Source organism: Hahella sp. HNIBRBA332 (genome assembly GCF_030719035.1).
Lineage (GTDB): Bacteria > Pseudomonadota > Gammaproteobacteria > Pseudomonadales > Oleiphilaceae > Hahella.
The window spans coordinates 5,534,972-5,765,657 of record NZ_CP132203.1; the positions used below are offsets into that span (position 1 = coordinate 5,534,972).

At 54.8% G+C, this 230,686-nt stretch carries 201 protein-coding genes, 1 tRNA gene and 1 riboswitch (2 of these 203 cut by a window edge); of the genes, 122 read left to right on the forward strand and 80 right to left on the reverse strand.

What is annotated here, in order from left to right; genetic code table 11:
* From O5O45_RS24470 to O5O45_RS24485, 4 genes are all read left to right on the forward strand, one after another.
* Positions 1–935 carry the 3' portion of a YheT family hydrolase gene (locus O5O45_RS24470; protein ID WP_305901933.1) on the forward strand. Its footprint begins 82 nt before the window's first position, so only the last 935 of its 1,017 coding nucleotides appear in the window; its start codon lies beyond the left edge, outside the window; it ends in the stop codon at positions 933–935.
* 42 nt (positions 936–977) lie between these two features.
* Positions 978–1,340: a translation initiation factor Sui1 gene (locus O5O45_RS24475; RefSeq protein ID WP_305901934.1), complete on the forward strand. Its 363-nt coding sequence runs from the start codon at positions 978–980 to the stop codon at positions 1,338–1,340.
* A 248-nt stretch (positions 1,341–1,588) separates the two neighbouring features.
* Positions 1,589–1,930, forward strand: a complete 342-nt coding sequence (locus tag O5O45_RS24480) for a ParD-like family protein (protein WP_305901935.1) — start codon at positions 1,589–1,591, stop codon at positions 1,928–1,930.
* A gap of 50 nt (positions 1,931–1,980) precedes the next feature.
* Positions 1,981–2,559, forward strand: a complete 579-nt coding sequence (locus O5O45_RS24485) for an AAA family ATPase (RefSeq protein ID WP_305901936.1) — start codon at positions 1,981–1,983, stop codon at positions 2,557–2,559.
* Positions 2,560–2,575: 16 nt separating this feature from the next.
* Here O5O45_RS24485 and O5O45_RS24490 read toward each other — a convergent pair whose 3' ends face one another.
* On the reverse strand, positions 2,576–3,208 hold the full coding sequence (locus O5O45_RS24490; protein WP_305901937.1) for a flavin reductase family protein: 633 nt from the start codon (positions 3,206–3,208) through the stop codon (positions 2,576–2,578).
* Between the two features lie 223 nt (positions 3,209–3,431).
* Here O5O45_RS24490 and O5O45_RS24495 point away from each other — a divergent pair, with 223 nt between their 5' ends.
* The 5 genes from O5O45_RS24495 (at position 3,432) to O5O45_RS24515 (ending at position 9,601) form a co-directional block, all read left to right on the forward strand.
* Complete coding sequence (locus O5O45_RS24495; RefSeq protein WP_305901938.1) at positions 3,432–4,811, forward strand: imelysin family protein; 1,380 nt, start codon at positions 3,432–3,434, stop codon at positions 4,809–4,811.
* 184 nt (positions 4,812–4,995) lie between these two features.
* Positions 4,996–6,420 carry a di-heme oxidoreductase family protein gene (locus O5O45_RS24500; protein WP_305901939.1) on the forward strand — a complete coding sequence of 475 codons (1,425 nt, stop codon included), beginning with the start codon at positions 4,996–4,998 and terminating at the stop codon, positions 6,418–6,420.
* 12 nt (positions 6,421–6,432) lie between these two features.
* On the forward strand, positions 6,433–7,545 hold the full coding sequence (locus O5O45_RS24505) for an imelysin family protein (protein WP_305901940.1): 1,113 nt from the start codon (positions 6,433–6,435) through the stop codon (positions 7,543–7,545).
* A 1-nt stretch (position 7,546) separates the two neighbouring features.
* Positions 7,547–8,704: a DUF1513 domain-containing protein gene (locus tag O5O45_RS24510; RefSeq protein WP_305901941.1), complete on the forward strand. Its 1,158-nt coding sequence runs from the start codon at positions 7,547–7,549 to the stop codon at positions 8,702–8,704.
* Positions 8,705–8,848: 144 nt separating this feature from the next.
* Positions 8,849–9,601: a helix-turn-helix domain-containing protein gene (locus tag O5O45_RS24515; RefSeq protein ID WP_305901942.1), complete on the forward strand. Its 753-nt coding sequence runs from the start codon at positions 8,849–8,851 to the stop codon at positions 9,599–9,601.
* Between the two features lie 115 nt (positions 9,602–9,716).
* Here O5O45_RS24515 and O5O45_RS24520 read toward each other — a convergent pair whose 3' ends face one another.
* A complete protein-coding gene (locus O5O45_RS24520) occupies positions 9,717–10,004 on the reverse strand; it encodes a hypothetical protein (protein WP_305901943.1) in 288 nt (95 codons plus the stop codon).
* Between the two features lie 368 nt (positions 10,005–10,372).
* On the opposite strand from O5O45_RS24520, the gene O5O45_RS24525 reads away from it, so the two are divergent.
* On the forward strand, positions 10,373–12,025 hold the full coding sequence (locus O5O45_RS24525) for a ricin-type beta-trefoil lectin domain protein (RefSeq protein ID WP_305901944.1): 1,653 nt from the start codon (positions 10,373–10,375) through the stop codon (positions 12,023–12,025).
* 2 nt (positions 12,026–12,027) lie between these two features.
* On the opposite strand, the gene O5O45_RS24530 is transcribed toward O5O45_RS24525, so the two are convergent.
* From O5O45_RS24530 to O5O45_RS24545, 4 genes are all read right to left on the reverse strand, one after another.
* On the reverse strand, positions 12,028–12,825 hold the full coding sequence (locus tag O5O45_RS24530; protein WP_305901945.1) for a carbon-nitrogen hydrolase family protein: 798 nt from the start codon (positions 12,823–12,825) through the stop codon (positions 12,028–12,030).
* A 107-nt stretch (positions 12,826–12,932) separates the two neighbouring features.
* Positions 12,933–13,571, reverse strand: coding sequence for a dioxygenase family protein (locus O5O45_RS24535; protein ID WP_305901946.1), 639 nt, complete (start codon positions 13,569–13,571; stop codon positions 12,933–12,935).
* A gap of 131 nt (positions 13,572–13,702) precedes the next feature.
* On the reverse strand, positions 13,703–14,626 hold the full coding sequence (locus O5O45_RS24540) for a GGDEF domain-containing protein (protein WP_305901947.1): 924 nt from the start codon (positions 14,624–14,626) through the stop codon (positions 13,703–13,705).
* Between the two features lie 146 nt (positions 14,627–14,772).
* The gene (locus tag O5O45_RS24545) at positions 14,773–15,528 is read right to left on the reverse strand and encodes a nucleotidyltransferase domain-containing protein (RefSeq protein ID WP_305901948.1); all 756 of its coding nucleotides are present in this window, start codon (positions 15,526–15,528) and stop codon (positions 14,773–14,775) included.
* 584 nt (positions 15,529–16,112) lie between these two features.
* On the opposite strand from O5O45_RS24545, the gene O5O45_RS24550 reads away from it, so the two are divergent.
* The 5 genes from O5O45_RS24550 to rtcA all read left to right on the forward strand — a co-directional run bounded on the left by O5O45_RS24550 (position 16,113) and on the right by rtcA (position 23,231).
* Complete coding sequence (locus tag O5O45_RS24550; RefSeq protein WP_305901949.1) at positions 16,113–17,363, forward strand: D-amino acid dehydrogenase; 1,251 nt, start codon at positions 16,113–16,115, stop codon at positions 17,361–17,363.
* Positions 17,364–17,589: 226 nt separating this feature from the next.
* Entirely contained in the window at positions 17,590–18,954 is a 1,365-nt protein-coding gene (locus tag O5O45_RS24555) for an alanine/glycine:cation symporter family protein (RefSeq protein WP_305901950.1), read from the forward strand.
* A 195-nt stretch (positions 18,955–19,149) separates the two neighbouring features.
* The gene (gene rtcR / locus O5O45_RS24560) at positions 19,150–20,739 is read left to right on the forward strand and encodes an RNA repair transcriptional activator RtcR (protein WP_305901951.1); all 1,590 of its coding nucleotides are present in this window, start codon (positions 19,150–19,152) and stop codon (positions 20,737–20,739) included.
* Between the two features lie 202 nt (positions 20,740–20,941).
* Positions 20,942–22,180: an RtcB family protein gene (locus O5O45_RS24565; protein WP_305901952.1), complete on the forward strand. Its 1,239-nt coding sequence runs from the start codon at positions 20,942–20,944 to the stop codon at positions 22,178–22,180.
* A gap of 49 nt (positions 22,181–22,229) precedes the next feature.
* Positions 22,230–23,231, forward strand: a complete 1,002-nt coding sequence (gene rtcA, locus O5O45_RS24570) for an RNA 3'-terminal phosphate cyclase (RefSeq protein WP_305901953.1) — start codon at positions 22,230–22,232, stop codon at positions 23,229–23,231.
* A 66-nt stretch (positions 23,232–23,297) separates the two neighbouring features.
* Here rtcA and O5O45_RS24575 read toward each other — a convergent pair whose 3' ends face one another.
* The 4 genes from O5O45_RS24575 to O5O45_RS24590 form a co-directional block, all read right to left on the reverse strand.
* Positions 23,298–23,636: a hypothetical protein gene (locus O5O45_RS24575; RefSeq protein ID WP_305901954.1), complete on the reverse strand. Its 339-nt coding sequence runs from the start codon at positions 23,634–23,636 to the stop codon at positions 23,298–23,300.
* Positions 23,637–23,645: 9 nt separating this feature from the next.
* Positions 23,646–24,383 carry a PLDc N-terminal domain-containing protein gene (locus tag O5O45_RS24580; protein ID WP_305901955.1) on the reverse strand — a complete coding sequence of 246 codons (738 nt, stop codon included), beginning with the start codon at positions 24,381–24,383 and terminating at the stop codon, positions 23,646–23,648.
* 71 nt (positions 24,384–24,454) lie between these two features.
* Positions 24,455–24,799, reverse strand: coding sequence for a hypothetical protein (locus O5O45_RS24585; protein ID WP_305901956.1), 345 nt, complete (start codon positions 24,797–24,799; stop codon positions 24,455–24,457).
* 319 nt (positions 24,800–25,118) lie between these two features.
* Positions 25,119–25,355 carry a hypothetical protein gene (locus O5O45_RS24590; RefSeq protein WP_305901957.1) on the reverse strand — a complete coding sequence of 79 codons (237 nt, stop codon included), beginning with the start codon at positions 25,353–25,355 and terminating at the stop codon, positions 25,119–25,121.
* A gap of 482 nt (positions 25,356–25,837) precedes the next feature.
* Between O5O45_RS24590 and osmF the strand changes: the two genes are divergently transcribed.
* From osmF to O5O45_RS24610, 4 genes are read left to right on the forward strand one after another with little or no spacing between them, the layout of a single operon-like run.
* The gene (gene osmF, locus O5O45_RS24595; protein WP_305901958.1) at positions 25,838–26,761 is read left to right on the forward strand and encodes a glycine betaine ABC transporter substrate-binding protein OsmF; all 924 of its coding nucleotides are present in this window, start codon (positions 25,838–25,840) and stop codon (positions 26,759–26,761) included.
* A 29-nt stretch (positions 26,762–26,790) separates the two neighbouring features.
* Positions 26,791–27,945 (forward strand): ABC transporter permease, encoded by a 1,155-nt coding sequence (locus tag O5O45_RS24600; RefSeq protein ID WP_305901959.1) that lies wholly within the window; start codon positions 26,791–26,793, stop codon positions 27,943–27,945.
* Positions 27,942–29,009, forward strand: coding sequence for an ABC transporter ATP-binding protein (locus O5O45_RS24605; protein ID WP_305901960.1), 1,068 nt, complete (start codon positions 27,942–27,944; stop codon positions 29,007–29,009). The genes O5O45_RS24600 and O5O45_RS24605 overlap by 4 nt, the downstream gene beginning before the upstream one ends.
* Positions 29,009–29,743: an ABC transporter permease gene (locus O5O45_RS24610; RefSeq protein WP_305901961.1), complete on the forward strand. Its 735-nt coding sequence runs from the start codon at positions 29,009–29,011 to the stop codon at positions 29,741–29,743. The genes O5O45_RS24605 and O5O45_RS24610 overlap by 1 nt, the downstream gene beginning before the upstream one ends.
* A 5-nt stretch (positions 29,744–29,748) precedes the next feature.
* On the opposite strand, the gene recQ is transcribed toward O5O45_RS24610, so the two are convergent.
* Both recQ and O5O45_RS24620 read right to left on the reverse strand, forming a co-directional pair.
* Positions 29,749–31,560: a DNA helicase RecQ gene (recQ, locus tag O5O45_RS24615; RefSeq protein WP_305901962.1), complete on the reverse strand. Its 1,812-nt coding sequence runs from the start codon at positions 31,558–31,560 to the stop codon at positions 29,749–29,751.
* A gap of 141 nt (positions 31,561–31,701) precedes the next feature.
* A complete protein-coding gene (locus O5O45_RS24620) occupies positions 31,702–33,846 on the reverse strand; it encodes a ricin-type beta-trefoil lectin domain protein (protein ID WP_305901963.1) in 2,145 nt (714 codons plus the stop codon).
* Positions 33,847–34,510: 664 nt separating this feature from the next.
* Between O5O45_RS24620 and O5O45_RS24625 the strand changes: the two genes are divergently transcribed.
* The 4 genes from O5O45_RS24625 (at position 34,511) to O5O45_RS24640 (ending at position 37,854) form a co-directional block, all read left to right on the forward strand.
* Positions 34,511–34,783 carry an RNA recognition motif domain-containing protein gene (locus O5O45_RS24625; protein ID WP_011394151.1) on the forward strand — a complete coding sequence of 91 codons (273 nt, stop codon included), beginning with the start codon at positions 34,511–34,513 and terminating at the stop codon, positions 34,781–34,783.
* A 362-nt stretch (positions 34,784–35,145) separates the two neighbouring features.
* Positions 35,146–35,880, forward strand: coding sequence for a glutathione peroxidase (locus O5O45_RS24630; protein WP_305901964.1), 735 nt, complete (start codon positions 35,146–35,148; stop codon positions 35,878–35,880).
* Positions 35,881–35,969: 89 nt separating this feature from the next.
* Positions 35,970–37,412, forward strand: a complete 1,443-nt coding sequence (locus O5O45_RS24635) for a dihydrolipoyl dehydrogenase (RefSeq protein WP_305901965.1) — start codon at positions 35,970–35,972, stop codon at positions 37,410–37,412.
* A 25-nt stretch (positions 37,413–37,437) separates the two neighbouring features.
* Positions 37,438–37,854, forward strand: coding sequence for a CBS domain-containing protein (locus O5O45_RS24640; RefSeq protein ID WP_305901966.1), 417 nt, complete (start codon positions 37,438–37,440; stop codon positions 37,852–37,854).
* Positions 37,855–37,873: 19 nt separating this feature from the next.
* Here the strand turns inward: O5O45_RS24640 and O5O45_RS24645 are convergent, their stop codons facing one another.
* A complete protein-coding gene (locus tag O5O45_RS24645) occupies positions 37,874–38,347 on the reverse strand; it encodes an acyl-CoA thioesterase (protein ID WP_305901967.1) in 474 nt (157 codons plus the stop codon).
* A gap of 322 nt (positions 38,348–38,669) precedes the next feature.
* On the opposite strand from O5O45_RS24645, the gene O5O45_RS24650 reads away from it, so the two are divergent.
* The gene (locus O5O45_RS24650; protein WP_305901968.1) at positions 38,670–39,002 is read left to right on the forward strand and encodes a hypothetical protein; all 333 of its coding nucleotides are present in this window, start codon (positions 38,670–38,672) and stop codon (positions 39,000–39,002) included.
* Between the two features lie 125 nt (positions 39,003–39,127).
* Here the strand turns inward: O5O45_RS24650 and O5O45_RS24655 are convergent, their stop codons facing one another.
* A complete protein-coding gene (locus O5O45_RS24655; RefSeq protein WP_305901969.1) occupies positions 39,128–39,787 on the reverse strand; it encodes a DUF2959 domain-containing protein in 660 nt (219 codons plus the stop codon).
* Between the two features lie 275 nt (positions 39,788–40,062).
* On the opposite strand from O5O45_RS24655, the gene O5O45_RS24660 reads away from it, so the two are divergent.
* The 4 genes from O5O45_RS24660 to O5O45_RS24675 all read left to right on the forward strand — a co-directional run bounded on the left by O5O45_RS24660 (position 40,063) and on the right by O5O45_RS24675 (position 44,849).
* Positions 40,063–40,485 (forward strand): DUF4399 domain-containing protein, encoded by a 423-nt coding sequence (locus O5O45_RS24660; RefSeq protein WP_305901970.1) that lies wholly within the window; start codon positions 40,063–40,065, stop codon positions 40,483–40,485.
* Between the two features lie 267 nt (positions 40,486–40,752).
* A complete protein-coding gene (locus O5O45_RS24665; RefSeq protein WP_305901971.1) occupies positions 40,753–42,009 on the forward strand; it encodes an endonuclease/exonuclease/phosphatase family protein in 1,257 nt (418 codons plus the stop codon).
* A gap of 162 nt (positions 42,010–42,171) precedes the next feature.
* Positions 42,172–42,846, forward strand: coding sequence for a hypothetical protein (locus O5O45_RS24670; protein WP_305901972.1), 675 nt, complete (start codon positions 42,172–42,174; stop codon positions 42,844–42,846).
* A gap of 197 nt (positions 42,847–43,043) precedes the next feature.
* A complete protein-coding gene (locus tag O5O45_RS24675) occupies positions 43,044–44,849 on the forward strand; it encodes an ABC transporter ATP-binding protein (RefSeq protein ID WP_305901973.1) in 1,806 nt (601 codons plus the stop codon).
* A 41-nt stretch (positions 44,850–44,890) separates the two neighbouring features.
* Here O5O45_RS24675 and O5O45_RS24680 read toward each other — a convergent pair whose 3' ends face one another.
* The 7 genes from O5O45_RS24680 to thiC all read right to left on the reverse strand — a co-directional run bounded on the left by O5O45_RS24680 (position 44,891) and on the right by thiC (position 51,786).
* Positions 44,891–45,688: a substrate-binding periplasmic protein gene (locus O5O45_RS24680; protein WP_305901974.1), complete on the reverse strand. Its 798-nt coding sequence runs from the start codon at positions 45,686–45,688 to the stop codon at positions 44,891–44,893.
* A 99-nt stretch (positions 45,689–45,787) separates the two neighbouring features.
* Positions 45,788–46,195: a DUF1330 domain-containing protein gene (locus O5O45_RS24685; RefSeq protein ID WP_305901975.1), complete on the reverse strand. Its 408-nt coding sequence runs from the start codon at positions 46,193–46,195 to the stop codon at positions 45,788–45,790.
* Between the two features lie 67 nt (positions 46,196–46,262).
* A complete protein-coding gene (thiE, locus tag O5O45_RS24690) occupies positions 46,263–47,726 on the reverse strand; it encodes a thiamine phosphate synthase (protein ID WP_305901976.1) in 1,464 nt (487 codons plus the stop codon).
* 51 nt (positions 47,727–47,777) lie between these two features.
* Entirely contained in the window at positions 47,778–48,569 is a 792-nt protein-coding gene (locus tag O5O45_RS24695; RefSeq protein ID WP_305901977.1) for a thiazole synthase, read from the reverse strand.
* 47 nt (positions 48,570–48,616) lie between these two features.
* Positions 48,617–48,826 (reverse strand): sulfur carrier protein ThiS, encoded by a 210-nt coding sequence (gene thiS / locus O5O45_RS24700; protein ID WP_305901978.1) that lies wholly within the window; start codon positions 48,824–48,826, stop codon positions 48,617–48,619.
* Positions 48,816–49,880 (reverse strand): glycine oxidase ThiO, encoded by a 1,065-nt coding sequence (gene thiO / locus O5O45_RS24705; RefSeq protein WP_305901979.1) that lies wholly within the window; start codon positions 49,878–49,880, stop codon positions 48,816–48,818. Before thiO ends, thiS begins: the two co-directional genes overlap by 11 nt.
* Positions 49,870–51,786, reverse strand: a complete 1,917-nt coding sequence (thiC, locus tag O5O45_RS24710; RefSeq protein WP_305901980.1) for a phosphomethylpyrimidine synthase ThiC — start codon at positions 51,784–51,786, stop codon at positions 49,870–49,872. The genes thiO and thiC overlap by 11 nt, the downstream gene beginning before the upstream one ends.
* 110 nt (positions 51,787–51,896) lie before the next feature.
* Positions 51,897–52,001, reverse strand: a riboswitch (TPP riboswitch).
* Between the two features lie 385 nt (positions 52,002–52,386).
* Here thiC and O5O45_RS24715 point away from each other — a divergent pair.
* The gene (locus O5O45_RS24715) at positions 52,387–52,815 is read left to right on the forward strand and encodes a hypothetical protein (protein ID WP_305901981.1); all 429 of its coding nucleotides are present in this window, start codon (positions 52,387–52,389) and stop codon (positions 52,813–52,815) included.
* A gap of 2 nt (positions 52,816–52,817) precedes the next feature.
* The gene (locus O5O45_RS24720; RefSeq protein ID WP_305901982.1) at positions 52,818–53,258 is read left to right on the forward strand and encodes a hypothetical protein; all 441 of its coding nucleotides are present in this window, start codon (positions 52,818–52,820) and stop codon (positions 53,256–53,258) included.
* A 70-nt stretch (positions 53,259–53,328) separates the two neighbouring features.
* On the opposite strand, the gene O5O45_RS24725 is transcribed toward O5O45_RS24720, so the two are convergent.
* The 3 genes from O5O45_RS24725 to O5O45_RS24735 form a co-directional block, all read right to left on the reverse strand.
* Positions 53,329–55,101: a DUF4153 domain-containing protein gene (locus O5O45_RS24725; protein WP_305901983.1), complete on the reverse strand. Its 1,773-nt coding sequence runs from the start codon at positions 55,099–55,101 to the stop codon at positions 53,329–53,331.
* A gap of 148 nt (positions 55,102–55,249) precedes the next feature.
* Positions 55,250–56,995 (reverse strand): hypothetical protein, encoded by a 1,746-nt coding sequence (locus tag O5O45_RS24730; protein WP_305901984.1) that lies wholly within the window; start codon positions 56,993–56,995, stop codon positions 55,250–55,252.
* Between the two features lie 45 nt (positions 56,996–57,040).
* On the reverse strand, positions 57,041–58,795 hold the full coding sequence (locus O5O45_RS24735; RefSeq protein WP_305901985.1) for a hypothetical protein: 1,755 nt from the start codon (positions 58,793–58,795) through the stop codon (positions 57,041–57,043).
* Positions 58,796–58,973: 178 nt separating this feature from the next.
* On the opposite strand from O5O45_RS24735, the gene O5O45_RS24740 reads away from it, so the two are divergent.
* Both O5O45_RS24740 and O5O45_RS24745 read left to right on the forward strand, forming a co-directional pair.
* Positions 58,974–59,702: a pyridoxine 5'-phosphate synthase gene (locus O5O45_RS24740; RefSeq protein WP_305901986.1), complete on the forward strand. Its 729-nt coding sequence runs from the start codon at positions 58,974–58,976 to the stop codon at positions 59,700–59,702.
* A gap of 19 nt (positions 59,703–59,721) precedes the next feature.
* Entirely contained in the window at positions 59,722–60,282 is a 561-nt protein-coding gene (locus O5O45_RS24745; RefSeq protein ID WP_305901987.1) for an RNA 2'-phosphotransferase, read from the forward strand.
* On the opposite strand, the gene O5O45_RS24750 is transcribed toward O5O45_RS24745, so the two are convergent.
* A complete protein-coding gene (locus tag O5O45_RS24750; RefSeq protein ID WP_305901988.1) occupies positions 60,279–61,019 on the reverse strand; it encodes a DUF6901 family protein in 741 nt (246 codons plus the stop codon). The genes O5O45_RS24745 and O5O45_RS24750 overlap by 4 nt on opposite strands.
* Before the next feature lie 135 nt (positions 61,020–61,154).
* On the opposite strand from O5O45_RS24750, the gene O5O45_RS24755 reads away from it, so the two are divergent.
* Together O5O45_RS24755 and O5O45_RS24760 are read left to right on the forward strand one after the other, a co-directional pair.
* Positions 61,155–61,778 (forward strand): LysE family translocator, encoded by a 624-nt coding sequence (locus O5O45_RS24755; RefSeq protein WP_305901989.1) that lies wholly within the window; start codon positions 61,155–61,157, stop codon positions 61,776–61,778.
* 39 nt (positions 61,779–61,817) lie between these two features.
* Entirely contained in the window at positions 61,818–62,609 is a 792-nt protein-coding gene (locus O5O45_RS24760; RefSeq protein WP_305901990.1) for an SDR family oxidoreductase, read from the forward strand.
* A 20-nt stretch (positions 62,610–62,629) separates the two neighbouring features.
* Here the strand turns inward: O5O45_RS24760 and O5O45_RS24765 are convergent, their stop codons facing one another.
* The 4 genes from O5O45_RS24765 to O5O45_RS24780 form a co-directional block, all read right to left on the reverse strand.
* On the reverse strand, positions 62,630–63,322 hold the full coding sequence (locus O5O45_RS24765) for a DUF2461 domain-containing protein (RefSeq protein ID WP_305901991.1): 693 nt from the start codon (positions 63,320–63,322) through the stop codon (positions 62,630–62,632).
* 168 nt (positions 63,323–63,490) lie between these two features.
* Positions 63,491–65,110 carry an endonuclease gene (locus O5O45_RS24770; protein WP_305901992.1) on the reverse strand — a complete coding sequence of 540 codons (1,620 nt, stop codon included), beginning with the start codon at positions 65,108–65,110 and terminating at the stop codon, positions 63,491–63,493.
* Positions 65,111–65,378: 268 nt separating this feature from the next.
* Positions 65,379–66,338 carry a fatty acid desaturase family protein gene (locus O5O45_RS24775; RefSeq protein WP_305901993.1) on the reverse strand — a complete coding sequence of 320 codons (960 nt, stop codon included), beginning with the start codon at positions 66,336–66,338 and terminating at the stop codon, positions 65,379–65,381.
* Positions 66,339–66,513: 175 nt separating this feature from the next.
* On the reverse strand, positions 66,514–68,430 hold the full coding sequence (locus tag O5O45_RS24780) for a PhoX family protein (protein ID WP_305901994.1): 1,917 nt from the start codon (positions 68,428–68,430) through the stop codon (positions 66,514–66,516).
* A 182-nt stretch (positions 68,431–68,612) separates the two neighbouring features.
* Between O5O45_RS24780 and O5O45_RS24785 the strand changes: the two genes are divergently transcribed.
* On the forward strand, positions 68,613–69,473 hold the full coding sequence (locus O5O45_RS24785; protein ID WP_305901995.1) for a dienelactone hydrolase family protein: 861 nt from the start codon (positions 68,613–68,615) through the stop codon (positions 69,471–69,473).
* A 3-nt stretch (positions 69,474–69,476) separates the two neighbouring features.
* Here the strand turns inward: O5O45_RS24785 and O5O45_RS24790 are convergent, their stop codons facing one another.
* The 3 genes from O5O45_RS24790 to O5O45_RS24800 all read right to left on the reverse strand — a co-directional run bounded on the left by O5O45_RS24790 (position 69,477) and on the right by O5O45_RS24800 (position 74,832).
* Positions 69,477–72,707, reverse strand: coding sequence for a DUF2339 domain-containing protein (locus O5O45_RS24790; RefSeq protein ID WP_305901996.1), 3,231 nt, complete (start codon positions 72,705–72,707; stop codon positions 69,477–69,479).
* 271 nt (positions 72,708–72,978) lie between these two features.
* Positions 72,979–73,983: a serine/threonine protein kinase gene (locus O5O45_RS24795; RefSeq protein WP_305901997.1), complete on the reverse strand. Its 1,005-nt coding sequence runs from the start codon at positions 73,981–73,983 to the stop codon at positions 72,979–72,981.
* A 93-nt stretch (positions 73,984–74,076) separates the two neighbouring features.
* Positions 74,077–74,832 carry an Lcl C-terminal domain-containing protein gene (locus O5O45_RS24800; RefSeq protein ID WP_305901998.1) on the reverse strand — a complete coding sequence of 252 codons (756 nt, stop codon included), beginning with the start codon at positions 74,830–74,832 and terminating at the stop codon, positions 74,077–74,079.
* Between the two features lie 307 nt (positions 74,833–75,139).
* On the opposite strand from O5O45_RS24800, the gene O5O45_RS24805 reads away from it, so the two are divergent.
* Complete coding sequence (locus O5O45_RS24805; protein WP_305901999.1) at positions 75,140–76,504, forward strand: substrate-binding domain-containing protein; 1,365 nt, start codon at positions 75,140–75,142, stop codon at positions 76,502–76,504.
* A gap of 52 nt (positions 76,505–76,556) precedes the next feature.
* Here the strand turns inward: O5O45_RS24805 and O5O45_RS24810 are convergent, their stop codons facing one another.
* The 4 genes from O5O45_RS24810 to O5O45_RS24825 form a co-directional block, all read right to left on the reverse strand.
* Positions 76,557–77,990, reverse strand: coding sequence for a serine/threonine-protein kinase (locus O5O45_RS24810; RefSeq protein ID WP_305902000.1), 1,434 nt, complete (start codon positions 77,988–77,990; stop codon positions 76,557–76,559).
* Positions 77,991–78,340: 350 nt separating this feature from the next.
* A complete protein-coding gene (locus tag O5O45_RS24815; protein ID WP_305902001.1) occupies positions 78,341–79,225 on the reverse strand; it encodes a Tll0287-like domain-containing protein in 885 nt (294 codons plus the stop codon).
* Positions 79,226–79,328: 103 nt separating this feature from the next.
* Positions 79,329–80,339 carry a hypothetical protein gene (locus tag O5O45_RS24820; protein ID WP_305902002.1) on the reverse strand — a complete coding sequence of 337 codons (1,011 nt, stop codon included), beginning with the start codon at positions 80,337–80,339 and terminating at the stop codon, positions 79,329–79,331.
* A gap of 320 nt (positions 80,340–80,659) precedes the next feature.
* Positions 80,660–81,430: a glutathione S-transferase N-terminal domain-containing protein gene (locus O5O45_RS24825; RefSeq protein WP_305902003.1), complete on the reverse strand. Its 771-nt coding sequence runs from the start codon at positions 81,428–81,430 to the stop codon at positions 80,660–80,662.
* Positions 81,431–81,637: 207 nt separating this feature from the next.
* On the opposite strand from O5O45_RS24825, the gene O5O45_RS24830 reads away from it, so the two are divergent.
* From O5O45_RS24830 to hypA, 8 genes are all read left to right on the forward strand, one after another.
* Positions 81,638–82,180, forward strand: a complete 543-nt coding sequence (locus O5O45_RS24830) for a glutathione peroxidase (protein ID WP_305902004.1) — start codon at positions 81,638–81,640, stop codon at positions 82,178–82,180.
* Positions 82,181–82,316: 136 nt separating this feature from the next.
* Entirely contained in the window at positions 82,317–82,994 is a 678-nt protein-coding gene (locus O5O45_RS24835) for an SIR2 family NAD-dependent protein deacylase (RefSeq protein WP_305902005.1), read from the forward strand.
* A 146-nt stretch (positions 82,995–83,140) separates the two neighbouring features.
* Complete coding sequence (locus O5O45_RS24840) at positions 83,141–84,976, forward strand: NAD(P)H-dependent oxidoreductase subunit E (protein ID WP_305902006.1); 1,836 nt, start codon at positions 83,141–83,143, stop codon at positions 84,974–84,976.
* Positions 84,973–85,731, forward strand: a complete 759-nt coding sequence (locus tag O5O45_RS24845; protein ID WP_305902007.1) for a 2Fe-2S iron-sulfur cluster-binding protein — start codon at positions 84,973–84,975, stop codon at positions 85,729–85,731. Before O5O45_RS24840 ends, O5O45_RS24845 begins: the two co-directional genes overlap by 4 nt.
* A complete protein-coding gene (locus O5O45_RS24850) occupies positions 85,728–86,291 on the forward strand; it encodes an NADH-quinone oxidoreductase subunit B family protein (protein ID WP_305902008.1) in 564 nt (187 codons plus the stop codon). Before O5O45_RS24845 ends, O5O45_RS24850 begins: the two co-directional genes overlap by 4 nt.
* A gap of 11 nt (positions 86,292–86,302) precedes the next feature.
* Positions 86,303–87,775 (forward strand): Ni/Fe hydrogenase subunit alpha, encoded by a 1,473-nt coding sequence (locus O5O45_RS24855; protein ID WP_305902009.1) that lies wholly within the window; start codon positions 86,303–86,305, stop codon positions 87,773–87,775.
* An 18-nt stretch (positions 87,776–87,793) separates the two neighbouring features.
* A complete protein-coding gene (locus tag O5O45_RS24860) occupies positions 87,794–88,270 on the forward strand; it encodes a hydrogenase maturation protease (RefSeq protein ID WP_305902010.1) in 477 nt (158 codons plus the stop codon).
* The gene (gene hypA / locus O5O45_RS24865; protein WP_305902011.1) at positions 88,263–88,604 is read left to right on the forward strand and encodes a hydrogenase maturation nickel metallochaperone HypA; all 342 of its coding nucleotides are present in this window, start codon (positions 88,263–88,265) and stop codon (positions 88,602–88,604) included. Before O5O45_RS24860 ends, hypA begins: the two co-directional genes overlap by 8 nt.
* A 28-nt stretch (positions 88,605–88,632) precedes the next feature.
* On the opposite strand, the gene O5O45_RS24870 is transcribed toward hypA, so the two are convergent.
* The 4 genes from O5O45_RS24870 to O5O45_RS24885 all read right to left on the reverse strand — a co-directional run bounded on the left by O5O45_RS24870 (position 88,633) and on the right by O5O45_RS24885 (position 93,388).
* Entirely contained in the window at positions 88,633–88,962 is a 330-nt protein-coding gene (locus O5O45_RS24870) for a hypothetical protein (RefSeq protein WP_305902012.1), read from the reverse strand.
* A gap of 154 nt (positions 88,963–89,116) precedes the next feature.
* Positions 89,117–90,433 (reverse strand): sulfite oxidase, encoded by a 1,317-nt coding sequence (locus O5O45_RS24875; RefSeq protein WP_305902013.1) that lies wholly within the window; start codon positions 90,431–90,433, stop codon positions 89,117–89,119.
* Between the two features lie 126 nt (positions 90,434–90,559).
* Positions 90,560–91,363: a rhodanese-like domain-containing protein gene (locus tag O5O45_RS24880; protein WP_305902014.1), complete on the reverse strand. Its 804-nt coding sequence runs from the start codon at positions 91,361–91,363 to the stop codon at positions 90,560–90,562.
* Positions 91,364–92,062: 699 nt separating this feature from the next.
* Complete coding sequence (locus O5O45_RS24885; protein WP_305902015.1) at positions 92,063–93,388, reverse strand: hypothetical protein; 1,326 nt, start codon at positions 93,386–93,388, stop codon at positions 92,063–92,065.
* Positions 93,389–93,699: 311 nt separating this feature from the next.
* Here O5O45_RS24885 and udk point away from each other — a divergent pair, with 311 nt between their 5' ends.
* The 4 genes from udk (at position 93,700) to O5O45_RS24905 (ending at position 96,640) form a co-directional block, all read left to right on the forward strand.
* On the forward strand, positions 93,700–94,326 hold the full coding sequence (gene udk, locus O5O45_RS24890; protein ID WP_011394096.1) for a uridine kinase: 627 nt from the start codon (positions 93,700–93,702) through the stop codon (positions 94,324–94,326).
* A 224-nt stretch (positions 94,327–94,550) separates the two neighbouring features.
* Positions 94,551–94,913, forward strand: coding sequence for a hypothetical protein (locus O5O45_RS24895; RefSeq protein WP_305902016.1), 363 nt, complete (start codon positions 94,551–94,553; stop codon positions 94,911–94,913).
* A gap of 64 nt (positions 94,914–94,977) precedes the next feature.
* Positions 94,978–95,910 carry an MbnB/TglH/ChrH family RiPP precursor modification enzyme gene (locus tag O5O45_RS24900; protein WP_305902017.1) on the forward strand — a complete coding sequence of 311 codons (933 nt, stop codon included), beginning with the start codon at positions 94,978–94,980 and terminating at the stop codon, positions 95,908–95,910.
* Complete coding sequence (locus O5O45_RS24905; protein WP_305902018.1) at positions 95,897–96,640, forward strand: hypothetical protein; 744 nt, start codon at positions 95,897–95,899, stop codon at positions 96,638–96,640. The genes O5O45_RS24900 and O5O45_RS24905 overlap by 14 nt, the downstream gene beginning before the upstream one ends.
* Positions 96,641–96,692: 52 nt before the next feature.
* Here O5O45_RS24905 and O5O45_RS24910 read toward each other — a convergent pair whose 3' ends face one another.
* From O5O45_RS24910 to O5O45_RS24925, 4 genes are all read right to left on the reverse strand, one after another.
* A complete protein-coding gene (locus tag O5O45_RS24910) occupies positions 96,693–101,036 on the reverse strand; it encodes an Ig-like domain-containing protein (protein ID WP_305902019.1) in 4,344 nt (1,447 codons plus the stop codon).
* Positions 101,037–101,049: 13 nt separating this feature from the next.
* A complete protein-coding gene (locus tag O5O45_RS24915; protein ID WP_305902020.1) occupies positions 101,050–102,657 on the reverse strand; it encodes an autotransporter domain-containing protein in 1,608 nt (535 codons plus the stop codon).
* A gap of 681 nt (positions 102,658–103,338) precedes the next feature.
* The gene (locus tag O5O45_RS24920) at positions 103,339–103,962 is read right to left on the reverse strand and encodes a class GN sortase (protein WP_305902021.1); all 624 of its coding nucleotides are present in this window, start codon (positions 103,960–103,962) and stop codon (positions 103,339–103,341) included.
* A complete protein-coding gene (locus O5O45_RS24925) occupies positions 103,959–106,151 on the reverse strand; it encodes a marine proteobacterial sortase target protein (RefSeq protein ID WP_305902022.1) in 2,193 nt (730 codons plus the stop codon). Before O5O45_RS24925 ends, O5O45_RS24920 begins: the two co-directional genes overlap by 4 nt.
* Before the next feature lie 710 nt (positions 106,152–106,861).
* Between O5O45_RS24925 and O5O45_RS24930 the strand changes: the two genes are divergently transcribed.
* From O5O45_RS24930 to O5O45_RS24940, 3 genes are all read left to right on the forward strand, one after another.
* A complete protein-coding gene (locus O5O45_RS24930; RefSeq protein WP_305902023.1) occupies positions 106,862–108,472 on the forward strand; it encodes a cellulase family glycosylhydrolase in 1,611 nt (536 codons plus the stop codon).
* A 162-nt stretch (positions 108,473–108,634) separates the two neighbouring features.
* Positions 108,635–110,869 (forward strand): glycoside hydrolase family 6 protein, encoded by a 2,235-nt coding sequence (locus O5O45_RS24935; protein ID WP_305902024.1) that lies wholly within the window; start codon positions 108,635–108,637, stop codon positions 110,867–110,869.
* Positions 110,870–110,983: 114 nt separating this feature from the next.
* Entirely contained in the window at positions 110,984–113,359 is a 2,376-nt protein-coding gene (locus O5O45_RS24940; RefSeq protein WP_305902025.1) for a glycoside hydrolase family 9 protein, read from the forward strand.
* 69 nt (positions 113,360–113,428) lie between these two features.
* On the opposite strand, the gene O5O45_RS24945 is transcribed toward O5O45_RS24940, so the two are convergent.
* The gene (locus O5O45_RS24945; protein ID WP_305902026.1) at positions 113,429–115,054 is read right to left on the reverse strand and encodes a methyl-accepting chemotaxis protein; all 1,626 of its coding nucleotides are present in this window, start codon (positions 115,052–115,054) and stop codon (positions 113,429–113,431) included.
* Positions 115,055–115,332: 278 nt separating this feature from the next.
* Between O5O45_RS24945 and O5O45_RS24950 the strand changes: the two genes are divergently transcribed.
* The 12 genes from O5O45_RS24950 to hypE all read left to right on the forward strand — a co-directional run bounded on the left by O5O45_RS24950 (position 115,333) and on the right by hypE (position 126,868).
* Complete coding sequence (locus O5O45_RS24950) at positions 115,333–116,511, forward strand: glycosyltransferase (protein ID WP_305902027.1); 1,179 nt, start codon at positions 115,333–115,335, stop codon at positions 116,509–116,511.
* Positions 116,512–117,363, forward strand: a complete 852-nt coding sequence (locus tag O5O45_RS24955) for a hypothetical protein (protein ID WP_305902028.1) — start codon at positions 116,512–116,514, stop codon at positions 117,361–117,363.
* Positions 117,364–117,367: 4 nt separating this feature from the next.
* Complete coding sequence (locus O5O45_RS24960; protein ID WP_305902029.1) at positions 117,368–117,760, forward strand: hypothetical protein; 393 nt, start codon at positions 117,368–117,370, stop codon at positions 117,758–117,760.
* A gap of 10 nt (positions 117,761–117,770) precedes the next feature.
* Positions 117,771–118,934 (forward strand): glycosyltransferase family 4 protein, encoded by a 1,164-nt coding sequence (locus O5O45_RS24965; protein ID WP_305902030.1) that lies wholly within the window; start codon positions 117,771–117,773, stop codon positions 118,932–118,934.
* A gap of 11 nt (positions 118,935–118,945) precedes the next feature.
* Positions 118,946–119,560 (forward strand): hypothetical protein, encoded by a 615-nt coding sequence (locus O5O45_RS24970; RefSeq protein ID WP_305902031.1) that lies wholly within the window; start codon positions 118,946–118,948, stop codon positions 119,558–119,560.
* Between the two features lie 2 nt (positions 119,561–119,562).
* Positions 119,563–120,432 carry a hypothetical protein gene (locus O5O45_RS24975; RefSeq protein ID WP_305902032.1) on the forward strand — a complete coding sequence of 290 codons (870 nt, stop codon included), beginning with the start codon at positions 119,563–119,565 and terminating at the stop codon, positions 120,430–120,432.
* 125 nt (positions 120,433–120,557) lie between these two features.
* On the forward strand, positions 120,558–121,271 hold the full coding sequence (locus O5O45_RS24980) for an EAL domain-containing protein (RefSeq protein ID WP_305902033.1): 714 nt from the start codon (positions 120,558–120,560) through the stop codon (positions 121,269–121,271).
* Between the two features lie 129 nt (positions 121,272–121,400).
* Complete coding sequence (hypB, locus tag O5O45_RS24985) at positions 121,401–122,150, forward strand: hydrogenase nickel incorporation protein HypB (protein WP_305902034.1); 750 nt, start codon at positions 121,401–121,403, stop codon at positions 122,148–122,150.
* Positions 122,117–124,474: a carbamoyltransferase HypF gene (gene hypF, locus O5O45_RS24990; protein WP_305902035.1), complete on the forward strand. Its 2,358-nt coding sequence runs from the start codon at positions 122,117–122,119 to the stop codon at positions 124,472–124,474. Before hypB ends, hypF begins: the two co-directional genes overlap by 34 nt.
* A complete protein-coding gene (locus tag O5O45_RS24995; protein ID WP_305902036.1) occupies positions 124,465–124,731 on the forward strand; it encodes a HypC/HybG/HupF family hydrogenase formation chaperone in 267 nt (88 codons plus the stop codon). The genes hypF and O5O45_RS24995 overlap by 10 nt, the downstream gene beginning before the upstream one ends.
* Positions 124,728–125,840 (forward strand): hydrogenase formation protein HypD, encoded by a 1,113-nt coding sequence (hypD, locus tag O5O45_RS25000; protein WP_305902037.1) that lies wholly within the window; start codon positions 124,728–124,730, stop codon positions 125,838–125,840. The genes O5O45_RS24995 and hypD overlap by 4 nt, the downstream gene beginning before the upstream one ends.
* A complete protein-coding gene (gene hypE, locus O5O45_RS25005; protein WP_305902038.1) occupies positions 125,840–126,868 on the forward strand; it encodes a hydrogenase expression/formation protein HypE in 1,029 nt (342 codons plus the stop codon). The genes hypD and hypE overlap by 1 nt, the downstream gene beginning before the upstream one ends.
* A gap of 25 nt (positions 126,869–126,893) precedes the next feature.
* Here the strand turns inward: hypE and O5O45_RS25010 are convergent, their stop codons facing one another.
* The 3 genes from O5O45_RS25010 to O5O45_RS25020 all read right to left on the reverse strand — a co-directional run bounded on the left by O5O45_RS25010 (position 126,894) and on the right by O5O45_RS25020 (position 130,335).
* The gene (locus O5O45_RS25010; RefSeq protein WP_305902039.1) at positions 126,894–128,144 is read right to left on the reverse strand and encodes an ABC transporter substrate-binding protein; all 1,251 of its coding nucleotides are present in this window, start codon (positions 128,142–128,144) and stop codon (positions 126,894–126,896) included.
* 110 nt (positions 128,145–128,254) lie between these two features.
* The gene (locus O5O45_RS25015) at positions 128,255–129,223 is read right to left on the reverse strand and encodes a glutathione S-transferase family protein (RefSeq protein WP_305902040.1); all 969 of its coding nucleotides are present in this window, start codon (positions 129,221–129,223) and stop codon (positions 128,255–128,257) included.
* A 125-nt stretch (positions 129,224–129,348) separates the two neighbouring features.
* Complete coding sequence (locus O5O45_RS25020; protein WP_305902041.1) at positions 129,349–130,335, reverse strand: GlxA family transcriptional regulator; 987 nt, start codon at positions 130,333–130,335, stop codon at positions 129,349–129,351.
* A 126-nt stretch (positions 130,336–130,461) separates the two neighbouring features.
* Between O5O45_RS25020 and O5O45_RS25025 the strand changes: the two genes are divergently transcribed.
* Complete coding sequence (locus O5O45_RS25025) at positions 130,462–131,073, forward strand: LysE family translocator (protein WP_305902042.1); 612 nt, start codon at positions 130,462–130,464, stop codon at positions 131,071–131,073.
* 67 nt (positions 131,074–131,140) lie between these two features.
* Here O5O45_RS25025 and O5O45_RS25030 read toward each other — a convergent pair whose 3' ends face one another.
* A complete protein-coding gene (locus O5O45_RS25030; RefSeq protein ID WP_305902043.1) occupies positions 131,141–132,481 on the reverse strand; it encodes an SPFH domain-containing protein in 1,341 nt (446 codons plus the stop codon).
* Positions 132,482–132,718: 237 nt separating this feature from the next.
* On the opposite strand from O5O45_RS25030, the gene O5O45_RS25035 reads away from it, so the two are divergent.
* From O5O45_RS25035 to O5O45_RS25045, 3 genes are all read left to right on the forward strand, one after another.
* Positions 132,719–134,101 carry an ATP-binding protein gene (locus tag O5O45_RS25035; RefSeq protein WP_305902044.1) on the forward strand — a complete coding sequence of 461 codons (1,383 nt, stop codon included), beginning with the start codon at positions 132,719–132,721 and terminating at the stop codon, positions 134,099–134,101.
* A 40-nt stretch (positions 134,102–134,141) separates the two neighbouring features.
* Entirely contained in the window at positions 134,142–134,813 is a 672-nt protein-coding gene (locus O5O45_RS25040; protein ID WP_305902045.1) for a response regulator, read from the forward strand.
* A 103-nt stretch (positions 134,814–134,916) separates the two neighbouring features.
* The gene (locus O5O45_RS25045; protein WP_305902046.1) at positions 134,917–135,303 is read left to right on the forward strand and encodes a Spy/CpxP family protein refolding chaperone; all 387 of its coding nucleotides are present in this window, start codon (positions 134,917–134,919) and stop codon (positions 135,301–135,303) included.
* 77 nt (positions 135,304–135,380) lie between these two features.
* Here O5O45_RS25045 and O5O45_RS25050 read toward each other — a convergent pair whose 3' ends face one another.
* Positions 135,381–136,856, reverse strand: coding sequence for a cryptochrome/deoxyribodipyrimidine photo-lyase family protein (locus O5O45_RS25050; protein ID WP_305902047.1), 1,476 nt, complete (start codon positions 136,854–136,856; stop codon positions 135,381–135,383).
* A 181-nt stretch (positions 136,857–137,037) separates the two neighbouring features.
* The gene (locus tag O5O45_RS25055; RefSeq protein ID WP_305902048.1) at positions 137,038–138,174 is read right to left on the reverse strand and encodes a succinylglutamate desuccinylase/aspartoacylase family protein; all 1,137 of its coding nucleotides are present in this window, start codon (positions 138,172–138,174) and stop codon (positions 137,038–137,040) included.
* Positions 138,175–138,272: 98 nt separating this feature from the next.
* Between O5O45_RS25055 and O5O45_RS25060 the strand changes: the two genes are divergently transcribed.
* The 3 genes from O5O45_RS25060 (at position 138,273) to O5O45_RS25070 (ending at position 142,333) form a co-directional block, all read left to right on the forward strand.
* The gene (locus O5O45_RS25060; protein ID WP_305902049.1) at positions 138,273–138,971 is read left to right on the forward strand and encodes a hypothetical protein; all 699 of its coding nucleotides are present in this window, start codon (positions 138,273–138,275) and stop codon (positions 138,969–138,971) included.
* A gap of 462 nt (positions 138,972–139,433) precedes the next feature.
* Positions 139,434–141,203, forward strand: coding sequence for an RHS repeat domain-containing protein (locus O5O45_RS25065; protein ID WP_305902050.1), 1,770 nt, complete (start codon positions 139,434–139,436; stop codon positions 141,201–141,203).
* A gap of 41 nt (positions 141,204–141,244) precedes the next feature.
* Entirely contained in the window at positions 141,245–142,333 is a 1,089-nt protein-coding gene (locus tag O5O45_RS25070) for an SMP-30/gluconolactonase/LRE family protein (RefSeq protein WP_305902051.1), read from the forward strand.
* A 19-nt stretch (positions 142,334–142,352) separates the two neighbouring features.
* On the opposite strand, the gene O5O45_RS25075 is transcribed toward O5O45_RS25070, so the two are convergent.
* Complete coding sequence (locus tag O5O45_RS25075) at positions 142,353–142,592, reverse strand: hypothetical protein (RefSeq protein ID WP_305902052.1); 240 nt, start codon at positions 142,590–142,592, stop codon at positions 142,353–142,355.
* Between the two features lie 319 nt (positions 142,593–142,911).
* On the opposite strand from O5O45_RS25075, the gene O5O45_RS25080 reads away from it, so the two are divergent.
* Positions 142,912–143,268: a hypothetical protein gene (locus O5O45_RS25080; RefSeq protein WP_305902053.1), complete on the forward strand. Its 357-nt coding sequence runs from the start codon at positions 142,912–142,914 to the stop codon at positions 143,266–143,268.
* A gap of 32 nt (positions 143,269–143,300) precedes the next feature.
* Here the strand turns inward: O5O45_RS25080 and O5O45_RS25085 are convergent, their stop codons facing one another.
* From O5O45_RS25085 to O5O45_RS25105, 5 genes are all read right to left on the reverse strand, one after another.
* Positions 143,301–144,566, reverse strand: coding sequence for a serine hydrolase domain-containing protein (locus tag O5O45_RS25085; protein WP_305902054.1), 1,266 nt, complete (start codon positions 144,564–144,566; stop codon positions 143,301–143,303).
* A gap of 118 nt (positions 144,567–144,684) precedes the next feature.
* Positions 144,685–145,584, reverse strand: a complete 900-nt coding sequence (cyoE, locus tag O5O45_RS25090; RefSeq protein WP_305902055.1) for a heme o synthase — start codon at positions 145,582–145,584, stop codon at positions 144,685–144,687.
* A complete protein-coding gene (locus O5O45_RS25095) occupies positions 145,581–146,669 on the reverse strand; it encodes a COX15/CtaA family protein (RefSeq protein ID WP_305902056.1) in 1,089 nt (362 codons plus the stop codon). The genes cyoE and O5O45_RS25095 overlap by 4 nt, the downstream gene beginning before the upstream one ends.
* A gap of 96 nt (positions 146,670–146,765) precedes the next feature.
* A complete protein-coding gene (locus tag O5O45_RS25100; RefSeq protein ID WP_305902057.1) occupies positions 146,766–147,389 on the reverse strand; it encodes a hypothetical protein in 624 nt (207 codons plus the stop codon).
* Entirely contained in the window at positions 147,367–148,101 is a 735-nt protein-coding gene (locus O5O45_RS25105) for an SURF1 family protein (protein ID WP_305902058.1), read from the reverse strand. The genes O5O45_RS25100 and O5O45_RS25105 overlap by 23 nt, the downstream gene beginning before the upstream one ends.
* 132 nt (positions 148,102–148,233) lie before the next feature.
* On the opposite strand from O5O45_RS25105, the gene O5O45_RS25110 reads away from it, so the two are divergent.
* On the forward strand, positions 148,234–148,437 hold the full coding sequence (locus O5O45_RS25110; protein WP_041598329.1) for a twin transmembrane helix small protein: 204 nt from the start codon (positions 148,234–148,236) through the stop codon (positions 148,435–148,437).
* A 76-nt stretch (positions 148,438–148,513) separates the two neighbouring features.
* On the opposite strand, the gene O5O45_RS25115 is transcribed toward O5O45_RS25110, so the two are convergent.
* The 3 genes from O5O45_RS25115 to coxB are packed head-to-tail and all read right to left on the reverse strand — an operon-like array spanning position 148,514 to position 152,195.
* Complete coding sequence (locus O5O45_RS25115; RefSeq protein ID WP_305902059.1) at positions 148,514–149,398, reverse strand: cytochrome c oxidase subunit 3; 885 nt, start codon at positions 149,396–149,398, stop codon at positions 148,514–148,516.
* A 55-nt stretch (positions 149,399–149,453) separates the two neighbouring features.
* On the reverse strand, positions 149,454–151,034 hold the full coding sequence (gene ctaD, locus O5O45_RS25120; RefSeq protein WP_305902060.1) for a cytochrome c oxidase subunit I: 1,581 nt from the start codon (positions 151,032–151,034) through the stop codon (positions 149,454–149,456).
* A gap of 39 nt (positions 151,035–151,073) precedes the next feature.
* A complete protein-coding gene (gene coxB, locus O5O45_RS25125) occupies positions 151,074–152,195 on the reverse strand; it encodes a cytochrome c oxidase subunit II (protein WP_305902061.1) in 1,122 nt (373 codons plus the stop codon).
* A 246-nt stretch (positions 152,196–152,441) separates the two neighbouring features.
* Here coxB and O5O45_RS25130 point away from each other — a divergent pair, with 246 nt between their 5' ends.
* Positions 152,442–153,776 (forward strand): MATE family efflux transporter, encoded by a 1,335-nt coding sequence (locus O5O45_RS25130; RefSeq protein ID WP_305902062.1) that lies wholly within the window; start codon positions 152,442–152,444, stop codon positions 153,774–153,776.
* 93 nt (positions 153,777–153,869) lie between these two features.
* Positions 153,870–154,517 (forward strand): hypothetical protein, encoded by a 648-nt coding sequence (locus O5O45_RS25135; protein WP_305902063.1) that lies wholly within the window; start codon positions 153,870–153,872, stop codon positions 154,515–154,517.
* 38 nt (positions 154,518–154,555) lie between these two features.
* Here O5O45_RS25135 and O5O45_RS25140 read toward each other — a convergent pair whose 3' ends face one another.
* Complete coding sequence (locus tag O5O45_RS25140; RefSeq protein WP_305902064.1) at positions 154,556–154,795, reverse strand: YheV family putative zinc ribbon protein; 240 nt, start codon at positions 154,793–154,795, stop codon at positions 154,556–154,558.
* 68 nt (positions 154,796–154,863) lie between these two features.
* A complete protein-coding gene (prlC, locus tag O5O45_RS25145) occupies positions 154,864–156,897 on the reverse strand; it encodes an oligopeptidase A (RefSeq protein WP_305902065.1) in 2,034 nt (677 codons plus the stop codon).
* A gap of 210 nt (positions 156,898–157,107) precedes the next feature.
* Between prlC and O5O45_RS25150 the strand changes: the two genes are divergently transcribed.
* Together O5O45_RS25150 and O5O45_RS25155 are read left to right on the forward strand one after the other, a co-directional pair.
* Positions 157,108–157,650 (forward strand): gamma carbonic anhydrase family protein, encoded by a 543-nt coding sequence (locus O5O45_RS25150; RefSeq protein ID WP_305902066.1) that lies wholly within the window; start codon positions 157,108–157,110, stop codon positions 157,648–157,650.
* Positions 157,651–157,880: 230 nt separating this feature from the next.
* Positions 157,881–158,330 carry an Hsp20/alpha crystallin family protein gene (locus O5O45_RS25155; protein WP_305902067.1) on the forward strand — a complete coding sequence of 150 codons (450 nt, stop codon included), beginning with the start codon at positions 157,881–157,883 and terminating at the stop codon, positions 158,328–158,330.
* Positions 158,331–158,402: 72 nt separating this feature from the next.
* Here O5O45_RS25155 and O5O45_RS25160 read toward each other — a convergent pair whose 3' ends face one another.
* From O5O45_RS25160 to O5O45_RS25195, 8 genes are all read right to left on the reverse strand, one after another.
* Positions 158,403–158,711, reverse strand: coding sequence for a PA4642 family protein (locus tag O5O45_RS25160; protein WP_305902068.1), 309 nt, complete (start codon positions 158,709–158,711; stop codon positions 158,403–158,405).
* 84 nt (positions 158,712–158,795) lie between these two features.
* Complete coding sequence (locus O5O45_RS25165) at positions 158,796–159,623, reverse strand: flagellar motor protein MotB (RefSeq protein ID WP_305902069.1); 828 nt, start codon at positions 159,621–159,623, stop codon at positions 158,796–158,798.
* On the reverse strand, positions 159,620–160,408 hold the full coding sequence (locus O5O45_RS25170; protein ID WP_305902070.1) for a motility protein A: 789 nt from the start codon (positions 160,406–160,408) through the stop codon (positions 159,620–159,622). Before O5O45_RS25170 ends, O5O45_RS25165 begins: the two co-directional genes overlap by 4 nt.
* Before the next feature lie 109 nt (positions 160,409–160,517).
* Positions 160,518–161,330 carry a shikimate dehydrogenase gene (aroE, locus tag O5O45_RS25175; protein ID WP_305902071.1) on the reverse strand — a complete coding sequence of 271 codons (813 nt, stop codon included), beginning with the start codon at positions 161,328–161,330 and terminating at the stop codon, positions 160,518–160,520.
* 48 nt (positions 161,331–161,378) lie between these two features.
* A complete protein-coding gene (gene hemF, locus O5O45_RS25180; RefSeq protein ID WP_305902072.1) occupies positions 161,379–162,284 on the reverse strand; it encodes an oxygen-dependent coproporphyrinogen oxidase in 906 nt (301 codons plus the stop codon).
* A gap of 10 nt (positions 162,285–162,294) precedes the next feature.
* Positions 162,295–162,849 (reverse strand): L-threonylcarbamoyladenylate synthase, encoded by a 555-nt coding sequence (locus O5O45_RS25185; protein ID WP_305902073.1) that lies wholly within the window; start codon positions 162,847–162,849, stop codon positions 162,295–162,297.
* Positions 162,850–162,938: 89 nt separating this feature from the next.
* Complete coding sequence (dprA, locus tag O5O45_RS25190; RefSeq protein ID WP_305902074.1) at positions 162,939–164,108, reverse strand: DNA-processing protein DprA; 1,170 nt, start codon at positions 164,106–164,108, stop codon at positions 162,939–162,941.
* Between the two features lie 59 nt (positions 164,109–164,167).
* Positions 164,168–165,196 carry a LysM peptidoglycan-binding domain-containing protein gene (locus O5O45_RS25195; RefSeq protein WP_305902075.1) on the reverse strand — a complete coding sequence of 343 codons (1,029 nt, stop codon included), beginning with the start codon at positions 165,194–165,196 and terminating at the stop codon, positions 164,168–164,170.
* 163 nt (positions 165,197–165,359) lie between these two features.
* Between O5O45_RS25195 and def the strand changes: the two genes are divergently transcribed.
* The 5 genes from def (at position 165,360) to O5O45_RS25220 (ending at position 171,092) form a co-directional block, all read left to right on the forward strand.
* Positions 165,360–165,866 (forward strand): peptide deformylase, encoded by a 507-nt coding sequence (gene def / locus O5O45_RS25200; protein WP_305902076.1) that lies wholly within the window; start codon positions 165,360–165,362, stop codon positions 165,864–165,866.
* Positions 165,867–165,933: 67 nt separating this feature from the next.
* Positions 165,934–166,890 (forward strand): methionyl-tRNA formyltransferase, encoded by a 957-nt coding sequence (gene fmt, locus O5O45_RS25205; protein ID WP_305902077.1) that lies wholly within the window; start codon positions 165,934–165,936, stop codon positions 166,888–166,890.
* A gap of 1 nt (position 166,891) precedes the next feature.
* Positions 166,892–168,235, forward strand: coding sequence for a 16S rRNA (cytosine(967)-C(5))-methyltransferase RsmB (gene rsmB / locus O5O45_RS25210; RefSeq protein WP_305902078.1), 1,344 nt, complete (start codon positions 166,892–166,894; stop codon positions 168,233–168,235).
* A gap of 1 nt (position 168,236) precedes the next feature.
* Positions 168,237–169,610, forward strand: coding sequence for a Trk system potassium transporter TrkA (gene trkA / locus O5O45_RS25215; RefSeq protein ID WP_127967793.1), 1,374 nt, complete (start codon positions 168,237–168,239; stop codon positions 169,608–169,610).
* Positions 169,611–169,643: 33 nt separating this feature from the next.
* A complete protein-coding gene (locus tag O5O45_RS25220) occupies positions 169,644–171,092 on the forward strand; it encodes a TrkH family potassium uptake protein (RefSeq protein ID WP_305902079.1) in 1,449 nt (482 codons plus the stop codon).
* Here the strand turns inward: O5O45_RS25220 and O5O45_RS25225 are convergent.
* Positions 171,067–172,023 carry an alpha/beta fold hydrolase gene (locus O5O45_RS25225; RefSeq protein ID WP_305902080.1) on the reverse strand — a complete coding sequence of 319 codons (957 nt, stop codon included), beginning with the start codon at positions 172,021–172,023 and terminating at the stop codon, positions 171,067–171,069. The two genes, O5O45_RS25220 and O5O45_RS25225, sit on opposite strands and share 26 nt — an antisense overlap.
* 268 nt (positions 172,024–172,291) lie before the next feature.
* Here O5O45_RS25225 and O5O45_RS25230 point away from each other — a divergent pair, with 268 nt between their 5' ends.
* A complete protein-coding gene (locus O5O45_RS25230) occupies positions 172,292–173,956 on the forward strand; it encodes a hypothetical protein (RefSeq protein ID WP_305902081.1) in 1,665 nt (554 codons plus the stop codon).
* A 23-nt stretch (positions 173,957–173,979) separates the two neighbouring features.
* Here O5O45_RS25230 and O5O45_RS25235 read toward each other — a convergent pair whose 3' ends face one another.
* Positions 173,980–174,876, reverse strand: a complete 897-nt coding sequence (locus O5O45_RS25235; RefSeq protein ID WP_305902082.1) for a lysophospholipid acyltransferase family protein — start codon at positions 174,874–174,876, stop codon at positions 173,980–173,982.
* 230 nt (positions 174,877–175,106) lie between these two features.
* On the opposite strand from O5O45_RS25235, the gene glyQ reads away from it, so the two are divergent.
* The 8 genes from glyQ (at position 175,107) to O5O45_RS25275 (ending at position 184,780) form a co-directional block, all read left to right on the forward strand.
* Positions 175,107–176,054: a glycine--tRNA ligase subunit alpha gene (gene glyQ / locus O5O45_RS25240; protein WP_011394022.1), complete on the forward strand. Its 948-nt coding sequence runs from the start codon at positions 175,107–175,109 to the stop codon at positions 176,052–176,054.
* Between the two features lie 4 nt (positions 176,055–176,058).
* Positions 176,059–178,137: a glycine--tRNA ligase subunit beta gene (gene glyS, locus O5O45_RS25245; RefSeq protein WP_305902083.1), complete on the forward strand. Its 2,079-nt coding sequence runs from the start codon at positions 176,059–176,061 to the stop codon at positions 178,135–178,137.
* A gap of 19 nt (positions 178,138–178,156) precedes the next feature.
* Positions 178,157–178,732 (forward strand): D-glycero-beta-D-manno-heptose 1,7-bisphosphate 7-phosphatase, encoded by a 576-nt coding sequence (gmhB, locus tag O5O45_RS25250; protein WP_305902084.1) that lies wholly within the window; start codon positions 178,157–178,159, stop codon positions 178,730–178,732.
* Between the two features lie 51 nt (positions 178,733–178,783).
* Positions 178,784–178,860, forward strand: a tRNA-Pro gene (locus tag O5O45_RS25255).
* A 286-nt stretch (positions 178,861–179,146) separates the two neighbouring features.
* Positions 179,147–181,282: an SO2930 family diheme c-type cytochrome gene (locus O5O45_RS25260; protein WP_305902085.1), complete on the forward strand. Its 2,136-nt coding sequence runs from the start codon at positions 179,147–179,149 to the stop codon at positions 181,280–181,282.
* 89 nt (positions 181,283–181,371) lie between these two features.
* The gene (locus O5O45_RS25265) at positions 181,372–182,928 is read left to right on the forward strand and encodes a Na/Pi cotransporter family protein (protein ID WP_305902086.1); all 1,557 of its coding nucleotides are present in this window, start codon (positions 181,372–181,374) and stop codon (positions 182,926–182,928) included.
* Positions 182,929–183,009: 81 nt separating this feature from the next.
* Complete coding sequence (locus O5O45_RS25270) at positions 183,010–183,384, forward strand: hypothetical protein (protein WP_305902087.1); 375 nt, start codon at positions 183,010–183,012, stop codon at positions 183,382–183,384.
* 46 nt (positions 183,385–183,430) lie between these two features.
* The gene (locus O5O45_RS25275) at positions 183,431–184,780 is read left to right on the forward strand and encodes a class II fumarate hydratase (protein WP_305906249.1); all 1,350 of its coding nucleotides are present in this window, start codon (positions 183,431–183,433) and stop codon (positions 184,778–184,780) included.
* 43 nt (positions 184,781–184,823) lie between these two features.
* Here O5O45_RS25275 and O5O45_RS25280 read toward each other — a convergent pair whose 3' ends face one another.
* A complete protein-coding gene (locus O5O45_RS25280) occupies positions 184,824–185,198 on the reverse strand; it encodes a metalloregulator ArsR/SmtB family transcription factor (protein WP_305902088.1) in 375 nt (124 codons plus the stop codon).
* Between the two features lie 273 nt (positions 185,199–185,471).
* On the opposite strand from O5O45_RS25280, the gene O5O45_RS25285 reads away from it, so the two are divergent.
* The 8 genes from O5O45_RS25285 (at position 185,472) to O5O45_RS25320 (ending at position 196,432) form a co-directional block, all read left to right on the forward strand.
* Complete coding sequence (locus O5O45_RS25285) at positions 185,472–186,758, forward strand: hypothetical protein (RefSeq protein ID WP_305902089.1); 1,287 nt, start codon at positions 185,472–185,474, stop codon at positions 186,756–186,758.
* Between the two features lie 209 nt (positions 186,759–186,967).
* Positions 186,968–187,243 (forward strand): hypothetical protein, encoded by a 276-nt coding sequence (locus O5O45_RS25290; protein WP_305902090.1) that lies wholly within the window; start codon positions 186,968–186,970, stop codon positions 187,241–187,243.
* Between the two features lie 544 nt (positions 187,244–187,787).
* Entirely contained in the window at positions 187,788–189,356 is a 1,569-nt protein-coding gene (locus O5O45_RS25295; RefSeq protein WP_305902091.1) for an ABC transporter substrate-binding protein, read from the forward strand.
* A gap of 555 nt (positions 189,357–189,911) precedes the next feature.
* A complete protein-coding gene (locus tag O5O45_RS25300) occupies positions 189,912–190,859 on the forward strand; it encodes an ABC transporter permease (protein ID WP_305902092.1) in 948 nt (315 codons plus the stop codon).
* On the forward strand, positions 190,856–192,757 hold the full coding sequence (locus O5O45_RS25305; protein ID WP_305902093.1) for a dipeptide/oligopeptide/nickel ABC transporter permease/ATP-binding protein: 1,902 nt from the start codon (positions 190,856–190,858) through the stop codon (positions 192,755–192,757). The genes O5O45_RS25300 and O5O45_RS25305 overlap by 4 nt, the downstream gene beginning before the upstream one ends.
* The gene (locus tag O5O45_RS25310) at positions 192,754–193,743 is read left to right on the forward strand and encodes an ABC transporter ATP-binding protein (protein ID WP_305902094.1); all 990 of its coding nucleotides are present in this window, start codon (positions 192,754–192,756) and stop codon (positions 193,741–193,743) included. Before O5O45_RS25305 ends, O5O45_RS25310 begins: the two co-directional genes overlap by 4 nt.
* 164 nt (positions 193,744–193,907) lie before the next feature.
* The gene (locus tag O5O45_RS25315; protein ID WP_305902095.1) at positions 193,908–195,707 is read left to right on the forward strand and encodes a right-handed parallel beta-helix repeat-containing protein; all 1,800 of its coding nucleotides are present in this window, start codon (positions 193,908–193,910) and stop codon (positions 195,705–195,707) included.
* Positions 195,708–195,904: 197 nt separating this feature from the next.
* A complete protein-coding gene (locus O5O45_RS25320) occupies positions 195,905–196,432 on the forward strand; it encodes a P-loop NTPase family protein (RefSeq protein ID WP_305902096.1) in 528 nt (175 codons plus the stop codon).
* A gap of 62 nt (positions 196,433–196,494) precedes the next feature.
* Here the strand turns inward: O5O45_RS25320 and gyrB are convergent, their stop codons facing one another.
* The 6 genes from gyrB to dnaA form a co-directional block, all read right to left on the reverse strand.
* A complete protein-coding gene (gene gyrB / locus O5O45_RS25325) occupies positions 196,495–198,912 on the reverse strand; it encodes a DNA topoisomerase (ATP-hydrolyzing) subunit B (RefSeq protein WP_305902097.1) in 2,418 nt (805 codons plus the stop codon).
* Positions 198,913–198,935: 23 nt separating this feature from the next.
* Positions 198,936–200,063: a DNA replication/repair protein RecF gene (gene recF, locus O5O45_RS25330; protein ID WP_305902098.1), complete on the reverse strand. Its 1,128-nt coding sequence runs from the start codon at positions 200,061–200,063 to the stop codon at positions 198,936–198,938.
* 15 nt (positions 200,064–200,078) lie between these two features.
* Positions 200,079–200,681, reverse strand: coding sequence for a MarC family protein (locus tag O5O45_RS25335; protein ID WP_305902099.1), 603 nt, complete (start codon positions 200,679–200,681; stop codon positions 200,079–200,081).
* A gap of 73 nt (positions 200,682–200,754) precedes the next feature.
* On the reverse strand, positions 200,755–202,032 hold the full coding sequence (locus O5O45_RS25340; protein WP_305902100.1) for an ABC1 kinase family protein: 1,278 nt from the start codon (positions 202,030–202,032) through the stop codon (positions 200,755–200,757).
* 140 nt (positions 202,033–202,172) lie between these two features.
* Complete coding sequence (gene dnaN / locus O5O45_RS25345; RefSeq protein ID WP_305902101.1) at positions 202,173–203,276, reverse strand: DNA polymerase III subunit beta; 1,104 nt, start codon at positions 203,274–203,276, stop codon at positions 202,173–202,175.
* A gap of 102 nt (positions 203,277–203,378) precedes the next feature.
* Positions 203,379–204,779: a chromosomal replication initiator protein DnaA gene (gene dnaA, locus O5O45_RS25350; protein ID WP_305902102.1), complete on the reverse strand. Its 1,401-nt coding sequence runs from the start codon at positions 204,777–204,779 to the stop codon at positions 203,379–203,381.
* 884 nt (positions 204,780–205,663) lie between these two features.
* Between dnaA and rpmH the strand changes: the two genes are divergently transcribed.
* The 22 genes from rpmH (at position 205,664) to glmS (ending at position 226,696) form a co-directional block, all read left to right on the forward strand.
* Positions 205,664–205,798 (forward strand): 50S ribosomal protein L34, encoded by a 135-nt coding sequence (gene rpmH, locus O5O45_RS25355; RefSeq protein WP_083769858.1) that lies wholly within the window; start codon positions 205,664–205,666, stop codon positions 205,796–205,798.
* A gap of 31 nt (positions 205,799–205,829) precedes the next feature.
* Positions 205,830–206,222, forward strand: coding sequence for a ribonuclease P protein component (gene rnpA / locus O5O45_RS25360; protein WP_305902103.1), 393 nt, complete (start codon positions 205,830–205,832; stop codon positions 206,220–206,222).
* A complete protein-coding gene (gene yidD, locus O5O45_RS25365; RefSeq protein WP_305902104.1) occupies positions 206,185–206,469 on the forward strand; it encodes a membrane protein insertion efficiency factor YidD in 285 nt (94 codons plus the stop codon). The genes rnpA and yidD overlap by 38 nt, the downstream gene beginning before the upstream one ends.
* A 15-nt stretch (positions 206,470–206,484) precedes the next feature.
* Positions 206,485–208,188 (forward strand): membrane protein insertase YidC, encoded by a 1,704-nt coding sequence (yidC, locus tag O5O45_RS25370; protein WP_305902105.1) that lies wholly within the window; start codon positions 206,485–206,487, stop codon positions 208,186–208,188.
* Positions 208,189–208,286: 98 nt separating this feature from the next.
* Positions 208,287–209,651 carry a tRNA uridine-5-carboxymethylaminomethyl(34) synthesis GTPase MnmE gene (gene mnmE, locus O5O45_RS25375; RefSeq protein ID WP_305902106.1) on the forward strand — a complete coding sequence of 455 codons (1,365 nt, stop codon included), beginning with the start codon at positions 208,287–208,289 and terminating at the stop codon, positions 209,649–209,651.
* A gap of 5 nt (positions 209,652–209,656) precedes the next feature.
* Positions 209,657–210,001 (forward strand): DMT family transporter, encoded by a 345-nt coding sequence (locus tag O5O45_RS25380; RefSeq protein ID WP_305902107.1) that lies wholly within the window; start codon positions 209,657–209,659, stop codon positions 209,999–210,001.
* 112 nt (positions 210,002–210,113) lie between these two features.
* Positions 210,114–210,890: a substrate-binding periplasmic protein gene (locus tag O5O45_RS25385; RefSeq protein WP_305902108.1), complete on the forward strand. Its 777-nt coding sequence runs from the start codon at positions 210,114–210,116 to the stop codon at positions 210,888–210,890.
* A 566-nt stretch (positions 210,891–211,456) separates the two neighbouring features.
* Positions 211,457–213,346, forward strand: a complete 1,890-nt coding sequence (mnmG, locus tag O5O45_RS25390) for a tRNA uridine-5-carboxymethylaminomethyl(34) synthesis enzyme MnmG (protein WP_305902109.1) — start codon at positions 211,457–211,459, stop codon at positions 213,344–213,346.
* Between the two features lie 2 nt (positions 213,347–213,348).
* A complete protein-coding gene (gene rsmG / locus O5O45_RS25395) occupies positions 213,349–214,002 on the forward strand; it encodes a 16S rRNA (guanine(527)-N(7))-methyltransferase RsmG (RefSeq protein ID WP_305902110.1) in 654 nt (217 codons plus the stop codon).
* Positions 214,003–214,794 (forward strand): ParA family protein, encoded by a 792-nt coding sequence (locus O5O45_RS25400; RefSeq protein WP_127974372.1) that lies wholly within the window; start codon positions 214,003–214,005, stop codon positions 214,792–214,794.
* A gap of 29 nt (positions 214,795–214,823) precedes the next feature.
* Positions 214,824–215,699: a ParB/RepB/Spo0J family partition protein gene (locus O5O45_RS25405; protein WP_305902111.1), complete on the forward strand. Its 876-nt coding sequence runs from the start codon at positions 214,824–214,826 to the stop codon at positions 215,697–215,699.
* Between the two features lie 350 nt (positions 215,700–216,049).
* Positions 216,050–216,445 carry a F0F1 ATP synthase subunit I gene (locus O5O45_RS25410; RefSeq protein ID WP_127974370.1) on the forward strand — a complete coding sequence of 132 codons (396 nt, stop codon included), beginning with the start codon at positions 216,050–216,052 and terminating at the stop codon, positions 216,443–216,445.
* Between the two features lie 29 nt (positions 216,446–216,474).
* Positions 216,475–217,305 carry a F0F1 ATP synthase subunit A gene (gene atpB / locus O5O45_RS25415; RefSeq protein ID WP_305902112.1) on the forward strand — a complete coding sequence of 277 codons (831 nt, stop codon included), beginning with the start codon at positions 216,475–216,477 and terminating at the stop codon, positions 217,303–217,305.
* A gap of 69 nt (positions 217,306–217,374) precedes the next feature.
* A complete protein-coding gene (atpE, locus tag O5O45_RS25420; protein WP_011400738.1) occupies positions 217,375–217,629 on the forward strand; it encodes a F0F1 ATP synthase subunit C in 255 nt (84 codons plus the stop codon).
* 57 nt (positions 217,630–217,686) lie between these two features.
* A complete protein-coding gene (locus O5O45_RS25425) occupies positions 217,687–218,157 on the forward strand; it encodes a F0F1 ATP synthase subunit B (protein ID WP_011400737.1) in 471 nt (156 codons plus the stop codon).
* Positions 218,158–218,169: 12 nt separating this feature from the next.
* Complete coding sequence (locus O5O45_RS25430; protein WP_305902113.1) at positions 218,170–218,706, forward strand: F0F1 ATP synthase subunit delta; 537 nt, start codon at positions 218,170–218,172, stop codon at positions 218,704–218,706.
* Positions 218,707–218,767: 61 nt separating this feature from the next.
* Complete coding sequence (gene atpA, locus O5O45_RS25435) at positions 218,768–220,312, forward strand: F0F1 ATP synthase subunit alpha (protein WP_011400735.1); 1,545 nt, start codon at positions 218,768–218,770, stop codon at positions 220,310–220,312.
* Between the two features lie 75 nt (positions 220,313–220,387).
* Entirely contained in the window at positions 220,388–221,251 is an 864-nt protein-coding gene (gene atpG / locus O5O45_RS25440) for a F0F1 ATP synthase subunit gamma (protein ID WP_305902114.1), read from the forward strand.
* An 80-nt stretch (positions 221,252–221,331) separates the two neighbouring features.
* Positions 221,332–222,711, forward strand: coding sequence for a F0F1 ATP synthase subunit beta (gene atpD, locus O5O45_RS25445; protein ID WP_011400733.1), 1,380 nt, complete (start codon positions 221,332–221,334; stop codon positions 222,709–222,711).
* A gap of 28 nt (positions 222,712–222,739) precedes the next feature.
* The gene (locus O5O45_RS25450) at positions 222,740–223,165 is read left to right on the forward strand and encodes a F0F1 ATP synthase subunit epsilon (RefSeq protein ID WP_011400732.1); all 426 of its coding nucleotides are present in this window, start codon (positions 222,740–222,742) and stop codon (positions 223,163–223,165) included.
* Positions 223,166–223,390: 225 nt separating this feature from the next.
* Complete coding sequence (gene glmU / locus O5O45_RS25455; RefSeq protein ID WP_305902115.1) at positions 223,391–224,749, forward strand: bifunctional UDP-N-acetylglucosamine diphosphorylase/glucosamine-1-phosphate N-acetyltransferase GlmU; 1,359 nt, start codon at positions 223,391–223,393, stop codon at positions 224,747–224,749.
* A 111-nt stretch (positions 224,750–224,860) separates the two neighbouring features.
* Positions 224,861–226,696, forward strand: coding sequence for a glutamine--fructose-6-phosphate transaminase (isomerizing) (glmS, locus tag O5O45_RS25460; protein ID WP_305902116.1), 1,836 nt, complete (start codon positions 224,861–224,863; stop codon positions 226,694–226,696).
* A 573-nt stretch (positions 226,697–227,269) separates the two neighbouring features.
* On the opposite strand, the gene O5O45_RS25465 is transcribed toward glmS, so the two are convergent.
* Positions 227,270–227,425, reverse strand: a complete 156-nt coding sequence (locus O5O45_RS25465) for a hypothetical protein (RefSeq protein WP_305902117.1) — start codon at positions 227,423–227,425, stop codon at positions 227,270–227,272.
* 368 nt (positions 227,426–227,793) lie between these two features.
* Between O5O45_RS25465 and O5O45_RS25470 the strand changes: the two genes are divergently transcribed.
* Together O5O45_RS25470 and O5O45_RS25475 are read left to right on the forward strand one after the other, a co-directional pair.
* On the forward strand, positions 227,794–230,145 hold the full coding sequence (locus tag O5O45_RS25470) for a sensor histidine kinase (protein WP_305902118.1): 2,352 nt from the start codon (positions 227,794–227,796) through the stop codon (positions 230,143–230,145).
* Positions 230,142–230,686 carry the 5' portion of a hypothetical protein gene (locus O5O45_RS25475; protein WP_305902119.1) on the forward strand. The gene runs 379 nt beyond the window's last position, so the window shows 545 of its 924 coding nt (coding positions 1–545); its start codon is at positions 230,142–230,144; its stop codon lies off the right edge, out of view. Before O5O45_RS25470 ends, O5O45_RS25475 begins: the two co-directional genes overlap by 4 nt.

Genomic DNA, 230,686 nt, shown 5'->3' on the forward strand with positions numbered 1-230,686 from the left:
AGTCGCTGTTCGCTTCGGTGAAACTACGTCGCCCCATGATGGCGAAACGCGCTCAAGAGGTATTGGAGCGCGCCCGCCCTTATATCTTCGACTGCGCCGAAGGCGGCAAAATTCACGGCCTGCTCAGTTGTCGGGGAGACAAGCCGCGCAAGCTGGCCGTATTGATTCATGGCTGGGAAGGCTGCGCCGATTCACTGTATATCCTCTCCCTCGCCGCGCATCTGTATAACGCCGGTTACGATATCTTCCGACTGCATCTGCGGGACCACGGCCCCACCCATCATTTGACTGAGGAGCTGTTCCACGCCAACCGCCTGAACGAAATCTGCGAAGCCCTCAATAAGATGCAGACACAACTGGAGCCGGAACAGTGGTATCTGGCCGGCTTTTCTCTGGGGGGTAATTTCGCTCTGAGAGTAGCGACGAAAGTTCAGGAGTTTGAGCTTAAAGTAAGCAAGGTGGCGGCGATCTCCCCTGTTCTGGAGCCGATGCATACCTTATGGGCTCTGGAGCATGGTCTGCCGATCTATCGCAGCTATTTCCGCAAGAAGTGGCTGCGCTCTTTGCGCAAAAAAGCGGACAATCATCCCGGGCTGATTGACTACGACGCATTTTATGACCGTAAAAGTCTGACGGAAATGAGCGACTACTTTGTCGGCGCCCATACGCCCTACCCCAACTCCGAAGTATACTTCAAAGGCTACGCCGTCACCGGCGAGCGTCTGCGCCGGATTCAAGTGGAAACCCGTCTGGTGCTGGCCGAAGACGATCCGGTGATTCCCGCACGGGACCTGGATCATCTCAACGGCAACCCGCTGTTGAAAATAGTGCGCTCCCCCTACGGCGGCCACTGCGGATTTATCGAAAATTTCAAAATGGAAAGCTGGGTGGACCGTTATATCGCCGACTTTCTGGGGGAAGATGCGCAACGCTGATCTCTCGCTGAATACATGATTTTGAACAGGCACGAATTATCTATGTCGAAGAAAAGCGCAAAAAACTCCGGTCTGGTTTACTCCACAGAGTTTGGTCGGATGTGTCCGGATTGCGGCAAACCCGCGGACGCCTGCGTTTGCGGTCAAGCCGCCGCCCCCCAGGGCGATGGCGTGGTGCGGGTCAGCCGCGAAACCGCCGGTAGGAAAGGCAAGGGCGTTACCGTAGTGAAAGGCGTTCTGCTGGCGGGCGAAGAGCTAAAGAATCTGGCCAAGCATTTGAAACAGAAATGCGGCGTTGGCGGCACGGTCAAAGACGGAGTGATTGAAATTCAAGGCGATCATCGCGATCTGATCGTGGAAGAGCTGAAAAAGAAAGGGTTTACCGCCAAGAAAGCAGGAGGCTGACGGGCCCAAGGCATGGCTGCGTACGACTATCCAGGCAGACAAATAGCTTCCTTCTATTTTGTCTGCAACCACAGAGCCTGCACAGGTCAGGCCCTGTCTCCCGCGGCTAACCACCGCGCAGGCGCATCCATGCGCCAGATTATTAACATGCCAATGTCATGGCTATGTTCATAATCACACCTTGATCGCATTTTGCGATTACGTCTATAATTTGTTCATTATCGACACTCAAGTTGTTGGAGCCCGCCATGCCCCAGTCCGTCCGAATTGACGACCTTCTCATTGACAGCGCCAGACGTGAAGCCAAAGGCGCGCAACGCTCCGTTCAGGGCCAGATTGAACATTGGGCCAAGATTGGCCAGATGGTGGAGCGTTCCGGTGTTTTATCCTATGAACGCATCCGAAGCTTTCTGTCCGGCGAGATGCCGATAGACAACCTGAACAACGACGAGCGGCTGATGGCGTCCCGCACGCTGTTCGATCAGTTCATCGACGACGATTTCAGCTCGGTGACGGACGAACTGAAAGCACGCGATGACAGTTATTATGGCAGCGAGGACGGCGAATCAATCAAACGTTATGAGCCCTGACTGACCCAAAAGTCATTCATCATACGGAAACACAACAGTAAGGACGGAGAGTGAGACGTAAACCGGTTTTATGGGTCCTCGTCGGCGGCAACGGCGCAGGCAAAAGCACTTTTTACAAGCACAAACTCGCACACCTGGACATTCCTTTCGTCAACGCGGATGAAATCGCCAAAGGTTACGCCCAGACTATTGATGACGAAGTCACGTTACGGGCGGCGCAAGAAGCGCAAGCACTGCGCGAACAACTCCTGCGCGAGCGGCGCTCCTTCTGCATGGAAACCGTATTTTCCCACCCATCCAAAGTCGATCTTTTGCTGTCAGCCAAGCGCCATGGCTATGAAATCACGCTGGTTTACATTCATTTGCAGTTGGAAGACCTGCACGTCAACAGAGTCTCCCAACGGGTGCGCGCAGGCGGTCACGACGTTCCTGAAGAACGCCTGCGCCGCCGGCTGCCAAGGCTACGGGAAAACGTCAGCGCCGCCCTCAATTTCGTCGACTTCGCGTATTTCTTCGATAACACCAGCGCAGAAACGCCTTATCAGTTTATCGTCAAATTGGAGCATGGCCGTCCGGTCCAGTGGGGAGACACCACGCCAGACTGGGCGCTGCGCATGATTGCGGATTAGCGCCAGCGCTCCGACGTCACTCTATGTCTTGCAAAGGCGCATCCGGTTTAGCATAGCTCAGCCGCGCCAGACGCTGGCTGCGGTGATAACTGTCGAGACCGGACAGCGCCACCGTTTCCGCTTTTTCGATATCCACAAAGCCATCCTGCATCAGACACTCTGACGGCAATTGCACCTGCAGGATTTCGCCAATCACCAGTTCGGTTCCATTGATACTGAGATAGTGGTGCTCCCTCAACGCCATCCCCAGGGAAATTTTGCTTTCTTTCACATAAGGCGCAGCGAAATCATTCCGCCATTCCTCAGTCAGCCCGACGGCGGCGAATTCCGAAACCTCTTTGGGGTAGCGAGCGGAAGTCTGGTGAGAAGGCCGATAAATGCCTGCATGCACCTGATTCAGCGTGTAATGCCCTGTTGCAAGGATGTTTTCCAAAGTATGCCGTTCTACAGAGTGGGGTCGAATGATCATGGCCACCAAAGGCGGATGCGCCCCAATATGCGTACAGGAACTGACGATAGAGAGGTTGGTGCGCCCCTCCTGATCCACACTCCCCACAAGATTGGCGCTCTTAAACCCGGACAGGGAGTTGATAAAGGCCACCCGATACAAGTGCGGCATCGATTCGATATCTTCACGGTTGATCAGCATACGACTCCCATTCTGCGAATAATGACGGCGAACCAGACACTATACGCGCATTTTTCGCTTCAGGTTCATTTCAACCCACTGTCGCAGGAGTCTTCTGGCTTACCTACTCTCATAGACATCAGGACATCTAGCGCCACTATCATCGGGTGTTATTGAATAATGAAATAATAGTAACTATTATCATTTACATTATTAGTATTATTCACCAATAGGAACCGATCCCATGATGCGCCCTTGCAAACTCGCCGCAGCTCTCGCTGTTCCGCTGTTTATGTCCGCCTGCGCCGGGCAGCAGACTTCAAGCGCCAGCCAAGTTGTTGAACCGAAACAAGTTGTCGATCACTTCGCTAACATGGCTCACGCCATGTATGAAGATTCTCTGCTGGCGGCGACGCAGTTGAACAAGTCCATCGACGCATTCTTGGCCAATCCCACCCAGGCCAACCTGGATGCAGCCAAAGCCGCCTACGCTCAGGCGCGGGTTCCTTATCAGCAAAGCGAGGTTCTACGTTTTGACGTGGAGAACGGCCATGTAACGGAAGGTCTGGACGCGGACGGCGGTCTCGCCAGCATCGACGCATGGGAAGGTCAGGTCAACGCATGGCCGCTGGATGAAGCTCTGATCGATTACGTCTCCGGCTCCTACGAAGGCGAATACAACTCACCCAAGAACATCATCAACACCACAGGCGTTTTTACCGTAGGCGGCCAGAGCGTTGACATCACCACCATCACCCCTGAGCTGATCGCCGGAATGAATGAAATCGGCGGCGCAGAAGCCAACGTCACCAGCGGCGTGCATGCGATTGAATTCCTGCTGTGGGGGCAGGATCTTAACGGTACTGGACCTGGCGCCGGCGCACGTCCCGTCAGCGACTACTACACCCAGTCCAGCCAGGGCGCCTGCACCAGCGGCGATAAAAAATCCGACTACAAAATCTGTCAGCGTCGCGCGCAATACCTGAAAGCCGCAGCAGACCTGCTGGTCAGCGATTTACAGGCAATGGAGGCGGAGTGGACGCCCGCCGCCGGCGCACAAAAAGGCACTCTGCGTAACGATTTCCTGACCCGCGGCGACGGCCTTCAGCGCATTCTGGACTCCATGGGCGATCTGGCTATCGGAGAACTGGCCAGCGAACGCATGAAAGTCGCTATTTTGTTCGGCAGCACTGAAGACGAACACGACTGCTTCAGCGACCTGACCCATGTCGCCATCTACAACAATGCGATGGGCGTCGTGGACGCGTACCGCGGCAGCTACACTCGCCTTGACGGCAGCGTCGTCAGCGGACCCAGTCTGGCGGATCTGGTGGCCTATCAAAACCCTGCGCTCAAACAGCAAATGGATGAGCACATGAACTTGATCGAGAGCCGCATGCGCGCCATCGTCGACAAAGCGGAAGCGAAATCCGGCGGCAAGAAGTTCGACCAGTTGGTCGGCGGCAGCGCGGAAGACAAAAAACTGGTGCTGGACGCCGCTGCGGCGCTGGTCAGCCTGGAAGAACCCCTGAGCGAAGGCGTGTCCAAAGTGCTGGCTCTGAGCCTGCAGGAATTCGACGCCGGCACCTGCCCGACTGAGAACGTGGGCGACTGCGAATCCTGATATAAATCACGGCGGTCGGACGAAAATCGGATAAAATCCTTGGCCGATCGCCGTAATCATCTGAATAATTAGCTGTGATGAAATAATGAAAAAAACGGGACCCACCCCCTTTTACCTACATCCATTATCCAAACTCCCCGGGAAGCGCCAAGGCGCTTTTTTTGCGTTTATACAGGGCGCTTTTTTGATCGCTGCGCCCTCTTACGCCGCAGCGGTGGATTATGATCTCGCCACCCAGAAGCAATCCGGCGGAGATACGACCGTACAGGCGACGCACTCTGGCGCTTTCAGCTTGAATTCCGCAAATATGAGCTCCCGCCGCAAAGGCGACTTCCTGATCGGCAACGATTTTTTTGAAGACCCCTGGGTCATCGCGCCGGCGACCACGGATCTGCGCGACGGTTTAGGGCCTCTGTTCAATGTCAGCGCCTGTCAAAGCTGTCACTTCAATGATGGTCGCGGCCATGCTCCAGCCGACGCGACGGATGACGCCGACAGTCTGCTGATCCGTTTGAGCAGGCCTGCGCGTAACACTGAAGAGCAAGCGTTATTGAGCAGACCCGACGTAGCCAATCTGGGCGACCCAGTCTACGGCGGCCAATTGCAGGACCGCGCCATTCCCGGCGTGTCGCCGGAGGCCCGAATTGAAGTCAGCTACAACGAAGAGACCGTAAGCTTCGCTGACGGCTTCAAGGTCAGCCTGCGGCGGCCGCAGTGGCGTCTGCGCAATTGGGCCTATGGCGATCCTGCGGATGACCTGACCATGTCTTTACGTGTGGCGCCGCCGGTAATCGGCCTTGGCCTGCTGGAAGCCATTCCCCAGGCGGATATCGAAGCCCTGGCGGACCCACAGGACAGCAACCATGACGGCGTATCCGGACGCCCTAACCGGGTTTGGGACGTAGAGCAAAAGACGCCAACGCTTGGCCGCTTCGGTTGGAAAGCCGGACAGCCCACCGTCAGGCAGCAGACGGCTGGCGCCTTCAACGGCGATATGGGCCTTACTTCCTCCCTGTTTACCGCAGACCATTGCACGGACGCCCAAAGCGCGTGCAAAAAGGCGCCCAACGGCGCGGATGAAAACGGCATTGAAATTCGCGACGACATCCTCGACTTTGTCGCCTTTTACAGCCGCAATCTGGCGGTTCCCGCACGTCGCAATATCGAGGACAGCGTCGTGCAAAAAGGTCATCGTCTGTTCCAAGAGGCCGGCTGCAGCGCCTGCCACAATGAGTCTTTCGTCACCGCAAAACTGGACAAAGACCAAATCGAACAATCCGAGCAGATTATTTTTCCCTACACCGACATGCTGCTCCACGATATGGGCCCTGATCTGGCGGACCTGAAACTGAACGGTTCCCCCGCGCCAGCGCATGAAGTAGTGGAGCACGACGCCACCGCAACAGAATGGCGCACGTCGCCCCTTTGGGGCATAGGGTTGAGCCAGGTTGTCAATCCGCAGGCGACTTATCTGCATGACGGACGTGCGCGCACCTTGCTGGAAGCGGTACTTTGGCACGGCGGCGAGGCGCAGCAATCACGGGATAAAGTGCTGACGTTTAAGGCGGATGAACGTGACGCGCTGGTGAAGTTTTTGGAATCTCTGTAGAGGAGCCCGCTTTTGAATTCTAAATCGACAAGTCTGCTCAGACTGTTCAGCGCTGGCGTCCTGGCGGCGTCCGCGCTGTCGCTGTCCACGGGCGCGGCGGGAGAAAGCGCTGAGAGGGAATACCTGCAGATTCTACAGCAGGCCAGAAGCAACATGATCGTTCCCGCTCATGAGCAACTCAGCGCCAAAGTCCAAACCCTCAAGGCCAAAACGTCCACTCTGTGCGAGGCGCCGAACGCGCAGTCTCTTGAACAAGCGCAGCAGGCTTGGCGCGACGCCATGCAAACCTGGATGAGCGTATCGCTCATCCAGTTCGGCCCATTACAGGAGCAAGACCGCCGCCTGCGTATGCAAAGCTGGCCAATCCGGGAAAAACTGCTGGAGCGCGCCGTTGAGGCGCTGGCTGCGAGATCGGACTCGCTGCAGGACGCAATCAGCAACGGCAGTATCGCTATCCAGGGATTGCCCGCTGTCGAGTACCTGCTCTTCGGTAAAGACGCCCTCAGTAAATTGCAGGCCGCCGATCACGGCGCACGCCGCTGTCAGGCTCTGACGGCGATTGCCGACCACAGCGTTGGGCTGGCGACGGAGCTGGAAAAGGATTGGAAAGGCGGCTTCGGCGACAACTTCGAGAATCCCTTTGAAGCAGATGGCGATCTTAGCGTGCCTCAGGAAGGCGTTGATGAGTACCTGAACGGGCTCATGACCGGCATCCAGCAAATCACCGCCAACAAAGTGGCGACGCCCATGGGGCTGGAAGGCCGCTCCGCCAAGCTGAAAGCGCTCGAGTCCTTCCATAGTCGCAATTCCATCGTCAATATCCGCCACAATCTCAGCGCACTGAGACGCTTCTATATGGGGGGCGATGGTTACGGCTTCGACGACTTCCTGCTCTCCAGTGAAAGCGGCGCCCTGCATAAAAAAATCACCGGGCTGCTGGACGATGTCGATGCGCAACTGGCGCAAATCGATTTCGCCCTGGAAGACGCTGTGAATGACGCGGAAAAAACCGCCAAGGTTAAAAAGCTGCATGAAACCTTGCGCCAACTGCAGGCGACCGTAGAAAAAGAACTGTTTCCCGCTATCGGCGTCACCCGTGACTTCAACAGCGAGGACGGGGACTGATATGCGCACCAAACCCAATCACCACACCCAACTTACCTTAACCCGCCGGCAACTGGCTCGCGGACTGGCGCTTGGAGGACTGGCTCTGGCCGTCCCTGGCTGGGCGTTCGCCGCCAAGCAAACGACAAGCGGCGCCGCCGCAGGGGCGCTGTTCTCATCCGTGAATCGCGCTGACGGCGACTCCCACCTGATATTGTGGAGTCTACAAGGCGACATACTGATGGAGCGCACCCTGCCTGGACGCGGGCATGGTGTAGCGCGTCACCCGTCTGGCGAAGAGTTTGTCCTGGTCGGCCGCCGCCCCGCCCGCTTCGCGGCCGTGGTTCGCCGCCAGACCGATGGCGACCTCAGCTATGAAGAAATCGCCAGCGCAGATGGCAGACACTTCTTCGGCCACGGCTGTTATTCCCTCGATGGCCGCTATCTGTACACCACGGAAAACGATTACGCCAGCGGTCGCGGCGTCATTGGCGTTCGCGATGCTCAGAGCGGTTACCGTCAGGTGGGCGAATGGTCCAGTGGCGGCATTGGGCCGCATGAACTGCGTTTATCTGCGGGCGGCAAAGCGCTGGTGGTGGCCAACGGAGGCATCCTGACTCACCCGGATAATCCACGGGAAAAACTGAATCCTGACGCCATGGAGCCCTCACTGGCTTATATCGACATCGCCAGCGGAGCGCTATTGGAGCGCTGGGAGCTGGAGGATAAAAAGCTCAGCATTCGCCATCTGGATGTAGCCGATGACGGCACAGTCTGCTTCGGCTGTCAGTACGAAGGTCCTCCCACAGATACGCCGCCGTTGGTCTATACGCACAAATCCGGTTCGCCAATTCAGGCCGCATCGGCTGAATACAGCCTGTGGCGCAGCCTGAAGAACTACACCGGCAGCGTGGTGATCAATTCACACCTGCGCGTGGCGGGCGTCACCTCTCCCAGAGGGGACTCCATCACCTTATGGAGCCTGGACACGCAGAAGTGCGTTGGAAAGATCAGCCTGACGGACGTCTGCGGGCTCTCGTTGACGCCTGATGGCAAAAAATTTCTGGCCAGCAGCGGCGAAGGAGCAGTGATCCGCGTCGACCCGACGACGATGAAAGTTGAACAGCATTGGTCTGTCGCCGGCACGCGCTGGGATAACCACATGACGTTGGCGGGCTAACCCGGCAAGCGCTCAGCGCCTTACTTCTGTCAGGGTCAGTATGGCCCTGACGGGCTGCTAAAAGGAGTTCACCTCCCTTCTCTCTCGACGTCACCCTGTGACAGGGCTATTATTTGGGTCCGCTGTCTCCCCGGAAGGATTGTTATGCCGCAAACCATCGCTTTGATCGACACTCTCAAACGCACCCTCAAAGCCCAAGGGAAAACCTACGCCGACGTCGCCACCGCTTTGGAGTTATCCGAAGCCAGCGTTAAGCGCTTGTTCTCCGAACGCAGCTTCTCGCTGCAGCGGCTGGACCGGGTTTGCGAGTTTCTCGGTATTGAAATCTCCGATCTGGTGCGCAGTATGGAAAACAGTTCTGGAGAAATCACGGAGCTGACGGAAGAGCAGGAAAAGGATCTCGCTGGCGATATCAACTTGTTGCTCACGGCTCAACTGTTACTGAACAAATGGACCTTCAAGGAAATCATCAGCACCTATCAAATCGAGGAGTTGGAAGGCGTACGGCTACTGGCCAAGCTCGACCGTATGAAGCTGATTGAATTATTGCCGGGAAACCGGGTGAAATTGAAAATCTCCCGACATTTCTCCTGGCGTCCTCATGGCCCCATACAACAATTCTTTGAGCAACAGGTGCAAAACGAATTTCTGCAATCTCGTTTCAATAAGAATGGAGAAAGCCGCCTTTTTCTGAGCGGAATGCTCTCAAGACGTTCGAATGCGGAAATTCAGCGTCGCATGCAACGCCTGGCGGCGGAGTTTCACGCCTTGGTGGCGGAGGATGAAGCCATCCCTTTGAATGATAAATTTGGCACCGCCTTCGTCATGGCGATCCGGCCTTGGGAGCCGCAGTCTTTCACTCGACTGCGCCGCGAGCCTTCTACCAAAAAGTTCTAGGCGCCGCCCCTTCAAAGCACAGCAGGGACCAACTTTTCAGCCGGTCCCTGCCAATCATTCATGGGCAACCATCCCTGCACACCTAAACCAGGAGGTTACAGGCGCCTCGCAGGCGTTAGTCGTTGCTTCCAAATTTCTCCCATTTAATATCCCGCGCTGACGCGTCATCGTCCATCATGGTGCGATCGCTGCGCATGGTTTTACTATCTTTCATCACACCGGGACCCGCTGCAGTGGGTTCACCGTATTCAAGATAAAAATCTGTCACCAGCTGTTCCAGATTTTTGTGCTCAACATTTTCCGCTTTTTGATTTGCAATACCCAAATCACCCGCGAACGATAGGGAGCTGGACAACGCTAACGCTATACCAGCAACTAGCCCTACTGAATGTTTAGTACACATACGTCACCTCCTCAGTTTTTGGGAGTTTTATTGTTCCTGCTGCGCCAAAAATTACGGTCTCTTTTTCAGTTTGGACCATAAATTCCGCTTGTTGGCGCCCACAAACTGGTTAATTTTTGTTCACAAAAAAGCGGCGGCCTGCGTACGTATTTGTAACAATGTGTGGCATAGCCGATGCATAGACGCGCAGGCCAAATACCGTTCAATTTGTGACCTGCCAAGCATTTCCCGCCCGTAGCATTGGAAGAAAATAGAACACTTTGTAACCTTATCTTTGTATCCGCCCGGTAAAAGCCTGTATCTGGGCTGTAACCTGGGCCGGATAAAAAAGCCCCTGGCAAAATAACGATAAGATAGGGATACCTCTCATGAAAAAACTCGCATACGCTGCCGTCATTGCGGCGGTCGCGTCTTCGGTCTGCGCCAACGAGATTGAAGACTTCCGCAATAGCTGGACTTACCGCGCGCTAACCCATCAACGCACCCTGGACCTGGGAGAACCACTGGGCCGCGCCAACTTTCCTTATACGCATAACAGTTATAACTCCTCCGCCTACGCCAACCTGGGCAGCTACTGGGACCCCAACCACATTTACAGTCTGGTGGACCAGCTGGATATGGGCATCCGCGCTCTGGAGCTGGACGTTCATTACACCTACGGCGACCTGAAACTATGCCATGGAACCAACGATCACACGGGATGCTCCGCTTTCGACCGCCGTTTCGAGGACGGCCTGAAAGAAGTCGCCACCTGGCTGCGACAGGACGGCAATCGCGGTGAAGTATTGATCATCTATCTCGAAGAACATGTGGACGGCCGCTACGATGACGCCGTGGCTGCGCTAAACCGGCAGATGGGGGATTTGATATACAAGCCGGGTAATTGCGCCACGCTGCCCATGAACATCAGCAAAGCGGACATTCTCAACAGCGGCAGGCAGGTGCTGCTGATCGGCGGCGACTGCGGTTCGGACGCATGGGCGCAGACAGTCTACAATTACGGCTTTCCTACTGATAATGACCATTTCCATCCCTATCCGGAATGTCGCACGGACAAATACGATGTGAATTTCGTCCAGAATAATCTGGTTCGCATCTTTGAGGACAGCACCCGCCTGTCCGACGTATTCGGCGATCCACCGCAGCCGATCACTCCTGAGCTGATGGCGCAGGCCGCGCGTTGCAGCCTGGGCATCGTCGGCCTGGATCAGCTGAAAGCTTTTGACGAGCGCATGACCGCCGCAATATGGAGTTGGGACCAGAATGAGCCCAACAACGCCAATAACAACGAGCATTGCGCCGAGCAATGGGGCAACGGCCGCTTTAATGACGCCGCCTGCAGCAACGTGCGTCCTTTCGCCTGCTACAGCAGAACCAACGACGCCTGGGCGGTCACGCAGAGCAGCGCAATCTGGGAACAAGGGGAGTTTTTCTGCCAACAGGAGTTCGGTAGTGATTACCGCTTCGCCACCCCGAAAAACGGCTATCAGAACCAAATGCTGCAGAACGCCAAGGCCGGACTGGGCTACGCCAATGTGTGGCTGAACTATTCTGATTTGGCGCAAGAAGGAATTTGGGCGCCTGGCGATCAGCCTGCCGTCACCCTGCCGGGAGATGATGGGGCCGTGGTTTGGCGCAAGCTGCGCAATGACAAAGGCAAATGCCTGGACCTCGAGGGTCGCGAGACCCATAACGGCGTGGAGATCCATCAATGGTCCTGTCACGGCGCCGATAGTCAGTTATGGTGGCGGGATCAATACGGCATGATCCACGCCAAATCGGCCCCGGACAAATGCATTGACGTATCTGGAGCCGGTACGGAGAAAGGAACCCGCATTGTTCTGTGGAATTGTCATGGCGGATCCAATCAGGTTTGGCTGCAAGGACCCAGCAACAGCTTCCGCATCTCCAATGCGACAAACATGGCGCTGGACATCAAAGACCCGTTCTGGGGCGATGGCCAGCGTGCGCATTTGTGGGAGTATCACGGCGGTAAGTCACAGCGCTGGAGCTGGGACTGACCTCAGGCCTCCTCCAGATCCCGCTCAGGGGCGTAACGCCGGGCATTGATCCCGGTGGCGTCCCTGACGTCGATATTGATCACCAGTACCCCCACCTCCGCGTAAGGCTGATAGGCCACACAAGCGCCGTCGGGCGCAATTAACGTGGTGGCGGATCCCTGATAGTCCATGGCGTAGTTGACGCTGGCGAAAAAAACCGTATTTTCGATGGCGCGACATTGCATTGCACGCTCGTAGAACGGGTTTTCCAACTTTCCCCATTGCGTCAGCTTTACTCCTTTGAAATGACTGCCTGCAAAATGGGGGTGAAAGACGATCTTGGCGCCGCGACTGGCCGCCCATCGCACCGTTTCCGGACAACGCCACCCCTCATGACTGATCACAATGCCGAACTTCACGCCATCCGCATCGAACAGCTGGCGGCGGGCCCCCGGGATGAAGTAAGCCTCTTCCCCCTGCTCAAGGTGATTCTTCGTCTGCCGTCCCAACAGCACGCCGCGACGATCTACGACAAAGGCGACGTTACGACGCCCTTCTGGGGTTGGCCACTCCATGGGAAGTATGATGTTAGTAGAGGTTTTACGCGCCAGATCGCAAACTCGATCCAGCGCTGACTGCATTTTCCTTGGCGAGCAGTTTTCAACTTTGAAGTCCATGCCTCGAATTCCCGGCACATAGGCTTCTGGAAAACATATCAGATCCACCTTCGACAGGGTCGCCTCCGTGACCAGGCGGTCGACCCACTGCAACGCGTTATCGACAGACTTCGGGATCGGCGGAGATGCCAATGCAATTTTCATATATCAATCCTTTTGTATGCGTACGTCCTTTTTTATAAACCCGTCGACGCGCATCCACGCACGTCACGAGCTGTGTACAGCTTGGCGGTGTAAATCAACTGCGAAGGTTACTGCAACGGCTTTAAAACCACATTAAAAACACCGACCTGAATCCCTTTCCGATCGAGCGAGAAGTCCAACCAGCGACAGCGGTCTGGATCACGGTCAACAGCATCCGTTAACGACTGTGCGCCGCCCTGATCCTCTCGCCAATAACTTTGCGTCGTCAGCGTGCGATATCCCGGCGCACTGAACTTCCAATGGATATGCCTGCGGCGTCCCCCATAGGTTCCCGGAATGATACTGTGGAACGCATAGCCGCCCATGGCGTCGGTATAACCCACGCCACGCAGGTTCACGGCATCCATAGAATACTCACTGACGTCGCCATCGCCCGCGGGGTGGTAGCGGCCATCGCCATCGGCGTGCCAGATCTCGACGCGCGCTTCCGGCAAAGGAAGATCGCCCAGAAGGCCTCCAAGCACTTTTCCTTCCACCTTCATCAAGCGACCAGGAAGATTGCGGTAATTGATATAAGCGGTTTCTCTCGCGTTACGCACGTAAAAAGGGCCTTCCGGCGCCGCCTGCGTGACGCCGCAGGAACCGCTATAAAGATCATCCGCGCGCGCTCCACGCCAGGGCCACAAGGACGCTCCCAGCAAAAGCTTGAGAAAGACGCGTCTGTACAGCACAGTCCCGGCGTTCATGAGACGTCCTCCATGGCCGTGGGTGAAAGGCAGGTTGGATAAAGGTCGCCTTATCCGCTCAACCAGCAGTTAATCCAAGTATAGTTCGCGTCGACGCGCAAATGTGAAAGGAGAGTTAAAACAAATCGCCGTCAGGCGGCGGCTTCGTGGTTCTTGGAGGCGGCGACGCGATTGCGGCCGCCCTTGATGGCCCGATACAAGGCGTGGGTGGCCCGTTTGATGGTGTCATGAAGGTCTTCATTGCGGATGAGCTGGGCGCAGCCGATACTGACGCTGTAGCGTACGTCGTAGCTGGTGGGTTTGCATTGCTCAAACAGTTGCCGGATGCGCTCAGCGACCACTACCGCGCCGTTGAGGTCTGTGGAAGGCAGTCCAATCACGAACTTTTCGCCGCCGTACCGTCCCAGAATATCCACCTCGCGAATCACGTTCTTGATGGTTTCCGCCAGGAATATTAACGCTTCATCCCCCGCTTCCGGCCCGAAATTATCGTTGATCCAGATAAAGTGGTCGCCGTCCAACACCAGAAAACTGAACTCCTCCTTGTAGCGGCGACAATGCTTCACCATCTGGGTGCAGCGCTCCTCCGCGAATCGCCAGTTCAACACTTTGGTGACCGGGTCATACATAATCAGCTCTTTCACCCGTTCTGCAAAAATACGGGTTTTCCAGATGTAATAACCAAGCACGACGAGGCTAATCAGTAACAACAATACCGGGATAGTGCGTAGAATCGCCGTCAATGTGAAGATGGACGCGGGACTGCGACGAGCCAGCCAGAGTTGGCCGCCCGGCAAGGGAGTGACATAGACCACATCGCCATCGAGTGTGCGGTGTTGCGGCTCGACTGTGAATATATCCGGCGGCAACCCCTGTGGCTGAGAAGGAGAGACCAGTGTCTGCGCATCTGGGGCGGGATTCAGTCCCAGCCATTCAACTTCCGCTGAGCGTCGATGATACCAATACGCCAGTATGGTCAGAATCGTCAACGCCAGGACGACGCCTCCCACTGCGAGCTTGTTGAGTTGCCTCTTGTTATTGCTATCTGTTTGCACCCACCGTTTCTCAACTGCTAAATGGCTCAGATTTAAAGAGAATTCTGATGAAAGTATAGCCGAAATGCGAGCTGCGCCAATGCTTCGCTGTAACAGAGCAGTGCGTGAAGGGAAGGGCCGGAAAACTCCGGCCCTGATTACAGTGGCTAAGCGGCGTTTAACATTTGCATGAAAAATCGATCCATGGTCTCCAGATCAAGTTTCTCCACAGGTTCAAAATGCACTGTCTCCAGCGCCTCAAACTGAGTGTCCACAAAGCGGTCTAACACTGTGACAGGTTTGATGACTTGCTTTTCATTCCCCATCGCTTTCCGTTCCAGCAATGCGTCGACTTCCGACACGATCGGGCCGCCGCCCAGCATACGCGCCTTCAATTCATAAAAGCGCACCGGCGGGGGTGTCCGATGCTCCGCCACCCACATCGCCGCCAGCAACGTCCGCAGCATATAGGCATAGCGCTTGGCGTTGACCTCGCCCGCCGCCAGCCTCTCACGCTCCTTACGCGCCATGGAGAAGTAGTGATGAAACAACGTAACGGGACGCGTGGAAAGCGACGCCAGATACTTCATTTGCGCGAGAAATACTACGTCCCGGCTATACACAATTGGCGAGTTAAGCCATTCCTGCAGCGTCGCTGAACCGCTGCGTAGTAACGTCAGGGCCTTGCTGATATCCCAACCGTTGACGTCCAACTCATCGACTATCGGAAGTTCAATCACATCCCGACGTTTACCTAACGATAAATAGTGGGACAGTGAGCGCTGATAGATAAATCTAACGTCATAATCACTATCCCGGGAGGCGAATCCCCAGGCCCTGCTGCCTGATTCGCACGCGTAAAGCACCTTTACATCGTGCTCCCACTCGATCCGCTCCAGAGTTTCCTGTATCCGCTTTTCCATTGTCGCCACTCCTATTGTTACTTCTAATATGGTGGACACGGTGGGATTCGAACCCACAATAACCAAAACTTCAGGCATTACTCCGAAGCGGTATCGACCTGTAACGCGCGCCAGTCGCGAACCCCGCAACGAGCCCGGACCTGCATCCTCAAATTTCGTCAATACGCCAAATGGTCTCGGTATTACCCTTCACCGGCTGCCTTAATCGTTTGCCGGCGGCTCGCCTTTTCGCCTTCGCGCCCTTTCTTATCGCCATTCACAGAACAAAGATCGCGCCAATATTTTTTAGAGCGACGAAAAATTTTTTATGTTTATGTTTTAAAAGTATTTATCTGAATTTCATTACAGGCGAAACATGTAAGAGATCAATCCCAAAGTGAGAATATTTTATCAAAGAGAATAGCTAGTTATCTTTTTTGATCAGACCATTTATTGCACGATTCGGTGACCTAAACGCCAAATTCTCCATGCACAACTATGGGAATTACTTATGCAGATTTATATACGGTTGTTATTTAATGGCGCAGCCTGCGCGTCCAGCGAGCCGCGCAGCGAAGTCAAAGCAGAGACAACAAGGACAATAAATGCGTGTAATTATCCTGGGCAGCGGCGTCATCGGCGTTTCCACCGCATATCATCTGGCTCAGCAGGGTCATGAAGTAACTGTTGTCGACCGTCAAACCGGTCCTGCGCTGGAAACCAGTTACGGCAACGCCGGCGAGATATCCCCCGGCTGCTCTGCGCCCTGGGCGACTCCAGGAATTGCGTTAAAGGCGATCAAGTGGCTGTGCATGAAACACCGTCCACTGGTGGTTCGTCCCAGCCTGAACCCCGACCTTTGGCGCTGGACAGCGCAATTCCTGTCTAACGCAAACTCTCACCGCTACCATCAGAATAAATCACGCATGTTGCGACTGGCCGAATACAGTCGTGACGTACTCAAACAGCTGCGCGCCGACACCGGCGTCAGTTACGACGAACGCAGTCGCGGCACCATTCAATTATTCCGCAAGCAACAGCAGGTTGACGCCGCTTTGGCGGACACCCGGATTCTGGAATCCTTTGGCGTTCCTTATGAGTTGCTGGATCGCGACGGCTGCATCAAATATGAACCGGGGCTCGCCTCCGTCAGAAATAAAATCAGCGGCGGACTGCGTCTGCCCGGGGACGAGACCGGAGACTGCTTCAAGTTCACGCAAGCTTTGGCCGCATTGGCGGTCGAAAAGAGCGTCGTTTTTAAACAAGGCGTCCTCATTCAGGGGCTGGAAAAAAAAGGCGACGCCATTACATGCGTTCACACGGATCAAGGCCCGCTGCAGGCGGACGCCTATATCGTCGCGCTCGGCAGCTACACCCCCCTGCTATTGAAGCCTTTGGGGCTTAGAGCGCCGATCATTCCGGTAAAAGGCTACTCCATTACCCTGCCAGTGAAGAACCCAGACCGGGCGCCGGAATCGACGTTATTGGATGAGACCTACAAAGTGGCCGTCACCCGCCTGGGCGACCGCATCCGGGTTGGCGGAACAGCGGAGTTGGCGGGTTACGATCTGCGCCTGCATCAAACCAGAAAGAACACATTGGAGTTTGTGGCGGACGACCTGTTCGGAACCGGTTACGCCAATGGCGAAGCTGAATTCTGGACAGGACTGCGCCCCATGACTCCGGACGGCACCCCCATCGTTGGGGCGACCCCCATCAACAAACTTTATGTCGCCAGCGGCCACGGCACTTTAGGCTGGACCATGGCGGCGGGAACGGGACGCGTCATGGCGGATATCGTATCTGGACGCCAACCTGAGATTGACACTGAGGGACTGGGAATAGACCGCTACTGATAACCACTGCTATTTGAGGGACCGTCGCTGGCGGATGGAACTCCGCTTCGCCGCCGTTCTCAATGAGGACGGCGAACCATTGGACGCACGCTTGATCCATATCCTGTGTCTGGCGCGCGCCGGGAGCTGTGACCCGGCGCTACGCCGCGTCTTTCAAAAAACGTATGGGAAGCAGCGCAGCGCCCTCCACAGCGCCGCCTGACAAATAAAGAGAGGAGAAAATCCCTTGGAAACTATTCATAACCTGGTATCCGACCTGAATGATTTCGTATGGGGCCCCCCCATGCTCATTCTTATTCTGGGCGTAGGGCTGTTTTTGCAATGCCGTTTGAAGTTCATGCCCTTATTTACGCTCAAACTGGGCCTGCAACTGGTATGGAGAGGTCGCAAGCCTGATACTCGGGACCCTGGGGAGATCAGTCCTTTCGCCGCACTGATGACAGCACTGGCTGCGACAGTGGGCACCGGAAACATCGCTGGCGTCGCCACGGCGCTGGCTCTCGGCGGTCCAGGCGCTCTGTTCTGGATGTGGGCCACCGCTCTGGTGGGCATGGCGACCAAATATGCAGAAGTTGTGCTGGCGGTGCGTTTCCGTGAAAAAGACGAAAACGGCGAATACGTTGGCGGCCCCATGTACGCCATCAAAAACGGCCTGGGCCCCAAATGGGCCTGGCTGGGCGGCGCCTTCGCCTTGTTCGGCGGTCTGGCGGGGTTCGGCGCCGGCAACATGGTGCAATCCAACAGCATCGCGGAAGTAATGAACACCTCCTTCGGCATCCCCGCCGCCGCCTCCGGCGTCGTAATGACCGTACTGATCGGCTTCGTATTGCTCGGCGGCATCAAGCGTATTGGCGCAGTGGCGCAGGCGCTGGTTCCCACCATGTGTATCTCCTATATTCTCTGCGCCTTCTATATTCTGTTCACCTTCTCTGACCGCATCCCCCACGCCTTCGACCTGATCTTCACCCACGCCTTCTCTCCCACCGCCGCCACCGGCGGATTCGCCGGCGCCGCGGTTATGATGGCGATTCGCTACGGCGTCGCCCGAGGCATTTTCTCCAACGAAGCCGGCCTTGGCACCGCAGGCATCGCGCAAGCGGCGGGAAAAACATCCGACCCGGTAACATCCGGTCTTATCGGCATGATGGGTACTTTTATCGATACCATTATTGTCTGCACGCTGACCGGTCTGGCGCTGATCACCAGCGGCGTCTGGGAAAGCGGCGTGTCCGGCGCTGCGCTGACCGCCAGCGCGTTCGCGGCGGCGATGCCGGGGTTCGGTGAGTACCTGCTGGCGATCCAGTTGATCGTTTTCGCCTTCACCACCATTCTTGGCTGGGCCTACTACGGCGAGAAATGCTGGGAGTACTTGATGGGCTCCGCCGCGATTATTCCTTACCGCCTGTTGAGCACCCTGTGCGTCATGATTGGCGCGCTGGCGCAGCTGGAATTCGTCTGGTTGGTCGGCGACGTCTTTAACGCTTTCATGGCCATCCCCAACCTGCTGTCGCTACTGCTGTTGTCGCCTATTCTGGTCAAATTGACCAATGAGCACTTCGCCACCGTTAAACTGGCGGCGGTCAGATCTTAACGATCACTATAAACCCCTGTGGCCGCCTTTGTGCGGCCTTTTTTTATACTTTGACCCAACCTGGATAGAGTTGACCCGTTCCAGCCCTCTTCCCCCTTAAGCCCTACAAACATACACTCCAGCTATCAGGTTGCCTTCCTTTCAGCCTTCGGAGAATATGATCGCTATCCGTATCCATTTATCGAAAAAGATCATATGAAAAACGTAGTCATCGGCCTGCTGGGCACCACCATGGATAAACGCGGCAAGGGGCCCGCTCGCTGGGACGTGTGGCGCCCGACCGTCGGCATCTTCATGCAACAGGACCTGCTGATTGATCGCATAGAGCTGCTGCATGACGCCAGAGACTCCCGTCTGGCCAATAATGTGGGCGCAGATATCGAAACCGTTTCGCCAGACACGGAAGTGAGCCTGCGACAAATCAGTTTCAGCGATCCCTGGGACTTCGAACAGGTTTACAGCACGCTGCTGGATTTCGCCGAAAACTATCCTTTCAAGCCAGATGAAGAGCGTTATCTACTGCATATCACCACCGGCACCCATGTTGCGCAGATTTGCTGGTTCCTGTTGTGTGAAGCGAATTACATTCCTGCGCAGATTTTGCAGACCTCTCCAGACCGGGGCGAGCGCGTCGCCGCAGGAAAATATCATCTGATCGATCTCGACCTCTCCAAATACGACGCCATCAGCTCGCGCTTCAAGCGCCAGCAGTTGGAAGGAACGGAGTTTCTCAAGTCAGGCATCGCCACCCGCAACGCCCGCTTCAACGCCATGATCCAGCAGATCGAACGGGTGGCGATTCGCTCTCAGGCGCCGATTCTGATCACCGGCCCTACTGGAGCAGGCAAATCCCAGCTCGCCGGCAAGATTTTTGAGCTGAAGAAAATCCGCGGCTCCGTCAAAGGCGAATTTGTGTCGGTCAACTGCGCCACGCTACGTGGGGACAGCGCCATGTCTGCCCTGTTCGGTCATAACAAGGGCGCATTCACCGGCGCGCAAACCGCCCGCAAGGGCCTGCTCGCCAAAGCCGATCAGGGACTGCTGTTCCTGGATGAAATCGGCGAGCTAGGCCTGGATGAGCAGGCGATGTTGCTGCACGCCATTGAGGAGAAGCGCTTCTATCCCGTCGGGTCGGACAACCCAGCGCACAGCGACTTCCAGCTTATTGCCGGCACCAATCGCGACTTGCAAAAGCAAGTCGACAACGGCAGCTTTCGGGAGGACCTGCTGGCCCGTATCAATTTGTGGAGCTATGAATTGCCTGGGCTGAAAGACCGTCGCGAAGACATAGAACCCAACCTGGACTACGAGCTACAAAAAGCCGAGCAGCAGTTAGGTCATAAAGTCAGCTTCAATAAAGCCGCACGAGCGAGATTTCTACAGTTCGCCCAACAGCCGGATTCCTTATGGCAGGGTAATTTCCGCGACCTGAACGCTTGCGTACAGCGTATGGCCACACTCTCTGAAGGCGGCCGCATCAACGAAACGCTGGTGGATGAAGAGTGCGACCGTCTACGGCGATTCTGGCGACGCAGCAGCGCCCAGGAGTCTCTGCCGTCATTGGAAGACTACCTGTCCCCTGAACAGGTGGCGGAAATTGACGCCTTCGACCAATATCAGTTACGCAGTGTGATTGCGCTCTGTCGTGACAGCCGCTCTTTGTCTGAGGCGGGGCGCCAGCTCTTCAACCGTTCAAGATTGCGTAAAAGCTCCAGTAACGACTCTCATCGTCTACGGCAGTATCTGAGTAAGTTCGATCTGGAATTCGATAATCTAAAAACATAAATTTCTATCTAAATAGATATATCTCTTCAACGACATATTTCGACAATATTCTATATATTCTTATTTTTCATACATTTAAGTATATGAGAAAAGTTGGCCCAGCTTTTGTAATAGTAATGGTATCGAGATGAACCTGCTGCAAGGCGATTCATCCAAATACAGTTGCTCCGGGACAAGCGAGTCCCACCAAAAAGGTTTGAGAATGATGCAAAGCACAAAACCCAAAATGCCATATGAAGTTACTAACGTAGAAAAAGGCGTTCCGATCAAAAGCTGGACCAACGGCGTTCCATTCGAGCCAGAAGCGCGCAAGCAATTGAAAAACATTGCGTCCCTGCCGTTCATTCATAAATGGGTTGCGGCGATGCCGGACGTACATCTGGGTAAGGGCGCGACTATCGGCTCTGTTATTCCTACTTCCGGCGCCATTATTCCCGCTGCAGTGGGAGTGGATATCGGCTGCGGCATGATGGCGGTGAAAACCGACGTGCATGCAACGCAGTTGCCGGACTCCCTGGGGCCGCTGCGTAGCGCGATAGAAGCGGCGATACCTCATGGTCGTCAACCAGGACGACGTGATCGGGGTTCCTGGCATGATATCCCGGAAGATGTCGGCGCCCGTTGGAATCACGAGTTGGCGGATCGTTTCAAAATCCTGTGTGAAAAGCACCCGGTTTTGAAAAACACCAACAACGTGAACCACCTGGGAACCCTGGGAACCGGTAACCACTTCATCGAAGTGTGTCTGGATGAGAACAACGACGTATGGATTATGCTGCATTCCGGTTCCCGCGGCGTTGGGAATCGTATCGGCGAGCATTTCATCAAGCTGGCGAAGAAGGAAATGGAGCGCTTCTTCGTAAACCTGCCGGATAAAGATCTGGCGTATCTGGCGGAAGGAACCGATTACTTCAACGACTATGTGCATGCCGTTGGCTGGGCGCAGGATTTCGCGCGCATTAACCGTCAGGCGATGATGCAACGGGCGCTGAACGCCCTGGCGGTTACGTTGAACAAGCCGGTAATCGCCGAGCTGGAAGCGGTGAACTGTCACCATAACTATGTGCAGAAGGAAAACCACTACGGAAAAAACGTGTGGTTAACCCGTAAAGGCGCAGTAAGCGCACAGGAAGGTCAGCTGGGAATTATCCCAGGCAGCATGGGAGCCCGCTCCTACATCGTGCGCGGAAAAGGCAACGCGGAAAGCTTCTGTAGCTGTAGCCACGGCGCAGGAAGAGTGATGTCCCGCACCGAGGCGAAAAAGCGCGTATCCGTAGAGGAGCACGCTCGCGCCACGGCGCATGTGGAATGCCGAAAAGATGCGGCGGTAGTGGACGAAACGCCTTCCGCTTACAAAGACATCGACGCCGTGATGGCGGCGCAGTCCGACCTGGTTGAAGTCGTGCATACGCTGAGACAGGTTGTGTGCGTAAAAGGTTGAAGATAGGCGGCGTCACGCCGCCAACACGATTAGTTGTACGGTATTTATAATGGATAAAGTAATAATAGACGGACGCATGGGCGAAGGCGGAGGACAGATTCTCAGATCCTCCCTGACCTTGGCCATGCTGTACGGCAAAGAAATAGAAATCAACCATATCCGCGGTAAACGCCCCAAACCGGGTCTAATGCGTCAACATCTGACTTGCGTTAAGGCCGCCCAGGCGATATGCAACGCAAAAGTGGACGGGGCGGAGCTGGGCTCCTCACGGCTGACGTTCAAACCTGGCCAGATAAAAGGCGGCGACTACAAATTCGATGTGGGCAGCGCAGGCAGCACGGCGCTAGTGTTCCAAACCGTACTACTGCCTCTGTTACAGGCGGAAGGAGCCTCCACTGTTGAGTTCGGCGGCGGCACCCATAACCCTTTCGCCCCTCCTTTAACAGAGATTGAACGCTCCTTCCTGCCGCTATTGCGGGACATGGGGGCTAAAATCGAAGTGGAAACAGAACGCTGGGGCTTCATGCCCGCCGGCGGCGGTAAATGGCGCATTCGCATACAGCCGGAGACTTTGCGCCCGATTGAGCGGCTTGAGCGCGGTGAGCTGAACCACAGCCGCCTGACCGCCTATTGCTATAACATTCCCGGCAAAGTGGGCGAGCGGGAAGTACAGGCGTACTTATCGCTGCGCGAACACCCGGTGCATGAGTCACGGCAGCGCAAACCGGAAGCGGGCTGCGCCGGCAACCTGCTGGCGGTGGACCTGCAGTTCGACGGCCATCGTATCTGTCTTTCCGAACTGGGTCAGGTGCGAAGACGGGCGGAGCTGGTGTCCAAGCTGCTGAGCCAGAAGGTGAAGTCCTATCTGGACAGCAACGCGGTATTGGATGAGCATCTGACGGATCAGATGATGCTGCCCATGCTGGTGGCGGGAGGCGGCCGGTTCTCCATTGCCGAGTGGTCTTTGCATGCACAGACCAATGCGGAAGTCATCGAACTGTTCACGTCACGCAAAATCGAGTGTGACGGCGCTATCATGTGGATGGACTGATGACGCGATTAAGTAATGGGAGTGCTAATGGAGAGGAGCCCCGCCTCTCCTTACTTTGATTGCAGCTTACTCTTGATAAGACCCTTCTTGGTATTGCTCTCGGGAAGCCTGCTTCCATTCATCAAGAAAGCCCGCTTTGGTTAGATAGCCATAAACGTGATTGAACAGCCTATACATCCAGAACTGCAGATCGTCGATGCCGACGACAGTGCGCTCTGCGTCATAGTCCTCAACCGCCAGATCGGTCATCTCCCAAAAGCAGGCCGCCACCCGTAACGCTTCTTCAGAGGTGGCGATCTCCCTCTGCGAAGACATGACCGCCACCACATAATCGTCCCCCAGTCTACGCGCATAATGCAGCGCCAGAACTTGTGCGTTCCGATTATGTTCTGAAAACTCAATCACGCGAATCTATCAACCCGTATATTCCTGCTTGGCCAGCTTTAGCCACTTTTTGTGGTAGGAGTGATAGTGCCTGCCGGAGATTTTCGCTTTTTCCAGAATTTTCTTGAACTGCTCCTGCGATTCTCTTTCCCTGCCCTGGGCTTTCAGGAACATCCCAAACCAATAACTGGCTTCAGGACCGGGGAAGTAGGCTTCCAACGCTTCAAACTCGTGCTGTGCTGCGGAAGTCTCATTGAGTTCCGTTAACGCTCGGGCGTATAGAAGATGCGCTTCCGCATTTTTGAAGTCAGGGTTGTGGCGGATCAGATCGTCCATCACCGAACGAACCGCGCCAAAGTTGTTCAGGCCGAATTCCGCCTTAGCGAGACCATACATGATGTGAGGGTCAGTCTGGTGAATACCCTTCAGGGACTTTTCATACATCGCCTTGGCTTCCCCGTACATCCCTTTCGCCAACCATTCTTCCGCCAGCCGCATAGACGTTTCCACGCTATCGGTTATGGAATAGTTAAAGGCCGCCTGTTTGACCGCCTTGTCGGGGTTGACGATAGACTGCATTTTACGCTGCGCGTTTCTACCTGTCCGGCTTCCCGCCAGCTCTGGTAGAACTTCCACCAGCAAATACGCCACAGAACCGGCGAAGGGCAACATGACCACGATCCAGATCCAGGTCGTACTACGCCCCGTCTTCACTATGTGCATGACCAGAGCGACTTGAAAAATAATGGAAATTGCGAAAATAGGCATTTCTAACTTCTTACTCTATAACTTCAGGTAAATAGAAGTGCTCAGTTTTGCGGCTCCGAATAAACGAGAGCTTAGACCGGCGCTTGCATCATCAAATGCAGGGGATACATGGCGTAAACCAAGCCGCCCGCAAATAACAGGGAAACTCCCGCCGCCATACCCAGCAGACTTTGCGCCCGCCTGTTACTTATGGCCAAGATCAATAACAGCGCGCAAGCCAAAGGAGGCCACCAGGAGTTCTGCTTAAAGCTGAACGCCCATTCCGACCAGGCTGGCGCGTAACCGTAAAGAGAGATGAAAAAGTCTAAGAACTGCTGAGGCGCTTCCGTATTCGTCCAATACCAGGACACAAAAACCTGCACGAGAATGCCGGCGCAAGCCAGAAACACAAACAGAAATGAAGTGAGTTTTTGCATAAACCAACGCTACGATATCTAAATCCTATAAACGCCGTTAGCAAGAAATGCGATTGACCGGCGCTCTCCCTGAAAATGAAGGGCGAAAAAATTTCCGCGCATTCTAACCGATATTTAATAAAAGAGTGCGTAATTACTTCAAAATTACAGTGTGCGGAGTGTGACGTCGTTCATTAATAGTGAAGATGCATGAAAATGTGGAGTGAGGCGTATCGAACGGAGAGAAAGGATAATCCAGGAAAGGCGTGATTCAGGCGCCGAAAGAAAGGCGAGACTACATAGATTAGCGCCGCAACCCGATCGGCTGCGGCGCGGTGGTCTATATCTTCGTCAATTCAGGTATCGGAAGAGGCGTCTCCGCCTTTTCACGGGCGGGACGCTTACGTTCGATCAGTATTTCAGGCTTATCTCTCAACTGAACGCCTTTTCCGCTGATTCGCTCCAACCCGATATCTCTCAGCAAATGATCGTTCATGCCATAGAAGCCATCAATGCGTGGCGCTCCAACAAAAATGCGACGCGCAACTGCGTTTAAACGAACGAAAAACTTTTTCATTGTGCATTCCTCGGTATACGCCGGGAACACATCGGGAAGGAAGGGTATTTATGGGTACTTCAGGCACATCCAACCAGCCGCGATGGGTTCCGCGGCTGATAGATTGTATTTAGTGGTTCGTCAGCACACGGAAAGCTAAGGAGACAGAGCAACCTTTAGTAGATCGCAGATCCTTGGCTCTTCTTTGATGAGTTGATTGAGTCATCATGTGGCTCCCCCTTGCATTTCTTGCATGTGCTGAGCGGCTATCAGACTCCATTTTATCGCGCCATGTCAACCACTTATCTCCGTAGTTTCGGTTTTCGCATACGGGATCTCACAAACTATCAATCCCATTCTTCATTGCCTGGCCAAGGTTGAATCAAGACGCGCCTTGGGGGACACTGCTGCCTCCCGGCAGGAAAAGTGGGCGCATCAAACGAATAAGATCCTCATGCCGCTTCCCTGATTGAACTACCGACCTGACCGACAGGAGACATATCGTGAATCGCAAGAGCAGACTTGGACGACTTGCCGCCGCCCTTGTACTGGGCCTGTCCATCGCCACTCACGTCGCGGCCAAAGACAAGATCGTCGTCGCTTCCAAAATCGACACGGAAGGCTCCGTGCTCGGCAATATGATTCTGCTGCGGCTGGAAAAAGCCGGCTATGAAGTAGAAGATCGCATCCAACTGGGCGCCACCAAAATCGTCCGCACCGCGTTGATCAACGGCCAGATAGACGTTTATCCGGAATACACGGGTAATGCGGCGTTTTTCTTCGATATGGCGGACAGTCCTGTCTGGAAAGACCCCGCTAAAGCCTACGCCACCGCAAAAGAAAAAGATCTCGCCGCCAACAATCTAGTCTGGCTACATCCCGCTGACGCCAACAACACTTGGGCGATTAGCGTGCGCGGCGATTTGGCGCGAGAGCAAAAACTGGCGACTTTGGATGACCTTTCACGCTTTCTGAAAGATGGCGGAGAGATAAAGCTCGCCGCCAGCGCAGAATTTGTGGAGTCAGAATTCGCCCTGCCCGCCTTTCAGAAAGCTTACGGCTTTGAATTGAACGCCGATCAGCTGCTGGTATTATCCGGCGGCAACACCGCTGCGACCATTCGCGCCGCCGCCTTACGCACTAATGGCGTCAATGCGGCGATGGCGTATGGTACTGACGGCGGCCTCAGCGCGCTCGACATGGTGGTGCTGCAGGACCCGCGCAACGTACAACCGGTCTATGAGCCCGCAGCGGTAATACGCGGCGAAGTACTGAAAGCGAATCCAGAACTAGGACCGATGATTGACGCAATATTCCAAAAGCTCGACTTGACCACGCTGCAGCGTCTCAACGCCGATGTCGCCGTTAACGGTCTGGATCCCAAAGAAGTGGCCCGGGAGTTCCTAAAATCCGCTGGACTGCTCTAACCCCGACATTTCCGGTGGGAGACAGCAGCGTGTTGAAACGCGCAAACCGCGTGACGCTTTCCATGTCCGCCCTGGCCATCGCGGCGCTGTTGTTTCTGGATTTTGCGTCCTTCCAACCGAACCGCATACTTCCTGGTGAAGGCGTTCCGTTACTGGACGCTCTCTCCCTTCAATGGAGCCTGCCGGTTTTCGGCGGCGCGCTCATTATCGCCTTGTTATCCTGGCGTCCCAACCGCCACGCCTATCACGCCATATTGCTGATGGCGACCGCAATAGTCGCGTTATTACCTTTGCTGGCGGGCGTATTCGGCCTGGAACGCGCAACCGAAGGCATGCGCCATGGCCGGGCGGCGCTGGGGAGCGGCTTTTGGCTCGCGGGCTTCTTTACGGCGCTGATCATGATCGAAGCCTGCCACAAGCTACAGGCCGGAATCTGGCTGAAGCTCGCCGGCGTCACCGCCGTCGTCGCGGGCATCGCAATCGCCTACTCCTTTGGCGTACTGGAGAAGTTATCCCTGGCGCAAGAATTTCATGTCCGACAACGCCAGTTCGTGACGGAGATGGGCGCGCATTTCAACTTGGTTTTCTGGTCAATGCTGCCCAGCGCGCTGATGGGCATGGCGCTCGCCATCTGGGCGACGCGCTCAGAAAAAGCCCGGCGCGGGCTGTTTGGAGTGCTCAATGTGCTGCAGACCATCCCCAGCCTGGCGCTGTTCGGCCTATTGATCGCGCCTCTGAGTTACCTCGCCAATGAGTTTGAGTGGCTGCGCGCTATCGGCGTTCAGGGGATCGGCTTCACCCCGGCGTTGATCGCACTGATTGGCTACAGTTTATTACCCATGACCCGTAACGCTTACGTCGCTCTCACCGGAACCCCTGAGCCGGTTCTTGACGCCGCTCGCGGCATGGGAATGAGTGAAAGCCAGGTATTCCTGCAGGTACGCCTGCCATTGGCGGCTCCCGTGATTCTGGAAGGCCTGCGCATCATGACCGTACAAACCATCGGCCTTACCGCTGTCGCCGCGTTAATCGGCGCCGGAGGTATGGGAACCTTCATTTTTCAGGGCCTGGGTCAGGCGGCAATGGATTTGGTGCTTTTGGGCGCCATTCCCACGATCCTGTTCGCGCTTGCCGCAGACGCCCTGTTCGCATTCTTGACCGCCACAGCCCGAGGCGCCCCATGATCCGACTGGATAACGTATCCATGAAATACGGCGAGCACTACGCCGTACGCAACCTCTCTTTGGACATCGCCAGCGGCGACTTTTGCGTGCTGGTAGGCACCTCCGGCTGCGGCAAATCCACCACATTGAAAATGATCAATCGACTGGTGGAGCACAACGAGGGGCGCATTCTGATTAATAACCAGGAAATCGCCAGCTTTGAGATTAACGCGCTACGCCGGCGAATCGGCTACGCCATTCAAAACATCGGCTTGTTTCCTCACTGGAGCGTGGCGAAAAATATCGCCGTGGTTCCTCGTCTGCTCAAATGGGAGCCGCAACGCATACAAAATCGGGTCAATGAATTACTGGAGCTGTTCGCGCTCGACCCCGCAATTTTCGCAGACAAAATGCCCCATGAATTATCCGGTGGGCAGGCGCAGCGCGTTGGCGTGGCGCGTGCGTTAGCGGCGGATCCGGATATTCTGCTCATGGACGAACCCTTCGGCGCCCTAGACCCTATTACCCGGGAAAGCCTGCAAGAGGAGATGCTGCGGATTCAAACGCAGATTAAAAAGACCATCGTCTTCGTCACCCACGATATTGAAGAAGCCCTGAAGCTCGCCACCCATATGGTGGTGATGGACGCTGGCCAGATTATCCAGTACGACACGCCGGAAAACATTCTGCACCACCCCGCGAACCACTTCGTCGAGAATATTATCGGCAGCCAGGACCGGGGCTTAAAAGCAGCGTCCTGCCAACAAGTGCGCGACATCATGCGTCCCGATCCACCTCGAATACAGGGCGCTGCGCCGCCATGTCAGGGCGCGGGAAGACTGTGGGCCGTTGATGGAACGAATACGCCAGTGCGATTACTGCAGGCAACCGTGGACGGCGACGCCAGCTATTGTTGGCGCGAAATTGAGGTCACGCCGGACATGGGTCTGCAGGCGGAAGACAGCGTCAAGCTGGCGATCTCCAAAATGCTGTGGCGCAAAGTCGCTGCATTGCCGGTTTTGTCTTCTGACGGAGCCTTATTGGCGGAAGTGCGCATGGCGGATCTGGTGGGAGGTTGCGCCTGATGTGGCGGGCTTCAATCCGTCGCACGCCCTGGAGGGCATTGACGCCCGCACTGCTGTTAATACTGTGCGCCAGCTTGTTTCCCCACATGGAAGCGCTCTTTCGCTGGCTGCAGCCTGATGCCTCACAGGTGGTTTATGACCGCGACAGCTTTTGGCGCCTAGTGCTGAGCCACGCAGGTCTGGTGTTGCTGTCAGGGCTTATCGCCACGGTAGTCGGCGTTGTTTCCGGCATATTGGTGACTAGGGAGTCCGGACGGGATTTCCTTCCCCTGGTGAATAACGTCTCCTCCATTGGTCAAACTTTTCCTCCCGTCGCCGTGCTCGCGCTGGCGGTTCCCATGACGGGCTTTGGCGGCGCGCCTACGGTGGTCGCCCTGACTTTATACGGCCTGCTGCCGGTGGTGCGTAATACTATCGCTGGTTTGGAAGGTGTCTCCAGCGCAGTGCTGGAGGCGGCGCGCGGTATGGGAATGTCGCCGTCGCAGGTGTTATGGAAGGTGGAGCTGCCTCTCGCCTTCAAAGTGATCATGGCCGGCGTACGCACTTCTGTGACTATAAACATCGCCACCGCCGCCATCGGCTCCACCATTGGCGCCAAAACCCTCGGCGACCCCATCGTGGCGGGCTTGATCAACGGCAATACCGCCTACGTGCTACAGGGCGCCATCCTGGTGGCCTTGCTCGCTGTCGCCGCAGACGCCATTTTCGAACGCATAGAAAACGCCTCCGCCTGAGACTCTCAGGCGTTGCGAACAATCTCCATGAAGTCTTCGCCGTAACGCTCCAACTTGCTCTTACCGACGCCGTTGAGAGCCAGAAACTCCATGTCGTTCTGAGGACGATGGCGCAAGATTTCCATCAGCGTGGCGTCATGGAAAATCATATAAGGCGCCACGCCCTGTTCTTCCGCCAATTCCTTGCGACGGATGCGCAACGCATCCCATAAAGGTTGATCTTCTTCACGTAACGATTCGCCACTGCGTCGCGGCGCTTTCGACATCACTTCTTTTACGTCTCGCCGTAACCGAACTTCCTGTTCGCCGCGCAAAATGGGCCGGCAGGATTCCGTCAGCTTCAAGGCGCCGAAGCCGTCCAGATCCACATTCAACAGCCCCCTCGCAGTTAGCTGGCGCAATACCGAGCGCCATTGCGCCACATCCAGATCTTCGCCAACACCAAAAGTGGGAAGACGTTCATGACCAAACTGTTTCACCTTGTCGGTCAGTTCGCCTCGCACCACATCAATAAGATGATTGACGCCAAAGCGCTGACCCGTGCGATAAATACAGGACAGAACCTTCTGCGCCGGCACGGTCGCATCCCAGGTCTCCGCAGGATTCAGGCAGGCGTCGCAGTTATCGCACCGCTCCGGCGCATTCTCGCCAAAGTAGCGCAGCAATGCGCGACGGCGACAGCTGACGATTTCACACAATCCCAGCATGGCGTCGAGCTTCTGCCTCTCCACCCGTTTGAATTGCTCCGCGCCAGGAGAGCCTTCCATCATCTGCCGCAGCTTGATTACGTCCTGCAGCCCGTAGGCCATCCAAGCGGTGGACGACTGTCCGTCACGTCCCGCACGGCCGGTTTCCTGGTAATAGGATTCAATGCTCTTGGGGAGGTCGAGGTGAGCGACAAAGCGGACGTCTGGCTTATCAATACCCATACCGAAAGCAATGGTCGCCACCACTATAACGCCATCTTCCCGCAAAAACCGTTGCTGGTGCTCCTGGCGCACATCCGCCGGTAAGCCTGCGTGATACGGCAATGCGTTGAAGCCTTCTTTGCACAGCCATTCCGCCACTTGCTCGACTTTATTACGGGATAAGCAGTAAACAATGCCTGCGTCGTTGGCGTGTTCAGCGCGTAAAAAGCGCAACAACTGCTGCCGCGCGTTCTGTTTCTGGGTGATGCGATATTGAATATTGGGACGATCAAAACCGCTGATGAAATGCTGCGCTTCCGTCAGCCCCAGGCGTTCGGCGATTTCCTTCCTGGTGCGTTCGTCGGCGGTGGCGGTCAACGCCACCCTGGGCACATGAGGGAATCGCTCCTGCAACAAGTTAAGCTGTAGATAATCGGCGCGGAAATCGTGGCCCCATTGCGACACACAATGGGCTTCATCAATAGCGAACAGGGAGATAGGCGTGCGTTGCAGCAGCTCCAGCGTGCGCTCTTGCGTCAGACGCTCCGGCGCGATATAGAGCATGTCCAGCTCCTGGTCCAGCAGCGCGCGCTCCATATCCCGCAACTCGGCCAGACTGAGACTGGAATTCAGAAAACCTGCGTTGACTCCAACCTGTCTCAAGGCGTCCACCTGATCCTGCATCAATGCGATCAAAGGGGATATCACCACCCCCACGCCATTACGCAAGATAGCGGGAATTTGATAACACAGCGATTTGCCGCCGCCGGTAGGCATCAAGACCAAGGCGTCCCGGCCAGCCATCAGTTCCCCGATGACGGCTTCCTGCGGGCCGCGAAATGCGTCGTACCCGAATAAGGTCTGCAAAGCCTGCAGTGGCGATTGAAGAGAAGATGATATGCGTTTCATAGCCGCGCATTATACAGGTTGCAGCCTGGGCTCACAGTAGAGATAACCCTGGCGGATTATCCCCTTTTCTCATCCATAGAGCATTGACGCAAGAGCTGAGCGGTCAAAGAGCAGAGTCAGGAAAAGTGAATCAATAAAGTCTCACTCGCCCCACAACCAGAGTTGATTGGCGCCGTCATGGAACATCCATTGACCTACCACCGCGCCTTCCTCAGAGCCGTATGCATCGACGACGATCGCCGCATCCGACGTCGTTCTGATAGCGCCGTCAGCGAAATCGAACGTCTGATTCGAGGACGTGGAACAGGTCTCCACGAATAAGGTTGCGCCGTTATAGTTCTCGCCATGGTGGCTCAGACAGTCTCCCGCCGCGTTATAGAGCGTTCGCGCCACGCTGTCATAAAACCAGTGTTGTTGGGAGGCGTTTCCGCATGTCTGCAGCTCAGGGGACGAGCTCCCTGTCTGTACACCCAGACACAATCCACTGCGGGCGCTTTTTAGCGGACGGAAATGAGAGGCGGCCACCCCGTTGACGCGCTCTTCCTGCCCCCACTGAGCGAACTGTTTATCGGTATTTTCTTTCAGGCTTTTCAACTGGGCGTAGTCGAGCCAGTTGAAGATATCTTTTTCATAGGTGACGAACAGGGACTCACTGCGTTTGTTGCGCATACGGCCATCTTCAAAGGCCCACTCCTGATTGTCGCCGCCATGACATCCCCAAAGCGCCAGATTGACGCCTGGCGTGACGCCGAGGCCATCGATGCACAGTTTGGCGTTGGCTTTGGGATGCACTGCGCCGTTGGTGTCCCACCACCATTTCTGCTTATCGCCGCCATCGCAGGCAACCGGACGAATCATCGCAAGATGGCCGACGTAATCCGGCTGCAGGCAACGCCCAGCGATTTTCAGTTCGCGCCAGCGGGGACGAGCGTTGGCTTCCGCCACTGTGTAACCGCCATCTGAATCATCTTCGTTTGCGGCGAGTCCTTTCAATAAGTCCACAAGCTCCCCTGACAGATTGTCGCGAATAATATCATCTCCGCTGACCAGTTTGCCTTGCATGGCGTCGCCAATAACGCCAATCACTCTGCCAGTACCCGGCGGCGCCAGACCGTCATACTCAGAGGAAGCGATCAAGCCTTCATAGCCGATCAGATTGGATTCGTGAATCTTGAACAGCGTCTTATCAAACACTTCCACCCGGAAGGACGCCCCGGCTTGAGCGCCCGCCCACAACTCATAGTTGGATTTGGCGGGATTGAGGGCGTCTACATCGGCATTCATGCGGGAAAAAACGTAAATATTGGCGCCAGGACCAGCGACGCCGTAGAACATGAACTCCATTTCCGGACCCGCGTAAACGCGGGCGTTGGCGGCGCCGTCGCCCTGCGGCAAAGGCGTATCGAATTTCTGTTGGCTTTCGTTGACGGTGGACCAGCGATTATCCGCGTACAGCAAGCCCACCTGAGCGCTTAACTCGTGACTGGCGCTGATGTCCACATTGACGTCGACTTTACCGTCCACTCCCATGACCAACACAATTTCCGGCACGATCACTACGGGTATCGGCCCAATCTGGAAATTAATCGGATCCACATCAAAACGCGCCAATTCAGTTTTCTGATTAATGCTGGCCAGCTCGACATCAGACTTCAACGCCAGGGCGCTGCCGATTTTGCTGTCCACGACAAACTCTGCGCGCGTCGCCTGGAAATGCTCGATTTCCAGATCAAAAATGAAGTTGCTGCTGAATCCCACACACCCGGTGACGGTGACATAGGGGGCTGCCTCAGTGGCCTCGAAAGCGACACGGAAATCTTTATCCGCACAGGCGTCAGGTAAATCCGCCGATTCGCCAGGAGAATATACGGTGATGCCTCGCGCCGATAGATCCAGCCCCTTGGCGGCTAAACGCGGCGTTGGAGACGCACTGGGATTTAACGCGCCGCTCAGAGAAACGTCGGCTTCCTCCACCACATCCGTAAGTTGCGCGTCTTCTACTGATAAGACTGTAGCGCCATCCTCTTCCGTCTTACTCTTGACTCGCTTTAGAAAGCCATAAGGCGCATTGTCCGAGGCGCCGGATACAATCACTGAACCGGGCTTCACGTCAGCGACAGCCTGCTCCGACTCGAACACCATCTCAGAGGAGCCCACGGTTTCCGGTCGCAACGCGCCAGCGTCTTCGATCACCTTGGCGTCCTGAGACACCTTAGGGCCGTCACTACAGGCGGCGAGCAGTGTTGTAAGCAGAGTTAGCGTAAGCGTCCTTCTGAGCGTGGTCATCGCGGTCGTCCCGGAATTAAGTATTTGGCAAGTATGAAAAAACCTTAATTTTAGGTGAAGAAACAACCTCGCGAAACGACAATAGGGCCTAGTCTCTTAAGACTCGGGCTAACAAATACGGCCTGTTTATGGGGCCTGGCGTCAGCGGCGGCGTCATCATTCCTTAACATAATTCCGTCTTAATGCTCCCCCGGTAGCCTGACGTAATGAGTTGTCCATAATGGGTCTTTTTCAGATTGAATCGCTGAAAAATTGATCTGGATAAAAAAGATGCTATTTATATGCTGCAACAATGTTCTCCCTTGAATTTTCTGCAAGCGACGCTATTTCATCCGCCGCTTGTTCTCTGCGGAAGCAACGAATGCTAAAACTCCAGTTGGAGTTATTTTCCGGGTCGCTCTAAGCGGCCCTTTTTTTGGTTAAAAGGGCCCTTTTTGAGCTGAAATTTGGGCTAATTTTTTTGATTTTTTTCTTTATATTCAATACTTTATAGAGAACATCAAACTTTTTTAATAAAAACCTGAATAAAATGCATACAACCTTAAAGATTACTGCTAGACTGCTTTCTGTTAGCTTAATCAGCTGATGGCGACTCCGCGAATTTGTGCGTTTGCTTGCGGCGTCACTTTATTTGTGGAAAACGCATAAATCACACGAGATCGATATGAATATTTACGTTGGAAATCTGGCCTACGGCGTCACTGAAGAAGAATTGAGAGAAGCTTTTTCCTCTTTTGGAGAAGTTACCAGCGCTAACCTGATCATTGACCGTAATACCGGCCAGTCCAAAGGTTTCGCGTTTGTCGAAATGTCGAACAACTCTGAAGCGGACGCCGCTATCAAGGGTCTGAACGACACAGCGTTGAAAGGCCGCAATATCAAAGTAAACCAAGCTAAGCCACGTGAAGAGCGTCCAGCTCGCAGACCACGTTACTAAGCAGTTTACTGCGGTCTGCGCAGTTTCGGCAGACTGACAAGGCGGGCGCTTCGGCGCCCGTTTTGTTTGTAGAGTCCTAAGCTCCCCCTCTCTCCCACTTTTTCATCATCCTTACCTTCTCACTATTTAACGCTCTTGCTCTTGCTCTTGCTCTTGCTCTTGCTCTTGCTCTTGCTCTTGCTTCGAGCCTGTTAGCATCTGACTATCTCCGCCACATCCTTTTATAGCAATTAACAATCGAATTGATATTTTTTTATAAATTTATTCAATCATAAATCTCTGCGACACTACCTCCGTCTTAAAAATTAACCGCTTAGCCACGGGCTCAAGTGAATTTGCAACGAAATACTGAGGATCAATGAATGTTACAGAGTAGAGAAGGACAAACCGTACCCAGCGTTACTTTCAATCTGCGTGAAGGAGAAAAATGGGTTCAGGTGACCACTAACGATCTGTTCAAAGGTAAAAACGTCATCGTATTCGCCCTACCGGGCGCATTCACGCCTACTTGCTCAAGCACGCATTTGCCGCGTTACAACGAGCTGGCCCCCGTATTCAAGCAAAACGGCATAGACGCGATTATCTGTCTGTCTGTTAACGACACCTTCGTCATGAACTCCTGGAAGGCGGACCAGAAAGCGGAAAATATCTACTTCCTCGCAGACGGCAACGGTGAGTTTTCCGAAGGCATGGGCATGTTGGTGGAAAAAAGCGAGCTGGGTTTCGGCAGGCGCTCCTGGCGTTACAGCATGCTGGTGCGGGATGGCGTGATTGAGAAAATGTTCATCGAGCCGGAATTGCCGGGCGACCCTTTCAAAGTGAGCGACGCCGACACCATGCTCAACTACATTAATAAAGAGGCGGTATTGCCCAGCCGGGTCACTGTATTCAGCAAACCAGGGTGTCCACACTGCGCCCGGGCGCACAAGCTGCTGAACGATCGCGGCATCAGCTTTGAGAACATCGTTCTGGGCGCCAACGGTCTTAGCTACAGCACGCTACAGGCGGTCACAGGCCAGGGCACTACGCCGCAAATATACATTGACGGACAGCGCATCGGCGGAGCCGATGATCTGGAAGCCCACTTCGCCAAGTAATACGCGTAAGCCATCGTCGGTCCGGCGCAAGCACAGCCGGACCGACTGTCTCAGAGTTCAGGAATACAGTAAGCAGGGGAGATAACCCAGTGCAAATACGCAAAGTGGACGTAGCTATTATTGGAGCCGGTACGGCAGGCTTGGGCGCCTATCGCGCCGCGCGCGAGCACACGCAAAATGTGCTTTTGATCGAAGGCGGGCCCTACGGCACCACTTGCGCCCGCGTAGGATGCATGCCCAGTAAGCTGTTAATCGCCGCAGCGGAAGCCGCCCATCACCATCGCCACTCTGATCTGTTTGGCGTCGCTTCCAACAATCCTCATATCGATGGACGCAAAGTCATGGAACGGGTGCGCAGTGAACGTGATCGCTTCGCCGGATTCGTGGTGGATTCGGTGGAAGGATTTCCTGCGGAACATAAGGTCCGCGGCAAAGCGAAGTTTCTTTCTCCCCATCGATTACAAGTGGACGACAACCTGATCGTTGACGCGCAGCGCATTGTCATCGCCACCGGCTCACGACCCAATGTGCCGCCCTTTTTGAAAAACGCGGGCGACCGTCTGATCATCAACGATGACCTGTTTGAATGGCGCGATCTGCCCTCCAGCGTCGCAGTGTTCGGCCCTGGCGTCATTGGTCTGGAGTTGGGTCAGGCCCTGAGCCGGCTCGGCGTACGCGTACGCATATTCGGCGTCGGCGGAGGCATTGGCCCAATTCAGGACCCGGATATTCGCGCCTATGCGGAGAAAGTCTTTAATCGCGAGTTTCCTCTGGATCCCGACGCCAAAGTTACCGGCGTAAAACGCACAGAACAGGGCGTGGCGATCACTTTCCTGGACAAAGAACAGAGTGAGATAACGGAAACCTTCGAGTACGTTCTCGCCGCCACCGGGCGCCGTCCCAACGTCGATAATCTGGATATCGAAAAGGCGGAACTGCAAATGGACGCCAAGGGCATGCCGGTATTCGACCGTTACACGATGCAATGCGGCGATAGCTCTATTTTCATCGCCGGCGACGCCAACAATGACCTGCCGCTGCTACATGAAGCTGCAGATGAAGGCCGCATCGCCGGAGACAACGCCGGCCGCTACCCTGATATTCGCGCCGGCAAGCGACGCACGCCCATTGGCGTGGTGTTCAGCGATCCGCAAATTGCGTTTTTGGGGCTGAATATTAATCAGGTGAAAGAACGCTGCCGCAGTTGCTATGCTGAAGGTGTAGTGTCTTTTGAAGATCAGGGACGCAGCCGGGTAATGGGTAAAAATCTGGGCCTGCTGAAAGTGTATGGAGAGCAAGGCACGGGCTTGTTTCTGGGCGCGGAAATGTTCGGCCCGGCGGCGGAGCACATCGCTCACCTGCTGAGCTGGTGCGTGCAGCAACGCCTGACGGTCAGCCAGATTCTGGAGATGCCCTTTTATCATCCGGTGATAGAGGAAGGCGTGCGCACAGCGCTACGGGATCTGAACAGCAAGCTCCATTTAGGGCCAGACGTGATCGAACGTTGTCTCGATTGTGGTCCCGGCGCCTAAGCCAGTCAATTGCAGGAGGTAAGCTATGAACGCAGACATCAAAATCAGCGACTTTATGGACACGCACCCCGCGTTCGTCGCCGCCGACGCCTCAATCATCGAGGCGGTGGATATCCTTCTGAAAAAAGGGATATCCGGCGCGCCGGTGGTGAATGAACATATGCACGTCATCGGCTTCATATCCGAGAAGGACTGCATCAAGAAACTGCTGCTGAGCAGCTATCACTGCGACGCGCCCGCCACCGTCGGCGAAGTCATGCATAAGGCCACCGTGACGGTGGACCCGGAGGCGAGCATCGTCGATCTGGCCAACTATATGGACGACCATCGCCCCAAAGTTTACCCGGTGGTGGACGACGGCAAACTCGTGGGCGTCATCAGCCGCACTCACGTACTGGTGGCGCTCAAGCAAAAGCAGTTACTGTGCAGTCAGCACTCCTGACGCATCCCTGCGTCACCGGTCAATCCGACGCTGGCGTGAGGCCATGGGCTTCCATGGCTTTACGATGCGCGTCTACAAACTCCTTCGGCATGCGCGTCGGTTTACCGCTCTTCATATCGATGCAAGCGTAATAACTATTAGCGCGAACAATGGTTTTGCCGTCCGCGGGGCGGAAAATCTGAAAATGACGGCTGGACTGTAAACGTCCGTCGCACGCCGTAATCCAGGTGCCGATAAACAATTCATCATCAGCATGAGAAGCAGCAAGATAATCCACTTCCGTACGGGTGATCGCCATGGCTTTGCCCAGTTTTTCGTGGGCGGCCCAACTCATCCCGAGCGGGTCGATATGGCGCCAGCTGACTTCCTCCATCCAATTGAGGTAGGTCGTGTTGTTGGTGTGTCCCAGCCGGTCTGTGTGCGGCTCAAGAACTTTGATGGGCATGATGAAGGGGTTAAGCATGTCCCAACTGATTGCATCGACATAGGTCATTTCACGTTTTTTCCGTTTCTTGTTGGTTTGCAGGCTGTCGCCACCGGGTATGGGGAACCGGTAGCAGCCCTTTTAGATTAACGCAAACCAGATTTATGTGAACTCATCCAACAAGATTACGTTTTTCAGATTTTTGAAGCAAAAACACAACGGAAATAGGGACTTGCCGCTGTCTACACTGCATAGTGACTCAGGATCTTTGGCGTCCTGATGTGACATCAACCCGAGTTTATTTGCAGAATCGCTCCCGGCGGCTAAGGGAGTCCGGGACAGTAAAGAACTCAACTGCGGGCGCTGAGCCGCCCGATACAAGGAGCGGGCAATGTTATACACCAACGAAATGTTTAATATTCTGAAGACCCTGCGTCGCCGTTTCAAAGAAGAAAACCTGGGAACCTTGCGTCTCACCGATCCCGATGTTCTGCAGAACGTCGTCGAATTCGCCAAACTTTCCGACGTCAGCATGACCAAGGATATGGCGCACACATTATTGAAAATGACGGGAACCCCTGTCAGCCGGGTGGAGTTGGAAGGGCGTGACAATCATCCCGCCGCGCACCTGCCTGCGCATTTTCACGGTGAGTCCATTCGCGGCCGCGTGGAGGCCAGTCGAGAAGCCCATTTGAAAGTCCTGCCGGGGCGCGCCACTGCGTGAGCCTTATCTCCGTCCGCCGGGTGACAATAGGAATTGTCCCTTCAGCGCAAGTTTGCAGCTGGCCCGGCAGAGCATAATCCCATCCGTTCCCCAGCCTCGTCGCTCCCGACCGCCTGATCCTGAAATCAGCCCTTCTTGTCGCTCAAAGTCGCGATAAAAGACTCCGCTTCGGCGATGGATTTCTCCATATCCGCAACCAGTCTGGACACATTGCTCTCCACTGAGCGCAGCTCCCCTTTCAGACCATCGATGGCGGACGCATTCAGGTTGTGCTTAAGATACAGCACTTGATCGCGCAGTGCGTTAAGCACCGGCTGCATACGGTTTTCCGCCGCCCGCATGGCGGTGATGAGTCGCTGATATTTTTTCCTGGTGGCGGCCAATTTGGCGGCGCTGTCCTGTTTCAGCTTGGGACTGGTGTAAAGCTCCAGCTCCTCTTCCCATTCTTCGAACAAGGCTTCGGACACGTCCTCCACTGCATCAATGCGCTTGCTCACCTCTTCCGCCGCATCTTCGCTGTCTTCAAACGCTGCGCTGAGCTGATCGTATTGCTTCTGCAACGTGGAATCCTTTTTGCCGAACATGTTTTGGAACCGGTCCAGCGCGGACTTGAACTCCTCTTTGGCCTCCTCCTGAGCGTCACGGGCGGCGCCAACGCGATCCACCATGATGTCGCGCTTATGCACGCCGACTTTTTCCATGGCGCTGTAATAGGCGCTCTGACACGCAGACAGTCCCAGCAAAAGACATATCAGCAGCGGTAGACGGAATAACAGAGAAGACATGGCAAGTTCCTTATCCTGATTTCATAACAATGCGCCGGGGGATTGTAGGCGCTGGTTTCCAGCGCTGCAAATCAGCCGCTGACGGCGGAAATCCATGATTCGCAACCTAAAACTATTTATACCCACCCTGACGGGGAAAACGATATTATGTCGCTTCGGAGTAAAGCCCGCGCGTTAACGCGCGACACCAAGAAGATCGGCCACGCACTTATAACCATAACCAGGCCGGCGACAGTTTCTACAACAACCTCAACCATACATAATGGAGATAATCCGTGAAAATTCGTCATTTAGTTTCCGTATCCTTGCTTGGCCTGAGCAGCGTCGCAATGGCCGCAGGCCTGCCCAAGACCGCCAACCCTGAAAACGCCAAAGCCTATATCATCTCCCCAACTGACGGCGAAACTGTGTCCAGCAAGTTCGTAGTGCGCTTCGGTTTGGAAGGCATGGGCGTAGCGCCGGCTGGCGTTGAGCGCGAAAATACCGGACATCATCACCTGCTCATCGACGGCGAAAAGATGCCGGACATGAATATGCCCCTGGGCGCGGACGTCAAACACTTTGGCGGCGGCCAGACTGAAACCACACTGGAACTGCCGCCTGGACAGCACACCCTGCAATTGATCCTGGGCGATCATTTGCACCAGCCCCACGCGCATCCTGTGGTGTCTGACAAAATCACCATCACCGTAAAGTAAGGGCGTCACCGCTATTTAGAAAACGAAGCGATGGTCCTGCGGCTATCATCTTTTCTTAATAATGCGTCTCTATAACTGGAGACGACGCCCCTTAGAAACGAACGCCGGCCTGTCATTCGAGCTGTAAACAGGCCCGGCGGCTCTTTGACATTGGTTGTCTTCCCGCAACGGCTCGATTCCAACCCCGCTCTAATCTGGCAAAGCCAGAGTGCGACGCGCCGTTTGCATTTCGTACATGTCAAATATTGCTGGATAAAGAGGATTATCATGAATGCGTCCAAACTGCTTGGGACAGCAGCCCGCTTATTATTGGGCGGCGCACTGGCGGCCCATCCCTTCCTGGCATCCGCAGATTCTCACTGGCGTGACCGCCATGCCCCAGAGACGGTGAGATTCGCCACATTCAATGCATCGCTGAACCGGTCGGCGCAGGGAGAACTCATCGCGGATCTGAACAGCGGCGACAACGCCCAGATACAGGCGGTGGCGGAAATTATTCAGCGCACCCAGCCGGACGTGCTGCTGATCAATGAATTTGACTACGACGCCGCGGGAGAAGCCGCTCGTCTGTTCCAGCAGAATTACCTGTCGGTCAGCCAGAATGGCGCTGCGCCGGCGATCTACCCTTACGTTTATTCCGCGCCTTCCAACACCGGCGTAGCGTCCGGTTTTGACCTCAATAACGATGGCGTCATCGGCGAGTCCGGGTTCGAGCTGGCCAACGATGCTTTCGGCTTTGGCGTCTTCGAAGGCCAGTACGGCATGCTGCTGTTATCCAAATACCCCATCCAGGAGCAACGGACACGCACTTTTCAGCATTTTCTCTGGCGGGACATGCCCAACGCCTTGCTGCCGGATAATCCCGACACAGACGCGCCTGCGGACTGGTTCAGTCCCGAGGAGCTGGAAGTGGTGCGACTGTCTTCCAAGAGTCATTGGGACGCGCCCATCAATATTCGTGGACGCCGCATTCATGCCCTGGTCAGCCACCCCACACCGCCGGTTTTCGATGGTCCTGAGGACCGTAACGGAACCCGCAATCATGATGAAATTCGTTTCTGGGCGGACTACATTTCCGGTCGTCGCGTCAGCCGTTACATTGTGGATGACGCAGGTCGACGCGGCGGACTGGGCGATAGAGAAAGCTTCGTGATCATGGGCGACGAAAACGCAGACCCCTTTGACGGCGACGCCACACAAAATCCCATGGCGCAATTGTTGGAGCACCCTCGCGTAAATGTTAAACATACACCAATGAGCGCCGGTTCGGCGGACGCCGCGTTCAGGCAGGGAGAGGCCAACGCCTTGCAAATCGGCAATCGCGCGCAGGACACCGGAGACTTTACCGACGCCAACCCGGGCAACCTGCGCACCGACTATGTATTGCCCTCTACCGATCTGACAATTGTTAACTCCGGCGTGTTCTGGCCCAGCGCTGACGACGAACTGTATCGACTGGTTGGCGAAGGCGGCGCCGTCAGCTCCGATCACCGCCTGGTGTGGGTGGATATCCGTCTACGCTGAGCAAGCGCCCTCTCCTGATTTCTCTCTGATTTTCTTCTGCAAAACGCAGTTACACTCAGTAACTGCGTTTGACATTGTTTTACCTACATTTAAATAACTAACGCGTACAATTGCCGACAGTTTTATAACGTGACTTTCTAACTGCTTTTGTAAAGGTAACGCATGTCAAAGTTGTACGCCGCTCTCTGTTCGCTTCTGCTGACCGCTTTCCTGAGCAGCGCCGCTCAGGCTACGCCTGTGGTTTTAAACGCTTACGACTCAGGTTGGTACAAGTCCAACGGCTATCACTCGCCGAGCAACACCAACTACTACGCCGGCAAGAAACACAACAACTTCTTCGCCTTTGACATGAGCGATGTGGAAGGCTCCATCGTTTCCGCCACGTTGAGCATCTTCAACCCCTGCAACGGTTACGAATCCAACGATTATTCCGAGTGGTTCGCTCTGTTTGACGTCAACACCGACATCAGCACCTTACTGTCCGGCTTTGGCGGCGTTAACGCATACAATGATCTGGGTTCCGGCGAACTGTTCGGCGCCACCCGCGTGTCCTGGAGCAGCAACTACAGCTATATCGATATCGTGCTGAACAGCGCTGCGCTGACCGCGTTGAACGCAGCCAATGACCTGTTCGCTCTGGGCGGCAGTCTGATCACCGCCAATGACGGCATCGACTTCCTGTTCGGCTACTCTGACAAGGGCTATAACGGCGGCAATATCAAACTAAAGCTGGAAACCGAGTCCGTACCGGTAAGCGAACCTGGCGTACCCGCGCTGCTGGCGATTGCTTTCTGCGCCTTCATCCTGAACCGCAAAACCTCCGCCGGCAAAGCCTGATATCCGTCACGGCGTACGAAAACCGGAGCTTCGTCTCCGGTTTTTTTTCGTCTTGAATATGCCCCTCAACATCGAACGCCATCTACTTGTCTTCATTAGAATAATTACCACTTGCATTTACACCGTCAAAGGATAGGCTGATGAGTCTGTCGCGCCGCGCGCGGCGCGTCCCTTCCAGTCTGTACACAAGGAATCCTATGGCCTCGCAATCCCAGTCCAGCTTTCAGGCGCTGCTGAGCCTGCTGCGCTACGCTCGTGGCTACCGGCGACGCATCATCGCCGCCGGTTCGTGTTCTATCATCAATAAGCTTTTCGACATCGCTCCGGAAATTCTCATCGGCATCGCCATCGACGTTGTGGTGAATAAAGAGCAGAGCTTCGTCGCCGCGATGGGGTTCGACACCCCACAGCAGCAGATCCTCGCGTTAGGGGTTTTGACGTTTTTCATTTGGGCCGGCGAGTCCATTTTCGAATACCTCCACTTGATCATGTGGCGCAATCTGGGCCAGGTATTGCAGGCTGACCTCCGTCAGGACGCCTATGATCACGTCCAGCGTCTGGATATGGCCTTCTTCGAATCGCGCAGTTCCGGGCAGCTCGTCTCCATCATCAATGATGATGTCAACCAGTTGGAGCGTTTTCTCGACGGCGGCGCTAATAACCTGATTCAGGTGTTCGTCACTGTGATCGCCGTCGGCGGCGTCTTCCTGGCGATCTCCCCCTTTATCGCCATGCTGGCCTTTACCCCGATTCCCATCATCATTTGGGGCGCGTTCTTCTTCCTGAAACGGGCCAATCCTCTGTACGCGGACGTGCGTGAAAAAGTGGGCGGGCTGGCGTCGCGTCTGGCCAATAACATCGGCGGCATCGCCACGATCAAGAGCTTCACGGCGGAAGCTCAGGAATCCGAGCGTCTGCGCGAAGCCAGCGACGCCTATGTTCAGGCCAACCGCAGGGCGATCGCGGTCAGCTCCGCCTTCATTCCGGTTATTCGGATGGCGATTCTGGCGGGCTTTCTCGCCACCTTCACCGTGGGCGGTATGCAGGCCTTGTCCGGCGAGCTCAACGCCGGCGCCTACGGCGTACTGGTGTTCCTGACCCAGCGTCTGCTATGGCCGTTGACCAATCTGGCGCAAACCGTGGATCTGTTCGAACGCGCCATGGCCAGCACCCGCCGCATCCTGGGCGTGATAGAAACCCCCATCGACGTGCGCGACGAAGGCTCGCGCTCCTTACCACAGCCCATACGCGGTGAAGTGGACTTCCAAAACGTCAGCTTCGAATACTCTGCAGGCGCCGGCGGTGTGGAAAACGTCAATTTGCAGGTCAAAGCCGGCTCCACGCTGGCGCTGGTCGGCGCCACCGGGTCCGGTAAGTCGACGCTGATCAAGTTGTTGCTGCGCTTTTACAGGCCCAAGCAGGGCGCGATACTGGTGGACGGCGCGCCCATCGAACAGCTGCCTCTCAAGGAACTGCGCGGCGCCATTGGTCTGGTCAGTCAGGATGTGTTCCTGTTCGAAGGCAGTATTCGCGACAACATCGCCTATGGCCGTCCCACCGCCAGTGAAGAGGAGATCGTCTCCGCAGCCAAAACGGCGGAAGCCTGGGAATTTATCGCACGTCTGCCGGAAGGCCTGGATACGCCTGTCGGCGAGCGCGGCGTCAAGCTGTCCGGCGGCCAACGCCAGCGCTTGTCTTTAGCCCGCGCGCTATTAAAAGATCCGCCGATTCTGGTGCTCGACGAGGCCACCAGCGCCGTCGACAACGAAACCGAGGCTGCGATTCAGCGCTCACTGAAACACATCGCCCACGGCCGCACCGTGGTGATGATCGCTCACCGTCTTTCGACGATTGTCCATGCGGACAATATTGTTGTGGTCGATCACGGCAAGGTGGTGGAGCAGGGCGACCATCGCCAGTTGCTGGAGCGCAAGGGCATGTACTGGTCGCAATGGCAGGTGCAAACTGGCGGCGAAGCGGAAGTGGAAACGGTGTTTTCCTGAAGTAAGCTCCGGAAACCTTAAGGCGTCCATACTGAGACGCCTTAACCTCCCGCCAGATAGCGGTCAACGATGGCGGCGAATTCGCCGCTCTGTCGCATATCCTTAAGCGCTTGGTTCAGGTTATCCATGGTTTTTGGCGATATGGACGCCTTACTTCCCATGATATAAAAAGTGGAAGTAACAAGATCCAGAGGGTGTACCGCAATATCGTCCTTCCTGCCGATATCTCTGGCCAGACTGTAAATCACGATAGGGTCGGCGAAAATGCCGTCCACACGTTTGGCCAGAAGCTTCATCAAGTTCAGTTCATCAGACACCACGTCTTCGACATGTAACTTTCCACCGCCTTTCTCGATGTATTCGTTGACGTTCTCGCCATAGAAATAACCCCGCGTCACACCCAGTCTGAAACGGCTCTGAGTCATTTCCTTGAAGGATTTGAAGTGGTAACGGTCGGCGTCTTCACGGCGAATGATCAGGTTGGAGGCCGAGGTGCGATAGGTCTGTGAAAACCATGCATATTCTTCACGTTCAGGCGTCTTCTGCACCGAGGTGGCGAGATCAATTTTACCCTGGCGTAATTGCAACAGATGTCGCTTGAAAGGCGTCTCAGAAAACTCCAGCTGACACCCCATCCGGTCCGCCACCGCCTGAATCAGTTCTATATCCAGACCACTCAGGCGCCCTTCCTCGTTCTTGTACATGTAGGGACGCCAGGACTCCCAGCCTACGGACAGCGGACGCTCACAATCAGCAGACGCCGCGCTGGTCAGCGCTAACCATAGCAACAGGCCCAAAACGCCGGTTCTTCGGGCATATTCGCCTCTAGAAAGAGTCATTGCATTGATCCCGAATGTCGTGATTTTCCATTTCAGGAATTTTCAGTATTGACCCTGAGCACAAATTGTTCAATTTCTCTCCCGACCACCCCTGCATTTTCACAGTGGCGTATGCTCCGTGGTGGCGATCAGACGGGAGTCAGCCAAAGCGGCGGTGCGGTGAATAACGCAGGCTTGATAGTCGGGCATGGACAACATGCGGTGAAATGCCTGGATAGAGGGATAACGCACCAACAGAACCTCATCCCATTTCTCGCCCGCTGGCGCTATCACCGACGCCTGGGCCCGCCCCATCCAGAGCAACTCGCCGCCGACTTCACGTACCGTCTGCAGCGCAGTCTGCGAGTAAGTTGCGTAGGCTTCTCTACCGCTGCAGCGGACAGAGGCGTCCGCATAAGCGGCGATGTCATGAAACTTCAACAGATTCAGCATGACAACGGGCTGATCCGGTGGCATCCGGGTTAACAATCCGGCAAGTTCTTCCCAGTCAGGATTAATCGAGGCCATCGTTTTTTCTCCATTAAATCATAGGCTTCCATCGACCTGCGTCGCACTGGGTCAGCATAATGCCGCGTTATTCCGCTCCTTTCAAAAGTTTGCGGTTCAGGTTTGCCACGGCTTCACGAAAATCCTGCGCCTGTGTAATTGCAGACACCACTGCTACAGAGCTGACGCCGGTGTTCAGGACCGCTTCGATGTTATCAAGATTAATGCCGCCGATGGCGGTGAGTGGGTAGTGACCGTCGAGTAACGCAACCCAGCGGGCCAGTTTCTCCAGACCGACTATGCGCACTTCCTTGGTCTGTGTCGGAAAGATCGCGCCAATGGCGATATAGCTGGGCTTTACCGCCGCCGCACGGGCCCATTCGTAGTCGCCATGAGTACTTACGCCCAGGCGCAAACCGGCGTCACGGATGGCGTCCAGGTCTGCGTCGGCAATATCCTCCTGGCCCAGGTGTACGCCATAAGCGCCATGCTTGATCGCGAGTCGCCAGTGGTCGTTGATAAACAGGCGGCAGCCGTATTGCCGGCCTAATTCCGCCGCTTCTTTAATGGCCGCCTCCAACAAGGTCAGGTCATCACTTTTGATGCGCAACTGACAGGTGTCAATCCCTAGCGGTAATAACTTACGCAGCCACGCCACCGAGTCCACCACCGGATACAATCCCAACGGCGATTCGCCGCAATCGGGAAAAGCAGAATAATCCAGCCAATCCAGGCGATCGACAATTCTGGGAAAATCCGTCATCTGCACAGGCCAGCCCTGGCGCGCAATGGGGCCGGGTCCGGGGCCAATCGCGTATCCCTGACGCAATCCCTGTCTCACATAGGCGCTGGCCAACGCCGCCGCATCCGCCAGGGCTTCTCTCCGAGCGACAAAAGCCGCCAATGCGCTGGCGAGCGTGCAGCCCGTGCCGCGGCTATGACGCACGGATAATCGCGGTTGCGCAAACCAGCAGGGCTGCTCCGACAGCCACACTAAGTCCAGACAAGGACCGTCTTGCGCCGAATGACCGCCTTTGAGCCAGACGGCTTTGGCGCCAAGCTCACGCAATCGACTGGCGGCGGACAGCATATCCGGCGGTCCGCTAATGCGCATGTCCACCAGCTGCTCGGCCTCTGGAATGTTCGGCGTCACCACATCCACATAAGGAAGCAGTGTTTTCAAGGCCGCCACCGCAAGGCCGAAATCGGCGCCAGTCGTGCTGCCCAACACCGGGTCAAGCACCACCACCCCAGAGAAGCCGCACAGAAATTCCCGGAGAACCTCGACCTGCTCGGCATCGGCCAGCAGACCCATCTTAATCGCCGCCGCATCGCCGTCCGCACGCAGGGCCCGCAACTGGTCCTGTAACGCTGACGCGGAAACGGGGTTGATGCTGACGACCTCCTGCGAATTTTGTGCAGTAACGGCGGTAATCGCAGTACCGCCATGGACATCCAACCCATGCAGGGTGGCGAGATCCGCTTGTACTCCAGAAGCGCCGGCGCTGTCTGAGGCGGCGATGATCCATACTTTTGGTTTCAGGTCAGTCATAGCGCGGGGTATCTCTCAAAACGTCCGCAAAAAATAAGCGTAAGTTGAAGCTCATTGCGACTGCCGCCGCCAGAACGGCATACCGATGGTGGGCGTGCTGGGGCTGGCGGTTTGCCGTGTCAGCATCAGGCCTGCGTTATATCCGGCGCGACCGGCTTCCACCGCCAGTTTGAACGCGCCGCCCATGCCAACTGGATCATGGGCCTTGGCGACCGCCGTGTTCAACAGCACGGCGTCAAAGCCCATCTCCATCGCTTCCGCCGCGTGGGAGGGCGCGCCCAGACCGGCGTCGATGATCATCGGCGTGTCCGGCAAACGCTCCCGCAGCATGCGCAGATTGTATTTGTTCAGCAATCCCTGGCCCGTACCGATCGGCGCCCCCCAGGGCATCAACGCCTCACAGCCTGCATCCAGCAACCGGCGACACAACACCAGATCTTCCGTGCAGTAGGGCAACACTTTGAAGCCCCGTTTGTTCAATTCCTTCGCGGCGTCCACCAGTCCGTAGGGGTCTGGCTGCAGGCTGTAATCGTCGCCAATGACCTCCAGTTTCAGCCAGTCCGTCTGGAAAATTTCCCGGGACATTTCCGCTAATGTCACTGCCTCTTTCGCCGACTTACAACCTGCGGTATTAGGCAGCAGCTTGCAGCCGCTGGAGCGGATGTAATCCCAAATGACTTTGCCGTCCTGGTGCGCCGGATTCTGCCGCCGCAGGGACAACGTAATGATCTCTGCGCCGCTGGCTCGCACCGCTTCCAGCATAATGGCCGGCGACGGATACAGCGCCGAACCGATCAGCAGACGACTCGCAAAAGTTTCTCCATACAGAGACAGCTTATCCACGATTTACCTCCGGTGGCGATAGCCACCTGTACTTGTTTCAAGGCGCGTCAGCCACCCGCCACCGGGGCCACCACATCCACCAGATCGCCTGGGCTCACTTTGGTTTGCGCATAGGCGGAGCGCGGCACGAACTCGCCATTGATGGCGACGGCGAAACCGACGCCGGTGTAACCACTGGCCTGCAACACCTCGGATAGCGCGTCATCGCGAACCTGGGTGGGTTCGCCATTCAACGTAATTTCGATTTCAGGCGGCATATTGTTTCTCGCTGTGCAATTGATCCAGCACCTGCCCGACCACCACAGGCCCCAGCAGATAGCCATGGCGGTACAGTCCATTGGCGCAGATCAGCCCCGGCTCCCGCGTCACCCTGGGCAGGTTATCCGGCAGCGCCGGACGACAGTTGACGCTGGTTTCCACCACCCTCGCCTCCGCGAACGCCGGATTCAACGCGTACAGGGCGCTGCTCAGCTCCAGTGTGGATTGCAAACTGATAGGCGACATATCCGCGCTCTCAATTTCCGTGGCGCCGATAATGATCTGACCGTTCAAGCGCGGGACCGCATATAACTTGTAGCGGGGATGCATCAGACGGACGGGGCGATTCAAACTGACTTCGGAGGTTTCAATAATCATGACCTCTCCGCGCACGCCGCGCAGTCCCGTCATATTGCGACTGGCGCCCAGGCCGCGCACGTCGATGACCCAGTCAAAACGCTCGCTGCCGCTGCTCCAATGCATACGGTGGGCGGAGCACTCCACCTGCGTGTCGGAAACCAGGCGAACGCCGCCTTGTCGCAGCGCGGCGAGCAGTGCGTTGAGCAAGAGGCGACTGTTGACGTCCGCTTCCGAGGGCAGATACAGACCCTGCTCAAAATGATCCGCCAGCCCCGGCTCCAACCTGGCGACGCCCTCTCGATCCAGCCATTGCAAGGCTTCGTCGGCGGGAAGTTTGGCGTTGAGATCACGCTGAAACTGCGCCAGCTCCGCCTTATCCAGCGAGTGCGCCACCACAACGGAACCTGCCTGGCGATAGCTGGCCGACATGTCGGTTTGACGCTCCAGTTCGGCGATCCATCGGGGCCAGATATCCAGGCTGCGCATGCCCATGCGGTAAACCTCAGGCTCTGCGGACACCAGCTCGCTCAATGGAGAAATCATGCCCGCCGCGGTCCAGCAGGCGCCGCCGGGCCGCTCGAAGTCTCCAGCGTCAAACAGAGTGACCTCATGCTTGCGCAGCGCCAACCGCCAAGCGCACAGGCGCCCAAGCAAACCGCCGCCGGCGATGCCGATACGCAGCTTAGACTTCATGATACAGACGCCGCCCCGCGTCTTTGTATTTCTGCGACATTTCCTGCATACCCTGCTCCGCTTCCTGCTGCGACGCGCCCTCTGCCTGCGCCTTCTCCGCCTCCAGCCTGGCGGAATAGTCGCGCACGTCCTGGGTGATTTTCATCGAGCAGAACTTGGGTCCGCACATGGAGCAGAAATGCGCCAGCTTGTGCCCTTCTTTGGGCAGGGTTTCGTCGTGATACGCACGGGCGGTGTCCGGGTCCAGGGCGATATTGAACTGGTCTTCCCAACGGAACTCGAAACGCGCCTTGGACATGGCGTTATCCCGCATTTGGGCGGCGGGATGGCCTTTCGCCAGGTCCGCCGCATGGGCGGCGATCTTATATGCAATCAGACCTTGTTTGACGTCATCCTTGTTGGGTAAGCCCAAGTGCTCTTTGGGGGTGACGTAACACAGCATGGCGCAACCGTACCAGCCGATCATGGCGGCGCCGATGCCGGAGCTGAAATGATCGTAGCCTGGGGAAATATCCGTGATCAGCGGCCCCAAAGTGTAAAACGGCGCTTCTTTGCAGTGCTTGAGCTGCTCTTCCATGTTTTCCTTGATCATGTGCATGGGCACATGGCCAGGGCCTTCGATAATAGTCTGCACGTCGTGTTTCCAGGCGATCTCGGTGAGTTCGCCCAGAGTGCGCAGCTCACTGAATTGCGCCTCGTCATTGGCGTCGGCGATGCAGCCGGGACGCAGTCCGTCTCCCAGCGAAAAGCTGACGTCATAGGCTTTCATGATCTCGCAGATTTCCTCAAAGTGGGTGTAGAGGAAGTTTTCTTTGTGATGGGCCAGACACCATTTCGCCATAATGGAGCCGCCGCGCGAGACGATGCCGGTAAGGCGTTTGGCGGTCATGGGCACATAGCGCAGCAGCACGCCAGCGTGAATGGTGAAATAATCCACGCCCTGCTCCGCCTGCTCAATCAGAGTATCGCGGAACACTTCCCAATTGAGGTCTTCCGCGACGCCATCGACTTTCTCCAAGGCCTGGTATATCGGCACCGTACCGATAGGAACCGGGCTGTTGCGGATGATCCATTCGCGGGTTTCATGAATATTTTTACCCGTGGATAAATCCATCACCGTATCCGCGCCCCAACGGGTCGCCCACACCAGCTTTTCCACCTCCTCTTCGATGGACGAGGTCACAGCGGAATTACCGATATTGGCGTTCACTTTCACATGGAAATTGCGGCCGATGATCATCGGCTCCGCTTCCGGGTGATTGATGTTACAGGGTATCACTGCCCGTCCCGCCGCCACTTCCTGACGCACGAACTCCGGGGTGATGTAACGGGGCGTGTTGGCGCCGAAGTTCATGCCGGGATGCTGGCTGCGCATGGCGTTCTCGATTTCCGCCTGCTCCAGAGCCAGATTTTCACGGATGGCGATGTATTCCATCTCCGGCGTAATAATGCCTTTACGGGCGTAATGCAGCTGGCTGACATTGCCGCCGGCGCGCGCCTTACGCGGAGCGTGACGATGCTCAAAGCGCAGGTTATCCAGGGACAGATTCTGCTCGCGACTTTGCGCGTAAAACGAAGACGAACCGTGAAGATGTTCGGTGTCGCCACGCTCGTTGATCCAAGCTTCGCGCATACGCGGTAAACCGCGTCGCACGTCGATCGCGACAGCGGGGTCCGTGTAGGGACCAGACGTATCATATACCCGCAGCGGTGGGTTCTGTTCCGTAGCGCCATCCTGCAAAGGCGTCGGCGTCAGCGTGATCTCGCGCATCGCCACCCGGATGTCGGGACGACTGCCTTCGGCATAAATTTTCTTGGAAGCGGGAAACGGTTGCGTGGACAGCGCATCCACCTGCGCCGACTCACTGAGTTTGCTGATTTTATTGATATCGATTGTGCCGCCCACAGTACTCTCCTAGTTGGTTGTATGGGGTAGCACCAGGGAGGAGAGAGGGCATCAACGTCTTGGTCTGCAATCGGACCCGCATCACAAGGATGGAGCGCCGCTAAGAACTGTTTGATGAACTACTTGTTTCCTACGCTGGTACTAACCAGATCAGGTTCTACGGGCCCCACTGTTGTGGTCTCAGCCTGTTACTCCAGGCACCCCGACAAGATGTGCCGATTAGTTTAGGCTTGGTGGCGGGTGGATGGCAAGTGCATGAAAAAAGCAATATTTAATGTATTTCACTGCAAATTGATTAATACACCTTTTAACTTTCTCATTCATTACGATCCCCCATCAGATGAAGAATATAGCCAACGAAAAGTCGATATTTTCTCGAATATAAAAGCTTTTCCCTACAGTTATTCTATTTTTAATTACTAATCCAACTCTTGACCTCTCCTTCTAAATTACCAAGCCAGCTTTTCGGCATTTCCGGTTAGTCGCTTTTTCTTAAACCAAAACACCGATTCTCTTGTGCTTCAGCCTGCTCTATTTTCTTAAAAGCAATGTTTATTGCCAATAAAAATTGAATTTAACGCGCTTTTGAGGAAACATGAGATGAATCCGACGCGGGCTGAGTTGAAGATTACTGTCGCCAAGTTGATTGAAACGGCTTATTCGACGGACAAGGGACTGACGGCGAAGATTGTGCGTAGTAAGGGACCGTTCAAGCTGGCGGTGGATCAGGACGGTAAAGCGACGCTGTCAGGTTCAGCGGGGGTGTTGACCTTCAGCGGCGATCCGGCGTTGAAGGCGATTGGGGCACGGGTGAAGTGGGTGAGTATTACGTTCGCTAACGGCGAAGGCAATCTAATCAAATACAGCGCCACGTTCTCCATCGGGCTTATCAGTCTTAGTGTGGGCGGCAGTTTTGATATTGAGGAGTTAATTACTTCCTGCTCCGGCCTGTTGTGCCGCGCCGCCAAAGCCATGCAGCAACGCAATCACGCCTACGACGAACAACTACGGAACATCATGGGGAACTAAGCATGAAAATCTGGGGACTGATTCTATGTCTGCTTGCAACAGGATGCGCATCCGTTGGCGCGCTCGATCCCTTGTATCCAAATTACCGTCTGTACGCGGAAGCCGTTGACGCCAACGCACTGAGCGCAGACTATCCGCTGTACTTTTCCCGGCGGGTCGTGGACCAGGTCGCGGATGATCAGGCGGCGCTCGCACAGTTAGGGTTCAAAGCCTACATGCTGCGGGAGCACTCCCATTCCGCCGCAGTTGGAGAAGATAATGGCTGTCTGACGGTCAATGGCTACGGCATCGGCGGTGAGCCGCTAACGTTTTATCTGGCTTACGTACAGGAAGGCGCCGAATGGCTGATTGATGATGTGAATGTGGTGTTTCTGGAGCCGGATCAGGCATTCAGCGCCGCCGCTAAATGCCCGGAGGAAACGCGAGTTAATGCGAATAGCTAGCTTGGTTACTATCACTGGATGCGGGCCTTCCCTGTTTTTAGGACGGAGAGGCCAGTCCAAGTTCCGTGTTCTATTCAGAGCGCATTGGCGAAAAAGACATCACCGTACCGCCAATATGAATTGATTTATAACGCGGCAGCTCCAGACGGTACTCGCCTCTTTTGAGTACGCCAAGTAAATCTTCATCGTAATAATAGGAGGAGCTGGGCATGATCAACCGACCCACTTGATTCCATGCGCCTGCTTCGTCCGTAGCATAAACTTTGAGGTCGTAAACGTACTCAGGGCTATCGGCGATCAAAACCTCTTTCTCACCATCGTCGTCCAGGTCCACAGATAAGGCGAAGCACAATTGTTCCCGGCACAATTCCGGTTCGATGCTACTTTCAAACGCCGCCTTATCGGCTACGCCTTCATTAAGCCATTCCACACCAGCCGGCTTCGAGTAAAGTTCCGCCAGGCGCTGTTTTTGCTCCCAGTCATAGTAATACTTGGCGCTCTCAAGCACGTCTAACCGTTGCGCCAAGACTGTCGCTTCAGCTTTAGACAACGCGCCCTCCTCTTCCGTCAACGCTTTAATTAGCGTCAGCTTCTCTTCGCCTGATCGGCCTAGCTGATAGCGAAACAACCCAAGATCAATATCTTCCGCCGAGATTTCACCGGCTTTCAGTCTGGCGAACTGATTGCTGGCGCTCACTTCCTGAGGATTCAGCCAGGGCGTCAGCGTGAGCAACGCCACTCCCGCAGCGGAGAGAATGATCGGGGTATTGACCGAGTTCAACATCGCCCGCCAGGAGGTGCGTTTCGCTAAAAAGATAACGCTATAGCTTAGCGTCAGGGCCAAAGCAAATACCACGAACAGAGCGGAATAGTAACGATCCGGAGTCAAACCATATTGTTCGATACGCTGGTAGAGCGAGTACCCGGCCAACAGCGCGAATATCGGCAACAAGCCCACCAATACATATATCCCCGCCCGTAACCATTGCGGGTACGGATTACGGTCGCCATCACAGAGCGCCGCCCCATTCAATGACACCACAGCCACCAGGATCATCGCCAGCAGCATGGGGGTGGAGCGGCCGGTGCTCCAGATCATTTCCAGGCCCACAATGGGCAGAGTGACGGCGAAGGCGATCATGAACGCCGCCACCGGCGGCAGAATCGCGCGACACACTGTGGCGATCAGGCCGCTCAGCATATTCAATAAATTGGGATAACGGCAGCCCAGACTGATGCCCAAGGCGAAAATGACCGCCGAGGCGGTCCATCCTACTGGCGGGGATTCTACGAACCGACCCGGTCCTCTGATCCCCAGAATATCGAACAAAGAAACGCCCAGCATCGCGACCAACCAGTAGATGCCCACCAGTAGCCCCGCAAAAGCCAGAATAAACAGGTTTTCCCAATACTTGCGATACAACTCCACATTGGGAATATCGCTCATAAAACTCTGATTTTTTTGGAAGTCGCACTGAACAAAAGGCAGCAGCGCAAATAACAGCGGCACGATTGTCACCCACCATGAGGTAACCAGACCTGAAGAGCCCTCGTAGCTGCCGCCCTCAGGTTTGAAGGTGTTGGCGATTAGCCAGACCGCAGACAAGCCAATTACGACGGCGATGCCCGCCGCCAGCACCCAGTTCGCAGCGCTCCTGCGCGTTCTGGCGGTAAATAGAAACGCGCCGGCGAAGACAAAAACCAAGGTTATCGCGACAGCCGCGGCCTTCTGAGCCATGAGACCTTCCGGCCAGTGCTCCATACCCAGCCATGCGGCGGTTCCCGTCGCTATGCCTGCCAGCAACGTGGAGAAAAAGGGAAAACGGGTTTCTTGAGGGGTCATAGTGTCCACTGCTAAATAAAATCAGAATCAGGATAAAACGCCAGCATACACAGCAATACTGACTTTCGAGAGGTGGGATTATGGCGAATTATGGCGCCGCAACTTCATCCTCAGAGAGACGAATCTGAATACAACGCCATGTTAAAGTTTAAGGCATAAAGGCGCGCAGCATAGCGGGCTTCATTTCTTCCTTAAAGCGCTTATTAAGCTTCAAATCCGATGTGATAATCCGCATGAAACGTCCATATTTGTCTTCCACTTTCGCACCGTAATAAAACACGACCAAGGGCGCGCCATCCGCATCATTGTATGCATTATAGTAGGAATAGATCGTGTCTCTATCGTTACCCCATTCTCCTTCCATAATAGGCTTACCCAAATAAGCAAAATTCTGACTGACCGCCTCTTTGAACCAATCTTCTATCACAGCGCCTTCTAGCTCCACCATGGGCGAGAAGACCACTCTGAAGATTTCACCCTCTTTTAGCTCCTTCGGAACGTAGTAACGCTCTTCGTTGAGGCTGATTCTCGTACCCCATTCATAGGGTAACTTCTCCGCCGGGCCTGATTTACGCATCGGAAACAGCGTTCCCCCCAAGAAGGGCTGCGTGCGGTCGTCATAACAGAAGCCGAAAAGTTTTCTATCCGTTTCGCCATTATCGTAGGTCAGCTCCATGGCGTACCCGTTCAAACGGTATCGACCACGGTTATTGGAACCATCATTGCGTTTTTTCTGAGAAGTGACGCCAACGCCAGGAGAGTTACCGCTGACAATAGAACTATCCCCGGTGTCGTCACTATATGATGCGGCGTAAACACTGGTTCCTGCCGTCATGGAAGACATCATCCCGCTTGAGAACAGACTGGAGTAACCTTTCGAGAAGCGGCCGGCGCCGAGAAAAGTCCAACTGTTGGTGTAGGAGCTACCTCCCCCAATCATGCCCATATTCACCATCGTGGTTTTCGAAATATAGCGATTCAGACGTTCGCCCATTCGCGCCGGCGCCAAATGTCGACCTTTATACAGCGAACTCCACTCCTTCTCGCTGGCGGGGATTTTCACTTTATAGCTCTCTTCGTCCTCCTCCTCCCAAACCCCCCAGCGATTGGGGTATTCCTCGCGAGACTTGGCGACATCCAGATCTTCCGGTGGTACGGTCAACCCTTTATAGGCCGCGCCATCTTTGAACAACAGAATCACGTAGTCGTCGTAGGTGTCATCAATTCTGTTTTCAGTAAAGTCGCATACCAGCGCCTCATATTTGTCAGGTAGCGAATACTCTGGCGCGGCGGCGTTATCGATGCGTTTCAATTCTGGCGGGGCGGCTTTGGTAGTGATTTTGGCGGGAGGGGCGACAGGTGTTGCTTCAGACGTTGTTGTTTCAACCGGCGTGTTAGACACAGCCTGGGAGATCGCAACGCCCTTCAGGCGTTCCGGCATCGTCTCTTTAATAACTCTCTGCATACCACTGGCGTAGCGGGACACCAGCGTCGTCACATCTGAAGAAAGAATGCGCAGGTACACCGCTTTGCCTTGTCCATAGAACCCCATGTAATGCGCGTAACGGGGGACGCCGTCCTGCCTTTGCAACGCGTAAGTCGCCGTCATCACGCCGCCATTATTCTGCCTGGGCTCCGGCGCCGCCAATACTTCGCCCCACTTGCCGGCGTCCAGATCAATGCGCTTTTTGAACCACTGCGGATATTCGCTTTGTGGGAGCGTTTCCGCCAGGGCGACAAACAGCCGGTATTCTTCCTCGCTGGCCAAATCACCGGGGATAAATATCTCTTCCCCATTTTCGACCAGAACAGACCAGCCATCTGGAGCGGCAAGGACCACTGATGTATAAAGCACAAAAGGTAATGAGGCGATAAATACCAGTTGTCTGCGCACAGTTTTGACCAAGCATGACAATTGCAATTTTCTAACCTCTGGCGACTATTGGCGGAAAGCTTCTTTGAAAGCTGGCTGCAGTTCCTTGGTATAACGGTCCGCCATGGCGGCGTCAGAGACTACGAGGCGGACGAAACGCCCGAATCGACCGCGAGTCTTCATGCCGTAATACAACACATAAAGATCTCGGCCATTTTCCCTAAACGCGTTGTAGTACTGATACAGCCCCTGTTGGCTTTTCCAATTAGATGCGAGCAGCGGATCACCGAGATACGACAGGTTTTCCGTCACGGTCTCCTTGAACCAGTCCTCCATCGAGCGCCCGTTTAATTCCACTTTCGGAGAAATCACCAGACGGAAAACTTCTCCTTCCTTGAGATCGCCGGGGACATAAAATTGGTCCTCATTTTCAGTGATCACCATTTTCCAGTCGACTGGCAAATCACGCTCGGCCTCGGACTCTTTCATCCAATACATCGTCCCCCCCAGGAATGGATCGGTACGGTCGCCGTGGCAAAATCCAAATAGCATGCGTTGTTTTTCGCCGTTATCGAAACTCAGATTCATGGCGTAGCCGTTCAGTTGATATGCGCCCCGGTTTTTAGCGCCATCTTTGTTCTCTCTGGTGGTGGAGGTCACCACACCGGGCGCCATCCCGCCCGCCACCGAGCTATCTCCGTGCTCATCGCTTTTGCTGGAGGCGTATACGCTGGTGCCGGTCAGGGCCGACGCCGCGCCTCCCGAGCCATGCAGGCTGGATGAACCTTTGGTGAAGCGCCCTGAGCCGTGAAAGGTCCAACTGTTGGTGTAAACGCTACTGGTGGCTGAGATACCCGCCATACCATGCGCGTTCATGATGTAGATGTAACGGTTCAGTCGTTCCCCGATCCGCGCCGGCTCCAGAAGGGCGCTGCGCTTAAGCTCACGCCAGCCGCCGCCAACCTTAACCTTGTAACCATCGCCGCTCTTCTTCCATACGCCCCAGTTTTTCGGATCTTCCTTGCGCGCTTTGGCGACATTGAAATCCTCAGGGGGAACCTTCAAACGCTTGTATGCGCTGCCGTCTTTAAATAACAGATAAACAAAGTTATCCACTTTGTAGTTGGAGTTGGAGATGCCCGTCGTGTAATCACACACCAGCGCCTCGTAGGTATTGGGCAAAGAGTAGCGAGGCAACGCGCCGTTATCGACTTTTTGGATATCCGTTTTTTTGGTTATACCCGTATTTGGGGTTGAGGCAGGGAGGCTCTGCGCAGATTTCTGCGTCGTTTCAGGCTGAGGAGCCGGAGTCGCGGAGCCTGACTGGCTGGCGACGCCCTTGAGTCGTAGCGGCAGGTTTTCCTTCATTACCTGCTGCATGCCTGCGCTGTAGCGGGAAACTAATTTAGCGCCGTCTGAAGCGAAAATGCGCATGTAGACGGCCTTCCCCTTACCGTAAAACGCCATATAGTGGACGAATCGCGCCTTACCCTCGGTCTGCATCATCACTGTGGAGCTAAGCACCCCGTTCTTATTTTCTTTGACCGCCAACGTGTCGATAACCTCGCCCAGCCTGCCGCCGTCTTCTTTCAGCACACGTTCAAACCAACCCCGATATTCACTTTGCGGCACGTCTTCCGCCACGGAAAGAAACATGCGGTATTCTTCGTCCGCTTTCAGGTCGCCAGGAATAAACAGCTCTTCGCCGTTTTCCACTAACACTTTCCATCCATCCGGCGCCGCCAGGGCGGAAAAGGAGAGCAGGAATGCGAGCACTACGGCGATGCGCAATATCCATCGCGGAAGGAGTCGAGGTTTCATCAGATGGGGGTCCTCAGTAGCGGTTATTGAGTTCTTTATTGAAGCATAATAAGTACTTACAAACGTCTGGGGGAAACCCTTGGTGGCGGGGCGTGAAGGGCGTCGCAGTGGGTTTGTCCGCTGCAGGGTGCTATGATCCTGCAACATCGCGTGACAGTTTTATAAGGACCCAGCAGATATGAAGACCGTTCTGAGCGTAAACCTCAACAAGATCGCCCTGATCCGCAATTCCAGAGGGCGCGATTATCCCAGCGTGAAGGCGTTCGGACGCCGCGCGTTGCAGGCGGGCGCTGGTGGGGTCACCATTCATCCACGACCGGATCAACGTCATGCCCGTTACACTGATATCGCTGACCTGAGTGAGCTGGTGAAGGAGTTCGGAGAAGCCGAACTGAACATCGAAGGTTACCCGGAAGAAGAGCTGATTGAGTATGTGCTGCGGCACAAGCCGCATCAATTTACCTTGGTCCCGGACAAGCCTGACCAGATCACTTCCGATCACGGCTGGGATCTGCGCCAGGACAATGAGTTTGTTACGGATATTGTCAGCAGAGTGCAGGCGGCCGGCGTACGCGTCAGCCTCTTTATGGACCCTGACGAAGACCAGATCAAACTGGCCCACGCCACCGGCGCCAAGCGCATCGAGTTATACACCGAAGAATACGCCCACGCTTATGGCTCGCCGCAATTCGAGGCCGTCGCCGCCAAGTATCTGGCCTGCGCTCAGTACGCCGTGTCACTGGGGCTGACGGTTAACGCCGGACATGACCTTAATCTGGAAAATCTGGCGCCGCTGGTGGCGCAAGGCACGATCGCGGAAGTGTCCATCGGCCATGCGTTAACCGTGGAAGCCCTGGAAATGGGCTTTGATCAGGTTATTCAGAAATACGTCGACATTCTTTCTTAACCCAACAGGTCTGGCGTCCATGGATAAAGCTTTGAAGTCGAAAAGCAAATTCCTCAGTTTGGTGTTGCGGCATCAGCCGCAGCTCATCAACCTGTCCCTGGACGCCAGCGGCTGGGCTGATATGAACGCCCTGCTGGCGGGAGCCGCCCGACAGGGCGTAAGCATCAGCCTGGAGGACGTGCTGGAGATCGTCGCCACCAACGACAAACAGCGCTTCACCCTGTCCGAAGACAAACGACGCATTCGCGCCAGTCAGGGGCATTCCATCGACGTGGATTTGCAGTTGACGCCCGTGGCGCCGCCGGAGGTGTTGTATCACGGCTCCGCCACGCGATTCGCGGACGCTATCCTGGCGACGGGATTACAGCCCGGCCAGCGTCGTCATGTGCATTTGAGCGCGGACGTGGAGACCGCCCATAAGGTAGGAAGCCGACACGGCAAACCCGTGATTTTTCGCATCGACGCCAGAGCGCTGTCTCAAGCGGGACATGCGTTCTACCTCTCCGCCAACCAAGTCTGGCTCACCGACGCTGTACCGCCGCAGTATCTGAGCCTGCTCAACACCTCGCAGCAAGGCTAATCCGGCTCTTTACCCGCCTGCTCCAACACCCTGTCAAACAGCTCTGACATATAGGGGTCGAACCACTCGCGGATGTCTTCCAGATTGTCTTCGATGATGATGGGAATCACGGTGCTGAACAGATCCAGCAGAATCACGGCGTTCACGGAAGAGTCCGCTTCCGACGCCGCGCGCAGGCGCTTGGATATGCATAGATTCAGTTGGTGCAGATTACGGTAAATCGTCTTCAGCCCGCGCAGAGTCAAATCGACGTCCCGACCTTCCGCAGACCGGAAATATTGCGCCAGCAGATACATGCCGGCGGCGCGAAACACGGTGTCATGCTCCGTCGCCATCGGCAGATGCAAGCGCGCCATGGGTCGGAAAAAATCCAGATGCGGACAGCCGCTGGTGGACATCAGCAAGCCAATCAGGGCGCTCAAGGCTTTCTGCGCCGAGGTGTGCTGACTGATTTTCTTGTCCCCTATCGACACCTCAAGATCCACCTGCTCGAAGGACATAATATCCTGGCAACGCTGCACCACCTCCACTAGGCTTAAAGCCGCCGGGCAGTGAGGATGGTACATGGAGTCGAGCGGACAATGGGGGCATTTATGACAATCCAGTTGAGTCCACTCTGGAAAGTCTTTTATATTTCGATCAAGAACTTCTACATTGTTCTCATCGAGCGTGATCTCAAAATTTTCGCTGCGCGACTTATCGAGCTTGAACCGATATCCGATTTTAATGGGTTCCATTTCCGGCCGCCTTTAATTGCCGTCAGACCCTCTCAGTATAGTTGCCCTGCCGAGGTGAGCATGACAACGGTGCGGAAAAAACGAAGCAGCTACAGATAAACCCCGACGCGCTATAGACAACAAGGAGAATAAAGCATGACGGAATACCTGATATTCCTGGCCATTGTCGCCACCGCTATCGCCAGCCCGGGACCGGCGGTATTTCTGGCGGTGAAAAACGGCGCCAAATACGGCCTCAAAGGCGCCAGCGTCAGCATCGCCGGCAACGTCGCCGCCGTATTGCTGCTGGCGGCGGTCTCCGCATTGGGGTTAGGGTCCGCGATACTGGCTTCCGCCACCTTGTTCACCATCATCAAGGTTCTCGGCGGACTCTATCTGATCTACCTTGGCGTAAAAGCCTGGCGCAGCAAAGGCGCATTGCCCATCGACGCGGATGGCGAGGTCTCAACGTTCACCTACAGCCGTTGGGAGTTGTATCGGGAAGGCTTTTTGACAGGCATCAGCAATCCCAAGGCCATCGCTTTTTTCACCGCCTTGTTTCCCCAGTTCATTGACGTATCCAAGCCCTTTATCCAGCAGTTCCCGCCCCTGGCGCTGACTTTCGCCGTGTGTTCATTCGGTTTCCTGTCTTTTTACGCCGCCTTATCCACCCGGCTGCGCGTCTATTTGCGCAAAGAAAAAATCATGAACCGCTTCAATAAAGTCACCGGTGGCGTATTCATCAGTTTCGGTCTGGTGATGGCCGGCTCCAGCCGCTGACGCCAGCCACCCCCTATCACTTTTAAGAGGTAACCGACGATGGAATTTGGTTTGCAGGATAAGACCGTCATGGTGGCCGCCGCCAGCTCCGGCCTGGGCTTCGCTATCGCCATGGAATGCGCGCGTCAGGGCGCCCGCTTATCCATGATGAGCCGATCACAGGAAGGCATTGACGCGGCGGCGGAAAAAATCCGCGCCGCTACCGGCGCCAAGGTATTAGCGATGTCCGTGGACGCCAGGGATGCCGCCGCCATCAGCGCCTGGGCGCAACGCACCGCCGATGAGCTGGGCGCTCCACAAGGATTGGTGGTAAACGCCGGCGGCCCGCCAGCGGGGCAATTCGACGATTTTGACGACGCCGCCTGGAGCGACGCCTTTGAACTGACTCTGATGAGCAGCGTGCGCATGGTGCGCGCGGTCCTGCCCGCCATGCGCGGACAGGGCAAAGGCAGCATTCTCAGCATCACTTCTTCCTCAGTGAAAGAGCCCATCGACATGCTGTTGTTGTCCAACGTCATGCGCTCCGGAGTCACCAGCCTGATGAAGAGTTTATCCCGAAGCCTCGCGAGCGAAGGCATTCGCGTCAATAATCTGATTCCCGGTCGCATCGATACGCCTCGGGTGCAATCTTTGGACGCTACCGCCGCAGCGAAAAAAGGCGTTTCCGTGGAGCAACAGCGCGACGCCTCCGCCTCCAGTATTCCCTTGGGCCGCTATGGCAGCCCGGAGGAGTTCGCCAATGCGGCGGTATTTCTGCTGTCCGACGCCGCCAGCTACATCACCGGGGCGTCATTGGTGGTGGACGGTGGAACCATGAAGACGCTGTTCTAGCGTCAACCTCAAAGCGGCGACTAGTACTGCACGTTCATCGCGCCGCACAAAAACTCCACCAAAGGTCCCGCCGCCGCAAAACCGGCGGCGACCTGTTTATGGAAGTCCTTCTCCATGGCTGCATCCACGGGGCATTGCGTCATGGCGAAAAAGCTCTTGCGCTTGATGTCCTCAATATGGGGAGCGTCAGCGTCAAAGCCCTTGGGCGGCCGCGTCAACCCATCTCCGGTGACGCCGCCATGCACTTTCTTCAGTTTCTTATCCGCCAACACCTTCTCCCAGGCGCTCGGCTTATCGCGAATGCGCTCGCGAATCTTCAACAGCTCTTGCGACTCCGGCATCCAGATACCGCCGCCGAAGAAAATCTCATCCGTCGCCAGATGCACATAGAAACCGGGCGTATGCACGTTCTTGTACTGTTGATGCCGGAATTGCGCGGCGGCGTGAGTTTTATAGGGCGTCTTGTCTTTGGAGAAACGGGTGTCCCGGTAGATGCGAAAGATCGAGCCGCCGTTCAGTCGCGGGTCCGCTACAAAATAGGGAGAGACTTTCATCAACTCCGGCGCCATGGCCTCAATAAAACGCACTAGCGGCTGCTGCACATCCTGCTTGAACCGCGCTTTGTTCTCTTCAAACCATTCCTTGTTGTTATTTGCCTGCAACTGCTGGAAAAATTCAAAAAAGTCCGGGGAAAATCCAGAAAATTCCGCCATGGTAACGCCGCCTCCCTCATCGCGAGTGCTCGCCTGAATTCGAAGTACAAATGCATAAACCCACGTTTATAGCAGGAAATAACCCGCTTCGACTATGACGAATATAGCGAATAGATAAACCGCCGCGATCCCCACAACCGCGGCGCGCCTTTGCATTTTAGATAAGCGTTACTGGCAAGAAGCCGCGTAGATTTCCTGCGCCCATCCCGGGTTATCAATGAACGGATTGCGGTTGCCCTGGCGTTCATAAATACGCTGGTTACGGCGTTTCTCCCAAGCGTCCACCGGGTCCTGGTTATGCCACTGCAACAGCTGGCATAGCTTGCCCAATTTGGGGTCGTTGGTCCCCGTCCCGGCATAATTGACGAGCTGCAGATTCGGCGTGCCGCTGTTATCGCCGCCTTCATAGCGCACGTCCATGTAGAAAATCATGCGCGCCACATCGCCTTTTACTGCATTTCTGGGCTCAAAGCTGTCTGCGTCGGTCTTGTTCTCCGGGGCTTCGCCAATCGCGCCGCCTCCCAGGTCGAAATCTTTATTGCCGCGTTCGCTGTTTATTGAAACATCCGCTGGCCGCAGGTGATGGATGTCCGTGTGAGCATGCTGACTACTGCTGCTGAAGCCGTGACTCTTGGGCCATACGTGCTCCCGATTCCAGGCGTCGCCGGAATTGGATTGGCCAGCATTGTCGTCCTTGTCGATGGAACGGCCGGAGTACAACAGCATGACATGACTGCTGTCGTCAGGGTCCTCATCGGTATACTTGAGCGCATCCCAGACCTGGGAATAACTCAAAGCAGTGTGGCCGCGCAGAATGCTGTTGAGCTCGGATTTCAACGCCGCCCCGGTTTTCCCCATGGCGGAAGAGTAATAACCGTCAACGTCGTCGTATCCATCATCGCCTCCGCTATCGGCGCTGTAGCTCATGCGCAGACTGACTCCGCTGTAGTCGCTGTAGCCTCTCACCATGGCGTGATAGTCCCCTGCAGCGGGGCCTTTGAATTCGCAGGATTCGTCATTGCCCCCCGCATAGGGGCGACAGTCATAAACGGAGGAGGTCGGCGCTGCGCCGAAACGTACGAACAAATCCGCATCGCCTTTACCGCCATACTGCTCGAACTTGAGGCTGACGGCGCCGGCGGGAACGCTGCCCACATAGAACGTCTGCGAGCCCGCCGCGCCCGCCAGCCCTGTCTTGGCCACGCCATTGACGAGCGTTCCCGTCGCGGAAGAATCATCGCCGGGGCCTTGATCAGGCCCGCCGCAGCCAGCGTAAAGATCGCCCACGCCCGGGGCGCCCGCTGTGGCGGCGGCGACCCAGTCCTGCTGGGTGTCCGTGTCATCGCTGGCGAAACGCATCAGCGACACATTCTGCGCATTCAAATACCACTGGGACACCGCCCCTTCCCACGCCACCATGTCCACTTCCTGGGAGCCTTTCATCAGTTTGACGAAGTCTCCGGAATTACCCAGGCTCAGAGACATCCCGGAAAGCGTCGGATTCATCCCGAACAGGCCCTGGAATCCAGCGGCGTTCTTCGCCACCGAGACATAGGCGCCGGCGCCGATCACACCGCTCAACGGGTACGCGCCGCCGTTGTCCTGCAAACTGTAGTCCGCCAGATTCACGTTCTGGCAGGACGGATTGAATATCTCCACCCACTCTTGCGACGCATCATTATCAGGCGCGTCATACAACACTTCACTGATCAACAATTCCCCATGAGAAGATGGGCAGACCATTTGCCCCATCGCCCCCAGCAGGATCATCCATACGTTCTTATTCATTTAACTGGCTCCAGGTTAGTAATGCCGGGCGTACAACTGGAATACCCTACGTGGCCGCTATGACAGCTTGTGGTTATTTTTGTGACGATATTGATAGCCGGTTTCCGGACAGCAAAGAATAGGCCGTACAGGTGAAATGGTAGACGTTATATGGACTAAGACCGTTAAATCAGCGAGTTACGGATGACCAACGCGCACGCAAAAAGCGCGCAGGAGTGCACAAAGTCAGAAAAAAAAGAGAAAAGACAGATATAAAGGAAAGAGAGAATCAGGCTGAAGCGGCTTTACGGATGATCTCTGGATAACCGATGACCAAGGCCTCGGGTTTGTCCTGATAAAAGCCGCGCTCAAGCAGCATTTGATGCATGCGCGGCAGATGATAGCCGGGAACGGTAGGTAAAGCGTGATGTTCGCAGTGATAGTTCACATAATGCGGCGCAAACAACAAACGCTCCCACCAACGCGCCAGAGTGGTGCGCGTCGTGTCGCGCACGTCATCGGAGGATAACGCCGGCATGGCGCCATGCTCGGCGACCTGACGCACGCGAATAATAAAGGGATAGGTGAAGATATAGGCGACCCACCACAGCAGATAGACTTCCCAGTGGCCCAAGGCGATGCACAGCCCCAGGAAGCCGCCATGCACCAATAGCAGATGACTGAAATTACGCAGGGTCGTGCGCCGCACCTCAGCCCCATCCGCCTGTCGCGTCTGTACGCCCATGGATACCGCGTTGCCGGGTCTGCCAGTATTCACATACAGCAACAGCGCCAACGCATTCTTCAGCCCGGACTGCCCGGTAAAGTCACGGAAAACCTTGCGCCGCATACTGGTTTTAGTGACCGGATAGCTACGAATATTACCCACGTCCGGGTCTTCATCCGTACCAGTCTTAACATGGTGGATAAAGTGATATTTGCGATAGAAAGGCAGCGGAACCAGCACCGGCATCCCCGCCAGCCAATGACCCATCTGATCATTCAGCCATTGGTTGCGAAACCAGGAGCGATGTGAGCAGTCATGCAGCAAAATACCCAGCGCTAACTGCCGATTGGCGAGAACCACGAGTGCGAGAATCAAAGTGAGAACATTAGGATAGAGAGCAAAAAGCGCGCTCACACCGATGATCAGCCCCCAAGTAGTCACGAAACCCATCATGCCCCGAAAATTGGAGCCCTGTCTTAATTCTTGTTGTTCTTGTCTGGTGAGATAGCTGTCGAGTTTCATTGCCGTCATCTAAAGTGTGAACGCAGATTCATACTATTAAGATTGCCGACGCCGGAGAATGGCGTAATCTTCCAAACCATTGGCGAAAACGCTCAACAAATACTCATCCATTAAAAAAGCCGGAGCTGCTTCCAGTCTCCGGCTTCCCTTGTGATCAGGCGATCCTGACGGCGAATTAACTGCCTATGCGGCCCCCGCCGGACTTATTAATCGCCACCACGGATGGGCGCGGCGGAAGGTCGTTACGGAAATCCGGCCAGCGGGTAGTGGGCTGATCGTATGTACCCTCTTCACCTGGGTGCTGCACCGAGCAGAAGAAAGACTGATTGTCCGGAGTGAAAAACGGCCCACACAGCTCCGCCTGTAAGGGCGTGCGCAGGAAATGCTTGGTCAATGCGCGGGCTTCGCCGGACACCGCACAGGCCCATACGCCGTCCGCGACGCCGTCTTTGTAGGCGCCGTCAGTGGCGATCCAGAGGTTGCCGTGATTGTCGAAAGCGCAGTTGTCCGGGTCGGCGAACCAGCCGTTGGCGGAAATATCCGGGTGATATTTCGCGCCTTCCGTCTGCGGATTGCCGGCGACAATGAACATATCCCACATAAAGCGATCGGCGGTATGGTCGCCATCCGGCGGCGTCATCTCGATAATATGGCCGGACTGGTTTTTGGCGCGCGGATTGGCGGCGTTGGTGTCGCCTTCCTTACGCTTGCTATTGTTGGTCAACATGACAAATACGGAGCCGGTGCGCGGATTCACTTCCACATCTTCGGGGCGATCCATGCGCGTGGCGCCGAGCAGGTCCGCCGCCTTACGCACATCAATCATCACATCGCCCTGATTGCGAAATCCGTTGGCCGCCGTCAGCGGGCCCTGACCGAAAACCAGCGGACGCCAGGTCACCAGACCGCCATCAGTGAACTCCGCCACGTAAAGGGTTCCTTCCTCCAGCAGACGCATATTAGCGGCGCGATTGTTCGGATCGTACTTGTTCTTGCTCACAAACTTGTAGACATATTCGAAGCGTTGATCGTCGCCTGTATACGCCACCACTCGGTTGTCCTTGTTCACATAGACATTGCAGCCTTCATGCTTGCAACGGCCCAAGGCGGTGCGTTTTTGCGGCTTGGAATCAGGATCGAACGGATCGATCTCCACCACCCAGCCCACATGCAGCGGTTCGTTGGGGCTTTTCGCCAGGTTCCAGCGATCATAATAATTGGCCCAAGCGTATTCATGTTCGCCGGACAAGCCGAAGCGCTTATAGTTTTCTGCTTCTTTGGTTTTGGCGGGATCGCCTTTGAAGTAGTTCTGCACGTTTTCTTCAGCGGTCAATACCGTGCCCCAAGGCGTCACGCCGCCAGCGCAGTTGCCGTAGGTGCCCAGGGTTCTCACCCCGTCCTGAGAGATCGCGGTGCGCAAACGGTCGCTGCCGGCGACGGGACCTGTCATACGCATCTCCGTTACCGGAGTAATGCGACGATTGTATTTTGAGCCTTGCACCACCGCCCACTTGCCGTCGGTTTTCTTGATTTCGATGATGCTGAGGCCATGCGCCATCATGTCGATATCCGCCTGCGCCTTGCTCATCTGGTCTGTCTTCGGCGAACCAGGGAACATCAGCTCGGAGATAGTGTATTCATGATTCACAGCCAGCAGGCCATGATCTGAATTGTCGGAGCCCAACGGCAATGACAGGAAACCAACGAAATCGTTGTTATAACCAAACTGTTTGGACTGCGCCTGCGCGCTCTGGTTACGGGGATCAAACGCCGGCGCATCCGCTAAAACTTTATCGCCCCAGCTGATCAGAACGTCGTGTTCGTAACCGGGCGCCACATGGAATGTTTCGTCCTGGCCGTGAGGCAGCTCGGTGAAAGTCAGTTCACCCTTGTCCGAGCCAGCCATGATTGCGCTGCAGCCAGTCAGAGAAACGCCTGAAGCCGCCGCGCCCGCGGCGAAACCGCGCAATACGCTGCGCCGGGAAGTCCGCGCCTGCAAGATGTCAAAGAAGTTCCGGCCCTGCTCAGGACTGGAGGGAATGTCGTCAGAGTCTTTTATTTCCCAACCATATTGAGGATGTTGTACAGTCATTTTTTTAAACCTTAACAGCGTTGATCCGACAGCACTTTTACTGCAAGTAAATGACAGTTTCGTGAACCGCGCCTGTTTCGGCTAAAGATTTTCGTTAGGAAAGCAGTATCCAAAAACAAGCATGCGCCTGCGCGGCGACAAGTCGCGGATCAATAGCGGATCAACAAGAGAAGGAGCTTTCCATGGAACAAAAGTTCATCCGGCTTTACGACGAATACACGCACTCCACCATGAGCCGCAGAACCTTCATTGACCGTCTGACCAGACTGGCTGGCGGGACTACTGCGGCCATGGCGCTTCTGCCCCTGCTGGAAAACAACTACGCACAAGCGGAAACCATCGCCAAAGACGACGCGCGCGTCAGCAGCGAATATGTCGAATACCCAGGCGGCGACAGCGCAATTCGCGCCTATCTCGCCAAACCCAAAACCCCATCCGGGCCGCTGCCCGGCGTAGTGATCATCCATGAGAATAAGGGTCTGCATCCGCATATCGAAGATGTAGCCAGACGCGCGGCGCTGGCGGGTTTCGTCGCCCTGGCGCCGGACGCCTTAACCCCACTGGGCGGCACGCCGGATGATCAGGACAAAGCCCGCGGTATGATCGCGCAACTGGACGGAGAAAAAACCCGCTTGGATTTTGAGGCGGCGGTAACTTATGTGAAAAAGCGCAAGGACTGCAACGCCAAAGTGGGCTGCGTCGGTTTCTGCTGGGGCGGCGCCATGGCCAACCAGTTGGCGGCGCACTCACAGGATCTCGGCGCCGCCGTGGCCTTTTACGGCAGGCAGGTGAGCGCCGCTGACGCCGCCAGGATCAAAGTCCCGCTGCAACTGCATTATGCGGGTCTGGATGATCGCATTAACCAGGGTATCCCCGACTACCGCGAAGCCTTGGACGCTGCTGGCGCGCGCTATGAACTGCACATGTACGAGGGCGTCAATCACGCCTTTCATAATGACGCCAACGCCGCCCGCTATGACGCCAAGGCCGCTCAGTTAGCCTGGGAACGCACCATCACCTTCCTGAAACAGGCCTTGACCTGAGGCTCACTCCACTCCATTTCCCGCTTCCGACGCAGGCGCTTTCTCAGCGCCCTCCCGGGGCGGAACCGGAGCGAAATAACCCACCAGCAGCAACACTACGCCGACGCTGATAAAGGCGACGATACGGGCCACGGTGCCCGTGCCGGAAAGATCGAACAGGAACAGTTTGGCCACCACCGCCACCATCAATCCACCGCCGACCATCCACACCGAACGATGCGCCCTGCGCGCACCGACCAGCATGCACAGCATGCCCGCAATGCTCCACAGCAGACTCATGCCGCTCTGCACCACGATGGACGACACCATGTCGTCGAAGCGATAAGGTATCGCCAGACTGAAATGGAAAGCACGGAACAGGGCCGCGTTGAGCCACAGGAAGCAAAATGCCGCCACCACGCCATAAGCCGCCACTCTCTGTTGCAGCGCTTCCAGCGCGCCATGACGGCGCACTTCCGACCAGAGCACCCATAACGCCAGCAGGTTCACCAGATCAAGCGGATTGAACAACGCCAGTCCCTTGTCCGCCGGCGCAACCATATTGCTCCACAACAGCCACAAGCCAACACTCGCCAGCAAGGCGCGTGGCAGCCACTGCAACAACTCACGCGGATAGCGGATGAAGGGCCAGATAGCAGTCAGTGCGCGCCGCAAGAGCAACAACGCAAGAGCTGGAATCAATCCCCATACCGCCTGCCCGGCCATCGTTTCACTGTCATATTTGCCGGTGATTTCAAAATGAACCTGCCAAGTGACCGCGAACACCAGAGCGAATAGCATCACACAGTGAAACAGGCCAATTGGCGCGCGGATACGGTCCTGCATCAGGCGCAGATATCCGAAATGCGCCGCCCACGCCACAGGGAACGCCAGCCAACCGACATTGACATACAGCGCCCGGTATTCCACCACGTAAACCAACAAAACAAACAGTATCGCCGGCGCCAGCAGTAACGCCGGGTACGCCGCCATCGGCCATTGGAAGCGCATATATGCAAGCGCAAAGACGCCGATGAAAACTGTATAGAACAGCAGAAACGCCGCCGCCTCCATCGCTGACGGATATTGCTCAATGGCTTCAGTTCCGCCCGCCAGCGAGCCTAACGCCACCGCCACGCCCAGCACCAGCGCATTGACCATGTCCGCCGGTGCAAAATACCGGCTCTGCTCGCCGCGCCAGACGAATATCCCCGCCCATAACGCATACGCCACCAATGCCATGGACGCCAGGAAGTCCGCATTCAGCCACGCGATAGCGCGGGCGTCTACCTGATAGTTCGTAAAGAGGTGAACCACTCCAATGACAAAACTCGCCATCGCCAACCAAGGCAAGTGCGGCGAGCGCCATCTTCCCGCAAAAAACTGGCAGGCCATCGCCGTCAGCACCGTGAACAGACTGCCGGCTATCGGCAGGTGCGTATCGGCGATGTGACGATGAATCTCAAATAAACCGCCCGCCATCCACCATGCATAAGCCCACAGTGACAGGATAATGGGCGCCCATTGCACTTCCTGGCGCAACAGCCGTTCCTGATAACGCGTCGCTATGCGGGCGGCGAGACCGCCTGCGATGGCCACCAGCAAGGTTCCAATAAAGTCTGCGTTCAGCACAAACCATTGCGGTTCCTGGGATGGCGGCTCAGTAAGATACATACCGCCGCCGAACAGCATCAATCCCAGCCCGGAAAAGCGCGGCAGCAACCGCTGTTGACGCGCCCCCACCCAAAACAGCGCGACGCCTTCCACCGCCCACAGCGCAGAAGTAACGCGACCGTCAAAGGCGAGAGGAATCGCCAGAGTGAGAAACGCAATCGCCAGCGCCAGATAGCATTCGTACAACAAGCGCATCTGAGGACGCGCGCGCACCAGCAAACTCAAGGTCAGATAGAAAATTCCAACGCCTGCGCTGCTCCAGGCCATGGCGTACTGAGTGTCTTTGACCATCAGTGATTGCAAAGCGATAAAGACCGTTGGCGTCCCAAACACCAGGGTTCCATCCACCAATCCCTTCAAATTGGGAGGCTGACGCAAAGCGAACAACAGAGCGATCATGCTATACATCACCGCAAAAGCGATCAGGAAAGGCTCGGTGGAATGGAAAAACGCAGGAGTGTAGTACTGGGCGCCCCAAATCATGCCTATGCCGAAGGTGAAAACAAATCCCAGCCAGTTCAGCGTACGCCAGGACTTAAACCAGGCTATGCCGGTAACGCCGAGATTGAGAATCAAATAGTAAGTAAACAGCTCCACATGCGAGCCCTGCCCGGTGGAAGCGAGAATGGGCGCAGCGAAACCGCCAATGACGCTCACCGCCGCCAGCGCCTGAGCGTTTTGCAGGACGGCGATTAATACGCCGCAACAGACCACCGCCACCATCAATGAGAAGCTGGTCAGCGAAGACAGCAAACCATGCAGGCGGAAAGCGGCGAAGATAGTGATGTACAGAAGACCAATGGCGCCGCCCTGCATAATGAGGCCGTAGCCCTGATTTTTACTGCGCAAGCGCCAACCGATGGAGAACATTAAGGCGGCTCCCGCCGCGACGCCCAGGTAACGCAGCTCCAGGGGAATATCCACTTTTTGCGAAGCGTATTTCAATAAAAACGCCACGCCGAAAAACAGAATAATTACGCCCACCCGCACGACAATATTGCCGCTGGTGAAATAGTTGGTCACCCAGGCCATTAGCTTGTCGGCCATATTGGGAGACGGAGGCTCAGCAGGCGTGGGGCGTAGGGGTTCAGGCTGAACAGCCTCAACAGGCGACGTCTGCGCTGCGACGGGTTCTTCCGGCGTCGATTCAGTCTCAGTGATCGGTGGTGGTGTAACGGGCGTTTGCTCCATTGCGGCAGCCGGCGCTGGAGAGGGTTCTATATCCAGTTGCAGATCGCTGATATCAAGGGAAGCGTCCTCCTCTTCCTCTTTGACCTCATCCAGTGTCTTCGTGATTTCCACCACCGTAGTCGACGCCGTCGCCATAGGCTGCGATAACGGCGCAGCTTCCGTGCTTGTGGTAAGAGGGGCTTCCACCGTTGGGGGCGGTGCGGCGACAGGCGCAGAGCGCGCCTTTTCAAATGCGCTGACTTTTTTCTCCAGCGTTTGCACTTTCATCTGCAGGCGATGAAAGCTGGCCGCCAAAGCGCCCAACGCAGCGCCCATCAGCGCGCCGCCGAAGGACTGCAAAGCGGCTCCGCCGACCACCGCGCCGACTATCAGAAGAATAAGAATGTCCATGCTGACCACGCACCTTGAATAGTTTTACGACCACAGCTGAATCGCCGAATTGAACTTATCGTCCGCCCGCCGCATCTACGCCGGCAAATAGCGCAAAGCAACGTTTTTTTCTTTTACATCAATTATTAACGGTAGAGCTGATTTCAGCCATCTCTCAACATGTAGGAGCGTTGAAAAAAGCGGAAGCTGAAACCGGAAAGTGTCGGAATCCGCCATGCCAGGTATCGGGTTTCAATACCTACATGGCGATACAATCTGACTGGCTCGCGTTTTAGCGAACCTGATAGGAAGGAAGTCGTAAAGGCTCTTCGTTCAGCGCTGCAAGTTGCTCACGCAGCTCCAGTATATGATCCCCCCAATACCGCGCGGAGTTGAACCAGGGAAAGTTACGCGGAAACGCAGGATCACTCCAGCGGCTGGCCAGCCAGGCGCAATAGTTCAACATCCGCAGCGTCCGCAGCGCTTCAACCAGCCTTAGTTCAGAAGGACGGAAGTCATAGAACTCGTTATACCCTTCAGTGATTTCCACCAGCTGCGCAGTCCGGTTGGCGCGGTCGCCGGAAAGCAACATCCACAAATCCTGTATAGCCGGCGCCATGCGAGTGTCGTCGAAATCCACGAAATGAGCGGCGTCATCGCGCCACAACATGTTACCTACGTGGCAGTCGCCATGAGTACGGATATAAACATAGTCGCCGCCATCGCCAATGATTTCCTCAAGCGCCTGTAGCAAATCGCGAGTCAAAGAATCATAGGAAGCGCGTAGTTCGCTGGGAACGAATCGTTCCCCCACCAACGCCACTGCGTCGCGGCCGTAGCTTTGCGTGTCGATACGCGGGCGATGTTGGAAGGGCTTGACCGCCCCCACCGCATGAATACGGGCAAGAAGACGGCCCAATGTCAGCAGGCTGTCGAAATTATCCAGTTCCGGCGCATGACCGCCTTTGCGGGGAAATAAAGAGAAGTGGAACTCTCCTGCTTGCGGCAGCGTTTCACCATCGTTCAGGCGTAGCGGCGCCACGACAGGCAGCTCCGCCTCCACTAATTCATAACAGAACTCATGTTCTTCCAGGATTTGCTCCCGACTCCAGCGATTCGGCCGGTAGAACTTAGCGATCAGAGGATCGGCGCCTTCAACGCCCACCTGATAAACGCGGTTTTCGTAGCTATTAAGGGCGAAAATACGTCCGTCGCATAAATAGCCCTGGCTCTCGACGGCGTCCATAATAAATTCGGGGGTTAAGGCATCGAAGGGATGTGTGTTCGGCGCAGTCATGTTGAGATCCTGTATCCAAGTGCGCCCAACATATCAGATCTGAACCGGTTCAGCGATAGTGAACCTTACCCACATGAAAACGCGTTAACGCCTCTAGCGCATGGGTCCGGAAGTGAGCCGGAGGTGATGCGCCAGACGCTTTTCCGCGATATAAGGGAAGCCATTGTTAAAGTCTACGGACCAAGCCAGCGTCCTCGCCTTTTCTACTTCCGTCGAAGTCCAGTAATTACCGGAGATGGTGTTGGGAAAGAAGTCCGTATCAATATCAGGATAATAACGGGTGGGATGCTCCAAAGTCCGCAGTTCCGCCGCTTCAGGCAGACGCCAATCGGAAGCGCCGCACAGACTTATTTCCCTCACTTCCCGCACGTAGGCCGCAGTATCGCATTCAGAATACAGACACAGGCCTCGGTTATAGACGCTGCCACCCGGCGGCGACGCGTCCGGCTCCGCATCGGCGTCCGGCAGGTCGCCCTCCCGCGCCCACGAGTAGGTATGCTCCGCGTCCTGCAAACCACCATCCGTCCGTTTAACTTCCCACAATAGTCCAGTACTGCGGTCAAGTACGCAGGACCAATCCTCCGCCTCCGGCGACAACTCTGCGCCGCCGGCGTCAATTTTTACGAATCGGGGACCGTCCTCCGCGCCCACAGGAGCCTGCTCCTGTTCGCCCAAGCCGCTTACGATATTGGGTAGTTCCGGTCTCTCCTGATCAGGCGCCAACGTCTCTTCCCGAAATGAAGCTTCGGGGGTATTGAAGATATACAACAACGCGGCGATCAACGCCGCCAGCAGCAGAATCGCGCACACCACTTCCAGGAACGTGGCCCAAGCAACAGATCGACGCATATCAGGCTCAACTCCTAATCAGAAAGCAGAAAGCAGAAAGCAGAAAGCAGAAGATTCGTCCCTGAGCGTAACCCATACCCAAATGAGTATGAACTATCAGAAAAACAGCGTTTGTTATCTATCATATTTTATTCACTTATCTGAACTATACTTCCTCTCACTCTCATGGCGAAGCTGAAACAACAAGGCTTCCAACGTGGAACCTTTTGTTACAGTTCTGTCATATTTCTGTCATAAATAATTAATAGTATCTACGCTCCTTTCCAACCTGACACACTGTTCTTTTCAAATGAGAGATATAAAAATTGTGCGCGCACGTCGGTTCACCGCTCTGATAAGCCTGGCGCTAATCTTCGCCAGCCTGCGTGCTTATGCCTTAACCCCATTCAGTCAGGAAGACGTTCCCACACAAGGATATTTATTCGAAGTTCATGGTTCCAACACCATTGGCGCCGACCTGGCCCCAGCTCTGGTAAAACGCTACTTAGAGGAGCGCGGGGCGCAGAACGTCACGGTGAAAAGCGCCGGCAAAGAAAATGAAGCCGTCGTCAGCGGAACCGTGCAAGGCGAATCCATCGCTGTCAAAGTCGCCGCTCACGGTTCCAGCACCGGTTATCAGTCTTTAAAATCTGGAGAGGCGAATGTCTGGGCGTCATCCCGTCCCGTCAGAGACTCCGAAGCTAAGGAACATAAATCACGCGCCGATCTGAAAGCGTTGGAGTCAGAGCATGTCATCGCCGTTGATGGTCTGGCCATACTGGTGCATCCGCGCAATCCAGTGAAGTCCCTCACCACCACTCAGGTAGCAGAACTGTTCTCCGGCAAAATCAACAACTGGAAACAGGTCGGAGGCCCGGATGTAGCGGTTACCGTTTACGCCCGGGACGAAAGTTCAGGCACCTGGGACACCTTCTCCAGCCTGGTGCTCGGCGACGCCTACAAGCTGGTGAAAACCGCCAAACGCTATGAATCCAACGATCAATTATCCGACGATGTCAGCAAAGATCGCGGCGCCATTGGTTTCAGCGGCTTCGCTTCCGTTCACAGCAGCAAAGCCTTGGCCATCGCCGAGTCGGACGGCCCCGCCATTGCGCCGGATCAACTCAGCCTGGCGACGGAAGATTACCCCCTGGCGCGTCGTTTGTTCTTCTACACCAGCGGACGCCCGGATAGATCCGCTATAGATGAGTTTATCCACTTCACTCACTCCGCCACGGGCCAGGACATTGTCGCAGCCAGCGGCTTTGTTTCTCAGAATATAGTGGAAGTCGACCCCAAGCTGGATAACAGCGCCCCGGAGTCCTTTCGCCAGTTAACCCGTAATTACAATCGGTTGACGGTGAACTTCCGCTTCGCCGCTGGACGCAGCAAGCTCGATAACAAAGCCCATCGCGATCTGGAGCGTTTATTGGAGTATTTGCGCGAAAGCGGTCGCTCGCCAACAGATCTGATGCTGATTGGTTTCGCTGACAAAAGCGGAGATGAGTTGCGTGCGCAAATGGTGTCCGAACTACGCGCGACAGCCGTCAATCGGGCGTTGAAAGAGCGCGGCGCAGAGGTTAAAGCGGTGACCGGTTATGGCCAGTACATGACTGTAGGGGCCACCGGCGGCGAGCATGGCGCGAGCCGTAATGGACGAGTGGAAGTCTGGGTGCGCAAAGACGCGCAGTAATAATCAATCGCCGCCGGGTCCACTAGCGGCGATCTTGTCTTTTAGATTCTTTCTAGATGGATTTGCGCGCCTTAGAGATAAACTGGGTGCGTTCTGATTCGTCTGGAATGCTGTTGGCCAAATCCTTGAATAGCGTTTCCATATCCGATGAGTTTTTCACCGATTTACGCACCAGCCGCGAAGCCAGTGGGCCGACATGATGCGCCAATAACTGGGTCAGCTTTTGTAATGTTTCCCCGCTCAGCGTCAGCGGACCAGCCTGCCCCGGCTTGATGGACGAGCGCGAGCCAATGGTGGTGATGCGTGACGCGCCACTGCCGGTAGTTTCACTGGGCATGGAGCGGATACCAGTGCGATTCAACGTATTGAGGAAATTACGCCGCTCGACTTCGTTGGGAATATGGCGAGAAAGTTTCTCGATCATCTCCTGCAGGGTCGTGGAGGATGCGGCGGCATTGCGAATCATGTGATGCGCCACCGGTCCCAGAAACGGCGCCAGCGTCTGGCTCAATATCAGAGACACTTCCGGCGACAGCGCAATCTGGGAACTTGACGCAGAGCTGAAGGTGGAAGGTTGGTCCGCCTGACGACCAGCAAAAGTCACCTTACTCTGGATTACCGTCGCGGCAAGATCATTGAGATCCGGCACATACACCTGATTAGGCGCCAGCAGCGTCTTCAAGGCGATAGCGAATTCCTGCCCGGTTTCATAACGATCATTTGGATCTGCGGTCAATGCTTTCGCCAACAGATCAGAGAAAGCGCGATCCAATTGCACCGGCAGCGTGGGGCTGTCGGCGATGAATTGCAGAATTTCCTTTTCCGTCCAGGGCAAACCGCCCTTTTGCGGACGTTTACCGGCGATCAATTCCAGCAATACGATGCCAGCGGAAAACAGGTCGCTGCGCCCATCCACGCGATCGCCGCGCAGCGCTTCCGGGGACATGTAACTGGGCGTGCCGATCACGTCGCCGACATTCGTCAGCTCAGAGGTATCCAGTTTTGCGACGCCAAAATCCGTCACTTTCACATGACCGGACTCCAGTAAAAGGATGTTGGCGGGTTTAACGTCGCGGTGCACCACCCCTTTCAGGTGAGCGTAATCCAGAGCTTCCAGCACCTGAATGACCAAATCGCCGATCTGACGCACGGAAAGCTGCATGTTTTCCCGCAGGAAAGAGCGCAGATCAATGCCATCGACGAACTCCATCACCATATAGGGAGAATTCTTGAAGACGCCGAAATCAAAGACGGTAACGATATTCGTGTGCAGGCAACGGGCCGCCGCCTGCGCTTCCTGGCGGAAACGGGCCAGCAGGCCTCCGTCGGATTGATCCACCATCAGGTGGGCGTGCAGCATTTTGATCGCGACCGGGCGATCAATGTCCGGGTCGTGGCCTTTGTACACCACGCCCATTGCGCCCTGGCCGATGGTGGACTCAACGCTATATTTTCCGATTACGTCAAATGGTGGTTTCGTCGACATAGTTCTTACGTACTGAGCAAAGCAAACCGCCACGCCGCTAATGAGCGGGCGCCGACAGCCGTCTTCCGTGTAACATCCGATTTAACCCGCCTGCGCACAGAGCAGTGCGGCGTATCCCCAAAAGTCCTTCAGTATAGGTAAGCTTACTCTACGCTTACTTGAACCATACAAACCAATTCGTTGATTTTTGTAAGTTTGAGAAGAGGTCCCGGACTTGACTTACAATGCGGCCAATATAGCGCGAACCTTCACGTCATCGCCATAGCGGCCACTTAAAAGGTTGTAATCAACACACGCCTGACACTGGCGTCAGGCGCGTCGGCGGTTTGCCTTAGCTGACTACTTTATGCTCAAGGCTCGCCAGTTTCGTCCAACAATCTGACAGCGTTAGCCAGACTGCGGTGCATGCGGTTAAAGGACTGAGTCAGAGAGGAAATCTCGTCGTTGCCTTTCACCGGCATTTCCTCCGCTTCCAGCGCGCCCAGGCTGACTTCGTTGGCTTTATCAGACAATTTCTTGACTGGGCGGATAACCACAAAGTCCAGCATGACGTTAAGCAGCACCGCAATCACCAGGAACACACCCACCAGCAAGCCGATGAACAGCTTGAAGGTTTCATCCGCCCGTTGCAGCGGCAGCGACATGGGCACCGATACGATCTGGGCGCCAACCACTTCATCCTGCTTCCAACCAAAACCATTGGAGCTGCCGTACATGTCAATCATGGTCTGCGGCGCCGCGCTGGGGGTGCTGTGACAGGCCAGACACTTCGGGTCGGTGATCTTGATCGGGCGGCTCATGTACAGTGAGGGGCCTGTCGGCGTTGGCCGGGTGCCGACCAGTTCCGTCGCGCCATCGTTGTTGCGGAAGTGATTAATGATATCCGCTTCCCAATCCGAAGCGCGGTCCGCCGGGTTGGTTGGGTTTAATGTGGCTTCCCGGTAGCTGTACTCAGGATATTCCTTCTGCAGCTTGCCGATATAACGGTGCGCAGCGTATGCCGGCACGGTCTGCGGTAAAAACTGGCGTTTCTGCTGCAGCGCCAGCAGTGGGCGAACTTCGTCAACGGTATAGCCACGAACGGCGAATGCGCTCTGCATCATGATCCGGGCGCTATCGAGCACCTCTTCCCGCGCATTTTCCTGCAACAGTTTATAGACCAGGAAAGCCGCCAGAGCGATGCCGGCGCAAGAAGCCAAACCTAATACAAGGTTAAATTTAAGTCTTAAGGTCATCCCCGAAACATCCTTCAGCTATGGTTTACTTTATTGTCAGGCTGGACGGTCGCTACAATTACCTTTGACGCCGCCGCCATCCGTCCCGTGCCTAATGCGCGAATTACAGGTTTTTGCAGTTAAGAAAAACCGGTATCGCCTGCTTCAACACCGTCGCCGGTATCACCGCCTGCTGGGTCTGGGTTTGCGGCCAGCTGGGCCAGAAACCTAATTTAACCGTCAGTTTGTTGGCGTTTTGCAGCGCACGGGTATGGTCTCCTTTTATCCGCGCGTTTGTTTCCTTAAACACTTCACTGAAGTCCAGAACGGTTTGCTCCGCTAATTGCAGGCCAACGCCGGGGTAGGTCAGATCCACATTCGATCTGGTGTATACATTGACTTCTTTGGCCAACACCTCAATCCATACGCTGGAATTTTCATAGCCGTCGAATATCGGATGACGCTCCGAGCGCAGCCGACACACGCCGATGTGCGCGCTATCCCAATCCTTCTCCAGCATCCAGCCGCCAAAATCATAAGGCAGCATGCTGCCGGTAATCTGTAGTCCTGATGTTTCTTTTGGTTGCGACAGCATAGCGGTCTCAACGACAGGTTTTGTCTCTGCGCTGGTATCCGCTGTCTCTTTTTTCGCAGTTTCTTTCTTTACGCTTTCTTTCGTCGCCGTCTTGGTTTGCGGCTTCTCCGCTTCTTTCTTTTTCGCGGAAGCGCCATTTGAGGAGCTGGCGGTTTTCTTGGTCGCCGTTTTTTCCTTTACGGTTTTTTTAGCGGCGGGCGTAGTGGTTTTCTGTTTTGCAGTCGATGTGGTTTTCTGCGTCGTCTTGCCAGTGTTTGACGAATCAGCGCTGTCGGCGCTTTCCATCGTCGCAGATCCCGCTTCCGATGTTGCGTCCGTCATGCCTGGCGTGGTTGACGTCGCCGTTTCTTGCGAAGTCGTCGCATTTGTCGTTTCAGGAGTAGAGGAGGTGGCGTACTGCTTGTCTTCCGTCTTGGAGCCGGAGTCCGTCGAGGGTTTGATTGAAGACATGTTACAGCCGCTGAGAGCAACCGCCCCCGCCAGCAGCAGATTACGCGGTATAGAGAAGCACAAGTCCTTCGCAGACAACTTATTTTTCATTTCTAGCCCTAGCACATTCATCCAGATAGTTGTTCGAGATTCCATAATTGGCGCATCCGACCGCGATAAGCGGCGCAGGCCGAGCTGCTAATCATGGCAATTGCCCGCGTTGGCTTCAATGCCTATTTTGTATAGTCATGAGAGTTTGTTGCGAAACGCCCTCCTCATTTCACCCACTCCCAAATGAAAGGACTCTCCCTGATAGAACACGCGGCGCGCATCCCCCTAGGTTGCAGGGACGCGCGAAAGGTTAAGGAGCGACAGTATAGCGCGGCGGGATTGTGAATGCTTTCAAGTAATTATCAGCACAATCCACAGGTTCAGACAGCGTAGGCGACGTTCAAATACTTGAGAATTTCCGCGGATTCAAACAAGCCTGCGCCTTCACCGCGATTTGGGTCGAGCAGAAACGGCGCCTGTACGCGTCCGTGCTCCTTGAGAAAAGCCTCTCTTTTACTTCCCGGCAAAGGTTTATATGCGCCAAAATGCAGCCGCTTCACCGCCGGCCCCAAATCCGCCAACTGCTGTTTACTCAGATTGACCAGAAGATAGGGTAACTCCAGTTCGCATAAGCGTTCACGCACCAGTCGCGAGTAGGGACTGGACTCAAAACTGTACAGCGCCAACGGTTTCTTCGGCGCATGGGACGGCGACGCCTTCATGCCTTTCCCGCCTCGCACCAAAGTCGCCAGCCTGGAGCCCGTCAGATTGATGAAGGATTCCCTCAGCGCCGCAGGCGGCTGTTTGGCGCGATACTGACGAAACAGGTAAGTCACGATAGCCTGCGCACCCGCGATTTTTTCATCCGTGTTTGGATCGTACAGAAATGGGACCGTATCGCCGCCGGAAAGTTCCTGCAAACGCTGACGGTGCCTGACGCCGCCTTGCGGAACCGGATAAATCATGGCGTCGAGGTTCAACTCCGTCAGCGCTTCCCGCACCAGACGACAATGCGGACAGCCTTCGCGATCAAAAAGTTCTGGCGCTTTCTCAGGTTGCGCCGTTTTGCTGCTGCCCATCGTGCCCCGCCAACGTCGCAGAGTGGACGCCAGCGTGGAGCCAAGCACATCAAAATTGTGGGAGTTGAACATGGCTAATGCCTCATAATGACCAAAGGTCAATTATTCTAGGCCTGCTTTTTTTACAGGTTCAAGTGGCGCGCGCAATCAACCCGCCATCTATAGTAAGACTGACTCCGTAATTATTGGCGACGGCTACGCCGCGCTCCCGGTCATCATAGACTTTCGCCAGCGCCCTGCCGCACAATCAGTCAATACTGACTAACAAGGAAAACGGTCATGCCCAGATTAATCAAAACAGCCTTATTGAGTCTTTTACTATGTCAAAGCGCGTCAGCGCTGGCGGCTTGCCCCGCATTGCTGGACGGCGACGTCAAGAAGCTGCATTCCAGTCAATCCATCAATTTATGCGAACGCTTCGCCGGCAAGCCGCTGGTGATCGTCAATACGGCGAGCTACTGCGGCTTTACCCCTCAGTTCAAAGGGCTGGAGGCGATGTATAAGCGCTATCGGGAACAGGGCCTGGAAGTCATCGGCATGCCCTCGGACGACTTCAATCAGGAGGACGACGACGCCAGGAAAACCGCTGAAGTATGCTTCGTCAACTACGGCGTCACGTTCACCATGACCGACGCGCACCCCGTCAAGGGACCGAACGCGCATCCCTTGTTCCGAAATCTGGCGGAGCAGACCGGGCAGCCTCCGCAATGGAACTTTCATAAATATGTGGTAGACAAGGAAGGTCGCGTGGTCGCCGCATTTCCCAGTCGCACTACGCCGGAAGACCCGGACTTCATCGCTGCAGTGGAAAGCGTTCTCTAGGCCCGGTCCGTCCGAGCTTTACCCCGGCCCCGCGCCGGGCTATGTTTAGCCCTGTTGGGCCGCTTAATGTCAGCGGCCCTGTCCAGGCCGGCATATGCCGGCGAACGCACAGCTATTCATACACTGAGGAAAGTTCGTGGCTCATATCGTCGTGCTCAGCGGCGCTGGCATAAGCGCCGAAAGCGGCCTGCCTACGTTCCGGGACGTGGGCGGACTATGGAAACAATACAGCGTACATGATCTGGCGTCTCCCGGCGGCTGGGAGCGCAACCCGCAACTGGTGCTGGAGTTTTACAACACCCGTCGTCAACAGGCGCGGGAGGCCCAACCCAACGCTGCGCACATGGCCCTCGCCGAGCTGGAGACGCAGCATCGCGTCACCGTCATCACCCAGAATATCGACAATCTGCACGAACGCGCAGGCTCTACGCATGTCGTGCATCTTCACGGTGAGATCATGAAAGCGCGCAGCAGTGTCGATGAAGGTTATCTGGTTGATCTGGACGACCGGGACATCGCCCTGGGCGATCTCTGCCCCCAAGGCAAACAGATGCGCCCGCATGTGGTCTGGTTTGGGGAAATGGTGCCCATGTTGGAAGCCGCCGCGGATATTCTCGCCACAGCGGACGCTTTGCTGGTGGTCGGCACCTCCCTGCAGGTGTATCCCGCCGCGGGTCTGGTGGATTGTGCGCCAGCAAGCTGTTCAATAACGGTAATCGATCCCGGCGAGCACGTAAAAGTCAAAGGCGCCACGATTATCCGTAAAACCGCCTGCGCCGGCGTACCTGAATGGATCGCATCCCTTAAGCTATGATTTATCAGGGGAAAACAGACGCAAGTCAAATTACCTTCCCTGACTGACGATACTATGGAATATGCTGGGCGGCGTTGCGACCTGCGTTCGCCGTTCAGCGTCATCAACCCAATCGGAAAACCTCGCACGCGCCGACGGGACGAAGCATGGATAACGATAACGCAACACTCATCAAGCAAGCCTGCGCCGACTATGGCAATGATCCGCGCCGGATGATGGACATCCTGTGGCAAGTGCAGGACAGGCTGCGCTGCATCGATGGCGAAGCGATGTCGCTGATCGCCTCTCTTACCGGGACCTACCGGGTGGAAGTGGAAGGCGTCGTCAGTTTCTACGCTTTTTTCTCCGACAAACGCAAAGGCGATATCACGATTCGCTTGTGTGATGACATCGTCGACCGTCATGCAGGCGCGCAAGCCGTCGCTGAGGCGTTTTCCGACGCTCTCGGAATCCAGCCGGGCGAAACCAGCGCCGACGGCGGTTTTTCCCTGGAGTTTACGCCCTGCATCGGCATGTGCGATCAGGCGCCTGCGGCATTAATCAACGATGTGGTCGTCACCCGTCTGACGCCAGCCAAAGTCAAAAGCATCCTGCGAACCCTGCGCAAGACCAAAGACCCGCAAGCGCTGATCGGCCAAACCGGCGATGGCGCCAACAGCCACCCTTTGGTCAAGGCCATGGTGCGCAACAATATTCGCCAGCCTGGACCGGTTCTTTTGACCGACGCCAATCCAGAACAAGGCCTGCAAGCCGCTTTGCAATTATCGCCGCAGGAAGTGATCACCCAGATTGAGGAATCGCTTCTGCGCGGACGCGGCGGCGCAGGGTTCCCTACTGGCAGAAAATGGCGACTGGCGGCGAATACTCCCGCCGAAGAGCGTTACGTCATCTGCAACGCCGATGAAGGCGAACCCGGCACTTTCAAGGACCGCGTTCTGCTGACCGAGAAACCCGATATGTTGTTCGCCGGCATGACGATCGCCGCCTATGCGGTGGGGGCCCGTCACGGCATTCTGTATCTGCGCGGCGAATACCGTTATCTGCGCGCCTATCTGGAAGCAAAACTGCAACAGCGCCGGGAACAAAATTTACTGGGCGCAGGCATTCTGGGACGAGACGATTTTACTTTCGATATTCGTATCCAGATGGGCGCCGGGGCTTATATTTGCGGGGAAGAAAGCTCTCTGATCAGCTCTTGCGAAGGCAAGCGCGGCGAACCTAAAAACCGTCCGCCGTTTCCTGTGCAATCGGGATATCTGGGCTATCCCACCGTGGTCAATAACGTGGAAACCCTGAGCTGTGTTTCGCGCATCATGGAGCAAAGCGCGCACTGGTTCCGCGCCATGGGAACCACGGGCAGCTCCGGAACCAAGTTGCTCAGCATCAGCGGAGACTGCGCTCGCCCCGGCATCTATGAAGTCGTCTTCGGCGTTACCCTCGCGGAAATTCTGCAGCAGGCTGGCGCACAGGACGCCGCCGCTATCGTTGTAGGCGGCGCCAGCGGCCAGATAGTGGGGCGCACCGAATTCCACCGCCGCCTGTGTTTTGAAGATCTCGCCTCCGCCGGCGCCATAGTTTGCTTCAATAGCTCCCGCAACATTCTAGAAGCCGCGGCCTATTACATGGACTTTTTTATTGAGGAAAGCTGTGGCTACTGCACGCCTTGTCGCGTAGGCAATGTCTTCCTGAAAAAAGGGCTGGAAAAAATCATGCTTGGAGAGGGCGAACCGGAGGATCTGGATTATCTGCGCAACCTGAGCGACACCATTATCGCCACCAGTCGCTGTGGACTCGGGCACACCTCCCCCAACCCCATACTCTCTACCATGAAATATTTCCCCCTGGTGTATTCCGCCATGGTGAAGGAGCGACCCGGAGGCATGCAGGCGGGTTTCAATATTCAAAAGGCGCTGGACGAGGCCAGAATCATCGCCAAGCGGCGCTCGCTCATCTATGACCCGGCCTATGGAGACAAGGAATGAGCACAGAGTTCGAATTTACGATTGATGGCGAAACGGTGGTCGCCAAGCCCGGCCAAACCCTCATGGACGCCTGCGACGACGCTGGCGTGTACATTCCCCGTCTGTGCGACGTGGAAGGACTGGTCCCACAAGGCAGCTGTCGTGTCTGTACGGTCAAGGTCAACGGTCGCACTGTGGCGGCCTGCACGCAGCCCGCCGAGCCAGGCGTCGTGGTGGAAAACGATACGCCGCAGGTCCAGGGTTACCGTCGCGATCTGGTGCGTATGCTGTTTCACGAAGGCAACCATCTGTGTCCGATCTGCGAGGCCAGCGGTCGCTGCGAGCTGCAAGCCATGGCCTATCGCCTGGGCATTTCCCAGGACAGCCTGTATCCCTATCTGCAGCCGGTGCGCCCGGTGGACGCCTCCCACCCGGATATCGCCCTGGACACCAATCGCTGCATCTTATGCGGGCGCTGTATTCGCGCCTCCCGGGATGTGGACGGCAAGAATATCTTTGAATATGTGGGACGCGGCATCCACAAACGTATTGGCGTCAATGCGGAGAATCTGGCCGCCACCGACGCCTCCATTGACGACTACGCCATGTCTCTGGAAGTCTGTCCGGTCGGTTGCATCATCCGTAAAAGAGAAGGTTTTTTCGCCCCGATAGGACAACGCCAGTTCGACAACAAGCCCATCGGCTGGGAAATCGAGGCCCGCCATAAAAACCGTATCGCCGTGCATCAAATTGATCCGTCCGAGGAACAGTCATGAAACGTAAAAAGCGCATCGCAACGGTTTCTCTGGCGGGCTGTTTCGGGTGCCATATGTCCTTGTTGGACATGGACGAGCACATCCTGGAATTGATGGAGCTGGCGGAGTTTGACCGTTCCCCACTGACCGACTTCAAAACGTTTTCCCGCCGTTGCGATATCGGCGTCATCGAGGGCGGCTGCTGTAATGAAGAAAACGTCCACACCCTGCAGGAGTTCCGTAGGCACTGCGACGTGCTGGTGGCGGTGGGACAATGCGCCATCATGGGCGGCCTGCCGGTGATGCGTAACGCCATCATGCATTCGGAAGACCCATTGCGGGAGTGCCTGGAAGAAGCCTATTCCAGCAGCGCCAAGGTATATAACCCCAGTAATCAGATTCCCAATGACGCAGCGCTGCCGTTGTTGCTGGACAAGGTATACACCTGTGCGGAAGTGGTCAAAATCGACTACCAGATTCCCGGTTGCCCGCCTTCAGGTGAAGTGCTGTGGGCTACGCTGGCGGCGCTGATCAAAGGTGAGCCGGCGCCTTTGGAATACCACATGATCAAATACGACTAGGACTGGCGCAGATGAATCTTGATAAGCCCAAAACCCGCATTGTGGAAATCGAACCGGTCACCCGCGTGGAAGGTCACGGCAAGGTCACCATTCACCTGGATGACGATAATAATGTGGCGGAGGCCCGCCTGCATATTGTGGAGTTTCGCGGCTTTGAGCGTTTCATTCGCGGGCGCCTGCTATGGGAGGCGCCAGTGATCGTACAGCGCCTGTGCGGCATTTGCCCGGTCAGCCACCACATCGCCGCCGCCAAGGCGATGGATATGATCGTCGGCGCTGACGTACTGCCGCCGACAGCGGAGAAAATGCGTCGTCTGATGCACTACGGTCAGGTCATGCAAAGCAACGTGCTGCATTTCTTTCACCTGAGTTCGCCGGATCTGTTATTTGGTTTCGATGCGCCTCGCGGCAAGCGTAATATTTTCAACGTTATCAAAGAGTTTCCCGATCTGGCCAAACAGGGCGTGCTGATGCGCAAATACGGCCAGGAGGTGATTCTGCATACCGCCGGCAAGAAAATTCACGGCACCGGCGCCATCCCCGGCGGCATAAACAAGAATCTGTCTCTGCAGGAAAGAGATCTGCTATTGCAGGACATTGAGCAGATGAAAGTCTGGGCCAAAGGCGCGGTGGACGTCGCCAAGGGTTACACGCTTGAACACCTGACTCAGGTGGAGAAATTCGCCAACTTCAACTCCAGCCATTTGTCCCTGGTGCGCGAAGACGGAGCGCTGGATCTGTATCACGGCGGCCTGCGCGCCACTGACGCCGCCGGCAATATTATTTTCGATCACGTCGATTATCAGGACTTCAATGACTACATCATGGAAGAAGTGCGGCCCTGGTCGTACATGAAATTTCCCTTCATAAAAAGTCGCGGCGCGCTGGATGGCTGGTATCGCGTCGGCCCCTTGTCCCGCTTGAACAACGTCGCCTTTATCGATACGCCCCTGGCGAACGCCGAGCATAAGGAATTCCGAGCGTTGACCCACGATAAGCCCAACCATATGAGCCTGGCCTATCACTGGGCGCGAATGATTGAAGTACTGCATTGCGTGGAAAAGATTCACGAGCTGCTGCTGGACCCGGATCTGCAAGGCGCCGATCTGCGGGTCACCGGAGAACGGCGGGAAGAGGGCGTCGGCGTTATCGAAGCGCCGCGCGGCTCTTTATTCCACCACTACAAAGTCGACAAAAACGATCAGATCACATACTGCAACCTGATCGTCTCCACCACTCACAACAATAACGGCATGAACCGGGCTGTCACGGATGTGGCGAAAAAATATCTGGGGGGTAAAAAGCGCATCACAGAAGGCATGCTGAACCATGTGGAAGTCGCCGTACGCGCCTATGACCCCTGCCTGTCCTGCGCCACTCACGCCCTGGGACAGATGCCGCTGACGGTGGAGCTATTCGACGCCGATGGCGCGCTTATACACAGCAATAGCCAGCACATGGGACAAGATGTCCCGTCAGACTAAGGCCTCAGGAACCCTGTTATGAACAAGGAAATAAACTTATCCACTCTGATCATCGGTTACGGCAATCCCGGCCGCCAGGACGACGGACTCGGTCCCGCCTGCGCGGATCGCATTGCGGAACTCAATCTGGCTGGCGTCACCGTGGAAACCAATTACCAGCTCACGGTGGAAGACGCCCTGGAACTAAGTCGTTTTCAGCAGGTCGTGTTTATCGACGCCAGCCTGCGCGGCGGCAAACCTTTTTTTCTTCAGCAAATCGAAGCGGACGACGAGTGTCCCATGAGCAGCCATGTGCTGTCGCCGCAAGCGGTTGTGACCCTGTCCCGCACCTTGTTTAGCGCCAACACGGAAGCCTTCCTGATGGGCATTCGCGGTTATGCTTTCGATCACTTCGAAGAAGCGCTATCGCCCGAAGCGCAACATAACCTCAATCAGGCTTTCGACTATCTGGCGAGCTGGTTGCAGAGCAGAGAGAAAATTCACGGTCATGCATGAGTTGTCGATCATGGAGAACGTCGTGCAACTGATTGAGGACAGCGCGGCAAAGGAAGGTTTTCAACGAGTGGTCAAAATCGTACTGGAGATCGGCGAACTGTCACATGTCGAAACCAGCGCCATGGACTTCTGCTTCAGCGCCGTCGCCAAAGGCACGGTTGTTGAAAACGCCACGCTGGAATATCTCTCCATACCCGGCGCAGGCCAATGCCCACACTGCCGCCAGGCCACCCCACTCCACCAACTCTACGATCCCTGCGCTCATTGCGGTGGGTTTGGCGTACAAGTCACCGCCGGCATGGAAGTGCGCGTGCGCGGCGTAGAGGTGGAATAAACCTAACTCCAGCGAAGTATCAGCAAGCTCATGGAGCGTTGTTGCGACGCTGGGCGTGAGTTTCTGGATTAAAGTTCGTCGACAGGTACTCCAGAATCAGGTTGCGTAATTCCGCATTGAGTTCCGGCATGCCCTGTTCTTCCTGCATCCAGGTAAGCACTTCATCCCAGCTTTCTTTGCTCAGCCCCTGCTGTTTCACCAGCGCGAGAGAATGACAGGCGCCGCACAACGCGCCGGCTTCCTGCGATCCAGGGCCTTCCGGCCAGTCGGCGCCGAATGGAGACTCCGCGCCGCTTGCATAAGTCGTCAGGCTCAATGCGCTGGCGAAGAAGAGAGGAGTCAGCGTTTTTATTGTCATGGTTTTTCCTCTTTTTGAGGAGGATTAAAGACGTAAATATCTGGGTTAACCAGGGTTACATAAGCACGCCGCTGGCTCTTCTTTCCAATGAGAGAAAAGCCAGGGCGCTTATGTCAGCATCCAAACATCATTGGACGCTAACCACTATCCCGGATCAAACGTCCACGATCACCGCAATACGGTGCATGCTGTTGTTCAGGTACCCTTTCGGATTCCAGTTCACAGCGAAAGGCTGCATGTTACCTTTGTCATCCGTGGCTCTGGCCCAGATTTCGTAGTAGCCGCGGGTTGGGAAAGTCACTTCCGCATACCACTCCTGCCAAGAGAAGGGATTGGGTGGCGCTTTCAGGTCCGCCTGCACCCAGGTAACGCCGAAGTCATAAGAGATGTCCATGCGCTTGACCACATTATCCCCCGCCCAGGCATGACCGTGCACTTTCAGGGTGCGCGTCTTGATGGTCTGGCTGGTCTGCGGCGTGGTGATCAGGGATTTGACCGGCATGGACTCAATGATTTGGTAGTCCTCGTCCGCGACATGCGTTCCTGGCGCCACAGGGAATTTTGGCACGCGATAGGAAGATCCAGTCATTTTGGGGCCGTCATGCACCACATCCCGCAACTGGATTCGGCTCAACCATTTTTGCGAGGTGGAGCCCGGCCAGCCCGGACAGATCGTACGCACAGGGAAGCCATGTAACGCCGGCAGAGGCTCGCCGTTCATCGCATAGGCGATGATGGAGTGAGGGTCCATCGCCTTGGAAATGGGCACGCCTCTGGAGATCGGGGTTTTGCTGGGATCGCCGGACAGATGCCCGTCCAGACTATGATGCGCAGTGTAAATTGCTGACGGCTTAACACCCGCCGCCTTCAACAGATCCGCATAACGCACCCCAGTCCACTCTGCGTTGCCGATAGCGCCCACTGTCCATTGATTGCCTTTCGCCGGAGGATTGAACGCCGCGCGTCCATTGCCGCCGCACTCCAGTTGCAGCTTCAACGTGACCGGCTTGAACTTGGACTTGAGTTCGTCCAACGTCAATTCCAGCACTTTCTCCACTTCACCGTCGATAGTCAGTTTCCAGTCAGACGCGTCCATACGACGTGCGATATCCGGCACAACGCCATTATTACGGACAAAATGTCGGCTGGTGGGAGTGACAGCGTCATCAAGCAGGTGAGCAGGGGTTTCAGCGTTGATTGGGCGGTCATTCAACAGAGTCAGTCCGTCTTTACCGCTGAACAGACCAATTTCCGTATCTTCCGCCATGGCGGCGGGTATCAGCCCAGAGGGAAAGTTACGATGAAAAGGAATCGCCATTCCCAGCATCGCCCCCATAGCGCCCAGGCCGGCGCCTTTCAGAAAACCGCGTCGATCAGAGTGAGCGCGTCGCCCAAACACCAGATAATCCGCGCGCTCTGGATCGTCCGCGTACAACTCATACAGCCCCCGTTCTTTCTTATCATCCGTCATGGTGGTTCCTCACTTTTTTATGTCCCTTGCCTAGGGTGGTTTTATTAATTGGAAGCGACGCTCATTTACGCTCAAGCGGCGCGGAAAACGCCAGGAAGGCTTTTCCGCACGGCCGGTCTGGTCCGCCTAGAGCGTTTTATAGTATTCGTCGATTCCTCCGGCCATGAAGTAGTAGGAAGACACGTTCTGCTTCTCCAGATAGTACTGCAGCCACCGGATCTGCTTGCCCGCTTGATCGTAGATCAACAGCGGCACGTTACGTTTCTTCGCCTGATTAATGTAACGGTCGATCAAATCCGGACGGTCCAAAGGCGCGCGCTTTTCACGCATGAAAAAGATGGCGATGCCTTCTCTTTGCTGCTTGTCGCGTACATCCAGGACAATGCCATCGGTTTTAATGATTTTATCTTCAAACTCCGCCACGGTGATCGTGTGCGCCTTGAGTTTGTCCTTGCCGATAAGCCGTCCAGGATCGCCCAGGATTTCGCCAAACAGGTTGGTGTCTTGCGGATACGCTTTGGCGTAATCAAACACTCCAGCGTCGTAGACGATGACGTTCTCAATGCCGTATTTGCGGCATTTACTGGCGGCTTTATAGGATTTGAGACAGGTTTTACCGTTGCAATATAACGCCAGCTTCTTGCCGGGATGCTGCTTCTGCAGCGCCTGCATTTCTTCGGCGAAGTTGTGGGATGTGTATGAGACGTTGAAAGCGCCCTTTATGTGCAGCGTGTTGTACTCATAGTCCGTGCGTACGTCGACGGCGACGATTTCGCCAGCAGCCAACTGCTGATAGAACTCCTGGAGTTCAATGAAGTCTACGGCCGGATATTGGCGACGACCGGGAAACTCGTCTTCTTCCGCATGGGCCGAGAGAGTGAAAAGAAGAAATACAATATATGCCAGATTGCGTGGCGAACATGTAAACATCTTATGACGTCCTTTGTTATAAAGCTGTTTATACCGAACTTATGTTTGCAAACATCAAGCGCGAACAGGCGAATCGTCAGGCTTGCTTTCCTCAAAGCGTTGGAGCGGCGCATTTTGCGTAGCAATACCCGCACAGACTCTGCGTCTGCGCAGCGAAAACGCCGGAGAATTATCCGAACCGCAGTGAGTCCAAGATAGCCTTACGGGCTAAATGGTCAATCTGGAGAAGCTTGAGTGAGCGAAACAGGTCAGGGACAAGGTCGAGAGTATTCTGTCCATGGGCAAGTCCATCTATATCCTCGTTTTCCATTAATAAAAAGCGCGCCGCTCACAGAGCTGCACGCATCCGTTATGATTGCAGAGAAGCGAAGCCACGTCATCTAACGTGATACTTCGTGGCGAACATTAATAAAACAATTGATGCGTGCAGATCAACAGAAATAACCGAATTTATTGAGATTAACACTGTTAAGTAACATTTAAATCAATTCTGAAACATTTCTTTACACTACTACCTGTTTTTCATCGATTTCCCACGTTATTCCCAACATTGAAAAAGCGCCTCTGACGCAGGCTAAACACCAACATCAGAGGCGCTTTTGTTTATGTATGGCTAACGCCAAGCTTGATGGCCGACAAAACACAAGTCAGCCCGCCATACTTTTTCAGATTAAACAACTCAAGCTGTATAGTGCGCGTTTAGTTGTTCGTGGTTTCTTTTTCGTAAAACCTAATATTACTGAATAAACTATAGCCTGTTGGTGACGCTACGTCGTTATCACGGATAAAGGTTAGATACCGGTATTCACCACTAAGGTATTCGCCGACAGGTATTTCATAGTGCTTTACCTTCTTATCGTTAGGGTAGTTATCGAAGTCACGAATACCGGCTTCAGCATTTTGAGTGCCAGAGAGTTTAAATGTTGCATTTTTATTATAGTAGTTTGTATTAGCAAAGCCGATTGCTTCAATCTCAGCTTCCACATCACCGACATAATCAAACTCCAAGACTGTGTCAGGTGTGATAGTGTATGGCGCTTCAATTTTCTTCCAAGCATTTCCTGTTAGTTTAATGCCTAAATCATCATATCTATCTTCAGCCACCCCCTTGTCTTGAGCGAGATCATAGCTTGTATATTTCTCTTGCGGGAGTTTAAATAGAGTTGTATTTTTGTATATGTAATCGTAAACGTCTATTCTCAGGTTATCCAAATAGAATACTGTTTCTTCGGAAAATCCACTATTTGACCACCCGAGAAGATAACCTTTGTCTATATAATTTCCGAATCCAGAATAATTATTCAAGCCTGATACAGCATAGTAAACACTACCATTTTTCCACCAAGTTATTTCTCCATTACTTTTCCCTTCTTCTGAAAACTTAACATGAACCTTATAGTTAACCCATTGCCCTGCATCAGATAAATCTATGATATGGTCTGTAGTTGGCCACTTATGATTATCATCATACTTTCCTGGCCCAAGGTGGTAATCCAGTTTAGAAGCGCCTTCCTGCAGTAGTGATGGGTGATACTCGAAAGCTGCAGAGTTATTAGACTCATAAGAGCTGTATATACCAGACCACAATACTAAAAATTTATTATTATCTTGCCTTTTATTCGCATCAGCCACGTGATCTTGTGTTCGATGATAGAAGTTTTCTGGGATAAATAGATCATACTGAATCGTCAATTCAGAGGTTCCAGCAGGTATTTCAAAGCGCTGCTCTGAGCTTGAATCTACAGCATCAGGAGTACTCTTATACTCAAACTTCATTGAATAGTTCCCGTCCTTCGGCCTTTCATTGCTCACTGAAGGATTACTGGGATTTCCCCACCAGCGAAAAACCGTCACGCCATCAATAACGATAGGGTCATAAGTCCTCATGCCTAATTCAAAATCCTGTTCAATAACGAAATGATGAGGTGTCGGCGCAGGCGCCGCCATAGCAGGCGCAGCAACAAATGTGGAAAGTGCGGCTGCAGCCAGGTAAGCGAACGGTTTCTTGGGATTCGTCGATATCATATAAACTCCATATTTCCTTGATAATTGCATAGCGAAATAGTGCCTTCGCCATAGATCTGCAGAGATGAATGGGTTGTGACGGACTGCGAGAAAGCAGTCTCTGGAAGGACGCCAGATCCGGCGTATCACATTGTTTTTTATATAACTTATCTCTGCAGCGCTTAATTTACACGTTAAAACGACAGGCTATAACCTGGGGCGAACCCTATGCCGCACACAAGGAAGATGGCAGGAATATTGACCCTGTTCATGACAGTTCAGGAGCAAGGCATTAAACTAGGCGGGTCTGACCACATTTGGATATTTCCTGCATGTCTCCCATTTTTATTGGCATCACCGGAGCCTCCGCATCCGGCAAGAGCCTTTTATCCGTCACAATCTATGACGAACTGAAAGAAGAAGTCGGCGCCCACCACATCGGCATTATCAAAGAAGATTCTTACTACAAGGACCAAACCCACCTTTCCATGGAGGAAAGGCTGAAGACCAATTACGATCATCCGTCCGCATTCGACCACGGCCTGTTAGTGCGCCACATGGACCAGCTCAAGGAAAAGCGCGCCATTGATGTGCCGGTCTATGACTACAAAGAGCACAACCGAGCTAAAGACTCGATCTCCATGGAGCCGCGTCGGGTCATCATCATTGAAGGCATTCTGCTGCTGTCGGATAAAAATATCCGCAGTCGCCTGGACACCAGTATTTTCGTCGACACGCCTCTGGATATCTGCCTGCTGCGACGTTTGCAGCGCGATATAGAAGAGCGTGGCAGGACCATGGAGTCGGTCATCAAACAGTACAAATCCACTGTCCGCCCCATGTTTCTTGAGTTTGTAGAACCCACTAAGCAATACGCTGACATTATCGTCCCCAAAGGCGGCAAAAACCGCGTCGCCATTGAGATGCTGAAAGCCCGCATCAAGCAGCTACTCGCTTGATTTTGAAGGATCCGTTGTCGTGTCGGCGACGCCAACGGGTCCTAACGCCAACTTTATCTTCCTCTCGCCAGTCTCAAACGTGAGTATTTCACAATTCCTTTGCGCCGCATTGCGCTGCCCGCATATCGCTCCGGGTTTAAGCTCTGTCTTCAGGGGTTGTTAAGCGGGAGTCTCCGCTTTACGTCCGCCCCCGCCTGACAATACAACCGCAAAGGAGAGACACGATGTCCGACACAACGAACGATGTATCCGCAAGCACTCGTCCACAAGCCAGCGAAAGCGATCGCCGCACCTTCCTTCGCAATGCCGCGTTGGTGACCGGCGCAGCCTCTATCACTAGTTTTTCAGGCGTCGCTTCCGCCGCGGACGACAGCGGCGTATCCCGCGACCGCAAAACTGTCAGCGCCTCATTCGATCCGCAGTACGAAGTCAGCATTTGGGACTTGCAGAATATTCTGGAGCAGATTTTGAACCAGTCAGGCTGTCCTACCTGCGGGTTAGTCGGCCTGGATCTGCGTCTGGGATTGGATCCTGTTGTAAAAATTCAATCCAAGATTCCTGTCAACGTCACTCTGTATGGCGGATAAGCGCCAATTACTTCGGCCGGTCCGGGACTGCCGGGCCGGCGGGACAGCAGCCGGAGCCTTTGCCATGAAAGCTTTATCCTCTTTGCCCAAGTTGGGCGTCGGCATTAACTATCAGCCGGAGTTTATTCCTCTTCTACGCGGCTGTGAGGACATGATCGACTTTATTGAAGTCAGTCCGGACATCCTGTGCCAGGAGTATTGGGACGGAGCCCAACGACGCACCGGCTTTAGCCCTGATCGGCTCAGCGCAGTCATCGAATGGTGTCGACTGTATCCCGTAGTGGTGCATGGCCTCGGCCTGTCGATAGGCTCAGCCAGCGGTTGGAATCAAGACTACATCCGTATTCTGGATGACTTTGCGGACGTGCAGCCATTTCCCTGGCACAGCGAACACCTGGGATTTCTGCAAATACGCACAGCGGATGGCGTCGATTTGCACGCTGGCGTGCAATTGCCCGTACCGTTTACGGAAGAGGCATTGGACATCATCTGTCCGCGAATAAAGGCGATCCAGCAGCGTTACCAAACTCCATTTCTATTGGAGAACACCACTTATTATCTCCCCAATATGCCAAACGACGCAGGCATAGACGAGATCGAATTTCTCAACCGCATCACTGAGCGGACCTCCTGCGGCCTTTTGCTGGACCTCTATAACCTTTACTGCAATGCCGCCAATTTCGGATTTGATATTTATGAAGCACTGGGGCGTCTTGACCTGAGTAAGGTGGTGGAGATTCATGTGGCGGGCGGGGCAATCCACGAAGGCCTGCAGCTGGACGTGCACAGCGACGAAACGCCGCAGCCAGTGTGGGAGTTATTGGACTGGACCCTGCAGCGCGCGCCTAACGCCAACGCCATTATTTATGAATTGCTGGAGCAGGCGCTGGATATCGTCGGCGAGCGGGGCGTTCAGCAACAACTGCAAACAGCTCGGGAAATCTGGCTGCGTCATCGCCAGCCAGTAAAAGAGGAACGCCGCTATGCCGTTACATGATCTGCAAATAGCAATGGTGGAAATGATTCACTCCCACACTTCCGCTTGTCCCGAGAAACTGGACTGCAAGCGTTTGGATCTAAATGAAGCAGAACGCGCCTGGTTGCATGAACTCAGTGAGTCCAAGGGATTTCAAGTCACCTGTGACGTGCAGAAATGGTGGCGTAAAGCCAGGTTGCAAATCGCCGCGCCACTGACCTTACGCCTGCTTGAGCGGCTACAGTTACAAGCGTTGGTGGAGGAGTACATTTGCGCCACGCCTTGCCGTTCACTTTATTTCGTACCTGAGGCGATGGCGTTCAAAACTTTTATCTGCGAGCACACGGCGGACCCTCTGCTACAGGCTCTAACCGTGTTCGAATGCGCTCTGAAGGCGATTCACGAATATCGGCTTTCTCCCGTCAGCCCCATGGAAACGAACAGCAACCGTTGTCGCAACTTTTCTGTCGTCATCGCCCCCATGTCACAATTGGTCGAGTTCCCGGCTGCGCCTGAAAAGCTGCTCTGCGCCCTGATATTGAATCAACCTCTGCCCACCGTCGACGGCGCCCACCCGGTTCTGGTGGGGCCTGGCGTTAAGAAATACTGGCGCGCCGCCACCGCAATGGAAAAAGGCGTACTACATCAATGCGCGACACCGCAGTCTCTGGACAGTCTGCTGGAGAAAGGACCGCATAATATTCGTGTGGTGGAAAGATTGGTCTCCGAACGGGCTTTACGATTGGTTTAAACGAAAACGCCGGCGCTAGGCCGGCGTTTATTGAAGGTAACAAACCTTGGGATTACATAGGCGTAGGTTCCGTCAAGAACGAGAATTTTGCCCTCACCAATCTACGCCAGTTACTACCATCTTCTGAGCGCCACGTATCGCCGAGAGGAACCATTTCCGTTGGACTGGATCTTCCGCCAAATACCCATAGCCGCCCACCGAAGACGACCGCCTGATGGGAAAATCTTGCAGTAACGGCGGGAGCATCTATAGACGTCCACGTTTTACCATCTACGGATGTCCAAATGTCGTTGAACACGGCGAACTCATAACCCTGACCGGCGATAATCCATAGCTTCCCATCGTGCGCAAATAAAGTGTGGTTTGTCCTACCGCTGAAGGGGGCCTCACCCACCGCCAGGATTGGCGTCCAGTTAACGCCATCGGTAGAGGCCCACACATCGTTTTGCAGCAATCTGCCTCCTACAGCATCCGCCACCAGCCATAGCTGATCATTATTTACAGCCATTTGGTAGTCGCTGCGCAAGCTCACACCTTCGATGTCACCTTGCAATATCCACTCAAATCCATCGATGCTTCTCCACATAGAGGGGAAGTCATCCCCGGAAGCATAGCCGATAGACCACAATGCCCCCTGAAACACTGCAAATCCTTGCGCTTCCCTGACTCCAAACGCAGGCGTAAGGGAGTGCTTTTGCCAAGTTACGCCATCAGAGGAGTACCAAATCACACCTTCGTTATAAACAAACAGCTTACCGTCGAAAACAACGGCCTTGTGCTTGCTCATCCCTCCTGACTCAATAATCGCTCTCCGGGTCCAAAATACGCCATCGGTAGAATTCCAAACCTCAGCATTGGCTACAGTGACTTCACCGTCATACGCCATTCCGCCAATCATCCACAGAGACCCATTGAACTCAACAGTCTGATGATCATAGCGACGCGGAAGAGCGGCGCGCACAGTCTCCCCTTCACTCCCTGAGTCCCCGATTCCTGGTTCAATAGTGGCTGACGAACCACTTCTTTCGCCATGCAACAACCAGTAATAGGCGGTTCTGTCGAGCAAAGCCGCATTCTCCGTCACGGTATCGCTATTAATCAGCGTCATAGCGCCATTTTCACACAGACTGTAATTGGCGATGTCGCACCCTGCGTCGGTAGAACTGATTAGCGACAGGTCGCTGACAGAACTGTCTGCGCCATAAGTCAGCTGTACCTGCGTATTTGTTGCACCCACAAAAGCGGCGGCGCCTACGCCAGTCTCTATCGCAGAGATTCTGTATTCAAGCGACACAGGATTATGATTTGCATCTCCGGCTTTGGTCGCAGTTACTACAGCGTCGCCAATCCCAACGATGTTGAATACGCCGTCACCTGCGGCGGCGATAGCCACATCTGCATTATCAACGCTGTATGTGATAACGCCCACTCCGCCCTCGACGGTGGAAGCGGGGTTATTGACGGCGTCTTCTACGTATGCGTATACCGGCCCCGCATCCAAGAAAGCAATCACCTGGTCCTTCTTGGCCACTGTAATCGTATAGCTGGCGGTGGCGGCTTCATAGGTCGCGTCCGCTTCCTTAGTAGCGGTGATCGTCGCCGTTCCGACCCCCACAAATTGCACTACAGCGGTTTCGCTATTGACCGTTGCAACGCTGGTATTGCTGGAAGCGTAAAGAACTGCGCCGGTTCCTGGCGCGCCGTCTTTGATGGCATTAGTCAGAGAACCGCCATAAACGCCATCCAGAGGGCCTGGCTGCGTGAAGGAGATGGTTTGCGTTTTCTTGCTGACATTCAGCGAATATTTGGCGCTGGCGGCGTTGTGATTCGTATCCCCCGCCTGTGTCGCCATAATAGATGTGCTTCCAACACCCAGCGCCGTTACCAGACCGCTTTCCGCATCGACTGACGCAATGGCGGAATCACCAACGCTATAGGTCACTGCACCAGTAGACGTACTGGTGGCTGCATTGGTCAGGGTCTCTCCAATAGTCAGGCTCAATGGACCTGCGCTGCCGAAAGTAAGGGCAGGCGTCTTCTTCGCCACATTGATGGTGTAGCTGGCTTCCGCGCTCTCATAGTTGGCGTCCGCCGCCTTGGTGGCGGTAATCACCACGCTGCCGACACCGACCATTGTCACTTCGCCTGTAGCGCTATTTATCGTCGCAATGCTTTCGTTACTGGAAGCATATGTAATAGCGCCTGAACCTGGAGCCCCGCCGGTAATCACGTTAGTGTAGGTGTCGCCATAGATGGACTCTACGGGGCCCGGCGTCGTAAAGGCGATGCTCTGCACGCCTTTGCCAACAATAACCTTATAGCTCACGGAAGCCGCATTATAGTTGGCGTCGCCAGCTTTGGTGACGGTGATCTGGGCTTCGCCTACGCTGACGGCGTGCACTTCACCGGTTTCCCTGTCCAGTTCGATCGCCGTTTCCGCATCAGCGCTGTACGACAACGCGCCAGTGCCACCCTCAACCACAGTCACGCCATTGGTCACGATGTTGCCAACATTGGTTTCGATAGGCCCTGGGTTTCTTAACGAAAGCGTCTGAGCCTTCTTGTTGACAGTCAGGGTGTACTTGGCGATTGCGCTGCTATAGACGGCGTCGCCCGCCTTTTCCGCCGTAATCACAGCAGAGCCGGCGCCAACAAGTTGTACAACGCCGCTTTCGCTGTTAACGGAAGCCACAGAGCTATTGCTGGAAGAGTATGTTACGGCGCCGCTGCCAGGAGCGCCTTCTGCGACTGGATTATTAACGGTTTCCCCATAGACTCCTTCTACTGGCCCGGGATTTACGAACGCAATACTCTGGATTTTTCTACCCACCGAAACCGAGTAAGTGGTCGTCGTCGCTTTATAGAGATCATCATCCGCTCTGACTACCGAAATATGCGCATTGCCCTCGCCAACGAACGACACAAGGCCTGTTTCAGCATTCACGGTGGCGACCTCGGTATTGTCGCTGGAATAAGTCAGCGCTCCAGAGCCTTTATTACCCAACAACGTATTGGTATAAGTTCCGCCAATCACGCCCGCCACGGGGCCAACGTCTTTGAAAGACAGATCCAGTTTTTTTCTGTCCGCTTCTATAGCGTAGGTGGCGGTCGCCTCCAGATAGACATCATCCGCCAACTGCGTGGAGGTAATGACGGCGCTTCCCACTCCCACAATCGTCACGACGCCGCCTGAAGTGACGCTGGCGACGGACGTATTGCTGGATGCGTAGCGCACTTCGCCAGAGCCAATGCCTGTTGCGATGTTAGTGAAGGTATCCTCATAAGCGACAGCGTATGGCCCAGGGGTTGCGAAAGTAACCGCGCCAGGCCGCTTTTCAGCGACAACGGTATACGTCGCCTGCGCCGCTTTGTATTCAGAATCCGCCGCCTTGACGGCGGTAATCACGGTAGAGCCTGCGGACTTCAGTTGCACTACGCCGGAGGAAATATCCACGGTTGCGATACTTTCGTCAGCGGTCGCATAAGTGACTGCGCCGCTGCCTGGCGCCGACTCCTCGTCGATCACATTAGTGAGGCTGGCGCCGATCAAACCGGTTAAAGGGCCGGCGGAAACAAAGGCGATATTCTGTTCTTTCAGTTCCGGCGCGGTATCCATTCCATTACGAATGACCACCGTGCCCACTGCCGAAGCGACCACGCCATTTTCCGTGGCGGTAATACGAACGGTAAAGGGCTCGTCCGCTTCTTCATCTTCGTCATCAATGATTTCAATGGCGATCGCCTTCTCGGTCTCTCCGGGCTCGAAGGTGACAGAGCCGGAAGCGGCGACATAATCCACGCCACTGGCGGCGGCGCCATCCTGGGTCATGTATTGCACCGTGACCGGCTCATTAGAGGCTCTGTTCAGGATCAGTTTCAAAGTCGCCTGACCCGCCGCCTCATCAACGCTGGAGCCGGTCACCCGCACGAAACTGGCGAGAGGTTCCACCACAATACTGGCGATATCCGAACTTTCTTTGCCCTTGGTGTCCTTTGCCGTCAGTTTAAAACTCAAAGTCTGGGTTTTAGTGACGTCAGGAGCCAGAATCATATTGCTCAGGCTGTTAGGCGTGGACAGATAAACCGTCGGCCCGGACACCTGAGTCCAGGTAGTGCTTACAATTTCAGCGCCTTCCAACGCTTCCGCCGTTCCTGCGAGAGACAGCACGACATTGGGGTCGGCATACTGATTGCCGCCGGCGCTGACTTTAGGCGCTGCGCCAGAGTCGCCGCCCGGCGTGGGCGAGCCAGGATCCGTAGGGTCTGTAGGTTCCGTCGGCGTCGCGCCGCCATCCGTCGCCGGCGCGTCGTCCGTCGAGCTGGAAGAGCCGCCGCAGGCGGACAGCGACAGCAGTAATATCAATAATGAGAAAAAGGATAGGCATTTCTTAAGCATGACTGACTCCCTGTTATAGCTCGTATCTCACGCCGGTCTGCACCTGATAGGCAGTGAGATGCTCGTATCCGAATATCTGCTGATATTCCAAAAACACTGACAGGCCATGAGGCAACACAGCCGTGGCTCCTACACCGGCCTGATAGAACAGCGACTCTTCGGAGTCCGCTTGCAGATTAAAGCGATTGTTCGGATCAGGGTCGTAGGAAAAGCGTCCCGTCACCGCATCGCGGTCAGAATGAATCTCACTCAGAGCGCTAAGCTGGAAGGAAGGAATCAATACACCCCAGTCGCGACTGATGGCATAGGTTCCCTGCACACCCGCCGCCAGCGTCAACTGATCAATACGTTGCTCGCTAAGGGTCATATTCAGACCGCCTGCGCCATTCTCGCCGTAACCGTCGATGTTGCTGTTCAGATAATCTAAACGCACATAGGGGCTCAGTGTCAGCGCATTGTGCGACCACTGCCATTCCGCACGGGTATTGAAAAGGAATTGGTCGCCGCTGGTATTACCGACAGCAGTGACGTCGACATCGCCAGTGGGATCGGAGTAGGCGATGCGACGTTTGGAGTCAAAACGGGTCGCGCCGTACCCCATCTGCACGTCAAAACTGAAATCGCCCACGAAATAGCTGGCGTAACCGAGGAAAGTATAAATATCCGTATCCAGTTCTCCGCCCTGGTTGGCGTAATCAACGCCCGTATGAGTCCAACCGAAGGCGCCGCCGACAAACAAATCCCGACGCAACGCGTAATCTGCGCCCAGGGTCAGCACTACGCCGGAATAGTCATAGCCGTTTTCCAGGCCAGTTTTATCGTATTCACCGCCTTCTCTTTGAATATTGGCGAACACGCCTACTCGCGACCAGGGGCTGGATTCTTCACCCGCTGCACCGCCGCTGGCGGCACCATTCCAGGCCACGCCATTTAAAGAGAAGCCCGTTGCGCCATTCTGCAACAGTTTCTGACGCTGGCTGACTGCGCTGCTTTGCGAGCGGCTGGAGGAGGCGGAATTACGCATCTGCGAAGAGGTTTCTTCCGGCGCGATCTTATTCAGCGCTTCCGCCACCAATTCAGGGTTATTGATGCCTAACTGGGAAAGCCCTTCGCATCGGGCCAACAGCAGACTGCCGCCGGCGGAAATTTCATCATCCGTCTGGGAGTTCAAGCTGCTACAGGCGCCCTCAAAGGCTTGCGCGACCTTGCGATCGTTGTCTCCATCAGCCAAAGGCGTCACGGAGCTGTCGACGACGGTGACGGTGACCGTGGCGGTAGAGCGGGTAGCGGGTTCCGCGTCGTCTTCAATGACATATGTAAAAGTATCAGTGCCGATAAAGCCTGAATTGGGGATATAGCGCACGCTGCCGTCCGCATTGGCGGTGGTGGAGCCGTTATCTGGCGAACCAACGCTAACCAGTCTGATAGCGTCGCCATCGGAGTCAAAGTCATTCGCCAGTACATTGATGGTGAGCCTGCTGTCAGAGGCCATAGTGCGCGAATCATCCACTGCGCTGGGAGGAGTCGCCCACAATGACTGCGACACAATACATGAGCCCACGAGAATGGCGCTTCTGGAAGTCAAACCGGCATGCAATACACGAGATACGAATCTGATCATCTGACACCCTGATCTAAAACTATTTGTGGTGGCGGCGCGCGCCCGCAGAAAAACCCGCCCTAATTGGCGCAGCCTCATCGTGCAGGGTGGAAAGTGAGTGTGAACTGAAATTGTGATTATTTTGAGGGCGATAAAGTGATTAACCCTTCAACTTCCGTATTGTCACCACACTCCGTAACCGATTGCTTAAACCGGCTATAGCAACCGCCACTTTTAAATTAGTGGCTTTATCAATCACCTATAGCGAGGGATTGTATGCAAAGGCGTCATAAAAGTTAACGAAAATTTACATTAACTCTACAGAAGCGGGATTAAAAATGACAGGAATGGGAAGCGGTTCTCTCAAGGCCGATGAATACGAGCCTGACGGAGGGTTAAAACGTGACAGAAAAAGGCGCCCGAGCCGGGCTGAAATAAAAAGCGCGGCTTCCATGCCGCGCTTCCGCATCAGATGCATCCCTTGCCGTTCCTTATGGCTCGTTATTCATCCTTGTTGCTTCCCTGCATCGTGTCCTTACGTCTCATGTGTGTCCCTACGCTTTCTATATTAGTCAGCCGCCCCGAGTCGCAACAGGCTACATATCCGCTATCTGTTGTAAGACATTCTCTCATTGTCTTGAGACATGTCTCACCCTCGCCGGGCCATTTCTTACAGCGCGATCGTAAGCCTCTGTTTTTCATCTATAACGCAGCCGTCTGAGGGGCGGGCTCCAGATAGTACAACTTCCTCAGCGGGCCGCCTACCGGGCCGTCAAAGGGGTAGCAGGTCGTCAGCACCAGACGCGGCGACATAAAGGAAGATGCGGAGTCCGTTCCGGGCAACGCCAGCATCACTTCATCGGCATTCACCACCTCGGAACCGGTAACGCTGAACTCCAACCATTGGCCGGCTGGCGTCTGCCAGCGCACGACATCGCCCTCACGCAGATCGCGCAGCGCCAGAAAATGAGTGTCGCGGTGACCGCTGACCACGGCCATGCCTGGTTCGCCCACTACCGCGCTGGCCTCCATATGAGCCGGGCCAAACGCCAGATTGCGTCCACTGGCGCCTTCCAGCACCACCCAACGCGCCGCCAAACGCGGCGCCTCCATGAGCCCCACCGGATAAGTATCCGCCCAGGGCCAGGGTTTGTAAGCCACAGCTTCATCACTTGAGAAAGCGCGGGCCGCCAGAGTATCCCGCCACGCCTGCTCCAGAAGTATTTGAGCGAGCCAGGCCTTGGCCTGGATATATCCGCCGCCGCCCAGACTCACGGCGCCGACAAGTAGAAATATCAACGCGGCAGCGCGCTTCGACAAAGTCATACGCGCCTCCCGAAGCGATGCTTACGATGTCTCAGCTCCCGTAAATCCCTCCAGCCCAACAAGCCCGCCACCGTCAGGCAGAATACGCCCACATGAATCATCAGCGGCGAAGCGGTCGCTGTTCTGGGCATACGCGCCATGTTCGGAGACAGGCCCTGCGGCGCCAAATTGGGAATCGCATCACTCTCCAGCTCACTGTTTCTAGGACGCGCCGGCGTCTCCTCCACCGCGACAAAGCTGGTGTAGGGGCTCATCAAAGCGAAATCCAAGGCCAGCGGCAGCACGGTGTCTCGCACACTTTCTTCAGACTCCCCCATGCTTTTGCGATCCAGCCAGTGGTCAATCTTGTGACGCGCCCAAGCCCGCGCCACCCCTTGACTCGGCGCCGCCTGTTGCAGGTCCAGACTGCGTAACCACAGTGGCTGTTCGTCCTGCAGCAATCCCACGCCGTATCCCTGGATCGAGGCGGGTAGCTCCGACATCCCGGCGCCGTCTTCTACTTTAAACAGCAGTTGCACCGGCTCGCCGCGATACAGATCAGGAATCGCCACAGGATAGACTTCAGCGTTCGGCGTCACTGGGGTCTCCAGGCGCACATCCCGCAACGCCGGTTGCCGCAAGGCGTCGCTCAACTCCGCAATCTTGAGGCTGACTTCCGATGTATCGTTGATGTGGCTATACGCGCCCCGGCCGAATTGCGCCGCCTTACGCATGAAAAAGCGATTGGGCGATGGTCCGATGCCTACGGTGAACAAGCGCGAGTCACCCAGCTGCTGATCAATCTGCTTGAACAGCGCCATTTCATTGCCAACGCTACCGTCAGTCAAAAACACAACCTGACGCACATAGCCTTCCGGAGCCGCATCGCTCAGAGCGCGATCCAGAGCCTCAGCGATTTCAGTGCCGCCATCAGCCTTGAGATCCCTCACAAAGCGCCGCGCCTGTTGCAGTGCGCGTTCCTGAGCGGGCACTGCTTGTGGAAACAGTTTGCGGGCGCTGGAGTTGAACTCAATCACATTGAAGCGGTCTCGCGGCGTTAACGTATCCAGCGCTTGCAGCAACGCCTCACGCGCCTGCTGAATAGATACGCCCTCCATGGATCCAGATGTATCAATCACCCAGACCAACTCTCGTGGCAGACTCAAGCCTTCATCAGAAAACTGCGGCGGCATCAACAACAACTGCGCGTATACATCATCGCCCACCACCTCTTTGAATAGCGCCGCCTCCGGCTCCGCCCCCTGGCGCACCCGCCAGGTCAGCGTGAAGTCCCGATCCATGGGAATGTTTTTATTCGACTCCAGAGACACTTCGTAACCATTGGTTTGTTGCACCCATTGAATGCGGTGCGTAGCGCTCTCAATTGACTCCAAAGGCAGGCCGGGGTTCAGATGCACGCGGATACGCGTTTGATGGGAAGGCGTGGCCAAATCCTCCGCCATAATTGTCGGCGGCGTGATTTCCGGGGCATCCGCCACCTGATCCGTCGCCGGCGCCCAGCCGCTGTCGTTAATCAGCGTGCGCTCATGAGAGCGCAACTCGTTGCGCAGACGGGTTTTATCTTCTTCGGACCAGGCAGGCGCCGCTGACGATCCCGGTATGTAACGCGGCGTCACCGTCAACGGCAAAGCCAAAGAGAATGCGCCAGAGCGATAGCTGATATTCTGCTGATAACGCAGCGTCAGGGTGATCATCTCGCCAGGGCCAATGTTCGCCAACTTATGGGTGAACAGGTTCGGTCGCTGCTGATGCACAACCGCCGCCCTTTTTCCGTCAGCTTTCGCCTGTTGATACACTTTTTCGGCTTTCTGCTTTTCTTCGATCTTGCCGATAATCCGCCGGTCTCCCACCTGCATCTCCATGCTGAATACCGCAGCGTCCTCCGGTAATGGGAACACGTACACCGCCTCCCGCCATTGCTGAGAGTCATTACGGAATGTTTGCGTCATCTCCGTCGTGGCGATCAGGCCCGCCACATTAGCGTCGTAGCTGGTGGACAAAGTGACGGCGGGAAGATAGTTCGGTGAGGAGGCGTCGTTTTCCAGGAAGAACAATTCCCCAGAGCCGACATCAGACCAGTCGCCATTCACCGCACGGGCGAGGCTGGTCCAACAAAGCGTCGATAAGAGCAAGGCGAAAACCATCCATCTTCTATACAAGGAGGCATGGACATAGGTTGCGTTTAGCATGCAGGCGTTCCTTTTTTTCTTTTAGAGCGAAGCGTGCGTGCAGTATGTGGCTCACAAAAGGCGGCCACCGGGCCAATTAAGGCATGGGAAAGGATGAATTATGACGAATTGTGGCGAGGGGAATAATGGCCTGGAGAAAACTTCAAGTTCATGTTTTTGAACGTAAAAGAAAAGGCGCAGCTCCTTGCCGCGCCTTTTGATTTTGATGCCTTCCTGATCCTTTCCTTTTGACTAAGATCGTCCTTGTCGCCTCCTTGCTGCGTTTCCTTACTTTGGCATCCGTGTCCCTACGCTTTCTATACTAGTCATCTCGCCGTTTGGGAGATAGCCGACTTGTCTGCAAAGCGTGTGAGATATCTCTCAAGCGCCACCCATAAAACCTAACCCAAAGTGTCTATTGCGGGATTGGGGACCTGGGTCTAGGATTTTTACTGTTAAAGCCCTTCGATTCGGGCATTTTTTTGAAATCAATTTGAAAACGTTTTCAAAAAGACAAGTGTCTAGACTAAACATCCTGCGTAGCTTAGGAAATTAGTCAGATACCACTGTAATACCAATATATTTCATGACTCAGGAAAGACTGCGGAAGAGACGGAAAAAGATGCGTTACGCGCAGGGAATTCATGAGATGTGTTGAAAACATTTTCATATTCACCGCTCCTCTCGATATTTCCATTGATCAAGGGCGACCAGGTGATAAGGAATCTTTTATGAAAGGAAAGCTATTAAAAAGACTAACCCGCTGCAAACCGCGCCGGTTACTGCTGGGCTGTCTGGCGGCGACGCTGGCGTCACCGGGCGCTTACGCCGGTTTCCACGTGCACGAAGGACAGTTGTTGGATGGCTTCAACAAGCCTTTCGTTATACGCGGGATCAACCACCCTCATGTCTGGTACGCCTATCGCACGGAGCAAGCGTTAAACGACATCGCCGCCGCAGGCGCCAACGCTGTACGCATCGTCCTGGGCTCCGGCCACCAATGGCCCAGCACTTCCGCCGAGGAAGTCGCGCGCATCATCGCCAAATGCAAAGCCAGAAAAATGATCGCCGTACTGGAGGTGCATGACGTCACCGGTTATGGCGAAAAGCCGGAAGCGGCGCCATTGTCCGCCGCCGTGGATTACTGGCTGAGCATTCAAGACACCCTCATGGGCCAGGAAGATTACGTCATCATCAATATCGGTAATGAGCCCCTGGGCAACAATGTCCCCACCACCGCCTGGGCGCAGATTCACAAAGAAGCGATCCAGCGTCTGCGCGATGCGGGCTTCACCCACACGCTGATGGTCGACGCTCCCACCTGGGGTCAGGACTGGCGGGAAACCATGCTACAGCAAGCGCCGGACGTCTTCGCCGCAGATCCGCTACAAAACCTGGTGTTCAGCGTGCATATGTATCAGGTGTACGCAGAGCGCAGCAAAATCGACAATTATCTGTCCACCTTCGTCAATGTTCACAAGTTGCCATTGGTGGTGGGAGAGTTTGGCGCCGATCATCAAGGGGAAGCAGTGGATGAAGCCGCCATCATGGAGCTGGCGGATTTTTATCGCATCGGTTACCTGGGCTGGTCCTGGTCGGGCAACAGCGGCGGTACGGAATCACTGGACATTACCCATGATTTTGACGCCAGCCGCCTGACTCCCTGGGGAGATTTCCTCATCAACAGCGCCTACGGCATCCGCGCCACCGCCAGGCCAGCCAGTGTTTTCACCGGCGGAGAAACCGGGCCACAGCCCCCTAAAACGCTTCCTCAGTCCCTGCAAGTCACACAAGGACATTCTCTCGACATAGCGCTTTTCGGCAATGATGCGGACGGGGCTGTCTCCTCCTTTCAAATCGACGCCCAGCCCCGCCACGGCATGCTCGTCGGCGCCGACCGTTTCTGGACTTACACTCCCGCGCCCGGCTTTGTCGGCGAGGATAGCTTCACCTACGTCGCTTTTGACGAAGACGGCTTAAGTTCGACTCCCGCGCGCGTGGACATACGCGTGGAAGCATCCCCTGACGCCAAAGCCAGTTGCGACTACAGACTCGTCAATGAGAGGGGCGCCGAGTGGGGCGCCGGTTTTATCGCATCCATGCGCATCACCAATACAGGCGCAACGCCCTTGCATGGCTGGGAAGCGGGCTGGGCCTACGAGGACGAAACCCGCATCGTCAACGTGTGGAACGGCAAGTTATCCGGCGAGAACCCTTATCACGTCTCCAATTTGAGTTGGAACGCGGTGATTCCTCCTGGGGCCAGCGTGGAGTTTGGCATGCAGGGCGTCAAAGGCGACGCCGCCAGCGTACCTCGCGTCATCCAGTGCGGATCGAGCTAAGGCATGCGGCATTTTTGCTGGTTTCAATTTGTGGCGGCGAGTTCAGCGGTATTGCCGCCGCCCATAGCGCCCAATGGCGCTTTTCTGGCGCACCGCGCCCTTAACGACAAAGCGAAAAGCTTGAATATCGGACTGACTTAATTCTCCTAAAAGGGAACGCCAATGACACTTTCAATGAAATCGGGATACGGCCTTGCCGCCGCTCTTTCCCTGGGATTCGCCGCCGTGCAGAGTCCCCTCGCACAGGCCGCCAAGTGCGAGTATGTGGTGCAGAATGAATGGAACAGCGGCTTCGTGGCGCTGATCAAGATCACCAACACAGGCCCTGACGAAATCGATGGCTGGGACGTCGCCTGGCGTTATGACGACGACTCGCTGCTGAGCAATTCCTGGAGCGCCCAGTTATCCGGCTACAATCCCTATCGGGCCGCCAATATGAGCTGGAACGGACGTATCGCCCCTGGCCAGACCATTGAGTTCGGCATGCAGGGCAGCAAAGGCGGCGCAACTGCGCCAGTTCCCGTCGTCACCGGAGATATCTGCGATGATGACGGCGCGCCGGGTAACCATCCTCCTGTCGCCGCTTTCACCGCCTCCGTCAGCGCCGGCGACGCGCCGCTGCCAGTGACGTTCGACGCATCCACTTCCAGCGATCCGGACAATGACGCGCTCAGTTATCAATGGGACTTTGGCGACGGCTCCAGCGCGACGGGCGTCAAGGTTTCCCACAGCTATGCTACTCCTGGCGACTACAACGTCACCCTGACCGTCAGCGATGGCTCAGCGTCCGTCACTGCTTCCCAGAGCATTCGCGTGAAACAGCCGGATACGGCGGACCCGGTCGAAGCCAGCTTCACCAGCAGCGTGGTGGATAAAACCGTCAGCGTCAACGCCGCCGCATCGACGGGCGAGAGTCTTACCTATGTTTGGGATTTCGGTGACGGAACCACTGCCTCCGGCGTCAGCGCCACTCATACTTATGAAGAAGCGGGAACCTACAGCATCAAGCTCACCGTCAGCGATGGCGAACAAAGCGATAGCGCCGTCAAGAACGTCACCGTGGAAGAAGGAAATACAGATCCCGGCGACGCCCATGAACACGTCAACAATCCCTTCGCCGGCGCCACAGCCTACATCAACCCGGATTACGCGAAACAGGTGGACGCCTCCATGGCCAAGGTGGATGCCTCCATGGCCGCGAAAATGACGATATTGAAAGACACGCCCACTGCGGTTTGGCTGGACCGTATCGACGCTATCTACGGCGGCGACGTCAACGGCGGCCGTCTGAGCCTTGAACAGCATCTGGAAGCGGCGCTGGCGCAAAAAGACGGCGATGAGCCCATCACCGCCACCTTTGTGGTGTACAACCTGCCGGATCGGGATTGCGCCGCCTTGGCCTCCAACGGCACGCTGCATTCAGATCAGAATGGCCTGGCGATTTACAAGTCTGACTACATTGACGTGATCTATGACGTCATGTCCGACCCTCGCTTCCGCGATATCCGTATCGTCACGGTGATCGAACCGGACTCGCTGCCGAACCTGGTCACCAACCGCGATATTCCCGAGTGCGCCAAGGTGGCTCAAAACGGCGTTTACGTCGACGGGGTGCAGTACGCCATCAGCCGCCTGTCGCAATTGCCTAATGTCTATCTCTATCTGGATATCGCCCATTCCGGCTGGCTGGGCTGGGAGAGTAACTTCGGCCCCGCCGTGCAGTTATTTACGCAAGTGGTCAAAGGCGCTGCCGGCGGCGATTTGAGCGTCATTGACGGATTCGTTTCCAACGTCGCCAACTACACGCCAACAGAGGAAGTCTATCTGCCTGATCCGAGCCTGCGCATCAACGGGCAGGAAGTTCGCTCTTCCAAGTTCTATGAGTGGAACCCTCAATTCGACGAAAAAGGCTTTGCCGACAACCTGCATCAAGCCTTCGTCAACGCCGGCTTCTCCAGCGATCTCGGCCTGCTGATCGACACCAGCCGCAACGGCTGGGGTGGAGACGAGCGCCCCACGGGGCCGGACGCCTCCGCCAGCACTGTGGACAACTATGTCGCCGCCGCCCGTCTGGATCGTCGCTTCCATCGCGGCAACTGGTGTAACGCTGACGGCGCCGGGGTGGGCGAACGTCCCCGCGCCACGCCATTCGGCGCCGATGCGCCGGTGGACGCTTTCGTTTGGATCAAGCCCCCCGGCGAATCAGACGGAACCAGCGATCCATCGCAAACCACGCCGGATGACGAAGGCAAGAGCTTCGACCCCATGTGCAGCCCCGATTACATCGGCAAGTCCGGCTACCCTACCGGCGCTAAAGCAGGCGCGCCAGCGGCGGGACACTGGTTCCATGAGCAGTTCCGCATGCTGGTGGAGAATGCCTATCCGCCGATTGAATAAATCGAATAACACGTCAGACCGGTTATCCGGTTCGCTGACACATACCTAAAAAACAGGGCGATCAAGGAGGATCGCCTGAGGACCAACAAAGAACCCGAAAAGGAGACGCTGATTATGCGCACGCCAATGTTTTTATTAAGTTCCATAAGTCTGGCCCTGGCCGCCATGACGCCGGTCCAGGCTTATGCCGCCGACGGCAACCCCCGCGTCAACCAACGCGGCTATCTGCCGGAGGCGCCCAAAGTCGCCGTGTACGCCACCGCAAACGACACAGCGCAGACCTGGGAGTTATGGCGCAATGGCGCCCTGGTGGCTTCTGACAGGACCACACCCAAAGGCGCCGACGCCGCTTCCGGCGAGCGTCTGCACCAGATCGATTTTTCCAATGTGGATATCGAAGGAGAAGGCTATGAACTGAAGGTCGGCGGCGACCGCAGTTATCCCTTCGCCATTGACGAACAGGTATTTTCCGGCCCTTTGTACGACGCCATCCGCTACTACTATCACAATCGCAGCGGCATTGAGATCGAACCCCAGTTTACCGGCGGCGGACGCAGCAGCTATGCGCCGGACGCCAAACTGGCGCGCCCGGCGGGACATATCGGCGTAGCGCCCAATCTGGGGGATTACAACGTCCCCTGCTGGCCGGGAACCTGCAATTACTCGCTGGATGTTTCCAAGGGCTGGTACGACGCCGGCGATCACGGCAAATACGTCGTCAATGGCGGCATTTCCGTGTGGAAGCTGTTGAGCGCCTATGAACGCAATCAATACTTCGGCAAGCATAAGGACGCTTTCGCAGACGGAACCTTGAACATTCCCGAAAGCGGCAACGGCGTCCCCGACCTGCTGGATGAAGCCCGCTGGCAGATGGAGTTCCTGCTGGCGATGCAGGTTCCTGAAGGCGAAGCCCTGGCCGGTATGGTTCACCACAAAATGCATGATGAAAACTGGACCGGCCTGCCGCTGGCGCCTCACGAAGATCCGCGTCAGCGTTATCTGGTTCCCCCCTCCACCGCCGCCACCCTGAATCTGGCCGCCACGGCGGCGCAAAGCGCGCGGATTTGGAAAGACATCGATCCGGATTTTGCCGCCCGCTGTCTGACAGCGGCGCAACGGGCCTGGCAGGCCGCCAAGCAGCATCCCGATGTCATCTACAAAGACGACTTCAACAATGGCGGCGGCGGATATGGCGATCAGGACGTTAGCGATGAATTCGTCTGGGCGGCGGCGGAGTTGTTCGTCACCACCGGCGACGCCAGCTACAGGACCGACATTCAGTGGGATGAAGATCTGGCGCCGGACTGGGCCTGGCCGCAAACCCGCATTCCCGCCCTGATGTCCCTGGCCATGGTTCCCGGCGATCACAGCGCGACCTTGCGCGAGCAGGCCCGAGGAACGCTGGTGTCGCTGGCGGACAAGCTGGTCGCTGTCATTGATTCACAAGGGTATCTGTTGCCACTGGGGGACGAGGAGTATTACTGGGGCTCCAATAACGCCCTCGCCAACAAGCTGGCCATCACTGCGCTGGCTTATGATTTCACCGGCGAAGACAAATACGCCCAGGCCACACTGAAATCCGTGGATTACCTGTTCGGTCGCAACGCCTTGTCCCTGTCCTATGTCACCGGACATGGCGCTCAGGCTGTTAAACAGCCTCATCATCGTTTTTGGGCCGGCGTTCTGAATAGCAGTTATCCCTGGGCGCCCCCCGGCGCGCTGGCGGGAGGACCCAACCCGGGATTGGAGGATGACGTGGCGAAAGCGGCGTTATCCGGCTGCGAAAGCAAGCCGCAAACCTGTTTCATTGACGACATCGGCTCCTGGTCCACCAATGAAATCACCATCAACTGGAACGGCGCGCTGGTGTGGGCCCTCGCATTCGTCAATGATCTGGCGGAAGGCGGCGATGGCCCCGATCCGGATACCAATCATGATCCCGTGGCGGCATTCTCAATCAGCGCCTCCGGCCTGACCCTGAGTCTTGACGCCAGCGCCTCCAGCGACCCCGATGGCGACTCGCTCACCTATCAATGGGACTTCGGCGACGGCGCCGTCGGCTCGGGTAAGACGGCCAGCCATGATTACGCGGAACCGGGGGTCTATAACGTCACTCTCAAGATCACCGACGGTCGCGGCGGCGCAAGCAGTGCGACGCAACAGGCGACATTGGCGGACGTCCCCTCGCAAGGGGCTTGCGAATACATTGTGCAGAACGAATGGAACAGCGGCTTCGTCGCGCTGATCCGCATTCATAATCAGGGATCGGCGCCGGTTGAAGGATGGGAGGTCAGCTGGAAATACAGCGACGGAACCCAGATCAACAATCAGTGGAACGCCAATTTATCCGGGCAAAATCCCTACAAGGCGAGTCATCTGAGTTGGAATAAAACCATCCAGCCCGGGGCTTACGTAGAGTTCGGCATGGTCGGTCAGAAAGGGTCCGCTGCGGCGCAAACGCCAACCGTGAGAGGCGACGTCTGCCGTTAGCAAAGACGCCTCCGCCACCTCGACATGCAGAGGCGGCGGAGCGCGGTGACTACGAAATAACTAAGTCGACTACAGTTTAAACCCGGCGACGATACCGTTGAGGTCCTGGGCGAGATCCGCCAGTTCATGGCTCGCCGCCGACGTTTTCTGCGCGCCTTCCGCGGTGTGGTCCGCCACATCGCGGATATTCACCAGATTACGATCCACTTCCCGGGCCACATGCGCCTGTTCTTCCGACGCGCTGGCGATGCTCAGATTCATCTCATTGATGCGTCCCACCATACGCATGATTTCTTCCAGGGCGCCATCCGCCGCTTCCGCCAGCGACAGGGTTTTATGCGTGTGCTCATTGCTGGCGGTCATGGAGTTCACTGCGTTACGGGTGACGCTTTGAATATTGTCGATCATCTGGGTGATTTCACGGGTGGATTCCTGCGTGCGATGGGCCAATGCGCGCACTTCGTCCGCCACCACCGAGAAGCCGCGGCCCTGTTCCCCCGCCCGCGCCGCTTCAATGGCGGCGTTAAGCGCCAGCAGGTTAGTCTGGTCGGCGATGGAGCCGATCACGTCAAGCACCCGGCTAATCTCACCCACCTGTGTGGCCAACGCCTGAATCTCTTCCCCGGTGCTGGTGACGGAATTGGTCAACTCTTCCAGAGACTGCTTGGTTTCGCCCACCTGCTTACGCCCGCTGGTGGACGCCGATTCCGCCGCTTGCGAGGCCTCTGACGCATCGTTGGCGTGCTTGGCCACATCGTCCACCGCGGTGGACATTTCCGTGACGGCGGTGGCGGCCATCTGGATCTCACTGTTTTGCATATTCAGCGCGTTGGTGGCGTCCTCCGTCAGCGAGTTCAGGTTCTCCGAGGCGGAAGCCACCTGAGCGGCGGCGGAGGTCACTTTCTGCAGGGTTTTGCGCAAACGATCCTGCATTTCCGCCAGCGCTTTCTGCAGGTCGGAAATCTCATCCTGGCCTTCCACTTCGATCGTCTGGGTAAGGTCGTTGCGGGCGATGCGTCGCGCGGCGGACAACACGGATTTCAGCGGCTTGTTGATACTGCGGGTCAGCACCAGCGCGAAGGTGAAAGTAATCACCGCCGCCAGCGCGATAGCGATAATCATCAGTTCCTTGGTCGCGGCGTACAGTTCGCTGGCGCGGCTTTTGGCGGAGTCGGCGCCGGACGCCACGTAGTCAGACAGGTCCACATAGACCTTGCGTAGCTGCTCCAGTCTTTCATTGCTGGGCCCGGTCATCATCTCGCGGGCCTCTTCCTTGAATTTCACCCGGGATAAACCAATCATTTCGTCGTGGGTTTCCAGATAGCTCTTCCAGGAGGCGGTGAGGGTTTCAAAGAGGTTTTTCTCCTGCTCGGACTCCAGAATTTTTTTGTAGTCCGCCATCAACCCTTCCAGCTTATTCTGCGCCGCTTTCATGCGTTCATCGGCGTCGATAATTTCCTGATTGAACTCCGCCATCACATGCAACAGTTCCTGGGTGCGGAAAAAATTCAGCGAGGATTGGATCTCTCCGAGCACCCGCTGGCGCGGCAACCAGTCCTCCGCAATTTCAGCGGAAGATTGCGCGATCGCCGACATCTGCTTCAATGAAAACAAGCCCAGACCAAGAATAAAGGCGAGGGCGACCACAAACCCGGCGGCGGTGCGATGACCGATTTTGAAACGTCTGAAGTGCATGTTCACAACCCCGGAAAAAAATATGAGCGTTTTCTCTAAGTCTAGACAGGGATTTGGTTTCTTAAAGCCGAATTTGCTGGAAAAACAAATATCTCTTGCGAAAAAGCGCATCGACGCGGGAGGTTCCGCCCGGCGCGCCCATCGTCCCGTAGTGGAGTGGAGACCCAACGCCGGTTTCTGCTAGTATCCGCTAACGCTCTCATGCGCGGGCGTAAGAAAACCTCAACAAACCTCAGAAAAAACGCTCTGCAACCGCCTATTGGAATAAGCGCAACAACGTGAATCTACCTCTGCAATCTCATCCCGCACTATACGCCGCTTTTGATGTTTACCCTTCCGCCAAAGGCGCCGCCACACACATTCAACAGGCTGCGCAAACTTTGTTCGACGCCGCGGGCGGAGGGCTACTCTATGTGCTGGGAAATGAGCGTTTACCTCGCTTTCAACGGGAAGGCGCGGTGGAAATCCTGCGCTTCGGACGTTTGCTGGACAACTATCTGCATCGCGCGCTGGCGTACAGCGCCGAGCTGCAAGCCGTGCTGGAAGACGGGTTGCAGGATAGTCTGCAGATCGCCCAGTTCCGCGACCCATGGAGCGGTATTCCACTGGTGCGCCGCGCCACAGGACGCTATCGCACCATTTACGAGGTCAACGGCCTGCCTTCCGTGGAATTACCCATGGCCTACCCAAAAATAGGGGCCGCCACTTTGGGGAAAATCCGCGCGCTGGAGGACGAGTGCCTGACCCGTGCGGATCGCATCGTGGTCCCCTCCGGCGTCATCCGCGACAACCTGGCGCGACGCGGCGTGGCGCCGGAGCGCGTCAGCGTGATTCCTAATGGAACGGAGCTTAACCATGGCCATGCGCGCCCCGAAGACGCGCCAAAGCGCTATATTTTATATTTTGGGGCGGTGCAGCCTTGGCAGGGACTGGATGTTTTGTTACGGGCGCTGCAAAGACTACAGGATATCCCGGACCTGCATCTGGTGATCTGTTGTTCAGTGAAATCCCGACGCGCCAAGGGATATCAAAAACTGGCGGAAAAACTGGGCGTGGCGGAGCGGATCACCTGGCTGCATCGTCTGAACAAAGAAGAACTGGCGCCCTGGGTCAGCAACGCCTACATCAGCGTGGCGCCGCTCACAGAGTGCGCCCGCAATATCGATCAAGGATGTTGCCCGCTGAAGATTCTTGAATCCATGGGGGCGGGAGTGCCGGTAATCGCTTCCGACCTCCCCGTGGTGCGGGAGTTGGTGGAGCACCGTGAGAACGGTTATCTGGTGGCGCCGGAACGGCCAGCGGAATTGGCTCGCGGACTGCGGGTGCTGTTGGATTATCCGGACACCGTGGCGCAAATGGGCGCGGCGGCGCAGCGCAAAATCGCGGAGGGACTGCAGTGGTCCCACGCCAATGCGGCGCTGCAACAAATTCATGTGGAACTGATATCGGGGAAGTAGATGGCTAAAGCAAAGCAACAAGGGGCGCCAGCGCCCACCCCAGAGTTGAAAAAATACCTTCGTGAAGCCATGCGCACGAAAAAACTCGAAGGGGAGTTTGGCATCGACGAATGGCTCAAGCGCATACGCTTTATGGCCGCCCGCGACAAAAGCGGGGATAACGTCAGGAAATGGATAGGCATTTCTATCGCCCTGTGGGTGGTGGGCTTTATCGGCTCCCTCGTCGCCGAGTTTCCTCCCGCCGCCGCCGGTTTTGCGGTCGCCTTCGTCTTCAGTCTCATCGCTTTCTTTACATTAAAAAGCAAGGATATTCCCAATCGACTGCGCGATTCCGTGCTGCCTTTGCTGACGATTCTGCGCCAGGACGCCAATCCGGAAACCCCCTTGAAACTGAAAGTGGATCTGCTGGGCCCGGAATTGCTGTCAAAGCGCGTTAACTTTGTCAAAGCCGGGAATAAATATCCCAAAGTGGAGGAATCCATGTTCAGCGATCCCTGGTTTCAAGGCAGCCTCAGCCTCGCCGATGGCAGCGTACTGAACTGGGAAGTGCTGGATATGGTGCGCCGCCGCAATATTCGCAAGCGCAACCCGCGCGGCAAAATCAAAATGAAAACCAAGTACAAGATCAAGACCCGCATGGACGTCAGCCTGAGTTACAAGAATGATCGCTATCAGGCTCAAGTCAGCCGCGGCGCAGCAGCGCCGCAGGTCAAGAAAGAAGGTGAGCGCAGAAGCGTGCTCAGATGTCGCCGCCAGGCGCCGGGCGGTTCCCGCCCAGGCGAGAAAATGCCTCTTAAAGAGTTTCTGGTCGGTGTGTCCGCGATTTATAAAAGCCTAAAACCGGTAGGGTGATGCCATGACAAAATGTGAAGTGAAAGCCGGGTTTTTCGTACTGCGCCCATGTGAAGCCCCCTCCGCCATGCAATGCTCCATCTGTGAGCGTCCCATGTGCCTCCGGCATTCCATGCCTGTGGAAGGCGAAATGCTGTGCACTGAGTGCGGCGCGGTACAGGGCGACAGCGACACCGGCGATGAGGAGTATTACATGGATGACGACGGCGCTATCGCCACACGCTGGTTTTACAGTTATCGCCAGCATTATTACACCGAAACCGGCGACGCCGATATGCTGACGGAGCAGGGCTTCGGCGCCGACGAGGCGGCCGCTTTCGCCGGCGCCGCAGACATGCTGGATATGCAGGACAACATGGGCGGCGACGATGATTCCGCCGACCTGTTCGACAGCTGAAGGCGACGCTATGACCGGAACCTTACTCTGGCTGACCCAGAACCACTTCCCGCAACAGGGCGGCATGGCGCAAAGCTGCGATCGTATCGTATCGGGATTGCGTCGGCGGGGCTGGCGCATTGATCTGGTCCACTTCAGCAGCAAATGGAGCGACCTGGACGCTCACCGCAAGCTGGGCGGAGTCAACATCCGCTGCCCACTGGAAGCGGACGTCAGCCATACCCTGAATCGACTTTGGTGCGCCCTGCCTCACTTAGGCGCAGACAGTTACGACGGCGTGGTCGCTTTCGGCGGCTATGTACCGATGCTGGCGGGTCCGGTGTACTCCGCCTGGCTGCAGAAGCCGTTGTCGGTGCTGATTCGCGGCAACGATTTTGACGCCGCGGTCTTCGATCCCAAGCGCTCCGCCGTACTGGATAAGGCGATTCGCGCTTGCGCCCGGGTGGCGGCGGTAAGCCGTGATAAAGTCATCAAGATTCAGCATCTATGGCCAGGCGCCGCGGTGGAATGGGTCGCCAACGGCATTGATCTCGCCTCCTGGAGCCCGATTCAATCCGACTTCGAGCAGGCGCAGGCGTTGCGTCAGGAGCGCATCGGCGGCGAGGCGCGTTTGACCTTGGGCATGTTCGGCCACATCAAGCGCAAAAAAGGCGGCGACTATTTCATCGACGCGCTGCTGCGCTCAGGTCTGGCGGACAAGGCGCACTTGCTGGTGGTGGGCGATATGGAGCCGATGCTGCAAGAGCAGCTCGAAAACGCTCCGGAGCTGGATTACAGCCATATTCCTTTCGCAGACCGTTACGCGCTGTTGCCTTACTACCTCGCCTGCGATTACGTGTGCATCCCGTCCTACTACGACGGTATGCCCAACGTCATGCTGGAGGCGGCCGCCCTTGGCGTTCCCATGCTGGCGTCCCGCGCCGGCGGCATGGCGGACGTGCTGGAGGATAACCAGCACGGATTTTTGTTTGAACCCGGTCAGACCGACGCCTGCGTCGCCGCTATCAAGCGCGCTTTCGCCGCCGCGCCGGCGCATCGGCAAGAGATGGCCAAGGCCTGCCGCGAGCTGGCCACGCAACGCCTGAATCTGGAGGCGGAAATCAGCCGTTATGAAACCCTGTTCCGCGAGGTCATCGCCCTGGAACAGAAAGTCAGTCATCTGCACAGTCTTTGAGGAATACCCGTATGTCTCATCCGCTTTTCCAACCCTGGCGCATGCTTTGGCTGGTGTTGCTCACCGCCCTCTGGGCCCATCAGGCGGCCGCACAGTCGCTCACGGTCGAAGATGACCGCGGCGATCTGGTGGTGGAGTTCACGTTGTCCTATGACGACCTCGCCATCCGCTATCGGGATCACGGCGTCATGACACGCCTCAGTTCCAGACTGAAGGACGACAAACGTAAATATTACGGCGCGAACGGCGCGCTGGTGGCGGAAGTCAAAAGCAAGGGCGACGACTTCAAGCTGCGGGCGGATGGCCTCAATGGCGAGATCAAAGTCAAAGGGGATATCGAAAAACTGAAAGTCGTCGTCAACGGCGATGAAAAGCGCCCGGTAAAGATCAAGGCGAAGGGCGACAAGCTCAAGGTGTATCGCGTATCAGGAGAGACGGAGATTTTTATCGGTCAGGCGCAACTGAGTCAGGACAAGAAAGAGATCAAAGTCAAAGACGCGGACAAGGACGAACGCTATCGCATCAACGACTTCCGCCTGTCGTCCGCCTACGGCCTGCTGCTGGATGAGCGCATCCTGCCTGAGTATCGCTATATCCTGATGGCGGAAATCCTGATGCGGCAATAGCCATGATCTTCTTCTACGCGCTGGGGGGCGGTCTGGGTCATATCACCCGCGCCCAGGCGCTGATTCATACCCTTGGGCTGGATGATCCCGTCACTCTCGCGATGAGCTCCTCCTGGAACCAGACGGAGCCGCCTCTATCTCCCCAATTTCACCCGCTGCGGGCGCCCCGGGAAATCAGCAAAGATCCCGCAGGGGTGCGCCGTTGGCTGTCCGCCGCATTGGCGCAAAACTCCTATCGCCAAATTATCATCGACGCATTCCCCGGCGGTCTGTTGGGTGAATTGTGCGATTTCTCTTTTCCCGCAGGCGCGGAGCTGATCCATTGCGCCCGACTGCTGCATTGGGATCGCTACAGCGCGCTGCTAAGTGGAAGCTTGCCCCGATATCAACAGGGCTTCCGCCTGGAGCCGCTCCGCGACGATCATATGGCGGCGTTAAGCGCCTGCTGCGCCCGCATCGACTCTCTGCGATTGAACGATCCGCCTATTGATCCTGCGCCGTATTCGTCACACGCCATGTCATCGGAACCGCCGCTGTGGCTGATAGTACACGCAGGCTCGACAGAGGAAATTCTGGAGCTGACGGCCTTGGCCCAGGACAGCGCCGCCATGGAAAAAGTGTCCCCCAAGCTGGTGCTGCTGTCGCCTCAGCGCCCGGATGCGCTGCCCGCCGAGATCGATCATCGCTGCGTGTATCCCGCCACGCCCTGGTTCGCCAAAGCGCAGCGCATCTTCAGCGCCTGTGGCTTCAATACAGTGCGCCAATTGCAGCCATACCGGCATAAACACCGCTTCCTGCCCTTTCCCCGCCGCTTCGATGACCAGTTCGCCCGGGCCGCCGCCCTGCGTGCGGGAAGCGGGGATCCGTCCTGAAAAAACCTTCGACTGTACTAAACTGACAACAGGTCGCGACTAACACCAAGGGAGGCTTTCGGGGGATGAAGGCGCAGCATAATTTTAAACCATTGAGCTGTTCGGAGTGCATGCATGGAGCAGGTTTGAACTTCGATTTTTCCATGGCGTTCCAGCCCATCGTCAGTCTTCATGAGCGCAACGTGTACGCCCACGAAGCCCTGGTGCGAGGCGTCAACAATGAAAGCGCCGGGACCATACTGGGACAGATCGATTACAACAATCGCTACCGCTTCGATCAGGCCTGCCGGGTCAAAGCCATCGAATTGACCGCCAAACTGAACCTGAATACGCGGGTCAGCATCAATTTCATGCCCAACGCGGTGTACCGCGCCGAGCTCTGCCTTCGCACCACCCTGGAGTGCGCCAGGGTTCACAATATCCCCACATCGCGCATCATTTTCGAGTTCACTGAAGGCGAACAAATCAAGGACTTGCCTCATGTCAGCGAGATCGTTAAGGAATACAAAAAACAGGGGTTTCTGGTCGCCATCGATGATTTCGGCTCCGGCTATTCCGGTTTGAATCTGCTGGCGGAACTGGAGACCGACATCATCAAACTGGATATGCAACTGGTGCGCGAGCTGCATCATCACAAGCCGCGCCAGGCTATTATCAAAGCCATCACGGAAGTGTGCCGGGAGCTGGACATCACCGTCATCGCCGAAGGCGTGGAGACCCTGGATGAAGCCAGGGCGCTGCTGGATCTGGGGATTCATCTGCAACAGGGCTATTACTTTTCCAGGCCACAGTTTCAATCACTGTTTCATCCGCAAGCGGATATCTTCGACGGCCTCTGAATTCAGCCGTCATGGGCGAGGCGCTTGACCTGAGGCAAGATGCGGCCAGATGCAAGTCCAAAATTTCTTCATAGCGGGTACAATGTGACGCCAACCGCCCAGTAAAGGGCTATCGAGAGGGAGACCAACATGTGCGGCGTTTGCGGATGCGGCGATGACAACACCAGCCTCAACGGCCGTCCTCTGGCGCCGGCTCACAGTCATGCGCCGGGAATGAGTCAGACACGCATGGTGCTGATCGAGCAGGACGTCATGAACAAGAACAACCAGTTCGCCATGGCCAATCGCGACCGCCTGGGCGCCCACCAGATCCTGGCGCTCAATCTGGTGTCCAGCCCTGGCGCCGGTAAAACAACCCTGCTGACCCGCACTATCGCCGAGCTTGAGGACGCGCTTCATATCGCCGTCATTGAAGGCGATCAGCAGACGGAGTTCGACGCCGAGCGCATCCGCGCCACCGGCGTTGAAGCCATACAAATCAACACCGGCAAAGGCTGTCACCTGGACGCGCATATGGTGGGCCACGCTCTGGAGCGTCTGCCGCTGCCGGATCTGGACCTGCTGTTTATCGAGAACGTCGGCAACCTCGTCTGTCCCGCCGGTTTCGATTTGGGAGAGGCCGCCAAGGTGGCTATTTTGTCCGTCACCGAGGGAGAGGACAAACCTCTCAAATACCCGGATATTTTCCACGCTTCCCAACTCATGCTGATCAACAAAATCGATCTGGCGCCTTACGTCGACTTCGATGTGGAAAAAGCGCAGGCGTTTGCGCGGCGGGTCAATCCCGAGATCGAGATCATTCTTCTGTCCGCTAAAACCGGCGCCGGAATGGAGCAGTGGCGACAATGGCTGCAACAGCGTCTGCCCGGGAAATCCTGACCCTCAGCGGTGTGGTGCAGGGCGTTGGATTTCGCCCTCACGCACATCGTCTCGCCACAACGCTTGGCGTCGTCGGCAAAGTGTGGAATCAGGGCGGAGATCTGCTGATCGACATTCAGGGGTCGCCAAGCCAGTTGCAGGCCTACAAAACGCAGCTGTTGGCGACCAAACCCACGCAGGCGCAGGTCCGCGCCTTCCATGCTCAGCCAGCGGCAGTGATTGACCATCAGAATGTCTTCGCCATCGTCGATTCCCAACCCGGCGGCATACATGGCGCGCTCCCCACTGACCTGCGTTTGTGCGCTCAATGTCTCGCGGAATTATTTGATGTCCAGAACCGTCGCCACCGATATGCCTTTATTACCTGCGCGGAATGCGGACCTCGTTATAGCCTGATGCGACAGCCGCCGTTCGATCGCGTCCGCACCAGCATGCGCGCTTTCCAGCAGTGTCCGGATTGCCTGCAGGAATATGGCGATCCGGCGCACCGTCGCTATCACGCGCAAACCAACAGTTGCGCCGCCTGCGGCCCAGCCTTGCAGTGGCATGACGCCAACGGGGTGTTACGCCCAAACGTCGACCCCATCGCCGAAGCCTGGCGAGGCTTGCGTCAGGGCCAGATCATCGCCGTCAAAGGCGTAGGCGGTATTCATCTGTTGTGCGACGCAGGTTCCGCCCAAGTAGTGGCGACCTTACGCCAGCGTAAACAGCGGCCGCATAAGCCGTTCGCAATAATGGCCTTGAATCGCGCCTCACTGGCGGGCCTTGCCGCCATGGATGATCACACGGAACACTTGCTACGGGGCCCTGATGCGCCTATCGCGTTGACGCCCAAAGGCCCTGATTGCGACAGCCGTTTACCTGGTCTCGCGCCGCAATGCGCGGAGGTGGGAGTCATGTACCCTTATGCGCCGGCGCACTATCTGCTGTTTCATGAAGCCCTGAACCGCCCTGCGGACGCGGGCTGGCTGGAACAGGCGCACCCTCTGACCTTGGTGGTCACCAGCGCCAATCTCAGCGGCGAGCCGCTGATCACCGACAATGCGCAATGCCTGCGGGATTTGCGAGGGGTCGCTGACGGCTTTCTGCTGCACAACAGAGATATCCTTGCGCGCAGCGACGATTCTGTCCTCCAGAACTCACAACCCGGCGTTTATATCAGACGGGGTCGCGGGCTGGCGCCCCATGTCATTGAACTGACCCACAAAGGCCCTTCGGTGCTGGCGTTCGGCGCATTTCTGAAGAACACCCTTTGCCTCAGCCAGGGCGATCGCGCTTATGTTTCGCCTTATATCGGCGACCTGGATCGCGCCGCCGCCTGCCGCGATCTTGATCTCGCCGTGGAGCGCTTACTGGACACTCTGGCTATTCAACCCGACGTGATCGCCTGCGACCTGCATCCTGATTTTTACAGCACCCAGGCCGCCCGTCGTTTTAGCGAGCGCCTGGGGGTTCCGCTGTTGCAGGTGCAGCATCACCACGCCCATTGTCTGGCGACGATGGCGGAGGCGGGATTGCGGGGACCCACGCTGGGACTGGCGCTGGACGGATTGGGCCTGGGCGACGATGGCGGACTCTGGGGCGGCGAATTATTGCTGATGGAAGGCGCTGACTATCAGCGACTCGGCGGCCTGCGTCCGCTGCCGCTTCCCGGCGGCGACAGCGCCGTACGCGAACCCTGGCGTCTTGGCGTCGCCGTCTTGCTGTCACAGGGCCGAGAGAGGGACGCAGAGCGTCTGTTCGGCGCGCATCCGGGTTACGCCACCATCCATCAGATGCTGGCGAAGCACCTCAATTGTCCTCTCACCAGCAGCGCCGGCCGCTACTTTGACGCCGCCGCCGCGATCCTGGGCGTGCGCCATCACGCGGACTACGAAGCTCAGGCGGCGATGGCGTTGGAAGCGCTGTGCCGACAAACGCAGCCAGCGCCAAACGCGCCGCCCTTGTTTGAGATCACCCCGCAAGGCGCTCTGGACCTCTATCCACTGTTGGACGCTCTGATTGACTGCGAACCCCACGCCGGCGCGCGCCTGTTTCACGACGTACTGGTTCGCGGGCTGCTGGCCTGGGTGGACAACGCTCGCGACAAGACTGGCGTAAACACCATTGTGCTGGGCGGCGGCTGTTTCCTTAATCGTGTCTTACGTGAATCGCTAATGACCGAATTACCCGCGCGAGGTATGCAGGTTCACGCTCCTCGCCAATTGCCGCCCAACGACAGCGGGATCAGCCTGGGGCAGGTCTGGTATGCTTATCTCAGCGCGCCAGCGCCCAACCCACTCTCTTTTCTTCAGACAACAACGGACCCATCCCCATGTGTCTAGCCATACCGGTGCAGGTGGAAAGCCTGCTGGACAACGACGAAGCCCTGGTGGACATCGGCGGCCTGAAAAAACGCATCTCCCTGGCGCTGGTGGACGACGTATGCGTCGGCGATTACGTCATCCTGCATGTGGGTTACGCGCTCAGTAAAATCGACGAGGACGAAGCCCAACGCACCCTGGCGCTTTTTGATGAGATGCAGGCGCTGCAAGAGGAGCTGGGCGCAAGTCTGGAGCCCGACGAGGGTGACCGCCAATGAAATATATCGACGAATTCCGTAACGGCGACTACGCCACCGAGGTGGCGCGCCGCATCCACGCAGAAGCCGATCCAGGAAGGCGCTATCGCTTCATGGAGTTTTGCGGCGGCCACACTCACACGCTGTTCCGTTATGGCATACCGGACCTGCTGCCCGACAATGTGAACATGATTCACGGACCCGGCTGTCCGGTTTGCGTGCTCCCCATGGCGCGCATCGACGCCGCCATTGAGCTGGCGGTGCGTCATCAGGTCATTCTGTGCAGTTACGGAGACATGCTGCGAGTTCCCGGCGCCCATCGCACCAGCCTGTTGAAGGCGAAAGCCCAAGGCGCCGACGTGCGTATGTTGTACTCTCCTGCGGACGCATTGCGCATCGCCCAGGAAAATCCGCAGCGGCAAGTGGTGTTTTTCGCTATCGGTTTTGAAACCACTACGCCGCCCACCGCCGCGGTGCTGCTGAAAGCGCGGCAACTGGCGCTGAAGAACTTTTCCGTCTTCTGCAACCATGTCCTGACGCCTCCGGCGATTACCGGCATCCTGGAGCCGGCGCAACAAGCGGGTGAGCGTATCATCGAAGGGTTGGTCGGCCCCGGCCACGTCAGCGTCATCACCGGCGGCGAGGCTTATGAATCACTGGCGCAACGCTACCACACGCCGATTGTTATCGCCGGTTTCGAGCCGCTCGACCTCCTCCACGCGATCCTGTTGCTGGTGCGCCAATGCAACCAAAACCGCCATGACGTGGAAAACCAGTATTCACGGGCGGTCACCCCATGCGGCAACGCCAAAGCTCAATCCATGGTGGCGCAGACCATGACGTTGCGCGACCGTTTCGAATGGCGCGGACTGGGCTGGATGCCGCACAGCGCCTTGCGAATCAGGCCGGAATTCGCGGATTTCGACGCCGAAGTGCGATTCGAGCTGAGCCCCAGCGACGCCAGGGAAAACAAAGCCTGCGAATGTCCGGCGGTGCTGCGCGGCGCCAAGTCGCCGACGGAGTGCAAACTGTTCGCAACCCGGTGCACCCCCGACAATCCCATCGGCGCCTGCATGGTGTCTTCTGAAGGCGCTTGCGCCGCCCATTACAGCTACGGACATACCCGCTGATGAGTCTGAATAACGACTTCGCCCACGACTGCGTGGAAATGATCCACGGCGGAGGCGGTCGCGCCATGCGCCGTCTGATTGACGATCTGTTCCTGCAGGCCTTCGATAATCCTTTGCTGCGCGCTGGCGATGATCAGGCCTGTTTTCAGGTCGCTCCAGGCCGCATGGTCATGAGCACCGACAGCCATGTAATATCGCCTTTGTTCTTCCCCGGCGGCGATATCGGGGCCCTGGCGGTGCACGGTACAGTAAACGACGTTTGCATGGCCGGCGCGGTTCCTCTGTATCTGTCCGCCGCGTTCATATTGGAAGAAGGCTTTCCTCTTAGTGATTTGCGCCGCCTTGTGTTATCCATGGCGGAAGCCGCCCGGGAGGCGGGCGTAGTCATCGTGACCGGCGACACCAAAGTGGTGGAGCGAGGTAAAGGCGATGGCGTCTTCATCACCACCACCGGCGTCGGGCGCCTGCCGGACCATGTTCATTGCAGCGCAGCGCGCGTGGCGGTGGGGGACAAGATTCTGGTTAACGGTTTCCTGGGCGATCATGGCGTAGCGATTCTGTCGCAGCGGGAGAATCTGACGTTTGAAGCCAATCTGCGCTCCGACAGCCAAAGCCTGCATGACCTGGTGGCGGCGATGATCGCCGTCGAACCGGATTTGCATTGCATGCGCGATCCCACCCGCGGCGGTCTGGCGGCGACCCTCAACGAAATATCGCAACAGGCGAATGTGGGCATGCGTTTACACGAGAAAACCATTCCCGTTCGGCAGGAAGTGCGCGCCGCCTGTGAATTCCTGGGGCTGGACCCTCTCTATGTCGCCAATGAGGGCAAGTTGGTCGCCTTCTGCGCGCCGGAGCGGGCTGACGCCCTGCTGCTGGCGATGCGGTCGCACCCGAAAGGCCGCGACGCCGCCATCATCGGCGAAGTCATCGAGGACGAGCGCCGCATGGTGCGTCTGCGCACGGGGTTCGGTGGAGAAAGAGTGGTGGACTGGCGCAGTGGCGACCCGCTGCCGCGCATTTGTTAGAGCCCGGCGGCGTCACGGCGACAAACTAATAATGTTTCTGCCGCGCTCGCTCCAGCGCCGCCTGGGTGCGATCTATATCCCGCGCCACCATAAATTCGGTGAAAATTCTTACCGCTTCATCCGCCATCGCTTTAGGGGAGTCACGATCAAAAAATTGTGAGATGCCCGCAGCGGATTGCAGTAATTCCGCACCTGCGCGAATGAAATAATCGTCGCCATGGGTAGCGCGCAGATTGGTGGAAATTTTGCCGACCTTAACATTCAAAGCCCCCTGCACATCCGCCCTGCCGATAAACGCCAGAAATTTCTTCGCCGGTTCTTTATTGGCGGAATTAACCGGCAACAGAAAGACATCCGTCGGCGCCTCTTCGTAACGGGGCAGGTCGGGATTAATGACCGGGAAAGGCGCAAAACGGAAATCCTCCGCCAGATCTCCCGGCAGCGTGCTGCTGAAAAAGTTGCCCATCAACAACATGCCCGCGTGTCCGCGATAGAGCTGTGGCAGCGACTGTTTCCAGTCCCACTCCCGGTGCAGTTTGTGGTCGATAAAACAGTCTTTGTCCAACAGGGTTTTCCAATGCTCGAAAACGTCGCGTACGCGTGGATCCATGTAGGAGACAAGTCCGCTGGTCAGCTCCCGGTGAAAGGCCAACCCGTTGATGCGCAGGTTGAGATAATCGAACCAGGCGGCGGCGGTCCAGTGATAATGGGTTCCAATCGTGAAGGGAGCGACGCCGGCTTTGCGCATGTCCTCGCACATTTTCAACAAGCCGTTCCAGTCTTGCGGCGGTTGCAGACCCAGACGGCGAAACAGGGACTGTCGGTAATAAAGTCCCCATTGATAGTAAGAATATGGAACCGCGTAAATACGGCCCCGCCAGGAGACCGTGTCTTTAATCGCGTCGGTGTAATCCGCGTCGAAATTTTGCGCCCGCCACAGATCGTCGATGGGCTCTACAAAACCTTGACGCACATATTGCAGTAGCCGCTCTCCCGCCTGCCAATACAGCACGTCGGCGGGTTCGTTTTTGCTCAGCCAACGCTCAATGCCGCCCTTATAAGCGTCCTCATCATAGGCCAGCCAACGCACGCTGATGTCCGGATTTTCCTTCTCGAACTGACGGGACAATTCATTGAACGCCGCCCGCTGGTCGCCGCTGAACACCATCAGCGCCACTTTGAGTTCCTGCGCTTGCGTAGTATGGATCTGAATCAACATTCCAAACGCCAATCCCAGGAACGCGAATAACCACTTTCTATCCTTACCGCCTAACATAGCGCCGTTTCGCCCTCCAGGCGGCGCAGTGGATGAGTGCGCCGCACCGTAATATTTCAGGTAACCGCTAATAGCCTAGACCCTGTCGGCGCATCCAGCCACCCGAGGACTTACGCCATCACCCTCACCGGTCCGCGATCATGAGGTCCGTTCAGCACACACTCCGGTCCCACAGGAACAATGCGCGTGGGATTGATGGTGACGTGGCTGTAGTAGTAATGGCGCTTGATATGCGCCAGATTGACGGTCTCCGCCACTTGCTCATGCTGATACAGCTGACGCATGTACTGGCTGAGATTGGGAAAGTCGGCGATCCGACGCAGGTTACATTTGAAATGGCCGTAGTAAACCGTGTCGAAACGGATCAAAGTAGTGAATAAACGCCAGTCCGCCTCTGTCAGATACTCTCCCGCCAGGAAAGGCTGCTGCGCCAGAATCGCCTCCACTCTGTCGAGAGCGGCGAAAAGTTCGCTGAACGCTTCTTCGTAGGCTTCCTGGGTGGTGGCGAAGCCGCAGCGATATACGCCATTGTTGATCTGGGCGTACACCCATTCGTTCACAGCGTCGATGCGTTCCCGCATGGGCTCAGGATAAAAGTCAGCGTGATTGCCGGTCAGATCGTTAAATGCGTCATTGAACATGCGGATAATCTCCGCAGACTCGTTGTTGACGATCGTCTGCGTCTGCTTGTCCCATAACACCGGCACAGTGACGCGCCCGCTGTATTGCGCATGCGCCTTCAGGTAAAGCTGGTACATGAAATCAGCGCCATACAGGTGATCCGGCAGCCCCTTTTTCGCGTCAAACTCCCAGCCGTTATCCATCATGTCCGGCGACACGACGGAAACGCTGATGTGAGACTCCAGTCCTTTCAACTTGCGGAAGATCAGAGTGCGATGAGCCCAGGGGCAGGCCAGACTGACATACAGGTGATAACGTCCCGACTCCGCCGGAAATCCATCGTCCCCCGCAATGCTGACGCGACGACGAAAACGGGACGCCTCACGCTCGAACCTGCCTCCGCTCTTGGCCGTATCGTACCATTGATCACGCCAGACTCCGTCGACCAGCAATCCCATAATCCCCGTCCTCCCAATGCATCTGTCAAAAGCTCACCTTAGAAGCTATATCATTGAATAAAAAGCTTAAAAATTGCGTTAAAAGGTTCGAATAAAGGGAAAGGATCTGAGGGTGGACAGAGGCCTCAACCACGGCTTTTGCGGAAAGCGTCCGGACTGACGCCGAAACGCTGACGGAACATTTTGCAGAGATGACTGACATCCTGCGCGCCAATTTCGTCAGCGAGCGCAGCCAGACTATGGTGAGAGTTCAGCAAGCGCCAACGCACATGTTGCAGGCGCATTTCCCGCCAGTAAGCTCGCGCCGTGCAGTCGAACTCGGCCATAAAGAGGCGATCCAGTTGGCGACGACTGACCCCAATGGCGGCGGCGATATCGTCCACATTGAAGGCGTCTCCCAACCACTGACGCATCAGGCTGGTCGCCCGCCCAACGCTGCGGCCGGGTCCACTTTCGCGGGACAGCGATTTCAGCGGATGGGTTTCACTGCGCGCCTCATCCACCAGCATATCCGCCAGGCCTTTCAGGGCCCGGGTTCTCCCGCAATGACGCGCCAACAACTCCACCGCCAGATCCACGGCGGCGACGCCTCCCGCACAGCTTATGCGCTTACCGTCGAAGCAGTACAACTGCCCGGTGCGGACCTCAATACGGGGAAAAGCGACCTGAAACTCCTGCACATGGCGCCAGTGCATCGCCACTTTGGCGCCCTGCAGCAGACCCGCAGCGGCCAGCAGAAAACAGGCGTTATCGATACTGACCAGCGATAATCCCTGTGCGGCGGCCTTGCGCAGCAGAGGCCCGTATTCGCTGGCCAGCTCCATGCTGCGACGGGCGGTGCGGCCTCCAAAAACCACCAGATAGTCAAAATCGGTAAGGCGCGTCTGCGCCGCTGTTTCTTGCACTTCAATGGCGACCCCGCTACTGGAGACAATCGTCCCCGGCTCCAGGCCCAGCACGCGCCAGGCGCAATAACGCTGCGCGCTGTAATCCTCTTCGTCAGCACTGAAACGCAACTTATCCAGAAATCCACCGAAAGGCAGCATGGTGAACTCTGGCAACGGCAGCAATAGAAAGCGCACGTCCGGGGTAGATGGTGCAGGTTGAGTCATTTTCAGGCGCGGAGTTTCCTTGAGTCCCAATGACCAAAATCTACCTTAATACGGCCAATAATTACCATTGAAATCCGCGCTTGCGCCTTAGACTGCTCACATCACCCATTCACCACGGCGTTAACAATGACTCTGCAAACCTGGCTTCTGTTTCTGGCCGCCACCGCCGGTCTGTCCTGCTCTCCCGGTCCTAACGGTCTGCTTGCGCTGACCCATGGCGCTCTTTATGGACGCGTCCGCGCGGTCTTTACCATTGCCGGTGGTGTACTGGGATTTCTTCTGCTGATGCTATTGTCCATGTTCGGCGTCGGCGCCTTGTTGCAGTCCTCGGAGACCGCTCTGACCGTGCTGCAATGGCTGGGTGGGGCTTATTTGATCGGATTGGGGATACAGCAATGGCGCGCGCCGGGGCTGCATTTGCAGTTACAGGACGAAGCCGCCCGCAAGAACAATGCGCGCCTGTTTCGTCAGGGCGCGCTGGCCGCCCTATCCAACCCCAAGGTGCTGATTTTCTTCGCCGCCTTTCTACCGCAGTTTGTTGATCCGCAGCAGGCGTTACCCGGCCAGTTCGCCATCATGGCGTTGACTTTCGCCATGATCGAATTCACGGTTGAGGTGCTGTTGGCGCAGGCTGCGCATCGTATCGGGCCGAAGCTGGAGAAACATGGCAAGCGCTTCAATCAGATTTGCGGCGGCCTCTTTATTCTCATCGGTCTCGCCTTGCCGCTCTCTCGCTGAAGCGGCAATAAAAAAGGGCGCTCCGCTCAGCGGGCGCCCCTTTGACGACGGGTATTGGCGAGTAAGATCACTCGCCTTTACCAATCTCCCGGTCGTAAGCCAGACGCTTGGCGGCGTCCAGCGTCAGCATTTGCATAAAGGCGGTGACTTCCGTATCGGAGCCCTGCGGGGCGCCAGCGCCAGCTCCGCCACCAAAGACATTGGTCGGCACGGAACGGCGAGCAAAAGCGTCCGCCCACAGTTTGTGAATTTCGATTTCCGCATCCAGTTTTTGCGCCAACGCGTTATCCGCTTTCAGGATCACTTCTTTCTGGTAGGCTTCCGCTTCCGCCAGCGTGCGCTTGGTTTCCGCCTCAATGCGAGCTTTTTCCAGGTTGATCTCGGCGGTTTCCTTCTCGATGCGGGCCTGCTCTTTCATCTTGGTCGCGGCGGTCACCGCTAACTGCTTATCGGTTTCCGCTTCAGTGGTTTTCTGAATCTGATCCACTTTGGCTTTGGCCTGACGCTCCGCTACTTCGCGCTCGCCGCGAGCGATCGCCAACAGGCGCTGCTCTTCTTCCTGAATCCGCTGCTCACGGGCAATAGCGCGGTCAGCGCTGGCCTTCTGCTTCAATTGCATACGCTCGACAAAGCGATTGTTGGGCGTCATATCAGTGATACGCGCATCCACCACGCTAATGCCAAACTGGGTGAACTTCTGATCCTTGCGTCGAGGGGCTCCGTTGGCGTCCGTGACTTTACGCACTACGAACACCGCTTTGGCTTCGTCGCCGTACTCTTCCTGAGAGGCTCCCAGCGAAACGTTGGCGGAACCGGAAATTTTACGCTGCGAGCTGATCAGCATTTCCTCGCGCTTGACGATGTAAATGCCATTGGACATCTGGTTTTCGAATTCCGTGTTGAACTCGGTGCGTCCGCCGCTGTAGTAATCCTCCGCGCTCATCAGCGATGCAGTGGCCTGCAGGGTTTCCTTGAACGCAGGAATCAACGCCGTGCGCAGCAGGTTGGCGGGAGTGCGGTATTCATGGGCCAGGCGGGTGAAGCCTTCCTGATCGGTGGGAATGCTGAAGCGAACGGTGGCTTCCGCCGCGGCGTCCACCTGATCCAAAAACATGATTTTCAGCGGCGGCAACGCGGCGCTGGTTTCAGAATTTTCCACTTCAACGTAGGAAACGGTGCTGTCCCCGCCTTTCACCGCTTGCACGGTCAGGGCGCGTTTCCAGGCGTTCCAGCGTCCCCATAGATAAAACTGATAGCCCACGTCGGACACCACGTGCTCATCGCCCAAAATCGTTCTGACGTGATACACATAGCCGGGCTCGGCGTAAAAGATACTGTTCCAGGTAACGACAACAGTCAGGACAAGGCCTGTCAGGATGGATATCAATCCAATTGATAAATTGCGCATGGGGATTCCACAAGGTAGGTAAAAAAACCGGCGTATCTTAGAGAAAAATTAATTTTTGGTAAATAACGCCAAACTTCAGGTTTATGACCGCCTTCACACTCCCGCCACATGCAGGCGAATGTGGAAAAACTTAGGAAATGACGCCCTCAGAACGCTCCTGAGCTTAACGGCGTCGGGAAAAGCCGCTAGATTACTTGGTGAAGCGACCTATCCTGACCAAGCCAAGCGGAAACCGACGTGCGCATTCAATCCAAACTAATTCTGGCGCTGTTGATCGCCACCACGGCCATGTTCGCCGCCATGTATTCTCTGATGCAGTGGAGCTTTGACCGCGGTTTCCTAGATTACGTCAATCGTCGCGATCTGCAGCGGCAGGAGACGCTGATCAACAATCTCCAGCGTTTCTATCGGCATACCGGCAGTTGGGAGCCCCTGCGCCACGATCATAATTTGTGGCGGCGAATGTTGGAGGCGGACGAAGACGACCAGCAACCCTGGCGGCCGCCTCGCCGCAACGAAGATGACCGTCCCGACCGACCGCATCCGCCGCGTCCGCCATCATTGTTGGACGCGGACAAGCAGGTGGTGACGGGCCGCTTTCGCAGGGATTTCATCATGGCCCCGATCACGTTGGGCGATCAGACTATCGGGTGGCTGGCGCTGCCGCCGCGCGTGCGGGTGACGGAGCAAAATGACCTGGCGTTCAGTCAGAGCCAGGATAAGGCGTTCCTGGTCATCAGTACGCTGATGGTGGCCATCGCCCTGCTTATTGCGTTACCCCTGGCGCGCCAGTTCGTCACCCCCATCAAACGCCTCGCCGCCGCCACCCGGCAGCTGGCGCAGGGCGCGTATGACGTGGAGCTGAAAGTCTCTGGCAAAGACGAGCTGGGGCAACTGGCGCGGGATTTCCATCAACTGGCGCAAACGCTCCAGTCCAATGAAACCGCGCGACGACGCTGGATTGCGGATATTTCCCACGAACTGCGCACGCCCCTGGCCATCGCCAAGGGCGAGCTGGAGGCGCTGGTGGACGGCGTACGCCCCACCAATCGCGATAATCTACTGTCCATTCAGCAGGAGATCGAACACCTGCAAAAGCTGATCAACGACCTGTACGAGTTGACCAACGCTGAGGTGGGCGCGCTGCGTTATCAAAAAGACGAAGAGGACTTGCGTCTAATTCTGCAGCACGCGCTGGACAGGCATAACGCTAATTTTACCGCCGCCGGCTTTCAACTGATTCACGATTTAGCCCCCAGCCCCGCTATGGTGTGGGCGGACGCTACGCGATTAAGCCAGTTGCTGGACAACCTGTTGAGCAATACCTGTAAATACGCCGACCCCAGCGCCCAGGTGCGCGTCTCTCTCAATGTCGACCATGATCATGTGCGACTGCGCATCGAGGACTCCGGACCCGGCGCGCCGGACGAAGCCCTGCCCAAGCTGTTCGATCATCTTTACCGGGTGGAGAACTCACGCAATCGCAATACCGGCGGTTCCGGTCTGGGACTGGCGATTTGCCGCAAAATCGTCGAAGCTCATGAAGGCGATATCAGCGCCTCCCGTTCAACTCTAGGCGGACTGGCAATCGACGTGATCCTGCCGGCCTATCACGAGTGACGCCGGCCGACCTTATCTGAATACAGCGGAGACAACGCACATGCCTCAGAACAGCATACTCATCGTGGAAGATGAGCCGAAGCTCGCCAGTTTGCTGAAGGATTATCTGCAACAGGAAGGCTATCAATGCGACATCATTGGCGATGGCCAGCAGGCGTTGGAAAAAATCCGCGCCGGCGCGCCTGACCTGATTCTGCTTGATCTCATGCTGCCGGGTCTGGACGGCTTATCGGTGTGTCGGGAAGCGCGTCGTTTCACCGATACGCCCATCATCATGGTGACCGCCCGGGTGGAGGAAATCGACCGTCTGCTCGGGCTGGAGCTGGGCGCGGACGACTACGTCTGCAAGCCCTTCAGTCCGCGTGAGGTGGTGGCTAGGGTCAAGGCCATCCTGCGGCGTGTGCGCGGCGCGCCCGCGGGGGAGGAACAGGCCCTGGCGCTGGACCCATCGCGCTATCGAGCGGTGCTGCGGGGAAAGCCGCTGGAGTTGACCGCCATTGAGTTTCAATTACTGAAAATGCTGGCGGATGAGCCCGGACGCATTTTCTCCCGCAGTCAGCTCATGGACGGCATCTATCAGGATCACCGCATCGTCAGCGACCGCACTGTCGACAGCCACATCAAAAAGCTGCGCAAGAAAATCGCCGAACTTTCTCCCGACCATGACTACATCCATTCGGTCTACGGTCTGGGCTATAAATACGAAGGATGACAACGCTGTAATCCCTGTTCCTTAATGCCTCCACATTTCCTGCACATTTCGGGCTTAGATTGATAATCACACAAAGCCAAACAGGAAATTGAGGAAAACTGTTATGAAAAAATTCGCTGCATTCACCCTGACATGTTTAATCGCCGCCAGCGGATTCGCACTGGCCAAGGGCGGCCCCCACCAAGGCCCGAACATTGACCGTCTGGCGGAAAAGCTGGCGCTGACGGATGAACAGAAAACACAGTTCGAAACCATTATGGAAGAGAGCCGCGAGCAACGGCACACCCTGATGGAGCAATACAAACCGCAACGCGAGGAAATGCACACGGCGATGGAAAATCTGCGCACCCAAACCGACGCCAAACTGGGCGCCGTACTGAACGCGGAGCAGATGGAAAAGCTGAAAGAAATGCACGAGATGCGCGGCCAGCACAAAGAGCGTCGCCGTCACCCTGAAAACTGCGATAAAGGAGACGACGAAGAGGCATAACGCCGCGACCGTTGCAGGCTCCCCTTCTTCGCCGGCCGCCCCCAGGGCGCGCCGGCTTTTTTACGTCGGTGGAGCGCTCAGTCCAGTTTGATGGAACGCAAGTGAGCGGCGCGCACGCGGGCGGTTTCCATGGGATCGAGACGCTCCTCCAGATGCGCTTTCAAGCGCTGGCTGGCGGTTAGCGTGGCGTCTTCGTTATTGATGATGGGCATGGGGTAATCCTGCCCGATCACACAGCCTGACATGATCTGTTCCGCATGGGGCATTTTCCAGGGCGCATGCAGATAAGCGTCGCTCACTTCCCGCAACGCCGGACATTCCGCCCGGATAAATTTACCGGCGGGATCGAGTCGGTGCGACTCGGTGACCGGGTTGTAAATCTTCTGCTCGAACATGCCTGTGGTGCCAGCGAACTGCTGCGTCAGCGGAAAGTGCACCGCCGGATCATAGTCGGTGGACAGCCGCGCCAGGTGCAGCGCCGGTTCGCGCCAGTGCAGCCATAATTGGTTGGCGGCGAAGGACATCAGCAACCCACGCAGCTGGTAGTTGATCCAGCCGTACTGAATCAGCGCCTTCATGGCGGCGTCGATAAGAGGAAAGCCGGTCTCGCCGTTCTTCCAGGCGTCGAATTTGGCTTCTTCAAACTGATGCTCGCGCAAACCGTTGAAGCTTTTATGCAGATTGAGAGACTCCATGCCCGGCTCGTCCTCCATCTGCTGCATGTAATGACTGCGCAGATATAGTCGGGACAGAAATTCATTTATGGACTTTACCCAGTCCGCAGAGCGGCGGGTATGATAGGTCTGCAATGCGCGACGGGACTGCTGCACAGTCTCCCGTAAACTGATCACGCCGTGCGCCAGATAGGGGCTGAGGCGCGAACCGCCGTCAAACGCACTGGCGGGGTAATGAGTGTCACGGAAATAGTGCTTGCCGCGGGCCTGCAGAAAACTCTTCAGCTCCTGTGCCGCGGCGGCGCGTCCGCCCGCTTGTCGCAACATGCAGGGGGTCGGATCGGCGCCGATGGTCTCAGGCCAGACTTCCGGTTTGAGTGGCGACGAGCCCACCATCGGCAGAGTTTTGGGGCTGGGATACCGGGGCTGCGCCATGAAATCTTTCCATGCGGCCTGCCAGCGCTCCGCGCCGGTGGCGCGCCGCAACACGCCGCAGACCGGCCATTCCCGCCACAGCACGCCATTGCGACGACACCATTCCCGCACAATCTGATTGCGCCGGTTACACCATTGCACGCCGGTTTCCTGGTGGGAGTACAGCTCAAAGACGCCGAAGCGGCTTTTCAGATATTCCAGCACGTTGATCATGCTGTCATGCATGAACCACAGAGGCTGCCCCAGCTTACTCAACGTCTGGTCGAGTTCCAGCAGCGTTTCCCGCACAAAGCCCCAACGCCGTTCGCCAGCGTCAGGCTGCGCCCAATACTCCGGCTCCGCCACATACAGCGGCGCCACCGGACCTTGTCGGGCGGCGTGATAAAGCGGCCCATGATCGGTGACCCTGAGGTCACGTTTAAACCAGACAACCCTTACCGTCACTGACTCCACACCTGATCAGACTCACACCATCAAAACGCTTAGACTCCCCGTTAAAATGTCCCGACCCGCCATCCATTTTATGTGCGGAGTCGGGGTGTTCCTTCGCCTTACGCAGTCTTTTACCGCGTTTAAGCGTTCACAGCCAAATAAATAGTTGTAATTTAAGTGTCGGCAAAGCCGCCTAAAGTTGCAACAAATTGCCAATTTTGCGATGTGGCAGCGGTTTTTCGCCGCATACCTTGGCGATCTGATCGCCCGGCCGCACCAACCGTCGATGGGTGCGCGCCATCAGATAACCCGCCGTGCGGGCCCTCACCGGCGTCCGTTGGTTCGGCTCGCCACCGTCCAGACTGACGATCTCAGCGAAAACATCGCCTTGCTCCAACCAGGCGTCCAACGGCTTCTGAAACACCAGCAAGCCGGCGGCTTCCGCTTTCATGGAATCCACAGACTCCAGCGGACTGACGTGGATGTCGTCCAGTTGCGGCGCCTGCGCGTCGCCCCGAATCAGATTTTCGCTGACCAGATAGTTGAACAGATTGGCGGCGTCGACAGCGGCCAGTTCATCGGACACGTCGTATTGGCCGCGATACTCCACCGTCACCGCTAACTTCGGCATTTCCATGGGGTTATCGGGAAAGTCTTTCTGCAGCCAGTGCCAGGGCTGCAAATGGGAGCCATCAAACGCAACGACCCCGTCCAGATCCTCCGTCAACAGATAACGGGCGCCAATATGGCGGCACAGGTCCTGCGCTTTCTCCGCCTGACGTTTGACGGAATATACGTGGGCGCTGGAGTGATCGTCGCAATGCAGGTCGAAGACATAATCAGCGTCGATGGACAACGCCAACAGGGTTTTCTTCAAGGCTGTGGTTTCATCCTCCGCCAGCTCGGCCGCCACGGCCGCGCGCAAGGCGTCGCGCACCAGTTCGTTGTTGGTCTCCAGGTCAGAGCCAAGACGGCCTTCCACGCCGCTGCGGGCGTCCAGGTACAGGTCCGCAAAGTTGCGGTTGAAATTGCCGGTGCCGGTCAGGTCGAAGCGACCCGCCACATAGCCGAACACATTCTGAGACAGCCCAACGGGATTGGCGTAGGGGACCACGATAATCTCGCCCTGAATCGCGTTCTGGCGCTCCGCCTCCTGCAACATCGTCAGCAGATGTTGCAGCACTAGCAGACCGGGCCACTCATCCGCATGCAGGCCGGCTTGAAAATACACTTTCGGGCGCGCATCCGCTTGTCCCAGCCGATGGACAAGCAATTCCCGACGGGTGCCGGGGGAGGGGCTCATCAATTGAATACGCTCGGTTCGCATCATTCACCTCTGAATAATTTCCATGCCTTCAATAGCGCAGTCGTCAAGTGCGCACTATAGCATTAAAGTATTAGCTAAACGCGATGCCAAAGTGGACCCTCATGCAACCGCAGCGAATCGCCTGGTGCAATTTTTTACTGCCTATGCTGGTGGCCCACGCCGCCTGGCTGTGGAGTAGTCTGATCGGCGCAATCGATGGGTGTCTGCCGTACTGGGACGGTTGCGTATCCATCAGCAAGGCGGCGCGTTCCAGCGACGCTCTGTATCTGTTTCGCGCCGGCATGATCATACACGCAGTCTTACTGCTCGTCTTTTGGTTGCAGGCAGGCGCTTTCCTCAAGCTTCATCATGCTGCGACGAGCGCAGGGATCACCATGCAGTGTCTGGGAGCCATCGGCGCATTGTTTCTGGTGTTATACGCAGACTTCCTCGGCGTGGACGGACGTATTTACCGATTATTGCGGCAGTACGGCGTCACCATTTATTTCTCTTTCACCGTGCTGGCGCAAATGCTGTTATTGCGCAGCCTCCTGACTCTGTCGCATTCATCCGAATGGCGCCGCATGGCCAGCGTACAGACGTGGCTGCGGGCGAAATCCTGGCTATGCTGGTGGATGCTGGCGCTGGGTCTGGCCAGCGTCGCCAACAGCCTATTACTGCAAAATCCCGCCAAGGACCGTTGGGAAAATGTCATCGAATGGTTTTTCGCGTCCAGCATGACCACGTATTTCGCCTGCACCGCCATGATCTGGCGTCGCCTGGGCTATCGCCAGCATCCACAACTGGACGCCTCCCGCTAAAACCTGTCCAAAGAGACAGAATGCACCGTAATGGAGCGACCAGGATTAGATTAGGGCATGAAAACTTCCCGTCGATCTCCGTAAATTCTACCCAATATCAAATAAAGTTATTTAATATCAATCAGTTAAACAAACATAACGAGTTTGGCACAGTCTGTGCGATAAACAGGGTGAAGAGATTTCGCTAAGTTGTTACAGGCTTAACGTTTCTTCATCAATAGTCAGGGTACTTCTTTTGTACAACGACTGTTACCTCTACGCTCGTGCCTTAAGCCTCGCGATGGGACCAGGATGGACTTTTTAAAAGGGACACCCCGGAAGCGAGGCATTTTTTTATCTGCGCGTCAGACACCGCCACGCGCCTTTCACCCTTTGTAAGCATTTGTTAAGCCTATCAACGAATTTCCGCCTGCTCCCCGCTAGATTGACTCGCTCATAAAAACAAAAAAGGACAGGGAACACATGCGAATCCACTGTGGCGTAATGCTTATCGTCAGCCTGCTGACGCCGCTTTTGAGCGCCTGCGGCGGCGAGAAATCCGATGTATCCACTTTGCGCGAACCTCGTGAACCAGAGCAACCGCCGCCGCCCAACGCCAACTTTCATGGCGTGGTGCTGGACGGCTATCTGCGTCAGGCCAAAGTCTGGCTGGATTTAAATGGAGATTACCTCGCCGGCGATGACGAACCGGCGGTGATGAGCGGCGCCGGTGGAGAATTTGAGTTCACAGCGGAGCAACTGGCCGGCGTGGACGACCCCAAGCTGTATCCGCTCATGGCCTATGCGCTTCCCTGCGTGACTCAAGATGAAGACCTGATAAACGCCGCCGTCCCTGCCGCCACGGATTGCGCCTCCAGCGAGCCGGGTCTGGTGGATAAAGCCTATTTCCTGATGGCGCCGCCCGGAAGCCCGGTCATTTCTCCGCTGACCACCCTGGTGCGCATGCAATACGACCTGATGCGAGAGGAGAACCCGGAAACCACCGTCGAGCAGGCTCATCAGCGCGCCCGAGAGCGAGTAGGCTTCAACAATAATTATCTGTTCGATTACGTCAAAAGCGGACAGTATCGCCACCACGTCTACGCCAAGGCTTTCGCCATGGCGTTACAGAACATGATGACAGAGGAAGCGCAAAGTATTGACGCTGCCCAGCGTCTCGACAATCTGGACGCCACCAAAGTGAAAGTCATGGGCGCCAGTCTGCTGCACAACGCACCGAAAATCAGCTATGCGGCGGCGGGCGTCATGAAGGATATCCGCTCCACGGAAGACCTCGCGGCCTATGACTTCTCTCCCTGGAAAATATCGCTGCAGTACGAAAATGCCCTTAACGATCCCCTTTCGATCAAGCAAATAAACTGGTACGTACATCCAGACACCGAAAGCGCGGCGATTGAAGGGCGCAATGACAACCAAGTGAAACTGATCGCCCTCGCCGGCGTGCAAGACCCACAACGTAAACACGTCGGCCGCGCCGGACTGACCTACGATTCCAAAGGCGCGGTGGCGGCAGTGCGTCTGGATGGCGGTGTGGATATGAGCCGTCGCGCCCTGTCCCTGGACGCCTATGTCTCCTCTCTGAATCTGGATCCGCTGTATACGGAAATTTCACTCGCGGATGGCGAATGGGACGTCGTCAACGCTCTGGCGCTGGATCGCGGTCGTTGGGTGGAAACTTTCAGCAGGGTCGGCGACGCCGTGTTGAGTCAGCGCACCCGGGAAACGGTTACCGGCCAGATGAGACCGCAAAAAGACGCCGGCGCGGGACTCGTGCGCATCAATTCCTACTCCACTGACAGCACGACCCACAATCAGGTGCTGGTCAAACGCTCTTTCGTCTTTGACGCAGACGGACGTTTGTCCCATGACACCTACGATAACGACCTCGAAAAGCTGACTACGCAATACGCCTACGCCAGCAACGGCAGTCTGAACGGCGTGCGCACCTTTACGGACAGGCCGGAGAGCTCCTGCGTTACTGAACCGGGATGTGAAATGGCGACGTCCAACTTTACCTACGACGCCGACGGACGCAGGCTGACCCGACGCTATACCGACATTCATGATCCCCATTTCGAATGGTGCGAGCATTACGTGTACCGGGAGGATGGCCTGCTGGATTACGTTTATCTGGAACGCTACTCCGTAGACGCCGAACCCCAAGGTGAAGACGGCGACGTCATTGTGCTGGTCACTTATGAGTATGACGCATTACATCGCCTGATGGAGTAACCTATCCGCTCCATTAAACGGACAGGAACCGACACAGAATAATGAAAGCCTCTCTCAGACTACTGGCGGTTGTGGGGGTCATCTTACTGACCTACTTTTTGTTCTCGCCTGCGGTCATTGATCCGGAAGCTTACGACGCCCCATCGGCGCCGGATCTGGAGGGCCCCTACGCCCCGAATCAAAAGCTGTTGGACGCGGAGTTGATCGGTCTGGGACGGCTGGAGGGTCCTGAAGATGTGGATCAGGACGCAGACGGCGCCGTTTACGCCGGACTCGCCAACGGCGACATCATCCGCCTCAACAAGGATGGGGAGCTCGAAGTCCTCGCCAATACCGGCGGCCGTCCGTTGGGCCTTGAGTTCAATCCGGCCGGCGATTTGATCGTGGCTGACGCGACAAAAGGATTATTACAGCTCGATAAAGCAGGCAAGCTCACCGTATTGACCAGCAAGGCGGACAACCTGCCCTTCGGCGTCGCGGACGATGTGGATGTCGCCAGAAACGGCGTCATTTATTTCAGCGACGCCAGTTGGCGCTGGGGCGTGCATGAACATCGCTTCGACCTCATCGAGAGCCGTCCTCATGGACGCCTGCTTCGTTACGATCCCGCCACAGGCGTCACCACGGTTCTGTTGGAGGATCTGTACTTCGCCAACGGCGTGGCGCTATCGCAAAACGAGGATTTTGTGTTGGTGTGCGAAACCGGTCGCTACCGAGTGCGCCGTTACTGGCTGCAAGGACCCAAACAGGGGACCAGCGAGATGTTTATCGAGAACCTGCCCGGATTCCCAGATGGCGTCTCCAGCAACGGAGCGGGAGAGTTCTGGATCGCGCTTATTGCGCCGCGTAACGGCTTACTGGATTTCATGCACTCATTTCCCTGGCTGAAAAGCCGCATGTCCAAGCTGCCGGAAGCGTTACAACCGCAAGCGGAACGATATGGATTCGTGCTGGGAATCAATGAGCAGGGGGAGATTTTGCATAATCTGCAGGACCCGGAGGGCGAACACCTGCACACCATTACATCCGTGGAGCAAGTCGGCGACACCCTGTTATTCGGCACGCTGACCGGAGATCGAATCGGCCGTTTATCTTTAACCCGCGATGTGAGCGAAAGTCCGGCGCTTTGATCCGGACCCGCAGACAGAATTAAGCGACGCCATCCGCCAGCTTGGCGATACTGGTCGCTCTGTCGGTGATCCAATGGGACGACTGACTGAGGTGGGTGTCAATCATGCGGATCAGCTCGCGGTTGCGCACCAGCAGATCGCTGTAGAAATTCACCATTGTTTTATTCGGGTTCGGGGTGCGTAGTAATTCTTCAAGTTCTTTTTCCGCCAACGCTAACTCTTCCTGCAAGCGACAACGCTGAGCCTCAAGGGTGTTCATGGCTTACGACTTCCTGTTGTTGTTTGGTCTCCCGTAGCGCCCGCCGCCGGGATAGGTAAAAACCAGTATATCCACATTCCTTCCACAATTGGAGAAATAGTTCAAAATTTAACCGTAATACACATTTTTAACCTTAATACACAACTTCAACCGTAATACACACAATCAGTTACATAACGCTAACCCTCGCCAAAACTAACGTTACAGACCTTTCCGAGGGCAAGACAGAGTGGGAGAGTCCAGTTTTCAGGCGCCTGCGCCAGTTTTTGCTATGCTGAATGTAGAACGTTCAAAGCTTATCCGTAAATTTGAGGCGCACATGACACCCGCAAAAATATCCGATGCCTGCACCGAGTTCCTCAGCTTGATCGAAGTGTTGGACGATGCCTATTGGGAAGCATCCACCATCACTAACAAGGATACGATTTATGATGTGCTGAGCGTGTTCCAGCAGGAAGTGGCGGAGCTGAATAAACTCAGTATCCAGGACCACCATTACCCCTATGAGATGATCACCGAAGGCATTCGACAGGTCAGCCCCAAACTACATCGTTTGCAGGCGTCCGTCTCTCAGGTGGTGGAACGCACCCAGACCCAGGTGAGACTGCGTCAGTTATTGAAGAACGTCATGTTGATCATCGAACAACAGGCCAACCGCTGGTCCAGTCACGAGTAATTCCACACCCCCGAATGCGCGTGTCGCTTCGACTAGAGTGCGAGCGGCGCGCACTGCAGATTGATTTGCCGGATCAAAGCCGCCAATCGCGGCAGATGGTGCGCCAGCAAAGCTAGGCCCGATGTCAGCAACGCCACGGAAATTTCCCGATCCGGATCCGCCCAGCAGAACTTATTGATCAGCCCGATATGGCCGAAGGCGCGCTCCGTACGCGGTCCCCATAGGCCCACCGGATCTCCGCCCAGCATAAAGCCGGCGCTGTAGCGCATGGGGATCATCATGGTGCGATCGAAAGTGCAGCCGCCAAATTCCTGCGTCGCCCGTTTTACGGTGACGGGTTGCAGAATCCGCCGCCCGCGCCACTCGCCGCCATTCAACAGCATCTGGAAAAAGCGCGAGGTTTCCTCCGCTGTCGCGTAGAGGTTGGCGGCGGGGATAATAGCGTCCATCCAACGTCGTTCATTGGAAACATTCGCCGCCGCCGACATATCCGCGCCCAGGGCGCGCTTGAGGGCCCAGGACACAGGAAACGGCGCCTCGGGACCGGTGGCGTAGTTACGCGCGACGGCGTGCTTACCCGCCTCCTCCAGACCAAACGTGAAGTACTTCATCTCCAGAGGCGCGCGCAACGTCTGCTCCAGGTATTCCGTGATGCCCGCGCCGGTCACTTTCTCTAACACCTTTTGCAATACAAAGCCGCCGGTGATGGCGTGATAAGCCAGCTTGCCGCCGTCCACTGCGATAGGTTTGGCGGCGCACAACAGTTTCCACACTTGCTCCTGATCGTAAAGCGTGTCGAGGGATTCATGGGTAGGAAGTCCGGGAATGCCGCCCCGGTGCGAGAGAATCTGGTGAATGGTGATATTGCGTTTGCCGCGCTGGCCGAACTCCGGCAAGTAGAAACTGACTGGGTCCAGCAGATTAATCAGCCCCTCTTCCGCCAGTTTATGCATCAATACCGCCGTCACCGCCTTGGAAGCGGAAAACAGGCAGACCGGCGTAGCGGTGGTCATGGGGTGGCGGAATTCATCCGGCGCGTCCCCAGGACCGCCGCCGCTGGCGTAGCCAATCGCGCGATTGAGAATGACGCGGCCTTTGCGGCGCACGCACAAACTGATCGCCGGCTGGGTGCCGGTGGCGTATAAGCGCTCCACCGCCCGCCAGATCTGTTGCACGCCTTCCGGCGCCACATCTACCCGTTCCGGACAGACTTCCAGACCTTCATCGATCACGCTCACCTGCGCCGGATCAGCGGCGACCTCCGCCAGGCGCAGAGGATTTCGCAGTAGACTCAACATAACAGCACTTCCACGTTGGCGGAAAAAAACGTCCCACGTAGCTGTTAAATTCTAGACGCTTTTACGCAGATGCCCAGAACGTGACAGCGTCTTTCTCCGGATATCCGCGATTGGCCTGCTATGACAAGGTCACCGGAATATAGTGATCCGCCAGCAGCGCCACGAATAACAGCATCAGATAAGTGATGGAGTAGCGGAAAGTCTTGATGGCCGCATGCTTGCGCGAATCCCGCCACATCGCCCAGGCCCAGTCCAGGAAGCGCAGCCCCAGCGCCAAGGCGGCGACAAAGTAGATCCAGCCGCACATGCCGGTGATAAAAGGCAGCATGCTGGCGGCGAATAGCATGAAGGTGTACAGCAGAATGTGCAGCTTGGTGTAGCGGTCGCCATGGGTCACCGGCAGCATGGGCACGCCGGCTTTGGCGTACTCGTCTTTGCGATGTACCGCCAACGCCCAGAAATGCGGCGGTGTCCAGGCGAAAATGATCAGCACCAGCAACAACGCATGAGGGTCCACGGTTCCCGTCACCGAGGTCCAGCCCAGCAGGGGCGGCGCGGCGCCCGCCAAACCGCCCAACACAATATTTTGCGGCGTGGCTCGTTTCAGGAACAAGGTGTAAACCACCGCGTAACCAATCAGCGACGCCAGGGTCAGCCAGGCGGTCAGCGGATTTACGCCCCAGGCCAGAATCGCCATGCCCATGACCGCCAGAGAGAAGGCGAACGTCAAAGCGTGAATGTTATCCACGCGTCCCTGCACAATCGGTCGCTTTTGCGTACGCGCCATCACCGCATCGATTTTCTGATCGACGATATGGTTGATCGCCGCCGCGGAAGAAGCCAGCAAAGCGATGCCGAGGTTACCCAGAATCAGCGCATTCCAGGGCAAACCCTGGTCGCTGGCGAGCAGCATGCCGACCACCGCGGTCAGCATCATCAGAGCCACCACCCGGGGCTTGCACAGTTCGTAGTAATCGCGCCAGCCAGCGGCGGCCGTAGTGGAAGCGGTATTTTTCATGAGCGCACCTCTTTGGCAGTCCATAAACGGTATGTCACCCATACCAGGGAAATCAGCAGCAACACCGCCACGCCGTTGTGGGCCACCGCCACAGGCAGCGGTACGAGCGCCACTACATTGGTCACGCCCAGCGCGATCTGCAGAAGCAGCAACGCCCCGGTCAGGCCCAGGGTGCGCCTGAGGGGCGATCCCTGAGAGCATCGCCAGGCGGCGAGCAAGAAGCCGCCCAACACCAACAGCACAGCCACGGCGCCCAGGCGATGCGTCATATGAATTGCTACTCTGGCCTCGTTGTGCATCAGCCCGCCGAGATAGTTGGGACCGATGGTCTGGGTGAGATTAAAACCGTGCTGAAAATCCATCTCCGGCCACAGTTTTTCCTGACAGGTTGGGAAATCGGGACAGGCCACCGCAGCGTAGTTCGACGTCACCCAGGCGCCCAGAAAAATCTGGACAGACAATATCGCCACGGCGAACAACGCCAGCGGCCTGAGTCGACGCCAGCGCCGCAGCGTCTCCGCCGAGACAATCAGGGGGCGGTCCAGTAGCCGCATGGCCGTTATCGCCAGCAGGGTGAGAGTGCAAAAGCCGCCGAGCAGGTGCGCGCTGACGACTTGCGGCCAGAGCTTGAGGGTAACGGTCCACATGCCGAACAGCCCCTGCAGAATCACCAAAGCGCACAGAAACAAAGTCAGTTTACGAGGGGGCCGATGCGCACCGGGGACAGACTTGGGGGAAATATCGCGCCAGGACAGCGCGGCGATAGCGAATATCAGCAAGCCCAAAGCGCTGGCGAAATAGCGGTGCACCATCTCCGGCCAGCCCTTATGCGCCTCCACCGGCGCGTGAGGGAAGCGGGCTTCGGCAATTTCTATCTCATGCGCCTCGTTCGGCACCGTAAGAAAGCCGTAGCAGCCAGGCCAGTCCGGGCATCCCAGACCGGCGTCCACCAGACGAGTGTAGGCGCCGAGCAGAATTACGCAGAAGGCCCAGACGGAGGTCAGGATGACCAGGCGACGCAGCCACTGCAGACGCGGGTTTACGACAGCCGACGTCACTAGCGCCGGCGGGGCGACATAGTCCATTTTCCAAACGCCTCTTGTTATTGTTGTTACTGCATTCGGAAGACGTTGATTTTACTGCCGGCTCAACGGCTCCCTGAGGAAGTCTTCAGACTCACTCTAACCAATCTTGGATACTTTGAGAAGCCGCTTAAGATCCTCCAGGATCGCCTTGCCGTCGTGCTTCTCTGAGTAATGCATCATGATGTTGCCCAGCGGGTCCATCAACAGCATATCGTACGGTTGCAATTGAATATTGTGCTCGTTCAGCTTCGTGCGCAGCCCCTCCATATCGGCGCGGGAAAAAGGCGCTGGCAGCATACGGGGATAATCGTTCAGTACTTGCTGTAACGCTGCGTCGCCAGTTCCCGCCAGCAACGCCCGTCCCACTCGATCTGACTCTTTTCCCAGCGCAATATTAATTTGACGGGACAGGTACAACGCCTGCGAACAGCGCTCCCCGCACGCGTCTCCAGCGACGGTGAGCATCAGCCATTGCCGTTTGCCGTCTGCCTGGGTGATTTCCTCAAGTCGCGCCTCCGGCAGGCTCACGCCGATTTCTGTGGCGTCCAGGGGAGGAATGATCAGGTCGCCATAGTTGGTGGTGCCGGAAGGAATGCCAATGCGACCGAAATACATCACCATCGCTGCAATAAGCGGCGTTGCAGCTACCAGGATGATGCCCCAGAGTTTGAGTCGCCCACGTGACGGGGACGCGTTTTCAACCATGGCCAGTTGTTCCAATGTCTGTCTCTCCTGCTGCTTGTAATTGCTTATCATCGCCGTCGCCGCGACGCCATTTCCAGATCGTCAGCGCCACCAGCGCCAACGCCATGGCGAACCATTGCACGGCGTAGCCATAATGTTTTTCCGGGCCCATCACCACGGGCTCCCAGACGGTCGTCAGCGCACCGGGCTGATCCGGGTTCAGTCGCAACACCCAGTTCGCCAATCTGCCGGGCAAGCGCTCACGCACTTCCTCCAGTTTGAGCGTCTGCACCCGGTAGGGCGCGGACATCGACGTTTCATTCGCGCCCATGGAGTAGCCGTCCGTGAGCCTGTCCGCATGCCCCTCCAAGATCAGCCTTCCCGGCGCGGAGGGAATCCTGGGCAGCACGCTCCGGTCCAGATCACCCTGTATCCAGCCTCTCTCCACCAGCACGCAAGCGTTATCGCGGAGGCAAAAAGGCGTAAATACCCGATATCCAAAGCGGCCCTCCCGTATCTGATTATCCAGAAGCCAGTCGCTTTCCTGTATATAGTCGCCGGACACCGCGACGCGCGCATAGCGGGGCGGCGCTTCCAGGCTGTCATGGGGCTGTGGCGCTTTACTCTGCATGGCCTGATAGGCCTGCAGCCATTGTGCTTTTTCCTGCGCCCGCAGCAATTGCCAACATCCCAGCCCCAGCAAAACCGGCAGCATCAACATGCTGAACAGCAGGATTTTCCAGTTCACTCACTTCCATCCCGACACAATGACGAAATGCCCGCGGACATTTTCGCCAGGGGCGTTTTTACGCGCAGGCGGAGTGCGTAGTTTGTCTGCAGTGTCTTTGTTATAGTGAGCTGAAAAAATAAGAGGGAACCCATGAAAATCCTTGTTTTGTTACTACTTACAGGCGCAGTCGTCAGTCTTTTCAGCGGTTTGTTTTTTCTGGTCAAGGATGACAGCACCAGTAAACGCACCGCTAAAGCGCTCACCTATCGCGTGGGCTTTTCCGTCGCCCTCATCGTTGTGCTGCTCGCCCTGTTGTTCAGCGGGCATTTGCAGTTGAATCCGACGCCCCACTAATCGCTGGGACGCCGCCGGAGTCAAGGCTCCGGCGAAGTCAAAAGACCCGAACGCAAGTATCGGGTCGGTCATCAGACTACATGATGTAAACCAGCACAAACAGGCACACCCACACCACGTCCACGAAGTGCCAATACCAGGCGGCGGCTTCAAAACCAAAATGTTGCTTGGCGGAGAAATGGCCTTTCATATAGCGCAGCAAAATAACGGTCAGGATAATCGCCCCAAGCGTCACGTGCATGCCATGAAACCCCGTCAACATAAAGAACGTGGTGCCGTAAATGCCGGACGCCAGCGTCAGGTTCAGCTCGTGATAGGCTTCAATGTATTCATAAACCTGAAAGCCCAGGAAAATGGCGCCTAACAGAATGGTCAGTCCCAGCCACATTTTCACTTTATCCCGCTCGTCCTTCTTGATAGCGTGATGGGCGAAGGTGATGGTCACACTGGAAGTCAGCAGCAACACAGTGTTGAGCAGCGGAATGCTCCAGGGATTAATGACCGCGTCCGGCCCCGGAAACGCTTTCGGGTCGGGGTTACTCATCAAAGGCCATGCCCCCTCGAAATCCGACCAGAGTAATGTATTCATAGCGCCATCGCCTTCCCCCGCCAACCAGGGCACCGCGAGGAAGCGCACGTAAAACAGCGCGCCGAAGAAGGCGGAAAAGAACATCACTTCGCTGAAGATAAACCAGGACATACCCCAGCGGAATGAGCGGTCCATTTGAGCGCTGTACAATCCAGCCATGCTTTCCTTGGCTACATTGCCGAACCAGCCAAACAGCATGTAGACCATCACTAAGGAGCCGATGCTGAACATCCACCAACCGGTGCTGGTGTCGCCATCACTCTTGTTCACCATCACTGTCGCCAAACCGGACAGGGTTAAAAACAACCCCACCGTCGCGATGATGGGCCACTTACTCTGTTCCGGTACGTAATAACTTTGTTGCGTCGCCATAGGTCCTCCTGTGGCAGTTATCTTGTTCTTGTTATCTCAATACCCATGCGCGCGCCTACTTCACAGTAGGCGGCTCAGAGAAACTGTGATAGGGAGCCGGCGACGGCAGCGTCCACTCAAGTCCGTCCGCGCCTTCCCAAACCTGGGCGGTGGCTTTCTTACCACCCCGGATGCATTTGATAACAATAAACAGGAACAGCAGTTGCGTGGTTCCGAATATGAACGCGCCGACGCTGGATATCTGGTTAAAATCGGCGAACTGCAAGGCATAGTCAGGAATCCGCCGCGGCATACCGGCGAGCCCAACGAAGTGCATCGGGAAGAAGGTCAGGTTCAAACCAATGAACGACATCCAGAAATGCACTTTGCCCAGGGTTTCGTCGTACATGTTGCCGCACCATTTCGGCAACCAGTAATAAGTGGCGGCGAAGATGGAGAAAATCGCGCCCGGCACCAGCACGTAGTGGAAATGCGCCACCACGAAATAGGTATCGTGATACTGGAAGTCCGCCGGAGCAATCGCCAGCATTAAGCCGGAGAAGCCGCCGATGGTGAACAGAATCACAAAGGCGATGGCGAACAGCATGGGCGTCTCAAACGTCAGAGAGCCGCGGAACATGGTGCTGACCCAGTTGAACACTTTCACCCCGGTGGGGACGGCGATCAGCATGGTGGCGTACATGAAGAACAGCTCTCCAGCCAGCGGAATGCCGACGGTGAACATGTGGTGCGCCCATACCACGAAAGACAGGATCGCAATCGACGCCGTGGCGTATACCATGGAGGGATAACCGAACAGCGGCTTGCGGCTGAAAGTGGGAATGATCTGCGACGCCACGCCAAAGGCGGGCAGGATCATGATGTACACTTCCGGATGACCGAAGAACCAGAATACGTGCTGGAACAGCACCGGATCGCCGCCGCCTTCCGCTTTGAAGAAGCTGGTGCCGAAATTGATGTCCATCAGCATCATAGTGACTACGCCCGCCAATACCGGCATGACCGCAATCAGCAGGAACGCAGTGATCAACCAGGTCCACACGAACAGGGGCATTTTCATCAGAGTCATGCCCGGCGCCCGCATATTCAGAATGGTGGCGATCACGTTAATGGCCCCCATGATCGAAGAGATCCCCATCATGTGCACCGCAAAGATGAAATAATTCACACTGTCTGGCGCGTAGGTGGTGGATAGCGGCGCGTAAAAGGTCCAACCGAAGTTGGGGCCGCCGCCTTCCATGAACAACGTAGCCAGCAACATGGCGAATGCGAAGGGTAGAATCCAGAAACTCCAGTTGTTCATTCTCGGAAGCGCCATATCCGGCGCCCCGACCATCATGGGAATCAGCCAGTTGGCGAGCCCCACGAAGGCGGGCATGACCGCCCCGAACACCATGATCAGACCGTGCATGGTGGTCATCTGATTGAAAAATTCCGGATGGACGATCTGCATGCCCGGTTCGAACAATTCCGCCCGAATCACCAGGGCCATGGTGCCCCCGATGAGAAACATGGCGAAGCTGAACCACAGGTACATGGAGCCAATGTCTTTATGGTTGGTGGTTAAGAGCCACCGCTTGAAGCCTTTAGCCGGACCGTGATGGTGATGCGCGTCAGCGCCTAGTACCGCACTCATGGTCAAACTCCTCTTAAATTGGTTGTGTGTCGCTGAGAACTACTTGTTCTTTAACTCTGCAACTTGTTGCGGAGTAATCATGTCGCCCATATTGTTACCCCAGGCATTACGCTCGTAGGTCACGATAGCGGCGATATCGACTTCACTCAGCTGCGCTCCGAACGCCTGCATGGCGGTGCCGGGCACTCCGTGCAACACGATTTCGGCGTGTTTCTCGATCGGCCCCTTGACTACACTGCTGCCAATAAGAGAAGGGAATGTCGGCGGCAGACCGGCGCCATTGGCCTGATGGCACACTGCGCAACTGGACGCGTAGGTTTTTTCCCCGCGTGCAACCAATTCTTCCATCGTCCATTCTTTGTTCTTCAACTCGTATTCCTGACGAGCCAGTTCCTGTTTGGCCAGAAGCCATTCCTGATATTCTTCCTCAGGCACGGCTTTCACCACGACGGGCATAAAGCCATGATCCTTGCCGCACAGTTCAGCGCACTGTCCGCGGTAAATACCGGGCTCATTGATGATGGTCCAGGCTTCGCGAACGTAGCCGGGGATGGCGTCGCGCTTGACCGCGAGACTGGGCACCCACCAGGAGTGGATGACGTCGGCGGAGGTAACCAGAAAACGAATCTTCTTGTTTATCGGCAACACCAGAGGCTCGTCCACTTCCAACAGGTAGTGTTCGCCCTTGTCGTCGCGATTGTAGATTTGGTCCTGGGAAGTCGCCAGATTACTGAAGAAGTTGACGTCCTGATTCAGGTACTCGTATCGCCATTTCCATTGGTAACCGGTGATCTTGATATCCATATCCGCTTCACTGGCGTCATACATTTTGACCAGGGTGCCGGTCGCGGGTATGGCCATGCCAATGAGAATAAGGAAGGGAATAACAGTCCAGATAATCTCGACTGTTGTACTTTCATGGAATTGGGCGGGTTTCGCCCCTTTACTTTTGCGGTGATTGAAGATCGACCAGAACATTACTCCAAACACCACTATCCCTATGATCACGCAGATCCAGAAAATAGTCATGTGGAGGCTGTATACTGACTGACTCACTTCAGACACCCCAGGAGTCATGTTCAATTCCCAGGCGGCCGAAGCGGACGCAGATACAAACGGAACGGGCGAAGCCACCGCTATTGAGCGTCTTCGTGACATCATATTATTGTGTCTCCACAGCTTAGTTTTTATTGTTACTGCCGGACACTTCCTGCAAGACGGCCCGCCTACAACGGTCCGTCGACTACTTTTGTAGGAAGTCAAATGCAAGGTACAGCGCCAGTATAGACAAACTTGGATCGGGCTGGCAATTGTTCAGTCGTGGTTTAGGTAAAAAAGCTATCCGGCTGATTTTATGCACAAATCTGGTCACTAATGGGTTGTGGCCACCGCATTTTCAGGAGTTTCATGAGCAATCCCCCGGAGACGCTTCACTTGCGCTTATGGGCCCTCGCCTGGCCGTTAATTCTGAGCAATATCACCACGCCGTTGCTGGGTCTGGTGGACGCCGCCGTACTGGGTCATCTGGACTCTCCGGTCTATCTCGGGGCCGTGGCGTTGGCTGGCAATCTGTTCACATTTCTGTTCTGGGCGTTCGGTTTTTTGCGTATGGGCGCTACCGGGCTGGCGGCGCAGTCCTGGGGCGCTGGCGATCAGGAAGGACTGATCCGCGAGTTTTTACGAGCGGCCGCCATCGCGCTTGGCATCGGATTATTCATGATCCTCAATCGCGCCTGGATACTGCCCCAGGGTCTGGAGTGGATGCAGGCCACTGGAGAAATCTGGACGCAAGCGCACAACTATGCGGAAATTCGCATCTTCAGCGCTCCTGCCGTGCTGATTCAATATTGTGTGGTGGGTTGGCTGATAGGCTGTCAACGCACCCGCAGCGCCTTGATTCTTGCGATCAGCGCCAACATCGTAAATATCGTGCTGGACCTGCTGTTCGTAGTGGGCTTCGGCATGCGCGCCGACGGCGTGGCCTGGGCGTCGCTCATCGCCGAGTATTACAGCCTGATACTGGGGCTCTATTTTGTAGTGCGCGGCGATGCGCCCAATTTCCTCGCGCAGATGCGCAGTCCGGAACTGTGGACGCGCAACGCTTTCGCCAAGCTGCTCAAACTCAATGGCGACCTTTTCATCCGCACAATCCTGCTGCTATTTACCTTCGCTTTCTTCACGGCGCAGGGCGCACAGCTGGGAACCAACATTCTGGCGGCGAACGCCGTATTGTTGACCTTTCTGATGATCATCTCCAACGCCCTCGACGGTTTCGCCAATGGCGTAGAAGCCCTGTGCGGAGAAGCCGTGGGCAAGCGTGACCAGGCCATACTGCGCCGCACCGCCAGGGTAGGGGGCGTGTGGTCGCTGTTGACCGCCCTGTTACTGACGCTGTCTTTCTGGCTGGGAGGCGACTGGCTGATCAACCGGCTGACCGACCTTGAAGTCATTCGCACCGAAGCGAGCCGCTATCTGATCTGGCTGATCCTATGCCCGCTGATTGGCGTGTGGAGTTATCTGTTCGATGGCGTTTTTGTCGGCGCTACCCAAGGCAAGGCGATGCGGGATACAATCATCGTCGCCACCCTGCTGGTGTTTTTACCCAGCTGGTGGCTCACTCAGAGTTGGGGCAATCACGGACTCTGGTTTTCACTTTGTTTGTTTCTGGCGGCGAGAGGCGCCTATCAGGCGTGGCTGTACAAAACATTTTGTCAGCATGAAAAGTGGTTCATTACAAATTAGTATTACGCACTTTGCCATGCCTTGACTACACTGAAGTCATGCGTCTGGATTGAAACAATTTTTTATAGTTGTCACTTAGGGAAATCGTTATAGATGAGCCTCGCTGCAGTATACGAGATCATCAATCAGGCTAAGGCCGCAGAGCTTAAAACTCAAAATTACGCCAAGTGGCTTCGCCAGCAACTGGATTCTCTGCACCGAGTCATTGAACTGAACGGATCACAGCCGGTTGAGGACCTCATTCATTTCGTCATCGATTACATCGAGCTCGCCCCGCGTTTAGTGGAGTGCGTGGCGTATTGCGCTGCAGCGAGTCGGACGGAAAAGCTGTTCGCGCCCTTCGTCGAGAAAACCATCCATTATTTTGCGCACCCATCAGTGCTGGTGCTGCGCCATACTGGTTTGGACTGCCTGTTGATCATGGCCTATCAAAGCCATCGTTTGGTGGAGGAGGTTTATGAAAACAACCGCAGTCTGCGCAATAGTCCGATCTGCGATCTGCAGGCCACTCAGGCCAATCTGCTGGCCCATCATCTGATCGGCGAACCCTTCGCCAATGAACTGGATCAGGCGACCCATCTGACAGTGCGCCAGATGGTAAGCTTACCGGACTTCTACCATTTGGATCTGTCGCCCTTTCTGGCGAAGACCAACACCAAACGCTGGCGTCCTCTGAACGAGGATTGGCTGAATCTGTTGGACAAGCATCACATCCGCATGAGCTTTCAGCCTCGTTGCTGACAGGTGTCCAACAACAAGACCTCAGGCTCACATCATCGTTATTGCTCTTTCTTCGGACGGGGATAGAACTTGATCGTCTGCACTTGCGCCTCCGCCTGTTTCGGGCGGGTGACGCGGGTTTGCAGCTCCGCCGGCCCGTCAGCTTCGCGCAGCCTTTCAAAGAAGCCGCAAGCAACGCATTCACGCACTTGCCGCTGCTCTTCGTCGGCGTAACTGACAATCTTGTCCATCTCTCCGCAACGGGGACACACCGCCCCTGCGATAAAACGCTTCACCATATGCACTACCAGGTAAATACGATTGCTGAATGTCGACAGGGCCTGGGTTTCAGGCCTTGTTATTTCTCTCAGGCGGCGATGCCGCTTTGACGCAACAGCGCCTCCACTTCTGGCGGACGCCCGCGGAATTCAATGAATAAATCCATCGGCTCGCGGCTGCCGCCTTTTTCCAAAATCGAATGCAGGAAGCGCCGGCCCGTCTCTGGATCGAACACGCCGTTCTCTTCGAATAATGAGAACGCATCCGCCGCCAGCACTTCCGCCCACTTATAGCTGTAATAGCCTGCCGCATATCCACCAGCGAAAATATGGCTGAAGCTGTGCTGGAAACGATTGAAAGCGGGCGGTTTGATCACCGCGACTTTATCTCGCACTTCGTCCAGCACCTGCTGAACGGCAAAGTCCGCTGACCCGTCGTATTCATGATGCAGACGGAAATCGAACAAGGCGAACTCAAGCTGACGCACCATCAGCATGCCGGACTGGAAATTCTTCGCCGCCAGCATTTTCTCCAGCAATTCTTTCGGCAGCGGCTCGCCGCTTTGGTAATGGCCGGAAATCAGCGCCAGGGCTTCTTCCTCCCAGCACCAGTTTTCCAGGAACTGACTGGGTAATTCCACCGCATCCCAAGGCACGCCATTGATGCCGGATACATCATTGCAATCCACTGTAGTCAGCATGTGATGCAGAGCATGGCCGAATTCGTGGAACAGCGTGGTTACTTCATCATGCGTCAGCAACGCGGGATGCTCTTCCGTCGCTGGCGCAAAGTTGCAAGTGATGAACGCCACGGGCTTCTGCACGGAGCCATCGTCTAAACGACGACGTACGGCGTAATCCGCCATCCAGGCGCCGCCACGCTTGTTTTCCCGCGCAAACAAATCCATGTAGATAGAGGCGATTTCCTCGCCATCACGGCGCACTTTGAAATAGCGCACGTCCGCGTGATAGCTATCAAACTCAGAGACTTCGTCGAGAGTGACGCCGAACAGTTTCTGCACCACGGCGAACATACCGTTAATCACCTTGGAAGCGGGAAAGTAGGGCTTCAGCTCTTCCTGAGACACAGAGTAGCGATGACGGCGCAACTTCTCTGAATAAAAGCTGACATCCCAAGATTGTAATTCCGCCTGCCCCTGCTCCTTGGCGAAGGCTTGCAGTTCTTCAAATTCCTGACGCGCCACCGCCACGGACTTTTCCGCCAACTCATTCAGGAAGCCCAGCACTTCGTCCGGCGTACGCGCCATTTTGGTGGCCAGGGAGTATTCAGCGTATGAGTTAAAGCCTAGCAGGCGCGACTCCTCCAGTCGCAGCGCCAGGATCTCCTGCATCACGTCCGAATTGTCCCAGCGACCGGCGTAAGGGCCCTGTTCCGAGGCGCGGGTGTTATAGGCCTCGTACATCTCCTGGCGTAATTCGCGATTTTCGCAGTAAGTCATCACCGCATAGAAACTGGGGAAATCCAGCGTCAGCACATAGCCTTCTTTGTCACGAGACTTGGCGGCCTGACGCGCGCCGGCCAATGCGGAGTCCGGCATGCCTTTGAGCAGATCGACATCCGTAACATGTTTGGTCCAGGCCTGGGTGGCGTCCAGTACGTTGTCGCTGAACTTGCTGCCCAATTCCGCCAGACGCTGAGAAATTTCCATGTAGCGCGCTTTCTTGTCTTCCGGAAGATCAACGCCGGCCAGATGGAAATCGCGCAGGGTATTGTCGATGGATTTGCGTTGGGCTTCGCTGAGAGAACTAAATTCTTCAGATTCTTTAATGGCGTGATAGGCGTCGTACAGCGCCTTGTTCTGGCCGATCTCCGTACCGTAGCGGGACAATTCGGGGATACAGGCATTGTAAGTCTCGCGCAGCGCTTCGCTGTTTAGCACGCTGTTCAGATGGCTGACCGGTGACCACACATGGTTCAGCCTGTCCGACATGTTATCCATTTGCTGCGCCAGATTGTCCCAGTTGAAGCTGGGCTGGGCCGCCAGGTCGACGATGCGCTGTCTGTTCTCGGCAAGCAGTTTGTCCATCGCCTCTTTGACATGTTCGGCGCGAATCTGTGAGAACGGGGGTAACGCCGTATCGGCGAGCAATGGATTGGTCATTGAAATATTCCTGAATTGTCGAGTCTTCCGGGGTTGCTGATTGCAACGCCCCCGAGCAAACAAAGTGTGGGCGTGCGGGGCTGCTTTCAAGTAATGCGCCGCTGAATCCTGCTTTAGAATAGTCCGATCGATGCTAAAGTAACAATCCGCCATTCGGGCCCTTGAGTCCGTCTACGGCGCTTCAGATTTTTGATGCTTGGAGTCTTCATCATGCCTGTGCGCACTTATCAGGGAATTACCCCGACGCAAGGAGAGCGCGTCTTTATCGACCCCACCGCCGTCGTCATCGGCGACGTCCATTTGGGCGACGATTGTTCTGTTTGGCCGACCGCCGTGATACGAGGCGACATGCACCGCATCCGTATCGGCGCGCGCACCAGCGTGCAGGACGGCTCCGTATTGCATATCACGCATGCCGGCCCTTTTAATCCCGACGGCTACCCGCTGTTGATCGGCGAGGACGTCACCATTGGCCACAAGGCCATCTTACACGGCTGCACGCTTGAGAATCGCATCCTTGTCGGGATGGGAGCCATCATCATGGATGGCGCTCATGTAGAAAGTGACGTGGTGATCGCCGCGGGTACATTGGTTCCTCCCGGCAAGCGTCTGGAAAGTGGCTACTTATACGTTGGCGCGCCTGCGAAACAAGCGCGTCCGCTCAATGACAAAGAAAAAAACTTTTTCCGGTATACCGCCGCCAATTACGTCAAATTGAAAGACCAGCATGTGCAGGAAAACTGGAGCGATTAGCCGCATTTCAGGGGCGGAGTGGAAATTGACGTAAATCAGAATATGATTTTTTTGTTATCAGGGCGCCCCTTGAAAACATTTTTAACGCCATTATTTCTATTATCACGATACGCAGCGTAACCGGGGCAAGACGTCACCCCAATCAGCAGTTTCAGGTGTAAATGATTACAGAGGCCCTGTCCCATCAGGCCAAACGAATTTGTACTTAAACTCTTTTTGGAGATAGAACTATGGCGATTACCCGTTGGAACCCGTTTTCTGAATTCGAAGATATTCTCGACCGTTATAACCGCTCTCTCCAGGGCCAATCCCGGGTCAGCGAAAACGGCAAAGAAGTGATCCGCAAGGCCGACTGGGCTCCCGCAGTGGATATTACAGAAACCAAAGAAGCGTTCTTAATCAAGGCGGAGTTGCCTGGTGTGGATAAAAGTCAGGTCAAAGTGTCCGTCCACGAAGGCGTGCTGTCCATTCAGGGCGAGCGCAAGCTGGAGAAGGAAGAGGGCGACAAGAAACATCATCGCGTAGAACGCTTTTACGGCGCCTTCGCACGCTCCTTCACGCTGCCGGATAATGTGGATGAAAACAACATCCGCGCGGAATACCGGGACGGTATCCTCACTTTGCACCTGAGCAAGGTGGAAAAAGCGCAGCCAAAAGCGATTGAGATCAACGTGCAGTAAGTCGAACGACTTACCTCAACCGAAAAACACCTGGGGCGACACATGGTTCGCCCCTTTTTATAATCCTGCTTGTTACAACTCAGCCGCTTTTTTGCCGCCGGCGTCACGCAGGATATGCGCATATTCTGCGCCACGAGCGTGCTCTTCAACGCGATCCAGCATGGTTTCGCCTTCTGGACTCAACGCATTGATATTACGGCCAGCTTCCGCGAAATAAGCCACAAAACGCGCATAATCGCGGGCAAGCATGTATTCATAGGCCTGCCGCAAAACATGATAGTCGGGATCGGTTGCATCCCGGGGTTTCAGTTCCAGAAAGTCCTGAACCCGTTCATCGCTCCACTCCTCATCCACCACCTTCGGTTGTGAAGGACCGCTCATATCGTATTCACCTGTCTATCATAGTTATTTACCGGGCCGAACATTCTACCCCGATCCTGCGTGGATATTGAAGGCTGCGCATACTCAGCTCAGCTTGCATTCGGCGTTTTCGATATGAATTTCCACGCGCCGGTTTTGCGCCCGATGCTCATCACTGTCGTTGGGAACCAGGGGACGAGTCTCCGCCTGCCCGATGGCGCTCACGCGACTGGCGTCGAGACGTCCATCCAGCACCAGACGATGCACCACGCTCACCGCTCTGGCTGCGGATAAATCCCAGTTGGAACGAAATCTCGCTGACTCGATAGGGCGATCATCAGTATGGCCGGTCACCAGAATGTCTCCCTTGCAATCAGACAGCACTTCAGTGACTTTCATCAGCACCGGCAGCATGTATAACTTCAACTCTTCGCTGCCGGACGCAAACGTGGCGCGCTCGGTAAAGCTGAGCACCACCCCCTGGTCGTCGAACTTAATGTCCACCGCCTGATCTTCTATTTCATTCTCCAGCAAACTGATCATGCGCGAGGCCAGGCGGTCGTTCTCCATATACGCCGCCTCGCTGACCACCTCCTGGCTAATATCCAGGCTGGGCTCTACGCTGGATTGCGGCGCCGGTTGCTCCATGTCGCCCTTATCGCGGATTACTGGCTCCATGGGTACGGTAGGCGTGATGTCGCCCCCCAGGGGATACATATCCGGAGCGCCCTGAGACGAGGGAACCCAGGCCACGCCGAAGGCTTTACTCATGGAGTAGGCGATGGCGCGATACTTTTCCGCGTCCAGACTGGAAAAGCTCAACAGAAGAATGAAAAAGGTCAGCAGCAGTGTCATAAGATCAGCGAAAGTGACAATCCAGGCTGGCGCGCCGACAGGCAGCAAACCACCGGATTGCTTGCGCGGCTTGATCATGTCTCTTCCTGCGCGGACGCCGATTCATGGATGTCCTCCATGGCGTCCAGCTCAGGCAGATAAGACGCCAACACGTCTTTGATAATGCGCGGATTCAGTCCTTTCACCATACTCAGAATACCGCTGATCACGATCATGCGGTTACGGACTTCATCCTGGGTTTTAAGCTGCAGCTTGTCCGCCAGGGGCAATACGATAAGCTGGGCGATAAACGCGCCATAAAACGTGGTGAGCAAGGCGATCGCCATGGCAGGCCCGATAGAAGAGGGGTCCTGCATGTTATTCAGCATCTGCACCAGTCCCACCAAGGTGCCCAACATGCCCAACGCCGGCGCCGACTCCCCCAGACCGCGAAACACCTTTTCCGCTGTCTGCAGACGCTCGACAAACTGGTGCGTGTCCTCAAGCAGGACTTCTTCTATAAATTCCGGGGGATGCCCGTCAACAGCCAGGCCGACGGCTTTACGTAGAAACGGATGGGTAATTTCTACCCGATCCAGTCCCAGCAGTCCCTGCTTGCGTACGACATCCGCCAGCTGCCGCGCTTCACGATACAGGTCCCATGGATCCTGGGTTTTCTCAAGAAAAGTGGTGGAGAAGGCAAGCCGCACGCTGCCGAAAAAGTTACGCCAGCGGTATTTCACCAAGGTGACGGCGAAAGAGCCGAAGACCACTATCATCAACCCGGGAACATTGACGAAGTCCCAAAGCTCGGAGCCGGAAGCCACCGCTCCCAGCACCACGCCCATTCCGAACAAAAGCCCCACCCAGGTGAGTATATCCATGTTGACCGTCCATACTTCACGATGCTCAAGTAACTGGCCAAGATCCGCCCAAAGCGGGCCTAAGCGCTTAAAATCATTAGCTTAAGCATAGTCAAAGTTGACGGTGGCGCTAATCTCCCTGTCGCAGCGCCGCCAGCACTGGAGCAGTATCCGGACGTACGCCGCGCCACAGATAAAAGGCGGCGGCGGCTTGCTCCACTAACATGCCGAGCCCATCACAGCATTGCCCTGCGCCGCGCGCTTTGGCCCAGGCGACGAATGCCGTGTCGCGCAGGCTGTACATCATGTCGTAGGTAAAGGTGTGAGACGCGATAACAGCATCTGGTAGAGGAGGAGTATCACCCGCCAGACTCGCGGAAGTGCCGTTAATGACCACGTCGAAAGGGCCTTCCAAATCCGCGAACGCACTGGCGCTGACCGATCCATTGCGACCAAAGATGCGCGCCAGGTCCTCCGCCTTGGATAAAGTGCGGTTGGCGACCACAATGGAGGCGGGACCTTCATCCAACAGCGGCGCCATGACGCCTTTAACCGCCCCGCCGGCTCCAACCAGCAGAATCTTCTTACCGCTTAACGCGACGCCCTGATTGACGCAGATATCGCGAACTAAGCCTTCGCCGTCGGTATTGTCGCCGAACAAACGCCCATCCCGTTGCAACAAGGTATTGACGGCGCCGGCAAGCTCCGCCCGATGCGAGCGCTCACTGACAATATTCCACGCCTGCTCCTTAAAGGGCACAGTAACGTTCACCCCCTTGCCGCCGCCGATAAAAAACGACTCCACGGTTTCCCTGAAGCCGTCCAGGGGAGCCTGGATCGCCGTGTATTCCAAACTTTCACCAGTCTGCTGCGCGAACATCCCGTGAATTTTAGGGGACTTGCTATGGCTGACCGGATTGCCGACCACCGCGTACATATCCATGCTATACCTGCCTTTATTTGCGCTGTTTTGGGTTTTGGCGTTGCGGGATTACACCCAGTCCCTGTGCTTCAAATAATACTCGGTCAAACGGGCTTCATCCGAGCCCGGTTCCGGCGTCCAGGCATACTCCCAGCGCACCAGCGGAGGCAGAGACATCAGGATGGACTCCGTTCTGCCGCCGGACTGCAAACCGAACAAGGTGCCCCGATCATAGACCAGGTTGAACTCGACATAACGACCGCGCCGATAAAGCTGGAAAGAACGCTCCCGCTCGCCATAAGCCGCATCTTTACGGCGTTCCACAATGGGTAGATAGGCAGGCAAATAGCTGTTCCCAACCGCACGCATAAAGTCGAACGAGCGCTCAAACCCCCAGGCGTTGAGATCATCAAAAAATAATCCTCCGACGCCGCGGGCTTCATCGCGATGTTTCAGATAAAAGTAGTCGTCACACCACTTTTTGTATTTGGGGTAAGTCTCTGCGCCAAAGGGCTTGCATGCCTGCGCCGCCGTGCGATGCCAATGGGCGCAGTCTTCATCGAAGCCGTAATAAGGCGTCAGATCATAACCGCCGCCGAACCACCATACTGGGTCTTCACCCTCTTTTTCCGCTACAAAAAAGCGTACGTTGGCGTGGGAAGTCGGCGCATAGGGATTGCGCGGATGCACCACCAGTGAGACGCCCATGGCCTGAAAACTGCGCCCCGCCAGCTCCGGCCGGGCAGCGCTGGCGGAGGCGGGCAGACGCGCGCCGCTGACATGAGAAAAGTTGACGCCCGCTTTCTCAAACACGCCGCCTTCGCTGAGCACCCGTGTGCGTCCGCCGCCTCCTTCGTCTCTTTTCCAGGCGTCTTCTATAAATCCTTCACCGCCATCAATAGCAGCCAGCCCATTGCAGATCCCATCCTGCAATCCCAGAAGATAGTCTTTAACCTGTGTAATCTGTTGCTGCATAAAGTCGCCTTTATTGTCTGAGAATGGCGCCGGTGGCGGCGTCGCGGATTTGACTGGGTTTATTCAGCCCGCTCAGCTTTCCGGGCAGATAGTGGTCGACGCCGGACTTAAAATAGCGACGGCAATCGAAAAGAGTGCGCGCCGGCTCCCGCGTCGCAGGATTGGCGGAAGTGGAAACGATAGGTCCGCCAAATGCTTTGGTCAGTTCCGCCACCAGGGGATGCGCGGTAACGCGAATCGCAATGGCATCGTGGGCGCCGCGCACCAATGGCGCATAAATGCCGGGATCAGGGACAACCCAGGTAACAGGTCCAGGCCAGGTCGCCTGCATCTGATCTTTCTGCTGCTGCGGCAGTCTGTCTAACAACTGGGAAAAATGTTCAATTTGGCCTGATACCAGGATCAAGCCTTTGCGCCATGGCCGGCGTTTAAGCTGCAGGATGCGACTCACCGCGTCTTCACACGAGGGATCACAGCCCAGACCCCATACTGCTTCAGTGGGATAAGCGAGCACGCCGCCGCGGCTGAGAACGGACACCGCTTTCTGAATAAACCATGCTGACAAGTTTTGCCCCTCCAGATACCAATCTGGCGCAAAGTAACCGAAGGCGACCGTGGGGGCAAGCTCTAAGGGTGTCTATGGGAGGTGGATAGCTAGCGGGCATTGCGAATGAAGCCTCCCGCAACTTCCTGAACCCAGCCTTCCAGTTCCAATTCAATCAATACGCTTCTGATTTCAGCGATAGACAGGCCAGTTCTCTCCACCAATGCATCTGGCTGCGTACAATCGTAGCCCATCCCTTTGAGCACCACCTCTGCTTGCTCAGACAGGAGGCCCAGCGACGCCGGCTCCGGCTGGCTCTGTTGGCCTGGGAATTCTTCCGCAGCGAACACAGTGGTCCAGGGCTCATTTAGAGAGCGGTACAACCCCATCAACGCGGGCAATTCGGCGAGTATATCGTCGGTACACTCCACCAGCTTCGCTCCCTGTTTGATCAGGTGATGGCAACCACGCGCCTGTGGATTGTGGATAGAACCGGGTATGGCGAAGACTTCCCTGTGTTGCTCCAAGGCATTGCGCGCAGTAATCAACGAGCCGCTGCGCAAACTGGCCTCCACCACCAGCGTTCCAAGCGACAAGCCGCTGATAATGCGATTCCGCTTGGGAAAGTGCTGCGACCTGGGTTGCGTGTCCGGCGGAAACTCACTGACCAGCAAACCGTTCTCCATCATTTTTTGGGCAAGGTCACGATGCTTGGCGGGATAGATGACATGCAAACCCGACCCCAGCACGCCAATTGTCGATCCCAATGTTCCCAGTGCTCCTGCATGAGCAGAGCCATCTATGCCCGCCGCCAAACCGCTGGTAATGGTAAAACCGCTCTCTCCCAAAGAGCGGGCGAACTGACGCGCCGTTTCCTGACCATGCACACTTGGGTTGCGAGATCCCACCATGGCGATCTGCGGCTGGTGAATCAGCTCATGCCGACCCCGTGCGTATAGCACCGCAGGAGGATCAGGCAATAAGCGCAGCAAACTGGGGTAATCAGCGTCAGGTAATAAAAACAGACGGCTCCCCGCCTGCTCGCTCCATCTCAGAGTACTCGCCACCTGAGCATTGATTGGGCGGTCGCCATATGCAATCACTTTCTCTATGGCGCGCCACAGTTCAGTAGAAAATGACAGGCTGGAGGAGACGCCTAATTGAAAGTCATCAGGCTGTGACGATTCTTCAAAATGTTGCGCAAGCAGGGCAAGACGACTATCACCCAAAGTAGGAACTGTAGTGAGGTTTAACCAGACAATAGGAGTCAGAGTAGACATTGGATCATCCTTGATCGGTTGAGACGCCACAGCTCGCGGCGTCTCAGAGAATTAACACATTATGGATTACGAACTTCGTCCATTATAGCAAGCGGACGCTCGGCTTTTAAGATCAGTCCATAGCTGACTTTCTCAAATGTGCGGAACACCATCAGTAAACCTGCGCGATCAGCCGGCAACAGGAGTATTTCCTTGGTGTAAGGGTCACGAACTTGTTCGCCCGCTTTGTATACAGCCAACACATTGCCCACTTTCAAACCTTCGCGCTCGCCTTTATTAATCACAACCACATCGTACTGACCAATCTGGCTCACCCCATCGATAACCGAAATCATCTTTCCATGGATATCGCCATCAGGATTGCTGGGGTAGAACGTAGAGTTAATCTCTCGATCTTCTTCTTGCAACAAGCGGTCGCCCTGACGAATTTCTTCTTTTGACCGACGAATCTGCACAGTCTGTACATCATCCTGCTGAGCTACAATTTTACCAACCGCAATTGAGCGCGCCTGAATACCCAAAAACTCTTTAGTATCAGGGTCAACGTACACTTCATCGCGACGATAAATACCATATGATGCTTCCAGCACAGCATCGCCTCTGGCGTAAACCTGATCGCCGGAACCTACAATCAGGTTTCCTTTTTTACCCAACAGCACATAAGGCGCATTGTTTAACTCTTCTTCAGTCACGATGCGACTGTCAGTGAGAAAAGGATTGATGGCTTCAAGCGGAATAGCGGGAATGGCGCTTTCCAACGGCGTAATGCGTTTTTTCGGGGATAATTTCACCGTACGGCCAATATCGCCGCGCTGCGCGATGGTGACATGTGGTTTGCCGTCGATATACACCAAAGCCAACACGTCGCCGGGGAAAATCAAATGGGGGTTTTCTATTTGCGGATTAACATGCCAGATCTCCGGCCAATACCAGGGATTCCGCAAAAAGCGCGAAGATATATCCCACAAAGTATCACCTTTGACGACGGTGTAGCGATCTGGATGGTCATCGCGTAGCTCAGGCGCGGCCAGCGCAAACTGGCTCAACGTTAGCATCACTACGAACACAAAGGACAGCAGTTTCCTCATGATACATTCCCTTAGGTCATAACCGGGCAGTTTGGGATGAAATCAGGCTATAATGACGATTAGCCTATTCAATTTTGTTTAGTTTGTACTCATTCTTACACTAATAGATAATACTAGCAGGCGTTATCCAATCTGTAATGGAAATTTTTTCACAAATTTAATTATGAGTAAGCTCCAAATTCTTGAATTTCCTGACCCTAGGCTGCGAACAGTAGCCAAGCCAGTGCAAACCTTTGACGCGGCTTTGGGTCAGTTAATCGACGACATGTTTGAGACCATGTATGAGGCCCCCGGAATAGGGTTGGCCGCCACCCAGGTGGACGTCCACAAGCGCATCGTAGTAATTGATGTGTCCGAGGACAAATCCGAACCTATGGTGTTTATCAACCCCGACATCGAAGTATTGGACGGCGAACCCGAAGAAATGCAGGAAGGATGCTTGTCCGTCCCGGGCTTCTACGAGTCGGTCACACGGATTCCCCACGTCAAGATCAGAGCACAGGATCGTAACGGCGAATCCTACGAGATGGAAGCCCGCGGCCTGCTCGCGGTATGCCTCCAGCATGAGGTTGATCATCTCAACGGCAAACTGTACGTCGACTACCTGAGTAATGTTAAACGGACTCGAATCCGGAAGAAACTGGAAAAGCAGCATAAAATGCGCGCATAAGTCCACATTTCCGAAAGATTTTTAACCGCCCACCCAGGCGGTTTTTGTTTTTAAGGCCTGAAACTTCATGTCATCACCCCTGAAAGTTATTTTCGCCGGCACCCCAGACTTCGCCGCCTCCGCACTGCAAGCGCTACTGGACGCCAACTATCAGATTGTCGCCGTATATACTCAGCCTGACCGTCCCGCCGGCCGTGGCAACAAGCTTCTTCCTGGTCCTGTGAAACAGCTTGCGCTTAAACACGATATTCCAGTGGAGCAGCCGTTGAACTTCAAAAATGAAGAAGATCGTCAACGCCTGCGCGATTATGACGCTGACGTGATGGTCGTGGCCGCCTATGGAATCATCCTGCCCCAATCGGTGCTGGACGCTCCCAAGCATGGCTGTCTCAATATCCACGCCTCACTGTTGCCGCGCTGGCGTGGCGCCGCGCCAATTCAGCGCGCAATTATCGCTGGAGATAAAGAATCCGGCATCACGATCATGCAAATGGAAGCGGGTCTGGATACAGGACCGATGCTGCTCAAAACCGTCACGCCAATCACTGTTGACGACACAGGCCGCACCCTGCACGACCGCTTGGCGCAAATGGGCGGAGCAGCCATTGTGGAAGCGCTGTCGCTGTTGCAGGAAGGCAAACTACAAGGTGAAAGGCAACAAGACGATCTGGCCACCTATGCCCACAAGCTGCAAAAAGAAGAAGCCCGTATCGATTGGTCAGAGTCTGCAGCGCTGATTCAACGCAAAATCGCCGCTTTCAATCCCTGGCCGGTGTGTTTTACCGAAGATAACGGACAAACTATCCGCATTTGGGCGGCAAGCGCCTCCGCCGAAGATAGCAATGCGCAACCGGGGACGATTCTTGAACGCACGGCGGAAGCGGTCAAAGTGGCTTGCGGCGAAGGCGTGCTGTCCATCACCAGTCTGCAGCTGCCCGGCGGCAAGCCCATCAGTTGCCAGGACCTGATCAACGGCGGCAAGCCCTTGATGCAATTAGGCCAGATCCTGGAGTTAAACGGCTGATATGAAGCGACGCAAAACTCTCAGCGCCCGCGCAGCGGCAGCTAAAACCCTGCGCGCAGTGGCGGAAGAAGGACGCTCTCTGTCCGCCGCGATGGCGCCCGCTCTGGAACAGGTCGAGGAAAATGACCGTAGCTTTCTGCAAGCGCTGTGCTATGGCGCTTGCAGACATTACCTGACCTTGGAGCATTGGCTGGGGCTGCTATTGCGTCAGCCCATCAAGGCCAAAGAACGGGATATACATTTCCTTCTGCTCAGCGGCCTGCATCAACTGGCGTTTATGGATAAACCCGCTCACGTCAGCATCAATGAAACCGTTAATGTCACCAAGGAGCTCAACAAGCTCTGGGCCACCAAATTGGTCAACGGCGTACTCCGCAGTTTTCAACGCCGCAAGGACGAACTGCTGGCGCACATCGACGCGGACCCAAGTCTCCGCTACGCGATGCCGCGCTGGTTACTGGACAAATTAGCCGCCGATTATCCTCAACAGCTTGACGAGTTGCTGGCCGCCAGTAACGCCCAGGCCCCGCTGACGTTACGAGTCAATTTGCAGAAAGTTCAGCGGGAAGACTATCTGCAGCAATTGCGTCAGGCGGAAGTGGAAGCCCACCTCTGCGAATGGGTGGAAACCGGCATCCAGTGTGAACAGGCAGTGGATGTAAACTGTCTGCCGGGATTCTTCGACGCCGGCTTGTGCTCTGTTCAGGATGAAGCGGCGCAACTCAGCGCCGCCCTGATGGACCCGCAGCCCAATGAGCGGGTGCTTGACGCCTGCTGCGCGCCAGGAGGCAAAACCGCTGCGCTATTGGAGCGTTGTCCGGATATCTCCGTGACCGCCGTAGATGTCGATCCTGAGCGCCAACTTCGCACTCGCGATACGCTGCAGCGTCTGCAATTGAACGCAGATGTGCGCACCGCGGATGTCGGCGACCTGCAACAATGGTGGGACGGGACGCCATTCGACCGCATTCTGCTCGACGCGCCATGCAGCGCGACCGGCGTGATACGTCGTCACCCCGACATCAAGCTGCTGCGCCGCAGCGAAGATATTCCCCAGCTCGCGGAGCTGCAATTGAAGCTGCTGCGAACGTTATGGACTACCCTGAAACCTGGGGGCCTATTAGTCTATGCGACCTGTTCTATTCTTAAAGAAGAGAATGGGCATATAATTGAACGCTTTATCGCCGACGCTACGGACGCGGAGGTCTTACCGATTGAAGGGAAATATGGAATTCAGTCGTCTTTCGGAGTGCAGCTTTTGCCGGTGACTGGCGGCCATGACGGCTTTTTCTACGCCAGATTGCGGAAACAACCAACACCGAAAGTCTCAGCTGTGGACGCTTAGCATGAAAATCATAATTCTTGGCGCCGGCCAAGTTGGGGGAACCCTCGCGGAAAACCTGGCCAGCGAGGCGAATGACATCACCGTGGTGGACTCCAATCCCCAGCGCCTGCGCTCTTTGCAGGACCGGCTGGATATCCGCACCGTGCAGGGACAGGCTTCCTATCCCAACATCCTGAAACAGGCGGGGGCGGACGACGCGGATATGCTGATCGCCGTCACCAACAGCGATGAAGTCAATATGGTGGCCTGTCAGGTCGCCTTCACGTTGTTCAAGACGCCAACCAAAATCAGCCGGGTGCGTACCTCCGCTTACCTCACCAAGAAAGGCCTGTTCAATACTGAAGCCTTTCCCATTGACGTCATTATCAGCCCGGAGCAGGTAGTAACCGAGCACATCACCCGCCTGATTGAGAATCCCGGCGCCTTGCAGGTGCTGGATTTCTCCAAAGGGCTAGTGCGGCTGGTTGGCATCAAAGCCACCAAAGGCGGTCCCTTGATCGGCCACGAACTGGCCTACCTGCGTCAGCATCTACCGCATATCGATACCCGCGTCGCGGCCATATATCGCAAGGACAGAGCCATTATCCCTCAAGGCGACACGGTCATTGAGGAAAATGACGAGGTCTTCTTCATCGCCGCGCGGGATAATATCCGCAAGGTCATGAGCGAGCTACAGCCGCTGGAGAAACCGTACCGTCGCATCATGATCGCCGGCGGCGGCAATATTGGGGCGCGGCTGGCGGAAACGCTGGAAGGGCGCTATCAAGTCAAACTGATTGAACACAATCAGGACCGTTGCATCCAGCTCTCTGAAGAACTGAACAAGACCATCGTGTTACACGGCAATGCGGCCTACAAAGAGCTGTTGCTGGAAGAAAACATCGAAGACACAGATGTTTTCTGCGCCGTCACCAACGACGACGAGGCCAATATTATGGCTTCCATGCTGGCCAAGCGGCTTGGCGTGCGTAAGGTGATGACCTTGATCAACAACCCGGATTACGTCGATCTGATACAGGGCGGCGAAATCGATGTCGCTATTTCGCCACAGCAAACCACCATCGGCAGCTTGCTCACGCATGTAAGGAGAGGCGATGTAGTGAGCGCACACTCACTTCGACGCGGAGCAGCGGAAACCATTGAGGCGATCGCTCACGGCGACCATCGCTCCTCCAAAGTGGTAGGCAAACGTCTGGATGAGATTTCGCTGCCCGCGGGCTCGACAATCGGCGCGATTGTAAGACGGGGCGAGGTGTTGATCGCTCACGACCACCTGCGTATTCAACCGGATGATCACGTCATTCTGTTCGTGGTGGATAAACGCAGAATCGCCGAAGTTGAACGCCTGTTCCAGGTGGGACTCGCATTCTTTTAACGCATTTACAAAAAATAAGCGTACGACAAATCAATGCATTATTCGGCGATAGCTAAAATTCTGGGCGTCCTGCTGATGTTGTTCAGCACCACCATGATCCCTCCCATCGTGGTGTCGCTGATCTACGAAGACGGCCATATGCAGCCTTTCCTTACCGCCATGTGCGGTATTTTTCTGACCGGCCTCCTGGTGTGGCTGCCCGTATTTCGTCAGACCAGTGAACTACGCATACGCGACGGCTTCATCGTTACAGTGCTGTTTTGGGTAGTGCTGAGTCTGAGTGGAGCGGTTCCTCTTTATCTGAGCGAGCATCCTCACCTGAGTCTGGTTGACGCCATCTTCGAGTCCGTCTCCGGGCTGACCACCACCGGCGCCACAGTGATGACCGGCATCGACATTCTGCCCAAGTCCATCCTATGGTATCGCCAACAATTGCAATGGCTGGGCGGTATGGGAATCATCGTGCTGGCGGTGGCGATTCTGCCGATGCTGGGTATCGGCGGCATGCAGTTATATCGGGCGGAAGCGCCGGGTCCGGTAAAGGACAACAAACTCACGCCAAGAATTACCGAAACCGCAAAAGCGCTTTGGTATATCTATGTCTCACTCACTGCACTGTGCGCACTGCTGTATTGGTGGGCGGGCATGGATGCGTTCGACGCTATCGGCCACAGCTTCGCCACCATCGCGATCGGCGGTTTCTCCACCCATGACGCCTCCATTGGCTACTTCAACAGCCCGTTGATTGAGTTCATCTGCATCATTTTTATGTTCCTGGCCGGGATCAACTTCGCCATGCACTTTTTCGCCTGGCGCCGCCGCTCCGTGCTGGTATACCTGAAAGATCCAGAGTTTGTTTTTTATTCACTTATCCTGATAACTGTTTCGGTCATTACCGTCGGCGTATTAATCGGCACCGGCACTTACGACCCCTTTACCGCCATTATTCGTGGCGTGTTTGAAGTCGTCAGCATCGCCACCACAACAGGCTTCGCCACAGCGGATTTCGCCCATTGGCCACACCTGTTGCCATTCCTGCTGTTCGTTGTCGCTTTCATCGGCGGCTGCGCCGGCTCCACTGGCGGGGGCATGAAAGTTATCCGGGTGTTGTTGATCTTTAAGCAAGGCATGCGCGAAGTGAAGCGTATTGTGCATCCCAACGCCGTGATTCAGGTGAAATTGGGACGTAAGCCGGTGCCGGACCGGGTGCTGGAGGCGGTGTGGGGGTTCTTCTCCGTTTACATGTTCATGTTCGTGTTCATGTTGATGGGCTTACTCGCCACCGGACTGGATCAGGTCACCGCCTGGTCCGCCGTCGGCGCCTGCATCAATAACCTGGGCCCAGGTTTAGGCGGCGTGGCGCTGCATTACGGCGAGCTGAACGAGCCCGCCAAATGGATCCTTTGCTTCGCCATGTTGCTGGGCCGTCTAGAAGTATTCACGCTGCTGATTCTGTTTACGCCTGCTTTCTGGCGTCGCTAGCCTCAGACATCACCAGATGACGCCGTATGGCGGACATCAGTTCACGCTGAAAGTCCGCCTCCAGCGGAAACATATGACCAGCGTCAGTGATCATACGCAAATCCGCCAATGGCAGGTTATCCGCCAGATGTTGAGCGAAACGCCAGGGAACGAAACGGTCTTTCACGCCCTGATAAATATGGGTCGGCAAACGAATTTCCGATAAAGAAAACCCCCAGTGTCGATATTGCGCCAGTAAGTCCAACATCACGCCTTGTACGCCCTGGTTAAAGGCTTCATGTTGATTGTCCATGAAGCGCTCCAAAATGCCTGCGTCTCGCAATAAGACCAGATCCTGCTCCGTGCTCGAGCTTTCAATAAACTTCAGATACAGCTTGGGACTGCATCGTTCCGTGAGCCTTAGCAGGGATAACAAAGTGCGAAACAGCCCCGTACTGACTTCAGCGATCTTCGGACCGCGCTGCTCATTACGCCAAAGCAGATCTTTGGCCGCGCTCATTTCCCCAAAATTGGTATAGCTGGCCATGACCGCCACAAAGGCGATGCGCTTGGGGATTTCAAAGGCGCAGGTCAACGCATAGGCGCCGCCGCTGGACCAACCCGCCACCGCGAACTGATCAATCCCCAAGGCGTCGGCGACGGCGCTGACGTCTCTGGGATAATCCAGCAATGTGTAATTGTCCGCCAGGGAGGAAGCGCCCATGCCCGGTCGATCAACGACAATCCAGCGTAAACCGGCGGCGCACGCCGCTTCATGAAAAAACGCGCCTTCCAGACGCGAGCCTGGCGCGCCGTGGGCGTAAAAAACCGGCGCTCCGGCAGGGTCGCCCCACTCGCCATAGGCAAGGGTTCGCTGGCCGGGGAGTTGCAACAGGTTGAGCGCGCCTGTCGCGGGAAGGGGGGATACATTCCTTCGCCAAGGCATGTTCATGGATGCCTTACCTCTCTACTTCTTCCAACTACTTAAGCAACAGCGCCCGGGATCGCCGGCCGCTTCCAAATCCTGAATGCGGATCGCATCACAAAATATAGCAAAGGGCCTCATATTGTCTAACCAGCAGGCTCCCAGGGCCATGGGCAACTCGCCAGAACCAAGGCTGGTTCAAATTTTCGCGGCGAAAATTACTGTAAATTTATGTGTTTGTTAGTCATTTCACGTTATCAAACCAATAAAAATAGTGGCGTCAGGCGAGGCAGGTATGGATAAACTCCAGCGCAATATTCTGTTGTCTTTGTGCTTAAGCTCCCTCGCGTTGGGGGGCTGTGAGGATGGCGAAAAGAAAGACGACTCCAGTCCGCCGGTAGTGGTTGAACCGCCGGATGTCATCGTGGAAGAGCCTCAGGAACCCTTTCCCGTCACCAAAAACCTGTTTTTCTCGGGACTGCAAAACCCTGGGGAAGACACGGAGAAAAACTTCGCGTTTCGCTATGACATCGCCGCCGGCAGCGTGTACCGGCAAAGCCCCAGTCAGCCGACTTCCACGCTTGCGCCGGTGATTCCCTTGGGGAAAAGCCGCGCCAGCGCAGGCTATATGTTAATGATCGAGTCTGGAAAACTATTCCTGGGACGACCTCATCAGTCCTCCCTGACCCAGATCAGTACGCTCGCCTCCACCGTCTGCGCCGCCGCCGCTCTCCCAGAAGGCCTGGGATACGGCAAGACCAAAATCACTGTGCGCACGCCGGGCGCAGACGCCATTTGCGCTAATGAGGACGACGCCTACTTCAAAATTCCACTCAACGCGGCGGTCACTGACGCGCCCGGTAATGGCTCTGCTAACGATCTCAGCCTGACGCCATTCTGGAAACCCAACTGGGGGTTGGCGGGTTACCTGCGGCCAACGGCCGATTCCTTGGAGATACTGGACGCTCAGGGCGCTCTGGCGCGCAGTATCGAGGGACTAACCAACGCTGACTTCAACTATGGCTTCACTACAGCCGAGCTGGATATGTTACTGACCACGAATGGCCAAGTCTTCGCCAACAGCGGCGCAGAGTTACTAGATACCGGCATGGCGCTGACGGCGCTGACCACTATCGACGCCAATGTCATGGACCCAGAGAAAACGGTTGTGGACGGCGACAAGGTGTACCTGATTGACGGCGCATTGCTGCGCAAAATCTCTCTGGACGGCGGCGCCAATGAGGTCTTACATGACTTCACCAGTGAGGGCGCTATTACTGGTCGCCTGGCGCAAACGACGGATTACCTGGTAATCGCTCTGGACACCGTGCGTTTGTATCTGGTGGACAAAGTGACGGGGGAGTCGCGGGAAATCATTAATCCGATCAGCGGCGACTACCTGACCGGCGCTTCTCGCATCTATGCTCACTATGAAGACGCCAGCGACGCCCGCGCCTATCTGGTGAACCTGGATATGGCTGCAACCGCCTGCCCGGGTGATCACTGCGCCGTCACGGAAAACGCCCATTGGCTGCATTTCCAGACCTTCAAGGAGGTAGGGATCGGCTACACGCCAGTGTTGATGACGGGAGAAGAGACGCCAGACCCGAATCCAGACGACTCCGTCGACAGTTATGTGCCCGCCTTCGAGAACGGCTATTACAACCGTCCGGTTTTTAATTCGTACAACCTGAATGAAGGCTTGCCTGTGCTCAATCTTGGTCGTTTGAACGGACAGAACAAACTAATCCAGACAGGCGTTGTGGAGCAGACTCACGGGCTGTTCACCATGGAGAACAACCCAGACAACGGCGATGAACTCGCTGACGTTATTTACTTTAATCTGTCTCTGGCCAGCTCGCTGAAGAATATCAGCCGCTCCGGCTCGATTGACGAAAAAGTACTGCGGGAGAGCGACTTAACCCAGCGCTCGCCACTGCGGACCGGCAATCGCTTTTAAGGGCCTCCGGCTGACCGTGACATTCAGTCGTAGAAATGGCGTTCGCCGTCTGGACGCCTTTTAAACCGCTTATACTCCCATTGATACTGCTCCGGCGTCTCCCGCACGCAGGTCTCCACCGTGGCGTTCAACGCGGCGGCGGAGGTTGCCAGATCTTCGGAGTAGATATCCGCAGCCACTGGCCGCACCGTCATCACAAAGCCTTCTCCTTCCGGTAAACGCTTGGCGTAAACGCAAAGCACTTTGGCGTCGGTGCGTTCAATCAATTTGGAAACCAGCTTGATGGTATTGGCGGGAATGCCGAAGAAAGGCGCGAAGACGCCGCCGCTGAGCTCCGGTTCCTGGTCGGGAAGAATCCCGATGACGCCTTGCTCCCGCAAAATATGGAATAGACGCATGACGCCGCGCTTATTAGCGGGAACCAGCTCTGAGCCATTACGCTCGCGCACGGCGCGCATATACTCGTCCAGCTCTTCAATTTTGGGCGGCTGATACAGCGCAGCCATGGAGTAACGCGCAGCGAAAAACAAACCCGCCACTTCCCAGTTGCCCAGATGCGGCGCCAGCAAAATCAACCCTTTGCCGGCTTCTTCCGCCTCTTTAATAAGATGCTCGCCATCAATGGATTTGATCAAAGACAGCGTCTTCTCGGCGGGCCACTCCCACACTGCGCCAGTTTCAAACGCCACCTTACCGGTTTCGCGCATACTGGCGGCGCCCAGCGCATTGATTTCAGCGTCGCTTTTTTCCGGGAAACAACGTTGCAGGTTGGTGCGCGTCACCCGCGCCGGACCGGCGTTGCAGCGCCAGGTCAAGGCGCCCAGCCAACCGCCCAATCGCTGCGCCCAGCGCAGGGACAGTTTGGATACCAGGCGAATCAGAAAGATGATCAGCGTGGCGATGAGTTTGGATTTGTTCAAGAGATACCTGTGAATTCGGGGCGTACGTCACCTTAAACTGGCGTCAGATAGCGTCTTTTTTCCGCAGAAACGGCAATTTTCGCGTAATTTCGCGGCTATATCCTATGGCTATCTGCAATCGGCGCGCACACGTAGTATAATTTGCCGCTTTATTCTACAGGCCGGCGACGTCCTGACAAGTAAGCGCCTGCGGCTAAAGAACCAAACATGCACAGCAAGTGGTGTAAACCGTGACTGATACAAACAAGCCAGATGTAAAAACCTTTCAGGGATTAATCCGAACTCTCCAAGACTATTGGGCTCGTCAGGGCTGCGTCATTTTGCAGCCGCTGGACATGGAGGTAGGGGCAGGCACCTTTCACCCGGCCACGTTTTTACGCGCTATCGGTCCGGAAACCTGGAACGCCGCCTATGTTCAGCCCAGCCGTCGTCCCACTGACGGCCGTTACGGCGAAAACCCCAACCGTCTGCAGCACTACTACCAATATCAGGTGGTGCTGAAGCCTTCTCCCGATAATATCCAAGAGCTTTATCTGGGCTCTCTGCGGGAAATGGGCATCGATCCCCTGGTGCACGACATCCGTTTCGTGGAGGATAACTGGGAATCCCCGACACTCGGCGCCTGGGGACTGGGTTGGGAAGTCTGGCTGAACGGCATGGAAGTAACCCAGTTCACTTACTTCCAGCAGGTGGGCGGTCTGGAATGTTATCCCGTGACCGGCGAAATCACCTATGGTCTGGAGCGGATCGCCATGTATCTGCAGGGCGTCGACAGCGTATACGACCTGATCTGGACCCATGGCCCGCAAGGCCCGGTCACTTACGGCGATGTGTTTCACCAAAACGAAGTGGAGATGTCCACTTACAACTTTGAAGAAGCGGACACCACCGAACTGTTCCGTCACTTCGACACTTACGAGCGCGAGAGCAAGCGTCTGATCGAAAAAGGTCTGCCGCTGCCCGCTTATGAAATGGTGTTGAAGGCGTCGCATACATTTAACCTGCTGGACGCACGGCACGCGATCTCAGTCACTGAGAGACAGCGTTTCATCCTGCGCGTGCGCGGCCTCGCCAAAGATGTGGCGCAAGCCTACTTTGACCGCCGCAAACAATTGGGCTTCCCATTGGCCGAAGCCTCTATCCGTGACGAAGTGCTAGCCAGCGAAGGGGAGAAGTAAGTCAATGAACCACCAGGATTTTTTAGTAGAAATCGGCGCTGAAGAACTGCCGCCGAAAGCCTTGCGTCAATTGGCGGACGCCTTCGCACAAGGCATTCGCCAGCGTCTGGAAAAAGCGCAACTGTCCTTCTCTGACCTGACATGGTACGCCGCCCCCAGACGTCTGGCGGTGCATGTTTCAGGACTGGCGGAAAAGCAGCCGGATCTGGAAGTGGAAAAACGCGGCCCCGCTCTGCAAGCGGCATTCGACGCCGCCGGCGCGCCCACCAAGGCCTGTGAAGGTTTCGCCCGTTCCTGCGGAACCACGCCGGACAAACTGGAGAAACTGGAAACGGACAAAGGCGTATGGCTGGTGTTTCGCAGCAAGCAGTCCGGCGCGCCAACCACCGGCCTGTTGCCGGCCATCGTTGAAGAATCACTGGCGGCGCTGCCAATTCCCAAGCGCATGCGTTGGGGCGCGCGCCGCACGGAATTCGTGCGTCCCGTGCATTGGATCATCATGCTGTTCGGCGAAAAAGTCATCGACTGCGAAATTCTGGGTCTGAAAGCGGGCAAGACCACTTTGGGCCACCGCTTCCACCATCCTGCGCCCATCGAGATCGCCGCGCCCGCCAACTACAAAGACGCGTTGAAAAACACCGGTTATGTCATGGCGGACTTTGAAGAGCGTAAAGCACTGATCAGACAACAAGTGGAAGCCATCGCCAAGCAAACTTCCGGCGTCGCCGTCATCGACGAAGAACTGTTGGAAGAAGTCGCCAGCTTGAACGAATGGCCAACCGCATTAATGGGACGCTTTGAGGACCGCTTCCTGGAAGTCCCGGCGGAGGCTTTGATCTCCACCATGAAAGGCAACCAGAAATACTTCCATGTGGTGGATGCGGACGGCCGCATGCTGCCTTACTTCATCACCGTGGCCAACATTGAAAGCAAGGACCCGCAACAGGTCATCGACGGTAACGAGCGAGTCATCCGTCCCCGTCTCAGTGACGCGGCGTTTTTCTTCTCCACCGATAAGAAGCGCACCCTGGCCAGCCGTCTGGAAGACCTGAAGCCCATCGTTTTCCAGCAGCAGTTGGGAACGGTGTACGACAAGGCCATTCGCGTCGGCAAGCTGGCGGCGAAAATCGCAGCGAAGATCGACAGCAACCCGGAGTGGGCCCAGCGCGCAGGTGAACTCAGCAAGACCGATCTGGCCACTGAAATGGTCATGGAGTTCCCCGAGCTACAGGGGACCATGGGCCGTTATTACGCCGCTATCGACGGCGAACCGGAAGAAGTCTCCCTGGCGCAGGAAGAACAATACCTGCCGCGTTTCGCCGGCGATCAGTTGCCGACGACTTTGACCGGCTGTGCGGTCTCTCTGGCGGATAAACTGGACACTATCGTCGGCATCTTCGGCATCAATCAACCGCCAACAGGCGCCAAAGACCCGTTCGGTCTGCGTCGCGCCGCCTTGGGCGTACTGCGGATTCTGGTGGAGAAAAAACTGGACCTGGATCTTGCCGAGTGCGTGCAATGGACGCAGGAACTGCACGGCGATCTGCCGGCGGAAAACCTGGAGACAGCGGTAGTCGACTACATGCTGGATCGTTTCCGCGCCTGGTACGAAGAAGCGGGCGTGCCTACCGAGGTATTCCTGAGCGTGCTGGCTCGTCGTCCCACCAAACCGGTGGAATTCGATCAACGCGTCCTGGCGGTGGCGGAATTCCTGAAACTCGACGCAGCGCAGGCGCTGGCGGCGGCGAATAAGCGGGTCTCCAATATCCTCAGCAAGGAGCAGGTGGAAATCTCCGCAGAGTCGGCGAATCCAGAGCTGTTCACCGAGGAAGCGGAAAAGAACCTTTTCCGCGCTTTGCAGGAGAAGTCCGAATCCACGCGTCCGTTTATCGAGCAACGCAATTTCACTCAGGCGCTGCAGCAGTTGGCGGAGTTGAAAGACGTCATCGACCTGTTCTTCGACAAGGTCATGGTGATGGTGGATGACCCAGCTATCCGCAGCAACCGCATGACGCTGCTGGCCAGCCTGCGTCACGTGTTCCTGCAGGTGGCGGATATCTCCTTACTGCAAAACAAAGCGTAAACCACACAGGAAAGAGCGGGTGAGCATCAACACACTGCTGATATTGGACCGGGACGGCGTCATCAACGAAGACTCCGACGATTACATCAAGTCGGAACAGGAATGGCAGCCGATTCCGGGCAGTATTGAAGCCATCGCGGCCTTATCCGCCGCCGGCTTCACCGTCGCCGTCGCCACCAACCAAAGCGGTCTGGGGCGCGGCTATTTCGATGAAGCCGAGCTGGGCAGGATGCACGCCAAATTGCTCGATCTGGTTGCGAAGCATGGCGGCGCCATCGCCGCCATTGCCTTCTGCCCCCATGTGCCGGACGATCAATGCGACTGTCGCAAACCCAAACCCGGTCTGGTGCGCAGAATTGAAGAAGAAACCGGCATGTCCGCCACTGACGCTTGGTTCGTCGGCGACAACGTCGGCGATATCGGCGCCGCCCGCGCCGCAGGCTGCCAGCCTGTGCTGGTGAAAACCGGCAAAGGCGAGCGCACCCTGGTCAAACTAGCCCCTGAAGAACTGGACGGCGTCCCCGTTTTTACGGACTTGGCGGACTTCGCCAACCATGCCATCGCAAGACTCAAAGAGAGCCATTCAGAGCGCTAAACGGAGCTTGATTTTAGTCGCCGCATTATCTATGTTATGCGGCACGGTTTACGGCGTGTAGCGCAGCCTGGTAGCGCACTTCGTTCGGGACGAAGGGGTCGGAGGTTCGAATCCTCTCACGCCGACCATGTCCACATCCCAACCTCTCGTTTACACCTACTTTATCCAAGAAAAACCCAGCGGGGTCGGACCCGGAAGCCCGGCGCGTTCAATCCTCTCACGCCGACCATGTCCACATCCCAACCAATCGCTTACTTCCCATCCCTAACATAATCCCCGTTCGCCCTGAGCCTGTCGAAGGGCCTTCCAGAGCCTTCACAGAACCCAGATAACCCCCTCATAATCGGCCAAATTCCATACTGATTCCCCTGGTGGTATGCGTTACGCTTAGTCATAGCGCCGGAGGAGGAATGCATGATGCTGCGTGTTCTATTTATCTCTGCTTTAGTTGTGGTTATGTCGGGATGCGGATCTGGAGAAGGACCGGACCAAGGCGCAGACACGCCCGTCGGCATATCGGAACGACCGGATAACACGACTTGTCTGGCCTTCGACAACAGCGGCTCCAGCGCTATCAAGCTGACCCCCATCGCGCAGGATATGGACTTCTCCAGCCCCATTCTGATGCTGCCCCATCCCAGCCTGAATCATATTTTTTACGTCGTGCAGCAACGGGGACGGGTTTACCGGGTGAACCTCAACGACAACACCCGCACCACGCTGATTGATCTCTCCGAGCACTACAATCTCAGTACTTGCGGCGAGTGTGGATTACTGGGGATGGCATTCCATCCAAACTTCGCCGAAAACGGCTATATCTATTTTTCCTTCACGGAAAACGTCTCTGGCATGACCTCTTATGTGGCCCGGTTCGAAAGCGCGGACAACGGCCTGTCCCTGCGTTCCGATAGCGGCGGCGATTTGCTGCGGGACAATATGATTGAAGTCAGTCAACCCTATTCCAACCACAACGGCGGACACATCGCTTTCGGCCCGGACAATTTGCTGTATTACGGTCTTGGCGACGGCGGTTCCGGCGACGATCCTGACAATAATGGCCAAACCGTCTCCACACTACTGGGCTCCATGTTGCGCCTGAATGACGATGGATCTCCCGCCTCTGGTAATAACGTGCCCGGCGCGTTACCAGAAATCTACGCCTATGGCCTGCGTAATCCCTGGCGTTGGAGTTTTGATCGGGACACCGGCGACTTATGGCTGGGCGATGTCGGACAAGGTCAGTATGAAGAAGTCGACATCATCACCGCTGGCGGCAATTACGGCTGGCGTTGTTATGAAGGCATGCATCGCACCGGCGCCAGCTGCACAAGCACCGGCCCTTACATAACGCCAGTGGCGGAATACGACCATTCAGAGGGCATTTCCATCACTGGGGGTTATGTCTATCGCGGCGACGCTATTCCCGGCCTCAAAGGCGTCTATGTTTTCGCCGATTTCGGCTCGGGGACTCTTTGGGGACTGAGAGCCAACGGCAGCGGCGGCTACGACCGGGAGACCCTGCTGGAAAGCGGCCGTAACGTCTCGTCTTTTGCGGAGGGACCGGACGGCGAACTCTACGTCGTCACCTTTTCCGGGCTTTTCCGTATCGACCCGGATATTTCGGATACCGACCCAGACTCTGTCCCGGAGCTGCTATCGCAAACCGGCTGCGTCAATCCCGATAATCCCACCCAGCCTGCATCCGGACTCATCCCCTATACTGTCATCGAGCCATTCTGGTCCGACGGCGCCGACAAACAACGCTTCTTTGCACTCCCCAACAATACCCGCATCGACGTTAACGCCGCGGGGGACTTCCAGTTCCCTGTGGGTTCCGTGCTGGTCAAACACTTCCACCTCAACGGCGCTATCATCGAAACCCGTCTCTTTATGCAACAGGCGGAAAACGACTGGCGCGGCTACAGTTATCAATGGAACGAGGCGAAAACAGACGCAACGCTGGTCGCGGAAGGGAAAGACGTGGAGTACAACGGACAAACCTGGCGCTTTCCTGGTTCAGGCGAATGCGCTCAATGCCACACGAGCGCCGCGGGTTTCAGCCTGGGTCTGGAGACAATGCAGTTGAATCGGGAGCTGATCTATCCGCAAAGCCGCATACGCGCCAACCAATTGCAAACGCTGGCGCATATCGATGTCTTCTCAGCGCCACTGAGCGACGCGCATCTGGCCAATGCGCTTCCCGCCAGCAGCAATGACAACGCCTCGCTGGAGCATCGGGCCCGCGCCTATCTGCACAGTAATTGCGCCAACTGTCATCAGCCCGGCGGCACGTCGCAGAGCACGATGGACTTGCGCTTCTCGACAGCGCTGTCTTCAACCCAAGCCTGTGATCAGGAGCCGTTGAACAGCGATATCGGCGTCGACAATGCGAAGTTGATATCGCCGGGAGATGCATCCATGTCCTTGATTTATCTGCGTATGACCCACCCTGGCGAATACCGGATGCCGCCGTTGGCGAGTCATCAAATCGACACGGAAGGCGGCGCCTTGATTCAGGACTGGATCAACAGCCTGACTTCATGCGACTGAACTTTATGGCCATCTATATTGATTAACAAACAGGCGGACACTGCTTGTCCGCCGCATAAATAAAACACGTAGTAGGGGAGAAAGAAGGAATGCTCGCGCATTTTTTGGGAGGCGTCGGCCTGTTTCTGTTGGGAATGACCTTGTTGACGGATGGCCTCAAACTCGCCGCCGGTCCCGCGTTGGAAGTCATGCTCAGCCGCTGGACATCAACGCGCCCGCGAGCCTTGGCCAGCGGCGTGGCCATCACGGCCCTGGTACAGTCCTCCAGCGCCGTCACGGTCGCGACCTTGGGGTTCGTCAACGCCGGTCTCTTGATGTTTGAACACGCCACCTGGGTCATTTTCGGCAGTAACGTCGGCACCACATTGACGGCCTGGCTGGTGGCGCTACTGGGCTTCAGCATCAAAATCGACGCTTACGCTTTACCGTTAATCGGCATCGGCGCCTTCATCCATCTGGGCGGTCGCAGCCCCCGTCTAAAAGCCGCAGGGACCGCCATCGCCGGCTTCGGCTTGCTCTTCCTGGGCATCGACGCCATGAAGTCCGCTTTTGAAGGCGTGGGCGCCAATTTTACGGATAACCTCAACTTTGGAGACAACCTCTCTCTGCTATGGATGGTCGTTGTCGGCGCTATATTGACCGTGCTAATGCAATCCTCCAGCGCCGCTATCGCCATCATTCTGACCGCCATCGCAGGAAAAATGCTGCCTCTGGAAGCGGGAGCGGCGGCGGTAATTGGGGCGAATATCGGCACGACTTCCACCGCCATTCTGGCCTCCTTCGGCGCCACCGCCAATGCTAAACGCCTGTCGCTGGCGCATGTGTTATTCAACCTCATCACCGGCGCTGCCGCCCTGGCGATGCTGCCTTTGTTTCTGTGGGCCCTGGGAGCGCTCAGCGGCATGCGCCAGGACCTGAATAACCCTGCGGTTTTGCTGGCGGCCTTCCATACTATTTTCAACCTGCTGGGCGTCGCCCTGATGTGGCCGTTGGGAACGCCAATGACCGCATGGCTGAAAACCCGCTTTCAGAAGGGCGGCAAAGTACTCTCACTGCAACATCTGGATAAGAGCGCCACTGTCGTACCGGACGTCGCTTTTCACGCTGTCGTCATGGAACTCGAACGTTTTCAGGGTCTGCTGTCCGCCCATATCCAAAACTCACTGCTCAATCCCGGCGACAACCGTACGCTGGAAACGCGCCGCGAGCTGAAAGCGTTGCTGGATGAACTGAACCAGCACATCACTCATATTCTGCATCAGCCGCTGCGCCTGCCGCTGACGCAGCAACTCCCCCAATGTCTGCAAGTGATTCAATACGCCTATAATCTTTTGGAGACGCTGAATGAGGTAGAGCAGGAACCGTTGCTGGATCGCTCTCTGACAGCGCCTATGAGCGATTGGCTGAGTCAGTACTGCCATCCATTAATCGTGACGGAAACAGTGCAGGAAGGCGCTGACAGCGCGGCTCAGGCAGAACTCTCATATCGTGAGGCCAAACAGAAGCTGCTTGACGACGCACTGGAGAAAACCATCAAGTTAACTACGATGAATCAGGCTCTACAGCGATTGAGCCTGTATAAGCGGATGCAGGAGCAGATGTTGAAAGCCGCCCGCTTAGTGGCCGGCTTAAAGCCCGCACCTTAATGGACGTCCTGGCTTGACAGTCCGCTTCGGCTCAGAGTTAAATGATAATCATTATCAATTAATGAACTTAACATCCGATCCATGACAGGGACCCTTCACGGCTTCGATACACAAGAGCCGGCTATTCGCGAACTACGCCGCAAGATTCGCTACGCTACGGAAGCGGACAACCCGCAGTTACTGTCCTTGTGGCTGTCGATGGAAGAAACCCTGGCTCCTGCCTGCGCAACCAGTCGCTGGCGGTTGTACGCTGCGGAGTTCCGGCTCTTGTTGGACACTCTCGCGGACGACCTGATTCCCAACCACTGGCGCACGTTGTGCATGGATCAGATTTATCGCCCCCTGGCGGCGCTGAGCCGCATCGCTGATGGCGAGCCTCGTCGCCGCCAACTAAATGAGCTCCTCTACGAACTCAGAACCACCAGCCATTTTTTTCAAGCCAGCCTGACCGGCTGAAACACTCAGGAGAGACAGTGTGAAAACCCGTATCGAAAAAGACAGCATGGGCGAATTACAAGTGCCGGCGGAGGCCTTGTACGCCGCGCAAACCCAACGCGCCGTCAACAACTTTCCCGTCAGCGGCGAGCGCCTTCCCAAGGCTTTCATTCGCGCCCTGTTGCTGGCGAAATCCGCCGCGGCGCGCGCCAACGTCAAGTTGGAGCTGATTCCCGCCAAAATGGGCGACGCTATCTGCGAAGCGGCGCAGCAGTTGCTGTCCGCCGACGACATGATGACTCACTTCCCGGTGGATGTATTCCAGACTGGCTCCGGCACCAGCACCAACATGAACGCCAACGAAGTGTTGGCGAGCCTCGCCAGCCGCCTTCTGGATGAAAAAGTCAGCCCTAACGACCATATCAATTACGGACAAAGCAGCAACGATATCATCCCCAGCAGCATCCACATCAGCGCGGCGCTGGAACTGGACAAGCAGCTGCTGCCGGCGTTGCGCCACCTGTTAAATACCATTCAAGACAAAGCCGCGCAGACCGATGGCTACATTAAGACTGGCCGCACCCACTTAATGGACGCCATGCCAGTGCGTCTGAGCCAGAGCCTGCTGGGTTGGGGCGCGCAGATTGAGCAGAGCATCGCCGCACTGGAAGCGACGCAACCGGCGTTGCACACTCTGGCTCAAGGCGGCACGGCGGTGGGCACCGGCATCAACGCGCATCCGGATTTCGCCGCGGAATTCAATCGCCAGCTCAGTGAGATGACGGGTCTGAGCTTCAAACCCGCCGCTAATTTCTTCTCTCACATTGGCTCGCAGGACATCGCTGTCTCTCTGTCCGGCCAATTGAAGACTGTCGCCGTCGCCATCATGAAGATCGCCAACGATTTGCGCTGGATGAATTCCGGTCCGCTGGCGGGACTGGGCGAAATTGAACTGGAGGCGCTGCAACCCGGCTCGTCCATCATGCCCGGCAAGGTCAACCCGGTCATACCCGAGGCGGCGGCCATGGCGGCGGCGCAGGTTATCGGCAACGACGCCGCTATCACTATTGGCGGCCAGTCCGGTAATTTTGAGCTGAACGTTATGTTGCCGCTGATCGCCCGCAACCTGCTGCAGAGTATTGAGCTGCTGTCCAACGTCAGCCAATTACTGGCGGACAAAGCCATCGCCACCTTCAAAGTCAACGAAGCCAAATTGCAGGAAGCGCTGTCTCGCAACCCCATACTGGTCACGGCGCTGAATCCGATCATCGGTTACCTGAAAGCGGCGGAAATCGCCAAGCAGGCGTACAAAGAAGGTCGCCCGGTCATCGATGTGGCGGAGGAGAAAACCGATCTGCCCCGACAAGAACTGGAGAAGTTACTGGACCCGGCCAAACTGACCCACGGCGGCCTGTAAGCGTCGCCTTACAGCTTAAGAAAAGTCTCGTGGCGCCGATGCGTCACGACTTTTCCACTATTGCCGAAAGGGCGTCCTGTTCGCCTTCGGACTCTTCCTGCGCCGGTTCACACAAAGCGTCGCTATCTGCGCGCTCCTCTTGGATAAAACGATTAAGTGAGCAAACTTCGGAAAGAAAGCTCATCAGTGCGCTAGCGACATTTTCCTCTACCAAAGAGTAAGTGACATAAAGTCCCTTTTTTTCCTCCTGCACCAGCCCTGACGCCAATAATATGGAAAGATGTTTGGAGATGGCCGGCTTGGAGATATCGAATCGATCGGCGATTTCTCCCGCGGTCAGCGGCGACTTGGAGAGGTACGCCAGAATTCTTCTACGGGGGGTGGAGGACAGAGCCTTAAACACATTATCCGTACTCATAATAGTCCCTACTACGCTTATCAGTTCTAATTGTTTTTAACGACAAGGTTCATATAGAACCATCCGGGGGGGTAAATCAATGGTTAACGCACGCCCCCGCACTTCCTTCTTACAGACCATCATTAGGGCTTCAAGTTCCACTGGCGGGAAAACCTGGGGTTTCTCCCAGATGACCTGCGCCGAGAATATGCTGTAATCATCGCCTGATTTAATCATTGCGACGCCGCTGTCCTCCTCATAGGCGTTATCCTGGTGCAAGGAGAAAAACTGAACATGTCGTTCGCCACTTATCGCACTATCGCCATCTCCGCTCTGGTTTTACTGGTTTACTTTTCCTTGGGAGACAGCGATGAAGAAGAGGAGCTTCCCTTTCAAGAGTCCGGCTCCCAGGCAGGACCGGTTAACAATGCAGAGCTTCCGGTTTATGAACTCCCTGATGATTACGAAGCTCTGCTATGTGAGTCGACGTCAGGCATAGTCGCTTCCAATTACCAGGTGGATTATAAAATTCTCCTGCTGATGGAAGATGGCTCCGCGTATGGGTCATTGGGAGAGCCGCCGGAGGATTTCAACGCGGAAGAGTCCCGGGAGAAACAGCCTGCGCGCTGGGGAATCTGGGAAAGGGATGACGATGGCTACCGCGTCAGAATTCCAGAAGATGCGAATGAGTGGCGCACCTTCTCAAAGACCAGCCGCCTGTTTCCCGCCCGCAAAGGCGAACGCCTGCACAGAAGGATCTATCACAGGGTCGCTTATGGCATGGCGGGGATATCCATGAGTAGCACGGTCAACACCCGTCGTTGGACATTTAGGGGCGACGGGAGCTTCTCCAAAGGGCATTCCAGTCTAGCGGGTAGCGGCGGCGCTTATTCCTCTATGACTGGAACATCCGTTTATGCGCAGTCGAGCAGCGACGAGTCAGGGGACCAATCACTGGCGGCGGGATCAGGTCCCGGCGTTTTCAGCAGTTCCCAGAGAAAAGGCGGCGATGGCTCTAATAATCGAGGGGAATACCAAATTTCTGGATATACGTTGACGCTAAACTTCGATAATGGCGAACAGGTGCGGAAATTGTTTGGTTTCTGCTCTGATGATCGCACCAGACCCTTTTTGGATGGCCGCGTTTTTTGGATGGATGAGACTGATCTGGAGGAAGACCTTCCCCGGAACTTTGAGTTGGTGATGAACGTCAACGAGGACCGCTTCTATAGACCGAAGAATCTGCAAGACAATGAAGTGCTTAGACTGGCGTTCAGCGATAGCCTGAAACGTAACAAAGATTCTTTTCAGCAGCAATTTGAGAATTATGTGCGCGCCGACCTAGCTTCCTTGGGGAAGGAGTTGGACGACGAAGAATGGAAACTGGACAACCGCACCGCCATTTTCACCGCCTTGGTTGAGGACGCAAATCCCATGCCCTTATATGTGTCCTACCTAGCCGTGCCGGAGGGTGAGAAGTACTGGAAATATCTGCGTATCCTGATGTCAGACGAAGATATTCTTTCGCGTTATAACGAAAAACTCACTCCCGTAATGAAGCGCTTTTTTACGGGAAAATAAAGTGAAGGAAATTTGTAATTACACACTGATCTAGTGTGTTAACGAGCCCCCTATAAAGGGTATATGCACATGCAGTTTTTCGTGAATGGAGTAATTCGAATTTCCAGAAGCTTACACTGGATTTAGTGAACTGGATTGAGTGCCTTCGAAGACTTGAAATTGATAAACACGCATGCGCGTTATACAAATGTTATGAGTAAGTCGAGCCTGTGAAACCCAATATTCTCATCATAGTATTTATCAGTTCAATTTTATTTTTTTGTGTGGGTGTGTTTCTCGGAGATTTAGCTGGTATAGGGGGTTATGATGGTATTGCGCCAAGGTTTCTATATGAAAAGCTGAACTTACAGCCAGGAAATGAGAGGCTGTTTCATATGGCAGAAACAGGTTCAATAGCCTTGCTATGGATAGGGATAATTTTATTTTTAATATTTTTAGTCGGCCTAATTATTTTTCTTATCCAAAAAGTTAAAGCTCATAAGTAGCTATATAAAAATTTCCCAATAAAATAAGCTACTTAAAAACATCGATCTGGTTAAATCCCGCACAGTGAAGTACGTTATTATTAACATGGCAATGATATTGGCATGTTAATACTCAGGCGCATGGATGCGCTTGCGCGGCGGCTAGCTGCGGGAGACAGGGTCTGACATGTGCAGGTCCTGTCGTTTCAGACAAATAGAAGGAAGCTATTTGTCTGCCTGATTAATAGTGCGGCATAGATATAGGCATGCTATGCCGCATTAATATAAGCTCTGCTGGTATTCAAGAAACTGCTAATTAGTCGCTTGACTGAGGCTTCCAGACTGGTAGGGTAAATCCTAAGTCCTGCTCGATGGACATCCAATTGCGTCCAGAATGTTACAGGTAAAAATACTAACCTGTTTAAATTTTCCATCGGTCGCAAAAGTGTACCAAATTTAGATAAGTCTGGTTTACTGGAAGTAAAATTACACGCTAACAAACTGATTCAAAAGGACAATTTTATGAGAGAGTATTATTTAATACCTCTCGCACAAGGAGGGAATCATGGAACGGCTGTCGGGCGTGCTGCGCATCCTCGTTTGCTGCCTCTCACTCATCGCATTAGCTTCACCCAGCGTGGCGCAGACGCCCGCCAATGTTTTAGTGGTCGGCCAGATCGCCGAACCCAAGTCCCTCGACCCCCATGCCGTCACTGCTCTCAATGACTTTCGCATACTGATCAATCTCTATGACGGACTGGTGCGCTTCAAAGACGGGACCTTGGAAGTGGAGCCGGCGTTGGCGGAGTCCTGGACCATCAGTGACGACGGTAAGACTTACACCTTCACTCTGCGCAAAGGCGTACAGTTTCATGACGGATCGCCTCTCACCGCAGGAGCGGTAAAGTTCAATTTCGAACGCATGCTAGACGAAAAGCATCCTTATCATGACACCGGCCCTTTTCCATTAGCGTTTTTCTTCAGTCCGATAGAGAAGGTGGAAGCGATTGACGATCTCCACATTCGATTTGAATTAAATGCGCCTTACGCTCCGTTTCTTTCCAACCTGGCCTACCCAACCGGTCTGATCATCTCCCCCGAATCAGTGAAAAAGTATGGCAAGGATTATGGTCGTCATCCGGCGGGAACCGGACCCTTCCACTTTGCCGAGTGGGTTAGCAACGCCAAGGTCGTCATTGTCCGCAACGACAACTACTGGGACGGCGCATCGCCTCTGGAAGCGGTAGTGTTCCGGCCGATTACCGACGCCAACACACGTATGGCGGAGATGCTCTCAGGCGGCGTAGACCTCATGGTGGAAACCCCGCCGGATAATCTGGCTGTGTTCGAGAAAGATCCTGGATTCCAGGTTTATCAGCAGGCTGGACCGCATTTATGGTTTTTAATTCTCAACAACAGGAAAGGCCCTTTGGCGGATCGCCGTATGCGTCAGGCGATCAACTACGCGATTGATAAGAAGGCGTTAGTGGAAAACGTGTTACAAGGCACCGCAGAAGTCGCCAAAGGACCCATCCCGCCCGCCTTCGCCTGGGCGTATAACCCAAACCTGGACGCTTACGCTTATAACCCCGACAAGGCGCGCGCGCTAATCAAAGCGGCGGGACACGAAGGCGCGCAGCTTACTTTTTATGTGACGGAAGGGGGCTCAGGAATGCTGGAGCCCGTCGCGATGGGCGCGGCGATTCAGGCGGACCTCGCCAAAGTGGGTCTTCAGGTAAAGATAGAGACTTATGAGTGGAACACCTTTCTCAGCAAAGTGAATCCAGGATTGCCGGAGGACGTCGATATGGCGGAGATGGCCTGGATGACCAACGACCCTGATACCTTGCCTTATCTCGCATTACGCAGCGACGCCTGGCCGGATAAAGGCGGCTTCAACTCCGGTTACTACGCCAATCCCAAGGTGGACGACCTGCTTGAACGAGCGCGTCGCACTACGGACCAGAACCAAAGAGCCGTGCTTTATAAAGAAATGCAGGCCATCGTCCAAGAAGACGCTCCCTGGGCGTTTATCGCAAACTGGAGGCAAAACGCCGTCAGCCAGTCACGCGTTAAAAACTTCAGATTGCAGCCTTCATTTTTTCTGGATTTAAGAGAGGTGGATAAACCATGAAATTTATCCGGATTTTCTAACCGGCATACTTTTAAAAACTCATATTGGTCACAGCTTCACAGCGAAAATGGCATTTCCTTGATGATGTTCGTAGTCATTACGTTTCAGAGAAATAAACGGAATAAAAACATAAAGTTATAAATGTTATTTTAAATTATGAAAAAATTTGCCAGTTACCTTTTCAGTTATTTTTTATATCAAAATATTTAACGCTAATTTAAATCGGCAATATTTTACCTTGAGGAAAATTTTCAGTAATTAACCCCATAAAATATGTCCAAAAAACGAGCGTAAAAAGCACTTTTCGCCGTTATAAAAATGAAGAAATAACGACCTGAAACCAAGTTATCGCACCTCAAATCAGGATTTCAAAAGGACCCTTTCAATGAACAATGGTAAAGAGGCCTCTCCAAACCCCATTTTTGACCAAAATTCCTCTTCAAACTCTCCGAGCACTCACAAGATTTCTTGCAAGGAAAATCACAGCAGGAAAAAGGACATTTTGTCACATAACCTTTTCCATTTTCCCATCGTCAAAGAACTACTCTGACCGCCATGTGGGGCTATATCGCCAAACGTCTCCTTTTCGTCATTCCAGTTCTGTTCGGAATGACGGCGATCGTCTTTTTGATCATGGCCATGATTCCCGGAGATCCCGCCACCGCAATCCTGGGCGCCTATGCAACGCCTGAAAATATCGCAAGAATTAACCGTCAGTTAGGGTTAAATCATAGCCCATTTGAACAATATTTAATCTGGTTGGGACACATTCTGCAAGGAGATTTAGGCCGATCTTACAGCTTGAATCGTCCCGTTCTGGATGAGGTTTTAGAACGCTTCAGCGCCACATTGACGCTCGCAGGCGCCTCTTTTTTGCTCTGTTCTCTGTTCGGACTATTGGCGGGAATCGTCTCTGCAGCACGCCAGTTCAGTTGGGCTGACAGAGTGATCACATTGCTGGTTTTGATCGGCATTTCAACACCCTCATTCTGGCTGGGACTGCTGCTGATACTGGTTTTCGCCGTCGAGTTGCAATGGCTGCCGGCCAGCGGTATGTACGCGATTTACGGTGGCGGCGATATTCTGGACCTACTCTCACATCTCGCATTACCGGCCATTACGCTGGCGGTCATCGCAACAGGCGTAATCGCCCGCCTAACCCGAGGCGCCATGTTGGAAGTACTGCGACAGGATTACATACGCACGGCGCGCGCCAAGGGACTGAGTGAACGCCGCGTCATCTACCGCCACGCTTTTAAGGCTGCTCTGGTCGCCATTATCCCTGTATTGGGAATTCAGGCTGGCTTCGTACTTGGCGGCGCAGTCTATATCGAAACAGTGTTCCAATGGCCTGGAATAGGCCGCATGTTAGTGCAGGCGATCGCCACTCGGGACATTTTGCTTGCGCAAGGGGGAGTTTTGGTGGTCGCCACCTCATATGTCCTGTTTAATCTGGCCGCGGATGTGGCGCAGCATCGACTCGATCCAAGACTGACCACATGAATCGCTCATCTCGCCCCAGCGCCTGGAAGTTATTCCGGCATAACCACATCGCATTTTTTGGACTTTGCCTGTTCTTGCTTGTGACAGCCATCGCTCTAGCGGCTCCCGTACTTCTGTTGTCTGCCCCTAATGACACTGCGCCGGCTGAGCGCTTACTACGCCCATTAAGCGAAGGACATTTATTGGGAACAGATCATCTGGGAAGAGATCTCCTGTCTCGTTTGATATGGGGAGCGCGCGTCAGTATCGCTGTAGGTTTATCCGCCACGCTGATCGCTTCCGTCATCGGTTCTGCATTGGGTTTGATCGCAGGCTTCGCTGGCGGGCGAACGGATAATGTGTTGATGCGTGGCGTCGATATGCTAATGGCATTCCCATATATCTTACTGGCGCTGGCGATTGTCGCAGCATTGGGGCCAGGATTATCAAACGCTCTCTACGCCATCGCCCTGGTGAATATTCCATTCTTCGCCCGTAATATCCGAGGCGTCACCCTGAGTCTGACAAGACGCGATTTTATCGATGCAGCAAGGCTTTCCGGCAAAGGTCCTGTGCGCATCCTGCTAACGGAAATACTGCCTAATGTAGCTCCCATCATCGTCATCACCATGTCGACGACACTGGGCTGGATGATATTGGAAACCGCAGGACTCAGCTTTCTCGGTTTGGGCGCGCAACCGCCGCAAGCGGATCTGGGCTCCATGCTGGGGGAGGGACGCAAATTACTGTTCACAGCGCCACATGTATCGGTTATTCCGGGACTGATGATTTTCGCGCTGGTCATGAGCGTCAATTTGATTGGCGATGGCGTCAGAGATGTGCTCGATCCCAAGTTGAAATCCGGCGCTTTAGCTCGTCCCGCCGCTATGACCGCGGTGAAAAAAGCAAGGGATCAAAGTTTCCCCGACGCCGACGCATCAGAAGTCGCTCTGGCGGTCCGCAATTTACAAACAGAGTTCCAGGTTGGAAGTGAAGTATACAAGGCGGTGGGCGGCGTGAGTTTCGAGCTGGGTGAGGGCGAATGTCTGGGACTGGTAGGCGAGTCCGGTTCCGGCAAATCCGTCACGGCGATGTCCCTGCTCAGATTGACGTCCACACCGCCAGGACGCATCGTAAGCGGCCAAGTCTGGCGGAGCGGGGAAGATCTACTCTCTTCTCCACAGCATCGCATACAGACGCTCAGAGGCGGGGAAATCGCCTACATATTTCAGGATCCTCTCTCCAGCCTACACCCGCTCTTCACGGTTGGCGCACAGGTGGCTGAAGCCATTCAGGCGCACCAGCCGTATTCTTATACAGAGGCATGGCGCGCCGCAGTCAGACTGTTTGAGCAAGTGCGTCTTCCCAACGCCGCGTCCCAAGCCCACAGCTATCCCCATGAGCTTTCCGGAGGCATGCGACAACGGGTTTGCATCGCCATGGCTCTCGCCAATCATCCTCAGATCATCGTGGCGGACGAGCCCACTACCGCCTTGGACGTCACGGTACAGGCTCAAGTGTTGAAGTTGATGAACCAGCAACGCACACAGAGTGGTGCGGCGCTTTTGTTCATTACCCATGATTTTGGCGTCGTTTCCGAAATCTGTGACCGTGTGGCGGTCATGTACGCCGGGCGCATCGTGGAAGTCGGCGCCGCTTGGGAGGTGTTGAACAATCCCGCCCATCCCTATACCCGCCTTTTGATCGATTGCGTCCCCATTCCAGGTCGAAGCCAGAATCGTCTGCCCGCTATTCCCGGTTCTCCTCCTGCAGTTAACAACCTGCCCGCAGGATGCGCGTTCGCGGATAGATGCCCTTTTGCGGCAGATGACTGTCGGAGCGGCGATATCAGCCTACGACCACTGGGCAAAGACCGTTTCGCCCGCTGCATCAAACCCCTATGGAAGACCGATTCATGAGCGAAACTCTCCTGACCGCCAGCAACCTCACCCGTCACTATGGCGGCGGACGCGGTTGGCTTGGTCGACGCAAGCCGCTAGTACAGGCCGTACAAGGCGTGGATCTATGTATTCAACCCGGCGCCACCCTGGGCATTGTAGGCGAGTCCGGCTGCGGCAAATCCACCCTGGCGCGCATGCTGGTGGGCCTTGATCAACCCAGCGCAGGCCATTTGACCCTAGAGGGGAAATCATGGCCAGATCAGAGCCTTAGCAAACGTAAGCGTCTGCATAGCCAGATCCAGTATGTCTTCCAGGATTCTCTTAGCGCTCTCAACCCACGTAAGGCGATCAGAACGACTTTAGAGGCGCCGATGGCGCTTCTCTTGGGGATGGAGAAAAACGCGCGCTACAGGCGTCTACAGGAGCTAATGGAGGCCGTTGGATTACGTCCAGAGCTATTGGAGCGTTACCCCCATGAATTGTCCGGCGGTCAGGCGCAACGCATCGGCATAGCACGGGCGTTGGCGGCGCAACCACAGATCCTGGTTCTGGATGAACCGGTTTCTGCGCTGGATGTCTCCATACAGGCCCAGGTGCTGAATCTGCTGCAGGATCTCCAGCAACGCTACCACCTCGCTTACGTGTTTATCAGTCATGATCTGGCTGTCGTGGAAGCAGTCAGCGACGTCGTCGCAGTCATGTATTTCGGGCGCATCGTAGAACAGGCGCCAGCCGGTGAACTGTTCAGGTCTCCGAAACACCCTTACACCCGTTTGCTACTCGATTCTATTCCGCTTCCCGGTAAGAAAGGTTTGCGAGGAGAGAGCGAAGCCATAGAACTCCCCGATTCCGCCTCACCGCCCCCGGGCTGCCCATTCGCTCCCCGGTGCATCAACGCGGGGGACAAATGTCGCCATGAGCATCCCAGACTTCGTTCAATGGAAGGAGAAGGACGCATAGCCGCGTGTCATTTTCCTGTGGGGGGAGATCCAGTAACCCCCTAAGTCATTGCTTCTAGTATATTTGCCGTTATCAGAGTCCACGTAAGTTTAACAACGGCCTCACTCTTTTCTATTTTCTCCTCCTCTGACATGTCAGCCTTTGTCTTTTCAATCACCTAAAATCTATGCGTCATGGGAATAAGTCTGAATTTATAAGGAGATAATTTATGACATTATCCGAAGCCATCATTGCGTGTTGCCTCTCAGTCATGACAAGTCAGACATATGCTATTGAGCGCCTTATTCTGACCAGCCAAAATCCTGAACTGGCGTTAGAGCATACTGAGATCATCGATATCAACGACAATCCATTCCGCCCTCGATGCAGTGCGCCTCCCGCCAGCGCAAATGTTGTCTATATTGATCCAGGCTTTCATGAGCCTTCATTGTTCTCCAAGGAGCCCGAAGGAACTACGTTTGTATTGAAGGCTGGCGTGCATCGTATTCGCGACGCAATCAAGCCTCACAAAGGAATGCAGTTTTATGGCGAGTTCGATGAAGACTGTCACCCATTGACTATTTTGCGTGGTTCTCAAGCTCTAACAGATTGGCGACCACAGGGAGATCTCTTCTTCGCCGAAGTGCAAAACCCTCCCGCCTTGGATCGCATCATTTACAAAACCCCCGAGCAGGTTTGTGAGAAAGACGCTCAAACCGGGGCCTTTATCAATCCCCGCTGCAATTACCCGGAAGATCTGTTCAAGAACAACCAATGGATGATTCATGTAGCCAGTCGAGACGATGTCGTTCCCGGCGCTTGGTATTTTGATTATGAAAACGGTGTGGTCTATGTGCATAAAGACGACATGCCAACCAATCAGGCCATGGAGCTTTCTTTGGCGGGCGCTGCATTCCAGTGGCGCTATTTCGATAGAGGAGTCTACAAACCCAAACCTCTCAACGCCTGGGAAGTGGAGAATACAGATGTGGGCATATACGGCCTGATCGTAGAAAACTTCGCAACCCATATCCAACACGGCGCAATTGGCGGTCAGTGGCCCGCCGCTGGCTGGCGCGTGGAGAACAATATTGTCAGGCGTTCACATAGTATTGGCATCAGGGCGGGAGCGGAAACCATCATGCGCTACAACCAATCCTACGAGAACGGAGATCTCGGTATCGGCGCCTTGTACGCCATGCATTCGTTAATCGACGGCAATGTCATATATGACAACAACAAAGCGTACATAAACTGGGAATTTGAAGGCGGTGGCGGTAAGTTCCTCAACTCTTACGGACTTCGAATCACCCGTAACTGCGTCTTTAATAATAAAGGCCCAGGGCTATGGAGCGACGTCAGTAACGAGCAAACGATCTATCAGTGGAATATAGTTTTCGACAACCTCTCCGCCGGCCTTTTTCATGAGATCAGTTTCGATGCGAAAATGCTGAACAATCTTGTGGGACGCAACGGCGCTGTTTATGGCGGCCAGTTGTTCTTATCAAACTCTCAGAATGTGGAAGTAAGAGGCAACATTATTGAAGAGCATCCAGATAAAGAGGGCGGAAGCGTAGCTTTAAGTTGGAGTGATCGAGGGGTAGGCAAACGCTTCGACACACGCCTGGTCGACGAAAGGGGAGTGCTGTTGCCTCGTATCGAAGCCCCATGGGAAACACGTCAGAACAAAATCATTGGTAATCGTTTTTATAATTACGGAGAAAGTTACCATGATCTGTTCATCCACATGGACGCCAAGAAGAACGGAGAGCGGGAGTCCATCATGGAAGAGGAAACACTGATCGACCAGAACCAGTATTTTTCCAATAATCCCTCGCCCTATGTATGGAAAATAAACCGCCATTCAAGCGTTACCGGTTCATTTCCACGCTTATCATTCGCCGGACTACAGGAGCTGGGTTTCGAGACTCTGGGACAATTCCAACTGTCTCCACAGGAAGAAATATCCTGGGGCTGTCAGATGATGACCTCTCTTACCAATGGCGAAGACCCTCACGACAGTTGGTAGCTAAACTCAGTTAACCCCCATATGCAAAGCGGCTTGATGTGCCGCTTTTTATTACCCTGACCTGTGTTAACTGTGAATATTTTCGGCATTATAAAAAACCCCGCCACAGCACCTATACGTTTAGTCAGAGAACTTTATAATGTCGCCCCCGCGTTGCTTCACCCCTGTTTAAGCTTTTCTGAATATAAGGAGTGAAGATGAGAATTAACGTAATTGGAACCAGTGGCAGTGGGAAGTCTACCTTCAGTAAAAGGCTGTCAGAAAAGCTCGACATTCCTTATATAGAAATGGACGCCCTGTATTGGGGGCCCGACTGGCGAAATCATCCAGAAGAGATCTTCAGCGCCCGGGTTGCGCAGGCGCTGCAGCAGGAAGACTGGATATTAGACGGTAATTACAACAGCAGAACGCAGCTAAAATGGGAGAGAGTGCAGATAGTCGTTTGGATAGACTACTCTTTCCCGCGCACACTCTTTCAGGCAGTTAAAAGAGCACTGGCCCGTATCATCACAAAAAAGGAACTTTGGGCGGGCACAGGCAATAAAGAATCACTACGCAAGCTGTTCAGCAGGGACTCCATCGTCCTCTGGACCATGACTACCTATAAGAAAAATCGCGAAAGATACCTGTCGATAATGAAAGATCCGCAATATGCTCACATCCGCTTTATTCGGATTCGTTCTCCGAAGGAGATGGAGAGCTGCCTGCTTTCATGGGACGCCTAACAAACGATGGTGAAAAAAGGGCTGCGATTGCAGCCCTTTTTATTACGGAGAGGGGGAGTAGTTTACACGTCCAGGTTCATAACAGACAGAGCGTTGGTCTGAATGAAATCACGACGTGGTTCTACATCATCGCCCATCAAAGTGTTAAAGATCTGATCCGCAGCGATCGCATCTTCGATGGTAACTTTCATCATGCGACGCACAGCAGGGTCCATGGTGGTTTCCCACAACTGCTCAGGGTTCATTTCACCCAGTCCTTTATAGCGCTGGATGTTCAAGCCACGTTGGGCTTCCTTCATCAACCAGACTAATGAGTCGTCAAAGGTCTCGATAGCCTGCGTCTTTTCACCCCGCTTCACATAAGCGCCAGCCTCAACCAGACCGTCCAGTTTTTCGGCCATATCGGCAATGTTGGTGTAAGAGCTGGAGCCAAAGAAGTCCTGGTTGAAGGTGTATTTATAGTCCACACCATGCTGAACCAATTCCACCTGAGGCAAGAACAGGCTTCTTTCCGCATCTTCCACAACACTGATGACGTAGTTGTTGCCAGTGCTGTTGTCATAGCCCAGCTTCTCGTTAAGCAAAGCGACCCAGGCTTCAACGGCGCCTTTATCTTTGAGTTGCTCCTGCGTCAAACGAGGTACATAGAGAAGCTGGTTCAGCACGCCCCTGGGATAGGCTCTGGACATACGTTCAATGACGCCTGTCGCCGTACGGTAATCCGTCACCAGAGTCTCCAGCGCAGTCCCGATAATGGGGGGAGCTTCTGGATTTACAAACAATTGAGTGTTCTCAAGCGCGCTCTGGGTCAGGTACTGCTGAAGCGCTTTCTCATCTTTAACGTACTGCTCCTGCTTGCCTCTTTTCACCTTGTACAGAGGAGGCATTGCAATATAAACGTGGCCGTTCTCAATAATTTCGCGCATCTGTCTGAAGAAGAAGGTCAGCAGCAAAGTACGAATGTGGGAGCCGTCCACGTCCGCATCCGTCATGATGATGATGCTGTGATAGCGCAGCTTGTTCACATCAAACTCTTCACGACCGATTCCGCAACCCAGAGCCGTAATCAGAGTGCCGACTTCAGCGGAAGACAGCATCTTGTCGAAACGGGCCTTTTCCACGTTCAGGATCTTACCTTTCAGTGGCAGAATAGCCTGAGTTTTACGGTCGCGCCCTTGCTTGGCGGAACCACCCGCCGAGTCACCCTCCACTATGTACAGTTCAGACAGAGCAGGATCTTTCTCTTGGCAGTCAGCCAGTTTACCTGGCAATCCGGCGATATCGAGTGCGCCTTTACGACGGGTCATTTCACGGGCTTTTCTGGCCGCTTCCCTAGCGCGAGCCGCGTCGATCATTTTGTTGACTACGTTCTTCGCGTCCTGGGGATTTTCCGCCAGGAAGTCTGCGAAGTGAGTATTCATTTCCTGCTCGACAGCAGTCTTAACTTCAGAGGAAACCAGCTTATCTTTGGTCTGAGAGGAGAACTTAGGATCTGGAACCTTAACGGAAATAATCGCAGTCAAACCTTCGCGAGCATCATCGCCGGAGGTAGCCACCTTAGTCTTTTTCAGCATGCTCTCTTTTTCGATGTAGCTGTTAAGAGAGCGGGTAAGGGCGGCTCTAAAACCAGCCAAGTGGGTGCCGCCGTCACGCTGAGGAATATTGTTGGTAAAGCAGAAAATGTTTTCCTGGAAGGAGTCATTCCACTGCAGTGACACTTCTACAGTGATGCCATCTTCTCTTTCTTTCAGAAAGTGGAAAACTTTGTTAATTGGGTTTTTGGTCTGGTTGAGATACTCAACGAAAGCTCTTAATCCACCCTCATATTCGAAGGTTTCTGTTTTCGCAGAACGCTCATCGTGCAACGTGATCTTAACGCCAGAATTCAAGAAGGCGAGTTCGCGCAGGCGCTTGGCCAGAATATCGTAGTGAAACTCGATATTGTTAAACGTTTCTGCGGAAGGGAAGAAGTGGACTTCCGTACCTGAGCGGTCTGTTTCGCCAACTACAGATAAAGGCGCTTGCGGTACGCCGTGCTTATATACCTGCTCATGAACTTTGTTGTCGCGGCGAATAGTCAGGCGTAGTTCTTTTGAAAGCGCGTTGACTACCGATACACCTACACCGTGCAGACCGCCGGATACTTTGTAGCTGTTGTCGTCGAACTTACCGCCAGCATGCAGCATAGTCATGATAACTTCTGCGGCGGAAACGCCCATTTCTTCGTGGATATCGACGGGGATGCCACGGCCGTCATCGCTAACCGTGATTGATTCATCGGCATGAATCGTGATCTTCACTTCTTTACAGTATCCGGCCAAGGCTTCGTCGATAGAGTTATCAACTACCTCGAACACCATGTGGTGAAGACCGGTGCCATCGTCAGTGTCGCCAATGTACATACCTGGACGCTTTCTTACCGCATCCAGGCCTTTTAACACTTTGATGCTTGAGGAATCATAATTTCCCGATGAGGACATATATCTCTCCTAACCGTCACACGCTAATTGTGGACTTTGGTGACAGCACCCTGTTCCACGTGAAACATTTGCGTGTCGTATTCTTGATTAAAATGGCCGAACAAATATTCTGACTGCTGTTTGTCCAGGACCGTCACAAACACCTGGGCCCCTTTCTCCAACATTCTCGTTAACAGTGTTACCTGATTTCCGGTATCCAGCTCCGCTCCAACATCATCAATCAGCACAATGGGCCTTTGATTTGTCCGCCGCCGTAATATTTCCAATTGTGATAAGTACAGGTGAGTTATCAGAGTCTTCTGTTGACCTCTCGATAACACTTCCTTCGCGTGAACCCCACCGACCTTTACTTTAATATCCGCCCGGTGCGGGCCTAGAGTCGTAAATCCTTTTTTTACGTCGCTTTCGACTGACGAAGCCAATTGCTCCATGTGATTGACATCATTCTGATACCAGCCGTTGCTAAGCGTAATCGTCAGCTTGTCGCCAATATCCCTGGTTTGTTCACTGGACTCTTTCAGAGATTCGATGAGAATTTCTTTCAACTCAGCGAAATAAGCGTCTCTATAGCGGCTTATCTCGTCTGAATACGCTACGTATTGATTGTCCCATGCACTTAACTCAGAACGGCTAATATTACCACTTTTCAGCAATTTATTCCTTTGCAATAGCAATTTGCGCCAGTTCTGCCAAACCACTTTGAATTGGTGTTCCACGTGAAACACTCCCCAGTCGACAAAGCGCCTTCGCTCTCCAGGACCTCCGTTAATAAACCCAAAGGTATCGGGAGTGACAATCAATATAGGAAGGGCCGCCGCCAGCTCGGACAAGGTCCTGGCGCTCTCGCCATTGATCCTGACCCTTGTCAGCTTGCCTGTCTTCTGGCGGCTAACACCAATGCGGAATGACTTGCCTGCATCTTCATTAACGGCCTCGCCAAAACAGACCATTTCATCGGACAGATGTGAAACAGCGTAATCCAGTTCTTTAGTGCGAAATGACGCACCCCGTCCCAGCAGGTAAACGCCTTCCAAAAGACTACTTTTTCCACTTCCGTTATTCCCGTGAAATAACAGTAATCTCGCAGAGGTATCCAACTTTAGACTGGAGATATTACGCAAGTTGGTGAATGCAATACGGCTAAGACCCATACAAACAGTCCAGCGTCAGGATACGTGGGTCAATTTAGTCAATAGAGGCTGTAAACCAGTCAGGAACATCTCCACCGAAACCGCGATCAACAGCATCCCCATCAGACGCTCTATGGCGATGATGCCTCGCTTACGGAGTACCTTATACAAAAAGGTGGAACTCATCAGTGTGACCGCAGTGACAGACCAGGCTAGTAATACCACGATCGACCAATCCATCATTCTTTCCGGTTCCCGGGTGGAAATCAGAATCAGCGTCGCCAACGCCGAAGGGCCCGCCACAAAGGGGATTGCCAAAGGCACGATAAAAGGCTCGCCATCGGGAAGATCTTCAAGCCATTCCCTTTTGGCGGGAAAAATCATGCGCAATGCGATGATAAACAACACAATAGCGCCTGCGATGCCCACAGACTCCTTGCTCAGGCTGAATATCTTGAGCAAATACTGTCCACAGTATAAAAACACCAACAGAATCGCCAAAGCGATCAACAACTCTCTGAACAATACTTTCTTTCTTCTCTTGACGTCTACACGCTCAAGAATACTCAAGAACAAAGGAATATTTCCCAATGGGTCCATGACCACGATTAACAAGGTCAACGCGGATACGATATCCATCAACTTCCCCTTAAACAAAAAAAACCTAACACAACAATGTGCTAGGTTCTTTAACTACGCAAGTGAACCACCGTTATTGGATCAGGCTGAGCCTTTCGTCCATAAACATATCCAGTTCTGGCGCCAGTACATGTACATAACGGTCAAAATATAAAAATTGTTTTAGCAACAATGCAAACTCTCTGGGAAAGTGCAAACCGTGCTGCTCCCCAATTTTCACCAGATCCATCAGAATATTGTTAACTTCATCATCGCCAGTCTGCTGGTCGTAATATGTCGGCGGCATATCTGGCGTCATCGCATCCATCTTCTTGTAAACGTTTGCGATATCCGCCGCCAGATCATCCACGCTTAATTGAGTCTTCGTGATGCCAATTCGCGACATGGCGTCAGCCATGCCGTGGAAATTCCCCATCATTATCGCCGTGATGAAGTCAGACACCGCCTGCCAGGTTCCGGCGCCAATGCGGCCCACAATGCCGAAGTCGATAAATCCGATGCGGCCATCTTCCAGCACCATCAGGTTGCCAGCGTGAACATCCGCATGAAAGAAGTCGCACTGGGTCAAACTGGCGAACCAGGTATTCATCGCTGTGATCAGCGTCTTTTCCGGATCCGGGCAATATTTGCGAATCGTTTCCAGATCTGTCAGAGGCACGCCATAAAAACGCTCCATGGTTAAAACCCGCATGGTGCTGGCTTGCTCATATACCGTGGGCACAACCGCTTGATCATTGCCGCTATTCGCCAGAAACTCTCTAAACTCCTTGAGATTGACTGCCTCCTGATAGAAGTCACATTCCTCCATCATGGTTCGCTGAATCTCTTCCACAATGCCCGATAGTGAGGTCCAAGACAGCTTTGGCGCCAAATATTCAACCACACGCGCCGCAACATACAAAAAATTCAAATCCGTCAGCAGGACATTGCGAACGCCGGGCTTCTGCACCTTAATGACCACATCTTCTCCCGTCACCAGACGGGCGGCGTGAACCTGAGCGATGGATGCGGAAGCCAACGGTTTAGTATCGATATGCGAATATATCGACTGCAGCGGCCGCTTGAATTCTTCCTTCAGGATTTTCTCAATTTGCGAGTAGGGCAGCGGCTTGGTTTTATCCAAACACAGTTGAAACTCTTCAACATAATCTGCTGGGAAAAACGTTGGTGAGCTGGCGATAAATTGGCCCAGCTTAATATAAGTAGCGCCCAGCTCTTCAAAAGTCTGTCGCAAAAGCCTTGGCGCAGGTGCGCGATTTCCCTTCAGCCAGCCAAGGCCAACCTTGGATATGACTGCCGCCGTTTGACCAATCCTGGCGGCTCCCTTTACTGCGTTAACAATTTTTCCCATAAGCTTTTCCACTCTCTCTGAGATTCAAACTCTGTCTGCATTCAGGGGCGATTCATCCTTGCCGAACGTCATACTCAAGTGGGCGACGCGCCGCGACCTTTCGAACTCAAACAGGTTCACGGCGCTGTCAGTTTGCCTGACTATAGCCTCATAGGCATGACGACATACACAGCATCTCTGGTATCAACGCCTTCCACCAACGCGCTGCTATTCGCATTGGAAAGCGTCACTTTGACCTGCTCATCGTCCAGTGCGTTAAGCACGTCAATCAGGTAGCCCACGTTGAAGCCAATTTGCAAAGCTTCATGCGGGTATTCCACTTCCAGGCTATCCTCCGCCTCTTCCTGATCCGGGTTATTCGCAAATACTTTCAACAGGCCGTCTTCGAACTGCAGGCGAACGCCCCGAATACTTTCGTGTGACAAAATACTCGCGCGCGACAAAACGCCTTTCAACAGGACCCTGTCTGCGATCATCACCTTATCCCCAGATCTTGGGATAACTCTTTGATAATCAGGGAATTTTCCATCGATTAACTTAGAGGTGAAAGTAAAATGCCCTACGCTGGCCCGCACATGATTATCGCCGAATACCAGGGTACAGGACTCATCTGTATCACTAAGAAGACGGCCCAGCTCTAAAATCCCCTTACGAGGCACGATAGGTTGTCGCTTTTCACTAACGCCGGTTTGCAGGGACACATTGGCGAGGGCGAGACGATGGCCATCGGTTGCGACAGCGCGCAGGCCCTGCTCATCCAATTCCATCAACATGCCATTTAAATAATAACGAACATCCTGCTGGGCCATGGCGAAGGAGGTTGCATCAATCAATCGCTTAAGCTCTCTTTGCGGCAACGTGACTTTCACGCTTTCAGGTTCTTCCTCCACATTGGGGAAGTGCTCCGCAGGCAATGTAGACAATATGAAATGACTGCTGCCATAGCGTACGTTCAAACGCCCGTCTTTCAGCTCAATACCAATCGCTGCGCCTTCGGGTAGGGCGCGGCAGATATCTGTGAACTTCTTTGCGGGAACGGTGATTCTGGATTCATGCTCAATGTTTACGTCGCTAATTTCCGCGACCAGCTCCACTTCCATATTTGTGCCGGTGATAACCAGCTTTCCGTCTCTGGCGTCAAGCAATACGTTGGCGAGCACAGGCATCGTCTGGCGTTTTTCAACCACCCCAGAAATCATTTGCAATGACGTGACAAGCGCCTCTCTGGTTATAGTGAGCTTCATGTAATATCCCGTTTCTATAAACTCTTAAATCACTGAAAATATCGCTATTTTAAACTAAATTTTTTTGTCGCCATCAATCTGGCGGCGCATGCCTCAACCTAACTAGCTGGTTAACATGCGCATAAAATTCTGATAATCGTCCCGCAGAGTGGGATCGCTTTGCTGAAGTTCAATCATTACCTTACAGGCATGCAAAACGGTAGTGTGGTCCCGCCCCCCAAACGCTTCGCCGATTTCAGGCAAACTGTGATTGGTCAATTCCTTAGCCAGCGCCATAGCCATCTGTCTTGGACGGGTAATTGAGCGGGTGCGACGTTTTGACAAAATATCCGCAACGCGGATTTTGTAATATTCAGCCACCGTTCTCTGGATATTATCAATACTGACCTGCTTCTCATGCAGCGCCAGCAGATCCTTCAAACATTCGCGAATAAACGCCGGCGTGATCTCCTGCCCAGTGAAGTGCGCATTGGCAATCACCAACTTCAATGCGCCTTCCAATTCTCGAACGTTAGAGCGGATTTTTTGCGCAATGAAGAAAGCGGATTCACTGCTCAGGTGAACATTCGCCTGCTCCGCCTTTTTCATCAAAATCGCCACCCGGGTCTCCAACTCAGGCGGCTCGACCATCACCGTCAGCCCCCAACCGAAGCGAGACTTCAGACGTTCTTCCATATGGTCGATCTCTTTTGGATAGCGGTCACAGGTCAGAATCATCTGCTGACCACCTTCCAACAAGGCATTAAAGGTATGGAAAAACTCTTCCTGGGAACGTTCTTTACGTGCGAAGAACTGAATATCATCAATCAGCAGCGCATCAACAGATCGATACAGGCGCTTGAAGTCGTTGAAAGCATTCAGCTGTAATGCTTTCACCATATCCGCAACGAACCTCTCGGAGTGCAGATACAGAATCTTCGCATTGGGATTCTTCTTAAAAATGGCGTTACCCACCGCCTGCATCAAGTGCGTTTTCCCTAAACCCACGCCCCCATATAAAAATAGAGGGTTGTACGCGCTGCCCGGATTATCCGCCACTTGCATGGCCGCCGCCCGCGCCAACTGGTTTGACTTACCTTCAACAAAGGTTTCAAAGGTAAACGTAGGATTCAGATAACTCTCATGTTTGATAGCCCCTTCCACCGTAACGTTTCTTTCCCCGGACGGGGCCACATCAGCGATGACAGGCTTGGACGGAGCCGTAGTCCTTATGGAGCCAGTCGCCGTGTCCTTACTTGGCGTCCCTTTGTTATTGCCGGCGATACTGCCAATCTTCAAAGAAATACGCGGAGCCTTCTGAGAAGTCAGTTCACTGAGAATTTCATTGATCCTGCCAATGTACTTTTCATTAACCCAATCCAGTACAAACCGGTTTGGCGCAAACAAAAGCAGTTCCTCCTCAGAACCTTTCGCCTGTAAAGGGCGTAACCAAGTGTTGAACTGTTGTGCTGGCAACTCGTCCTCTAAATAACCCAGACATTGATGCCACAGCTCAGATGTCACTTCCAAACCTCCAGAATTCGTACATGCTCGCTCTTTTTTTGCGCAAATTAAAGACGGCGGCTTTCTATATATGGAAAACCGAAATTTGATGTTTTTCAGAGAAAACAAAACCCTGTGGCCAAAACCCCACATCAGGCGGCTAATAAAGACGCTTTATTTCTTCGTCACTCCCCACATAAGCAACGAAAACAGACTGAACCTCAACAGGTAGGGGAAAATTCTAGCTGGAATGACTTCCCTTTACCACCTCGAAAATAAATCTTATTAGAAGCCCTGTGGATTATTTTTTATTTTAATTTCATTAAGTTACCGAGTTACTAACAAGCTTGTTAACATTTTTGGACGTAAAAAAATTTTTAGAACCTTTGCTCATATCCAAAACCCTCGTGATTCCCTGTGGATAACTTGTTGCGGACCTGGAGACAAATCCAGCCTGTGGAAAACTATCCATTTCCTCCCCATGTTCTCAGCAGCTTTTCAAAGGTTAATCCCTAGCTTGCCAAGCACTTTTGCATTCAGTAAATAGATGATACATAAAAATTTTCCACACTTATCCACAGAAATGAGGCTAACTAATCATAATTCTTCATAACCATCCTTTCTTAAAAACCTAAGATTTAATAACAAGCGAGCAAACCCTTCTTGTTTTCAGGAAATATCGGTCTATGAATGAATTTCGCACCAAAATCTTTTCCACACGAATTAACAATTCCCGGTAGAAAAGTTACTCACACTGATCCACAGACACCAATCCAGCTCAGGCTAATCAAACCGTTTTGAAAATTTCCGCAACTCTCGTTTGCTATTTACTTCTAAATTCCATACAATTCCGCTCCCTGTTTTCTAGAACGAATTTCAACCAGTTATTTGCTAAAGAGTCGGATATGAAACGCACATTCCAACCTAGCGTCCTTAAGCGTAAACGCACTCACGGTTTCCGTGCCCGCATGGCTACCGCAAACGGCCGTAAAGTTCTGGCCAGCCGTCGCGCTAAAGGTCGTAAGCGTATTTCAGCTTAATTGTCGTCTGTTGTTTAAAAGCAACCTATAGATGGCTGGTTACGAATTCCCCCGATCACTTCGACTTTTGAAGCCGGGGGATTTCCGTAACGTATTTAATGATGCTCGCTTCAAAGCAAGCCATCCCGGTTTGCTCCTTCTTGCTATCCCTAATCAATTGCCTCACCCTCGAGTAGGACTTGTCATCGCCAAGAAAAATATTAAGTTGGCGACGGGAAGAAACAGAGTCAGAAGGCTCATCAGGGAGGCATTTCGTCTTCAGCAAGCAAACATACCAAGCGTCGATATTGTCGTTCTGGCCCGCAAAGCTGTTGCAGACATGAACAATGAAGAAATTTTTCAGTGTCTAACCAAATTGTACGCACGAATTGGTCAGCAACATGCCAATGCCCTCGCTAAAGCAGACTCTTCCTCAGCTACCTAAATACTTCCTTTTAGGTTTGATAAAAGCGTACAAATACGCAATCAGTCCAATGTTAGGACAGCACTGTCGCTTTTACCCTAGTTGTTCAAGTTACGGGTACGAAGCAATTTCCAAGTATGGATTCCTGCGAGGGAGTTATCTTACCGCCCGACGTCTGCTAAGATGCCACCCTTGGTCAACGGGGGGTATTGATCCAGTGCCAGAAAGCCTGTCTCACAAACGCTGCCCTCATTCATCATCCGAATAAAAGTTTGAATAGTTTATGGACTTTTTAAGAACCTCTCTCATAGTCGGTTTATTGGTTGTTTCCTACCTATTGGTATTGGAATGGAATGAGGAGATGACCCCCCAGCAGCAGCCAGTCGCCCAAACTACCTCTGTCACTATAGACAGTAATGGGACCGACTCCTCAGCTCTCTTGAACTCCCCTAACACAGGCGAGCTGGATACTCCTGAAACTGCATCAAAACCGGCTACTACAGAGGATTCAAATGTTTCCTCTACAGTATCCAGCGGTAAGGTAATTACTGTTATCACCGATGTTCTTCGCGTAGAAATTGACTTAAATGGCGGAAATGTCGTTGAAGCGTCATTGCTTCAGTATCCCATTTCCTTAAAAAATCCCACGCCATTGGATCTTATGCAGAAGAACAATGGCGTGTATTACGTTGCTGCAAGCAGTTTGATTGGCGCTAACGGCTTTGATAATTCAAAAAATGGGGGAAATCCTGTTTATGTTGCTGAAAAGAACTCCTACTCATTACAAGAAGGTCAGGATAAATTAAGCGTAGATCTCAGAACCGAACGTGACGGCGTAACAATCGTTAAGCGTTATGAGTTTGAAAAGTCCAGTTATTCCATTAATGTCAATTTCCAAATCAACAACCAGTCAGACGCCCCATGGAAAGCGAATTTTTCTGCAAAATTGGTTCGTGATAAGTCTCCAGATCCCACATCCTCTGGCGGATTTGGCGCGGCGTCTTTCTTAGGCGCTGTAGTTTCAACGCCAGAGAAACCTTACGAGAAAATTGACTTTTCGGACATGGAAGAAAGCGGGCCTTCCGGCGTTAAAGTTAACTCCTCCAATGGTTGGATAGCTTTTATACAACATTACTTCGTCAGCGCATGGATTCCCTTATCCAATGACACTCATACCTATCAAACTCGTTTGAGAAACGGTCTGTACCTGATGGGCTTTGTCGATCCTGAGTTCACTGTCGAACCAGGCCAGACCCATAATGTAGGCGCCAAACTTTATGCTGGCCCTAAAATCATGGAAACCCTCAAAGAAGTAGCCCCCAATCTGGACCTGACCGTTGATTTCGGTTGGTTATGGTTAATAGCAAAACCGCTTTATTTGGTGCTTGAATTTATCCACGATTATGTCGGCAACTGGGGTATCGCTATTATTCTGCTGACAGTTCTGATCAAGGCTCTGTTTTTCCACTTGTCCGCAACCAGCTATCGCTCCATGGCGAACATGCGTAGAGTGACCCCTGAAATGCAGAGAATTCGGGAGCAACATGGCGATGACAGACAACGCATGTCACAAGCCATGATGGAGTTGTACAAGAAAGAGAAAATCAATCCACTTGGCGGATGTTTACCTATGTTGGTGCAAATGCCAGTGTTCATTTCTCTCTACTGGGTGTTATTGGAAAGCGTGCAATTGCGCCAAGCCCCGTTCTTCTTCTGGATTCAGGATTTGTCCATTAAAGACCCGTATTTTGTATTACCTTTGCTGATGGGCGCTGCGATGTTCCTGCAAACATCTTTGAACCCAACGCCTCCAGATCCTATTCAGGCGCGCGTCATGAAGATGATGCCGATTATCTTTACAGTTTTTTTCCTCTGGTTCCCAGCAGGTCTGGTACTGTACTGGTTGGTCAACAACATTCTTTCCATCGCCCAACAGTGGTATATCACCAATAAGATCGAAAACGGGGCCTTGGCCGCCAAAAAATAGCCACTTGGATAGGTTTGTCAGTCAGTGGTAGCCTGAGCTACTTTTAAACAAAAGCCCGTTTTAACAACGGGCTTTTTTATGGCAAAGCGAGAATTTTCATGTACGCTGAGAATGACACTATAGTCGCAATCGCAACCCCTCCAGGGAAAGGCGGCGTTGGCGTCGTCAGAGTTTCCGGTCCTCAAGCAAAAGCACTTGCACGTCTGGTTCTTGGCTATGACCCTAAGCCCAGACATGCGCATTACGGCCCATTTTTCGCTGAAGAAGGCGATGTCCTCGATAGCGGCATCGCATTACTTTTTACCGCTCCCAATAGTTTTACCGGTGAAGATGTCATTGAATTCCAAGGTCACGGCGGCCCTGTTGTTCTCGATTTGCTGGTTAAACATTTAGTCGCCGCTGGCGCCAGACTGGCGCGCCCTGGCGAATTCTCTGAAAGAGCATTCATGAATGACAAGCTTGATCTGGTACAGGCGGAAGCTATTGCGGATCTGATCGAAGCAACGTCAGAACAAGCCGCGCATAGCGCAATGAGGTCCCTGCAAGGGCAGTTTTCCAAAGAAATCGAAAAGCTGATCGAGAGCCTTATTCAACTACGTATCTATGTCGAAGCAGCGATCGATTTTCCAGAGGAGGAAATTGACTTTCTCTCTGACGGCAAAGTATTAAACGACTTGGACACCCTTCTCAATCAGACACAGTCTGTCTTCGCCAGCGCCAAGCAAGGCGCCTTGATGCGTGAAGGAATGACGGTGGTGATTGCGGGTCGACCCAATGCTGGTAAATCCAGTTTGTTAAATGCTTTAGCAGGGAAAGAGAGCGCCATCGTGACGGAAATTGAAGGCACTACTCGGGACGTACTTAGAGAGCATATTCACATTGATGGAATGCCTCTTCATATCGTTGATACGGCAGGATTGCGGGATAGCGATGACGTTGTAGAAAAAATCGGCATCGAACGCGCCTGGAAGGAGATTGATCGGGCTGATCGTATATTGTTCCTGGTTGATGCAATGCAGACAAAGGAAGTATCTCCCGAGCGGATCTGGCCGGAATTCTACGCGCGGATAGAACACCATGACCATATCACTGTCGTTCGCAATAAAATCGATTTGAGCGACGAACCTCAAGGCATAGACTTGTCGCTTCCCCACCCCGTCATTCGTTTATCAGCCAAAGGTGGACAGGGTATTGATCATTTACGCGAGCATTTAAAGGCCTGTGTAGGTTTTGAAAGCCATACAGAAGGGAGCTTTATGGCGAGACGGCGTCACTTGGAAGCCCTTACCAACGCAGAAAAACACATCCAACTCGCCAAAAACCAGCTGCTAAGTGCGAATGCCGGGGAATTGGTGGCGGAGGATCTGCGGGTCGCACAGAATGCATTGTCGGAAATTACAGGCGCCTTTACTTCTGATGACTTATTGGGGCGTATATTTTCCTCATTCTGCATCGGGAAGTAGCATTCATGAAGCCAATTTGGTCAACCTACGCAGCTTTGGCCGCCGCTATTTTGTTGGAGGTGATTGGCACCACTTTTCTACAAAAGTCGGAACAGTTCAGTAAACTGACGCCAACTATCCTCATGGCGCTGTGTTATTTGGGAGCCTTTTACTTTCTTTCTTACAGCCTTAAAACAATTCCTGTCGGCTTGGCGTACGCTATTTGGAGCGGTCTTGGCATTGTACTGATTTCGGCCATCGGCTATCTCCTGTTTCGACAGACTTTGGATCTTCCAGCGATGATTGGCCTAGGCTTTATCATCATTGGAGTCATTATCGTCAACGTATTTTCTAACTCCATTAACCACTAGCCTACTGCAACGCTCTACGCCCCTATCTACTAAACTGACTACTCAGGCTCACGCGTTTCTTTTCTCCTTCGGAACAGAGCGCGCGAATTTAAGCAGATAGAAAGGTGTCTGAGTGCTTAAAAATAAACTGATACACAGTGTCTTTATTGTTTTTTTGCTCTGCCGAGTGATTGATGCTGTGGCGCAGGAAGAAATAATGGTCGCTATCGGCGAGTGGGCTCCTTTCATGAGCGAGTCCTATCCTGATTACGGTGTTGTTCCTCATATTATTTCGGAGATCTATCAAAAAGCAGGAGTTAGGGTGGTTTATGGCTTTTTCCCTTGGAAACGCTCCTACATTTTGGTGCAAAGAGGAGAATGGCATGCCTCGGCAATTTGGGGAAAGACGCCGGAAAGAGAAGCAGACTGCTATTTCTCTGATGCGGTCTATACAGGAGAAATTGTTCTCTTTTATCTGAAAAATAAACCCGTTGTCTGGACTGGTGCAAAAGAAGATCTTCAAGGTCTCACTATTGGCCTCCCCCTTGGGAGCGCCAAGGCCAAACCACTGGAGGAAGCTGAAAGAGAAGGTTTGGTCAGTTACGATGTGGGAGTTGATCATATCCTCGTCTTCAGAAAACTACTCGCTGGACGTTTTGACGCCTTGGATGAGAATAAGGCAGTAGGGTTGTTCAATTTGCAGACGCAATTCACCCCTCAGGAAAGGGAAAAAATAGGCTATACAACTCCCGTGGAAAGCTGGCCTTATCATATGATTTTCTCCCGCAAATCCCACATCAGTCCCCGCCTTGTGGAGATTTTCAACGCTGGCCTGAGTGAGCTGGAGCAGAGCGGACGACTTGATGAAATATGGGAAGCCTTTTATCGCGGAGAATTTACCGCTCCTTAAGTTTCCCGTTGTGGCTTTAAAGTATTAAAAAGCTTCGGTGTTGGAGCGTTTCAATATTGGTGATGGTAAAGAGACTGCGCGTCCCGAGTAAATCACATTGAAATCGGACATATTTTCTTCATAAAGCTACAAAAAATCTCCTTACTATTTCGCCTTCTGAATTGCTCTTGGCGTGTTCTTTTATCCCTTGTTTTGAGCGGAGTTATCCACTGTCAATAACTTCGACGCACTGTGGATAACTTTATGGGCTCTGTGTCAACCTGTTTGCGGTTGATTTTTTTTGTATATATAAAACAATGGGTTATAAGTTGATAATTTTAGTCAGGCAATGCTTTTGCTTGTGGATAACTTTATTAATAACTTGTCTAAAATAATTTTGCTAACTCTCTGAAAAGGTTAGGCTATTTTTTAATCTGTGTGACAGAGGCATGCCATAAGACGCTCGAGACAGGATGTTTTGAACGTTTTTTAAACATTTTTCATGTGGCGCTCTTATTTTTGCCCTGTCCGCATAGTAAAATACGCGGTTCGTTTCAGGTCCGTTACCGATGAGGGTGTAAAAGTCTATGGACTTTCCAAAAAGTTTTGACGTCATAGTTATAGGCGGTGGGCATGCCGGAACCGAGGCTGCATTGGCGGCAGCGCGTATGGGGCGCCAGACTCTGCTGCTGACTCATAACATAGAAACCCTTGGACAGATGTCCTGTAACCCCGCGATTGGAGGCATCGGTAAAAGCCACTTGGTGAAAGAAGTGGATGCGCTTGGCGGCGCCATGGCGTTGGCGACGGATCAGGCGGGTATTCAGTTTCGTGTGCTCAACTCCAGAAAAGGTCCAGCCGTGCGCGCAACCCGCGCCCAGGCGGATAGAGCGCTTTATAAAGCGGCGATCCGGGAGATTTTAGAAAATCAGCCTAACCTCACCATTTTTCAGCAGGCTGCCGATGATCTCATTATGCAGGGCGATCGTGTCGCTGGCGTCGTGACCCAAATGGGGCTGCGTTTTCATAGTAAGACAGTCGTGCTGACGACTGGCACTTTCCTTGGCGGCGTTATCCATATTGGATTGGAAAATCACTCTGGTGGCCGCGCAGGCGATCCCCCTTCCATTGCTTTGGCGAAACGGCTGCGGGAAATGCCGTTCCGTGTTGGCCGCCTGAAGACGGGAACGCCTCCGCGAATTGATGCGCGTTCTGTGGATTTTTCGGTAATGGAGGCGCAGCCCGGAGACACACCAATTCCAGTAATGTCGTTCATGGGCTCGGCGGATCTACATCCACGTCAGGTCAATTGCTTTATTACTCGCACTAATGAACGCACTCACGAAATTATTCGTGGAGGGATGGATCGCTCGCCTATGTATACGGGAGTGATTGAGGGGGTAGGGCCCCGTTATTGCCCTTCTATTGAAGACAAGGTGAATCGGTTTTCTGACAAGGATTCACATCAGGTATTTATTGAGCCCGAGGGGCTGAGCACTCACGAGCTGTACCCCAATGGCATTTCCACCAGTCTGCCTTTTGACGTGCAGCTGGAATTGGTGCATTCGATCCAGGGCATGGAAAACGCGCATATCACCAGACCCGGCTACGCCATTGAGTACGACTTCTTTAATCCCCAGGACCTGAAGCACTCTCTGGAAACCAAGTTTGTCGGCAACCTGTTTTTCGCTGGCCAGATTAACGGCACAACAGGCTATGAAGAAGCGGCGGCGCAAGGTCTGTTGGCGGGTATGAACGCAGCCCTGCGCGCGCAGGAGAAAGAAGCGTGGAGTCCGCGCCGGGATGAAGCTTATATCGGCGTATTAGTGGACGACCTGATCACGATGGGCACGCGAGAGCCATACCGTATGTTCACCAGCCGCGCTGAGTACAGACTGCTTCTGCGAGAAGACAATGCGGATTTGCGGTTGACTGAAAAAGGCCGCGAGCTTGGCATGATAGATGATGAGCGCTGGCGTGTTTTCTGTGAGAAACGGGAAGCTATAGCTCGCGAGCAGCAACGTTTGAAGTCCATCTGGATTCAGCCTGCAACGGAAAAAGCCCGGAAAGCGGCGGAATTGTTGGAAACGGAATTGACGCGAGAGTATTCATTGCATGATCTGCTGAAGCGTCCGGAAATGACCTGGGAAAAGCTGTCTTTGCTGGACGCGGAAGTGGCGACGACGCCGTTTGAAGTGGCTGAGCAGTTGGAGATTCAAGTTAAATACGCTGGATATATTGATCGTCAGCAGGAAGAAATTGAGCGTTTGCGGCGCAATGAGAATATGGCTTTGCCTGCGGATCTCGACTATAGCGGAATTCAGGGTTTGTCCAACGAGATCAAGCAAAAGCTGACTGAAGTGAAGCCGGAAACCTTGGCGCAGGCCTCCCGGATTCCTGGCGTCACTCCGGCGGCGGTTTCTTTATTGATGGTGCATCTGAAGAAGCGCGGTTCAATTCAACGGAAGAGCGCTTGAGTATGGCGTTGGTTTTGAATCAAACGGAGCAGCTGGCGTCTGGCTTAAAGGCGATGGGAGTGAGTTTGACGGAGGCGCAGCAAGGTAAAATTCTGCGTTATCTGGAACTGCTGCATAAGTGGAACAAGGCGTACAACCTCACGGCTGTGCGGGATCCTGCATTGCATGTCAGCCGTCATATACTTGATTCTCTGGCGGCGCTTCCTTATTTAAAAGGCGTCCAGTTTCTGGATGTGGGCGCTGGCGCAGGGTTGCCGGGAATTCCTCTTTCCATTGCATTGCCGGATTCTCACTGGACATTGTTGGATAGCAATGGCAAAAAAACCCGGTTCATGGATCAATGCCGGATGGATATGGAGTTGGTGAATCTTCGGGTTGAGCACACCCGTATTGAAGCATTCACTCCTGACGCCAAATTTGACGGAATAATATCCAGAGCTTTCGCGACAATTGGCGATATGATTGCTGGATGTCGCGAACTAATTCTTCCCGAGACGCGCATTTATGCGTTGAAAGGCCTTTACCCTCATGACGAAATTGAAGCCATACCGGCGGACTTTGAAGTTGTGGAATGGCATAAGCTGGAGGTTCCCGGTTGTGATGGGGAACGTCATTTGCTTATTATTGCGCGTAGTGGAAATACCGGAGGCTCATAAATGGCGCGAATATTGGCTGTAACCAACCAAAAAGGCGGTGTCGGCAAAACCACGACCTGCGTCAATCTGGCAGCCTCTCTAGCCGCTACCCGGCGCAAAGTGTTGCTGGTGGATATTGATCCACAGGGCAACGCGACTATGGGAAGCGGTATCGATAAAAACACGATAGAACATACTGTTTACGATGTCCTCACTAAAAAGGCGGACGCTGCCCAGGTTGTGAAGACGTCTGAAGCGGCGGGATACGATGTAATGCCCGCCAATGGCGATGTCACAGCGGCTGAAGTCGAGTTGATGAATGAGATTGGTCGAGAGTACCGTCTGCGCAACGCGATTAAAGAAGTAGCCGCAAACTATGACTATGTGCTGCTTGACTGTCCCCCGGCGTTGAACTTATTGACTGTGAACGCGTTGGTGGCGGCCAATGGCGTCTTGATCCCCATGCAGTGTGAGTACTATGCGCTTGAGGGATTGGCGGCGCTGATGAACACCATTGAACAAATCCGCGAAACGGTCAATCCGAGTCTGGAAATAGAAGGTCTGCTGCGCACCATGTACGATCCCCGCAACAGTCTGACATTGGACGTATCGCGCCAAATTACGGATTACTTTGGCGATAAAGTTTATCGCTCAATTATTCCGCGTAACGTAAGGCTGGCGGAAGCGCCCTCCTATGGCGTGCCAGCGCTTAAATACGATAAAAGCTCAAGAGGCGCCATTGCTTACCTGGCATTGGCGGGAGAAATTATTCGCAAAGACAGGAAGGCGGCGAAAGAAGCCGTTCCAGCCTGAACAGGCGATTTAGGGGAACTACCTGAATAATGAAAAAACGAGGTCTAGGCGATCGCGGACTGAACGCACTGTTGGCTGGGTCGCGCACACGCACTAATGAGGAAGAGGAAAACGTCAAACAAGATGGCGTTTTAAAAATGCTTCCAGTCGAGCTGATCCAGCGTGGGCAATATCAACCTCGTCGGGACATGGACCCCGAGTCGCTGGAGGAACTGGCGCAATCTATCCGTCAACAAGGCGTCATGCAGCCTATCGTCGTTCGTGAAATTGCACAGAACCGCTATGAAATTATCGCCGGCGAGCGCCGTTGGCGCGCCACTCAGATCGCTGGAAAAGACAAGATTCCCGTTATAATCCGCGATGTTCCCGATGAAGCTGCGATTGCAATGGCGCTGATTGAGAACATTCAAAGGGAAAACCTTAACCCCATAGAAGAAGCCATGGCGTTACAGCGCCTGCAGGATGAGTTTGGCCTGAATCAATCCCAGGTGGCGGAAGCTGTTGGCAAGTCCCGCCCTGCGATAGCAAATCTGTTACGCCTTCTTGCTCTTCATGTCGACGTCAAAACCATGTTAGAGCGCGGCGATATGGAAATGGGGCACGCCAGAGCACTGTTGCCCTTGGATGAACCGACGCAGCTGGCTGCTGCGAACGCTATTGTCGAGAAAGGTCTGTCAGTCAGACAAACAGAAGCGCTGGTGAGAAAGCTATTGCAGGAAAAGGAAAATCCGAAAGAAAAAATAAAGAAAGCTCTGGATGCGGATGTCCGCAAACTACAGGAAAGTCTGGCGGAAAAGCTGGGTTCACCGGTCACTATCGACTACAACAGCAAAGGCAAGGGCAAGCTAGTCATTAAATACAGCTCGTTGGACGAGCTGGACGGTATTCTTGCTCATATTCAATAAGGCCTTTTTCTGTCTTTACGCCGATATGTCCGAGTAAAAGCCGTATCGGCGCTTCTCTCCCCTTGATTCAATTTATTTGGCCTGAGTCATTAATAACTACATAACGTATGCAGCGTATAGAAATAATCCAACCACTATATTTGGCGCCTTCAATTTGAATAAAGCATATTTGGCACCAAATATTGATTTCGTTAAAATTTTTTAATGTCTTTATGTGTATGGAAATTATACAGTTTCGCTTTCATGGCGGTTGAATGCGTTACATCGACACAATATAATCACCTGCGCCTAAAGCTACGGGTCTCTGTAGTGCGAGGGCGGGGGTAACAAGAATTAGGCAGAAACGTGATTTGAATAGTGCAGCTCGCTCGCTTATTAAGCGGCCGCCGGTCTTTAGGATTGTGGGATTACAATTAATAGCCACGGTCCTCATATCTTTAATCGCGTGGAGATGGAGCAGCGTGCATGCGTACTCGGCTTTGGTCGGGGGACTGATTTGCGCTGTCCCAAACATGTATTTCGCCCACCGCGCCTTTCTCTATCAAGGGGCTCAAGCAGCCAGGCAAATCGTACAATCTATTTATAAAGCAGAGGCGGTTAAGCTCGGATTAACGGCCATTTTTTTTGGCCTGGCTTTTAAGTTTATCCAGCCTTTGGAGCCGGCAAGTTTATTTCTGGCTTTTCTAGGTGTGCAGTCAGTGCATTGGTTCGCGCCGCTGATTGTCGGAAGGCGGCAGCGTAAATAACAATTGCAACAATCGATTAAGAGTGAAACATGGCAGGCGAAAATCCTACAGCGTCGGAGTACATTCAGCACCATCTTCAAAACCTGACCTTTGGTAACCACCCAGAGCATGGCTGGAGTTTTGCGCACACTGCGCAGGAAGCCAAAGAAATGGGGTTCTGGGCCGTCCATGTTGACAGTCTGGGTTGGTCTATCGCCTTGGGCGCTTTATTTGTCTGGTTATTCCGCAAAGCCGCGGTGAAAGCAACCAGTGGCGTGCCGAGCGGACTGCAGAACTTTGTTGAAATTATGGTCGACTTTGTCGACAAGAGCGTAAAGGAAACCTTCCACGGCAAAAACGCTGTCATCGCTCCTTTAGCGTTGACTATTTTCTGCTGGATCTTCCTGATGAACCTGATGGACTTGGTTCCTGTAGACTTTCTGCCAAGACTGTTCCAAGTCATAACCGGCAATGATCATGCTTACTTTAAAGTCGTTCCCACCACTGACGTCAATGTGACTTTGGGAATGTCGTTGTCCGTTTTCTTCCTGATCATTTATTACAGTATAAAAGTCAAAGGCGTGGGCGGCTTCCTAGGCGAACTGACCCTGCAGCCATTCGGTAAGTGGATGCTGCCATTCAACCTGCTCCTGGAAGGCGTGGGCTTGATCGCCAAACCTATTTCTCTTGCGCTGCGTCTATTCGGTAACCTGTACGCAGGCGAGCTGCTCTTCATCCTGATAGCGTTGATGCCATTGTGGGCGCAATGGGTGCTGTCGGTGCCCTGGGCGATTTTCCACATTTTGGTTATTGTGCTGCAGGCGTTCATATTCATGATGCTGACCATCGTGTATCTGAGCATGGCGCATGAAGATCATTAAGAAGTAGAAATTTCCATCAAAACTAAAAACTTTCTATCCACTAACTAACTGATAAATTTAGGAGAGACAATGGAAACTGTAGTTGGTATGACCGCGATTGCTGTAGCTCTTTTGATCGGCATGGGCGCGTTAGGTACTGCGATTGGTTTCGGATTGCTGGGCGGTAAATTTTTGGAAGGCGCTGCGCGTCAACCTGAAATGGTGCCCATGCTGCAGGTTAAAATGTTCATCGTGGCCGGTCTGCTTGACGCCGTAACCATGATCGGCGTTGGTATCGCTCTGTTCTTCACTTTCGCTAACCCGTTCATTGCTTTGGTTCAGTAATTACACCTTTTAGGCAAACGAGTCATTTTATTCGACTGATAAGCGAGGGGTGTCAACGTGAACATCAACCTGACAATGATAGGGCAGGCGATTGCTTTCTTTATCTTTGTCGTATTCTGCATGAAGTATGTATGGCCGCCGGTCATACAGGCTCTGCGGGAACGCGAGAAAAAGATTGCCGATGGTTTGCAGGCTGCTGAGCACGCGCAAAAGGATCTTGAGCTAGCCCAAGAAAAAGTTGCCAAGCAGTTGCGTGAAGCCAAACAGCAAGCGGCTGAAATTATTGAACAAGCCAACAAGCGCGCCAATCAAATGCTGGAAGAAGCAAAAGATCAGGCGCGTACTGAAGGCGAACGTTTGATCACCGCAGCCAAAGCTGAAATCGACCAGGAAAAGAACCGTGCTAAGGAATCGCTGCGTGCTGAAGTCGCTGCGCTGGCGTTGGCGGGTGCTGAGAAGATCCTGGAAACCTCTGTGGACGCAGGTGCGCACAGCAACATGCTAGATAAACTAGCTGCGGAACTTTAAGAGGTTTGCATTATGGCGGAAAGCACTACACTCGCCCGGCCATATGCGAAAGCGGCCTTTGAATTAGCTCGGGACGCGGGTCAATTGTCGGAATGGTCAGCGTTATTAGCGCTGACCGCCGCTGTTGCTGAAGACAGCAATATGCACAAGGTGTTAAAACACCCAGCATTGACCAGCGCTCAGAAAGGCCAGACGTTCCTTGACGTTTGCGAAGGCAAACTCAATGAAGCGGGAGCTAACTTTGTTAGAGTTCTCGCTGAAAACAATCGTCTGGTCCTGCTGCCGGAAATCGCGGCACTGTTCGAGCAGTTAAAGGCGCAGCAAGAAGCCACAATCGAAGTCACTATTGAGAGCGCATTCGAAATGAATGGCGAGCAGGAAAACAAGCTTGCTCAGGCTCTGCAAAAGAAACTATCTCGCAACGTCAATTTGCGCTCCCAGCTTAATAAAGAGCTGATCGGGGGCATCGTCGTGCGCGCGGGTGACTTGGTGATTGACGCGTCCGTACGCGGTCGCTTGGCTAAGCTGGCCGAGGCAGTGAATTCCTGAACTGGCGCCTGCGGCTGAATTTCCGCAGAAAGGTAACTGAAGGGTTTTTGAGGATAAAGGCATGCAGCAACTGAATCCATCTGAGATCAGTGAAATCATCAAGAAGCGCATTGAGAAGCTGGATATTTCTTCTGAAGCGAAAACAGAAGGCACTATCGTAAGCGTTTCTGATGGTATCGTACTGATCCATGGTCTTGCCGACGTAATGTACGGTGAGATGATTGAATTTGAAGGCGGCGTATACGGTCTGGCTCTTAACTTAGAGCGCGATTCCGTGGGCGCCGTTGTATTGGGCGACTACAAAGATTTAGCGGAAGGTCAAAAGGTAAGAGTAACCGGCCGTATCTTGGAAGTACCCGTAGGCGAACAACTGCTTGGTCGCGTCGTTGACGGACTGGGTAATCCGATTGACGGTAAAGGCGCTCTGGAAACGACTCTGACTGAGCCAGTCGAAAAAGTCGCTCCAGGCGTTATCGCCCGTAAATCCGTTGGTCAGCCGATGCAGACCGGTTATAAGTCCGTGGACACCATGGTGCCTATCGGTCGTGGTCAGCGTGAGTTGGTTATCGGTGACCGTCAGACAGGTAAGACTGCTCTGGCGATCGATGCGATCATCAACCAGAAAGGCACTGGCATTAAGTGTATCTATGTAGCGATCGGTCAGAAGCAATCTTCTATCGCTAACGTAGTGCGCAAGCTGGAAGAGCACGGCGCAATGGATCACACCATCGTTGTAGCCGCCGGCGCTGCGGATCCTGCTTCCATGCAGTTCCTGGCGCCATACTCCGGCTGCACCATGGGTGAATACTTCCGCGATCGCGGCGAAGACGCACTGATCATTTATGACGACTTGACCAAGCAAGCCTGGGCGTATCGTCAGATCTCCCTGTTGCTGCGTCGTCCGCCCGGACGTGAAGCATACCCCGGTGACGTATTCTACCTGCACTCCCGTTTGTTGGAGCGTGCGTCCCGCGTTAACGAGGAATACGTTGAAAAGTACACCAACGGCGAAGTGAAAGGCAAAACCGGTTCTTTGACCGCTCTGCCTATCATCGAAACTCAAGCCGGTGACGTATCTGCGTTCGTTCCTACTAACGTAATTTCTATTACTGACGGCCAGATCTTCCTTGAGACAAGCCTGTTCAATGCGGGTATCCGTCCTGCGATGAACGCCGGTATCTCTGTATCCCGGGTAGGTGGCGCCGCACAGACCAAGATCATGAAAAAGCTGGGTGGCGGTATCCGTCTGGCTCTGGCTCAGTATCGTGAACTGGCTGCGTTCGCACAGTTCGCTTCCGACCTTGACGAAGCGACTCGTAAGCAGCTGGAGCACGGTCAGCGTGTTACCGAACTGATGAAGCAAAAGCAGTTCGCTCCGATGACCGTTGCAGAAATGGGCTTGGTTCTGTTCGCTGCAAACGAAGGTTTCCTGGACGATGTCGACGCCAAGAAAGTAGTTCCCTTCGAAGCGGCTCTGCTTTCTTACGCCAAGAGCGAATTCGGCGATCTTCTGGCGAAGATCAACGAAGCAGGCGATTACAACGACGAAATCGCCGCCGGCCTGAAATCTTGTATCGAGAAGTTCAAATCCACTCAAACCTGGTAATGAACTTCTAACCGTCGCCGCTTTTGCGGCGACTGGTTGTTCAACAGGTTCAGGATTAACGAAAGGCAGGTAAATATGGCCGTCGGAAAAGAGATTAAAACCCAAATCGCAAGTATCAAGAGCACGCAGAAAATTACCAGCGCGATGCAGCTCGTCGCCGCTAGTAAGATGCGTAAGGCTCAACAGCGAATGGCGGCGGGTCGGCCTTATGCTGATCGCATACGCAGCGTCATAAGCCATATCGCTACTGCGAATCCAGAATATCGACATCTGTATCTGCAAGAACGCGAAGCTAAAAGAATCGGCTATATCGTGGTCTCAACTGACCGCGGACTCTGTGGCGGTTTGAACGTTAACGCTTTCCGCGAAATGATGCGCTCCATGAAAGAATGGCGCGATAAAGGCGCGGAAGTCGATTTGTGCGCAGTGGGGCAAAAAGCAATCAGCTTTTTCCGCAACTACGGCGGTAACGTTGTCGCTGCATTGAGCCACTTGGGGGATGAACCATCCCTTACCAAGATCGTGGGCTCCGTAAAGGTCATGCTGGACGCATATGCTGAAGGCAAGATCGACCGTTTGTACCTGGTCCATAACCGCTTCGTAAACACCATGACGCAGAAGCCTACCGTGGCGCAGCTGTTGCCTCTTCCCCCTGCGGAAGATGATGAAATGATACGTCGCCATTGGGATTACATTTACGAGCCTGACGCTAAAGGCTTGTTGGACGGGTTGCTAACCCGTTTCATTGAGTCTCAGGTATACCAAGCTGTTGTGGAGAATAACGCCTGTGAGCAGGCCGCGCGGATGATCGCAATGAAGAGCGCGACCGACAACGCTGGCGGAATCATCAACGAGCTGGAGTTGGCGTACAACAAAGCTCGTCAGGCGGCGATCACTCAAGAGATCTCTGAGATTGTGAGTGGCGCAGCGGCGGTATAGGTTTCTTGGTATTTGGACGCGCCGCTTGAAAGGCGGCGGAGTCAGGCAGAACAGATTTAAGATTCAGTGAGGAACTGACAATGAGTAGCGGACAAATAGTGCAGATTATCGGGGCGGTTATCGACGTCGAATTTCCGCGCGATACAGTGCCCAAAGTCTATGATGCTTTAAAAGTTGAAGGCGGAGCCACAACACTGGAAGTTCAGCAGCAGCTGGGTGACGGTATCGTGCGCACCATCGCCATGGGAAGCACCGAGGGTCTACGCCGCGGTCTTCAAGTGGAAAACACCAACGCTCCTATCTCAGTACCAGTCGGAACCCAGACTCTGGGCCGTATCATGGATGTACTGGGTAACCCGATTGACGAAAAAGGTCCTATCGGTGAAGAAGAGCGTATGCCCATTCACCGTACTGCTCCTGGTTATGCGGATCAGTCTTCCTCTCGCGACCTGTTGGAAACCGGCATCAAGGTTATCGACTTGGTATGTCCTTTCGCGAAGGGCGGTAAAGTCGGCCTGTTCGGCGGCGCGGGCGTAGGTAAGACCGTAAACATGATGGAGCTGATCAACAACATCGCGAAAGAGCACTCTGGTCTTTCTGTATTCGCAGGTGTTGGTGAGCGGACTCGTGAAGGTAACGACTTCTACTACGAGATGGAAGAGTCCAAAGTACTGGACAAAGTAGCAATGGTTTACGGGCAGATGAATGAGCCGCCAGGAAACCGTCTGCGTGTTGCTTTGACTGGTCTGACCATGGCGGAGAAGTTCCGTGACGAAGGTCGTGACGTTCTGTTGTTCGTTGACAACATTTATCGTTACACCCTGGCGGGAACAGAAGTATCGGCTCTGCTGGGTCGTATGCCTTCCGCGGTAGGTTATCAGCCGACTCTGGCTGAGGAAATGGGCGTTCTGCAGGAGCGTATCACTTCCACTAAAGTTGGCTCCATTACGTCCGTTCAGGCCGTATACGTACCTGCGGATGACTTGACTGACCCCTCTCCAGCAACCACGTTCTCCCACTTGGATGCGACAGTTGTATTGAGCCGGGATATCGCCGCAAAAGGTATCTACCCTGCGATTGACCCGCTGGACTCCACCAGTCGTCAGCTGGACCCGCTGGTTATCGGTCAGGAGCATTACGACGTGGCGCGCGGCGTACAGACCGTACTGCAGCGTTACAAAGAGCTGAAAGACATTATTGCGATTCTGGGTATGGACGAGCTGTCTGAAGAAGACAAGCAGATTGTATCCCGTGCGCGTAAAATCGAGCGTTTCTTGTCTCAGCCTTTCCACGTTGCGGAAGTATTTACCGGCTCTCCGGGCAAATACGTGTCTCTGAAAGACACTATCCGCGGCTTTAAGGGTATTCTTGATGGCGAATTCGACCACCTTCCAGAACAGGCGTTCTACATGGTAGGCGGTATCGATGAGGCAGTTGAGAAAGCCAAGAAGACTAAATAATATCCGAATAGGATAGAGGCCTAACCAAATGGGTATAAGTGTGCATTGCGATATCGTTAGTGCGGAACAGGAGATCTTTTCTGGCTTGGTGGAGATGGTTATCGCCGCCGGCAGTGAAGGCGACCTGGGCATCACGCCGGGTCACACCCCCCTGCTAACTGCGCTAAACCCCGGTCCGGTTAGGATCATCAAGCAAGGCGGTGAAGAGGAAGTATTTTTCGTTACTGGCGGATTCCTCGAAGTACAGCCGAACATGGTGACCATCCTATCGGATAGCGCGCAACGTGCGGGCGATATGGACGAAGCCGCTGCTCTGGAAGCGAAGAAAGAAGCTGAGAAGGCCCTGGCCAATCGCGGCGGAGACTTCGAATACTCCAGAGCCGCATCGCAGCTGGCCGAAGCCGCTGCAAGGCTCCGCACCATTCAGCAAATGCGTAATAAGTTGAAGCGCTAACAGCAAAGATTGCAAGATCGAACAAGGGGAAGCACAGTCTTCCCCTTTTTTTGTATTTGAAGCCCGCTTAAGGGCTAAAACTTGGCGCCTGTGCGCAACTTTACTAGTCTATCTGGACGGCAGGAAATTTTTCTCCTAATCCCTTAAAGTGTCGATTAATACAATTTCAATTAACAGCCAAGCTGTTACCGGTTTAATTACTTTATCCATTCTTCGGAGACCGATATGAGTCTGCACATCATCATTCTCGCAGCCGGCCAAGGTACGCGAATGAAATCCGAGTTGCCGAAAGTGATGCATTGCGTCGCTGGCAAGCCCCTGGTTCAGCACGTCATCGACACTGCTCGTCGCTTGGAGCCGGAAAACATTACTGTCGTATATGGCCACAAAGGCGATGTGGTTCAGGCCGGAGTGTCTGGACCCGGTCTGTTATGGGCGCACCAGGCGGAGCAGCTAGGCACGGGACATGCGGTAGCTCAGGGATTGCAGAACTTGTCTGATGATGGTCAGGCGTTGATTCTATATGGCGATGTGCCGCTCACTTCCGCCGCTACATTGAAAAACTTTCTCGCCGTCAGCCACGGTAAATTGGGCGTTTTGACCGTGACACTGGACAACCCCGCTGGTTATGGCCGTATCGTCCGCAATGAGGCTGGGTCGGTGGTCGCCATTGTTGAGCAGAAAGATGCGACTGAAGAGCAGAAGGCAATCAATGAAATTAACACTGGCATCATGGCTGTGCCGGCCAGTCGATTGAAAGAGTGGTTACCCAAGCTTTCCAATAGTAACGCTCAAGGTGAATATTATCTGACGGACATCGTCGCGCTAGCGGTTGAAAGCGGCGTAGACATCGTCACTGCGCAGCCAGGCTTCCTCCATGAAGTTGAAGGCGTTAATAACAGGATTCAGTTGGCCGCACTGGAGCGAGCATACCAACAACAGGTAGCCGAAGAGTTGATGCTGGCCGGTGCGACCTTGCGCGATCCCGCCCGTGTTGACGTGCGCGGCGTGCTTAATGTCGGCCGTGACGTGGAAATTGACGTGAATGCCGTCTTCGAAGGCGACGTCACTCTGGGAGACAGGGTTAAAATCGGTCCGAATTGCGTGATACGAAATGCGGTCATCGCTAATGACGTAACGATTGAAGCTAGCAGTATTATAGAAGACGCTCGTATTGACGCTTTCGCCACGGTTGGACCGTTTGCGCGACTGCGCCCAGGCTCTCATTTGTTTGAGAAGGCCAAAGTCGGCAACTTTGTAGAGATCAAGAAAGCGGATATCGGTCCTGGCAGCAAGGTGAATCACCTCAGCTATGTCGGCGATGCTACGGTAGGCTCCAACGTCAACATTGGCGCTGGAACCATCACCTGTAACTATGACGGCGCCAATAAGTTTAAGACGCTTATAGAGGACGATGTTTTCGTTGGCTCCAATACCGCTCTGGTTGCGCCAGTGACATTGGGTAAAGGGGCGACGATTGGAGCTGGTTCTACCGTCACCAAGGATGTATCCGACAAGCAGCTCGCCGTCGCCCGCGCGCAGCAGCGCAATATCGATGGCTGGACGCGGCCGGTGAAGAAGTAGCCCGAGCACAAATAACGTTAAGCGAGGCGTTGTAGCCTCGTTTTCTAAAAAAACATAAAACGTACTAAGATTCGTTTATTGAGTTAATCCAATCCGAAACAAGGAAAACATATGTGTGGCATAGTTGGGGCGATTGCCCAGCGGGATGTCTCCGCGATCCTGCTAGAAGGCCTGAAACGTCTTGAATACCGCGGATATGATTCCGCAGGTATGGCCGTTGTAGAAGCGGCGAATAAAATCCAGCGTCAGCGTGAAGTGGGTAAAGTCGCCGCGCTGGAAGAAGCCATCACCAAATATCCTTTGCCAGGACGCACGGGTATTGCGCATACCCGTTGGGCGACTCACGGCAAGCCCAGCGTCACCAACGCTCACCCACACATGTCAGGTGAAAATCTCGCCATCGTTCATAACGGCATCATTGAGAACTATGAAGCCCTGCGCCAGGACCTGCGCGATAAAGGCTATGAGTTCACCTCCGAGACGGATACGGAAGTCGTCGCCCACCTGATCGACAGCATGTATCAGGAAACTGGCGATATGCTGCAGGCGTTCAGAAAGACGATTGCGCAACTGCACGGCGCCTATGCGTTGGCGGTGGTGCACTCCTCAGAACCCAATCGTATCCTGGCGGCTCGCGAAGGCAGTCCTCTGGTGGTTGGAGTGGGTATCGGCGAAAGCTTCCTGGCTTCCGACGCTCTGGCGTTGTTGCAAGTGACGGATCGCTTTATTTATCTCGAAGAAGGCGATATCACCGAAGTTACCCTGGAAAAGATCACTATCTGGGACGGCTCAAGCGCCAAGGTAGAGCGCCCGGTTGTGCGTTTTGAGCACGGCGGACTTGATAGCGTGGAAAAAGGCGAATACCGCCACTACATGCTGAAAGAAATCTACGAGCAACCCAAAGTAATCAAAGCCACTCTGGAAGGCCGCATCAGCGGAGACCACATTCTTGAGCAGGTATTGGGCGCGGACGCCGCTAATGTTTTCGATGGCGTAGGCTCTGTACAGATCGTTGCGTGCGGCACCAGCTATCACTCAGGCCTTGTCGCCAGATACTGGATCGAAGAACTGGTCGGCATTCCCTGCCAGGTTGAAGTCGCCAGTGAGTATCGTTATCGCAAACATGTCGTGCAGCCGGACATGCTGTTTGTCACCATCTCTCAGTCTGGTGAAACTGCTGACACGCTGGCTGCGTTACGTCAGGCTAAAAAGGCTGGCTTCAAATCTGCGCTGGCGATTTGTAACGTGCCCGGCAGCTCCCTGGTGCGCGAATCCGACCTGACCGTAATGACCCAGGCTGGCCCTGAAATTGGCGTCGCTTCAACCAAGGCGTTCACCACTCAGCTGGTTGCTCTGTTGATTCTTACGATCGCCCTGGGCAGACGTCATGGTCTGACTAAAGAGAAAGAAGCGGAGTTGGTGGAAGGCCTCAAAGCACTGCCAGATCTGATTCAGAAAGTGCTGGATCTGGACGACGTCATCAACAAAACCTCAGAAGCTTTCGCAGAGAAACACCATTCCTTGTTCCTAGGCCGCGGCTCCATGTATCCCGTCGCAATGGAAGGGGCTCTGAAGCTGAAGGAGATCTCTTATATCCACGCCGAAGCCTATCCTGCGGGTGAGCTGAAACACGGTCCTTTGGCGCTTGTGGACAAAGATATGCCGGTTATCACCGTCGCTCCTAACAACGAGCTGCTGGAGAAATTGAAGTCTAACCTGCAGGAAGTTCGCGCCCGTGGCGGTGAACTATATGTCTTTGCGGATGCGGAAGTGGCGCTGGAAGAAGAACCCGGCGTGCATGTCATCCCCATCCCCGCCGTTCACGACATCCTGGCGCCCATCGTCTACACCGTACCGTTGCAGTTGCTGTCCTACCACGTCGCCGTACTCAAAGGCACCGACGTAGACCAGCCGCGAAATCTGGCGAAGAGCGTCACGGTGGAGTAGTAATACTTTCGCGCCTTTAAAAAGCTGTTGTATTAAAATAAAGTACTATTTTTGAACATATAGTTTCACCCTAAGCCAATGTGCGCTAGCTTGAAGGTATCAACTAGGACGTTGGCTTTTTATATGGGTGAAATATTCAAGTGCTTGGCTCAGGCTCAGATCGATAAAAGGCTTAAGGAAGGGCGCGGTCAAGCCCAGCGTTCTGACAACAGGCCTTCATCTATACCAGATATGTCTCTTTTTTGAGGCACTCTCACCGCTTACTCGGTAATAAATGCCGAAGTGTGCTTCACATTCTATATGACATAAAGTTAATCGTATTTCCCTCTCTGAACTGGTCTCCAAAGTTAATCAATATCTTTCCTTTCGGACTGAGGACACTATCTGTATTGCTGAGGCTTGAGGACTCCTAAGCGGCAAGTTTCAGGAAGTTCCTCAGGTGGTTAGTTACGGCTCCTTGGTAAATATGGATAATCCGACGCACCCGACGATAGCACCCCAAGGAAAATACAGTACAGACTAAAAGAAAACTTAAGTCATAAAGCGACTAGTGCTAAGGCGAAACCACTACAACTAGTACTCCAGATGCTGCTTGAAGGTAAAACATGAGGACGAAGACACGCCTTGCTGGTACTTGATGGCCCGATTCAGGTTGGAGTATTGCAGGGAGCGATTGTACACCCGAATCTCGATCTTACGGACAGAAACAATCGCTAGAGATAGCGTCAATAGGATTCTAAAAGTGGTGTTGAAGTTCTCTCTGAGGTGGCCAGTCCCCATGGAAAACGTCTCAGAGTCCTTCTATACATCACCCAAAATAAAGCCCGACTTGTCAACATCAGGCAGGAGTTGATGTCTGGATATGGAGGCTGGGGTAGGGTTATAGATGGGACTTGGCGATGTGCAACGGCTGTAATATGTTCAGATTTAGTTAATCACTAGATATTTATAGAGGACTAAATCTCGGCATGAATATACTTGCATTCATCAGAGCAGTGTAAACGAAATCGAGAAAATGTATGATGATTACACTACTTACTTACAATTAAAAAATCTAATCTAATACATCAATACTGGTCAAGTTCAGGCAAAGGACGATGAATTTGTTGGCAAATGGAAATCTACACTTTGATGTCAGTACTGGCCTAAAACGCGTGCTAGGTCGGGAGCTCATCACTGATGACGAAGTCGCGATATTCGAACTCGTCAAAAACTCATTCGATGCTGGTGCAGACACGGTGCAGCTGTATTTCGGCGATGACAATATTGTTATCGCCGATAACGGCTCTGGCATGTCTTATGAAGATCTTACGAACAAGTGGCTGTTCGTTGCCTACTCGTCAAAACGTAGCGATCGGCCTGTTGATGACTTCCGTAACATTGCCTCCGAGCGTCGGCACTATGCAGGCAGTAAAGGGATTGGCCGCTTTTCGTCTGATCGGTTGGGCGAGGAAGTTGTCATACAAAGCCGCCCACGAGGTAAGGCTAAAACGGTCCATCACCTGACTGTCGATTGGGAGCTATTCGAGAAGGATGCCAAGGAGCATTTCGAGAACGTCCCAGTCCGGTACAACGAGCAGAGTGTTTTTGAGCTGCCGGCTGAGCTGGATGAGTTCAAGTCGACCCTTAAACATGGCACTTCGGTCACTATCCAGCGACTGAGGCGGACATGGTCGCGACAGCGCATCCTGGAGCTTAAGGCGTCGCTGGCAAAACTAATCAATCCTTTTGGTGAAGAGACTGACGGCTTCGGTATATATATTACTGCACCGTCTGAGGAGGCAGAGGATGAGCGGCTTATTGCCTCTCATGCCGAGGAGGTTCTACCAAAAGATCTGGTCAATGGCCAGATTGGCAATTTCATCTTTGCTACATTGCAAGATAAGACGACATTCATTCGGGTAACCATTAATGGTGATGAGTTGTGCACGGCGCTTACGGATCGTGGTGAGGTTATCTATAGAATTGCTGAGCCTAATCCGTATCAGTATCTCTCATCAGCGGGTTTCAGGTGCGAGATCTACTACCTTAATCAGTCAGCGAAGGTTACATTCGCTCGACGTGTTGGCTTGCCGTCAGTTCAGTTCGGGTCGGTTTTTCTCTTTAGAAACGGTTTTCGCGTCTATCCGATCGGCGAAGACGGAGACGATTGGTTCGGCTTCAGTCGCCGCAAGCAGCAAGGCTATGCTCGCTTTTTGGGTACGCGAGAAGTCATTGGGCGGGTCGACGTTTCTGGGTCCGATGATGACTTCCAAGAAGTATCGAGCCGTAACCAGGGTCTAATCGAAACACCTGCTGTAGTGCAGTTGCAAAAGGCGGTCATGGATCACTGCCTGAAGCGTTTGGAAAAATACGTTGTCCCGGTATCTTGGGTCGACAAGCCTGATGCCCTCACTGACGACCTTTCTAGATTAATGACAGATCCTGGGCGTGCGCGCGTAACAGCAGCGGTCGCCAATCTCGTCGACAATGAGAAGGTACGGCTAATCGAGTACAGCAAGCGGCTTGTCGACTTGATTAACGAACGTTCCAGCGATTTCGAGAAATCTCTGGTCAGTCTGCGTGCGATCGCCGAAAAAACGGACGATACAGAGATGCTTGATCGGCTCGACGCAGCCGAGCGCCGCTTTGACGACTTGAAGAAGTCTGAGGCCGACGCACGCCAAGTCGCCGACAAGGCGCTGGCCGCAGCCGCAGCTGCAAACCGCCGTGCAGAAACGGCCGAGGCGGAGATAGAGACTGAGCGGCGGCGTGCGCATTTTCTAGAGTCATTCGTCAACGTAGATTCCGCCACAATCCTGAACCTGCATCATCAGGTGACAATTTATGCCGTGGACATTGCACAGCAGATAGAAAATTTTTTGACCGAGACTGCCGACAAAACATCGATACCGCGCGACACGGTTCTCAAAACGTTGGAGCAGATGGCCTTCCTCAATAGGAAAGTAATGTCAGTAACGAAGTTCGCGGCGAAAGCGAATTTCAAGCTCGATTCTGAGAAGATTGAGACTGACCTTGCTGCGTTCATCTATGACTACATCGAACAGATTGCCCGCACTACGGGCAGTGCTCGGTTGCAGATTGAAGCCGAAAACGCTCACCCCGGTATGAAATTACGCTTCAATCCAATCGATGCGTCGATCATTGTTGACAACCTAATCAGTAACGCGAGGAAGGCCAGGGCGTCTCAGATTAAATTTGTTCTTACACAAGAGAACAAGAGCGGTCTTACGATCCATGTGAGTGATAACGGGCGTGGTCTGGCTTCAGGCACGAACCGCTCGCGCATTTTCGAGATGGGTTATACGACTACGCTGGGATCAGGCCTCGGTCTCTATCATGTCCGACAAGCCCTTGGCGAAATGGGGGGCAGTATCGAGCTCGATGAAAGCGTAGAAAAGGGTCTGGGTCTTGTTATCAAGATCGCCATGAAAGGGAGAAAAGCGTGAGACTAGACTTCAATGTGCTGTGGGTGGATGACCAGCCTGATAGTGTGACTCATCAGATCAAGAGCATTGCGTTGCAGATGGCTAACGAGGGGTTTGAGTTCAAGCCTCGTCAGTGCACGACTATCGCTCAAATGGAAGAGGCCATTTCCAATAATGTATTCACGGATGAAGTTGACCTCATCCTAGTAGATTGGGATCTTGGCAACAATGAGCACGGGGAGGATGCAATCGAGCGTATTCGTCATATCGTTCAGTACAAAGACGTGGTCTTCTATTCCGGACAGGCAGCGGTTGTAGAGTTACGGCAAAAAGCCTATGAAAAGCAACTAGAAGGGGTCTACTGCGCGGGTCGCGCGGACCTTATCGACGAAGTGATAGGCGTATTTGAGTCATTGATCAAGAAGGTCCTCGATCTTGATCATACCCGTGGTATTGTAATGGGGGCCACGAGTGACATCGACCATATGGTTAACACTTGCTTAACTTTGGCGCATGACAAGCTCGATGACGCAGGCAGAGAGCAATTTATTAGGGAAGCGAT

What these genes read in the sequence shown, in the direction of transcription:
- O5O45_RS24845 (WP_305902007.1), top strand. Translation starts at nt 84,973, where the DNA reads ATGAGCACAGAGTTCGAATTTACGATTGATGGCGAAACGGTGGTCGCC.
- recQ (WP_305901962.1), bottom strand. Translation starts at nt 31,560, where the DNA reads ATGAAACGCATATCATCTTCTCTTCAATCGCCACTGCAGGCTTTGCAG.
- O5O45_RS24755 (WP_305901989.1), top strand. Translation starts at nt 61,155, where the DNA reads ATGACGGAATACCTGATATTCCTGGCCATTGTCGCCACCGCTATCGCC.
- O5O45_RS25070 (WP_305902051.1), top strand. Translation starts at nt 141,245, where the DNA reads ATGAAAGCCTCTCTCAGACTACTGGCGGTTGTGGGGGTCATCTTACTG.
- hypE (WP_305902038.1), top strand. Translation starts at nt 125,840, where the DNA reads ATGAGTCTGAATAACGACTTCGCCCACGACTGCGTGGAAATGATCCAC.
- O5O45_RS24725 (WP_305901983.1), bottom strand. Translation starts at nt 55,101, where the DNA reads ATGACCCCTCAAGAAACCCGTTTTCCCTTTTTCTCCACGTTGCTGGCA.
- O5O45_RS25095 (WP_305902056.1), bottom strand. Translation starts at nt 146,669, where the DNA reads ATGGACTATGTCGCCCCGCCGGCGCTAGTGACGTCGGCTGTCGTAAAC.
- hypF (WP_305902035.1), top strand. Translation starts at nt 122,117, where the DNA reads ATGGCTGCAACAGCGTCTGCCCGGGAAATCCTGACCCTCAGCGGTGTG.
- thiS (WP_305901978.1), bottom strand. Translation starts at nt 48,826, where the DNA reads ATGCCGCCTGAAATCGAAATTACGTTGAATGGCGAACCCACCCAGGTT.
- thiE (WP_305901976.1), bottom strand. Translation starts at nt 47,726, where the DNA reads ATGACTGACCTGAAACCAAAAGTATGGATCATCGCCGCCTCAGACAGC.
- O5O45_RS25080 (WP_305902053.1), top strand. Translation starts at nt 142,912, where the DNA reads ATGACACCCGCAAAAATATCCGATGCCTGCACCGAGTTCCTCAGCTTG.
- O5O45_RS25315 (WP_305902095.1), top strand. Translation starts at nt 193,908, where the DNA reads ATGACATTATCCGAAGCCATCATTGCGTGTTGCCTCTCAGTCATGACA.
- O5O45_RS25030 (WP_305902043.1), bottom strand. Translation starts at nt 132,481, where the DNA reads ATGCGCAATTTATCAATTGGATTGATATCCATCCTGACAGGCCTTGTC.
- yidD (WP_305902104.1), top strand. Translation starts at nt 206,185, where the DNA reads ATGCCCTCGCTAAAGCAGACTCTTCCTCAGCTACCTAAATACTTCCTT.
- O5O45_RS24530 (WP_305901945.1), bottom strand. Translation starts at nt 12,825, where the DNA reads ATGAAAATTGCATTGGCATCTCCGCCGATCCCGAAGTCTGTCGATAAC.
- O5O45_RS24585 (WP_305901956.1), bottom strand. Translation starts at nt 24,799, where the DNA reads ATGCAAAAACTCACTTCATTTCTGTTTGTGTTTCTGGCTTGCGCCGGC.
- yidC (WP_305902105.1), top strand. Translation starts at nt 206,485, where the DNA reads ATGGACTTTTTAAGAACCTCTCTCATAGTCGGTTTATTGGTTGTTTCC.
- O5O45_RS25320 (WP_305902096.1), top strand. Translation starts at nt 195,905, where the DNA reads ATGAGAATTAACGTAATTGGAACCAGTGGCAGTGGGAAGTCTACCTTC.
- O5O45_RS24520 (WP_305901943.1), bottom strand. Translation starts at nt 10,004, where the DNA reads ATGTGTACTAAACATTCAGTAGGGCTAGTTGCTGGTATAGCGTTAGCG.
- recF (WP_305902098.1), bottom strand. Translation starts at nt 200,063, where the DNA reads ATGGGTCTTAGCCGTATTGCATTCACCAACTTGCGTAATATCTCCAGT.
- O5O45_RS25195 (WP_305902075.1), bottom strand. Translation starts at nt 165,196, where the DNA reads ATGAGGAAACTGCTGTCCTTTGTGTTCGTAGTGATGCTAACGTTGAGC.
- O5O45_RS24715 (WP_305901981.1), top strand. Translation starts at nt 52,387, where the DNA reads ATGAATCCGACGCGGGCTGAGTTGAAGATTACTGTCGCCAAGTTGATT.
- glyS (WP_305902083.1), top strand. Translation starts at nt 176,059, where the DNA reads ATGAACCACCAGGATTTTTTAGTAGAAATCGGCGCTGAAGAACTGCCG.
- O5O45_RS24915 (WP_305902020.1), bottom strand. Translation starts at nt 102,657, where the DNA reads ATGATCAGATTCGTATCTCGTGTATTGCATGCCGGTTTGACTTCCAGA.
- O5O45_RS24760 (WP_305901990.1), top strand. Translation starts at nt 61,818, where the DNA reads ATGGAATTTGGTTTGCAGGATAAGACCGTCATGGTGGCCGCCGCCAGC.
- O5O45_RS25140 (WP_305902064.1), bottom strand. Translation starts at nt 154,795, where the DNA reads ATGGTGAAGCGTTTTATCGCAGGGGCGGTGTGTCCCCGTTGCGGAGAG.
- O5O45_RS24855 (WP_305902009.1), top strand. Translation starts at nt 86,303, where the DNA reads ATGAATCTTGATAAGCCCAAAACCCGCATTGTGGAAATCGAACCGGTC.
- O5O45_RS25295 (WP_305902091.1), top strand. Translation starts at nt 187,788, where the DNA reads ATGGAACGGCTGTCGGGCGTGCTGCGCATCCTCGTTTGCTGCCTCTCA.
- O5O45_RS25405 (WP_305902111.1), top strand. Translation starts at nt 214,824, where the DNA reads ATGAAAAAACGAGGTCTAGGCGATCGCGGACTGAACGCACTGTTGGCT.
- O5O45_RS24740 (WP_305901986.1), top strand. Translation starts at nt 58,974, where the DNA reads ATGAAGACCGTTCTGAGCGTAAACCTCAACAAGATCGCCCTGATCCGC.
- aroE (WP_305902071.1), bottom strand. Translation starts at nt 161,330, where the DNA reads ATGGATATGTACGCGGTGGTCGGCAATCCGGTCAGCCATAGCAAGTCC.
- O5O45_RS25045 (WP_305902046.1), top strand. Translation starts at nt 134,917, where the DNA reads ATGAAAAAATTCGCTGCATTCACCCTGACATGTTTAATCGCCGCCAGC.
- O5O45_RS25025 (WP_305902042.1), top strand. Translation starts at nt 130,462, where the DNA reads ATGACTCTGCAAACCTGGCTTCTGTTTCTGGCCGCCACCGCCGGTCTG.
- O5O45_RS24785 (WP_305901995.1), top strand. Translation starts at nt 68,613, where the DNA reads ATGGAACAAAAGTTCATCCGGCTTTACGACGAATACACGCACTCCACC.
- O5O45_RS24495 (WP_305901938.1), top strand. Translation starts at nt 3,432, where the DNA reads ATGATGCGCCCTTGCAAACTCGCCGCAGCTCTCGCTGTTCCGCTGTTT.
- hypA (WP_305902011.1), top strand. Translation starts at nt 88,263, where the DNA reads ATGCATGAGTTGTCGATCATGGAGAACGTCGTGCAACTGATTGAGGAC.
- O5O45_RS24565 (WP_305901952.1), top strand. Translation starts at nt 20,942, where the DNA reads ATGATGCAAAGCACAAAACCCAAAATGCCATATGAAGTTACTAACGTA.
- O5O45_RS24895 (WP_305902016.1), top strand. Translation starts at nt 94,551, where the DNA reads ATGTCCGACACAACGAACGATGTATCCGCAAGCACTCGTCCACAAGCC.
- rtcR (WP_305901951.1), top strand. Translation starts at nt 19,150, where the DNA reads ATGAAAAACGTAGTCATCGGCCTGCTGGGCACCACCATGGATAAACGC.
- O5O45_RS24795 (WP_305901997.1), bottom strand. Translation starts at nt 73,983, where the DNA reads ATGACTGCGCCGAACACACATCCCTTCGATGCCTTAACCCCCGAATTT.
- O5O45_RS25165 (WP_305902069.1), bottom strand. Translation starts at nt 159,623, where the DNA reads ATGATCAAGCCGCGCAAGCAATCCGGTGGTTTGCTGCCTGTCGGCGCG.
- coxB (WP_305902061.1), bottom strand. Translation starts at nt 152,195, where the DNA reads ATGATGTCACGAAGACGCTCAATAGCGGTGGCTTCGCCCGTTCCGTTT.
- hemF (WP_305902072.1), bottom strand. Translation starts at nt 162,284, where the DNA reads ATGCAGCAACAGATTACACAGGTTAAAGACTATCTTCTGGGATTGCAG.
- rsmB (WP_305902078.1), top strand. Translation starts at nt 166,892, where the DNA reads ATGAAGCGACGCAAAACTCTCAGCGCCCGCGCAGCGGCAGCTAAAACC.
- glmS (WP_305902116.1), top strand. Translation starts at nt 224,861, where the DNA reads ATGTGTGGCATAGTTGGGGCGATTGCCCAGCGGGATGTCTCCGCGATC.
- O5O45_RS25430 (WP_305902113.1), top strand. Translation starts at nt 218,170, where the DNA reads ATGGCGGAAAGCACTACACTCGCCCGGCCATATGCGAAAGCGGCCTTT.
- O5O45_RS25450 (WP_011400732.1), top strand. Translation starts at nt 222,740, where the DNA reads ATGGGTATAAGTGTGCATTGCGATATCGTTAGTGCGGAACAGGAGATC.
- O5O45_RS24860 (WP_305902010.1), top strand. Translation starts at nt 87,794, where the DNA reads ATGAACAAGGAAATAAACTTATCCACTCTGATCATCGGTTACGGCAAT.
- O5O45_RS25110 (WP_041598329.1), top strand. Translation starts at nt 148,234, where the DNA reads ATGAAAATCCTTGTTTTGTTACTACTTACAGGCGCAGTCGTCAGTCTT.
- O5O45_RS24830 (WP_305902004.1), top strand. Translation starts at nt 81,638, where the DNA reads ATGCCCAGATTAATCAAAACAGCCTTATTGAGTCTTTTACTATGTCAA.
- hypD (WP_305902037.1), top strand. Translation starts at nt 124,728, where the DNA reads ATGAAATATATCGACGAATTCCGTAACGGCGACTACGCCACCGAGGTG.
- O5O45_RS24815 (WP_305902001.1), bottom strand. Translation starts at nt 79,225, where the DNA reads ATGACCTTAAGACTTAAATTTAACCTTGTATTAGGTTTGGCTTCTTGC.
- O5O45_RS24545 (WP_305901948.1), bottom strand. Translation starts at nt 15,528, where the DNA reads ATGGAAAAGCGGATACAGGAAACTCTGGAGCGGATCGAGTGGGAGCAC.
- O5O45_RS24955 (WP_305902028.1), top strand. Translation starts at nt 116,512, where the DNA reads ATGGCTAAAGCAAAGCAACAAGGGGCGCCAGCGCCCACCCCAGAGTTG.
- O5O45_RS25225 (WP_305902080.1), bottom strand. Translation starts at nt 172,023, where the DNA reads ATGAACATGCCTTGGCGAAGGAATGTATCCCCCCTTCCCGCGACAGGC.
- O5O45_RS25020 (WP_305902041.1), bottom strand. Translation starts at nt 130,335, where the DNA reads ATGACTCAACCTGCACCATCTACCCCGGACGTGCGCTTTCTATTGCTG.
- glmU (WP_305902115.1), top strand. Translation starts at nt 223,391, where the DNA reads ATGAGTCTGCACATCATCATTCTCGCAGCCGGCCAAGGTACGCGAATG.
- O5O45_RS25265 (WP_305902086.1), top strand. Translation starts at nt 181,372, where the DNA reads ATGCTCGCGCATTTTTTGGGAGGCGTCGGCCTGTTTCTGTTGGGAATG.
- O5O45_RS25155 (WP_305902067.1), top strand. Translation starts at nt 157,881, where the DNA reads ATGGCGATTACCCGTTGGAACCCGTTTTCTGAATTCGAAGATATTCTC.
- O5O45_RS24665 (WP_305901971.1), top strand. Translation starts at nt 40,753, where the DNA reads ATGAATGCGTCCAAACTGCTTGGGACAGCAGCCCGCTTATTATTGGGC.
- O5O45_RS24490 (WP_305901937.1), bottom strand. Translation starts at nt 3,208, where the DNA reads ATGCTGATCAACCGTGAAGATATCGAATCGATGCCGCACTTGTATCGG.
- O5O45_RS25150 (WP_305902066.1), top strand. Translation starts at nt 157,108, where the DNA reads ATGCCTGTGCGCACTTATCAGGGAATTACCCCGACGCAAGGAGAGCGC.
- mnmE (WP_305902106.1), top strand. Translation starts at nt 208,287, where the DNA reads ATGTACGCTGAGAATGACACTATAGTCGCAATCGCAACCCCTCCAGGG.
- O5O45_RS24680 (WP_305901974.1), bottom strand. Translation starts at nt 45,688, where the DNA reads ATGACTCTTTCTAGAGGCGAATATGCCCGAAGAACCGGCGTTTTGGGC.
- O5O45_RS24580 (WP_305901955.1), bottom strand. Translation starts at nt 24,383, where the DNA reads ATGCCTATTTTCGCAATTTCCATTATTTTTCAAGTCGCTCTGGTCATG.
- O5O45_RS24870 (WP_305902012.1), bottom strand. Translation starts at nt 88,962, where the DNA reads ATGACAATAAAAACGCTGACTCCTCTCTTCTTCGCCAGCGCATTGAGC.
- O5O45_RS24800 (WP_305901998.1), bottom strand. Translation starts at nt 74,832, where the DNA reads ATGCGTCGATCTGTTGCTTGGGCCACGTTCCTGGAAGTGGTGTGCGCG.
- O5O45_RS24620 (WP_305901963.1), bottom strand. Translation starts at nt 33,846, where the DNA reads ATGACCACGCTCAGAAGGACGCTTACGCTAACTCTGCTTACAACACTG.
- O5O45_RS25130 (WP_305902062.1), top strand. Translation starts at nt 152,442, where the DNA reads ATGAGCAATCCCCCGGAGACGCTTCACTTGCGCTTATGGGCCCTCGCC.
- O5O45_RS24685 (WP_305901975.1), bottom strand. Translation starts at nt 46,195, where the DNA reads ATGGCCTCGATTAATCCTGACTGGGAAGAACTTGCCGGATTGTTAACC.
- O5O45_RS24605 (WP_305901960.1), top strand. Translation starts at nt 27,942, where the DNA reads ATGATCCGACTGGATAACGTATCCATGAAATACGGCGAGCACTACGCC.
- O5O45_RS25380 (WP_305902107.1), top strand. Translation starts at nt 209,657, where the DNA reads ATGAAGCCAATTTGGTCAACCTACGCAGCTTTGGCCGCCGCTATTTTG.
- udk (WP_011394096.1), top strand. Translation starts at nt 93,700, where the DNA reads ATGTCTCCCATTTTTATTGGCATCACCGGAGCCTCCGCATCCGGCAAG.
- O5O45_RS25270 (WP_305902087.1), top strand. Translation starts at nt 183,010, where the DNA reads ATGACAGGGACCCTTCACGGCTTCGATACACAAGAGCCGGCTATTCGC.
- O5O45_RS25040 (WP_305902045.1), top strand. Translation starts at nt 134,142, where the DNA reads ATGCCTCAGAACAGCATACTCATCGTGGAAGATGAGCCGAAGCTCGCC.
- O5O45_RS24910 (WP_305902019.1), bottom strand. Translation starts at nt 101,036, where the DNA reads ATGCTTAAGAAATGCCTATCCTTTTTCTCATTATTGATATTACTGCTG.
- atpE (WP_011400738.1), top strand. Translation starts at nt 217,375, where the DNA reads ATGGAAACTGTAGTTGGTATGACCGCGATTGCTGTAGCTCTTTTGATC.
- O5O45_RS24945 (WP_305902026.1), bottom strand. Translation starts at nt 115,054, where the DNA reads ATGCACTTCAGACGTTTCAAAATCGGTCATCGCACCGCCGCCGGGTTT.
- rsmG (WP_305902110.1), top strand. Translation starts at nt 213,349, where the DNA reads ATGGCGTTGGTTTTGAATCAAACGGAGCAGCTGGCGTCTGGCTTAAAG.
- O5O45_RS25170 (WP_305902070.1), bottom strand. Translation starts at nt 160,408, where the DNA reads ATGGATATACTCACCTGGGTGGGGCTTTTGTTCGGAATGGGCGTGGTG.
- O5O45_RS24655 (WP_305901969.1), bottom strand. Translation starts at nt 39,787, where the DNA reads ATGTCTTCTCTGTTATTCCGTCTACCGCTGCTGATATGTCTTTTGCTG.
- O5O45_RS25305 (WP_305902093.1), top strand. Translation starts at nt 190,856, where the DNA reads ATGAATCGCTCATCTCGCCCCAGCGCCTGGAAGTTATTCCGGCATAAC.
- O5O45_RS25115 (WP_305902059.1), bottom strand. Translation starts at nt 149,398, where the DNA reads ATGGCGACGCAACAAAGTTATTACGTACCGGAACAGAGTAAGTGGCCC.
- O5O45_RS24625 (WP_011394151.1), top strand. Translation starts at nt 34,511, where the DNA reads ATGAATATTTACGTTGGAAATCTGGCCTACGGCGTCACTGAAGAAGAA.
- O5O45_RS24610 (WP_305901961.1), top strand. Translation starts at nt 29,009, where the DNA reads ATGTGGCGGGCTTCAATCCGTCGCACGCCCTGGAGGGCATTGACGCCC.
- O5O45_RS24965 (WP_305902030.1), top strand. Translation starts at nt 117,771, where the DNA reads ATGACCGGAACCTTACTCTGGCTGACCCAGAACCACTTCCCGCAACAG.
- O5O45_RS25085 (WP_305902054.1), bottom strand. Translation starts at nt 144,566, where the DNA reads ATGTTGAGTCTACTGCGAAATCCTCTGCGCCTGGCGGAGGTCGCCGCT.
- O5O45_RS24515 (WP_305901942.1), top strand. Translation starts at nt 8,849, where the DNA reads ATGCCGCAAACCATCGCTTTGATCGACACTCTCAAACGCACCCTCAAA.
- O5O45_RS25400 (WP_127974372.1), top strand. Translation starts at nt 214,003, where the DNA reads ATGGCGCGAATATTGGCTGTAACCAACCAAAAAGGCGGTGTCGGCAAA.
- O5O45_RS25275 (WP_305906249.1), top strand. Translation starts at nt 183,431, where the DNA reads ATGGGCGAATTACAAGTGCCGGCGGAGGCCTTGTACGCCGCGCAAACC.
- O5O45_RS25310 (WP_305902094.1), top strand. Translation starts at nt 192,754, where the DNA reads ATGAGCGAAACTCTCCTGACCGCCAGCAACCTCACCCGTCACTATGGC.
- O5O45_RS24550 (WP_305901949.1), top strand. Translation starts at nt 16,113, where the DNA reads ATGCGTGTAATTATCCTGGGCAGCGGCGTCATCGGCGTTTCCACCGCA.
- O5O45_RS24630 (WP_305901964.1), top strand. Translation starts at nt 35,146, where the DNA reads ATGTTACAGAGTAGAGAAGGACAAACCGTACCCAGCGTTACTTTCAAT.
- O5O45_RS25260 (WP_305902085.1), top strand. Translation starts at nt 179,147, where the DNA reads ATGATGCTGCGTGTTCTATTTATCTCTGCTTTAGTTGTGGTTATGTCG.
- O5O45_RS24480 (WP_305901935.1), top strand. Translation starts at nt 1,589, where the DNA reads ATGCCCCAGTCCGTCCGAATTGACGACCTTCTCATTGACAGCGCCAGA.
- O5O45_RS25015 (WP_305902040.1), bottom strand. Translation starts at nt 129,223, where the DNA reads ATGGGATTGCTGGTCGACGGAGTCTGGCGTGATCAATGGTACGATACG.
- O5O45_RS24670 (WP_305901972.1), top strand. Translation starts at nt 42,172, where the DNA reads ATGTCAAAGTTGTACGCCGCTCTCTGTTCGCTTCTGCTGACCGCTTTC.
- O5O45_RS25470 (WP_305902118.1), top strand. Translation starts at nt 227,794, where the DNA reads ATGAATTTGTTGGCAAATGGAAATCTACACTTTGATGTCAGTACTGGC.
- def (WP_305902076.1), top strand. Translation starts at nt 165,360, where the DNA reads ATGAGTAAGCTCCAAATTCTTGAATTTCCTGACCCTAGGCTGCGAACA.
- O5O45_RS24930 (WP_305902023.1), top strand. Translation starts at nt 106,862, where the DNA reads ATGAAAGGAAAGCTATTAAAAAGACTAACCCGCTGCAAACCGCGCCGG.
- O5O45_RS24820 (WP_305902002.1), bottom strand. Translation starts at nt 80,339, where the DNA reads ATGAAAAATAAGTTGTCTGCGAAGGACTTGTGCTTCTCTATACCGCGT.
- O5O45_RS25300 (WP_305902092.1), top strand. Translation starts at nt 189,912, where the DNA reads ATGTGGGGCTATATCGCCAAACGTCTCCTTTTCGTCATTCCAGTTCTG.
- O5O45_RS25220 (WP_305902079.1), top strand. Translation starts at nt 169,644, where the DNA reads ATGCATTATTCGGCGATAGCTAAAATTCTGGGCGTCCTGCTGATGTTG.
- O5O45_RS25135 (WP_305902063.1), top strand. Translation starts at nt 153,870, where the DNA reads ATGAGCCTCGCTGCAGTATACGAGATCATCAATCAGGCTAAGGCCGCA.
- gyrB (WP_305902097.1), bottom strand. Translation starts at nt 198,912, where the DNA reads ATGTCCTCATCGGGAAATTATGATTCCTCAAGCATCAAAGTGTTAAAA.
- thiO (WP_305901979.1), bottom strand. Translation starts at nt 49,880, where the DNA reads ATGAAGTCTAAGCTGCGTATCGGCATCGCCGGCGGCGGTTTGCTTGGG.
- O5O45_RS25065 (WP_305902050.1), top strand. Translation starts at nt 139,434, where the DNA reads ATGCGAATCCACTGTGGCGTAATGCTTATCGTCAGCCTGCTGACGCCG.
- O5O45_RS24525 (WP_305901944.1), top strand. Translation starts at nt 10,373, where the DNA reads ATGAAAAAACTCGCATACGCTGCCGTCATTGCGGCGGTCGCGTCTTCG.
- O5O45_RS24940 (WP_305902025.1), top strand. Translation starts at nt 110,984, where the DNA reads ATGCGCACGCCAATGTTTTTATTAAGTTCCATAAGTCTGGCCCTGGCC.
- O5O45_RS24920 (WP_305902021.1), bottom strand. Translation starts at nt 103,962, where the DNA reads ATGACTTTGTCGAAGCGCGCTGCCGCGTTGATATTTCTACTTGTCGGC.
- hypB (WP_305902034.1), top strand. Translation starts at nt 121,401, where the DNA reads ATGTGCGGCGTTTGCGGATGCGGCGATGACAACACCAGCCTCAACGGC.
- O5O45_RS24900 (WP_305902017.1), top strand. Translation starts at nt 94,978, where the DNA reads ATGAAAGCTTTATCCTCTTTGCCCAAGTTGGGCGTCGGCATTAACTAT.
- O5O45_RS24475 (WP_305901934.1), top strand. Translation starts at nt 978, where the DNA reads ATGTCGAAGAAAAGCGCAAAAAACTCCGGTCTGGTTTACTCCACAGAG.
- cyoE (WP_305902055.1), bottom strand. Translation starts at nt 145,584, where the DNA reads ATGAAAAATACCGCTTCCACTACGGCCGCCGCTGGCTGGCGCGATTAC.
- atpG (WP_305902114.1), top strand. Translation starts at nt 220,388, where the DNA reads ATGGCCGTCGGAAAAGAGATTAAAACCCAAATCGCAAGTATCAAGAGC.
- O5O45_RS25285 (WP_305902089.1), top strand. Translation starts at nt 185,472, where the DNA reads ATGTCGTTCGCCACTTATCGCACTATCGCCATCTCCGCTCTGGTTTTA.
- O5O45_RS24960 (WP_305902029.1), top strand. Translation starts at nt 117,368, where the DNA reads ATGACAAAATGTGAAGTGAAAGCCGGGTTTTTCGTACTGCGCCCATGT.
- O5O45_RS24810 (WP_305902000.1), bottom strand. Translation starts at nt 77,990, where the DNA reads ATGTCGACGAAACCACCATTTGACGTAATCGGAAAATATAGCGTTGAG.
- atpA (WP_011400735.1), top strand. Translation starts at nt 218,768, where the DNA reads ATGCAGCAACTGAATCCATCTGAGATCAGTGAAATCATCAAGAAGCGC.
- O5O45_RS24640 (WP_305901966.1), top strand. Translation starts at nt 37,438, where the DNA reads ATGAACGCAGACATCAAAATCAGCGACTTTATGGACACGCACCCCGCG.
- O5O45_RS25280 (WP_305902088.1), bottom strand. Translation starts at nt 185,198, where the DNA reads ATGAGTACGGATAATGTGTTTAAGGCTCTGTCCTCCACCCCCCGTAGA.
- atpB (WP_305902112.1), top strand. Translation starts at nt 216,475, where the DNA reads ATGGCAGGCGAAAATCCTACAGCGTCGGAGTACATTCAGCACCATCTT.
- O5O45_RS24975 (WP_305902032.1), top strand. Translation starts at nt 119,563, where the DNA reads ATGATCTTCTTCTACGCGCTGGGGGGCGGTCTGGGTCATATCACCCGC.
- O5O45_RS24745 (WP_305901987.1), top strand. Translation starts at nt 59,722, where the DNA reads ATGGATAAAGCTTTGAAGTCGAAAAGCAAATTCCTCAGTTTGGTGTTG.
- rpmH (WP_083769858.1), top strand. Translation starts at nt 205,664, where the DNA reads ATGAAACGCACATTCCAACCTAGCGTCCTTAAGCGTAAACGCACTCAC.
- O5O45_RS25230 (WP_305902081.1), top strand. Translation starts at nt 172,292, where the DNA reads ATGGATAAACTCCAGCGCAATATTCTGTTGTCTTTGTGCTTAAGCTCC.
- O5O45_RS24850 (WP_305902008.1), top strand. Translation starts at nt 85,728, where the DNA reads ATGAAACGTAAAAAGCGCATCGCAACGGTTTCTCTGGCGGGCTGTTTC.
- O5O45_RS24885 (WP_305902015.1), bottom strand. Translation starts at nt 93,388, where the DNA reads ATGATATCGACGAATCCCAAGAAACCGTTCGCTTACCTGGCTGCAGCC.
- O5O45_RS25060 (WP_305902049.1), top strand. Translation starts at nt 138,273, where the DNA reads ATGCAACCGCAGCGAATCGCCTGGTGCAATTTTTTACTGCCTATGCTG.
- O5O45_RS24875 (WP_305902013.1), bottom strand. Translation starts at nt 90,433, where the DNA reads ATGACGGATGATAAGAAAGAACGGGGGCTGTATGAGTTGTACGCGGAC.
- O5O45_RS24790 (WP_305901996.1), bottom strand. Translation starts at nt 72,707, where the DNA reads ATGGACATTCTTATTCTTCTGATAGTCGGCGCGGTGGTCGGCGGAGCC.
- atpD (WP_011400733.1), top strand. Translation starts at nt 221,332, where the DNA reads ATGAGTAGCGGACAAATAGTGCAGATTATCGGGGCGGTTATCGACGTC.
- O5O45_RS24765 (WP_305901991.1), bottom strand. Translation starts at nt 63,322, where the DNA reads ATGGCGGAATTTTCTGGATTTTCCCCGGACTTTTTTGAATTTTTCCAG.
- O5O45_RS25010 (WP_305902039.1), bottom strand. Translation starts at nt 128,144, where the DNA reads ATGTTAGGCGGTAAGGATAGAAAGTGGTTATTCGCGTTCCTGGGATTG.
- fmt (WP_305902077.1), top strand. Translation starts at nt 165,934, where the DNA reads ATGTCATCACCCCTGAAAGTTATTTTCGCCGGCACCCCAGACTTCGCC.
- O5O45_RS24825 (WP_305902003.1), bottom strand. Translation starts at nt 81,430, where the DNA reads ATGTTCAACTCCCACAATTTTGATGTGCTTGGCTCCACGCTGGCGTCC.
- trkA (WP_127967793.1), top strand. Translation starts at nt 168,237, where the DNA reads ATGAAAATCATAATTCTTGGCGCCGGCCAAGTTGGGGGAACCCTCGCG.
- O5O45_RS24720 (WP_305901982.1), top strand. Translation starts at nt 52,818, where the DNA reads ATGAAAATCTGGGGACTGATTCTATGTCTGCTTGCAACAGGATGCGCA.
- O5O45_RS25160 (WP_305902068.1), bottom strand. Translation starts at nt 158,711, where the DNA reads ATGAGCGGTCCTTCACAACCGAAGGTGGTGGATGAGGAGTGGAGCGAT.
- rnpA (WP_305902103.1), top strand. Translation starts at nt 205,830, where the DNA reads ATGGCTGGTTACGAATTCCCCCGATCACTTCGACTTTTGAAGCCGGGG.
- O5O45_RS24590 (WP_305901957.1), bottom strand. Translation starts at nt 25,355, where the DNA reads ATGAAAAAGTTTTTCGTTCGTTTAAACGCAGTTGCGCGTCGCATTTTT.
- O5O45_RS24650 (WP_305901968.1), top strand. Translation starts at nt 38,670, where the DNA reads ATGTTATACACCAACGAAATGTTTAATATTCTGAAGACCCTGCGTCGC.
- O5O45_RS24535 (WP_305901946.1), bottom strand. Translation starts at nt 13,571, where the DNA reads ATGAACGCCGGGACTGTGCTGTACAGACGCGTCTTTCTCAAGCTTTTG.
- mnmG (WP_305902109.1), top strand. Translation starts at nt 211,457, where the DNA reads ATGGACTTTCCAAAAAGTTTTGACGTCATAGTTATAGGCGGTGGGCAT.
- dprA (WP_305902074.1), bottom strand. Translation starts at nt 164,108, where the DNA reads ATGTCTACTCTGACTCCTATTGTCTGGTTAAACCTCACTACAGTTCCT.
- O5O45_RS25055 (WP_305902048.1), bottom strand. Translation starts at nt 138,174, where the DNA reads ATGATGCGAACCGAGCGTATTCAATTGATGAGCCCCTCCCCCGGCACC.
- O5O45_RS24880 (WP_305902014.1), bottom strand. Translation starts at nt 91,363, where the DNA reads ATGTTTACATGTTCGCCACGCAATCTGGCATATATTGTATTTCTTCTT.
- O5O45_RS24935 (WP_305902024.1), top strand. Translation starts at nt 108,635, where the DNA reads ATGACACTTTCAATGAAATCGGGATACGGCCTTGCCGCCGCTCTTTCC.
- ctaD (WP_305902060.1), bottom strand. Translation starts at nt 151,034, where the DNA reads ATGAGTGCGGTACTAGGCGCTGACGCGCATCACCATCACGGTCCGGCT.
- O5O45_RS24995 (WP_305902036.1), top strand. Translation starts at nt 124,465, where the DNA reads ATGTGTCTAGCCATACCGGTGCAGGTGGAAAGCCTGCTGGACAACGAC.
- O5O45_RS24735 (WP_305901985.1), bottom strand. Translation starts at nt 58,795, where the DNA reads ATGAAACCTCGACTCCTTCCGCGATGGATATTGCGCATCGCCGTAGTG.
- O5O45_RS25335 (WP_305902099.1), bottom strand. Translation starts at nt 200,681, where the DNA reads ATGGATATCGTATCCGCGTTGACCTTGTTAATCGTGGTCATGGACCCA.
- O5O45_RS24645 (WP_305901967.1), bottom strand. Translation starts at nt 38,347, where the DNA reads ATGACCTATGTCGATGCAATCAGTTGGGACATGCTTAACCCCTTCATC.
- O5O45_RS24780 (WP_305901994.1), bottom strand. Translation starts at nt 68,430, where the DNA reads ATGACTGTACAACATCCTCAATATGGTTGGGAAATAAAAGACTCTGAC.
- O5O45_RS24675 (WP_305901973.1), top strand. Translation starts at nt 43,044, where the DNA reads ATGGCCTCGCAATCCCAGTCCAGCTTTCAGGCGCTGCTGAGCCTGCTG.
- O5O45_RS25075 (WP_305902052.1), bottom strand. Translation starts at nt 142,592, where the DNA reads ATGAACACCCTTGAGGCTCAGCGTTGTCGCTTGCAGGAAGAGTTAGCG.
- prlC (WP_305902065.1), bottom strand. Translation starts at nt 156,897, where the DNA reads ATGACCAATCCATTGCTCGCCGATACGGCGTTACCCCCGTTCTCACAG.
- O5O45_RS25340 (WP_305902100.1), bottom strand. Translation starts at nt 202,032, where the DNA reads ATGGGAAAAATTGTTAACGCAGTAAAGGGAGCCGCCAGGATTGGTCAA.
- O5O45_RS24510 (WP_305901941.1), top strand. Translation starts at nt 7,547, where the DNA reads ATGCGCACCAAACCCAATCACCACACCCAACTTACCTTAACCCGCCGG.
- rtcA (WP_305901953.1), top strand. Translation starts at nt 22,230, where the DNA reads ATGGATAAAGTAATAATAGACGGACGCATGGGCGAAGGCGGAGGACAG.
- O5O45_RS24750 (WP_305901988.1), bottom strand. Translation starts at nt 61,019, where the DNA reads ATGGAACCCATTAAAATCGGATATCGGTTCAAGCTCGATAAGTCGCGC.
- O5O45_RS24840 (WP_305902006.1), top strand. Translation starts at nt 83,141, where the DNA reads ATGGATAACGATAACGCAACACTCATCAAGCAAGCCTGCGCCGACTAT.
- dnaN (WP_305902101.1), bottom strand. Translation starts at nt 203,276, where the DNA reads ATGAAGCTCACTATAACCAGAGAGGCGCTTGTCACGTCATTGCAAATG.
- O5O45_RS24925 (WP_305902022.1), bottom strand. Translation starts at nt 106,151, where the DNA reads ATGCTAAACGCAACCTATGTCCATGCCTCCTTGTATAGAAGATGGATG.
- O5O45_RS24970 (WP_305902031.1), top strand. Translation starts at nt 118,946, where the DNA reads ATGTCTCATCCGCTTTTCCAACCCTGGCGCATGCTTTGGCTGGTGTTG.
- O5O45_RS24905 (WP_305902018.1), top strand. Translation starts at nt 95,897, where the DNA reads ATGCCGTTACATGATCTGCAAATAGCAATGGTGGAAATGATTCACTCC.
- O5O45_RS24775 (WP_305901993.1), bottom strand. Translation starts at nt 66,338, where the DNA reads ATGAAACTCGACAGCTATCTCACCAGACAAGAACAACAAGAATTAAGA.
- O5O45_RS24770 (WP_305901992.1), bottom strand. Translation starts at nt 65,110, where the DNA reads ATGAATAAGAACGTATGGATGATCCTGCTGGGGGCGATGGGGCAAATG.